The sequence below is a fragment of the Stakelama portus genome, assembly GCF_003171655.1.
Taxonomy (GTDB): domain Bacteria; phylum Pseudomonadota; class Alphaproteobacteria; order Sphingomonadales; family Sphingomonadaceae; genus Sphingomonas; species Sphingomonas portus.
Genome location: NZ_QFZL01000001.1, coordinates 1 through 230,686 on the forward strand (window position 1 = coordinate 1; position 230,686 = coordinate 230,686).

Sequence of the window (230,686 nt, forward strand, 5' to 3'; positions counted from 1 at the left end):
TTGAGGCAAAATGGCTCAGCGCAAGGAGGCAGGGCGCAGGAATATGGCGATATTTCAAGCTCTGCCGACGCAGCGCTGGGCCATTTTGGTCAAATCCCTTCGGGACGCCGGAATGGCTTCCATCTCGGCCCAAAGCGGCCTTGGAAGGGCGCCCAGCCCTCCCGGCGGCCCCTTTGGCCCGATATGTTCGCCATTCCGGCGCCTCGGCGGTGCCGTTTATGGGTTCACGACCTAGGTCCCCAGCCGCTGAAGCGTCGGGATCAGCTCGTCATAATGGTCGATCACCGCATCGGCCTCAAGATCCGCGGCAGTGCCGGTCAGAAAGCCGAAACTGACGCCGATGCTGGGAATGCCGGCGTTGCGCGCTGCGCCGGTGTCATAGATGGAATCGCCGACAAAGGCGGCGCGGCCGCCGCCGCATCGCGCGATCATTTCGTGGATCGGTGCGGGCGATGGCTTGGCATTGCCCTTGCCCATCGTGTCGCCGCCGATGATGGTCTGAAACCGGTCGGTCAGGCCGAGTTCGCCGAGCAGCTTGCGCGCGAAATTCTCGAATTTGTTGGTGACGACGGCGGTCTTCACGCCCATCGCATCGAGCCGGTCGAGCGCGTCGAGCATGCCCGGAAACGGCCGGGTGCCGTCGGCGATATGCGCTTCATAATAGCGCAGCATCAGCTTGTAGAGACGGTTGAATTCATCGTCGTCGCAGCCGCCGGTCTCTTCCAGCGTCTTGCGCAGCATGTTCTTGGCACCGCCGCCGATATTGGGCGTCACTTGCGTGGGAGTCAGCGGTTCACGGCCAGCCTCGGCCAGTGCGTGGTTCACTGCAGCGACCAGATCGGGACTGGTATCGAGCAACGTACCGTCGAGATCGAATCCGACGATCTGAAAGGGAATCATGTCCATCCGCCCCCTGCTGCCCCGACCGGTATGGAAATGGCAACCCTAACGTGGCATCGCGGGCATCGCGTGGAGGGATCATGACACAGCCGATAGCCGCAATCATCCTTGCTGCGGGCAAGGGGACGCGGATGAAATCCGACCTGCACAAGGTGCTGCACCCGATTGCCGGGCGCCCGATGCTGCTGCATCTCGTCGCCAGCGTCGCCCAATTATCGCCCGCGCGCACCATCGCCGTGGTCGGTGCCGGGCGCGAGCAGGTGGAAGCCGCGGTCGCGCCGCATGGTGTCGATACCGTGCATCAGGCCGAACAGCTGGGCACCGGCCATGCCGTGCGTCAGGCCGAGGAAGCGTTGCGCGGCTTCGATGGCGATGTGCTGATCCTCTATGGCGATGTGCCTTTGGTGTCGCCCGAAACGATGCAGCGGATGCTCGACCGGCTCCATGCCGGGGATGCGCCCGCCACGGTGGTGCTCGGCTTTCGCCCCGATGATCCCGGCGCCTATGGCCGGATCATCGCCGACGATCATGGCCGTATCGCCAAGATGGTCGAATATAAGGATGCGAGCGACGCCGAGCGTGCGGTCACCCTGTGCAATTCGGGTCTGATGGCGGTGCGTGCGCGCGATTTGTTCGCGTTGCTGGCGCGCGTCACCAACGACAATGCGGCGGGCGAATATTATCTGCCCGACATCGTCATGCTTGCCGCCGCCGATGGTCGCTCCAGCGCAGTGATCGAAACCGACGCGCATGAAGTGGCCGGCGTCAACAGCCGCGCTGAACTCGCCGGGCTCGAGCGCGCCTGGCAGGACAAGCGCCGCGCACAGGCAATGGCGGATGGCGTGACCCTGATCGCGCCGGAAACGGTCTGGTTTTCCCATGATACCCAGCTGGGCCGCGACGTGACGGTCGAGCCCAATGTCGTGTTCGGCCCCGGCGTCACCATCGCCGATACGGTCGTCATCCACGCCTTTTCGCATCTGGAAGGCGCGCGCGTTGCCAGCGGCGCATCCGTCGGCCCCTATGCGCGGTTGCGCCCCGGCTCGGTGCTCGAGGAAGACGCAAAGATCGGCAATTTCGTCGAAATGAAGAAAGCCGTGCTCGGCAAGGGTGCGAAGGCGAGCCACCTTACCTATCTGGGCGATGCCAGCGTGGGTGCTGGCGCCAATATCGGGGCGGGCACGATCACCTGTAACTATGACGGCTTCCTGAAATATCAGACGGTGATCGGGGAAGGCGCCTTTATCGGATCGAACAGCGCGCTGGTCGCGCCGGTTACGATCGGCGATGGCGCAATCGTCGGCGCGGGATCGGTGGTGACGCGCGATGTAGAGGCCGATGCGCTGGCGCTGGCGCGCGGGCGGCAGGAGGCGCTGCCCGGCTGGGCCAAGCGCTTCCGCGGCAAGATGGCCGAACGAAAAGGAAAGAAATGACGGATCGATATCAGGGCAAGCCGTTCCTCAAGCTGCTCGATTCCTATGTGCTCGACAGTATCGGACATCTTGATGCGACCACGGAAGCCGCGCTGACGGCGATGGAGCCCCAGCTTCGCCATCAGCTGAAGATGCAGGGCGGGTGGCGCGACATGGTCGTGGCGCAGATGCAGTTTCCCAAGGGGATGGAAGGCGCGATCAAGGAAGTGTGGGAAAAGGGCAAACCGCAATTCCGCGCGACTCAGGGCCGCGAGCCTGATCCGGTCGAATTCACCCATGTGTTTGTGGACACCAATTTCCCGCATTGAGCGGGTCGGGCATTTTCGACCCGAAGCGAAGCCGGCGGCAGCCCCGATCGGGACCGCCGCCGGAGCTATTCAGTCGTTGTCGCCGGTATAGGGCGGCAGCTTGTCGAGCTTTGCGACGCGATCGGCAAAGTCCGCCGCATCGGCCGGAGCCAGATTGGGGCGGCCCGACATGATGCCCATGCGCACCGTGCACCGGACATATTGGGTTTCGCCTTCCTCGACTTCGAGACGCAGATTGTCACGCGCTTCGCTGCGGACATTGAATTCATGCGGTCCGGGCGTCGTGGCATAGACGAAATATTTGCCCGGCGGCAGGCGGTTGACCACCGTATCGCCTTCGCGAACGCGGCAACTGACCGCCGCGCCCACCAGTCCGCCGGTACGATAAAAGACGATCTGACCCATGCCCGCCGCCGGTGCGGGAACAGGACCTTCGGCGACGGCAGGCGCCTCTGGCGCTTCGACAGCCGTTTCGACGGATTCGGTGGCTTCGACTGTTTCGGCCGCTGGCGCTTCGGCCTCCGCCTGGACTTCGGCGGCGGTCGGCGTGGTGGCTTCTTGTGCAGCAGCGTCCTGGGCCGCCGCCGGGATGGCCGCGAAGCCAAGGGCGAGTGCAGCCGGCAACAGCACCGTATGGATACGACGCATTATTCGGTTTCCTTTCTGGAAGATGGTTCAGCCGGCTTCGGCCGGTCTTTCGTCGTTCGCCCGATTTTCTGATTCAGGAATCGCTTCGCCCGCAGGCGGCGAGTCATTCTCTGCCGCGACTGCAGGTAGCCGCGTGTCGCTCGCGACGCTGGCATGTGCGCGCGTGCCCGGCGTCAGCGTGATCTCCTTGCCGGTGATCAGCAGGCCCAGCACCGGCGATACGGCCAGCGCGGCAAGCGTTGCAGTGCTTTCATGGCTCTCGCCATGGCTCGATCCATAGCGGAACCGCCGCAACGGCACATGGACCGGGCCGAGTTCGATATAGCGGGCGGCGAGGATCAGTTCGCCCGCACGGCCACCAAAGCCGGCGTGCGCGGCATGCACCACTTCGCCGACCCCTTCCGCACCCATGGGAATCACGATCTGCCCGTCGACCATCACCGGTTCGGCCACGCGAAAGGTGAACGCGTCCAGTGTCTTGCTGATCTTGCTGCCGACCGGCTGCGTGATTTCGATCTCGACGATCGTGTTGGCCGCAAGCATGCAGCATGGATCGTCGGTCGCGATTTGCGTGGTATATTGCTGTGTCGTGAATCGCGTTGCGCTGCCCGCCGTTGCCACCGGCAGCATGAGCGCTACGGCAAGAAAATACCGCACCATCGAGCATCCCCCAATACCCTGATCGCGACGCTAGTGCGGGGATAGCATTCTGCCTAGTCGAATTCGCATCGCCCGGCATTTTTGCACTCTAGGTTTTTAACCTTCTCCCGCTTAGGAGAAGGGCATGTGCGGAATCGTCGGAATCCTGGGGACGTCGGAAGTCGCGGAGCGGCTGTTCGAGGGGCTGAAACGGCTCGAATATCGCGGCTATGATTCAGCGGGCATCGCCACGCTGCACGACGGCGCGATCGACCGCCGTCGTGCCGAGGGCAAGCTCGCCAATCTGGGCGCGCGGCTGGCGGAACATCCGCTGCCCGGCACGATCGGCATCGCCCATACCCGCTGGGCGACGCATGGCGCGCCGACCGAGGATAATGCCCATCCGCATATCGTCGGCGACGTCACCATCGTCCACAATGGCATCATCGAGAATTTCAAGCCGCTGCGCGACGAACTGATCGCCGATGGGCGGACGTTCAACAGCCAGACCGATACCGAAGTTGTCGCGCATCTGGTCGATCGCGAGTTGCAGCGCGGCCTGTCTCCGCAGGACGCGGTCGCGTCGGTGCTGCCACGGTTGCATGGCGCCTTTGCCATCGCCTTCCTGTTCGCCAGCCAGCCTGATCTGCTGATCGCCGCGCGGCTCGGCGCACCGCTGACCGTGGGCTATGGCGAGGGTGAGAATTATCTCGGCTCCGACGCGCATGCGCTTGCCGGCCTTACCCAGCGTATCGCCTATCTCGACGAAGGCGACTGGGCAGTGCTGACGCGTGACAGCATCGACGTGTTCGATCGCGACAATAATCCCGTCACCCGGCCCATCGTGCCGTCCGGCGTGTCGCCCGCGATGATCGACAAGGGCAATCATCGCCACTTCATGCAGAAGGAAATCTACGAACAGCCCGTCGTCGTTGCCCAGACGCTGCAATCCTATGTGCGGCCGGTGGAACAGATGGTAGCGCTGCCCGACATGGATTTCGACCTTGCGGGTGTCGAACGCGTGGCGATCGTCGCCTGCGGCACCGCGAGCTATGTCGGGATGATCGGCAAATACTGGATCGAGCGGTTCGCGCGGGTGCCGGTCGAAGTCGATGTCGCGTCGGAGTTTCGCTATCGCGACCCGGTGCTGTTGCCCAATACGCTGGGCGTCGTCGTCAGCCAATCGGGCGAGACGGCGGACACGCTCGCGGCGCTGCGCCACATGAAGGAACATGGCGTCACGACCGCCGGCATCATCAATGTGCCGACCAGTTCGATGGCGCGCGAAGTCGATCTGCTGCTCTCGACGCATGCCGGGCCCGAGATCGGCGTCGCTTCGACCAAGGCATTTACCTGTCAGCTTGCCGTCATGGCGGCGCTGGCGGTCAATCTGGCGCGCGCCAAGGGCAAGCTAGACCCGGCGGAAGAGCGTGAGATCGTCCGCCACCTGATCGAAGCGCCCGCCAGCATCAACGCGGCGCTGGCGCATGACGATGAAATCGAGGCGATGGCGCATACGATCGCACAGGCGCGCGACGTACTCTATCTGGGCCGAGGTCCGGATTATCCGCTCGCGCTCGAAGGGGCGCTGAAGCTCAAGGAAATCAGCTATATTCATGCCGAAGGCTATGCCTCGGGCGAAATGAAGCATGGGCCGATCGCGCTGATCGACGACAATGTGCCGCTGATCGTGCTCGCGCCGTCAGGGCCGCTGTTCGACAAGACCGTGTCGAATATGCAGGAAGCGCAGGCGCGCGGCGCGCGCGTCGTCCTCATTTCCGATGCCGAAGGGCTCAGGCTGGCGGGCGAGGATGCAGTCGCGACGATCGAAATGCCCAAGGTGCATCCGCTGATCGCGCCGATCGTCTATGCCGTGCCGGTGCAGCTGCTCGCCTATCACGTCGCAGTCGCCAAGGGCACCGACGTCGACCAGCCGCGCAATCTCGCCAAATCGGTAACGGTGGAATAGCTCAGAGCGTCAGCACGCGCTCGAGCGCGCTACGCACCTGTTCTTCGCAATAGGGTTTGCACACCAGCGGAACGTCGCTGCCGATATTGGCAGCGGCACCATATCCGGTCGCGAAAATATAGGGGATGCCGCGCGCACGCAGAACACCCGCGATCGGATCGCTGCGTTCGCCGCCCAGATTGACGTCGAGGATCGCCGCGTCGGCATCCTCCGCTTCGGCCAGAACCAGGCCATCGGCAAGGCGCGAAGCGGGACCGATTACCGTGCAGCCGAAATCGAGCAGCATGTCCTCAAGGCACATTGCCACGACCGGTTCGTCTTCGACGATCAGAATTTTACGCCCCACAAGCACCCTCACGCTTCCATATCCGGGAGCGGAGCGTCGACTTCGCAGCGCACACCCTCCCGCGGAAACATAATGCGCACTGTCCCTCCGAGTTCCACCGCGAGTCCGCGTTCGATCATCCGGGTGCCGAAACCGCGTCGATTCGGGACAGATACAGGCGGTCCGCCCGCTTCTGTCCAGGACAATTTCAGCCTTAGCCCCGATTCATCGCGAACCTTGTCCCAGCGTATATCGACCGTGCCGGTATCGTTCGACAGCGCGCCATGTTTGACCGCATTGGTCGCCAGCTCGTGCATCGCCAGCGCCAGCGAAATCGCCGTCTTGGGCTCCAGCGGCAGATCGGGTCCTTCGATATGGCAGCGTTGGCCATCGCAATGCGGCGACATCGCGTCTGCCATTACCTTGCGGATCGATACCGGGCTCCACAGCTCGCGCGTCAGCAGGTCATGCGCTTCGGCCAGGGCCGCCAGCCGGCCTTCGAACGCCTTGCGCGCGGCAAGCGGCACGCCGGGATCGCGGAATGTCTGCTGGGCAATCCCCTGAACGATCGCCAGCGTGTTCTTCACGCGGTGATTGAGTTCGTCGATCAGCAGCCGCTGGTGCAATTCGAATCGCTTGGATTCGGTCACGTCGCGCGCGATCGCCTGAAGGCCGATGGGAGCGCCATCGGGGTCATATGTCAGCCGGGAGTTGATTTCCCACACCAGCTCGGAACCATCGCGGGTCTGGATGCGGATCGAGTAGCGCGTCGCGCCGCCATGATCGAGCTTGTGCTGCAGCAGCTTGCCCGCGACATCAAATTGTTCGGGCGCCAGAAAATCGCCCACCGAACGCCCGATGATTTCGCTTTCGGGATGGCCGAGCGCCGACACCACCGCCGGGTTGACCGATGTTATCCGCTGTTCGAGGTCGCACGTGATGATGTAATCATTGGCTTCTTCGAAAATGGTGCGGAATCGTATTTCGCTGGCGCGCAGTTCGGCTTCGGCCTGTCTGCGATGGGTGATGTCGAACGAGACCGCGACGAAACGCAGATCGCCTTCATCGCCGACGATGATCCTGCTGGCATGGCTTTGCAGCCAGCGTTCCTCGCCGGTGTCGGCGCGCAGGATGCGATATTCGATCTGGAACGGCGTCCCTTGTTCGAAACAGGCATAGGCGGCTTCGCGCACGCGCCGGACGTCTTCGGGGTGGATCCGCGCAAGCCAGTCGTCGACGCTGCCCCGGCCATCGGTCCGGCGCGGCAGCCCCAGCAAGTCGAAGCGATTGGCCGACCAGACCCCCTCCATCGTATCCAGATCGAGTTCCCAGGTCGCCATTCCGGCGCTTTCGACGGCGAGGCGAATGCTCTCCTCGCTCTTGCGCAGCGCGGCTTCGTCCTCCCGGCGCTGCGTAACGTCGAGCGTGACGCAGATCGATCCGACCGGCCGGTCTTCGGAATCGCGCACCAGCGCCGCCGAATTATTTACCCAGGCGATCCGGCCATCGCTGCGCACATATCGCTTTTCATGCGAATAGGGCACGCCGTCGCGCACCAGGTCGTTGAACAGCGAGATATTCTGCCCAAGGTCATGCGGGTGCGTGATCGACTGCATCGTCCGCTCGAGCAGTTCCTCGCGCGACCAGCCGGAGATTTCGCAAAAACGGTCGTTGACCATCGTGAACCTGCCGTGCAGGTCCACCTGGCTGAGGCCCGCCGTCCCCTGATTGATCAGCGCGAGCAGCTTTGCCTCGCGCTCGCGCAATTCGATGTCGGCCAGCTTGGTTTCGGTGATGTCGTTGGCGACGCCGACAAAGCCGATATGCTCTCCCGCCGCATTCCAGCGCGGTTGCGACTTGGATCGCAACCAGCGCCATTCGCCGTCGCCACGCCGGAAGCGCCCGTCGAGCGTGAATGCCTTCAGGCTTGCCTCTCCCGCCAGCGATTCCGCCACGATCCGTTCGTAATCGTCGGGATGAATGATCTCCCGCCAGTCGCGTTCCAGCGCCGTCTGATAATCGACGCCCAGAAATTCGACATAATAGCGATTCACGAAACTGCGTTTGCGCTCGAGGCTGGTCGTCCAGAAGGCGATGGGCGCGGCGTCGGCAATGGACCGGAATTCATCATCGTCATCAGGCACGGTCGACCCGGGCCCGGTCGACTTTGGATCCGCATTCTCAATGGGCTCGGCCATCGTAGCTTTCCTAGAGATATTCGTCCGCAAATCAATCAAACGCGGCGCACGGGCGCGCCGCTCTTCGCGATGGCACGCGAAAGTCGCGCGACCGCATCGGGGAAGAACGCGAATATCCGGCGGCGGGTCCGCAATTTTACCTATGGTTAACGCCGTGCGGTTACTCCGTATCAACGCTGTTTTTTGGGGGGAGCACGACGGGTGCGCATCTTGATCGTGGACGACGAAAAGGCGATGCATGACAGCTATCGCCAGGTGTTCAGCAAGCGCGGTGAAGCCGCTGCCGGCGGCGCCGCATTGTCCGCGATGGCGGCCGAGCTGTTCAGTGACGATGAAGACGTAGCGGATTTGAGCGACGCCCCGGCCGTGTCGGGCGACGATGTCGAATTCGATTGCGACCATTTCAATCAGGGACTGCAGGCCGTCGAGGCCGTGCAGGACAGCATCGAAACCGGCAATCGCTATGCAGTCGCCTTTATCGACGTCCGCATGCCGCCGGGCATCGACGGCAAGGAAACCGCACGGCGCATCCGTGCGATGGACCCCGACATCAATCTGGTGATCGTTACCGGCTATTCCGATTTCTCGCCGCTGGACATCAGCCGCGCCGCCGGACCCGCCGACAAGATCTTCTATATCGCCAAGCCGTTCCAGGCCGAGGAAGTGATGCAGACGGCGACCGCGCTGGGCGCGCGCTGGCGCGTTGATATCGAATTGCGCGAAGCCCGCGCGTTGCTCGCCGAAAAGATCGAGCAGCTCGAAGAGCAGAAGCTGGAACTCGCCGCCAATGAATCCAAGGCGGTGCATATGGCGACGCACGATTCGCTGACCGAGGCGCCCAATCGCCTTGCCTTCATGCGGGCGCTGACCGAACATGTTCGCGAACGCGAATGTTTCGCGCTGGCGATGCTCGATCTCGACCGGTTCAAGCTGGTCAACGACACGTTCGGCCATCTCGCCGGCGATGAACTGATCCGCATGGTCTATACCCTGTTGCAGGAAACGGTGCCGCAGGGCGCGTTGGTCGCGCGATTGGGCGGCGATGAATTCGCGCTGCTGTCGCGCGTCACCAGCGAAGACGAAGCGGTGATGTGCTGCGAACTTGTGATCAAGGCGATTTCGACCAGCTTCAAGGTATTCGGCCATTCGGTTCAGGGAAGCGCCTCGATCGGTCTGGTCGTCGCCGATCCGGAGAATGACAAGGATCCGGTCGATCTGATGCGGCGCGCGGACCTTGCGCTCAACGAATCCAAACGTGCCGGTCGCGGTGTCGTCCGGGTGTTCGACGAAAGCATGGACGAATCGATCCGTTTTCGGCGCCAGATCGAAGGCGGCTTGAGCGAAGCGATCGAAAAGGGCGAGCTCAAGCTCGTCTATCAGCCGATCGTCGGGCGCGACGGGCTTGAAGTCGTCGGTTTCGAAGCGCTGATGCGCTGGAATACCGAAGAATTCGGGCCGATTTCACCGGCGATGTTCATCCCGATCGCCGAGGAATCGAACCTGATCCACGAACTGGGCGACTGGGCGATCGACGAAGCGGTCAAGGTGCTGCAGCAATGGCCGGGGCAATATGTCTCGGTCAATTTCAGCCCGCGCCAGTTCCGCCGCCAGAATTTCGTCGGCCATGTGATCGAACGGGTGCAGCGGCACGGCGTCGCGCCGAACCGCTTTCAGATCGAAATCACCGAAACCGCGATTTTCGACGATGCCGAACGCGCCGCCGAAACGCTGTATCGCCTGCGCCAGATGGGGTTCCGCATCGCGCTCGACGATTTCGGCACCGGCTATTCCTCGCTCTACAACATCCGCAAATTTGCGCTGGATTGCCTGAAAATCGACCGCAGCTTCATCGACGGCATGGCTCGTGAGCGCGAAAGCGCGGCGATCGTCAATTCGATCATCCATCTTGGCGGCGCGCTGGGCCTCGAAGTCGTTGCCGAGGGCGTCGAAACCCAGGGGCAGGTCGATACACTGCTGATCGCCGGATGCAGCCATATGCAGGGCTATCACTTTGCCCGCCCGGTTCCCCCCGAACAGGCGCTGGAACTCGCCGAACGCCGCTGGCTCGGGGCACCGCCGCAGGCCAACGTCGTCGAGTTTGAAGCAGGAAACGGGACAAACGGCTGATGAAAAACGTGCTGGGCGACGCCGTGCGCCGCCTGCGCGGAATGGCATCCGCGTCTCTTGGCGGAAAACTGGTGCTGATCCTCACCGGCGTCGGGCTGGTGGGGTCGATCGCGATTGCCCTGTTGCTCGCCGCGGTGATCACGCCCAGCTTCAAACGGCTGGAGGACAAGTCGGTCACCGCGCATGTCGAGCGGACGCGCGCCGCGCTCGACGAATTCGCCAACAAGGTGGAAACCGCGGTTCGCGACTATGGCGACTGGAACGACAGCTACGCCTATATGGAGCATCCGACGCGCGCGTTCGAAGAGGAATCCTTTTCGACGCTGGCGATGCAGAATCTCAGCGTCGATGGCATGGCCTATATCCGCAATGACGGATCGGTCGTGATCGCGCGATGGATCGACCCGGCGAGCGGCAAGGACGTTCCGGCGATGAAGGCCGAACTGGTCCGGCGGATCGGCGGGATCGATCTTGCCCGTGCCGTCGATACGGACGGTTCGGGCAATTTCTACCTCCGCTTCGGCGACAATGTCGCGGCGGTGGGCGTGGCGCGCGTGCGCCGCAGCGACGGCACCGGCACGCCGCGCGGTTTCGTGCTGATGGCGCGCACGATCGGATCGGATCAGCTGAGCAATTTGCTGCAGGTAACGGCGCAGGTGAACCTCGCCGCCGATCTGAACGATGTGGCGATCACCCCGCATGCGAACCGGCTCGACATTGCCGTCCCGGTGCGCGGGCCCGATGGCGAAACGGTGGCGAGCGCCGCCTATGCCGTGCCGCGCGACATGTCGTTGCTGGGGCGGCGGATGCTGCTCCTCGCGGCGATCGGTACCTCGATATTGATGATCGTCGTGCTGGTCGTGCTGCGCAAGGTGATCGGCCGGATGGTATTGCGCCCGCTCAAGCGCGTCGAACGTCACATGGGCGTGGTGCGCCAGTCGGGAACGCTCGGCATGCTTGAGGAAAAGCCGCGATCCGATGAAATCGGCAGCCTGGTCACCAGCTTCAATTCGATGCTCCGCCAGCTCAAGGATCTGCGCGAGCAGCTCGAAGTCCAGTCGTTCAAGCTAGGCCGGTCGGAAAGCGCCGTGGCGGTGATGCATAATGTCCGCAACGCGCTCAATCCGATCAGCACGATCCTCAGCCAGGGGCTGGGGACGGGGGGCGGCGCCGATCCGGCGCTGGTCGATCGTGCACTTTCCGAACTGGCGCGCGAGGATATTCCGGCGGTGCGCCGGCAAAAGCTCGTCGCCTTTCTGGCGGCGGCGCAGCAGGCGGCGGCGGGTGAGCGCGGCGAGCGGCAGCAACAGCTTCAGCTCGGCCGCGAGGCGCTGCACCATGTGCTCGAAATCATCGGCAAGCAGCAGGAAGCGGCGCATGAACGCCCGCAGCTTGAGGCATGCGACATTACCGACATCATCGCGCAGAACGCGACGATCGCCCGCTATTCGAGCGAATGTTCGATTTCGTTCAGCTTCCCCTCCACGCCGCATTGGGTGATGGGCAATCGCGTCATCCTGAGCCAGGTGGTCGGCAATTTGCTGGGCAATGCGGCCGAAGCGATCAACGCGACCGGGCGGGGGAGTGGGAGTATCGCGGTTTCGGTGAGCGAGGACAAAGACACGGTGCGCGTCGTGATCCGCGACGATGGCGACGGGTTCGAGCCGGAAAATGCGCCGACTCTGTTCCAGCGCGGCTTTTCCACCCGCAAGCATAAATCGGGCGGACTGGGGCTGCACTGGTGCGCCAATTCGATGAACGCGATGGAAGGCAAGCTCGACTTGCTGAGCGAAGGCGCCGGGATGGGCGCGCGCGCGGTGCTGACGTTGAAGGCCGCCACCGAGATGACGGCCGGCGGCGAGAATATCGCGGCCTGATCAGCCCGCGCGGCGTTTCGGCGCGATCGCGTCGCGCCGCCGCAGATAGGGCGCGACCAGATTGCGGGCCCGATAATATTCCTGCCGTTCGGCGGGCAGCGATTCGAAACTGGCGACGACCCGGCGACACTGCGCGCTGCGGCATCCGCAGATCATGTGCCAGTTCGATTCGGCCAGCGTGGTCGAATAATCCCAGCTGATTTCCTCGCCCGGCGCGATTGCGCGAATGGCGATCAGGAAGACGCGGTCCTCGTCGAAACGCAATCCGGCATTGGGATCGCAGCTGTGATTGACGAAATCGTCGATCTTGCCCGACGGGCCCATATAGCGATCGGGCGCCACCTGGACGTATCGGTCGATGCTGCCATGGGCGAAGCGGGGAATTTCGTCCGCGCGGAACCGGCGGCCGGTAAACTCCATCAGCGTGTCGCCTTCGGCAAAGGCACGCGCGGCGAACACTGCCTTGCCCAGATGGTTTTCATCGACGCGGAACAGGTTGCGGACCGGGCGATAGCGATCGAGCACCAGCAGCCCGCCGCGACCTATGCCGAACGAGCGCAGCGGGTTGATCGTCGCAAGGCCGATCATGAACCAGACGCTGGCATGGCAGAGCAGTTCGATGACGATATAGAGGAGTTCGTCGACGCCGACCTGGGGCCCGCGAATGGCGACCAGCAGCGTGGCGAGATCGCCGAAGGTCCACAGGCCCCATGCGGGCGATCGTTCGCGCGAACGATCCTGCCACACGCTTGCCCAGGTGGGCCAGAAACTGATCGGCACCGCTGCGACGACCAGCAGATGCGCCCAGAGCGCGTTGCGGAAGATCAGCCAGATGGCGAGCGCCGAAAGCGAGGCGGCGATGCACAAAAGTTCAACGGTCGTGGGTTTTGCCCAGGTCGAGCGGCGCCAGATGCCGATAACCACGGCGATACAGGCGAGCGCCGACACCGCGAAGATCCACCCCTGCGCAAGTCCGGGGTTGAGCGCGGCATAGGTAACCGCCTCCATGGCGGTCGCCGCGCTCCAGATCAGCCACGACGCACGGTTCGGCCGCACGATCTCGCGCCGTAGCCCGGCGAGATAGATCGCGTAGCCGGCAAAGCTGAAACCGACCGCAAGGATGAACCAGATTTCGATGGTAAATCCCCTCCCCAAACGAGGCGTTTACCATATTTGCAGAACTTCGTCTATCCGCGACTCGCGCTGAATCCGCGAGTCGCCGGGGAGTCAATGAATATCCATATGTTGTACGGCGAGCCGTATTGCACAGCTGGAAATTGCGCCGGTACGCCGTTTCGGACAGCCATTTTGTGCGCTGCAAAACTCTTCTATGTTTCGGCCATGAATCCGCGCATCACCGATAGCAGACTCGTATATGACGGCTGGTACAAATTGTTCCGGCTTGAAATCGCGATGGACGAGGGTGTCACGGTCGAGCGTCACCTTCTCGACAATGGCTCGGCAGTCGCAGTGCTGCCCTATGATCCCGTACGGCGTACCGTGATGCTGATTTCCCAGCCGCGCGCGGCCGTGCTGGCGGCGGGTCACGAACCGCTCTTCGAAGCGATCGCCGGCAATCTCGACCGCGCCGCCCCCGCCGAGCGCATTTGCGAAGAGGCGCTGGAGGAGGCTGGACTGACGCTCGGAGCGCTCGAGCCGGTTGCCAACATCTGGCCGATCCCTCCCGTCTCGACCGAACGGGTGCAGCTATATCTTGCGTCCTATGATACGGACAGCATCGTCGGGCCGGGCGGCGGAGCGCCGGATGAACATGAGTTTATCAGCGTGCACGAGATTGATCTCGACGCGCTGAAGGGTCTCGTGGAGGCGGGTGATTTGCCGGATGCCAAGACGCTGGTGCTCGCACAGGCTCTGATGCTCCGTCATCCGGAGCTTCGGCGTTGAGCGACCGGCGGAGACCGGTCGCCTAAAGGCGCGTCGTGCCGGGATATGCAAAGAGCAGGTCGCTGCCCGCCGCCGCTTGGATCTCGCAGGCGCCTTCGAGCGTCAGGCATTCGCCCGCGCGGAAGGCGACGCCGTCCACCACGCCTTCGCCCGATACCGGAATCAACCAGCCCGACACATTGTCGGGAAGCGTGATGCTGCGATGCCCGCCGGGCCAGCGTTCGAGAACGAATTTCGGCCCTTCGACCAGAATCGTGCGGCTGTCGGAAACCCGTCCGGGCATCGGGTGCGGCACGAACGGGACGGGATCGGATACGGCGACCCCTTCGTCGAGATGGAGTTCGCGCGGGCGGCCATAATCATAGAGCCGATAGGTGGTTTCCGAATTCTGCTGGACTTCGATCAGCGTGATGCCTGCGCCGATCGCGTGAATCGTGCCCGAAGCCGAATAGAAAAAGTCGCCCGCCTTGACCGGCTTCCAGTCGAGCAGATGCTCGATCGAGCCGTCGAGCGCCGCCGCGCGCAGCGTATCGCGGTCGATCGGTTCGCGCGTGCCCAGCGCGATCGTCGAATCCGGTTCGGCGGCGAGGATTACCCAGCATTCGTCCTTGCCGCGCGGCAATCCGCGGGCGTGCGCCTGTTCGTCATTGGGGTGGACCTGGACCGAGAGTTTTTCGCTGGTGAACAGATATTTGATCAGCAGGTCCGGCGTGGCATTGCCCGGCGTCTGGAACCAGATTTCGCCGACGGGTTCGCCATCGGAAGCGGGATCGGGAAAGCCCGGCCACAGATTGTGGCGGCCCCAGGGCTTTTCCACACGGTGCGTCGCGAGCAAAGTTGCGGTCATGGCGCGGCTTTCCCTTTTCCGAATTTAGTGTGGTGGATTTGAAATTCGCCACATTGGCCGGGAGAGCTGGGAGCGAATTTCAAATCCTTAAACCACACTAGAATCACATGGTTGCTAGTGACCCTATTGAATCTGAAGTTCGCTCCGCGCTTACCTGATAGTGAGGCGAACTTCAGATTCGGGTCACTAGCGCTTCATCGCTTCGATAAGCTTTTTGACATCCTGGCTGCGGCCGCGGGGAAGGATCAGGATGTCATCGCCGCTCGCGACGATGGTCAGGTCCGACACGCCGATCGCGGCGATTTTCTTGCCCTGATCGGCACGAAACTGACAATTGCTGGTATCGATCGCGATCACGTCGCCATGCGCGACATTCCCTTCGGCATCGCACGCGCTGATCGCGTGCAACGCGTCCCAGCTGCCGACATCGCTCCAGCCCATGGCGACCGGCACGACGGCGACATTGTCGGCCTTTTCCATGACCGCATAGTCGATCGAATCCGAAGGACAGGCCATGAAGCGATCGGCTTGCGGATAGACGCGGATGCCTTCGCGGCGCGCTTCTGCAACGGCGGCGCGGCAGGCCTCCAGCATCTCGGGCGCGAATTTCTCGAGCGCGGAAAGATAGGCATCGGCGCGGAACAGGAAGATACCGCCGTTCCAGGCATAGCCGCCTTCGGCCAGCATTGATTCGGCCGTGGCCTGATCGGGCTTTTCGACGAAGCGTTCGACGCGATAGACGCCCAGCGCGGCCTCTTCCCCGATCTGGATATATCCATAGCCGGTTTCCGGGGCATCGGGCTGAATGCCGAACGTGACCAGCCCGCCCTTGTCGACCACCTGCATCGCCGCGGCAATCGCGGCATGAAAGGCGGGAACGTCCAGGATCACATGATCCGACGGCATCACGAGCAGGGCTTCGGACGGATCAGCCTCCAGCGCGGCGAGCGCGATGGCCGGAGCCGTGTTGCGGCCTGAGGGTTCGAGGATGATCGCCCCCGCAGCGGCGCCCGCTTCGTTCAGCTGCGCTTCCACCTGATCGGCATGGGCGGCGTTGGCGACGACGATCGGGGGCAGGAACGCGTCGCCGATCGTGCGCTGCGCCGTCATCTGGAGCATTGTATGCGCACTGGTAAGGGCGAGCAGTTGTTTGGGCTTTTCGGGCCGGGACATGGGCCACAGGCGCGTGCCGGAGCCCCCTGAGAGAATTACCGAACGGATTTTGGTCATTCGCAGCAAATCTCCCTTATGCCAGTGACGCTTCGGGTCGGATCATGCGCCGGGGGTAAGACAATCCGGTGACGAATGCTACAGCGCAGCATAGAAGGCCATATCGACCTGCAGGTTACAAGACCAGCTTGATACCGGCGATGCACAGAACGACTGCCAGCAGCGGCCGGACGACCGATTCCGGCACGATCAGGCTGAGGCGCGAACCGATCACGATACCGGGGATCGACCCGACCAGCAGCATCGCGAGCAGGCCGAAATCGACGGTGCCGATCATGAGATGGATCAGCCCGCCGACCAGCGCGAGCGGAACCGCATGGGCGATATCCGTGCCGACCAGCTTCGTGATCGGCAGGCGACGCGGATAGAGTATCAGCAGAAAGGTCGCGCCCAGCGCGCCGGCACCGACCGAGGTCAGCGTCACGAGGCAGCCGAGGATGGCGCCGCCGATCATCGTCGCGAAACGTTTGAGCGCCGGAAAGGCACGGTGCGAGCGGATCGACAGCGCCATCGCCCTGCGCGCCAGCTGCGCGCGGAACAGAGTCAGGACTGCCGTAAAGATCAGCACTGCGCCCAATGCAGTGGCCAACGTGGTACTGCCGTGCTTTTCGGCATCATTTTGCCAGATCAGAAAACCGGTGATGATCGCTGCGGGAATGCTGCCCGCGGCGAGCATCCCGACGATTCCCATATCGACGTTGCGCTGGCGATGATGGACGATGCCGCCCACCGCCTTGGTGATGGCGGCGAACCACAGGTCCGTGCCGATCGCCGTGGCCGGTGCGACCCCGAACATCAGGATCAGCAGCGGCGACATCAGGCTGCCGCCACCGACGCCGGTCATTCCGACGACGATACCGACAAGCAGGCCGGCAAGCCCGTTCAGCCAGTCCAAAAGCAAGTTCCCGGCAATTCAGCTGTTCCGTTCATCAATTGGTGGTTCGGGCCGAAGCCAATGCCGCAAAGATACGATCCACATGTTCATGCCTGCAAATCAGCAGGTCGGGCAAGTAGACATCGGGCCGGTTATAGATCAGCGGCGATCCGTCGATCCGCGAACAATGCAGGCCCGCCGCGCCGGCCACCGCCACGGGAGCCGCGCTATCCCATTCATATTGTCCGCCCGAATGGAGGTAAATATCGGCCTCTCCGCGGACAATCGCCATTGCCTTGGCCCCTGCCGATCCCATCGGCACCAGTTCGGCCTTCAGCGCTTCGGCGACGGTGATTGCTTCGGGAGCGGGGCGGGTGCGGCTGACCACCATCCGCAGCGTTGCGGGGGCGGGCGGGGGAGTGGCCGGCCGGTCGGTGCGCAAGACAAGGCCCTGATCGGGCAGTGCCACGGCGCCGGTCGTCGCCACGCCGTCGATGGCAAGGCCGATATGCACCGCCCAGTCGGGGCGTGATTCGCCATATTCGCGCGTGCCGTCGACGGGATCGACGATCCATACGCGGCGTGTTTCCAGCCGCGAACGATCGTCGGTCGATTCTTCGGACAATATCGCATCGTCGGGCCGCGCGGCGCGCAGCCGATCGAGGATCAGCATATTGGCGCGCCGATCCCCCGCATCGCCCAGCGCGCGGCCATGCAGACCTTCGTTGCGGATCGCAAGCAACAGCCGCCCGGCTTCCTCGGCCACCGCCGCGGCAAGTTCGGCGTCGGTCACAGTGTCGGGCTCCACACGCCCATGATCGCCTCGACGATCGCTTCGGCGGCGTCTTCGGGCGAGGTCGTTGTCGTATCGATCCGCAGGCTGGGGTTTTCCGGCGGCTCATAGGGGCTGTCGATGCCGGTGAAGTTGGCGATCTGGCCCGCCCGTGCCTTTTTATAGAGGCCCTTTACGTCACGCGCTTCGGCGACTTCGAGCGGCGTATCGACGAAAATCTCGAAGAATTCGCCTTCGGGCATCATCGCGCGCACGATGTCGCGTTCGGCGCGGAAGGGGCTGATGAACGCGGTCAGGACGATCAGCCCGGCATCGGTCATCAGCTTGGCGACTTCGCCGACGCGGCGGATATTCTCGATACGGTCGGCATCGGTGAAACCCAGATCCTTGTTCAGGCCATGGCGGATATTGTCGCCGTCGAGCAGGAAGCTGTGCTTGCCCATCGCGTAGAGCTTTTTTTCGACCAGATTGGCGATAGTCGATTTGCCCGATCCGGAAAGGCCGGTGAACCATAGCAGGCGCGGACGCTGGTTCTTTTGCGCGGCATGCGCCTCCCGCGTGATATCGATCGCCTGCCAATGGACATTCTGGCTGCGACGCAGCGCATAATCGAGCATCCCGGCGCCGACCGTGTGATTGGTCGTTTTGTCGATCAGGATGAACCCGCCCAGTGCGTGGCTGTCGGCATAGGGTTCGAACGCGATATCGCGATCGGTATAGACTTCGGCAACGCCGATATCGTTGAGGCCCAGCGTCTTTACGCTGAGTTCCGCCATGGTGTTGACGTCGATGGCATATTTGGGCTGCTGCACCGTCGCGCTTACGGTGCGCGCGCCCAGCTTCATCCAATAGGCACGGCCTGGCAGCATCGCTTCGTCGTCCATCCAGACGATCGTCGCCTGAAACTGGTCGGCGACCTGCGGCGGATGATCGGCGGCGGCAATCACGTCGCCGCGCGAACAATCGACTTCATCGGCAAGCGTCAGCGTGACCGACTGGCCGGCGCCTGCTTCGTCCAGATCTCCGTCCATCGTCACGATGCGCGATATGGTGCTGGTGCGGCCCGATGGCAGGATGCGGATCGGATCGCCGGGTTTGACTGTCCCCGACGCGATCAGCCCAGAAAAACCGCGGAAATCGAGATTGGGGCGATTGACCCACTGCACCGCCATCGCGAACGGCCTCGCCCGGTCGGCGTCGATATCGATATCGACGCTTTCCAGATGCCCGATCAGCGACGGGCCGGTGTACCAGGGCGTATTGGCGGAAGGGCCAGTGATATTGTCGCCCTTGAATCCGGAAATCGGCATCGGCACGAAGTTTTCGATCCCGATGCTCTTCGCGAACTCGGCATAATCGGCGACGATCCGATCGAAGACGTCCTGGCTGTATCCGACAAGGTCCATCTTGTTCACGGCGAGCACGATGTGCCGGATGCCGATCAGATGCGCGAGGAAGCTGTGGCGGCGCGTTTGTGTCAGCACGCCCTTGCGCGCGTCGATCAGGATGACGGCAAGGTCGGCGGTCGATGCGCCGGTCACCATGTTGCGGGTATATTGTTCGTGGCCGGGCGTGTCGGCGACGATGAACTTGCGCTTTTCGGTCGCGAAGAAGCGATAGGCGACATCGATCGTGATGCCCTGTTCGCGTTCGGCGGCGAGCCCGTCGACCAGCAAGGCGAAATCGATTTCCTGCCCCTGTGTACCGACGCGCTTGCTGTCGGCTTCGAGCGCGGCGAGCTGATCCTCGAAGATCATTTTCGAATCGTAGAGCAACCGCCCGATCAGCGTCGATTTGCCGTCGTCCACCGACCCGCAGGTGATGAAGCGCAGCAGGCTCTTATTCTGATGCTGGTCGAGATAGGCCTCGATATCCTGCGCGATCAGCGCATCGACCTTGTAGCTGCTGTCCTGAGTGGCCATCAGAAATAGCCCTCCTGCTTCTTCTTTTCCATGCCGGCGCCGCCTTCATCCTTGTCGATGGCGCGCCCCTGGCGTTCGCTGGTCGTGGTGAGCAGCATTTCCTGCACGACTTCGGCCAGCGTCGATGCGGTGCTTTCGACCGCACCGGTCAGCGGATAGCAGCCGAGCGTGCGGAACCGGATCGAGCGTTCGACCGGGGTTTCGCCCGGCTTGAGCGGGAAACGGTCGTCATCGACCATCAGCAACAGGCCATCGCGCTCGACCGTCGGGCGCGGCGCGGCGAAATAGAGCGGTACGATCTCGATCCCCTCGGCCATGATATATTGCCAGATGTCGAGCTCGGTCCAGTTCGACAGCGGGAAGACGCGGACGCTCTCGCCCTTGTGCTTGCGGGCGTTGTAGAGGTTCCACAATTCGGGGCGCTGGTTCTTCGGATCCCAGCGGTGGCTTGCCGAACGGAAGGAGAAGATACGCTCCTTGGCGCGGCTCTTTTCCTCGTCGCGCCGCGCGCCACCGAACGCTGCGTCGAAACCGAATTTGTCGAGCGCCTGTTTCAGGCCCTCGGTCTTCCACATATCGGTATGCAGCGCGCCATGATCGAACGGATTGATTCCCTTGGCCGCAGCCTCCGGATTCTGGTGCACGATCAGCTCCATTCCGGCCTGTTCGGCAGCGCGATCGCGCAATTCGTACATCGCGCGGAATTTCCACGTCGTATCGACATGCATCAACGGGAAGGGCGGGGGCGCGGGATAAAAGGCCTTTTTCGCCAGATGCAGCATCACCGCCGAATCCTTGCCGACCGAATAGAGCATCACCGGACGCTCGGCCTCCGACACCACTTCGCGCATGATGTGGATACTCTCGGCCTCCAGGCGGGCCAGATGGGTGAGAGTCGGCGCGTTCACGATAATCCTTCCATTCTTCTCCATTTCGCGACGAAACCGACCGACTGGACCTCCCATTTGGGAGGGTGTACGGATTTCCGGTGAGCTTGCGCAGCGGCATCGAAGAGAATCTGATCGTTTCGCTGATCGAAAGCCGGTTCGACGCCGGCGGTCGCGAACGATTGCTGGCGGCTGTTGTCGCCCGCACCGGAGCCCGGTTCGCGGCATTGCTCGCGCGCGATTCGCGCGGGGCAGTGCTGCCCGGAAGCAGAGTGACGGGATTGGCCGGGAATATGCGCGATCCTGTGGGGCCGATTGCGCAGATACTCGATCCCCGCATGCGCGCCGAGCGCATCTATTCGACCGGAGAGTTGCAGGACCTGCTCGGCCAAGGCGAAGTTTCGGCGATTTTGCGCCAGGTCGATGCCGATTCGGTGCTCGCCATGCACGTGCCGCTTCCGGGCAAAGCGGGGGCGCTGCATCTGGCGCTTTTCGCAGATCATGTGTTTCGCGCATCCGACGGTGCGGTGCTTCGGCATCTCTATCCGTTCGTCAGGGCCGCCGGAGCAGCGGCCGTGCTGGCGGAGCGGGACGAGGCCCGGGCGGCGATTGCCCTATCCGCGGGGAGCAACGCCAGCGGCTGGTTTCTGTTGGATGCCGCCGGAATCATATTGGCAACATCATTTGGCGATGCCGATGTGCCGCCCGGCATACAGCTGCTGCAGAGCGCGCAGGCGACGCGATTGTCGCTCGTCGACATTGTATCGGAGCGATCGCTGGGAGCGATGCTGCACGCATGCGCGGCACAGGCCGATCTACCGTCGCGGGCAATCCTGTTGCGCCATGATCCGGTGTTGCACCTCCGCGTTCGAGCGGTGCGGCAGCCGCCCGGTATCTGGCCGAGCGACGCGGTGGCGCTGGCGACCTTGCATGACGAAGCGGCGATCACCGTGGGTGAGGGCCAGCTCCTTGTCGATATGTTCGGCCTTTTGCCGAGTGAGGCGCGTCTTGCGGTTGCACTGGCAACGGGGCGTTCGCTGTCCGAAGCGGCCGGAGCATTGGGCCTGACCATAGAGACGGCGCGCAATTATTCGAAGAAAATCTATGCCAAGACCGGGACGCGCGGCCAGGCGGATCTCGTGCGCAGAATCTATGCCAATGGCCTTGCAGGGCTGGCGCTGCCGAAATCGCCGACCGGATAGCGGTCTGTGACGCGGGGTGGGGCGGGTGAGGCAGGCCAGCTCCAGGCCGGCTGCCTCAATAGGCGTTTTTGTGGACCAGCACCTTGAACGTCATGATGATGATCTGGAAATCCTTCCAGATCGACCAGTGATTGAGATATTCGAGATCCGCCTGCAGGCGGTTGGTCAGGTCCGACTCATGGTCGGTGGCACCACGAAATCCACGCACCTGCGCCAGTCCGGTAAGGCCGGGCTTTGTGGCGTGGCGATGCCAGTAGCGTTCGTCGATTTCCCAGAAGAGTTTGTTTTGCGCGCGCGATCCGATCGCATGCGGGCGTGGCCCGACGATGCTCATGTCCCCGATCAGCACGTTGATCAGCTGGGGCAGCTCGTCGATGCTGGTGCTGCGGATGATCCGGCCGACGCGGGTGATCCGGTCATCGTCCCGGGCAGTCGAAGTCGTGCCGTCCTGTCCGGTCTTGTTCACGCGCATGCTGCGGAATTTGAGCATCTGGAACATGCGGTTGCCGCGACCGATGCGCGTCTGCACGAAAAATACCGGGCCTGGACTGTCGAGCTTGATCGCAATTGCCACGATCAGCAGAAACGGCGCCATCAGCACCAGCGCCATCGATGACGCGGCAAGATCCAGAGTGCGCTTGAGCAGCCGGTCGAACATGCTGAGCGGCCCCTGAGCGATCACCAATGTCGTCCGCCCATTCCAGTGCCCGACGCTCAGTGGCGCGAGCAGCTGAAGCTCGGGAATCACGATTTCGCTGTGGATATTGGCGCCTTTCAATGCCGTAACCCAGCTCAGCCTGCGTTCGGGCTTGCACGAGACGACCACGCGATCCACGCCCTTCAGGGCATGGGCCAGCCGGTCGAACATCATCGGGCAATGATTGTCCGGATCGATGTCGGGATCGGCGAGGACAAGCGAAAAACCATCCTGGGGGATCGTCTGATCGCCGTCGCAGATCAGTGCCACGGCAAAGGGGTCATTGCCGAAAAGCCGCGCTGCCTTGCGCAGGAAAATATCGCGCACCAGGGCCATGACCGCGAAGGAAATCATGAAGCCGATGCAATAGGTGAGCCGCGAGATCATCTCGCTGCTCTTGAGGAAGAAGGCGGCCATGATCACGGCGCCTGCGGCCACTGTCAGCGCCTGCAATCCGCGCAACGCCCCCTTTGTGGGGCGGCGCAGCACCTCGGCCGAATAAGCCTTGCAGTTGATCGCGATGACCAGAAATACCGGCAGGATCGCGAGCGAGATCGCCAGCCATTGATTGCCCGAGCTTGCAGGTTTGTAGATCAGACTGGCGGCGAAATAGGATGCGACGATGCACAGCGAATCGAGCAACGCCAGCAATGTGAACACGCGAATGCGCAAACTGCTGCCATTGAGGCGCTGCGCGTTTTGAACCTTTGCCGGCGCAGCCGCTTTCAAGCTACCATAGCCCAGGTTCACGCCGTCCCCCGTTTTCCTGCCATGCGTTGGCCCCTCTAAGACTTTAAGTCGGCACCTGCGAATCCCGCACCGCAGCATTACAAAACTGCGGGGGCTCTGCCCAGACCTTACGCAATAACAATACGGCGTTTAGCCAGTGTTTGCACCCGTTCATCGCAGGAATCCAGCACTCCGCGCGTATCGCATGGGGACGGTTTAACTTGGGTTATCCGCATTTGTAATAAAGTTAACCGTTCGGTTTCCCTACGCTGACAAGGTTAAGACCCGCGCGGGCGGCTTCCTGGGGCGGGTATATATTGCGCAGATCGACGAGCAGCGGCGTTGAGAGCAACGAATGCATCCGCGTGAGGTCGAGCGCGCGGAACTCGTCCCATTCGGTGACGATCACCAGCGCGTCGGCGTTTTCGGCGGCGGCATAGGGGCTGTCGCTGAATACCACGTCCTTGAGCAGCGGCTTGGCCTGCTCGACGCCTTCGGGGTCATAGGCGCGGATCGTCGCACCGGCATCCTGCAGCGCCTGGATGATCGAAATGCTCGGCGCGTCGCGCATATCGTCGGTGTTCGGCTTGAAGGTCAGGCCAAGGATCGCGACCGATTTGCCGCGCACATCGCCGCCCATCGCCTTGATCACCTTGCGCCCCATCGCGCGCTTGCGGCTGTCGTTCACCTGGACCGTCGCTTCGACGATGCGCAGCGGCGTATCATTGTCGTCAGCGGTCTTGAGCAGCGCCAGCGTGTCCTTGGGGAAGCAGGATCCGCCATAGCCGGGGCCGGCATGCAGGAATTTGGAACCGATGCGGTTGTCCATGCCGATACCGCGCGCGACCTGTTGGACGTCGGCGCCGACCTGCTCGCACAGATCTGCGATTTCGTTGATGAAGGTGATCTTGACCGCCAGAAAGGCATTGGCCGCATATTTGATCAGTTCCGATGTGCGGCGACCGACGAACAACAGCGGCGCGCTCTGATTGAGCGAAAGCGGGCGATAGATTTGCCGCATCACTTCGCTGGCTTTGTCGTTCTCCGATCCGATGACGACGCGGTCGGGCCGCTTGAAATCCTCGATCGCGGCGCCTTCGCGCAGGAATTCGGGGTTGGAAACCACCATCGCGCCCTTTTCGGGAGCGACTTCGTTGATGATCCGCTCGACTTCATCGCCGGTGCCGACCGGCACGGTCGATTTGGTGACGATCACCGAATCGCGGCTCAGATTCTCGGCGATTTCCCGGGCTGCAGCAAAGACATAGGAAAGATCGGCATGGCCATCGCCGCGGCGGGACGGCGTGCCGACGGCGATGAATACCGCGTCGGCGTCCCTGACTGCGACGGCAAGGTCGGTGGTGAAGGACAGGCGCCCGGCCTTCACATTGCTCGCCACAAGCTCGGCCAGGCCGGGCTCGTAGATCGGCATGATATTCTGCTCAAGCAGATCGATTTTTCGTGCGTCCTTGTCGACGCAGATCACTTCGTGACCGAAATCAGAAAAACACGCACCGGATACCAGGCCAACATATCCCGTGCCGATCATCGCTATTCGCACTACGCGTCTCCCGTTTATGCTGCAGGGCAGTAAACGGGCTTTTCCGGTCGGGCAAGGTCGCGCTCTGCGCGGAGCGCGGTTTGTCGCGAGGCGAAGGCGCCCGGACATAAAAAAAGCACCGGTGAAACCGATGCCGTCTCAGATCAGAGCCGTCTCAGATCAGAGATGCGCGCCCCGATCAGCCTGGGGACGCATATCAATGGTAAATGGCAGACTTGAACGTCTCGAAAATTATGGCCCGAGCCGGCGACATGCCTCGCGGCGATACGCCGGCCCGGCCCATGCAAACGGATTTAGATCGGCTGAATGTCGTCGCCGCTGGCACCGTCGCGGAAAAGAAGATTGAACGCGAACATTTCTTATTCTCCCAGTGTGCGCTTTGCGCGCAGGGTTCTGGTTAAAGACTTGTTAACTGAAAATCAACTCGGAATTGTACGCAAAAGGATATCTTTGGCCGGCGAAATTGGCGGGTCGCTTAACCATTCCTTCAGCGGTGTCGCCCAATGTCGGCAGCCTATGTCTTCAGGGATCGAGACAAACCGGCCTCAGGTGCCGACAACACAGGCGGGCGCGGCAGTGCCGGCGGGGCTGCCTGCGGGCGCGGAAGCACGGTTCGCGCTTGGCGGGCTGCGCCAGCAACCGGCGTCGAACGCGCGATACCGGTCGCGGGTTTCTCGCGGCTGGACGCTGTTATGCCTATGTGAAATAATGAATTTTCCTGCGCTGCGCAGGCATCTCGGGCGTCCGCGTGCCGATCTGCTCGCGCGCGATATCGCGGCTCGATTGGGGGCGTCCTATCCCGATTTGCGTATCTCGGTCGTCGGTCGGTCGCTGATCGAAATCGCGTTCGAGCGCGACACTGCCGAGAATGCGACCGTCGAGATCGAAGGTATCCGCCGCCTGTTCGAACTGCCGGTCGATCTCGATGGCGAGGATCTGGAAATCGAGCTCGCATTCGGCGCTGCGGCTGCGCCCGCGTTCGAATATGATGCGGTGCGTCTGATCGAAGCGGCCGAATCGGCGCTGGAAGAAGCGCATGAAGAGAATCGGATCGTGATTCGCGATCTGATGCACGCCGATCTGGCCTTTGACCGCATGACGCTCATGCGCGAATTGCCAAGGGCGATCGCCCGGGACGAGATGTTCCTGCAATATCAGCCCAAGGTCCATGTGCGGCGGCAGGAGATCGCCAGCGCCGAGGCGTTGATTCGCTGGCAGCATCCCGATCGCGGCCTTATTCTGCCCGGCGACTTCATTTCGGTCGCCGAAGAGGCGGGCGAGATCGGCACGATGACGATCTGGGCACTCAACCGCGTGATCGCCGATCAGCGGCGGCTTGCCCAGGCCGGCCATGATTTTCCGATCTTCATCAATATTTCCGGCCTGTTGCTCGGCGATGCCGACTTCGTGGAGGAAGCGAGCGAGATCATTCGCGGCAGTGGCGCGAAGATCGGGTTCGAAATCACCGAAACGTCTGTGATCCGCGATCCGGAAACCGCCATCCACAATCTCAAATCCTTTGCCGATATCGGCGTTACCCTGGCGATCGACGATTATGGCGCCGGGCTATCCTCGCTTGCCTATCTCAAGCAGCTTCCGGCCAGCGAGCTCAAGATCGACAAGATGTTCGTCACCCATCTGGCGTCCAGCAACCGCGACCCGCTGATCGTGCGGTCGACGATCGATCTGGCGCATGCGCTGGAAATGGAAGTGACGGCGGAAGGCGTCGAAACCCCGTCGGCGCTGGCACTGCTCAGCGTCATGGGCTGCGACATGGTGCAGGGCTATCTGATCAGCCGCCCGCTGGGCATTGAGGCATTTCATCGCTTTCTTGACGACGATTCCCATGTCGGCGGTGGCGCCAATGAATCGTCGAGCTTCCTTCGCCCGGAGCTTTTCTGGAAACGCGCCTGAACGGCCGGTTTAGGGCCCTATTAAGCCCGATTTGCGAAATGCCGTGATGTGATGCGTATTTTCCGTCTCCTTTCGATGCTGGCGATACCGGCGGTTCTGGCAACAGGGGCGCCTGGGGCAGTATCCGCGCAGGCCGCCGATGCGCGGCAGGAAACCAGCCCGCAGCAGGCAGCGGCCAATCCGGAAGATCAGTTTCCCGCTTCGCTGAAAGAGGCATTTGCGCGCGTCCTCGCCAATATGATGGCAGCACCGGCACAGGCGCGCGGCGATTTGCAAACAGCCGAAAATATCGCGCAGCGGATCGACGATCCCCAGCTGCGCGCGGTTGCGCTGGCGAAGGTCCGCTGGCTCGACGCCGAGGCCCATTGGCGCACCAACGATGCGGCCGGCGCCGATCCGCTGGTCGCCGACGGCCTGCGTCTGATTGCTTCTATATCCGGGCCGCTGAAGCTCCGCGCCGACCTGTATATCACCCGCGGCACCTTGCGTCAGCGCGACGACCAGGCGGCGGCGGCGCTGTCCGATTTCCAGCAGGCCTACCGCATCTATCAGCAACTTGGCGAACGGCGCAGTCAGGCGATCGCGCTGCAGAGCATCGGTACGCTCTATTGGGCGGCGAACGACAGCAGCCGTGCCGAACGCTATTATCGGCAAGCGTCGGAGACCTATGACGGTGATCCCGCGCTGTCCTTGTCGCTGCATAATCGCCGGGGCAATGTGCTGCTGGCGCTGGAGCGTTATGCGGAAGCCGAGCGCGAGTATCGCCTTGCGATCGATGCCGCTCGCGAGATGAAGGAGCCGCTGCTGGAAGCACGGATCCTGGGCAATCTTGCGCGGAACCAGGCGGAGTGGCGCAAGCTGGACGAAGCGGACCAGACGCTGGCGCAGGGCTTTGCGCTGATCCGCGGGTCGGACGCCGGCGGCTTTCGCCAGCAACTGCTCGCGACGCAGGCGCGTGTTGCATATTATCGCGAAAATTATCCCAGAGCGCGCGAACTGATCCGGCAGGCATTTGCGGGCGTCGACCTGACGGACACCTCGCTGGCGTTCCGGGAAGCGCATCTCTACGCCTATATGATCTATTCGAAGACCGGCGAGCCGGCGCGTGCGCTCGAGCATCTCGAGGCGCTGCAGCGGCTGACAACCGAAGCTGCCAAGGTGGCCACGACCACCAATGCCGCGCTGATGGCCGCGCGGTTCGACTATGCCAATCAGGAGCTTCGGATCGCCAATCTGAAGGCCGACGAACTGCGCCGCACGGTCGAGTATGAAAAATCGCGTGCGCGCTGGCAGCGCATCATCTTCTATGGCCTGGGCGGCGCTACGCTGATCGTGATCGTGTTGCTGAGCGTCGGCCTGTTCACGATCCGGCGGAGCCGCAACGAAGTGCGCGCCGCCAACGCCGATCTGGCCTCGACCAACGTCGCGCTTGAAAAGGCGTTGGCGGCCAAGACCGAATTCCTGGCCACGACGAGCCACGAGATCCGTACGCCGCTCAACGGCATATTGGGCATGACACAGGTGATGCTGTCCGATTCGCAGCTCGACGAAACGATGCGCGATCGCATCGGCGTGGTCCATGGCGCGGGCATGACGATGCGCGCGCTGGTCGACGATATCCTCGATCTGGCCAAGATGGAAACGGGTAACCTGACCGTCGAAGCGGCGCCGATGAACCTGAAGACCACGCTGCGCGACGTATCGCGCATGTGGCAGGAACAGGCAGTCGCAAAGGGAGTCGCGTTCGAGCTCGACGTCGACGAGGCGCCTGAATGGATCATCAGCGACGCCGGGCGTTTGCGGCAGATTGTTTTCAACCTGCTCTCCAACGCTCTCAAATTTACTTCGCAGGGCAAGGTGTCGCTCTCTGCCAGGCAGATTGCGGAAGAGCCCGGCGACGCGGGGACGCATCAGATGCGGATCAGCGTCAGCGATACCGGGATCGGCATTCCGCAGGACAAGTGCGAGGAAATCTTCGAATCGTTCAAACAGGTTGATGCAGGCACCACGCGGCGCTTTGGCGGCACGGGGCTCGGACTGTCGATCTGCCGCAATCTTGCCCGCGCGCTGGGCGGCGAAGTTTCGGTGTCGAGCGTCGAGGGGCAGGGGTCGACATTCTCGATCGATCTTCCCTTCACCCTTGCCGAGGCGCCTGCCGGCGAGTCGAAACAATCGGCCGGAAACAGCGTGCTGGTTCTCGATCGGAACCCGATCGCACGCAGCGCGATCCGTACCGTGCTGGCACCTTTTGTATCGGGCATCGGTTTTGCCGCTTCGCCCGACGAAGCGCTCGCCGCGCTGGCCGAGGGCGGGGTAGGCCAGTTGTTCGTGGACGAGGCCACGCTGAAGGCTGGCGGCGACAACCCCATGGAAACACTGAAATCTCTGACGGAAACCGGCGTGCCGACGACGATATTGTGGGCAGCCCCCGACGCGGATATGCGGGCCGCTCTGGAAGCCGCGGGCGCCCGCGAAGTCGTGCAAAAGCCATTGCGGGGCGAAACTTTGATTGGATCACTTGTTCTGGATGTGAAACAAATTGCCGGCAAAAGCGGTAATAGCGATCTTGTGTCGCACGCCGCATGAGACGATAGCGGAGGGGATATGAAAAAGGTCGCAGCCGTCGCCCCCGCCCGTTCGGGCCATGGCGAATGAAAATTCTGTTTATCGAGGACGATCCGATGAACCGTCGGGTCGTCAAGGACATGCTCGACGTGGCGGGCGCGGAGATGGTCGAGGCAGCGGATGCCCCGGCGGGGCTGGCGGCGATCGAACAGCAGGATTTCGATGTCGTGCTGGTCGATCTGCGCATGCCGGGCATGGACGGGATGGAAGCGTTGCGACGCATCCGCGCGCGCGACGATGCCAAGGCGCAATTGCCTCTGATCGTCGTCACTGCCGATACGGCGGTCGATCTACGCCAACGTTGTCTCGAAGCCGGTGCGGACGAAGTGATGTTCAAGCCGGTGGCGATGGATTCGCTGTTCGACACGATCGGTCGCGTGCTGGCGACTCGCGGCGGCGACATCATCCTCTGACGCCGTCGGCAAAGGGCCGCATAACTGGAAATCCTACCCCGCAATGCCTATATGGATTGCGCGGAAAGCCCGATTTTGCGGGCGATTGCGCTTGAAAAGGCGGCTTTCGCCTGTTAGGGGCGCCGCCAACGCCGGGAGCATGCGTTCCCGCGAACCCTATTCTATTATTTGAAGATCGGAGTCAGACGGCCTTATGCAAATCATCGTTCGCGACAATAATGTCGACCAGGCGCTGCGCGCGCTCAAGAAGAAGCTGCAGCGTGAGGGCGTCTATCGCGAGATGAAGCTCCGCCGTCACTACGAAAAGCCCAGCGAAAAGCGCGCGCGTGAACGTGCCGCCGCCGTCCGCCGTGCGCGCAAGCTCGAGCGCAAGCGGGCCGAACGCGACGGTGCGCGTTAAGCCATTGCGCGACCGCGCACCTTCCGCATAGGAAGAATGCGCATATTCAAGCGAAGCTAAACGGGCCGCGCGCCCGCGCGAGGGGAACTCGATCATGTCGTCCGTCACGGCCGTGCCGCTGCAGCCTGTCAAAAAAGGCTATCTCCTGTGGCTCTGGCTGGGGCTGATCGCCGCGGCGCTGGTCGCAGTGCTTCTGGCGTGGCAGGGCACGCGCGCTGCGGTGGCCGCCAATCTGTCCGACGCGCAGACCGATCGCTTCCTTGCCGTGCACGGCGCGCTGCCGGGCATCCGCACGCTGCCGTCCGGCGTGCAGTATGAAGTGCTGCGCGACGGCACCGGCCCGACGCCCAGCGATGGCGATTATACGCTGGTGTCGATGGAAGGGCGGCTGCGCAACGGCCAGGTGTTCCAGCCGCGCGAGGCATCTTCCCCGATGCGGATCGGCGACGCGATTCCCGGCTTCAACGACGTGCTGAAGCTGATGCCCAAGGGCAGCCGCTATCGCTTCTGGATTCCGCCGGCACAGGGATATGGCAACAATCCTCCGCCGATGACCGGCATCACCAAGGATTCGGTGCTGGTTTTCGACGTCGAGATGCTGAACTTCATCTCCGAGGCCGAGCTGCGCGAGATCCAGATGCAGCAGATGATGCAGCAGGGCGGCATGCCGCCGGGCGGTGGGGCTCCCGGTGGCGAAGGGCCTCAACAATCTGCTCCCCCCGAAGATGAGCGCTGATAGCTAGCGAGTGTTCTCGCGGTCGGGAGATCTGCGAAGTCTGGACCGGTGCGTCGCCGGGTGTCGGCTTCTCCTAATGTTGAAGCGCATCCAGAACGTCGGGAATGCCAGGCGCGTTCTGGAGGTCGGAAACCTCAAGGACGGCGATCCGGCTGGACCGCCAGCGTGTTGTTGCTGAAGACCGGGGCTGTGTGGCAGTTATCACTTATATTCGCGCTTTCAAGAGCCTTGCCTATAGACATTTGTTCGCTCCGTCCGCGAGCTGGCTGACCATCCTATGATCCTATCGTGCTGCAAGACTTTGCATATGGCGGTATGGCGCCATAAACCGGAGCAACGCGGGTGCTGATCCACTCGGACCAGGGCTCGCAGTTCACCAGCATGGACTGGGCTGCGTTCATCCGAGCACACAATCTTGAGCCTTCGATGAGCCGACGCGGCAACTGCCACGACAATGCCGTCGCGGAGAGCTTCTTCTCGTCGCTCAAACGCGAACGCATCCGGCGCCGCACATACGAGACACGCGAGGAAACCCGACAGGACATGTTCATTACATAGAAATGTTCTATAACCCAGTGCGTAAGCAGGTCAGGAACGGGATGCTGTCACCCGTCGAGTTCGAACGGCAGCAGATTTTGAAAGCACAAGGCGTCTAGAAAACTAGGGGCTACTCAGATTGCCAGAGGCCTCGACGAAGAAATTGTCTATCCACCGCCCCCCGGCCGTCCATGCTGATCCGCACATCGGCGTCGCGCAGCAAGCTGGTGAAGGCGAAGCTGGTAAACTGGCTGCCCTGATCGGTGTTGATCCGAAGGGCAACGATCGAAGGTCGTAACATCTCGGGCCTTCCGAAGCGCACCAGCGCGTCCTCCAGCGCCGCCACGCAAAAGCCCGCATCCATGGTGTTCGACAACCGCCATGCCAACACCTTCCTAGTCGCCCAGTCCATGATCGCGACGAGCTAGAGCGGGTTCACGATGGGCAGAATCGCGAGGGATTCCCTTTTTGCCGATCGTGTGACTCATAGGTTGCCGTCATGACGGAGGCGGCAATGGGTTGGCGATCTGGGCAGAGTTACTCGCAGGATTGGCGCGACCGGGTGCTGGCGGCGGTGGACGGCGGGATGCCGGTTCGCGAGGCAGCAGTACTCTTCAAGGTCAGCGTGGCCTATATCCACAAGGCGCGGATCCGGCGGCGGCTGACCGGTGATGCCAGGATCAACCCGAACCGCGGCCGCCCGCCGCGCAAGCTCTCGCCAGTGCAGGAACTGGCGCTGGCGGCGCACATCCGCTGGCAACCAGGGATCACGTTGGCGCAGGCGCAAGCGTGGCTGCTTGCCGAACACGGAATCGGGCTCAGCACCGACGCGATGTGGCATGCGGTGCGACGGCTTGGCCTGTCGTTTAAAAAAAGCCCTGCACGCAGCCGAGCAGGAGCGGCCGGACGTAGCGGCGCACGCTGTGGCGGGCAGCCCAGCCGTTCATCGCCGGCCTGCGCCTGACCGGCATGACCGCGCCCTAGGTGCTCGACGGGCCGATGGATGGCGATGCCTTCCGAGTCTATGTCCGCGACGTCCTGGCACCCACGCTCCGGCGCGGCGATGTCGTGGTGCTCGACAATCTGCCCGCCCACAAGGTGGCCGGCATCCGCGAGGCGATCACCGCTCGGCGCGCCCAGCTCTTCTACCTGCCTCCCTACAGCCCCAACATGAACCCGATCGAGATGGCTTTCGCCAAACTCAAGGCGCCCCTGCGCCAGCAGCCAGCCCGAACCGCCGATGTTCTTGTCGAGCGCATCGGCGAACTGCTTGATCGCTTCCCGCCCTGCTAATGTGCCAACTTCTTCCAGGCCGCTGGATATCAACGGTCAATGTGAAATTGCTCTAGACTCAATCAGCACCAGAAGATGATGGCGGCGGCGAGGAAGACGCGGGCCATGTAGTTGGCGGCGAGCTTGTCGTAGCGGGTAGCGATGCGTCTCCAGTCCTTGAGGCGGCACCAGAGGCGCTCGACAAGGTTACGCGAGCGGTAGACATAGCGGTCGTAGGGGATCGCCGTTTTGCGGCTGCGGGTTGAAGGGATTACGACCTCAGCGTTCTGAGCCTGGACGGCAGCGCGAATGGCGTTGCTGTCGTAGCCACGGTTGGCGATCAGCGCGTCGAAGCGACCGCGCGCTGCTTCGATCAGCGCCGGTGCCATCGTCATGTCGGACGTATTTCCTGGTGAGATCAACGGGATGCGCGGTCGCCCGGCGGTGTCGGTCAGCCCGTGGATCTTGCTGGTGCGTCCGCCGCGGGATGTGCCGATGCCTTGGACAAAGGCCCCCCTTTTGCGCCCGCCGCCGAACGGTGGACCTTGATGCTGGTCGAGTCGATTGCGACCGATCCCCATGCGCCGCTGTGCCCGGTCAGCGCCTCGAAGACCGCGAACCACACCCCCTGTCGGCTCCAGCGATGGAAGCGGTTGTAGATCGTCGTGTACGGCCTATATTCCGGCGGGCAGTCGCGCCAGCGCGCGCCGCTCTTGAGCATATGCACGATCCCCGAAATCACCCGACGGTCGTCGACCCGGAGTGCTCCGCTGCGTCCCTGCGGAAGAAGCGGCTCGATCTTTGCCCACTCCGCATCACTCAACCACTTCAACTGCCGCGCCATCCAACACCTCCGCTCCAAGCAGACGCCTTGAATCAGCACTCTCCTCCACCCGCAAGCTGATTGAGTACGGAGCCTAGCTTAGCAACCTGTCCAGAAAACAGGGCCCCCCTCAGTCTGGCTCCTTCTGCACGACCGTCAGGTCACTGATCCAAAGATCGGCATTGCGCGCCGGTGGCGTTCCGAGAGCGAATTGCTGAGCCGCGCAGCCGGCCGGCACGGAAATCTCCCGTGTGAAGGAGGCCGGTTTGGAATCGACGGAAATATCGATCAGCTGGCGCCACGAACCTGTCGGATCGGTGCAGCTCAACAGAATCCGCAGGATTTGCGCCCCATCCCGCAGCCCGCCTGCCGTCGCCTTCACCACATATCTGCCGGGAGCAAGCACGATGTTCTGACTTGCCAATGTCCCGCCACGTTCTCCGCGTTCGACCATATGGAGGCGATAGGTCCCGCCGCCGGCCGATTCACGCCGTGCAAACGCGGAGGCCCCGTTCCGCAATCGCCAGTCGAAGATCGATCCGTCGGGAATCCTCGAAAAATCGCCATTTATCAGCAGATTGCCGGAAGCATTGCGATCGCGAAGAAACAGTTGTTGATAGGCAGCATAGGCTGCGCCCGACCCTGCAATCTCGTCCAGGCGGGCGATTATTTTCTTCGCAAGAATCGGATTTTCGCTGGTATCGAAGTCCAGCTTGCGCACCATTTCCATCAGGACCGACGCTTTTTCCACCTTGGGAATGGCGAAGCTGAGGAAGCGGTCGCTCCAGAGCGGTTTGGCCTGGAGCAGGGCAATGACCTGGTCAGAGACATTCTCGTCATCCAGCGCAGAGGCGAGGACCGGAAACAGAGTCGAGGCAATCGGCTTCGAAGTCCGCAATGCCTTGTCATAATGACGCAGCGCGGTTTCCGCGTCGTCTCGCGACACCGCATCTTCCAACAGCCATAGCTGGGCGGTCAGATCGCGACGGGACAAAGCCTCCGACTGCTGGAAATACTTGCGGGCCAGCGCCGTCTTGTCTTCCAGCGAGTAGGAAAGGCCCAGAAGTTTTGCAGCCGAGGCATTCACGGGCTCGCGCATCAAAGCGATCGTGGCATTCTCGCGGATTTGTATGGCGGGAATGTCATTCGGATTGGCAGCGACAATGATGCTGGCATTGGTGATCTGAGGCTTTGCGCCCCATGGCCAGAGCGACGACGCTATCCGGTTTTGGTCCGGAGAACGGGAAAGGGTTCCGCTCACTCCTATCGAAATCCAGAGCAGCGGCACAGCTGCCGCCACTATGGCAACCGTGCGAATGGGTCCCGACAGGCGTGTCATTGAAATACCTCATCCCCCTATACGGCGAAAATGTCCGGGGTTCCTATGCCCTCGCCGTTTCTTCGTCATCGCCATAGCCATACCCATAGCCATACCCATAGCCATATTGCGACCGGCGCACGTTGAACTTGGTCACGGCAACGCCCAGAACCGCCGCTCCGGCCTCCTGCAGTCGCGTAAGCGATGTCCGCGCCATGCGAAGCCCGGTCTTGTTCGCTTCAAGCACGAACATGACGCCATCCACGCGGCTGCCGATAAGCGGCGCGTCGGCAAGGCCCATGACGGGTGGGGCATCGATGATGATGTGGTCGAAATGCCGCTTGAGCTGTTCAAGAACCTGCGGAAATCGTTCGCTGGCGAGCAGTTCGGCAGGGCTGGGCGGCTTGGGCCCCGCCGGCATGACCGACAGGTTGCTCCAATGAGTCGGGCTGATCAGCGCCTGAAGATCCTCCGCCCCGGCAAGCGCATTGCTGAGGCCGACACTTCCATCGATCTTGAGGAGAAACTCGATGCTGGGCGAACGCATGTCGCCATCGATCAACAGCACGCGACGTTCCGATCGTGTCAGCGCCACGGCAAGCGCATAGGCGGAGACCGATTTGCCTTCGGCGGGTCGCGAACTCGTGACCGTGAGCACGGAAGGGAAGCCGGAATCGGTGGCGAAGGACAATGTCGTTCGCAGCGAGAAATAGCCTTCGCTGAACGCGCTCTTGGGATCGTTCAACGTGTCGATCGGTACTTCTTCGCCGCGAATCAACGGAATTACGCCCAGCAGCGGATAACCGAGTTGCGCCTGCAACTGCGCCGGATCGCGTACGCCGTCATCGAATTGTTCGAGCGCGAACGCCGAACCTGCGCCTAGCGCAAGACCCAACAGCAGTGAAATCGCGATATTGAGAGGCAGGTTGGGGCTCGAAGGCTCGTCGGGCAGTTCTGCCGGGTCCACGACGGAGATGTTGTTTACGCCGACACCGCCAGCGATCCCGATTTCCTTGTAGCGCTGGAGCAGCGCGTCATAAAGCTGCCGGCTGGTATCCGCTTCGCGCTGATAAATCGCATATTGCGTGCTGCGCCGCCGAAGATCGAACAACTGCGTCTTGAGGTCGTCGACCTGTTGCTGCAGCTCCTGTTCACGCTCGACACTGGCGGTATAGCTCTGCTGCAGCGTCTGTTGGACACGACGGGTTTCGGTCGAGATCGCTGCGTCGATCGCGTTGATCTGCGACTTGAGCGCTACCGCCGGCGGGTAATCCGGCTGAAAATTCTGCATCATCTGGGCGTATTGCGCCGCGAGGTCAGCGCGGCGCGATCGCATGTTCTGGATGCCGAGGTTGCTGAGCGCCTCCGGGACGGCGTCGCCGGAAGACCGCAGGCGGCTCTGTGCTTCGATACGCGCGGCGCGTGCAGCGGCAAGTTCGCGCGAAAATACCGCCAGATTGTCCGAAACCAGCGAACGTTCGCCTGCGCTGCCCTGAGCATCGCCCGAATTGCCGACCGGCACGGTAACGATGCCTTCTTTCACGGCATAATCGACGACCTGGCGCTCGGCCTCGTTGATGCGTGATCGCAATTGAGTAAGACGTTGTTCGAGGAATTGTCGGGCGTAGGAAGTAGTTTCGTAACGCCGTTCAAGAGCCTGCTGGACGAAGTTCTTGCTCCAGCTATCGACAACCCGCTTAGAAAATTCAGGACTCGGACTAGTAAACTTGATCTTGACTAGCCGAGACATCTTGTCTGGGTCAATTTTTAGATTGTCGAGCAGAATGTCACCGGCGGCCCGAATGCGCGTGTCAGCATCTGGAGCGCTGGCCACCAGCGTGTCTCCGTCGAACCACTCATCCGCATAGGGGCTTCCGAAAAGTTCGTAGAAGCTCTTGTTGCCCTGCAGGTTCAAATCGGCGACAACGCGATCCGCAAGCGAACGTGCCTGTAATAGGCCGTATTGCGTTTCATAGAATTCCGGATCGAGCGTCGGCGTATCCTGCCCTTCTGCACCCTGGACGCTGGTGAAATTCTCTCCTTCGCGGCGGATCTCGATTGAGGACGATGCGGTGTACATCGGCGTCGACAGCAAGGTGACAACAACACCCAGCAGCACGCACCCCAGAACGCAGGAAACGATGAGCCATCTACGGCGAAAAGCTACGTCGTAGATCCCTATAAAAAGAGATTGGAAATCGATTTCGGATCGATCGGCACCGAAATCGGCCTGATCCTTCACGTATACGACACGCGAACCGGTACGCTCATCGAGCATCTGAATTCCCACCAACTGAAATAGCCAAGTCTACCTTCGCAGCACGGCGATAATAGGCGCCGTGATCAAGCCGGATGCAGACAGGACATCTTTGAATACTCGGCGAGCCCGCGATTCCCCGACGTAAATGACATCGTTCGAGTAGATTTCGGGATCCTCATACATCCCGGCACGGATCGCCCGCAGGTCGTAAAGAGCGGCATATTGTTGTCCGCCCGACGTGCGATATACGATAACGAAATCCTCTTTCGCGAATTCGGTCGTGCTCGCTGCGCGCGCGATGGCACGCATCAGGGACATCCGTCCGACGATCGGATATACTCCCGGAGCGGCGACCTGGCCATCGACCGAGAAGGTCTGGCTGGCGGCGTCGAGGAGATTGATCGTCACGCGAGGGTCGCGCACATAGCTGGCCAGACGCGTAGTGATTTCGCCAGTCAGTTCTTCGACGCTCATTCCCGACGCGTGGATAGATCCGGCGATCGGCAATGCGATCGTACCGGTTGTGTCGACCTGAACCGACTGGCTCAGTTCCGGGATCCCGAACACGCTGATCGACAATTTGTCGGAAGGTCCGATCACATAGGGGCGATCGGGGATCAGCAGATCCTCTCGAGTCGGAGCAGGCATGGTCTGCTCGCCGACGAATTCCAGGCCCGGGCGCCCGACAAATTCAGGACCGCTTCCGCATGCGCTCAGCAGCATGCAAGCGCCGCCCGTCAGAGCGAAGGCACTTCTCCGCATATCGTCCCACCTCACTGAAGTCCTACATCAAGGTTGTTAGAGAGTCGCTTTCGCAGGTGCAACTGAAGATTGCCGAGTTGTTGGGACGCGTAGCCGAATGGCTTTGTTCGATAACTTGGCGACGGAATTCCGCACTTGCGAACACATGCATCATGCAGGTTTTTGCGGTGTTTTCCTTGCCAACCGCTCGCTCGGATCCTGATGGACGTGTCCGCCCGCGCCGTATGGAATGTCATGACGCAGTGTCTGGAGCTTCTATGTCGCGGGCTTCGCGTCAGGCGGAATGCCCATGTCTGTGGTGGAATGATCCACTGCGATCGGCCAGCCAGGCACAGAAGAGCGCGAATACACCGCTCATCAGAGGCGTGCGCAGCGGGTAGTCGGTCATGCTCGCCAGAAACAGGATCGCAACCCCGAACACCGCTGCGCGCCGAAGCGCGGTATCGGCAGAAAATCCGGATGCCCTGAAGAATGCGAGAAAGCTCGCACGGCCCCACCAGATCACAAAGGACAGCAACACCAGCAGCGCGAGAATCCCGCCTGTGATCGTCAGTTCGATCAGGTCGTTATGCGCATTGTTCAGATAGCTGAAATCGAGAAGGCTGTCCGGTTCATATATCTGGTACACCGGTACGAAGGAACCAAAGCCGGTACCGAACGGAAAGGTCTGCTTGATCACTTCGATAAGCACCGGAAGAGTCCGGATCCGGGCTTCCTTTTCTTCAATGTTGATACCCATCAAGCGATCGATCGCTATCGCGCGCTCGTTGAGCAGCGCCACCGCGACTACGGCGACGATGCAGAGAATGATCGCCGCAACGATCGCGACGCGATATTTCGCCGGAAGTCGTGCGCCCGGAAGTTGCGGCCTGACGAAGAAGGCTCCCAGAAGGCCGACCAGCATCATAGCCAGGCCCGAACGCGAACCGGTGACCAATCCTACCAGGAGGATCAGCGCTCCCACGCATAGCGCAAGCGCGTTGCGCGAACGCGCCGCTCCTTGATTGCGGGTCGGCAGCAGCGTCCACACCCGCAGCATCGGCAAGCTTGTTGCCAGAAGCGCGGCATGGTGATTGCGGTTGGCAAAAAAACCGTCCGGCAGACCCAAATGCATGAATCGGTAATAGTATAGCGGAGAATATTTTCCGCTCGCGGCCTGCGCGACGCCGAACACTGCGCTGGCGATGACCAGGAGCAGCAGGGCGGGAAGCAGAAATCTGCGTTGGCGTTCGGAAAGCGCGGCATATCCCGCCAGCATCGTCGCCGGCACCAGCAGCGCGACCAGGCTGTTCCAGGTGCCGTCCGGGGTCACGCTGAGCGGTCGCCATGGCAGCTTCTGTCCCGGCTCGACCAGAACCGGCGAAAAACGCGGCGGGCCGCCGAAGCTCTGCCAGAGGGCAGGCGGCAGCGGGATCAGCTGCAGGACCATGACCAGCGCGAACAGGCCCAGCAGGATCAACGGGGTCTTCACCCGACCCCATTCGATGTCGGACCGGCTGAGCAGTATCGCCATCAAACACAGGACCGTGATCGGCCTCAGGAAAATCAGATAGGGTACGTCGGGCCGGGCCGACCCGCCCAGCAACGCCCAGCTGATGACCGCGATCGCCAGCGCGACAGCGGGGATGGTGCCGATCGCATGGGACATTCTGGTCTGGGAGCGCGAAGGGCCGTGGCCGTGTGAACCCGTGGAACTCGTTGCCATTCATCCCCCGATTCGCTGAGGTCAGCCGCCTTGCCGGACGTCGGCAAGCAACAGGCGTCGATACGCCTCTAGCGCAAAGCGGATCGCTCCCTCAAGTTCCTGTTACGAAAAGGAGCCGACAACCAGTCTGGTGATCCGTTCCGAAGCCTGGCCGTCGCCAAACGGGTTATGGGCGCGGGCCATGGCGGAATAGGCGGTTTCGTCGTCGAGCAATGTCGAGCTTTCGGAAATGATCCGGTCCTTGTCGGTGCCGACCAGTCGCGCCGTGCCCGCTTCGACGCCTTCGGGGCGTTCGGTGGTTTCGCGCATCACCAGCACCGGCTTGCCCAGCGCCGGGGCCTCTTCCTGAACGCCGCCAGAATCGGTTAGCACGATATGCGCCATGTCGAGCGCGCGGATGAAGTGCGGGTAATCGAGCGGGTCGATCCGCGCGATATTGGGCCGGTCGCCGAGCACTGCGTCCATTACCGACACGACATTGGGGTTGGGGTGGACCGGAAAGATCAGCGCGACATCCTCACGATCGGCGATCGAGGCGATCGCATGCGCGATAGCCTCCATCCCGCCGCCGAAATTTTCGCGCCGGTGCGTCGTGACCAGGATGATCCGTTTGCCCGCGAACCGGGCTGCGAGCGGATCGAGACCGGCGGCGAGCGAAGGATCGGCGGCGATGCGATCGCGCGTGGCGTGCAGCGCGTCGATCACGGTATTGCCGGTGACATGGATGGTGGCGGGATCGATATTCTCGCGCCGCAGCGCATCGGCGGCGGTCTGTGTCGGCGCGAAATGCTGATCGGCGATCGGCGCGATCATCCGCCGATTCACTTCCTCGGGCCAGGGGTGATAGATGTCGCCCGAACGCAGCCCAGCTTCGACATGGCTGACCGGGATCTTGCGGTAATAGGCAGTGAGCGCCCCGACCATCGCGGTCGCGGTATCGCCCTGGACGATCACCCGGTCGGGCCTTTCGGCGTCGAGCACGTCGCCAAGACCGGTCAGAAGCCGTGCGGTCAGCTGGTCGAGATTCTGCCCCGGCTGCATCACGTTCAGATCGATGTCCGGGCGCAGTCCCGCGATGTCGAGCACCTGATCGAGCAGCCCGCGATGCTGGGCAGTGACGCAGGTGCGGACGCGCAGTCCGCGATGCCGCATCAGCGCGTTTGCGACCGGAAACAGCTTGATCGCTTCGGGGCGCGTTCCGAAAATCAGCAGGACAGTGGGTGTCGTCATGTTCGCATGCCCTAATGGCGCAGCATTAAAACCCGGCTAATTGTCCGTTGCAGGACGGAGTACATCGAAAAGGCGGCACTTGCATCCCGTCGCGGCTGCGAAACGCCATGCCGCTGGAAACATGCCTGTCGTTGCTGCGACGCAAAGTTCGGGCTATCCCCGATGGGGGGAGACAAATTCATGACATTCAAGCCACTTCGCAAAGCCGTTTTTCCTGTTGGAGGCATGGGAACCCGATTCCTGCCCGCGACCAAGGCGATGCCCAAGGAAATGTTGCCCGTCGTAGACCGGCCTCTGATCCAATACGCAGTGGACGAGGCGCTTGAGGCCGGCATCGAGCAGATGATTTTCGTCACGGCGCGCGGCAAGGGTGCGCTCGAGGACCATTTCGACATCGCCTATGAGCTTGAGGCAACGATGGCCGATCGCGGCAAGTCGCTCGATGCGCTCCGCAATACGCGGCTGAAGCCGGGTTCGCCGGTCTATGTCCGTCAGCAGGAGCCGATGGGGCTGGGCCATGCGGTATGGTGCGCGCGCGATATCGTCGGCGACGAACCGTTCGCGGTGCTGCTGCCCGACGATTTCATGGTGGGAAAGCCCGGATGCCTGAAACAGATGGTCGATGCCTATAACAAGGTCGGCGGCAATCTGATCTGTGCGATGGAAGTGACGCCAGAGGCGACCGAGAAATACGGCATCATCACGCCCGGCGGACAGGATGGCGCGCTCACCGAAGTACGGGGGCTGGTCGAAAAGCCCAAGGCAGGCACCGCGCCTTCGAATCTCGCGGTGATCGGCCGCTATGTGCTGCAGCCCGAAGTGATGCGCGTGCTGGAGACGCAGGAAACGGGCGCGGGTGGCGAGATTCAGCTGACCGACGCAATGGCGAAGATGGTCGGAAACCAGCCGTTCCACGGCGTCACTTTTGACGGCGTGCGCCATGATTGCGGCGACAAGGCGGGCTTTATCGAAGCGAATATCGCGATGGCGTTCGCGCGTGACGATATCGGAGCGAAGGTGAAGGCATTCGCCGCGTCGCTGCTCGACTGAGCGCCGCTTTTCAGATCGTGACCAGCCGGTCCTCGCCCAATGTGGCGAGGATGTCGATCATGCCGCCGGTTTCGACGCCGGGCGGCAGATCGGTTGCCTGATGTCCGGCGATGGCGAGCCCGGTCTGACAGGCGATCAGCGAGACTCCGGCCTCGACCGCCATTGCCAGCAAGTCGCTGCGCGTCGGCAGGCCATGCGTCTTTAGCGCCGCCGCGTCTTCCTCTTCGCCCGCCACGAATAGCGCCGCAGCGCCCTCATGCGCGAACAGGCGTGCGCCGCCGCCCAGCGCCGACTGCGCACAGGCCAGCGTTAGTGCCGCGCGGAAACGCTCGGGATCGCCGCTGACGACGATGATCGTCAGGCCGCGCAGGACGGACATCCCGGATCTTTGGGCAGGGCGAGCGTGCGAAACCGCAGCGCCAGTGCATCGAACAGCAGCAGCTTGCCCGCGCTGTCCTCTCCAAACCGGGTGATCGCGCGAATCGCTTCCAGCGCGGCGAGGCTGCCCATCACACCGGTCAGCGCGCCGAGCACACCCTGTTCGGAACAGCTTATGCCCGGCCGTTCGGGATCGGCGCCGACGAAACAGCGATAGCAGGGCTTGTCCGCCTCCCAGCCGCGAAACACGCCGAGCTGGCCTTCGAATTCGCCGACGGCAGCGGATACCAGCGGCACATGATGGCGCAGGCAGGAATCGGCGACCAGCATGCGGGTGGCGAAATTGTCGGTACCGTCGAGCACCACATCGGCGTTTCGGACGTGCGATTCGACATTGCACGCGTCGATCCGGCGCGAATGCACCCGCACATCGACATGCGAATTGAGCGCCGACACGCGCATGCCGCTGACCATCGCCTTGCCATGGCCGACGTCGCGCGCGACGAACAAAATCTGGCGCTGCAGGTTGGAAAGATCGACCCGGTCGTCATCGACGATGGTCAGCTTTCCCACGCCCGCCGCTGCAAGATACTGGATCGCCGGCGACCCGATCCCGCCCGCGCCGACCACCAGCACATGCGCCGCCTTCAGCCGCGTCTGGCCCGCGCCGCCGATTTCCTTGAGCACGATATGGCGGGCATAACGTTCGAGCTCTTCGTCGCTGAGAATTGTCATTGCGGCCAGACGAAGACCAGGCTCGTGCGATACCATTGCGGCGCGGCGGTCTCGCGCGGAAGCAGGTTGTTCTGGGCAAATGCCGAAGCCAGGCCCGCCGCATATTGTTCGACCGTCGGGCAATCGATCGCGCGCGGCACCACCACGCGCACGAATCCCGCGCCGTCGACCAGCACGGCCAGATCCACCCGCATCCGCCACCGGCCCAGCGCCGATTTTTCCGCGCGGCAGTGCCGGGTCGTCGCTTCGTTATGGGCAAAGACGTGCATTTCGCGCGAAACCTGCGGCGGAGCGCGATAGGGAAGGTCGGGCAGCGACGACCAGTCTATGGTGGCCGTCTGCGCGTGCGCGCCGGTGCCGGTCACCAGCATCACGAACGCAAGGAACCATTTCATTGGCCGGTGGATCCGAAGCCGCCGGTGCCGCGCCGAGTCTCGTCCAGACTGTCGACCGGAGTGAAAACCGCTTTCTGAACCGGTGCAGGCACCAGCTGCGCAATGCGGTCGCCGCGCGCGATGGGGAACGGCTGATCGCCGAGATTGGCCAGAATCACTTTCACTTCGCCACGATAGTCGCAGTCAATCGTTCCCGGCGCATTAAGGCAGGTTATTCCGTGCTTTAGCGCAAGGCCCGAGCGCGGGCGCACCTGCACTTCATAGCCGTCCGGGATCGCCATCGCAAAGCCGGTGGCGACTGCATGGCGGGCCCCCGGCGCCAGTTCGAGCGTTTCGGCAGCGACCACGTCCATGCCAGCGGCGCCGTCCGTCGCATAGGCAGGGAGCGGCAGCCCCTCGCCATGGGGAAGGCGCAGGATCGCGATGTCGATCGGGCGCATCATGATTCCTCCGGCAGCGAAGCTGCCAGGCGACCGGTGGCCGCCACGACTTCGGGATCGTTCAATATGGCATGACCGCGTCCCGGCAGGATGCGATAATCCGTCGCGATGCCGCGCAGCGTCAGCGCCTCGGCATAGGAGCGCGAAAACTGCACCGGAGTGACGCTATCGTCGGCACCGACGATGATCGCGGCGCGCAATGTCGGCGAAATACCGCCCGCGGTCTTGAGCGGATCGAGGCTCGCGACCGGCTGTTCCCATGGCTTGTCGGGGGCTTTTCGCTCCATATAGGCGCGCCATTCGGGCAGTGTGCAGGGGCAACCGACCAGCACGACGCCGTCGACCAGGTCCGGGCGGATACCGGCCAGATTGGCGGCGATCGCTGCGCCGCCCGAATCGCCGACGACGATGACATTGGCCTTGGGATAGCGCTGACGATAGGCAGCGATCGCATCGCCGATCGTCCTCAGCCGGTCATCGGTATAATTGTCGCCCGTGTCGCCGCCGCGTTCGCCGGGCGAGCGATGGCCCTGCGCATCGGCATAGCCGGGGCGCAGCAGCGCGACTGCGGCGCTTTCGGGGATCGTCTCGCTTGCGGTTTCGGCAAATTGCCGCGCATCGGCGCGTTCGTCGGGCAGGCCGTCGCCATTGAGGACGACGATCAGCGTGCGGACATCCGCGCGCGGCGCCTTGCCGAAAGTCTCTCCATAAAGCCCCGGGTCGGGCAGCGCGACCGTATGCAGTTCGGAACAGGCGCCGAGCATCAGCAGCGGCAGTATCCAGGCATGTTTACAGCGCATCGGCAATCCTTTGCGCGAGTTTCTTGGCGACATCGGCTTTGGGCATGCGCTCCCAATGCTCGATTCCGTCGGCCGTGACCAGATGAATGCTGTTTGCCTCACCCCCCATCACGTCGCCCGAAACATCGTTCGCGACAATCCAGTCCGCGCCCTTGCGTGCCCGTTTTTCGGTGGCGTGTTCGACGACGCGTTCGGTTTCGGCGGCAAAGCCGATCAGCAGGCCCGGGCGGCGCGGGCTTTTGGCGAGCATCGCGAGGATATCGGGATTTTCGCTCAAGGACAGCGTCGGCATGCCTTCGGTCTTCTTGATCTTCTGATCCGAAGCATCGGCGCGCCAGTCGGCGACGGCGGCAACCATCACGGCGGCGTCGGCGGGCAGCGCGGCGGCGACCGCATTGGCCATTTCCTGCGCGGTTTCGACATCGACGCGATGAACATTGCGCGGCGTCGGCAGCGTCACCGGCCCTGAAACCAGCGTCACCTCCGCACCCAGTGCGGCGAGCGCGGCCGCAATCGCATAGCCCTGCCGCCCCGAGGAGCGGTTGGCGATATAGCGGACCGGGTCGATCGGCTCATGCGTCGGCCCGGCAGTGACCAGAATGCGCTTGCCGGTCAGTTGGCCGGCGGTTTCGATGCCACCCAGTTGCGCCTGAATGGCTGCCAGAATCGCTTCGGGTTCGGCAAGCCGCCCTTCGCCAAATTCGCCGCACGCCATCGCGCCCTGATCGGGACCGACAAACGCGACGCCATCGGCGCGCAGCTGCGCGACGTTGCGGCGGGTTGCGGCATGTTCCCACATCCGCACATTCATCGCCGGCGCGGCAAGCACCGGCTTATCGGTGGCGAGGAGGAGGGTGGTGGCAAGGTCATCGGCGATGCCAGCCGCCATTTTCGCGAGCATATCCGCCGTTGCAGGCGCGACGACGACCAGGTCGGCCTCGCGGCTCAGCTGGATATGGCCCATTTCGGCCTCGTCCTTCAGGTCCCACAGGCTGGTATGGACCGGCGCTTCGGAAAGCGCGGCAAGGGTCATCGGCGTGACGAAATGCTCGCCGCCTTTGGTCAGCACGCAGCGCACGGCAATCTCGGCCTTGCGACACAGCCGGATCAGCTCGCACGCCTTATAGGCAGCGATGCCGCCGCCGACGATCAACAGGATACGCTTCATCGCTGGACTATCTGGACCCGCACGCGTCGCCTGTCGAGCGCCCGCGCGAACAGGTCGCGCAGCGCATCGGGCACGAATACGAGGCCCGTCAGGAATATCGGGGCGACGATCAGCCCCCAATAAAAGGTGTCGATCCGCGCAAAACCGCTCATCAGCGCGGCCCAGACACCGAGCAGCGCCACCATCCGCAGCGCCATCGGATCATCCCACGCAAACCATCCGAGCAGCGCCAGGCCGATCAGCAACGCCGCCAGCCAGAGCGGGAGCATTTGAAGCGCGGTCGCCAGCACCAGCGACTTCACGAACAGGCCGAAACCCTGCATCCCCAGCCAGCCGGGGGAGGCGGCATCGAGCGGCCCGGTGACCTGAGCGACTGCCCAGGCATGGACGCCGATCACCGCGGCGAAGACCGCGATCGCGGCGGCCCAGCCGATCGCTTCGCGCCGTTCCCCCTCGATCCATGCGAAAAGCGCCATTACCAGCGCATAGAGCAGGGCGGTTTCGCGGATCAGCATCGCCGCCAGCCCCAGCGCGACGGCTTCGATCCAGCGGCCGGGTCTGCGCAGCGCCAGCGACAATGCGACGAGCAAGCCCGCCCATATCTCATGAAACGCCGCCAGCTCGGGCTGGACAAAGGCGAGGATCGATCCGGCAAGCAGGATGACGACGGCAATACGCGGCGCCAGTCGCGACAGCATCGGCATCAGCCGGGTCAGCCAGACAAAGGCAGTCAGCGATGCCAGCGCATAAAGCAGGACGCGGATCGCCAGCGGCGGCAATGCGGCCTCGATCACTGCAAGCCCGGGCAGACGGAAGGTGACGAAGGGACGCAGCGGATAATCGCCCGCGCGCAGCGCCTGTGCCGTCACGTCATAATAATTGCCGCCATGCCGCACCCCGGCGACGATCTGATCATAAAGCGCCAGATCGGTCGGTGCGCGATCGGTCTGGCTGGCCGCCGTGATTGCAGGCGGATTGCCAATCCACAATGCCGTGAGGCTGAGCAGCAGCAGGAAAACCACCAGCCCGATCGCGACTCGCGCCGCCGCGGGCTTCATGCGCGCAAAGCGCGTCGGCACGGCGAGCCAGAAGGGCGTCGGGGCGTTCACCGGAACAGCAGCAACGTCGCTGCGGCGCCGAGCGCGCCGGAGAACACCGCAACGATGATATAGCGGATGCCGCCGATGCGTATCCGCTCGATCTCCCGCAGCGGCGGGGCAGGGGGTGCGCCGCCCGGCGTCGGGAAATGCCGTTCGATATTGCGCACAAGTTGCGGCAGGCGCGACAGCGTCCGAAAATCCTCGATCAGCCGGTCGGCCACGGCGGCTTCGGGGCCCAGCTCGGTACGGATCCATTCGCGCACGAACGGGGCGGCGGTGTCCCAGAGGTTAATGTCGGGATCGAGCCCGGTCGCCACGCCTTCGACCATCACCATCGTCTTTTGCAGCAGCAACAGGTGCGGCTGGGTCTGCATGTCGAAATCGCGCGTGATGTTGAACAGGCTGTCGAGCATCATGCCGATCGACATGTCCTTGACCGGCAGGCCGCGCATCGGTTCGCCCACTGCGCGCAGCGCGGTCGCGAATTCGGCGACATTATGATGCGCGGGAACATAGCCGGCTTCGAAATGGATTTCGGCCACGCGCTTGTAGTTGCCGGTGATCAGGCCATAGAGAATCTCGGCAAGCCACACCCGCGCGCGCCGGTCGATCCGGCCCATGATGCCGAAATCGATCGCGGCGATCCGTCCGTCGGCGAGCGCGAACAAATTGCCCTGGTGCATGTCGGCGTGGAAAAAACCCTCGGCGATCGCCTGACGCAGGAATGCGCGAACCAGCTTTCCGCCCAGCGCCGACACGTCCTGGCCCGCCGCGATCAGTGCCGCGCGGTCGGACAGCTTGATCCCGTCGATCCATTCGAGCGTCAGCACCTTGCCCGTGGTGCGTTCCCAGTCGATCGCGGGAACCATGAAATCGGGCTCGGCCTGCATGCCTTCGGCAAGTTCGGAGGCCGACGCGCCTTCGCGGCGCAGGTCGAGCTCGCGCATCGTCCAGCGTTTGAACGTGTCGATGACGAGCCGGGGCCGCAACCGCGCCGCTTCGCCGCCCATCGTTTCGATCTGCGCGGCGGCCCATTCATAGGTTTCGATGGCGCGGGAGAATTCGGTTTCGATGCCCGGGCGCAGCACTTTCACTGCGACCTGGCGGCCATCGGTGGTGACGGCACGATGGACCTGCGCGATCGAAGCGGCGCCGATCGGATTTTCCTCGATTTCGGAAAACAGCGTGTCGAGCGGGCGGCCGAAGCTGGCCTCCATCTGCGCGCGGATCGATTCGAACGGCAGCGGCGGCAGTGCATCCTGAAGCCGCAACAGATCCCTTGCCGCGGATTCGCCGATCAGATCGGGGCGCGTCGCGAGCGTCTGGCCAAGCTTGATCGCCGCCGGGCCGATCGCCTGAAACGCATCGGCATAGCGCGGCTCTGCCGGCACACGGGCGCCGAGCCGGGCGATCCGCGCAAGCCGCCGCACCGGGCGCGGCGTGTTGCGATCGCGTTCGATCCCCCGGAGCGCGCCGTGCCGCGCGAGCGTGCGGCCCCATTTGAGCAGCCGCCAGAAATGGACGACGGGAGACGTCATCGCGTCACTTCTCCCCGACCGGGGAGCGCGAAAAGTCGGACGCCATGGTCAGATCTTCCAGCCGCTATGGATTGCGACCAGCCCGCCGAGCATCGGTTCGACCTTCGTCCGCACGAAACCGGCATCGGCGATCATCGCCTCAAAGGTCGGCATGTCGGGGAAACGGCGAATCGATTCGATCAGATAGCGATAGCTGTCCGCATCGTTGGCGAGCAGCTTGCCGAGTTTGGGCACCAGCTTGTGCGAGTAGCTGTCATAGATTTCGGCAAAGCCCGGCCATTGGGTGGTCGAGAATTCGAGGACGTAGAACCGTCCGCCCCGCTTGAGCACGCGATGCGCCTCGCGCAGTGCCCTGGGAATGTCGGTCACGTTCCGGATGCCGAATGCGATCGTATAGGCGTCGAAGAAACGATCGGGGAATTGCAGTTCCTCGGCATTCGCTTCGGTCCACACCATGCCGTCAAAGCCGCGCTTTGCCGCGCGCTCCATGCCGACTTCGAGCATTTCGGGATTGATGTCGGCGACCGTGATCGCCGCGCCCGAAGGCGCCATGCGAAAGGCGATGTCGCCGGTGCCGCCCGCCATGTCGAGAATATGCTCGCCCGCGCGCGGTTTGACTCGGCGCACGAACACATCCTTCCACACCCGGTGCAGCCCGCCCGACATGGCATCGTTCATCAGATCGTAGCGTGCAGCGACATTGGAAAAGACTTCGCCGACGCGGCGGGTCTTTTCGTCCGGGGCGACGTCCTCATATCCGAAGGAAACGGTGTCGTTCATGGGGCACTCGGTGTTGGAGGGCAGACCGGCTCGCTCTAGCCATAGCTTGCGGCATCGGCAAACCCGGCTTAGCGCGATTGATCAAATGCCCGAACTTCCCGAAGTCGAAACCACGGTACGCGGTCTGGCACCTGTCCTTGACGGGCAGGCGATCGCGCGGCTGATTCTGCGCCGCGGCGACCTGCGCCGTCCGTTTCCACCCGATCTGGGACAGCGGATGACGGGCGCGCGTGTCGTGTCGCTGGGGCGGCGCGCCAAATATGGGCTGATCGACACCGATCGCGGCGACACGATGATCTTTCACCTGGGGATGTCGGGCCGTTGGCGAATCGATCCCGCAGAGACGCTTACGCACGATCATCTGATCCTCGAAACCGCGCAGCACCGGCTGGCGCTCAACGATCCGCGGCGCTTCGGGTCGGTCGATCTGGTGCCGACGGCCGATCTCGCGACCTGGCCGCCCTTTGCCGCGATGGGACCCGAACCGCTCGGGCCGGATTTCACTCCCGCCCATCTCGCCGCTGCGTTCGAGGGGCGAATCGCGCCGATCAAGGCGTTGCTGCTCGACCAGCGAATCGTCGCGGGGCTCGGCAATATCTATGTCTGCGAAGCGCTGCACATGGCGGGCATCGCGCCCGATCGCGCGGCGGGGCGAATCACGCGGCCCCGGCTGGCAAAGCTTGTCGATGCGATTCGCGAAGTGTTGCTCGCCGCGATCGAGGCGGGGGGATCGACGCTGCGCGATTATGCGCGGCCCGATGGCGAGCTTGGCTATTTCGCCAAACAATGGCGCGTCTATGGGCGTGAGGGCGAGGCATGCCTTTGCGGAGCGACCGTTCAGCGGCGCGTCGACGGGGGAAGATCCACCTTTTGGTGCAGCAAATGCCAGCGATGAAGGTTGACCGTTGTCGCCACAGCCGTTAAGGGGCGCGCTTTCCCGGACGAGAGGCTTTGGTTTCGCGTCCATCCCGCATAGCAGAATTTCGAGGACGGCATGGCGAATACGCCACAGGCGAAGAAGCGTATCCGGCGCAACGCGCGTCGCGCGGACATCAACGGCGCTCGTGTGAGCCGTATCCGCACCTATGTGAAGAAGGTCGAGACGGCGCTGGCCGCCGGCGACAAGGAAGCGGCCGCCGCCGCGCTGCGCGAAGTGCAGCCCGAGCTGGCCCGTGGCGTTTCCAAGGGCGTGCTTCACAAGAACACCGCAGCGCGCAAATTCTCGCGCCTCAACAAGCGTCTCGTCGCGCTCGGCTGAGCGTCGACGGACTGCTTGCAGATACCCATGCGGGATCGACCCGTCGGATGAAGATCCGGCGGGTTTTTTGCTGCGTGCCGACTCAATTGTTACGCTTGCGTGACATGTGCGCGGAAATGTCTAGGGAGTTCCGCGAGTCGCATCGGTCCAAACCGGGACGGGTGTCTAAAAACGCAATATATTCAGTGACTTGTGAAATAATTTAACGGAAATCCTAGCTTCGTCGCGAGTCAACCGGGCATATTTCACTTTCTTTACGCACCCGCTCTTGCCCGACTCAGAGCAGCGTTTCTACAACGACCCTCCCGACGCGAAAATCTCGCTGTCGGGTACCAAAGCAGAGCCTGTAGCGACAGCGGATGCGATTCCGGCTGGGGAGAGGTTTTGCGCTGAGAGCATGCCGGGAAATCGGCCGCAGACGAGGGGGTGAAACGCAGTGACGCAGGCGCGTACCTTGGAATCGGATACGATGAACCCGGTGGCGAAAGCCTGGGCGAGCGTGCGGAGCAATCTGCGCCGTTCGGCCGGACAGCGTTTGTTCGATCAATGGCTCAAGCCTGTCGAACTGATCGACGATGGCGATGCCGAGGCGATTCGCCTTGGCCTGCCGTCCGATTTCATGGCGCAGTGGGTCCGCAATCATTATGCCGAGCGGCTGCTGCTCGAATTTCGCGGCGAGCTGCCCGGCGTTTCCAGCGTAACGATCGAAACGCTGTCCGATTCGCAGCCGCACCGCGTGCTCACTGCCACCAGCAACGAAGCGCGTCGGGTTGAACCCGAACCATTGACCCAAGCGGAAAGCAGCCGTTTCGACCCACGCTTCACTTTCGATCGCTTCGTGGTCGACGGATCGAACCGCGTGGCGTTCAACGCGGCCCGTGCGCTCGCCGAATCGGGCGCGCCGCGGTTCAGCCCGCTTTATCTTCACAGCACGACCGGACAGGGCAAGACGCACCTGATGCACGCGATCGGCCAGGCTTTTCTGGCCGACAATCCGGGCATGTCGGCAATCTATATGCCCGCCGAACGTTTCATGTTCGAATTCGTCCGCGCGCTGAAGGCGCGCGACACGCTGGCGTTCAAGGCGCGGCTGCGCGGCGCGGACCTGCTGATGATCGACGATCTGCAGTTCATCGGCGGCAAGGACGCGACGCAGGACGAATTTTTCCACACCGTCAACGAGTTCATGGGATCGGGCAAGCGGCTGGTGTTCGCGGCTGATCGCGCGCCGCTGGCGCTCGAAGGCTTCACGCCGCAGCTGGCCGGGCGGCTGGGATCGGGTCTGGTTGCCGATATCCGCCAGCCCGAACTCGAACTGCGCCGCGCGATCCTGCAGCGCAAGCTGGCCGATATGCCCGATGTCGCGGTGCCCGAGGAAGTGATCGAACTGCTCGCGGCGCGGATCACGTCGAATATCCGCGAACTCGAAGGCGCGCTCAATCGCCTGCTCGCTTATGCGCAGCTGAACGGCGAAGCGATCACGATCGATTTCGCGGTGCAGACGCTGGGCGAAGTGCTGCGCCATGTGCAGCGGCGCATCACGATCGACGAGATCCAGCGTGCGGTTTCGGCGCATTTCGACGTCAAGCAGCTCGACCTGATTTCGGAACGCCGCGCGGTTGCGATCGCGCGCCCGCGTCAGATCGCCATGTATCTGGCCAAGCGGCTGACGACGCGCTCGCTGCCCGAAATCGGGCGCAAATTCGGCAATCGCGACCATTCGACGGTGATCCATGCCGTCCGCCGGATCGAGGATCTGCGCGGCAAGGACGGCGAGATCGACGGCGCGGTCCGCACGTTGCTGCGTAAACTGGAAGGCTGAGACTCCGCCTTTCCGAGGGTTGTGTAGGCGTAAGCGTTTCGTTCCGTGGACCCCAGTGCCATGGAACGGGGGTGGGCGGCGTCCAGTGGCGAGCCTCGCTGCGCCGAACCCCGGAAAGCGCCGACGGAGGCACCCGACCCCCGCCGCTGCCGCTCACCCCATAGTTGCTGACAGGACCGGCCTGTTTTTCAAGGAGCGGCCGACGCGCCGGCGGATTTGCGCGATGGTGGACCGGGAAAATCCCTCCCCGAGCCATGCCCGGGGAGAGTCGGGTCAGATTTGCAATCCGACGGCCTTTTGCGCCGCTCTTAGCGTGGGTTCGGCGAGCGCGGTCGCCCGTTCGGCCCCCCTTGCCAGATTGGCCTGCACCGCCGCGCGATCGTCGAGCAATTGCGTCAGCCGGTCGCGGATCGGCCCGAGCACCGACACCGCCAGATCGGCAAGCGCGGGCTTGAACGATCCGAAACCCTGGCCTGCAAATTCCGCCACGACGCTTTGCGGATCGCGATCCGACAGCGCGGCATAAATTGTGACAAGGTTCTTCGCTTCGGGCCGTTCGGCCAGAGCGTCGAAATTGTCGGGCAGCGCTTCGGGATCGGTCCGCGCCTTGCGGAATTTCTGGGCGATGGTGTCGTCATCGTCGATCAGGTTGATGCGGCTCATGTCCGACGGATCGGACTTGCTCATCTTCGCCGAACCGTCACGCAGCGACATGATGCGCGGCGCGGCCTTGCTGATCAGCGGATCGGGCAGCGGGAACAGCTCGACATCGAAATCGGTGTTGAACTTGGTCGCGACGTCGCGGGCGAGCTCAAGATGCTGTTTCTGATCCTCGCCGACCGGGACATGCGTCGCCTGATAGACGAGCACATCGGCTGCCTGCAGCACCGGATAGGTGAACAGGCCGACACTGGCGCCTTCGCGGTTCTTGCCCGCCTTGTCCTTCCACTGCGTCATCCGGTTGAGCCAGCCCATCCGCGCGGTCCCCTGGAGGATCCAGCACAGCTCGGCATGGGCGGGAACGCGCGCCTGGTTGAACAGGATGGCGCGATCATCGATCCCGGCGGCCATCAGCGTGGCGGCCATTTCGACGGTGGAGTTGGCAAGCTCGGCCGGGCTGATATTGCCGGTGAGCGCATGGAGGTCGGCAAGGAAGAACAGGCATTCGCCCCCCTGAAGCTCAGGAGCGCCCTGCATTTCCACCCATTGCTTGATGGCACCCAGATAGTTGCCGAGGTGGAGATTGCCGGTGGTCTGAATGCCGGAAACGACGCGCATATTCATCACTCCGCGCCCGATTGACCGTTCGACCGTTGGACCGGTCGTGGATCCCGTGCAGCGGGGCGCCGCCGCTATTCGATATGCTCGGGATGGCGGCGCTGTAGCGGCGCGCGGCGGCGGGGGGAAGTGCGCGAAACCTGACGAGACGTACCAGGTCCCCACTCGATCGTCCTCGACCGTGTCGATAGCGATCTGCACTATAGTGACGGCGAAGCGATTTGCATCGGGCACGCCGCAGCTCTGGCCAATATCTCTTGTGCAGAACAGTGGTTTGCAACATCTGGATGGGGCGCGTTCGGAGATCATGGACGGCATTGCATCGAGGTCCGCAGGGGGAGTGGCCGTGGCTCGTGATTTTGGCGCCGCGATGGCGCGGATGCAGGTTGAGGACCTGTTTCGCATTGCCAATTCGGGCGAAGCCGACGGCTTTGAGCCCGAAGCGATGGCTGCGGCGCGCGCCGAACTCGCGTTGCGGAACATCGCTGAATCCGATCGTCATCGCATCGAAGCCGAAGTTGCCGTGGATCAGGCAGAGCGGGCGGGGCGGGCGAGCGAGCCTCTGAGCAACCGGGCTTGGATTCTCTCGCTGCTGCTCGGTCCGTTTGTCATTCTTTCCACGCCTGTATTGGTGGCGCTGATTGCCCTTGGGGTTGCCGGCTACCGGCGGAAGCTATGGGAATTTTACATGGCTGCGATCTGGGGGCTGATTGTCTATCTGATACTGGGCTGGAGCGCCCTGTTCCTGTTTCACTGATCGGCGTCAAAGGCTCGCTCGATCGAAGTTTGACTCGCATCGCGTCGTCGAGCGAGGTCGCGGCGCGAAGCGGTCTGGTGCCATAATTGCGCATTGCCTGTGTCGGCCTGCGACGATGCGCGGTTTCGTTTCCGAAATCTAAACCCTGTTCGAAGACAAGGGGCGTCGAACGGCAAGGGTCCGCGCGCGCATCCGTGCGCGGCGCGCCATGCCGCTGACTGGATTGCGGAGAGCGTCGCGCATGATTTCGGACTCGGAACTCAACGTCGTCGTCCTGGGGCTGGGCTATATCGGCCTGCCCACGGCGGCGGTGATCGCGCGCAGCGGCGCCAATGTGCTGGGCGTCGATGTGCACGCAAATGTCGTCGATACGGTCAATTCGGGCAAGGTGCATATCGAGGAGATCGACCTCGACGGTCTGGTGTCCGGTGTGGTCGCGCGCGGCACGCTGCGCGCGTCGCTGAAGATCGAGCCCGCCGATGTCTTCGTCATCGCGGTGCCGACGCCCTTTGCCGAGGATCACGCACCCGACATCGGCTATGTGCTCAAGGCCGCGACCAATGTCGCCACCGTGCTCAAGGCCGGGGACATCGTGATCCTCGAATCGACATCGCCGGTCGGCACCACCGAAGCGGTCAGCGACCTGCTGGCGGAACTGCGCCCCGATCTGAAGATTCCCGGCCATTGCGCCGGCAGCGCCGATATCGCGCTTGCCTATTGCCCCGAACGCGTGCTGCCCGGCCGCATATTGGTCGAGCTGATCGACAATGACCGGGTGATCGGCGGCATCACGCCGCGTTGCGCGCGCAAGGCGCTGCAATTCTATCGCCGGTTCGTGCGCGGGGCCTGTGTCACCACCACGGCCAAGGCCGCGGAAATGACCAAGCTGACCGAAAATGCGTTTCGCGACGTCAACATCGCCTTTGCCAACGAATTGTCGATCGTCGCGGAGAAGATGGGCGTCGATGTGTGGGAAGTGATCCGGCTGGCCAATCGCCATCCGCGCGTCAACATATTGTCGCCGGGACCCGGTGTCGGCGGTCATTGCATCGCCGTCGATCCGTGGTTCCTGGTCCATTCGGCGCCCGATGCGACGCCGCTGATCCGCACTGCGCGCGAAGTGAATGACGGAAAGGTCGAACATACTATCGCGCGCGCCGAAGCGTTGCTCGAATCGATGCCCGGCGCGCCGGTCGCGTGCCTGGGCCTGGCGTTCAAGGCGAATATCGACGATTTCCGCGAAAGCCCGGCGATGAAGGTCGCCGCCGCACTGGCGCGGAAACATGGCAGCCGCATACGCATCGTCGAACCCTATGCCCGCGAACTTCCCGATGTCTTTGCCGATACCGGGGCCGAACTGATCGATATCGATACCGCGATCGAAACCTGTCCGATGTTCGTGGTGCTGGTCGATCACGATGTCTTCAAATCGGTGCCGCTCGACGAACGCGCCGACAAGCGAGTCTATGACACGCGCGGCATCTGGCCGGATCAGGCGAGCCCGGCCGCAAATGCCGCGGCGCTTCGGCTGGCGAGCTGACGCCTTGGGCGGGAAGACACTGGATTTGCGCGGGTCGATCGGGCACAGCCCGCGGCCATAGACCGTCGCGCATGCGTATCGCGGCCCCTTTGGTCTTCCGCAATCGGGGGAATGCATGAATCTGGACGGTTTGCGCGTGATGGTTACCGGTTCGGCCGGTTTCATCGGTTTCCACACCGCCAGCGAGTTGTTGCAGCGCGGCGCGACCGTGCTGGGAGTCGATAATTTCGGTTCCTATTACGATGTCGCGCTGAAGGAAGCGCGCAACGATCTGTTGTCGAACCATCCGCACTTTGCGGTCGCGCGGGTGTCGATCGACGATATGGAAGCGTTCGGATCGGTGTGGCGCGACTTTCGCCCCGATGTCGTGATCCATCTCGCCGCACAGGCGGGCGTGCGGTACAGCATCGATCACCCGGAAAGCTATGTCGCGAGCAACATCATCGGCACGTTCAACGTGCTCGAACTCGCGCGCCACAATCCGCTCAAGCATCTGCTCGTGGCATCGACCAGTTCGGTCTATGGCGCCAATACCGACATGCCCTTTGCCGAAACCCAGCGGACGCAGACCCCGGTCAGCCTCTATGCCGCGACCAAGGGTTCGACCGAGCTGCTCGGGCATAGCTACAGCCATCTTTTCGGCGTGCCGGCGACCTTTTTCCGCTTTTTCACGGTCTATGGGCCCTGGGGCCGGCCCGATATGGCGCTGTTCAAATTCACCAAGGCGATCCTCGAGGATCGTCCGATCGACGTGTATAATAATGGCGAGATGGAACGCGACTTCACGTATGTCGCGGATCTGGTCGATGCGGTCGTCGCGCTGGTGAGCTGTATCCCCGGCGCACAGCCGGCGCTGGAAGGCGACAGCCTCTCGCCGGTCGCGCCTTTCCGTGTGGTCAATATCGGCGGCGGCACCCCGACCAGGCTGATGGACTATATCGCCGAGCTCGAACGCGCACTGGGCAAGCCGGCGATCAAGAATTTCATGCCGATGCAGCCGGGCGATGTGCTCGCTACGCATGCCTCGTCCGATCTGCTGCAACAGCTGATCGGCAAAGTGCCGGAGACACCGCCCAGCGAAGGCATTCCTGCCTTCGTCAAATGGTATCGCGACTTTTACAGCGCCTGATCGCGCACAGCCGCGACTCCGGACGTCAGTGGCGGATCAGAATCGCCCGCCAGTTGCCGTCGAGCGGGCGATCGCGTGAAGCGAGGATGGGGGGAATTTCGGGCAGATCGCTCACCGTTTCCATCCGTGCCAGCTCATGCTCCATCGTCGCCACGCGGTCGCGCCAGTTCGGATGGGTACGCGCGCGCAGGATGCCGCCGGCATATTTCGGTCCGAAACTTTTCCAATAGGCAATGGAGACCGCCGGATCATAGCCGGCATTGCGCAGCAGCGAGAGCGACAGGATATCGGCTTGAATCTCCGACTGACGGAAATATTTCACGCTGCCGCCGAAACCCGACAACATGCCCCAGGCGACGCCGCGTTCCTCCAGCCGTTCGCGATGGTGCAGCACATTATGCGCGAATTCATGCGCCACCACGGGCGGCAGCCAGGATTCGGGATATTCCTCGAGAAAGCGGGAACTGACCTGCACCATGGTGCCGTCGGCGCTCGCATCCATATCATCGGCAAAGCGTATTTCGAAGCGCGACCGGCAGGCAGGGACGGGGTGAATCACGGTTTCGATCACTTCGCCGTTGCGCATCACCTTTACTGCGATCGGCTGGTCGGGCGGCAGATCGGCAAGCGCGAGCTGTACCGCGACGAGCCGATCGGTGGTGCCCGGTTCGCCCTGGGTATCGGCAATCACGACCGGTCCGATCGACAGGATCGAATCATTGGGCAACAGCCCCGCGGCCTCGGCCGGGCTGCCTTCGACAATGCCTTCGATCGCGACTTCGCTGGCAAAGCCGAAATAGGCCTTGGCCGCGTCGCGATCGCCCGAATCGAACTGATCGAGCGTGTGCAGCTGAATTCCCGTTGCCGGCTGGAGCCGGTCGCACAGTGCGACATTGGCCGTCGTCAGCCGGTATCCGATCCGCGCCAGTTTCATTTCCACTGCGCGGAACGGTTCGAACGCGGCGGCGTCCTGTTGCGCCATGGCCTGGCCGGGAAATGCCGCGAGCGCAGCGAGCGCGGCGCATGCGGAGAGGATGTTCCGGAAACAACACTTGTACGAAAATGGCGTCATTTCGGCATTATCCCCCTATCTTACACAATTGCAATTTGTGTAACCGCGCCTGATCTTTCAGTCGCAGGCAAAAGCCGTGGAATCGTGACGGCCACCCGCTCATATTGTTCGAATCAGACGAAGTGTCGATGATCACCAGATTATTTTCCCGATCCCGCCCGCAGCGCCAGGGCCCCTCGGCGCAATTGCCCGAGGGACAGCGCGTTTATGCGGTGGGCGACGTGCACGGGATGCTGGAGCAGCTTGAAGACCTGTTGTCGCGGATCGAAGCCGACAATGAAGCGCGCGGGCCCGCCCGAACCACGGTGATCTTTCTGGGCGACCTGATCGATCGCGGTCCCGATTCCGCGCAAGTGGTCGAGCGCCTGCGCGAGATTGCCGAGGCAAGCACGCCGGGTACGATCCGGTTTCTGCTGGGAAATCACGAAGAAGTGCTGTTGGCCGTACTGGGGGGAAGCCAGAAGGCGCTGCGGTTCTTCAATCGCATCGGCGGGCGCGAAACGCTGCTCAGCTATGGCATTCCGGCATCGGTATACGCCAGCTGCGAATATTCCGAGCTTCTGGAGCGGGCACAGGCGGCGGTGCCGGTCGAACATGTCGAATTCCTGCGCGGTTTCGAGGATATGATCGTGCTGGGCGACTATGCCTTCGTTCATGCCGGGATCGATCCCCGCCGCGCGCTCGACGAACAGGAAACGGCGCATTTGCGCTGGATACGCGAGGAATTTCTCGATCATCGCGGCACGCTCGACAAGGTTGTGGTCCATGGCCACACGGTCAGCGAGGATGTCGAGCAATTCGCGCACCGGATCGGCATCGATACCGGCGCATTTGCCGGCGGACCGCTGACCGCGATGGGGTTCGAAGGCCGCGATCGCTGGATATTGCAGGCGCCGTCCAACGCGGCCTGAGATAGCCGCCCGCCAGGCCCCTCAGCCGGCCGGCCCGACGGCATCGCGCTGCGGCTCGGCACGGCGATCCCCCCGGGGCCATGGGGTTGGCGATATCGGCGGCGCGCCGCCGATCAGTCGATGGTGATCGTATCGGTCATCCCCAGCGCCCTGCGAACGGCGCTTGCCGATTTCCCGGGTTTCAGCAAGGCGACGAGGGCATCAAGCGTGCCGCGCACTTCCAGCCGGTCGAGCAATATCTCGCCGGGGCGGCGACTCCAGCGCTGGCGCAGCACATATTGACCGCCCTGCGTTTCGTAGATCCGCAGAAAGCCGAGATCGTGATACTCGCCGTCGAACAATTTGCGCCCGACAAAGGCGAGGTTGGGACCGGCCGGATTTTCCAGCTCGATCGGTTCGAATGACTCTGCGGATCCTGTCACGAATTTGCCTTTCCGTCCGCGAATGGGCGATCGGCCACCGACCCTGAAGTGGCAACAGGGTCGGTGGCCTGTCTGCACCGGGGGGCTAGCGCCCGATATCCCAGAGCAGCATCACGATCAGGGAAATCAGCAATATCGCGACGCCCAGCACCACCCGGTTCCGCAGAACCGAATCGGACCGGTGAAGGTGCGCGGCATGAAAGTCGCGATAGGCATCCCGCGCGTTTCCGGACGAGCGCAGACCATGATCGAGCGCCGATGCATCGCGTTTGATGTATCGGGCGATCCGATCGATCTCTGCCCTTGTCAGCGAGCTATGCCGAAGAAGCATCGCTTCAATCTCCGCGCGCCGTAGATCGCGCTGCTGATTCCCGGAGTGCTTGTCGCGCATCCCGGTTCTCTTGTTGAATTGGTTCGATCGCGCGGCTGTGCCGCGCGGCGGATCGATTCAGGCGCGCGGCGGCGCGTGTGCCGGAGGCGGAACGCCTTCGCTGGCGTCGAAAAGCGCGATCGGCGCTACGTCGAAAGTTGTGGCAGGCACGACGATGCGCAAAGCCGAAACCGGCGAAACGGACGCGGTTGCAAGCACAGGCGGCGTGCCGGGACGCGGATCGGGCAATGGAGCGGAGCGTTGCGCCAGAGCCTTTTGCGCATAACGCTGGGGGCCCAGGGCAACTTCGACCGTGGTGGGATTGAACGCAGAGCCGTGCCGCACCCGATCGGGCAGGCTCACCGGCGTCAATGCATGCGCGACGATGCTCGCCAGCAGCAGAAATGTCGCGGCGATCCGCAAACGGAAGGGAGACGGGCGAGTCATGGCGCAGCAACGAATATAGTCATGCGCGTGCGCAGGGGGAAGTGCGCGAGGCCAGAGGGTCAGCCGCTTCGCCGCACCATCGCCTTCAGGTCGCTGATCAGATAGGCGCGGGTGATCAGGCAGGCGAGGCCGTAGATCGCCGCGCCGACGCCGACGAGCAGCAGCATGCCGAAGGCACGGACCCAGAAGCCGCCGGTCGTCCAGGGTTCGATCAGCTGCTCGCCGAACCACAGCGCGACGCCCATCAGGACCGCCGCTAGGGCGAGGCGGGGAACGCGACGCCGCAGGCGCGCATCGGCAGTGAAATGGCCGCGCTTCTTCAGCGTGGCATAGAGCAGCGCCATGTTGATGCACGCCGACAATGCAGTCGCGAGCGCGGGGCCGACATAGCCGATGGTGGGAATGAGGATCAGATTGCCGACAATGTTCGCCGCCACTGCGATCATCGCGAAGCGCACCGGCGTGCGGGTATCCTCGCGCGCATAAAAGCCCGGCGTCAGCACCTTGATCAGCACATAGGCGGGCAGGCCGATCGAGAAGGCGGCGAGCGTCATCGCAGTGGCGCTGGTATCGGCGGCGTCGAAGCGGCCATGCTGGAAAAGCGTGCGGATGATCGGTTCGGCAACGACCATCAGCGCGACCATGGCGGGCAGGGTGAGGAACAGCGCCAGTTCGATCCCGCGATTCTGCATCGCCATCGCTTCGTCGTCCTTGCCTTCGCCCAGCTGGCGCGAAATCGTCGGCAGCAGGATCGTGCCAAGCCCGATGCCGATCAGGCCGAGCGGCAGCTGATTGAGGCGGTCGGCATAATAGATATAGCTGATCGCGCCGGGGGCGAGCAGGCTGCCCGCCAGCGCCGTGGAAATCAGCAGGTTGATCTGGACCGCGCCCGCACCGGCGGCGGCGGGCAGGATCAGCTTGAACAACTGGCCGATATCCTTGTCGATACGCGGCATGCGAAGCCGTAGCTTCACGCCCGCGCCGCGGCACGCCCAGATCAGCCAGCCGAGCTGAAGCGCGCCGCCGACCGTGACCGAAATCGCCTGAACCCGCGCGGTTTCATAGGCATCGGTGCCATGAAAGAACCACAGGCCGGCGATCATCGCGATATTGAGCAGCACCGGCGCGGCGGCATTGACCCAGAAGCGATGAAGCGAATTCAATATGCCGCCGAGCAGCGAGACGATGCTGATCAGCGCCAGATAGGGGATGGTGATGCGCGAAAGCGTCACGGCATAGGCGAATTGTTCCGGCGTCGGATCGTTGAACCCGCCCGACAGCGCCCAGGTGATCGGCCATGCGGCGGCGATCATGACGATGGTGAAGAGAATCAGGACCGGCAGCAGCACCGCCATGGCGCGCTCGGCGAAATCGAGCCCTGCCGAGAGCTCGCCCTTTTCGGCGACGCGGCGATTGAACATCGGAATGAAGGCAGAGGAAAAGGCGCCCTCTGCGAACAGCGCGCGGAACATGTTGGGCAGGCGGAAGGCGACGAGAAACGCGTCCGACGCAAAGCCTGCGCCGACAAAGGTCGCCTGCAGCGAATCGCGTACCAGCGCGAGTACGCGGCTTACCAGCGTGAGGCCGCCGACCGATCCCAGCGTCTTTGCGAGATTCATCGGTCAGCGGCCCCCGCCAGATTGTGGATCAGGCCTGGCCGACGCCTTCGCCGGCCGGAGCGTTCTGCTGATCGCGTTCGGCGCGCTGTTGAAGATAGAGCGCGTTGAAATCGATGGGCTCGAGCATCAGCGGCTGAAAACCGCCGTCGCGCACGGCATCGGCGAGCACGCGGCGCGCGAAGGGGAACAGGATGCGCGGCGCTTCGCCGAGCAGGAACGGTTCGATATGTTCCTGCGGAATGTTGCGCAGGCCGAACAGGCCAGCATAGGTGAGGTCGACCAGGAATGCGGTCTGGCCTTCGACCTCGGCACGGACTTCGATCTTCAGCGCGACTTCATAGGTGTCGTCGCCGACCTGATTCGACCCGATGTTGAACTGGACGTCGAAACCGGGCTGGCCCTGTTTCTGAAAAATCCCCGGCGCGCCGGGATTTTCGAACGACATGTCCTTCACATATTGCGAAATCACGCCCGCGACCGGGCTGGTATCGGCGCCATTGGGCTGGGGGGTGCCGGTCGGATCGGCACTGGCGGTCTCAGCCATCGAAAAATCCTTCTTGTCTCTGCGGAAATACCTTGCGCGCAGGCGCGTTGGTAATTGGTGGCCGCGCGTAGCAGGCGGTTCGCGCCAGTTCAACGGCACACTGTTGCGCATATTTGAAACAATGGCCGCAAAGGCCTATGTACGCGTCAAAGGTTTCGGAGGCGTGGTGTCCACTTTCTATATCGTCCTGTTCGCAATGGTTGCTGCCTTTCTGGCGTTGCGCCTTTATTCGGTACTCGGCAAACGCACCGGGCACGAGCAGCAGCCGCTGCCCAAGGCGGCTGAGGAACGCGCGCCGGCGCAGCCGATGCCGCGTACCATCGACATGGCTCCCGAAGCGCGCGAGCCCGGTTCGCGCAATGTCGAATCCGACGCCGAACCCGGTCTGCGCGCAGTGATCGCCGCCGATTCGAGCTTCGATGTCGCGCAATTCATCGATGGTGCGAAATCGGCCTATGAAATGATCCTCAAGGCGTTCTGGTCGGGAGACGAGGAAACGCTGAAATGGCTGGTCGAGGATGATGTGCGCGAGGGTTTCTCCGCCGCCATCGCCGAGCGCAAGGAAGCCGGTCACACGCTCGACAACCGCCTGGTCTCGATCGAAACCGCAAAGATCGTCGACGCGCAGGTCGAGGGGCGCAATGCCCGGATCACGGTGCGCTTCGATGCCGATATTGCCGCGGTCACGCGCGATGCGGACGGCAATGTGGTTGCCGGTTCGATGAGCGATGCCGTCGAAACCCACGATATCTGGACCTTCGCGCGGACGCTGCGCAGCGACGATCCCAACTGGAAACTCGCGGAAACCGACGAAGCCTGACCGGTCCGGTCGGATGACAGGGGGACGACGCATGCGCGGATGGGGTGTGGCGGCACTGGCGATGCTGCTGGGTGCCTGTTCGGGATCGCTGGTCCCGCCGGGCGCCGGATATGGATCGGCGCCCTATGGCGGTTCGCCTCATGCGCCCGTGAACGAAGTGCCGGTGCGTCAGCCGACGCCCGCCACGCCAATCGCTGCAGCGCCTGCGCCGCCCGCGCCCGCAGGCGCCGATGTCGCGGCCGGATCGGGCGTGATCGCCGGACCGAATGTCGCATCGCTGCCGATCAGCGACGACGGCGCGGCGCGCGCGCTTGCCGCCTATCGCACCAGCTGTGGTTCGCTGAGCCGCCGTACCGACCAGTCGGGGCTGACCCGGCCGGCGGACTGGGCGGCCTCGTGCCAGGCTGCGCAGAACTGGCCTGCGACCGACGCACGCAATTTCTTCGCCCGCTATTTCGAAGCGGTGCAGATCGCCGACGGCGCGGCATTCGCCACCGGCTATTACGAGCCCGAAATCGCCGGTTCGCGCGACCGGCGACCGGGATATGACGTTCCGATCTATGGCAAGCCCGACGATCTGATCGATGTCGATCTGGGCGCGTTTTCCGACGATCTGGCGGGCAAGAAGATACGCGGCCGCGTCGACGGCACCAATCTGGTCCCCTATTATGATCGTGCCGCGATCGAGGAAGGCGCGCTTTCGCGTCGCGGCCTCGAAATCGCCTGGGCACATGATCCGGTCGAATTGTTCTTTCTGCAGGTACAGGGTTCGGGGCGGCTGCGCCTGCCCGATGGCGGCGTGATGCGGATCGGCTATGCCGGTCAGAATGGCCGCAGCTATACCGGCATCGGCGCGCTGATGCGCGATCGCGGCCTGCTCGCGCCCGGACAGGCGAGCATGCAGGGCATCATGCAATGGCTGCGCGACCATCCCGCCGAAGGACGCGCGATCATGCGCGAGAACAAGAGCTGGGTCTTTTTCCGCGAACTGACCGGGCCGGGCCCGCTGGGCGCGATGGGCTATGCCGTCACCGGCCAGACGAGCGCGGCGGCGGACCCCAAATTCGTGCCGATGGGCGCGCCGGTCTTCCTGTCGATGGATCGCACCGATGCGACCGGGCTGTGGGTGGTTCAGGACACCGGCGGCGCGATCAAGGGCGCCAACCGGTTCGATACCTTCTGGGGCGCGGGCGATGATGCACGGGCGATTGCCGGCGGCATGTCCGCGCGGGGGACCGCATTCCTCCTCCTGCCGGTCGGCACGCTCGCGCGGTTCGGCGGCCAGTGAGCCGATCCGGGCGGCGTCTGGCGCCCGAGGAAGCCGCGTTGTGGAACCGGGTGATCGCCACGGTGCAACCGATGCATGCGCGTGCGAAGCCGGTGGTGACACCCGATCCGGCGCCCGAGCCCGCTCCCCAGCCACCGCATGCCCGCATCAAGGGCCGGGTGCCGCCGCAGCGCCCGCCCGCTTCCACCGTGCCGCCAAAGCGCGCGATTCCGGCACAGGCGACGCTCGATGCGAGCTGGGACCGGCGGCTGGCGCGCGGGCTGGTGGCGCCCGACAGCAGCATCGACCTGCACGGCCACACGCTCGACGGCGCCTATGACCGGCTCGACCGCGGCCTGGCCTTCGCCATTGCGCGCGGCGACCGGGTGTTGTTGCTGATCACCGGCAAGCCGCCGCGTGCCGATGCCGAGCGTCCCTATGCGCGCGGTGCCATCCGGGCCGCCGTCAATGACTGGCTCGCCGCCTCGCGCCATGCCGACCGGATCGCGGCGGTGCGCGGCGCGCATCCGCGCCATGGCGGGCATGGCGCGCTATATATTGTGTTGCGGCGTCCCCGGTCGGCACCATCAAAATCTTAACTCTTGTCTGGCAATCAGCGGTCCATGGATGCTGCGTCATGCGCAGGACGGATGGGGGATCGGTCGGGCAAGGTGGAAGGCTTTTCGCTCAAAAGTCGCGCTATCGCTTTTGCAATGTGCGCCGGCGCCGTGGCCTTTATTCTGGCGCTGACGGCGACGTCGCACGGCATGCTGAGCATGGAAAGCGCGGCGCGCGCGCTGATCGTCGCGATCATCTGCGGAACGATGTGCTGGGCTTCGGCCGAACGCACGATTTCGGCCACGGCCGGTGCGATCGATGCCGCCATCGAACGGCTTTCGCGCGCGGCGAATGGCGATCTTGAAAGCGAGATACCCGAAGAGGTCGCCGCATGCGTGCCGCCGCTGGCGACGGCGATGACGGGGCTGTTCAGCCAGCTTCACGCCAATTTCGAAAGCGTCCAGCGACTGGCGATGTTCGATCCGGTCACCGGCCTGCCCAATCGCACCAATTTCCGCCGTACGGTCGAACGGATGCTGACCGAATTGCCGCCCGATGCCGTGGCCGGCCTCTATTTCATCGATCTCGACAAATTCAAAACGGTCAACGATACGCTGGGCCATGCCACCGGCGATATGTTGCTGGGCATGGTGGCCAACCGGTTGCGGGCGGTCGCCGAACGCTATGCCGCCGAACGCGACGGGCGCCAGCCGCTGATCGGGCGTCTGGCCGGGGACGAATTCACGATGTTCTTCCCCGAATTGCCGAACATCCGCGATGCCGAACGGCTGGGCCGGGCGATGCTGTTCGCGCTTTCCGAACCGTTCGACCTTGCCGATCAGCAAGTCGAAATCGGGGCTTCGATCGGAATCGCGCTGCGCCCCGAACATGGATCGAACCTGACCGACCTGATGCGCGCGGCCGATGCCGCCATGTATCATGCCAAGGGGCAGGGGCGCGGCCGGGCGGAGCATTTCACGGACATTCTTGCTGCGGAAATCGCCGAACGGGCGCAGCTGGAAAGCGATTTGCGCGACGCAGTCGACAAGCAGCAATTCGCGCTCGTCTATCAGCCGCAGCTGAGCGCCGCCGACGGGCATATCGTCGCGGCCGAGGCATTGCTGCGGTGGCGCCATCCCGACGGGCTGAAAATGCCCGGCGCCTTTATCGACCGGGCCGAGGAAATCGGCCTGATGGTCGAGATCGGCGAATGGGTGGTGACAAGCGTTGCCGAGACGATATCGCGCTGGAGCAAGCTGGGAGTCGAGCAGCGGCTGGCGATCAATATCAGTCCGCGCCAGTTGGACCACGCATCCTTTTTCCGCCGCTTGCGCGAAGCGATGCATGCGGCGTCCGCGCCGGCATCGCTGCTCGAACTGGAAATCACCGAAACGCTGGCGATGCATTGTTCCAACGATGTGATCGATGCGATTGCCGAGCTGCGCGCCGATGGGGCGATCATCGCGATCGACGATTTCGGCACCGGCTATACCAATCTGACGCGGCTGCGCGAATTGCCGGTCGACCGGATCAAGCTGGACCAGAGCCTGATCCGGCACGTCGCCGACAGCCGCGAGGCGCGGGCGATTGCGCAGGCGGTGATCGGGCTGGTCCATGGGCTGGGCCGCGAAGCGGTTGCCGAGGGTATCGAGACTCAGGCACAGGCCGAAGTGCTGCGCGTCATCGGATGCGACGCGCTGCAGGGCTATGTCTTTGCCCAGCCGATGGCCGAGTCCGAATTTCTGAGCTGGGTTCGTCAGCCCAATGTCCAGCAGCTGCGCGCCTGAACGCGCGCGCCGGACTCAGGCGAAAGCGCGCCTGAGCATCTCGGCATAGACATCGGTCAGCGCATGTAGATCGCGCAGCGCGACGGCTTCGTCGAGCTTGTGCATCGTTGCGTTGAGCAGGCCGAATTCGATCACCGGGCACAGCGCCACCAGAAAGCGCGCATCGGACGTGCCGCCGCTGGTCGATAGCTCGGGCGTAATCCCCAGCTTCGCTTCGATCGCGCCCGACACCAGATCGGACAATGTTCCGGGTTCGGTAAGAAAGGCTTCGCCCGAAACCTTTGCCGTTACCGTTGCCTCGGGCGCGTGGCGGACCGCGATGGCGCGGATCCGTTCGGCAAGCGCGGCGCCCTTGTGCAGATCGTTGAAGCGGATGCTGAGCCGCGCCTGCGCATGGCCGGGAATGACATTATGCGCCGGATTGCCGACCTCCAGATCGGTGACTTCGATATTCGACGGCTGGAACCAGTCGGTCCCGCCATCAAGCACCAGCGCATCGATTTCAGCGAGGGCGGATACCAGCCGCGTGATCGGATTGTCGGCGAGGTGGGGATAGGCGACGTGCCCCTGTTTGCCGGGAACATCGATCCAGATATTGACCGATCCGCGCCGCCCGATCTTCACGGTGTCGCCCAGCCGCAGCGCCGAAGTCGGTTCGCCGACCAGACACAAGTCGGGCGTGATATTCGCCTGACGCATGCGATCGATCAGCGCGCGGGTGCCATATACCGCAGGGCCTTCCTCATCGCCGGTGATGATCAGGCTGACCGTGCCGTCGACATCGACTGTGCCGAGCGCGGCGACAAAGGCGGCGATCGCGCCCTTCATGTCCACCGCGCCGCGCCCGTAAAGCAAGTCGCCACGCACTTCGGGCGTAAAGGGATCGCCGGTCCAGCCCTTGCCCGGCGGAACCACGTCGAGATGCCCGGCAAAGGCGAAATGCCGCCCGCCGCTGCCGCGGATCGCGAGCAGATTTTCGACCGGCCCGTCGGGTTCTTCGCCGCTGGTGAAGCGTTCGACCGCAAAGCCCAGCGGCACCAAAGCCACTTCGAGTATGTCGAACACCGCGCCGCGTGCGGGGGTGATGCTCTGCGCAGCGATCAGCGCCTTGGTGAGTTCGACGACTTCGGGCATGGTCCGGGCATTGGTCATGGGAGGCGGCATTGCCCAAGCTCGATCTCGATACAATCCCCCAGACAAATGCGACCGGCTATCCGCCGCCCTTTGACGCGCCGGTTGCGGGGCGTTGGTATCGGCGGCTCGCGCCCGCCAGCGGCCTTGCGCATATGGGCGTCAGCCATGTCACGCTGAAACCGGGTGCATGGTCGTCGCAGCGCCACTGGCATGCCGATGAGGACGAATTCGTCGTGATGCTGGCGGGTGAGGCGGTGCTGATCGAGGAGGATGGCGAGACCGTCATCCGGCCGGGCGATTGCATCGCATTCCCGGCGGGCGTGGAGAACGGCCATCATCTCCAGAATCGCAGCGACGGCGATTGCGTGTTCCTGGCCATCGCCGCCGGTCCGCGGGACAAGGGCGGGAGCTATCCCGATATCGACATGGTGTTTCGACCCGATGGCTATTTCCGCAAGGACGGGACGCCCTATGGCGCCAGCCGGACGGCCTGACGGAAGCGCGAAATGAGGGAAGCCGGGCGATGACCAAATATCTCATTTCGTTCCCCAGCGAAGCGATGATGCTGAGCGACGCCGAACCGGAGCAAGCCGGTCGCGATTCGCGTGCGGTGATCGCGGCGGCCAAGGCGGCCGGCGTCTATGTGTTCGCCGGAGGGATCAACGAAGGTGTCGAGCCGGTAAAGGTCGCTGCGGACGGAGCGACGTCAGCCGAGCTATATCCGGGCAGCCGATTGAATGGCGGCTTTGCGGTATTCGAATTGCCGGATCGCGATGCGGCAGTGATCTGGGCCGCGCGGCTGGCGGCGGCGTGCCGATGCGATCAGGAATTGCGTGAGTTCCTGTACGATCCGGCGAGTTAGCTGCGGGTCGTTCAGGCGTCGTCGCGGTTGCGCCCGGTCTCGGGCTTGTCCTTGCCGCGATTCGCATTCGCCATTGCCGCGCCGATCGCGACGCCCAGCGCGATACCGACCGCGATATTGTCCATGGCCACGCCCAGCGCGACGCCAACCCCGATGCCGATGGCGAGTTTCGATCCGTCCATGCCGAGCCTCCCTTATTGCGCGGCGGTTTCGAACTGTTCGATCACCCAATCCTCTTCCTGCGCCTTGGCGATCCAGTCCTGCATGAAGGGGTGCTGGAGCACGGCATGCATATAGGCGGGGGCAAAGCGCGGGATGGGGAGCGAATAAGTAACGATCCGCGTCACCACCGGCGCGAACATGATGTCGACTGCGCCGAATTCGCCGAACAGGAAATCGCCGTCCTTGCCGAATCGTGCGCGTGCCTGTGCCCACAGCTCCATGATCCGGCCCAGATCCTGCAGCACGTCGGTGTCGGGCTGGCTGGGCGGATAGACTCTGCGAATGTTCATGCTGTGCTTGCGGCGGAGCGCCTGATAGCTCGAATGCATTTCCGCCGCCATCGACCGCGCCATGGCGCGCGCCGCCGGATCGGCCGGCCAGAATTTGTCGCCGCCCGATGCTTCGTTCAGATATTCGACGATCGCCAGACTGTCCCAGACGACGATGTCGCCGTCCCACAATATCGGCACCTTGCCAGAAGACGGCGCGAATTCGTCGCCTTCGCGTCGCTTGTCCCAATTGCCGTCATAGAGCGGGACGACCACTTCCTCGAACGGCAGGCCCGATTGTTTGCAGGCGAGCCAGCCGCGCAGCGACCAGGACGAATAGGCGCGATTGCCGATAATGAGCTTGAGCATGATCGAGAGCTAACCGCCCCGGCAGTGCACGGCAACCGCCGAACCGGTCAGCGCTGTGGGACGATCAGATATTTCTCCCCCGTTGCCATCCGCGCATAGGCGCGCAGCGTATCGGGATCGAGCGCCTGGGCAAGGCTGATCTCCTGCGTGAAATTGCTGGCAAAGGTGGTTGTCAGCTCCGTCGCGACGCGCTCGCGAATACGCTTGTTGGCTTCGGGCCCGGCCTTGGCGAAGAAATGGGGCAGGAGATAGCCGTTGACGCCCCATGCCAGTCCCACCGAGCGCGGGATGCTGACCGGTGCACGGTCGAGCAGGCCATAGACATAGACCTGTTTGTGCCGCGCCGAACCATAGCGGCTATAGGGCTGGCCGCGCGTCTGGGCGGTTTCCATCGCCAGCACGAGTTCGCCGGTCAGCTTGCCGCCCACGGCATCGAAGGCGAGCGTCGCATCGGTCGCCGCACAGGCATCGGCCAGCGTTTCGCGGAAATCCTCCTTCGAGCTGTCGGCGATGTAACGGACGCCCAGATCGCGCAGGATCGCCGCCTGTTCGTCGCTGCGCACGACCGCGACCAGCGGCACGCCATCGTCGCGGCAGATACGCGCGAGCATCTGGCCCAGATTCGATGCGGCGGCGGTGTGGATGATCGCCTTATGCCCTTCCATCCGCATGGTTTCGACCATCGACAGCGCGGTCAGCGGATTGACGAAAGCGGCGGCACCGGCCCGTGCGGGCGTGCCTTCGGGCAGCGGCAGCGCTTCGGACGCGCGGACGACGCGGTGGGTGGCATAGGTCGATCCGCCGAACAGCGCGACGGTCCGCCCCAGCAATTGCTGCGCATCGGGCCCCGCCGCGATCACCGTGCCTGCGCCTTCGACGCCGACGGGCATCGATTCGCCGCTGCGCGCCGCCACGCTGGCGACAGCAGCGTCGGGGATGGTGAAGCGCAGCACCGGGCGGTCCGGCGTGCCGCCGGCCTCCAGCGTCGAAACATCGGCGGGGCCGAGCAACAGCCCGAGATCGGAGGGATTGATCGGCGCGGCTTCCATCGCAACGACAAGCTGGTCGCCGGTGGGCGCTTCGATCGGCACCTGCTCCAGCGACAAGGTGAGCCTGTCGCCCTCAACCAGCGAATGGAGTTCCAGTGCGTTCGCCGGAAGCGTCATGCGATATCCTCTCTGTTGTTTTTCGCCGCCGTCATTCCATCACCGCGAGCAGCTTGTCCAGCGTTGCCGGATAGGTGCGGATACGCGCGCCGGTGGCATGGGCGATCGCATTGGTGATTGCGGCGCCAGCACCCGAAATGCCCAGTTCCCCGATCCCCTTGGACTGAAGCGGGCAGGCCTGATCGTCGCGTTCCTCAAGGAAATGCACTTCGATCTGGGGGACATCGAGATTCACCGGCAGATGATATTCGGCCAGATCGTGATTGACGATATGGCCGTCGCGCAGATCATGGACCAGTTCTTCGGTCAGCGCGGCGCCGATGCCGAACGTCATCCCGCCGATACATTGCGAACGCGCAGTCTTTGCGTTGAGGATGCGTCCGGCCGCGAAGGTGCCGAGCATGCGGCGCACGCGGACTTCGCCGGTGATGCTGCTGACGCCGACTTCGGCGAAGAAGGCGCCATAGGCGGCCTGGGCATAGTCCTGGCTGGTCTTGCCGGGTTTGAAGATGCCGACCGCCTCCAGCGGCCCCGCGCCCATCGCGTCGCGCAGGGGAATGCGGCGATTGTCGAGAATGATGTCGCCGTCACGCAGCACCAGTCCGTCCGCCACCAAGCCGAGCCGGTCGGCCAGCTGACGCCGCAGCACAGCGCATGCCTCCAGCACGGCAGAGCCGCTCGACGAAGCGCCCCAGCTGCCGCCTGATCCCGGGCCGGGCGGCAAGTCGGTATCGCCGAGCATGACCCGCACCCGATCGCGCGGCAGGCCCAGCATGTCGCCCGCAATCTGGCCGAGCACGGCATAGGTGCCGGTGCCGATATCGGTCATGTCGGTTTCGACGACGGCGTCACCGTCCGTCGTCAGCGTGACTCGCGCCTCCGCCTGCGAGGTGATGTTCTTCCGTGCCGCGCTGGAAACGCCCATGCCGATCAGCCATTCGCCGTCGCGGGTCGTGCCGGGCTTGGTGCTGCGCTTGTCCCATCCGAAGCGGCGCGCGCCTTCATCGAGGCATTGGGCGAGCATCCGCGAGCTATAGGGAATATCCTGTTCGGGATGGCGTTCGGGCAGGTTGCGTTTGCGCAGTTCGATCGGGTCGATGCCCAGTTGCTCGGCCAGCTCGTCCATCGCATTTTCGAGCGCGAGCATGCCGACCGCTTCGCCCGGCGCGCGCATCGATCCGGCGCAGGTGCGGTTCACGCGTGCGATTTCGTGCACGATGCGCCGGTTTTCGCCGCCATAAAGGAAATGGGTGGCCTGACCCACCGGTTCGGAAAAGCTCTCATCCGGCAGGTTGGAGACGCGATATTCATGCGCGATGCCGGTGAGGCGACCCTGCGCATCGGCGGCGAGCCGCACCCGCTGACGCGTTTCGGATCGCCGCATCGTCGCTTCGAATACCTGCTGGCGGCTCATCGCGACCTTTACCGGTCGGCCGATCTCGCGCGCGGCGATCGCGGCCGCCACCGCTTCGGGCGAAATGCCCAGCTTCGACCCGAAGCCGCCGCCGACATAGGGCGCGAGGATACGTACATTTTCCGCATCGATGCCGAGCGAATCCGCCAGTTCGTTGCGGTTATATTTGAGCATCTGATAACCGCCCCACAATGTCAGCCTGTCGCCGTCCCATGCGGCGACCGAGGCATGCGGTTCCATCGCCGCGCTGTTCTGAGCGGGCGTGGTGTAGGTGGAATCGACGGTGGCATGGGCATCGGCAAAGGCCCGATCGAAATCGCCCTGATCGCGCTGCTTGGCATCGGGCCGTTCGATATTCGCCGCATCCGATTCGGGGTCGAAGACGCCGTCGGCATCGGGCGCATAGCGCAACGCCAGCGACTGGGCGGCGTGGCGCGCCTGTTCAAAGCTATCCGCCACCACCAGCGCGACCGGCTGGCCGAGATAGGCAATGGTTTGCGCGCCCTGCACCGGGGCCTTGTCGGCAGTGCCCTGAGCCGGGTTGCGCAGGAACCGGTCGTCGGAAAACACGCCGAGAATGCCGGGCAGGCCGCGCACCGCCTCGTCACCCAGCGCGGTCAGCGTTCCTTTCGCAATCGTCGCGCGGACGAGCACGCCATAGGCGCAGTTTCCCAGCCTGTATTCGTGGGCATAAGTGGCGCGACCGCTGACTTTCAGCGGTCCTTCGGGACGGTCCAGCGGGGCGCCGGTCAGATCCTGCGCCATGTGGTCGAGCAAGTTGCGCGGATCGGGCGCATCCATGACGAATTCGCTGCTCATGCTGCAATCTCCAGCTCGCACGCCTCGCCCAGCACCGCCGCAAGCGTGCGGCGGGCGAGCGGTATCTTGAAATCATTGCTTCCCCGACCCTGCGCCGCATCGACCAGCAACTCGCTCGCCAGCGCGAAAAGCTCGCGTGCCGGCGCTTCGCCGATCAGCATCGCTTCGATCCGTGTGTCGCGCCAGGGGAGCGGCGCGAGGCCGCCAAAGGCCAGCGCGGCATCGGCGATCACGCCGTCTTCGATCCGGATCATCGCTGCGACGCTGACCAGCGCAAAGGCATAGGAGGCACGGTCGCGGACCTTGCGATAGACATGCCGTCCGCCGCGCGGCGGGGGCAGGCGGACCGCGCGGATCAGTTCGCCGGGCGTCAGCATCGTTTCGAGATGCGGGGTTTGCCCCGGCAGGCGATAGAAATCGGCGATCGGAATTTCGCGGCTGCTGCCGTCGGGCGCGAGCGTTTCGATACGGGCATCGAGCGCGCGCATCGCCACTGCCATGTCGCTGGGGTGCGTGGCGATACAATGGTCGCTCGCGCCCAGAACCGCGTGGATGCGATTGAAGCCGCCGATTGCGGCGCAACCGCTGCCCGGCTGGCGTTTGTTGCACGGCATCGCAGTGTCGTAGAAATAATAGCAGCGCGTGCGCTGGAGCAGGTTTCCGCCGGTCGTCGCCTTGTTGCGCAACTGGCCGCTGGCACCGGCAAGCAGCGCGCGCGAGAGCACAGCGTAATCGCGGCGAATGCGCGGATCGGCGGCGAGATCGCTGTTGGGAACGAGTGCACCGATGCGCAGCCCGCCATCCTCGGTCTGCTCAATCTCACCCATGTCGAGACGGCTGATATCGACCAGCCTGGCCGGCGCCATCACTTCGAGTTTCATCAGGTCGAGCAAATTGGTGCCGCCGGCGATGAACGCCGTGCCGGTTTCGGCGCCGTCGGCTGCGGCCTCGGCAGCGGAGGCGGGGCGGCGATAGTCGAATGGCCTCACTTGCCGCCTCCCGCAACTTCGCGGATCGCATCGACGATGTTGGGATAGGCGGCGCAACGGCAGAGATTGCCGCTCATCCGTTCGGAAATTTCGGCGTCGGTCGGGTCGGGCGCGGCTTCGAGATCGGCCGAGACATGGCTGGGCCAGCCTTGCTGAAGCTCGTCGAGCATCGCAGTTGCGGAGCAGATCTGACCCGAAGTGCAATAGCCGCATTGAAAGCCGTCATGCCGGACGAACGCCGCCTGCAGGGGGGACAGGTGGTCGGGTTCGCCCAGTCCCTCGATCGTGGTGATTGCGTCTTCGTCGTGCATCACCGCCAGGGTGAGGCAGCTGTTGATGCGGCGGCCGTTCACCAGCACGGTGCAGGCACCGCACTGGCCATGGTCGCAGCCCTTCTTGGTCCCGGTAAGGCCGATGTGATTGCGCAACGCATCGAGGATCGAGGTGCGCGGGTCGATGTCGAGCATGTGCTGCTCGCCATTTACCTGAAGCGTGATGTGCATGAGATTCTCCGCCTGACCGAACGGGGACGCGCGGGCCGCGGGGATGGTTTCAATTGCGAGCGGTTCTCAGGCTTTGCGCATTGCCTCGCCGATTTCTTGCGGTATCATTTTGACAAGGCAACAAAGGGGGGATTTGTGCTGCGGAACTACAGGGTTGTTGCATCTTCGATTGCACTATTATTGTCGTCGTTCCTCGGATCCTCTGCTCTGGCACAGGATGTGCCACCCGATCCGCAGCCCGCCGTTCGGCCCGTGGCGCCGTCAGGCCCGCAGGCGACGAATCTCTGGTCTGCCGAAGCCTTTGCCCAGATTCCGCAGATCGAAAAGCCGCAGCTGTCGCCCGATGGTTCGCTGGTCGCCGGATTGGTGGCGAATGGCGGCGAACAATTCTTCACGATCACCAAAGTGGATACGGCACAGACTGCGTTCGTCGGCATCGGCGAGATGGACGTCAACTGGTGGCGCTGGGTCAACAACGAATGGCTGGTTGTCGGATTCGGTACGACGCGAAAGGTGGACGGCGGCGAATGGTACATCTCCCGTGTCGCCAGCGTGCGCGCCGATGGAAGCGAGCTCAAAACCCTTTCCCCGCGCGACGCCGCACAGGATGCCGATGATGTCATCTGGGTTGCGCGGGATGGTTCGCCGCGCATCCTGTTGAGCTATCAGACTTCGGTGTTCGTAAGCGACAGGGGCTTCTGGCCGAGGATCGACGAAATCGATGTCGCCACCGGTCGCCGCCGCGCCGTGCAGAACGGCCGGGCGGGCGTGATGGACTGGTATGCCGATGCCAGCGGTTTTATCCGGATGGGCGTCGGCTATTCCGAAGATGGCCGGTTCAACAAGCTATATTATCGCGAGCCCGGACATGAGTCCTTTCGAACCGTCGACCGCGCACGGACGGCCGATCGGCGCGTGGTGGCGCCGGCGATGTTCCTCGACGACGGCAATAGCGCGATCGTGTTCGACGAGGATAGCGACGGATTCGACGCGCTGTTCAAATTCGATCTGACCACGCTCGAACGCGGCGAAAAACTCTATTCGGCGAGCGGCAGCGATCTGGGCGGGCTTTTCGTCGACCGCAGCGGCACGCATTTGCTGGGGGTCGGATCGGGCGGAGATGCCGGCGGCATTCACTGGTTCACGCCCGAAATGGAAGCGCTGGCGGCCAAAATTGCGGCGCGCGTTCCCAATTCGCAAACGCAGATCACTTCGCTCAGCGCGGATCAGAGCCGCGCGGTGGTTTATGTCGGTGACGCCAGCGCGCCGGGCGCTTATTTCCTCTATGACACCGCCGATGAATCGATGCGGCTGCTGTCCTATGTCAACGACCAGATACGGCTGCGTCGCGTGCATCCCGTGCGCACCATTCAATATCGCGCACGCGACGGGCTGCGGATCAGCGCGATCCTGACCACGCCGCGCGGTGCGGGAACGGCGATGCCGTTGATCGTCATGCCGCATGGCGGCCCCTATGCCCATGACAGCGAAGAATGGGACTGGTGGGCGCAGTTTCTGGCCGATCGCGGCTATGTCGTCGTGCAGCCCAATTATCGCGGTTCGTCCGGTTTCGGCGCTGCCTTTGCAGCGCGGGGGAACGGCGAGTGGGGCCTGAAGATGCAGGACGATCTCGACGACGCAGTCACGGCGCTTGCCGAACAGGGGATCGCCGATCCGGAGCGCGTCTGTATCGTCGGCGGTTCCTATGGCGGCTATGCCGCGATGCGCGCGGCGCAGCGCAACGGCGACCGCTATCGTTGCGCGGTTTCCTTTGCCGGGGTGTCCGATCTCAACGCGATGCGCGGCTATAACCGCCGGTTCCTCCATTCGCAGGCGCGCAACGACTGGCTGTCCGAACAGGCGCCCGATCTGAAACAAGTCTCGCCGATCAACTTTGCCGAGCAGTTTTCGACGCCGATCCTGCTGATCCATGGCCGCAGGGACAGAAGGGTTCCCTATGCCCAGTCGCGCGAGATGGCGGAGAAGCTGGAAAAGGCCGACCGGAATTTCGAATATGTCGAATTTCCCGAGGCCGACCACAATCTTAGTCGGTATGAAGACCGGCTGCGATTTCTGGAACTGCTGGAAGCGTTTCTGACGAAGTACAACCCGGCCCGGCCCTAAAGGGCGGCCGGGCGCCGGTGCCGCGCCGTCAGCCGATCGCTTCGAGCACCGCGGCGCGCAGTTCGGGGATGCCCATTCCCTTTTCGCTCGAGGTGGCGAGAATGTCGGGGTGTGCGGCGGGACGTTTGCGCGCTTCGGCGGCAGTGCGTTCGAACACTTCGGCCAGCTCGCTTGCCTTTATCTTGTCCGCCTTGGTCAGCACGATGCGATAGCTGACCGCTGCCTTGTCGAGCATTTCCAGGATTTCGCGATCGACTTCCTTGATGCCATGGCGGCTGTCGATCAGCACCAGCGCGCGTTTCAGGACATCGCGTCCGCGCAGGAAATCGTTGATCAGGAAGCGCCATTTCTTGACGACATCCTTGGGCGCCTTGGCAAAGCCATAGCCGGGCATGTCGACCAGACGAAAGGCGAGGGGGTCGCCGACGTCGAAGAAATTGAGTTCCTGGGTCCGTCCTGGCGTCACCGATGCACGCGCGATCGCCTTGCGCCCGGTGAGCGCGTTGATCAGCGAGGATTTGCCGACGTTCGACCGGCCCGCAAACGCCACTTCGGGCACATGCGGATCGGGCAGGAAACGCAGCTCGGGCGCGGATTTCAGGAACTCGACGCGCCCGGCAAATGCCTTGCGCGCCAGTTCGATCGCGTCGGGGTCGAACTCGGCCGTCATCCGGCTGGTTTCGTCTTGAGCTGCGGATGGCGGCTGTAGAGCCAGGTCTGCTGCGCGATGGTGAGCAGGTTCGACGTGATCCAGTAGATCTGGAGACCCACGGCGAACGGCGCCATCATGAACATCAAAACCCACGGCATGATGCTGAAAATCTGCTTCTGCATATCGTCCATCGGCGCGGGATTGAGCCTGATCTGGAAGAACATCGATACGCCCAGCAGGATCGGAACGACGCCGATGTGCAGGAAGCCCGGGGGATCCCATGCGATCAGGCCGAACAGGTTCATCGGCGTCAGCGGATCGGGCGCGGAAAGGTCGCGGATCCACAGGATGAACGGCTGGTGCCGCATTTCGATGGTCAGGATCAGCACCTTGTACAGCGCGAACATGATCGGGATCTGGAGGAACATCGGAAGGCAGCCGGCGAGCGGGTTCACCTTCTCCTCCTTGTACAGCTTCATCATTTCCTGCTGAAGCTTGGGCTTGTCCTCCTTGTAGCGTTCCTGCAGCGCCTTCATTTTCGGCTGCACCGCACGCATGCTGGCCATCGACTGGAACTGCTTGTGCGCGATGGGGAAGAGCAGCAGGCGGATCGTGATCGTCAACAGGATGATCGCGACGCCGAAATTGCTGACCATGCGGAACAGCCAGTCGAGATAATAGAAGATCGGCTTTTCGACGATGCCGAACCAGCCCCAGTCGATCATCTTGTCGAATTCGACGATCTTGAGGTTTTCCTCATAGCTGTCGATCAGGCGGGTTTCCTTGGCGCCCGCGAAGAAGCGCGAGGTCTGGACGACCTGCTCTCCGGGTGCGACCTGAACCGCGTCGCGCGCCTCGTAATCGGCCTGATATTGATCGTTTCCGCCCGAACGCAGTTTCAGCGATACCGGCACGCCCTGATCGGGCACCAGCGCGGTTTGCCAATAATGGTCGGAAAAGCCCGCCCAGCCGCCGGTAGTGTCATAGGTCGAGGGCTCTTTCTCGATCGTCTTGTAATCGACATAATCGGCGACCGCATCGGCCACCGCGATCGGGCCGACATGCGCGACCCAGAGATCCTGATCGGTCGATTTGCCGCGGCGGCTGACATAGCCGAACGGCTTTACTGCGATCGGCGTGCCGCCGGCGTTCTGAACCGTCTGGCGGACCGTGAACATGTAATCCTGATCGACCGACAGGTCGATGCGATAGCGCTGGCTGCCGTTGGTGGCGGTCAGCGTCACCGGCTTGCCGGGGGCGAGCAGATCGCCGCTTGCCTGCCACAGCGTATCGGCGGCGGGCGCCGTAACCCCCGTGCCGCGCCAGCCGAAGCCGGCGAAATAGGCGCCCTCGGTCCCCGAAGGCGACAGCAGGCGGATCGGCGGCGAATCCTTTTCGACCGTTTCCTTATATTCCTTGAGCACCAGATCATCGATCCGCGCGCCCTTCAGATTGATCGAGCCGCTGAGCGAAGGCGTGTCGATCCGGACACGCGGGGTTTCGCCCAGAACGATCGTCCGGTCGCGAATCGCAGTCGCGGTATCGGCGGCCGGATCGGCCTGATCCTGTGCGGGCGTGACGATCTCACCCTGTTCCACCACGGGGGCGGGATTGGTGGCCGGCGGCATGAAATAATGCATGATCGGCGTCCACGCGAACAGGATGAACGCGGCAAGCACGCCGAAAATGATGAGATTCTTCTGCTCTTCTTTCACCAATTATCCCCGTATCGGGCGCGTCACGGTACCGGATCGTAACCGTGGCCGCCCCATGGATGGCAGCGCGCGATGCGCTTTGCCGCCAGCCAGCTTCCCTTCAGCGCGCCATAGCGGCGAAGCGCCTCGATTGCATAGGCCGAACAGCTGGGTTGATAGCGGCACGACGGCGGCAATATCGCCGAAGGACCGATTTGCCAGGCGCGCGCCAGCAATATGAGCAGCTTTGCGATCATGCGCGTTCCACCCTGGGCGCGGTTTTCGTCAGCGCCTTGCGCAATTCCTGATCGAGCTTGCCGAAATCGCGTTCGACGCCGCTATGGCGCCCGATCAGCACATGGTCGGCGCCCGGATGGCCCGCCTGCGGCAGAATCGCGCGCGCCAGTTCGCGCAGCCGCCGTTTCATGCGGTTGCGGGTGACGGCATTGCCGACCTTTTTGGAAACCGTGATGCCGATCCGCATCTGCGAATCACCGTCGCCGCGATCGCGCACCAAAAGAACGAAGCCGGGCATGGGGGCCCGGCGTCCGTTGTTGGCAGCAAGATATTCGCTACGGCGCGTCATGCGGGCAAGCGTCACACCTGCCCGCGCGCCCGGCGCGGTTACGCCGACAGCTTCTTGCGACCGCGCGCGCGGCGGGCGCGGATTACCTTGCGGCCGCCCGGTGTCGCCATGCGTGCGCGGAAGCCGTGCCGGCGCGCCCGCACCAGATTGCTCGGCTGAAAAGTCCGCTTCATCGCTCATCCTCAGGATTCTGGAACGTAAAATGGCCGCCACAGGGACGGCCTTGTGAGGCGCGCTCATAGGCAAAGCGCGCACCGCTGTCAACGCGTGTTGCTCTCGCGTCCGATTGCCGTGTCGGTCAGACCGGTAATGCCGCCGCGCGCAACCGGATCCAGTTCGATCACCGTCACGGTGACTTCGCCGCGTTCGGCTTCGGCCTTGCGATTGCGGCGGCGCTGCGCGCTCGGCCGGCGAAGCACGCGATCGGCGAAATTGCCGAATTTCGGCCAGCGCTGTTTGACTTTCACGAAGCGAAACCGCGCCCAGCGCGAATGCCGCAGCACCATCACCAGCCCCAGCGCAAAGACCGGAACGCCGCCCGGGCCGGGAATTACGCCGATGAAAGGCGATACGACGATCAGCGTCGTACCGGTCGCAAGCATCGACACGCGGACAACGGGATGGGCGGGGCGACGGCGTTTGCGGGGCGGGGGCGCGGACATTTCCGCCCTCATGTGGGCGTCCGCGCGATTCGCTGCAAGCCAAAGCGTGACGATTTGCGGCATTCCCGTATCCGACAAAGCCGTTATGGTTGCGCGCGGGGCATAGGGGGGATCATTTTGGTCGCGATCGTATCGACCGTTGCCTATCTGGGGCTCGAAGCGCGGTCGGTGGAAGTGCAGGTACAGGTGGCGCCGGGGGTGCCGGCCTTTGTCGTTGTCGGCCTGCCCGACAAGGCGGTGGCCGAAAGCCGCGAGCGCGTGCGCGCTGCGGTCGCGGCAATCGGGCTGGCCTTGCCGCCCAAGCGAATCACCGTGAATTTGTCGCCCGCCGACCTTCCCAAGGAAGGATCGCATTACGACCTGCCGATCGCGATGGGGTTGCTCGCCGCGATGGGCGTGGTCGATGCCGAAACGCTTGCCGGATATGTCGTCGTTGGCGAACTGGGGCTGGACGGGCGGATCGCGCCGTCGCCGGGCGTGCTGCTCGCCGCGCTCCATGCTTCGGAGCAAGGCAAGGGGCTGGTCTGTCCCGCCGCACAGGGCGCCGAAGCGGCATGGGCGGGATCAATCGAAGTCGTTGCGGCACCCGACCTGATCGCGCTGCTCAACCATTTCAAGGGCAACCAATTGCTTTCGGCGCCGATGCCGGGAGAGGCCGAACCGCCCGGAATCGGGCCGGACCTCAGGCAAGTGAAGGGGCAGGAAACCGCCAAACGCGCGCTGGAAATCGCGGCGGCGGGCGGACATAATCTGTTGATGTGCGGGCCGCCCGGGGCGGGCAAGTCGCTGCTCGCTTCGTGCCTTCCGGGAATATTGCCGCCGCTCGACGCGGCCGAGGCGCTGGAAGTTTCGATGGTGGCTTCGGTGGCGGGAAAGCTGGAGGAGGGGCGGCTGACGCGAACGCGGCCGTTCCGCAGCCCGCATCATTCGGCGTCGATGGCGGCACTGGTCGGCGGCGGGCTGAAGGTCAGGCCGGGCGAAGTCAGCCTGGCGCATCTGGGCGTGCTGTTCCTCGACGAACTGCCCGAATTTCAGCGCGCGGTGCTCGATTCGCTGCGCCAGCCGCTCGAAACCGGGACGGTCAGCGTCGCGCGCGCCAATGCGCATGTCAGCTTTCCGGCGCGGGTGCAGCTGGTGGCGGCGATGAACCCGTGTCGCTGCGGCCACCTCGGCGATCCGGCGCTGGCGTGCGCGCGGGCGCCGCGATGTGCCGCGGATTATCAGGCGAAGGTATCCGGGCCGCTGCTCGACCGGATCGACCTGCATGTCGATGTTCAGCCGGTGACGGCGGCCGATCTGGTGCTGCCGCCGCCCGCCGAAGGATCGGCGGAAGTCGCGGCGCGGGTCGCGGCGGCGCGAGCGGTGCAGGGCGAGCGGCTGACCGGGGGCAATGCGCGGACCAATGCCGAACTGGAAGGTGACGCACTCGAACGCTTCGCGACGCCCGATGAAGCCGGCAGCCAGTTGCTGGCACAGGCGGCCGAAGCGATGCGGATGTCGGCGCGCGGCTATACCCGCGTGCTGCGCGTCGCGCGGACGATCGCCGATCTGGGCGGCAGCGACGGGGTGGGGCGCATCCATATCGCCGAAGCGCTGAGCTATCGCCGCCAGCCGCCACGGGCTTGAGTGCGTTCCGACAAGGCGGCGTAGCCCCGGTACGACCTAGCCTGTCTCGGCGTCCACCAAACCGGCAGCAGGCCATCACCCTCGACACGAATGCTGTGGCGCATCCAGATCTGCCGGAGCTCGTGGATGCGCGGACCCTGGCATAGCGACAAGAAATTTCCCCTTCGGCCAGTGGCGGACTTCGCGCGAAAGCTGCGTTGATCTCAGCATGCGGACCTATGCCGCCGGTTAGAGCCGAAGGAGACCACGGTTGCTCATCCATTCATCCGCCCGCCGCCTGCCGCTGGTTGCGGCATTGATGCTTGCCATTGCGATCGGAGTCGCGCCGGACACAGCCTCGGCGCAGGGCCTGCTCGGCAGTATTACCAGGCGCGTACAGCAGACCGTCGAATCCGAAGTTGCCGACAAGGCGGAGGAGGAAGCACGCCATGTTACACGATGCGCGCTCGGAGCGAGTGATTGCAGAGCCCGGCAGGATCAGCGGGATACCGGCGATCCATCGAATGATGACAGGGCGGGAGCCGCGTCCGCAGATGATCTGACGAGCGGGCCCAGTGCGCTGATCTCGATCTACCCCGGTTCCGTCGAAAAGAGCCGCGACTATCAGGACTATACCGACTATTCGCGAGTCATCGGCATGGACCGCAGCCGCCATGCCGAAATCCAGGTGCTCGAGGGCGGGCTTACCCGACTGCTCTACGACAACCCCCGGGGGCGCTCGACGCTGGAGCTGATCCGCAATTATCGCAGCGCTCTCGATGCGCGCGGGTTTGAAGTTGACTACGAAGTATCGAATGCGAGAAGCTGGATCCTCAATATCCGCGAGGCGAACGGCATGGTCGCCTATGGCACGGACGTGCGTTATTTCACCGGCCGGCTGCGGTACGGGGATGGCACTGCCTATGTGTCGATCCTGGTCTATCGCGAGGCCAACGGATTCGGCCGGACCAATATCCATATCCTGCAGACCAACGAGATGGACGCCGACATGGTCAGCGTCGATCCCGCCGCTATGGCCGCAGAACTGGATCGCAGCGGGGCGATCAATCTCAAGGGCGTATTCTTCGATACGGGCCGCTATACGTTGCGCCCCAATTCCGACCCGCAACTCGATGCCGCGGCATCGTTGATGGCGTCGCAGCCGGAGCTCGTGATCGATGTCATCGGTCATACCGACAATGTGGGCAGCACGGCGAACAACCAGCGTCTTTCGCTCCAGCGGGCAGAGGCGGTGCGACAGGCCCTTATCGCGCGCGGTGTAAGCGCAGAGCGGCTGCGGGCGATCGGCATGGGCAGTGACGCGCCGATCGCAAGCAACGCGACGGAAGATGGCAGGGCGCAGAACCGCCGTGTAATGCTGGTGCGTCGGGCGGAGGGGACAGCCAGGTAAATTCCCCCTCTCGCGTCTCTTCTGCCAATGAAGAAGCTATTTCTTGATAGAGGAGCCCTGCGGGCCATAGACTGGCCGACGATGACCGGTGGCCCAACCTCTCTTCCTGAAGCGGACGGCCAGCTCGGTCTGTCCGAGGAGTTGCTGGCGGAAACCTATGACGCACTGCGTCGGATCGCCTCGCGTCAATTGTCGCGGCAATCCTCCACGCCTTCGCTCAACACGACATTGGTCGTGCACGAGGCGTGGCTGAAGCTGGCGGGCAGCGAGGATCGACGGTTCAACGATCGCAATCATTATCTCGCAACGGCGGCACGGGCGATGCGGCAGATCCTGGTCGATCACGCGCGGCGCAAGGCGACCGACAAGCGCGGCGCCGGCGCGATGCATCTCGATATCGACGCATGCGTGGTCGCCGATGCCGCGCCGATGGACGCAGTGCTGACCGTGGAAGAGGCGCTGGAAGCGCTCGCCGGTCACGCTCCGGATCTGGAGCCGGTTGTCGAGTGCCGCTTTTTCGGTGGGCTTACCACCCAGGAAACGGCCGATGCACTGGGACGGTCGGTGCGAACCGTCGAGCGACAATGGGCGCGGGCGCGCGCCTATCTGGTCGAACAGTTCCAGCCGGATTGAAAGCCGCGCGCCCGCGCCATGGGGTCAGAAGCGCAGCGCTTCTGCAGTGGCGGCCTCACCAACCGGCAGCACGACGATGAACGTCCCCGTTGCGACGCGTCTGTTGGCGAACATCCGCTGGGCCTGACGGCGAACGGCAGCAGGTTGATCCTGCGGCGGATATTGCCCCGTACCGAGAAAGGTATCGCCAGGCAGGAATGTGTCGCCGGGGAGAAATGTGTCGCCGGGGAGAAACGTGTCGCCCGGCAGGAAGGTGTCGCCGGGGAGTTCGACACTCCCGCTCCTGCCGTGAAAAGGGCGTGAGGCGAAACTGTTCACCACCCGGCCGTCTTCGATGCGCACGGCATACAGGACATAGGATGTCTCGTGCCTTCCGATCGGTGTCGCCGATTCCGCCGGAGCCTGTACGCGGACGCGCAAGCGGCGGGCAAGCGCTTCGCGAAAGCGTCCACCGCGCAGACCGGATAGCGACCGGGCATCATCGAGGCTTAGCGAAATGCGGCTCATCGCTGCGCCGCGCGTTTGTGCCTGCGCCGTTCCCGGCGCGGCGGCAAGCGGCAGCGCCAAAGCAACGACCGCAGCGAGCGCAAGGCTGTTCGTCGAGATAGTCATCTATTTCCTCCGCGACATTTCCCTGTCACCTTTCTTCAACGCGAATTGCCGCGCGGAGCCGCCAATGGCGGTGCAAGCCGGCATTTCGCGTTGATCAGACACAAAGGGAGCGGCGCGGGCAATTGGCCCATCGGGAATGAAAGGCAGGCGGGTACCAATGACGCGGGGCGCGCAATCGCAAGGAGCTAGGGAGGGATGGCAACGCGTTGACGGCGCGTTTGAGGCAGTGCTGGACTTGCCCGAGGAGGCCCGCGCCGACTGGATCGACCGGCATTTTGCCGACGCGCCCGAACTGGCGGAACGCACGCACCGTATGATGGCGGCCGAGCAACGCAGCCGCGAATTGTTCGAGAAGCTGCAGATCCAGCGCGATCGTGTGCTGGAGGACGCTGTTCCCCAAGTCGCTCGTACGCCCGGCGGCGACCCGCGGATCGGCCGACGCTATGGCCCGTGGCGTGTGACGCGACATCTGGGGTCGGGAGGCCTTTCCGAAGTCTATGCCGTCATCCGCGACGACGGGCGATACGAGCAGGATGCCGCGCTGAAGATCCTGCGCAGCGTCCATGTCGACGCCGGGGCAAAGGCGCTGTTCCTGCGCGAACGCCGCATGCTTGCGGGCCTCAACCATCCGGCGCTGGTGCGGATCATCGACGGCGGCGAAACCGCAACCGGATCGCCATGGCTGGTGATGGAACAGGTCGAGGGGCAACCCATAACCACCCATGTGTGCGCACGGGTACTGCCGCTTGGCGCGCGGCTTGCGCTCATCGCGCAATGCGCCGATGCATTGCAGACGGCTCATGAGCGCGGCGTGCTGCACGGCGATATCAAGCCGGACCATCTGATCGTTCAGGCGGACGGCATGATCCGCGTTCTCGACTTTGGCATCGCGCAGTTGCTGGGCGACGATGGTGCGACCGATACCTCGCCCGCTCTCACACCCGCCAGCGCCTCACCCGAGCAATTTGCAGGCCAGCGCCTGACCACCGCGAGCGACATATTTCAGCTCGGCAAGGTACTGGAAACGATCTGCGAAGGAGCGACGGTCGGGCCGGAGTTGGCTGCGATTATTGCGCGGGCAACTGCGCCCGATCCCGTTGCACGCTATCGCTCAGCTGCGGCACTTGCCGCCGATATCCGGCGATTGTTGCAGGGGCAGGCGACCGAGGCCTTGCCCGATACCGCGCGGCGCGCACTATGGCGGATCGTGCGGCAAAACCGCAGCGCCTCGATGCTGGCGGCCCTGGTGATTGTGGCGCTCGCCGGTTGGGGTGTCACGGCGACGGTCAGTGCCATGCAAATCGATCGCGCCCGGCAAGTCGCCGAACGGGCGGCCGACCGCGCCGAACGCGGACGGCAGGCGATGCTCGATCTGTTCCGCCGCGCCGATCCGCTGGAGCTTGATGCCACCGGCCCGGTCTCCTCGGCCAGCATTGCGATCGTCGATCAGGCGCTTGCCGACGCCCGCAAGCGTCTAGCCGACGATCCGGCCCTGCTGGCAAGGCTCAGCGGATGGGCGGCCCGATTGCACGAGCGCGCAGGGCAGGACGGGCGCGCCGTCGAACTGGCAGCGAAGGCAGAGGGGTTCGCGCGCCGGGCCTATGGAACGCAGGATAGCAACTATGCGGTTGCGCTGGCCTATCGCGCGCGGCTGGCAATTGATCGCGGTGCGGTTGCCGCTGGCAACGCGGACATGATGCGCGCGCTGGCGATTGTCGACCGCAGCGGCGTAAACGAGGCAGCGCTCGACACCTTGCTACTCGCAGCATGGTCGAAAGAGGGGGACTGGCACGCGCAATTGCCGCTGTTCCGCCGCGCCGCCGCGATGGCGGAGGCACTGGATATCGACAATGCGCGGATCGAAGCCGGATCGGGCATCGGTCGCGCGCTCGATGGGCTGGGCCAGTTCGACGAAGCGGAGCGACAGGTGCAGTTGGTGCTGGCCCTCGCAGAAAGACGATATGGCCCGGATCATCCGCGTCTCACGCTGCCGCTCTCCGACCTTGGGCGCATCGCCCAGCATCGGGGCCAGACGGAAGCGGCAGTCGGTTGGCATCGCCGCGCACGAGACATCGCCATTGCGGCTTTTGGTCCCAATGCAGCCTCCGTGCTTTCGCATCGCAACAATCTTGCCCTGGCCCTGCAAACTGCCGGCGACCTTGCGGGTGCGGTCCGAGAGCTGCGGGCAATTTATGCGTTGCGCCTCGATCGGGAAGGCGCGGGTGCGCTCTCCACCGGCGAAGTTGCGCAAAATTTGGGAACCTTATTGGTCAGATCGGGCGCCTATGGTGAGGCCGATCGCTATCTGGCGATCGCCGAAGGGGCCTTGGCCCGTAACCTGCCGGTCGGCCATCCGCACCGCATGTTCCCAGCGCTGACGCGGTCGGAAATGCGGCTCGCCCAGCATCGCTGGCGCGAAGCGGAGGCGGAGGCTGCACGAGCGCTTGGCGGATTGCAGGATGCGTTGCCCGCTGGTCATTATGCGATCGCCACCGCGCAATGTCGGCTTGCGACGGCGCGGCTGGAACAGGGAAAGCGCGCCGCGTTGCCGCTTTTGCGCGATGCAGTCGCTACAATGGAGGCCGATGGCGTGCCTGTGCCGGACATCTACCGCATGCCGTGCCGCGCCGCCCTTTCGCGCTTCCTGCGCTGAATTCGGCGCGCTCTGCATAGAGCGTGGCGGAATAGCGCTGCACTTCTCGTGTTCGGGATGTCGGATTCATCCGACGACCGGCATGAGGAGACTGTCTTGACCACTGACCGCGATTTCCGCTCGCGCCATTTCGGCACGCGTTGGGCTTTGGCAACGCGCTTGCGTCTCACGGCGATGGCAGGGGTTTGCGCAGCGCTCGCGCCCCTAACTGTTCATGCACAGGACGTTCCCGAGGATGCGCTATACGACCTCGGCACGCTGGGCGGCGACCGCTCGATCGCGACACAAGTCAACAGCGACGGCTCGATTGTCCTGGGGTATGCCGAGGATGAAAATGGCGGCGTGCGCATGGTGCTCTGGAAAAATGGCATAGTGAGCGACATCACGTTGCCCGGCATTGTCTACAGGGAGGCGCAGCTCACCACGTCCGCCAGCGCTCGCGCGCTGATGAGCCGCGACGGATCGACCGTCATGATCCGTGCCACGGTGGATCTGCCCGGTGGCGGCATCTACCGCTATCGCGACGGCACGGCCACGCGCATCGACGTGCCGGATGCGCCGGGCGGACTGTATATCGAGGGGGTGACCGCTCTTGATCGCGACGGGTCCACGCTCGTGGGCTTCTCCTTTGTCGACGGTGACCAGCATGCGGTGCGCTGGACCGAGGAAGGTGCGCAGGACCTCGGCACCTTGGGGGGCAGGGCATCCTCCGCTCTTGGCGTCAGTGGCGATGGCTCGGTCGTCGTGGGCATCTCCGACCTTGAAGACCTGACCAGCGAGGCCTTTCGCTGGTCGAATGGCACGATGGAGAGCCTGGGCTCGCTGCCCGGCCAGTCGCAAGGCAGCGCCAACCTCATCAGCGATGATGGCAGCGTCATAGCCGGCTACGCATATGTGTCCGGCGGGGCCAGACGCGTCTTCGTCTGGCAGGACGGCGTCATGTCGGACATTGGCGATCTGGGCGGCGGGCCTGTCTATGCCACGGCGATGAGCAGCGACGGGTCCACGATCATCGGGCAAACCAACCCCAATAATCCCGATGTCGCGGACACGAGCCAGGCCTATTACTGGCGTGACGGCGTCATGCGCGAAGTCGGCTATCTGCCGACAGACAATCCGCTGGGCGCCTTTACGCTGGCTGAGGCAGTCAGCGGCGATGGCGGCGTGATCGTGGGTTCCGCGCGTGGCGAGACGGGCAACAACTCCGTGGCTTTCCGCTGGACCGAAGAGACCGGGATCGTCTCGCTCGGCACGCTCGGCGGCGATAGCTCAAAAGCAACCGATGTCAGCGAAGATGGCACGACCGTCGTGGGTTTTTCCGACAATGCGCAGGGCCAGAGCCGCGCCTTCATCTGGCGCTCCGCCATGCAGGATTTCGCCAATCTGCTCGCCTCCTTTGGCGGTCTTGCAGAGGAAAGCGAACTGGCGATCGCGGAGCAACAGCATCTTGCCGAAGTCGCCTCCATGCCGGGCTGCGATCCTTCCGCGCGCCGCTTCTGCCTGGGGCTTGAGGGGTTTGGCTGGACGCGCGCGGGCACAGCATCGATCGGTCGTCGCCAGGCTGCCGGGATCCGGCTTTCCGCGCGCTTCACGGTCACCGAAATGTTGCGCATCGGCGGTAGCTTCGTCTGGGCCGATCCCTCGATCAATGGCGATCGGAGCGACGAGTCAGACGCTCGGGCATGGTCGGCGTCGCTCGATTACGGCGCCGCGGGTTCGGGACCGTTCGGGCGCATCTGGTATTCCCGCGCGCGCGAAGACCTCTCGCTCGTGCGTGGAGAGGGGTATGCGGACGTGCAGGCAATGCGTGGGAGGACCCGGCTCACCAGCGAAAGCTTTGGCTTGCGCGCCGGATATGGCTTCACGCTGCCGGGCAATATCGGTCTGCGGCCATGGGTGACCGTCGACCGCCGCAATAGCGATCGCGACGCCTTCACGGATACCGCGACCGCCAATACGACAGGCGACTTTCCGGCCCACTTCGCGGGGATCGAAGCGATCCGGACTATCGGACGCGGCGGAATCGACGTGGATGTGCCCGCCGGGGGTAATCGGTTGATTCTGGGCGTTTCGCTGGAGACTGACCTGAACAGTGATCCGGTCGCGATCGCCGGCACCTCCGATATTCCCGGCATGGAGACTTTCACCCTGACATCGAGCCTTGAGCGCAAGGATGTTCGCGCGGGATTCACCATGGGATATGATATGGGACTCGGACCGTTGCGGGTCGGGATCGGGGCAAGCGCGAAGAGCCCGGTCTATGGCGACGGCTGGCAATTGGGCGGGGGGCTTCGCCTGTCGGCGGATTTTTGACCCAGGCTTCCTCTCCTGCACCGCGCTGTTGATCGCTACTAGTTGCGCGACGACGGCGCCCGTGCCGTCGCCCGATCTATCGTCGGGCACGCTCTATTGCGCCGGCATCGCCCTGTGGGAATTGCCGGACTATCCGCTGCGTCTTGCCGTGCCCTCTGGGGCGATCGTGACCGCCGGAGGCGCGGACGCGTCCGGCGCGGTCGACGTGACTCTCAAGACGCTGGGCACGCCGGACGAGATCGTGGCCTTCTACAAATGCGCGTTGCCGTACATCGGTAACGGCATGTGGCCGCGCTCGCCGACGAAGAGCAAGGCCTCTCCTGTTCGGGAGCAGGCGGCGCACGGGGCAAAATACGCTTACGCGCTTATGAGGAGCCATTTCCCGACGATGGCCGGGATACGTATATCAGGATCGTTGAAGCACCCTGACCCTCCGCTTCACAGCGGTCCGGCGAATGCGATCATGATCCGGCTGACGCCACCCTCCTGCGGGGTGATCTGCAACGATGCAGGAGAACCATCGGCACCCTTGAAACCGACCACCGGCCGGTCGTCGCCATATCTTGCATCCCGTTCCGGATCGAGCCCCTTGCTCTCTGCCCATAGGAGGAAAGCCTGGGCATAGGGGGCTGGCTTCACGAACGAATTCGCCTGGATCATGAACAGGTCCGGTTGGGCATCGCGCTTTATATGCGTTACCAGAACGATGTGCGCGTCGGCCGGGAACGGCATCCCCGCGGGCAGCCAGTCCGGCCTGGGAAGATTGACACTGCCCAGCAGCCTCTTGTCGCCATCTTCGATCTCGAAGAAGTCGCCTGCCGCGCCCACCTTGGCATCATCGTCGGACCTGTCCGTTCGCTCGGCAGTCCCGCCTCCACATCCGGCAAGCGACAGCGAAAGGGCGAGCGCCAGCGCGGGCCCGGCCACGCGAAACGGCAGGGTCATCGTGCTGCTTCGGTATAGGTCAGCATGAAGTCGCGCTCCGTGCCGTCGTCCCGCACCCGGATATTTCCGCTTTCGACGCCCTTGCCCTCGAAATAGAGCTCCAGCGGATCCACGGTCTTGCTGCGGTCGGTCAGCACATAGCCGGCATCCGCCAGACGGGTGGCAAAGCCTTCGACGATGGCCTTTGCCTCCTGCCGGCTGCGTCCTTCAATGAATACGTCACCGGGCAATGGTCTGCTGACGAGCACCAGCCGCGTATCGTCCGGCAACGCGATGTCCGACGGGAAATCGGCGGGGAGTTCAACCGCCTTGGCCTCTGCCTGCGATTGCGATGTGCTGGCAGCATCTTCCGAAGGGGAACCGCAGCCCGGCAACAAGGATGCAGCTGCGAGTCCGAAAAATATCGCATATTTTGGCATTTGCGGTTCCCTGGGAAATGATCGATTCCCATAGGGAAACGCGGAACCCGATCGAATTCCGCCAATAAGGCTGCGGATTCGCAGTGCACCGTCGATTTCTGCAGGCTGTCGTTGCCTCTGAACCCTTTTCCCATTCGTATAGCGCTTCCTCGGACGCGCCGATCTGGCAGGCTGCGTCCTTGGCATAGAGGCCGAGCGCAAAGCAGGGGCGGCGGAGATGCGCGTCGAGGCTGGAGCCCAATATGCGCGTCAGATCGGGCCGCATTCCGGCAATTCGAGCTGGAATGCCAGGTAACGAAAAGGACAACACGCCGCTGCGGACATGCTCCAGCGCAATCCGTTTCCCGGGGAGGCGCAGGCTCGCGATAGTGTCGACACAAAATCGCATAAGCGAAAGAGGGGCTCGGGTTCGCGAAACCCGATTGTTCGCCCGAAAAAAGGCGAACATTCATATGGTGTACGCGGCATTCCGCTCGTCTGAAGCCGGTTGGGATGAGGGAGAATTTCTCGATCATGTCGACAGAATAGTCCGATCAGCACCTGGCCGCTCGAAGCCGGGATCGAACCCTAAGGACTATAGAGCGTGCGCGTGCGCCGGAAACTTCGGCCCGACAACTATAAAATATGTGGGGAGAGACAGCTATGAAATCACGTCATATTTGCAGCGCTTTGATGGTCACTACCGGATTGGTGGCGTGGTGTGCTCCTGCCTATGCGCAGGATCGGCCCGCCGATGATACGAGTGCGGTCCAGAGCAATGAGATCATCGTCGTCGCGACGCGCCGCGAAGAAGCGCTGCAGGACGTGCCGCTCGCGGTAACTGCGGTCGATCAGGACGCCCTGCGCCTCAATCAGGTCAATTCGGTCGCCGATGTCGGCTCCATGACGCCGAATATGATTTCCGTGGCGGGCACCGCCGGCGGCGCCAAGTCCGCGCCGCAGTTTTCGATTCGTGGCCAGTCGCAATCGGAACGCGGCGGTCTGTCCGACCCTTCGGTAAGCGTCTATTTCGGCGATGTCGTGATGGCGCGAACCCAGGGGCTCAACCAGACGCTGTTCGACGTCAACAGCGTTCAGGTCATACGCGGACCGGTAGGTACGCTGTTCGGCAAGAACGCGACGGGCGGTGCGATCATCATCCGGCCCAATCTGCCCAACACCGATCGAGTCGAGGGAAGTGCCGGTGCGACCGTTGCCGAGTTCGGTACCTTCAACGCGGACGCGTATATCAATCTGCCGCTGTCCGACTTCGCGGCGGTTCGCCTCGGTGGTTCGACATCGAATGATGACGGCTACATCTATGACGAAACGCTCAAGCGTAACGTCAACAACACACAGAATTATTCGCTGCGCGGCTCTTTGCTGCTGCGGCACGGTTCGGTCGAGAACGTCACGATGCTCAACTATTTCAACGAGGATGACGGCGGGACCGGCGGCTTTGCGAACTACCTCAATCCCACGGGCTATATTGCGCTGCTCGGCGCTGCCAAGAACTATCGGCCGGTCGCCGAGCTCTCGGCAGAGCAGAAGGCGCGCGGCGACTTGCGCATCAACAACGGCACGCCGGAATTCAACCGGGTCGAGACGTTTGACGTCCAGAACACGACGACGTTCGATCTCACCAGCGATATCACGCTCAAGAACATCTTCGGCTATCGCAATGTCGACAGCCACATTCTCGTCGACCTGGACGGGACCGAACACCCGGTTCTCCAGACGGAGATTTATGACTCGTCGAAGCAGGTTAGCGACGAGCTGCAGCTGGCCGGAACCTCGGGTGCGCTGGATTGGATCGTCGGGGCCTATTATTTCCACGAAACCGGCGAAAACAATGCGTCGAGCGTGATCCTGGGAACCGAGACGGGCGGAGCGGAATCTTCGACCACCTTTGTTCCCGGCGCGACCGACAACCGGCAGAAGTTCGATAATAGCAGCTACGCGCTTTATGCCGAAGGCACGTACGAGCTGGTTGACGGGCTCTCGCTGACGCTCGGTGGTCGCTACACCTGGGATGAACGTGGTGCCACGATCCTGAATCACGTCATTGACACCCGATGCGCTTTCACGATCGACGACGACAATAATCCCGCAACGCCGGAAGTGAATCCGGGGGACACTCCGGCCTGTCGCGTCGACGCGTCGGCCAATTTCGATGCATTCACCTATAATATCGCGGTCAATTACAAGCCCGATGGCGATACGTTGCTCTATGCCAGCTATCGTCGTGGCTATCGCGCCGGCGGTTTCTCGGCCCGCGCCACTTCCGAGGCAGGGCTGCGCCGCGCGTTCGAGCCGGAATATGTCCGCAGCCTGGAACTGGGTCTGAAACGCGACTGGCATCTGGGCGGCGCGTTCCTTCAGACCAACATCGCGCTGTTCCATTCGAAATACACCAACGTGCAGCGCCAGGCAGTCGACACGACTTCCGGCAGCCCCTTCACCGTCGTGGTCAACGCGGCCGAAGCGACCATTCAGGGTGTCGAGCTGGAAGCCACCTTCGTCCCGACCGACCGGGTGCGGATCAGCGGCTTCTGGGGCTATACCGATGCCAGCTTCGACAAGTTCATCGACCCGTTCTCGGGTGCTGATCTTTCGTCGCAGCCCTTCGCACGCGTTCCCAAGAACAACTGGCGGATTTCGGGGACGGTCGATCTGATCAGGAGCGACAACATCGGAACGGTCAGCTTCACCGCAGCCTATTCGGGCAGGGACAGCTATCTGGGTATCGACAATGCGACGATCCCCTATGACCTGATCCCGGCGCACGACCAGCTCGATCTATATCTGAAGGCGGCGAGCATCGGCGGTACCGGAGTCGACGCCACATTGTTCGTGCGCAACGTCACCAACAACATCGAGTTTCAGCCGCTTGCTTCGGTATATTCCTCGCTGGGATTTGCCGCAGTGGTGCCGGGCGCCCCGCGCCAGTTTGGCCTTCAGTTGCGCTACGATTTCGGCAACTGACCCTCGGGACCAGGTCACGACCGAATATCCGGCTAATTGCCGCCCCCGTCACCTTGCGTGGCGGGGGCGCTTTGCCTTTTGCGTGCCCCAGAATCGGCCGTAAAATCCTGCGCACGAGCCGAGAATTTCGCTCATCCGAATAAGCGTGAGGCGCCGTTTACAGGCCGCTCCGGAGCACATAGCCACGGAAGCATGACCCATGAATATGATCTTGCCATTGTCGGTTTCGGCGCAGCGGGCGCGGCGGCGGCACTCACTGCCGCACGTCGGGGAGCCAAAGTCCTCCTGATCGAGAAACAGCCGGCCGACGCGCATTATTCCAGCACGCGAATGTCCGGCGGGCTGTTCATGGGCGCCGACGATGTCGAGGAAGCGACACGCTATCTCGACGCCTGCTCCGGGGGCATGATCCCCATCGATGTGAGCAGGGCCTGGGCCGAGCGCGCAGTAAGCGTCGAGCGATGGGCGCAGGAGATGGGCATATCCTCGATGCACGCCGCGGGCGGCTGGTATCCCAAATTACCCGGTTTTGAATCGATCAAGGTCTATGCGCCGCTGCCCAAGGGCGCGGATCCGTCGGCTATCGAATATGAGCTGCCTGCCCCCGGCGAGCTGGCTTTCAAATGGCCGGTGCCGTTCGGCAACGGTCAGACGCTCCACGATCTTCTCGTCGAAGCAGTCGAGGCCGAGGCCGATATCACCTGCATCTTCGAATGCGAGGCGCAGCGCCTGATCCAGGATGGCGGGCGCGTCTCAGGCGTGCTTTGCAAGCGCAACGGCGATGAGTTCGAAGTGCGCGCCAGCCGTGGCGTGGTGCTGGCGAGCGGCGGATTCGAGCAGAATCAGGAGATGATCCTGAACTATCTCAAGGCCTATCCGATCTATTTCTACGGGGCGACGTCCAACACCGGCGACGGCATCAAGATGGCGCAGGCGGTCGGGGCGGACCTGTGGCACATGAACCAGATGATCGGTCGCGCGGTCGGGCATTTCAAACATCCCGACGGGCGCGAGATGACCTTCAATGTCTCGCTCAACCCGCCCGGCTATGTGATCGTCGACAAATATGGCCGTCGCTTCGCGAACGAATATCTGCAGGCGGTTTCCAAGCCGAATTTCTATTATGAGATGCTGCACTATGATGCCGACCTGCTCGAGCATCCGCGCATCCCGTCCTACTGGATATTCGACAAGCGCCGGATCGAAGCGCGCCCTGTGTCCGGCGGGTCATACGGCCATTATGCGTGGAGCCCCGACAATCGCGCGGAGATCGACCTGGGCTGGATCGCGGAAGCCGACACGGTCGAAGAGGCGGCCCGGCTCGCCGGATGCCCCGACCCCGAAGCGGCAGCGCGGACGGTCGCCCAATATAATCAGGGCTGCGCCGAAGGCGTCGACGCGCATGGCCGGCCGGAATCGTCGCTGGTTCCGCTCGAAGAGGGGCCCTTTTATTGCGTCCCTGTCTATCCGGGCGGCGCCACGACCAATGGCGGACCGCGTCGCGACGCGAAGGCGCGGATACTGACGCCCCATGGCGAGCCCATCCCCGGCCTGTTCGGGGCCGGGGAACTCGGCGGCGCGATCGGGATCCTCTATCCTTCGCCGGGTGCCAATCTGGGCGAAGCATTCGCATTCGGCGCCATCGCCGCCGAGACCGCTCTCTCCCAAAACTGAAATCGGCGCGGGCCCGACGGGCAGGCGCGTGGCCTGCCCGATCGACCTGCGTTCAGTCAGTCCCCCGTCGCATCGCCGCGCGCCCCGCAAACAGCAGGAAGATACCGCCGATCGCGAACAGGGTGCTCGATCCGACCATCGCGATCCGCAGCGGCTGGGCCACGCCCATCGCTCCGGCGACGTCGCTCATGACACCGGCGAACTGCGGCGCGACGCCATAGCCGAACAGGTTCATCGCGAGCAGCAGCACCGCGCTGGCCCCGGCGCGCAGATGCGGTGGCGACCATTGCGCGAAACTGGCGAAGGTCACGCCGTAATAGAGGACGCAGCCCGCAGAGTAGATTGCGAGCAAAGCGATCGCCACTGGCCAGCTGGGTACCAGAAACGCCGCCGCGGCGATCACGAACACGACAATATTGACGAAGCCGAAAAAGGTCAGCTCACGCCCCGGAAAGCGCGAGGTGATATAGTCGGTGATATATCCGCCCAGCGGCATCCCGATCATCCCGCCGATCCCATAGGTAAGCGCGAGCAGCGTGCCCGCCTGGCCCACATCCATATTGTGCAGGCGGATGAGGAAGGGCCCCATGAAGATGCTGGTGGCCGCCTGGCCACCGATGCAGAACGCACCTCCGAGCATCAGGAACAGCAGACGGCGGTCGCGCATGACGACCCCGAGCGCCTTCGCGATGGAAGACGGTTCCTTCGTCCCCTCGTTCGGCCCGTCGGTGGTTTCGCGAACCGGCTCGCGCAGCGTGAATGCGGCCAGTAGGGCAAGCGCCAGCCCGGGTAGTCCCACGACGAAGAACGCCGTTCGCCAGCTGAAATGCGCGGCGACCAGCCCGCCGATGGCAAGGCCCAGCGTCACGCCGAGCGGCGATGAGAAATAGAGCCACGACATCGCCGATCCCCGGCGCTTCGCGGGGAAGATATCGCTGGTCAGCGAGGTGAGCGTCGGCGCGCATCCGGATTCCGCCGCGCCCAGCGCCATCCGCGCCAGCACCAGAATAAGGAATGACTGGGCGAGGCCGGTCGCTGCGGTCAGCGTACTCCAACCGAGCATGAGCAGGACGATCAGACGCACCCGATTGGCGCGATCGGCCATCGCGCCGAGCGGAATGACGAAGATCGCATAGGGTACGGCAAAGGCCAGCCCGGTGAGCATCCCGACCTGGGTGTCGGAAAGGCCATATTCGATCCGGATAGGCTCGATCAGGATCGACAGAATCGAGCGGTCGATGTTCGCCAGTGTGAACATGACCGTCATCAGGCCGAGCGCATATCCGCGATAGGCGGGGCTCAGTTTGCTGTAATCGGTTGCCAATTTCCTGACTCCTCTCAATCCGGGAGACGGGTTTGCGGATGTGACAGCGCCAAGTCGATATGACCCGCTTCGCTTTCGCCTATCCGATTTCTCGCGCGCGGCTTTCTCGTCCGTGCCCGGCGGCCTAACACGGGCGACACAAAAGAAGCGGGAGATGGCTATGCTGATGAAGGACAAAACCGTCCTCGTTACCGGAACGGCGAGCGGGATCGGTCGCGAAACGGCGCTTGTCTGCGCGCGCGAGGGCGCGGTCAGAATCGCGTGTCTGGACGTGTCCCGCGACGCGAACGAGGCCACTTCGGAAGAGCTGCGCGGCATGGGCGTGGAGGTGCTGGCGCTCGAAGTCGATGTCGGTGACGTCGATCAGATCCGGAGTGCGTTCGGGAGGGTCGCAGAAAGCTGGGGGCGGCTCGATGCGTCCTGCCATATCGGCGGCTATTCGTGGCGCGGCGAAACGCTCGACGTCACGGTCGAGCAATGGGATCAGGTGCTCAACGTCAATCTGCGCGGCACTTTCTTCTGCTGTCAGGAAGCGCTGCGGATCATGTATCCGCAAGGCAGCGGGTCGATCGTCAACACCTCGGCCGACGCCGCGCATTTTCCCATTTACGGTTTCGCGCTGCAGGCGGCGGGCAAGGGCGGTCTGGTCAATATGACTCGCACGCTGGCGCTGGAAGCGGCGCCGCGCGGCGTGCGCGTCAACGCGGTCTCCCCGGGCATCGTCCGCACGCAGAAAGCCGGTGCCGTCCGGCCGGCGGAGCCGATGCCGCGGCGCGAGAACGCGCCCCCGGCGGATGCCGTCACGCGACTTGCGGAGATGACTGCGATCGGCCGCTATATGACGATGAGCGAAGTCGCCGACACCTATGTCTTCCTGTGCTCCGACCGGTCGAAGGGGATTAATGGCGATCTGCTTTTCGTAAACGGCGGCGGCTATCCCGGACTGGACTACTGACGATCCGGGTTTCCCGGGCATAGCGACGCTATGGCGAACCGCGCAGCGCGATCCGCCCCATCACATCTGCGATAAACGACAGGCCAGGCGCGCGGCGCCATCGTCGCATAGCCGGTCTGTCGTTAGCCAAGCCTCATATGGACCAGAAGACCGCACCGGCGATGCGCGCCGACTTTGTCATTGTCGGTGGCGGGACGGCCGGGTGCGTCCTTGCCAACCGATTGAGCGCCTGCGGTCGATATTCGGTTATCCTGATCGAAGCCGGAGGTGCGGACCATCATCCCTGGCTTCATATCCCCATCGGTTATGGCAAGGTGACGGGCGATCCGCGGTTCGACTGGCGTTTCAGCACCGTTCCCCAGCCGCAGCTCGATGGCCGCAGGATCGGCGTGCCGCGCGGCAAGGTGCTGGGTGGCAGCAGTGCCACCAACGGCCTGCTCTATGTGCGCGGGCAGCGCGAGGATTTCGACGGCTGGGCGGCGCAGGGTTGCACCGGCTGGGGGTATGACGATGTCCTGCCCTATTTCCGGCGCTCGGAGGATCAGCGGAACGGAGCCGATGCGTGGCATGGCGTCGGCGGACCGCTCGCGGTTCGCGACCCGGTCTCGAGTCATCCGTTGTGCGAAGCCTTTATCCGTGGTTGGGAAGCCGATGGCCTGCCGCATAGCCGCGATTTCAACGGCGCCGAACAGGAAGGCGTCGGCTATTATCAGATGACCGTTCGCGGCACGCGGCGTTGCTCCACGGCGCAGGGTTTCCTTCGCGAGGCACGCAAGCGGCCCAATCTGCAGGTGCTGACGCGGATGCGCGTCAAGCGGATCGGCTTCGACGGGCGTCGCGCCGACAGTGTCGCGGTAGAGCGCGACAGCGGGCAGGCGATGCGTATCGCCGCGGAACGCGAAGTGATCCTGACCGCCGGCGCGCTTGCTTCCCCGCAATTGCTCATGCTTTCGGGTGTGGGTCCGGCGGCGCATCTGCGCGAGCATGGTATCGACCTCCTGCGCGACGCTCCGGTCGGAGAAGGGCTGCAGGATCATCTCAACGTTCGCTGTACCTTCGAAGCGACGCGGCCGGTGACAATCAACGATCGGCTGCGCGGGCCGGTCGGGCAAGCGATGTCGGGGCTGGAATATCTGCTGCTCGGGCGCGGGCCGTTGACGGTGGCGGCGGGCTATGCCGGGTCCTTCTATCGTGCTGACGGCTCGCGCGGCAGGCCGGACAGCCAGGCCTATCTGCTTGCCTTCAGCACGACGCCCGACGGCAGGAAACTGCGCGCGCAATCCGGGTTCATGGCATCGGCCTATCAGTTGCGGCCCGAAAGCCGTGGATCGCTGCGGCTTGCCACTGCCGATCCTGGCGAGATGCCGCTAATCGACCCCCGCTATCTCGACAGCATCGTCGACCAGCGCGCGACCGTCGCGGCGTTGCGTCGGCTGCTTCGTGCGATGGCGCACCAGCCGATGAGCGATTTCATCAAATCATCGGACCCGCCGCTCGACAGTTCGGATGCGGAACTGCTCGCGCATGTCCGCGCGATCGCGTCGCCCGGACATCACTTCACCAGCACGTGCCGGATGGGCGTCGGGCGCGATGCCGTCGTCGATCCGCGACTGCGGGTGAACGGGCTCGCCAATCTGCGCGTGGCGGACGCGGCAATCATGCCGTCGGTGCCATCGGGCAATACCGCCGCGCCGGTGGTGATGATCGCCGAGAAGGCGTCCGACATGATCCTCGAAGATGCAAGGAATGCGATGTGAAGCGGACATTGGAGCTCGCCAACCCCGACGCGATCTATCTGGCCGGGCGCTGGACCAGCCCGACCGGTTCCGGCCGTTTGTCGGTGATCGACCCGGCCACAGAACAGGAAGTTGCCAGCGTCGGATCGGCATCGGCGCAGGATGTTGCGCAGGCCGTGGCGAGCGCGAAGGACAGTTTCGACAGCCGGATATGGCAGGACACGCCGGTCCCCGAACGTGCACGGAAACTGCGCGTGATCGCAAACGAACTCCGCGCCCGTCACGAACAGCTTGCAGCCGCGCTGACGCTCGAAATGGGCTCGCCCTGGTCGGTCTCGTTCAACAGCACCGCCGGGCCGCCGCGCGTGTTCGACTGGTACGCCGATCTGCTCGAAGCCGATGTGACGGTCGAAAAGCGCGAACGCGCCAATGGCGAGGCCTGGACCACGCTCGATCCGGTCGGCGTGGTGGCGGCGATCGTGCCGTGGAATGCGCCGCTCAACCTGAGTGTGCTCAAACTGGCGCCCGCGCTCGCGGCGGGATGCAGCGTCGTGCTCAAGCCTGCGCCTTCGACGCCGCTCGACGCGCATCTGCTTGCCGAATGCGTCGACGCGGCGGGATTGCCGGAAGGAGTCGTCAGCATCCTGCCGGGCGGGAACGAGGCCGGCGAAGCGCTGATCACCGATCCGCGCGTCGACAAGGTGACGTTCACCGGCAGCACCGCGACGGGATGCAGGATCGCCCATGCCTGCGCCGACCGGATCGCGCGCGTCGCGCTGGAGCTGGGCGGAAAGTCCGCCGCGATCCTGCTCGACGATATGTCGATTGAAGAAACCGTCGAACGGCTGGTCCCCAGCGCGACGATGCAGGCGGGGCAGGCCTGTTCGGCACTGACGCGCGTGCTGGTCCACAGGTCGCGCCACGATGCACTGGTCGAGGCACTCGCCGCGCGGATGCGGGCAATCCGTCTGGGCGATCCGTTTGACCCGGAAACGCAGATGGGGCCGCTCGCAATCGAGCGACAGCGCGACCGTGTCGAGGAATATATCGCGATCGGTCGTCGGGAAGGGGCGCGTGTCGTCACCGGCGGCGGTCGTCCGGCGCATCTCGATCGCGGCTTCTATGTCGAACCGACGCTGTTCGATCATGTCGACAACAGTATGCGGATCGCGCGCGAAGAGATTTTCGGCCCGGTCGTCTGCGTCATTCCCTATGACAATGAGGAACAGGCCGTGGCGATCGCCAACGACAGCGAATATGGCCTGTATGCGAGCGTGTTCACGCATGACGACGACGCGGTCTGGCGGCTTGCCCGCAAGCTGCGGAGCGGAAACGTGGCGCGCAACGCCGTGCTCGTCGATCGCACGCTTCCTTATGGCGGCTACAAGCAATCGGGACTTGGTCGCGAAGGCGGGCTTGAGGGTCTGCGCTCGTTCCAGGAGCAGAAGGTCGTCTATCTGTCCTGACCGGCTTCGCTCATTCGATAAGTTGGCGGGATGTGCCGCCGGGTCACGCGCAGGCGGGCCGAGTAGGATAGTGCGGACCGCGACCCAGCAAGGACCGGATGACCATGCACGACCTCGTGATACGCAATGCCCTTCTCCTCGACGGCCTCGGATCGGTGCCCGAACGGCAGGATCTGGCGGTTGCCAACGGCAAGATCGTCGCGATCGGAAGCGATCTCGGCGACGCGGCCGAGACGATCGATGCCGACGGTCTGGCGCTGATGCCGGGCATCATCGATTCGCACACCCATTATGATGCGCAGGTCACCTGGGACGCGCTATGCGATCCGTCTCCGGCGCTCGGCGTGACGACGGTGATCATGGGCAATTGCGGCTTCACGATCGCGCCCTGCCGTCCCGACGACCGGCAACTGATGATGGGCCATCTCACCCGAGTCGAAGGCATGGCGCTGGAGGCGCTGGAGGAAGGTATCCGCTGGAATTTCGAGAGCTTTCCCGAATATCTCGAAATGATCGAGCGGCAGGGCGTGGGCCCCAATATCGGCGTCTATATCGGCCATTCGGCGCTGCGCACCTTCGTCATGGGCAAGGACGCGACCGAACGCGCGGCCAATGACGACGAGATTCAGGCGATGTGCGCGATCGTGGCGGACGCGATGGATGCCGGCGCGATCGGCTTTTCCAGCTCGGTCCATGAACAGCATGTCGGCTGGGGCGGGGTGCCGATGCCGTCGCGCCTTGCCCAGGACAAAGAGTTTCAGGCGATCGCGGCGACTGTCGGCAGCAAGCGCAAGGGCACGCTGATGGTGGTCAAGGGTTCCAAGACCGACATCGACTGGGTCGAGCGGCTTGCCGAATGCTCGGGTCGTCCGGTGCTGGTGTCGGCGATGCGCCACCATCCGGCGGCACCGAACAAGGTGTTCGAGGATCTGGCGGCGCTGCGTAACGCGCGCGAGCGTGGCCGTCGCCTCTACGGCCAGTGCTCCTGCATGCCGATGGCGATGGATTTCACGCTCGAAAATCCATACCCGTTCGAAGCCTATGACGCCTGGAAGCCGGCGATCGAGGCGGGCAGCGGCGAAGCCTATAAGGCAGTGCTCCGCGATCCGGCGTGGCGCGCGGCGATGAAGGAAGAAATCGCCACCAATCCGGGCATGCGCATCTTCCGCGGAAACTGGGACACGCTGACCGTCGCCGAAGCGGCGCTGGAAAAGAATCGTGCCGCCGAGGAACGGTCGGTCGCCGAGCTCGCCGCCGAAAACGGGAAGCATCCGTTCGACCAGTTCCTCGATCTGGCGCTCGAAGAGGATCTGAAGACGCTTTACGCGACCGAATTCTCCAATTTCGACGTGCCGGCGGTGAGCCGCATCCTCCAGGACCCCGACAATCAGATTTCCCTGGGCGACGCGGGCGCGCATCTCAGCTTCCTGTGCGAGGCGGGCTATGGCCTGCATCTGCTCGGCCGCTGGGTGCGCGAGCTTGGCGTATTGTCGCTGGAAGAAGCCGCACGGCGCCTCGCCGGGCAGCAGGCAAATCTGTTCGGCATCCGCGACCGCGGCACGCTGACCGTCGGCAAGGCGGCGGATTTGCTGCTGTTCGATCCTGAAACGGTCGGCATCGGGCCCAAACAGCGGCTGCACGACCTGCCCGGTGGCGCCAACCGCCTGCGCACCGACGCGCTCGGCGTCCATGGCGTCTGGGTCAATGGCCAACAGCTGGCGGACAGTAACGGCCCGATTTCTGCGCAGCAGCGCCTGCCGGGCAAGGTGATGCGCGACTACGCCGCCTGAGGCATCAGGCGCCCGAAAATTTGGGCGCCCGCTTTTCGCGGAAGGCCTGAATGCCTTCGTGATGATCGTCGGTGCGGCTCATCAGCGGCTGCATCGCGGTCTCCGCTTCGAGGAATTCGTCGAAACTCAGGGTTTCCGCCAGCGCGAATTGTCGCTTGGCCATGCCGATCGCGAGCGATGGTGCGTCGGCGAGTTGCCGGGCAAAGGCTTGCGCGCGCGCCATCAGCGCGTCTGCCGACGTGGTTTCCAGCACCAGCCCCAGCTGCAATGCCTCTTCGGCGGGAACCATCCGCGCCGAATAGACGATCTGCCGGGCGCGCATCGCGCCGACATATCGCCGCAGCAACCAGACCGCGCCCCCATCCGGCGCAAGCCCGATCTTGTTGAAGATCTGGGCAAATCGGGCGCGATCCGAAGCGATCACGAAGTCGCACGACAGCGCGTAGCTCCAGCCGACGCCGACGCACGAACCGTCGACTGCGGCGATCACCGGCTTGCGCAATCCCATGATCGCTCGGGATATGCGGTGAAGGCGCCGGATCTTGGTCAGCGACCAGTCGATGCCGCCGCCGCCCATTTCCTTGACGTCCATCCCCGCGCAGAAATGATCTCCGGCGCCGGTCAGGATGACGACTTTGACCGCATCGTCCTCGGACAAGGCTTCGAACGCGACCCATAGCTGCTCGCGCATCGCGATATTGATGGCATTTCGCGCCTCGGGCCGGTCGAGCGTAACGGTGGCAATACCGTCCGCGATGTCGACTTTCACACTCATTCGGGTTTCCTCACTGACTCGCCGGCATTGAGCAATTGTGCAGCAGGACCGTCCAATCGCGAAGCCGGTCCGGGGTCGAATTTCGCTTATGCGAAGACTTGGCCGATGCCCTATGGCGCGGCTGCCGCCGGCGCGCTTTCCGGCTAATCCAACGGCAAACGAAGGAGCAAGGATGGAACCGGAAGCCATAGCGATCGAGCCGTCCAGGACGGCTCTCATCGTCATCGACATGCAGAATTTCACTGTGGCGATGGAGACCGCGCCGACTCCGGCGCCGCAGGTGCTCGATCATTGCGCCAGACTCGCGCGCGCCTGTCGCGAAGCTGGCGTGCTGGTCGTGCTGGTGCGCGTCGGGCACGCGGACAATGCGATGCCGCAGCTGGATGTGCCCTCGGAAACCAGCTTCGCCGGCGGCTTTGTCCTCACCGACGAAATGCGCGAAATCGCGCCGGAACTCGGTCCCGAGGATGGCGACGTCATCGTCGACAAATATAATTGGGGCGCATTCCACGGGACCAATCTCGATGCGCATCTGCGTCGGCGCGGCATCGATACGCTGCTGATGACCGGGCTGGTGACGCATATCGGCGTCGATACGACGATGCGCGAAGCCTATGCCCATGGCTATGGCCAGATACTGGTGACCGACGCGGTGGCGGCAATGACGCTCGCTCAGCACGACTTCGTGCTCGAAAACATCGCGCCGCGCCTTTCGCGGTTGCGGACCACGGAGCAGGTGCTGGGTTATCTGAAGGCGTGAGCCGTTGAAATGTCTTGCGGTATTTCCGCCGGAAGAGCCGGGCGGCACGGCCCGAGTCCGGGCGGTACCCGATCCCGGACGTCCCGCGAAAGGCGAAATCCGTGTCCGGATGCTGTTCGCAGCAGTCAATCCGGCCGACCTTCTGTCGATCGACGGGCGCTATGCCGGCTTTGGCGAGGCTTCCCTGGTTCCGGGCGCCGAAGGCGTCGGCATGGTCGAGGAAGTGGGGCAGGATCTTTCGCCGGACCTTGTCGGCAGCCGGGTTATCCCGATGTCGCGCGGAAACTGGGCCACGCACCGGCTGCTCCGCGCAGGTGAGTTCCTTCGTGTCCCCGCCACCCTGCAGGACAGCCAGGCGGCGTTCCTTCGGATCAACCCCGCCACCGCCGCGCGTCTGATCGAAGCGCTGGCGCTTCGCCGGGGCGATTGCCTCGTCCACAACGCTTCGCGCTCCTCGGTGGTGCGCTGGATCGACATTCTGGCCGGTGCTGCCGGAATCCGGGCGGAGGATGTCGCCGCTGCAGCGGAGGGCACTGCCGACGGCGCGCTCGATGCGCTGGCGGGGACGGCGACGGGGGAACTTGCCGCAAAGCTGCGCCCCGGCGGGCGGCTTATCGTCTATGGCCATATTTCCGGTCAGCCCTGTACCATAGCGTCAACCTTGCTGACGGGGCGCGATCTCACGATCCGGGGCTTCAGCCTCCGGCGGACCGAGGTCGATCGCGACATGGACGATTTGCGCGCCTTTTACGATCGGCTTGCAAAGCTGCTGGAGGCGCATCCCGAGCCGGTCGATTCGATTCATGACCTCGGTGCCGTGGATATGGCCTTAGATGCGGCGCGCCGCCGCGGTCGCAACGGCCGGGTTCTGCTTGCACTGCGCGACTGACGCCAAACATCGCTTACCCGAATTGGCGCGCGTGCTCTCGGGCGCGCGTTGACCGCGAACCGCGTGCTTCCGATGACTTTCGCCAGACACGGAGGAAGCACATGACGATCGCGCAGCAGCTTGCGCATTATGTGGTGACGACTGACCTCACCCAAATCGATCCGGAAGTGGTCGATCGCGCCAAGGATCTTTGCATCAGTTCGCTGGGGTCGGCAGTACTCGGCGCGCGGATGAAGGTTTCCGGCACCATGGCGCGCTATGTCCGGGCTCAGGGCAGTACCGCCGAAGCCAGCGTGATCGGTTTTGGATTTGGTGCTTCGGCGCAGCTTGCGGCGATGCTCAATTGCGATTCCTCGCACTGCACCGAACTGGAAGATGTCGCCTGGCCGGAGGCGCAATATACCTGTTGCCTGATCCCGGCGGTCTTCACCCTCGGCGAAAAGCTCGGTTCGTCCGGGCGCGACGTGATCGAAGCGGTGATCGTCGGTTTCGAAGTCGCAGCCCGGCCGGGAATGGCGCTTTCCAACGGTGGCGCTGCGGCGCGTGGCATTCTGTCCTGCGCCAATGTGGGAACGCTGGGCGTTGCGGCAGCGGCGTCGAAACTGATGAAGCTCGACGAACAGACCACCTGCGCCGCGATCACGCTGGCAGCGTCGGTGGGGGGCGGGCTGGTGCGCCAGACCGGCTCGTCGGCGCATGTGATCGAGGCAGGGTTCACGGCGCGCGACGGGATCATGGCGGCGGAGCTCGCGGCGCTCGGTCTCGGCGGCAATCCTTCGATTCTGGAGGGCAAGGCGGGCTATTTCGATGCGCTTGGCGGCTTGCCCGATCTGGCACTGTCGCCCGGCACCGGATCGGACCTGCGGGTCATGGCGGTCGGCCAGAAGAAATATCCCTGCTGCTACATGCTCCAGCGGATCATCGATTGCCTGAAGGACATGATCGAAAGCAACGGCATCGTGGCCGACGCGGTTGCCGAGGTGCGTGTCGAAGTGAATGCGGCCTTCCCGGCGATCATGAAATATCCCGAACCGCATGATGTCGAGGAAGCGCGCTTCAGCCTGCCGCACGTGGTTGGCGCCACGCTGGTCGGCGAGCCGATGGGCGTCAGCAGTTTTTCCGAAGCAAAGCTCCACGACCCCGCAATTCTCGCCCAGCGCGGCAAGGTGCGGATGATCGTCCATGACGAATGGGGTTATGATCAGCTCGGTGCGCACGACCGCATCACGATCGAATTGCGCGACGGCAGCAGGATCGAAGCTGTTGCGACCGTGGCTCGGGGCGATGCGTCCAATCCGCTGTCGCGTGCGGAAACGCTCGAAAAGTTCGATCGCTGCGTCGAAGGGCTGCTTGCGCCCGAAGTACAGGCTCGCGTCGCGAGCGATCTCGAAACGCTCGAAACAATTGCCGATGTGCGGCGTCTGATGCGCGATCTTGCCGAGACGACCGACGTCGCCACTGCGGAAATGGCCTGAGCGCATGGATCTCGATTTCACGGCCGAGGAACTGGCGTTCCGCGACGAAGTGCGTTCCTTCTTTCGCGAAGCATTGCCCGACGATCTGCGCGCAAAGATGATCGAGCGGCGGCATCTGGAAAAGGACGATATCGTCCGCTGGCAGCGTATCCTGAATGCCAGGGGCTGGGCAGTGCCCAACTGGCCCGTCGAATATGGCGGACAGGCATGGTCGCCGGCCCAGCGCTATATCTATCAGGAGGAAATGGCGCTGGCGCATGCGCCCGAAGGATCGCCGTTCAACATCAATATGATCGGCCCGATCATCGCGCGCTTTGGCACGGACGCGCAAAAGGACCGCTTTCTCGCGCGGATCGCCAATCTCGACGACTGGTGGTGCCAGGGCTTTTCAGAGCCGGGCGCCGGTTCCGACCTTGCCGCGCTGAAAACGCGCGCGACGCGCGACGGCGATGACTATGTCATCAACGGCCAGAAGATCTGGACCACCCAAGCGCAACATGCCGACTGGATGTTCGCGCTGGTGCGCACCGACAGCTCGGGCCGCAAGCAACAGGGGATCACCTTCCTGCTGCTCGACATGAAGACGCCGGGCATCACCGTGCGGCCGATCGAGACGATCGACGGCGGACACGACGCCAATGAAGTCTTTTTCGACGATGTCCGCGTTCCGGTCGAAAACCGGATCGGCGAGGAAGGCCGGGGCTGGGATTATGCCAAGGCGCTGCTCGGCGGCGAGCGGAGCGGTATCGCGCGGATCGGCCTTTCCAAGGAGCGGCTCATTCAGCTGCGGGCGCTGGAGCGAGATCTGGCGGAACGCGGGATGCTGACCGGGCGCGAGCGCGATCGGCTGCGGCGCAAGCTTGCCGAGGTGGAAGTGGAGCTTCGCGCGCTGGAACTGACGCAGTTGCGAGTCGTCGCGGCCGATGCCCATGGCGCGCATGCCGGACATGCGGCCTCGATCCTCAAGATCAAGGGTACCGAAATCCAGCAGCGGATGACCGAACTTGTGCTCGAACTGGCCGGGCCCGCGGGGCTTGCAACCGATGCGCAGGCGCAGGCGAATACAGCCGGCGAAGGCTGGGTCGAGGCGGCGGCGCCGTTCTATTTCACGATGCGCAAAGTATCGATCTTCGGCGGCGCGAACGAGATTCAGCGCAACATCGTCGCGAAATCGATCCTGGGATTTTGAGGCGGCAAGATGAATTTCGAATTTTCCGAAGAGCAACAGATGCTCGCGGACATGGTCGACCGGTTCGTGGCGGACCGATACGCGTTTGAAACGCGCCAGAAGATCATGGCCGGGGATGGGGGCTGGAGCCGCGAGAACTGGAGCGCGCTGGCGGAGCTGGGCCTGCTGGGCCTTCCCTTTGCCGAGGAAGATGGCGGCTTCGGCGGCGGTGGCGTCGAGACGATGATCATCATGACCGCGCTGGGTCGGGGGCTGGTGATCGAACCCTATCTGAGCACGGTCGTCATGGCCGGCGCTGCGTTGCGCAATGCCGCATCGCAAGAACAGAGGGCAGCGCGGATCCCGGCGATCATCGCCGGATCGCACATCATGTCGCTGGCGCATCAGGAGCCGGCAATGCCGCGCCATTCCTTTGACGTCGCGACAACGGCACGTCGTGCCGGCGAGGGATGGCGCCTCGATGGCTGCAAGATTTCGGTGCCGCATGGTGCGGGTGCCGACGAACTGATCGTGAGCGCGCAGACCGAAGCGGGAATGGCGCTGTTCCTCGTCCCCACGAAACTGTCCGGCGTCGATGTCGTGCGCGCTACGGGTTATGATGGCACGCCGCTGGCGACCATGACACTTGCCGATGTCGCGCTCCCCGGCGACGCACTTCTCGGCGAGCCGGGGCAGGGCGAAGCGATTCTCGCGCGCGTGTTCGAGGAAACCAATGCGGCGCTGGTGGCCGAAGCGGTTGGTGCGATGCGCGAAACCTTCGATCTCACCACCGAATATCTGAAGACCCGCACGCAGTTCGACGTGCCGATCGGTTCGTTTCAGGCGCTACGCCACCGCGCCGTCGACATGCTGATCGAGCTTGAACTTTCGCACAGCATGGCGATCCTCGCCGCGCTTTCGCTCGACCTTCCCGGCGATCAGCGGCGGAAGAATATTTCGGCGGCGAAGGTGCAGGTTGGTCGCTCGGGCCGCATGATCGGCCAGGAAGCCGTTCAGATGCACGGCGCAATCGGAATCACGTCGGAATATAAGGTCGGCCACGCCTTCAAGCGACTGACTGCGATCGACGCGCTGCTCGGCGATGCCGATCACCATATCGATCTCATCGCCGATGCGGACGGGCTGGCGGCCTGACGCTTTTCCCGGCGTCAGGCCGGTGCCCGCATCCTCGATTCAATATCCCTTGAATTCGGGCGTCCGCCGTTCGGCGAACGCATTCGCCGCTTCCTTGTAATCCTCGGTCAGCATGGTGACCGATTCATAGGCGATCGACAGTTCGAGCACCTGATTGAGCTGCGCCTTCACCTGCTTGTTCACTGCCGCCTTTGAGAACCGCACGGCCCAGACCGGTTGCGATGCGATTTCCACTGCGATCTTTTCCGCCTCGGCGAGCACGTCCGCCTTGGGAACCGCATAGTTGACCAGGTTCATCTGCGCCGCTTCGCTGCCCTTGAGCAGTTTGCCGCGCATCAGGAATTCCTTGGCGCGCTGCGGCCCGACGATCATCGGCCAGATCACCGCGCCGCCATCGCCCGCCACCAGACCGACCTTGATATGCGTGTCGCCGAGCCGCGCGTCATCGGCAACGATGCTCATATCCGCCATCAGCGCGACGGTGAGCCCCAGCCCGATCGCGTCGCCATTGACGGCAGCGATGATCGGTTGCGGGACAAGCAGCATATGTTCGAACAGGCGCAGCGTGTTCTGCGGCACGCGCAGCGCGTATTTCAGTCCGAATTCGGTGCCGGCGCGCGCAGCCATTTTCTTGACGTCGCCGCCAGCGGAGAAGGCGCGACCGGCGCCGGTCAGGATGATGACCTTGATATCCTCGTCGCGGGCCAGATCGACCCAGATATATTCCATTTCCTTATGCTGTTCCGGACCGATCGAATTGAGCTTTTCCGGCTGGCTCATCGTCACGATCGCGACGCCGTCGGCGCGCTTTTCGACCGTGATGAATTCGTAGCTGCTGTAATCTGACATCACATCCTCCCTGATCACGCCGCGTCGCGCAGCGTGCCCTTGTCCCAGTCATCGAAAGTGGCGCCCGCCCCGGCGAGCCGAACGAGCAGTGCGGAGGGCATGAGCGAAGCATCGCCGGTTTCCTCCGCGAATAGGGTGAGCTTCTGCGCGATTTCGGACAGGCCGACGGTTCCGGCATGGAACATCGGCCCGCCCCGCCAGCGCGGAAATCCGTATCCGTTGAGCCAGACGACATCGATGTCCGACGCGCGCTGGGCGATTCCTTCCTCAAGGATCTTCGCGCCTTCGTTGATGAGCGGATAGATCATCCGCTCGATCATCTGGCCCTCGTCGAATTCGCGCGGCACGACGCCGAGCCTCGCGCGAACCTGTTCGATCAGCGCGGCGACCTCGGGATCGGCGATTGGCGTACGCGAACCGGCTTCGTACCGATAATAGCCGCCGCCCGTTTTCTGGCCCAGCCGGCCGCTCTCGACAACGGCATCGGCAATCGGGAAGCTTGTCCCGCGCCGCTTGCGGATGCTGTAGCCGATATCGAGACCCGACATGTCGTTGATTGCCAGCGGCCCCATGGGAAAGCCGAACGCCTTGAGCGCCGCGTCCACCTGTTGCGGCAGCGCGCCCTGCTGCAACAGGCGATCGACCTGCGCGCTGCGCTTCGCCACCATGCGGTTGCCGATGAAGCCGTCGCAATTTCCCGACACCACCGGAATTTTGGCGATTCGTCTGGCGACCGTAATCGCGCTGGCGATGGTCGCGGCTGACGTGTCGGCCCCACGCACGATCTCGCACAGCTTCATCACATTGGCGGGGCTGAAGAAATGCATCCCCACGAACCGGTCGCGATGCTTCAGAACATGTGCGATCGCATCGATGTCGAGCGCGGAGGTGTTCGACGCCAGGATGCAGTCGGGCGCGCAAATCGCCTCGAGATCGCTGAAAATCTGTTTCTTGAGGTCCATGTCCTCGAACACGGCCTCGATCACCAGATCGGCGTCCGCCGCCGACGCACGATCCGTGGCAGTGGCGATCCGCGCGAGCCGCCGCTCGGCTTCGTCCGCCGAAATGGATTTGCGCGAAACCGAGCGGTCGTAGTTGGATTGTATGCGCGCGAGACCACGCTCCAGCGCTTCGGTGCCGGTGTCGATCAGCAAAACCGCGATTCCGGCTGCGGCAAAGCTCATCGCGATTCCGCCGCCCATCGTCCCCGCGCCGAGGATCGCGACTTTTTCAATCCGCTTGCCCGAGCCTACAGGCGAGTCGAACTTGGCGGCCTGCCGCTCGGCGAAAAAGGCATGGCGCAGCGCCTTTGACTGGGCACCGGCGCTGAGATCCGCGAATGTCTCGCGATCCGCTGCGACTGCCTCATCAAAGGGCAAGGCGATGGCGCGGCGCAGCGATTCCACGATGGCCGCCGGCGCGTGCTGCCCTGCGGTCTTCGAAAGCGCCTTGGCGATGCGCTCTTCCAGTGCGGCCGACTCCGCGCCTTCGATCGGCAGCGATCGCGTGGGAACGGGCGGCTGCTTAAGCGCGCGCGCAAGCGCGACCGCTTGCGAAACCGGTTCGCCATCGGTGACTTTGTCGACCAGACCCAGCGCATGGGCGCGGTCGCTGTCGATCGGATCGCCCGAAAGCGCGATCTGCAGTGCCTCGACCGCGCCGACGATCCGTGCGAGCCGATTGGTCCCTCCGGCACCGGGGATCAGCCCCAGCTTGACCTCGGGCAGGCCGATGCGCGTTCCGATGGCCGCGACGCGCGCATGGCAGGCGAGCGCGATCTCAAAGCCACCCCCCAGCGCCGTTCCGTGCAGCGCGGCGACAACCGGATGCGGAAAGCGCTCGATCTGGTCGCACAGTTCGGCCAGCGTCGGGGGCTGGCGCGGCTTGCCGAATTCGCGGATGTCCGCGCCGGCGATGAAGGTGCGGCCCGCACAAGCGATCACGACTGCCGTGAGCGAGCGTTCGTCGCCAAGCGCCTTCAGCGCGTCCGAAATGCCCTTGCGAACGGCATTGCTGAGCGCGTTGACCGGAGGATTGTCGATTTCGATCCGGCCGATACCGTTGTCCAGCGTCCAGGTTACGGGTTCGGTCATGCATCGTCTCCGGGGCAGGTCTGTATGAGTGCGTCGAGAGCGTAGGCACCGGCACCCTGTTTCTGCAGGCGCAGCGGATTGATCTCGATGCTTTCAAGCGTTTCGGCATTGGCGGCGGCAATGCGCGAAACGGCGCAGATCGCCGCGACGGCCGCGTCGACATCGGCGCGCGGCGTGCCACGCCAGCCGTCGAGCAACGGGAATGTCCGCAGCGATCGAAGCATTTCATTGGCCTGTGCCGCATCGACCGGCGCGCGCCGGACGGCGACGTCGTGGATCAGCTCGGCGGTCGTGCCGCCGAAACCCACCATGACGAACTGGCCGAATATCGAGTCACGCCGGGTGCCGATGATCAGTTCATGGCCTTCACCGATCATTTCCGACAGCAACAGGCCGCTGATCCGCGCTTGCGGTGCGGCACGGCGGACATTGTCCAGAATGTCGCGGGCGGCGTCGCGCGCGGCTGCCGCGTCGGGACAACCCAGCCGAACCCCGCCTACTTCGGTCTTGTGCGCGATGTCGGGCGAGACGATCTTGATCGCCAGCGGAAACCGCATGCCGGCCATGGCAGATTCGATTTCGTCCGGCGATGCGATCAGCTTCTCGCGCGGCGCATCGATGCCCACCGACGTGAGCAATGCCTTCGCTTCGGCTTCGTCGAAGCGCCCGCCCGCGGCAATTGCGGGACCGTCGGATGCGGCGGTATCGCTCGGCGCCGTTTCCGACGGCATCATGCCCAGTCGGCGCAGCGCGCTGATTGCATGGATGGCGCGGGCAGGCTCTTCGAAAACCAGAAAGCCGGCCTTTTCATAGCGCGCCGTTTCTTCCGGCGGCGCGACCATGCAAAGCGCAATGATCGCATCGGGATGATCCGAGCGAAGGTGCGTGAGATCTTCCAGAAATACGTCGGAAAGCCGTGGAATGCCCGCATAGATGCCGAAAAAGGCGAGCAGCGCGTCATACTCGCCCGTTTCCAGCATCAGCCGCATGCTCGTTGCGAGCAGGCCGGGATCCGTCGAAAGCTGTGCAGTCACATCTACGGGATTCAGGAAAGTGCCGGGAGGGCAGCGTTCGCGCAGGCGGCTCTGGCAATCTTCGGGAACCGTCGGAAGGATCAGTCCGTCATCCGAAGCAGCATCGGCAATTTGAGCGCCGATGCCGCCGGAAATCGTCACAATGCCCAGCCGGTTTCCCTGCGGAATCCTTTCTGCGGCAAGGAGCGATCCGGCCACGTCCAGCAAATCTTCCATGGTGCGCGCGCGGTACACGCCGAATTCGCGAAATATCGCGTCGTACAGGCTGTCTTCGCCCGCCATGGAGGCCGTGTGCGACGCAGCCGCCTGTGCTCCGGCTGACGTGCGCCCCACTTTGATCACCAGAACGGGCTTGCGCGCGTCACGTGCCTTTTCCAGCGCCGCGATCAGGCTCGGGCCCGACCGTACGCCTTCGATATAAGCGACGATGACGGCGATCTCGGGATCGTCGGCCAGCGCCGACATCCCGTCCGCAAATTCGACATCGGCCTCGTTCCCCGTCGTCACGAACTTGCCGATGGCGAGGCCGCGATTTTGTGCGAGTTTGAGCATGTGCGCGGCGGATCCGCCGCTCTGACTGACGATCCCGATGGCAGGACCGTTCGGCCTTTCCTGAAACTGAGTCGTGAAGCTCAGCCAGGTTCCGTTGGCGGCGTTGAACGCGCCCAGACAGTTCGGGCCGATGATGCGCATGTCGCTGCGGTCGACGATTTCGCGAAGACGATCCTGCCGTTCGCGTCCGGCTTCCCCCGCTTCGTTGAAGCCCGCGGAAAATATGACGAGTGCGCGGACACCCTTGCGCTCGCACGCCAGCGCGGCAGGCACGACCAGTTCGCCCGGCAGCGCGATGACCGCGCAGGCGACGGAGTCGGGAACGCTTTCGATGTCGGGATAGGACTTGAGGCCCTGGACGGTCGAACGCCCCGGATTGATCGGAAAGACCGGACCTTCGAAGCCGCCGCGCAGAATGTTGTCGAGCGTGCGCCCGCCGATGCGCGAGGGATCGTCGGAAGCTCCGATTACCGCGATCGATCGCGGGTTGAAGAAACGGTCCAGCGCGTTTTCGGCATTGGCGGTCTTTGCGTCGGCGGCCGTAGCCATGGCCGAATCGATCATTCGGGAAACCCAATATTCGTGAAATCCGGGCCGACTCCTATCGCGGCGACGCGGCGGCGACACTGTCGACACTCAGTCGCGCAGGAAAATCGAATAGGCGATTGAGGGCGCAAGTCGGTACGGCATACGTGCAAAAAACACCGACGGCGCATCCCTCTTGCGCACAAAGTGTCGACACTTTATACCGTTTGATCAGAATCAAAGACACGGCCGAAAACGCGGTCGGGCAATAGGAGAGGTCGAATGGCGAGAGTCGCAGAGGCGAAATCGATCAAGTCCGCACAGCGGGTTTTCGAGGTGCTGGAGTATTTCGACGCCGATCATCAGGAGGCGAGCGTCACGGACATCTGCCGGCGCTACGGATACCCTCAGTCGAGCGCATCCGAGCTTCTGAGCTATATGGTCCATCTCGGCTATCTGCGGCGGGGAACGCGAGGCCGGAATTTCCGTCTTTCGATGCGGGTTGCGATGCTGGGCGCCTGGGTCGAGCCCGAACTGGTCCGCAACGGCAAGCTGCTCGGCATGATGGACGAAATCGCCGACCGCACCGGCTGTACCGTGGTGGTTGCCACCAACTCACGCGTGCATGTGCGATGCCTGCATGTCGTGGCTCGTGATGACAATGCACCCCATCAGGGCGCGGATCTGCCGTTGCTGAAATCGGCCGAGGGTCTGGCGCTGCTGCTGACCACCGATCGCGGGCTGGTGCGCAAATATGTCCATCGCCTCAACGCCGACGAGGATCAGGACCGGGTGCGGTTCGAAGTGCTGGCGGCCGAACTCGATGCGTCGAGCGCTCGCGGATATGTGCGCTATAGCGAGGGTGGAGAGGACCATTTCTCGATCCTGCTGCCGACGCGCGACCGTGGCGAGCAATTGTCGCTGAGCGTCCGGGCGCCAGCCGGCATCAACGAAAGCAGCGTGATCCAGATCATCCGTCAGGTGGTCTCGCGTTCGCTCGGTCTGATGAGCGTTCCGGCCGCCCTTCCGCCCGGTGAAGTCATGCCGCGCCGGCATGCGGGAATGGACTGAAGTCGCAACCGACCGTCAGGTCAGCGCGACCTCTTTTCCGTGCCCGCGCTCGATTGCGACGATGAAGGGGGCGATCAGATCCCGGACGCGCGCGGCCCGATCGCTCTGCGCATAGGCGACGAGATGGTCCTCCAGATCGCGCCAGCCGATGATGACCCAGTAGCTGCCCTCGGCCTCGACCTGTGCAATCAGGCGGACGTTGCGGCACCCGGGGGCCTCGCGAATGAGCTTTGCGGCCGCGGCGAATGCCGTTTCGAACGCGGCCATGTCGGCCGGTGCGACGCGCACGATATTGGTTTCGAACACCATGGGCTGCGATTGGGCTGCGCGCCCGAGACCCGACAATGGAAAGACGTCCGCATCGCGCAAAGATCGCTCTTTCGAAATCCGGCCGCCGCGCCGCGCTTTTTGATCGGGCAGACATAATCGGCGCCTAAACTGTCGACACTTGAGAGAAGGAGATTGGCGCGAGATGGGCACCCTAGCGTCCACTGCCACGCCCGCCATCGCTGACCGGGCCGCGTTGCGAGACTTTTACGAAGACTATGCGGCCTGCCTCGATGCGGAGGATTTCGCGGCATTCCCCGACTTCTTCACCGACGACACGCTGTATCAGGTCATTTCGCGCGAAAACCACGATGCTGGCCTGCGGCATGCGCCGATCTATTGTTCCAGCCGTGCGATGATCGTCGACCGGCTGATGGCGCTCAAGGAGGCCGCGCTCTACCAGCCGCGCTCGCTGCGTCATTTCATCAGCGGCGTCCGCATTACCGGCGAGGAGGGCGCGGAACTTCACGCGCAGGCGAATTTCCTGATCGTCGAATCGCTTCTCGAACAGGACCCGCAGGTGCTGATGGTCGGCCGCTACCTCGACCGTATCGTTCGCACGACGGAGGGGCTGCGCTTCGCTGAACGCAGCTGCGTCTACGACAATTACCGGATTCGCACGACGCTGGTGATCCCGGTCTGATGGCGGAGCAGAGCATGAACGACACTATCGAAGCGCAACCGCAGGAAAGAAAATGGCCGGCCGAGGGCGTCAGCCGCGTGCCCGCCTGGATCTATTCCGATCCCGAAATCTACGCGCGCGAGCTTGAGGTTTTCCACTATGGCAAGGTCTGGAACTATGTCGGGCTAGACTGCGAGGTTCCCGAGCCGAACACCTTCCGCCGCAGCTGGATCGGCGAACGCCCGGTCATCATCACGCGCGATGCCGACGGCGAAATCCATGTCGTCGAAAATCGCTGCGCGCATCGCGGCTCGCTGCTTTGCTGGCAGAATAGCGGCAAGGCCAAGGACCTGACCTGCCCCTATCATCACTGGTCCTATTCGCTGAAAGGCGATCTGATGGGGCTGCCTTTCCTGCGCGGCGTGCAGGGAAAGGGCGGCATGCCGCGCGATTTCGACAAGACGAAGAACAGCCTTACCAAGCTGCGCGTCGCCGTCCGCGGCGGCTCGATCTGGGCGACCTATAGTGACGAAACACCCCCGCTCGAAGACTATCTGGGCGAGGAAATCCTCACCCGGCTCGACCGGCTGGTATCGCGGCGTCCCTTGCGCCTGGTCGGTTACAGCCGTCAGGTCGTGGACAGCAACTGGAAGCTCTATTGGGAAAACAGCCGCGACCCCTATCACGCGACGCTGATGCACCCGTTTCTGTCGACATTCGGCATCCTGCGCACCGACGGCGACTATCACAGCGTGCCGCTGCAGGAAGGGCGGCACGAATATACCTATTCGCAATATGATCCCGAACTGCGCAACCGCACCTCCGAAGCCTCGGCGCAGATCAAGAGCATCAAGACGACGCTGCAGATTCAGGACACCGACGTCGTCAATTCGGTCGTCGACGAATTCAACGACGGCATGATGGGCGCGTTTCAGGTCTTTCCGACGATCCTCGTCCAGCAATATTTCAACTGCCTCGTCGTCCGTCACATCATTCCCAAGGGTGTCGGCAAGCACGAGCTGGTCTGGACCTATTTCGGCTATGCCGATGACGACGAGCAGGTCAGCGAACTTCGCCTCAAGCAAAGCAATCTCGTCGGTCCCGCCGGCTTTGTCAGCCTTGAGGACAGTGAAGTCCTGTCGCTGATGCAGCCGGTGGTCGAAGGATCGCCGCATGCGCTTCAGGTGCTCGAGATGGGCGGTCACGGAACCGAGGCGCAGTCGACGATGATGACCGAGACCCTCATTCGCGCCTTCTACGATTTCTATCGCAGGGAAATGGGGCTCTGAACGGGCCGCGCCTGCAATTGCCGGAGAATATGATGAGTGTGGAATGGGTCCGTGTCGCCGCGGAGAGCGACGTGGTCGAGGGCGAGCCTTTCGCTTCGGAATATGGAGAAAACGCGATCGCCCTCTATCGCTATGAAGGCACGATCTTCGCGATCGGCGATATTTGTCCGCATGAGGATGTGCGCCTGTCGGAAGGCTGGCTTGAGGGTGATCGCATCGAATGCCCGCTGCACCAGTCATGCTTCGAAATCCGCACCGGCAAGGTGATCGAGGGCGGCCCGGCCTATGAAGATGTCGCAGCGTACGACGTGCGCGTCGAGGATGGCGCCGTATTCGTGCGGGCTGCGGGTTGATGCGCGAGGCATTTCTCTATGACGGGCTGCGCACGCCGGTCGGTCGCTACGCGGGCGCGCTTTCGCGCGTGCGTGCCGACGATCTGCTCGCCGGTTGCATCGCGGCGCTGATCGAAAAGACGCCGTTCGCGCCCGACCGCATCGAGGACGTGGTGATGGGCTGCACCAGCCAGGCGGGCGAGGATGCACGCAACGTCGCGCGCCACGCATCGCTGGTCGCCGGGTTGCCGGTCGAAGTGGCGGCGCAGACCATCAACCGGCTTTGCGGCAGCGGGCTGGCGGCCATCGCCGATGTCGCGCGGGCGGCGGCGGTGGGGCAGGGCGACCTTTTCCTCGCTGGCGGTGTCGAAAGCATGTCGCGCGCACCGTTCGTCATGGCCAAGTCGGAAACCGCCTTTGCGCGCGTGCCGCGCGTGTATGAAGCGCTTGGCGAGCGCTTCCCCAACCCGCTGGTGCACAAGCATTTCGGTCGCGACAGCATGCCGCAGACCGGCGACAATGTCGCGGCAGAGATCGGCATTTCGCGCGAAGACGCCGATCGCTTCGCACAGGCGTCTCAGGAAAAATATGCGCGCGCGCTGGCCAATGACTATTTCTCCGGGGAGATCACGCCGGTTATCATCAAGGGGCGCAAGGGCGCCGAAACCATTATCGACAGCGACGAACATCCGCGCCCGGAATCCAATCTGGAAGGGCTCGCCAGGCTGAGGCCGCTGTTCGAGGGCGGTGTCGTGACGGCAGGCAATGCCTCAGGCGTCAACGATGGCGCCGCAGCGGTGATCGTCGGCACGCGCGAGGCAGGCGAAGCGGCGGGAGCCGCGCCGTCAGCGCGTATCGTGTCGAGCGCCGTGGCGGGGGTCGAACCGCGCCTGATGGGGCTGGGGCCGGTATCCGCCAGTCGCAAGGCGCTCGAACGCGCCGGCCTCGATCTGTCGGACATGGGCGTCATCGAACTCAACGAAGCCTTCGCCAGCCAGGCGCTGGGCTGCATGAAATTGATGGGCATCGCTTTCGACGATTCCCGGGTGAATCCCAATGGCGGCGCGATCGCCATCGGTCATCCGCTCGGCATGTCGGGTACGCGCATCGCGCTGACCGCCGCGCGGCAACTTGCCCGCAGCGGCGAGCGCTATGCGCTGGTCACGATGTGCATTGGACTGGGTCAGGGAATCGCAATGATTCTCGAACGGACAAAGAGCTGATCAAATGGATTTCAATCTCACCGAAGAACAGTCGATATTCCGCGATGCCGTCGCCGCATTCGCCGATCGCGAGCTAAAGGACAAGGCGCTCGATCGCGCGCACAGCGACGATTATCCCTGGGATGTCGCGCGCAAGATGGTCGATGCGGGGCTGATCGGCATCACTGCGTCTGAACAGGATGGCGGTGTCGGTGGCACGCTGATGGATGCGGTGATCGCGATCCAGGAAGTGGCGATGGCGTGCCCGCGCAGCGCCGACGTGGTTCAGGCCGGTAATTTCGGCGCGATCCGCGTGCTGTCGCAATTCGGCAGCGACGAGCAGAAGGAACGTGTGCTGCGGCCGTTGTTGCGCGCCGAGGAACTGATCGCGGTCGCGATGACGGAACCGGGGGCGGGGTCCGCCGTTACGGCGCTGACCACGACGGCGACGCCCGATGGCGACGGCTGGCGGATCAGCGGTGAGAAGATTTTCACCACGCACGGCCTGCATGCGACGGTGTTTCTCGTCTATGTGCGCTTTGGCCCCGGTGTCGGCGGCATCGGTTCGGTGCTGATCCGTCGCGGTTCGGAAGGCCTTACCTTCGGAAAGCCTTCGCGTTTCCTGTCGGGTGAAGACTGGAATTCGATCTATTTCGACAATGTCTATGTCGCTCCCGAGGACGTTGTCCTTGGTCCCGGCGGCTTCAAGAAACAGATATCGGGCTTCAATGTCGAACGGCTCGGCAACAGCTCGCGCGCGCTCGCATTGGGGCGCTATGCGTTCGAACAGGCGCGCGAACATGCGCTGAACCGGCGCCAGTTCGGACAGCCGCTGGTCAATTTTCAGGGGCTCCAGTGGAAGTTCGCCGAAATGAAGATCAAGGCGGAGGCGGCGCAGCTTCTGCTCTATCGGGCGGCGATTGCGGCGGACAAGGGCTTCCCCTCGCCACAGGATACCGCGATCGCCAAAGTCGCGTGCAACCGCGCCGGGTTCGACATGGCGAACGAGGCGATGCAGATCATGGGTGGCACCGGGTATAGCGAGGAATCGCTGGTCGAATATTGCTTCCGGCGCACGCGCGGCTGGATGATCGCCGGCGGAACGATCGAAATCCTGCTCAACCGCATCGCCGAAGGGGTGTTCGACTGCCGGTTGCCGATCCGCGAATAATTGGGGGGAGGACCGCGCTGCGGCTGGCGCCGCGCGGTCCCGATTTCAGCCCTGGGTCCTACTGATCCTGCCAGCCATCGAAGACGTCGCCGGCTTCGTTCTGCACCATCGTCGCGGCTTCCATCTGGCCATAGACCAGTGCGTTGCCGATCGTGTCGAGCGTGTCCGCTTTGGTCACGCCCCATGCCTTGCACAGCAACACATTCTCGCGAATGCCTTCGGCGGTGCGGCTCATCACATGATAATAGAGCATGGTCGTCGGCCAGAACTGCTTGGGCAGGACATAGAGCATGTTCTCGATGCGCGAGCGATGCGTCTTGAGCAGGCGCGGGCGATGCTCGGCCATGAAACGGACATAGGGCGGGATCTCGCCGATGGTCCGCAGATACCAGTCGTACAGGCTGGCCTTTTCCGCCGCCGTCAGGTCGACCGTCGAATAATCGATGCCCGAACGGAAGGCGTCGATATCGGGCGACCAGCCTTCCGGGAACCTGCAGGGCTCGGCCGGCGTCGCGTCGAATTCGATTCCCCTGGCGGCCTCGGCGACCGTTTCCATGCCGCGCGGTCCGGCATGGACAAAGGCGATCGCCAGCATCTCCAGCGCCTGCGCCTTGCTGACGCCGCGCGTCTTCCAGCTGTGCAGGATATAGCGCACCCCCGTTACGTGCCCCATCAGCGCGTAGAAGGTCAGCGTGCCGTTCCCTGTCTGCGCGGGTTCGACACGCAGCGTCAGGCTGCAATAGAGCCGGTATCGTTTGAGCACTTCCGGACTCTGGTCGATCCACCAGTTGAGGCCGTCCAGCGAATGGCCGAACTGGCTGGCGTAATGCGCCTTGAACGCAGCGATTTCCTCGTCCGTGATCGAGGTGGGTTGGGAAAGGTCGAGGCCGCGGTGGACCCAGCTGCCATTGTCGGGATCGAACCCGTGATTGATCGCCCGGCGATCCTGCAAATTGGTGCTCATCCGCATTCCCTCATCACTATTTGCATGGGTGGTAGGCGCGCCGCACCGCCGGGGCACGCGCGGCACCCAAATATCCCTATGAAATCGGATACTCGAAAAGGCGGTCGATCGGCTGGCGCGCGGTCGCGGCCGGCCGCAATGCGCGCGAAGAAGGACCGGTTTTCGATCAGCGGTAAAGTCAGGCAGGGACATGGACACACAAAACAGAGTCGCACTCGTCACGGGTTGCGGGAAGCAGGACGGAATCGGCGCGGCGATCGCCCGCCGGCTGGCCGGGGACGGACATGCCGTGGTCGTCGTCGATATCGAGGCAGGCGGCGCGCGCGATACGCATGAGCCGGACGGGCTGGCCAAGGCCGAATGGCGCGGCGTCGAATCGCTGGTCGAGGAAATCCGCACCGCCGGGGGTACTGCGACATCGGCGCTGGGGGATATCAGTAACCGCGAAGACGTGGCTCGGATCATGGCAGATGCCGCGCAGGCGTTCGGTGGCGTCGACATTCTCATCAACAATGCCGGCGCGCCGTTCAGCATGGGCCATGGCGATATCGTCGATGTCGATCCTGTGGAATTCGAACGGGTGATGGCGATCAACGTCACCGGCACTTTCCTGATGGGGCAGGCTGTTGCCGCCCGGATGCGCGAGCAGCGCTGGGGGCGTATCGTCAATGTGGCATCGGTGGCCGGGCGCGTCGGCTCGAAAATGAATTCCGCTTATTCGGCATCGAAGGCCGGTGTGATCGCGCTGGCGCAGACCTGGGCACTCGATCTCGGCGCGGATGGCGTTACCGCCAATGCAGTCCTGCCGGGCCTCATCCACACGAGCCGGACGATCAGCGGCATGAGCAAGAAAGCAGGGGCGCCGATCGATCCCGCCAAGCTGTCCAAGACCGTGCCCGGCGTTCCGGCCGGACGCGCAGGTACGCCGGAGGATGTCGCGGGCACCGTTTCATTCCTCGCTTCCGACTCCGCAGCCTATGTGAACGGCCAGTCTCTGATCGTGGACGGCGGGAGCTTGAGGCTGTGACATGCTAGACGGTATGGAGGCAGTTCGGGTTCGCGCCCGAAACAGCAGGGACCACCGGATGAACGCCTCCATGACCAATGACGATATCGCCACCGGGCTTGTTGGAGGCATCGATCTGAAGGAGCGCCAGGATTCGCTGGTCGGCAAGATCGCCGGCGAAATCGCCAGTGTCATTACTGACGGAACGCTCAAGCCTGGTGCTGACCTCAATTCGGTAGAACTCGCCGCGCGTTTCGGTACCAGTCGTACGCCGGTGCGCGAAGCGCTGATGCTTCTCGAAAAAGAGGGGTTGGTCGAAATTCCGCCCCGCAGGCGCCCGCGCGTCGCCCGGATCAGCATGAGCGAGGTCGAGGAACTCTATCATATCCGCAGCGTGCTGAACGGCTATATGATTGCGCTCTTCGTGGGAAATGCCGACGCGGAGCTGCTCGCGGGAATGGACCGGCTGCACCGGACCCTTGAGGACAGAGCATTTCAGGATACCGAGCTGTTCCAGAAGGATCGGCGCAGCCTGCATAATTTCTGGCTGGATAATTGCGGTAATGCGAGCCTGCGGACCCTGCTCAGCACTTATAAGATGCGCATGAGCGTGGGCCGACTCGCGCATATCTCGACGGAAGATGTCGCAAGATCGCTGTCGGATCACGCCCGGCTTGTTCTTGCCTGTCACGAGCGCGATGCGAAACTTGCCGAAGCGTTGATGCAGTCGATGACGCTGGCCGGGCTCGCGACGATCCGGCGCCACCTTCCCCGCGAGAACTGAACCGGCAGCGACGTTCGCGACCGCCGGGGCGCCGTCGCCCGATTATCGGGTGAGCGAATATGACCGGCTGACGCGTTCGGGTGCATTGATTGTTTCCCCCGCCACGTCTGAAGAAGAGATCGAACCGGGGCGAGTCTCCGGCAGATGAATTGGTCATGCGGGAGAATATGATGCTCAAGCTTTCGGTGTTCATGTCACCGACGGGCGGTCATTCGGGCGGCTGGCGGCATCCCGATGCTGTTATGGATGCCGGCTATAATTTCGATCGCTGGGTCGAATTCGCCAGAATCGTAGAACGCGGCAAGCTCGACATGATGTTTCTCGCCGATGGCAATGGCGTCAACGGGATCGAGGATCGCGATCTTCTCAGCCGCAATCCTGTCGTACGGCCGGCGGTGATCGAGCCGATCTGCCTTCTCTCCGCGCTTGCGACGCATACCTCGCGCGTTGGTCTGGTTGCTACCGCAACGACTACCTATGATCAGCCATATAGTGTTGCGCGCCGCTATGCCGGGCTCGACTGGGTCAGCAAGGGCCGTGCGGGCTGGAATGTCGTCACGACGTCCAATGCCAATGATTCCCAGAATTTCAGCCGCGACGAGCATGTCGAGCATGCGGACCGCTATGCGCGTGCCGACGAATTCGTGTCCGTCGTTAAAGACCTTTGGGACAGCTGGGCAGACGATACGTTCACGTTCGACAAGGCGGAAGGCGTGTTCCTGGATGCCGAGAAAATCCGGCTGATCGAACATGAGGGTGCCAACTTCAAGGTGCGCGGGCCGCTGAACAGCGCGCGACCGCCGCAAGGACATCCGGTTATCGTCGTTGCCGGTGCATCGCCCGCCGCGATCGACCTGGCAGCCAACCATGCCGACGTGATCTTCACCGTTACCGAGACCAAGGAAGCGGCGCAGGAATTCTATGCCAAGGTCAAGGCGGCGGCGCGCGCCAAGGGGCGCGACCCGGACACGCTGAAAGTCTTCCCGGGCGCGAGCATCTTCGTCGGGGAAACTGCCGAAGAGGCCGAAGCCAGCTATCGCGAGTTGCAGGAACTGATTCCCGACGATGTCGGCATGAAGATGCTCGGCAAGATGTGCGGCGTCGACCTGACCGGCTACTCGCCAGAAGACTCTCTCCCTGAACTTCCGGAAACCCTCGGGATTCGCAGCTTCCGGAACCTGGTAGCAGACATCGCGCAGCGCGACGGCGCCAATCTGCGCGAGCTCTACCAGAAAATCCTGCCTGCCCGCGGCCATGTCCTGATCAAGGGCAGCGCGGCGCAGGTCGTCGACGTGATGGAGGAATGGTATCGCGACAAGGCGTGCGACGGGTTCAACCTCGTCGCGCCCTATCTGCCCGCCGGGCTGGAACGCGTCGTCGATCTCGTCATTCCCGAATTGCAGCGCCGGGGCCTGTTCCGCACGGAATATGAAGGCACGACGCTGCGTGACAGCCTGGGCCTCGGCCATGTGCCCAACCCCTATTTCGAGCAGGTGCAGGCGGCCGAATGAACGGGACGATGCGGGCGGCCGTGCTTCACGCGCCGGGGCCGCCGGACAGCTTCACCATCGAAGCGGTCCCGGTCCCGGTTCCCGGTCCCGACGAGGTGCTGATCGAAGTCGGCGCGTGCGGCGTATCCTATCGCGACGTGGTCGAACGCAACGGCACCTATCGCCGCGATACCGAATTCCCCGCGATACTGGGGCTGGAGATCAGCGGTACGGTAGTGGAGGCAGGCGCCGATGTCGTCGATCTGAAGATCGGCGACACGATCTGTACCAAGGCATTCATCAGCTGCGGCCGGTGCCGGCTCTGCCGGTCGGGACGCGAAACGACGTGCCGCCGCCGCCGTCCGGTCAAGGGCGGTTATGCTCAATATGTCGCGCTGGCGCAGGATGCCTGCGTTGCCTTTCCAAAGGGACTTGCCTTCGAAACCATGTGCTCGGTCGGGCCGGGTGCGGGCGTCGCGCTGAACGCGGTCCGCGACACCGCACGGGTCACGATCGGCGACACGGTGCTGGTGACGGGCGCGACCGGGGGCGTCGGCGTGCCGAGCGTCCAGATCGCGCGCGCGGCCGGCGCGCGCGTGATCGCCGTCAGCCGGAGCGAAGCGAAGGCGGATTTCCTGCGCGAGATCGGCGCGGATGACGTGATTATCGCCGGAGACGGCGAAAATTTCGCGGGGCAGGTGAAGGCCATCACCGACGGAGCGGGCGTCGATGTCGTGATCGACAATGTCGGCAGTCGCGTTTTCAACGCCTGTTTCGACAGCCTTGCCGTGCATGGCCGCTATGCGATCGTCGGCCAGCTTTTCGGCGAGGAAGTTTCCATCAACCCGGCGCGCATCTTCTTCAAGCGCGCCGCCATTCTGGGCGTCGGCAGCGTAAGCCGCGCCCAACTGGCCGATGCGATCGACCTTGTCGCACGCGGCATCGTCACGCCGCGGGTCGATACCATCCTCCCGCTGGAGGAAGTCGCCCGTGCCCATGAAATCGTCGAAGGAGGCGCGGCCGCCGGCCGCGTTGTGCTCAAACCATGACCGATCAGCAGATTACCGCCACCAGAATTGGGGCAGAGATTCCCGGCGTCGAAGGCGATCCGCGCCTGAAGGCGATCTATGCGGCTATCGTCAGCCGGATGAAGGAAGTCGTTCGCGAATTCGAGGTCACGCAGGACGAGCTGCACGTGGCAGGCGATTTCCTGAACCGGCTGGGGCAGGCAGGCTTTTGCCGCAGCCTGGTGGATGTCGCGCTGGCGATGACCAGCGTCGATGCGACCGCACGGGTCGCCAACGGTACGCGCCCCAATCTTGAGGGGCCGTTCCATTTCTCGGGGTCGAAGACCTATCCCGACGGCGACCTGTTCGAAGGACAGACGCCTCCCGCCGACGTGCCGGTGCTCAATCTTTCGGGTCGGGTCACCGACGCGGCGACGGGCGCGCCGATTCCGGACGCCGTGCTGGATTTCTGGCAGGCCGACCATGACGGCCATTATGACCGGGTCGAGCATGCGCTGTATGGGCGCGTCCCGGTCGACAGCGACGGGCGCTATCGACTGCGGACGACGCTTCCCAAGGATTATTCGGATCACGATCATGATCCGATCGGCGAACTGTTCCGCGCGATGGGGCGGCACAACCGCCGCTGTGCGCACATCCACGCCAAGGTCTGGCTCGGCGAGCGCTGCCTGCTGACGACGCAGCTTTTCATTGCCGACAATCCGTATCTGGACAGCGATTATGTCGAAGGGGCGGTGAGCCCGGACCTGACGATCAGTCCGCAGCCCGTGGCGGGCAGCGAAAACGAGCTGGAGGCCAGTTTCGATTTCGCGGTGCAGACGGCGTGAACCGACTGAAGCGCGTTCTGAACGAAGCCGGGGCGATTTCGGCGCCGGGCATCCATGATGCGCTGACCGCGCGTATCGCCGAACAGGCCGGGCACAGGGCGTTGTACCTTGGCGGCAATGCCATGGCGCTCGGGCTGGGCAAGGGTCAGCCGTTCGTGACGCTCACGGAAACTGCGGAACTGGTCCGCCGGGTCAGGGCGGTATCGGATCTGCCGCTGCTGGTCGATGCCGGAGCCGGGTTCGGCGAGCTGCCGCATCTCGACATCGCGGTGCGCGAAATCGAACAGGCGGGAGCGGACGGGCTGCATATCGACGATCAGCCCTATCCCAAGCCGGCCGGTTATCATCGCGGACGCGGGCGCGTGGTCGAAGCCGGCGCGATGGCTGCACGCCTGCGCACCGCGGCGGCGGCGCGGCGAGACCCCGACACCGTGATCGTGGCGCGTACCGACGCGCTGCGCGTGACCGGCTCGATTGCGGAAACCGCCGAACGCTGCCGGACCTATGTCGCGGCGGGCGCGGACGCGGTCATGGTCCTCGATCTCGGCCCGCAAGACGCGGCGGCGGTGCGCGCTGCGATCGGCGACGTGCCGCTGCTGTGGATCGGCGGCGTCCATCCGCCGGTCCCGACTCGACAGGAACTGGCCGAGGCGGGATTCGCCATGGCCTGTTACCCGTTCAACGGCATCGCGGCGCTGACCGTCGCGCTGACCGACCTGTGGAGCGAACTGGCGCAAACCGGGTGGACCGGTCAGGAAGCCGATGTGCTCGCGCGCGGGCGTGCGGCGATTGCTCCGTTGTCGGGGCTGGAACGCGCCTGGGAAATCGAGGACAGCAATGCACAAATCTGACGCCAACCGTCTGGCGACGGTGCTCGACGATTTCGCGGCCCGGGCGGGATCCCGGCCCGCGATCTTCCATGGCTCCGACGTCATCAGTTACGGCGAATTGCAGGAACGGAGCATCGCCGCCGCGAAAGCGATGATGGCGCATGGCATCGGCCGGGGCGACCGCGTGGGGGTGTTGCTGGGCAATCAGCCCGAATGGGTGGTGATGGCGCTGGCGGCTTCGTATCTCGGCGCGACGCTGGTGCCGCTCAATACCTGGTACAAGGAAACCGAGCTTCGCTGGACGCTGCGCCATTGCGACATCCGGTTGCTGATCAGCGCGGTCCGTTTTCTGAAGGCCGATTATCTGGCGCTGATCGAAAAGATCGTACCCGGCGCGACGAAGGGCGGCGAGGTTCGTTCGGAAGCATTCCCGGCGCTGCGAAACATCTATTTCGTCGGTGACGTGCCGGCGGGCGTGCCCGGCTGGTCCGCATTTCTGCGCCGGGCAGTGGAAGTCGACGGCGCGGCATTTGCGGCTGCAGCGGCACAGGCGCAGGGCGATGATACGATGTTCGTGCTCTATACCTCGGGGAGCACCGCCGAGCCCAAGGGCGTGATGCTGCGGAATTCGGGCGTGGTCGCGAACGGATATGAACTGGGCGTGCGCCGGGGGATTGGCGCCGACGACCGGGTGTGGTGCGGCACGCCCTTATTCTATGGCCTGGGCGCCACCAACGCGCTGCCCGCGACGATGACTCATGGCGCCGCGCTGGTGCTGCAGGATTATTTCGAGGCGGGGCGATCGATCGACGTGATCGAGAGGACCGGCGCGACGGTGTATTACGGCACCGGCAACATGACCCGGGCCATGCTGGATCATCCCGACTTCACCCGCGCGCGCATCGGATCGTTGCAAAAGGGCAATGCCGGGACCGTCGCCGAATATAAGCGGCTGACGCTCGTCGAGATGGGGATCACGGGGGCCGTGCCTGCCTATGGCCTTACCGAAAGCTATGGCAACGCCACGGTCGGCTGGCCCGACGACCCGATCGAAGCGAAGATCGAAACCAGCGGCACGCCGCTGCCCGGCATGGAAATGCGCATCGTCGATCCGCAATCGGGCAGCGATCTGCCGCAGGGCGAAGTCGGTCTGGTGCTGATTCGCGGCCATACGACGCAGGGCTATCTGGGCAATCCGGAAGAGACGGCCAAAGCGCTGCGCCCCGACGGATTCTTCGATACCGGTGATCTGGGTCGGTTCGATGCCGACGGCCGCTTCATCTTTCATTCGCGGCTGAAGGAAGTGATCAAGTCCGGCGGGATCAACGTGTCGCCGGTCGAGGTCGAACAGCTGATCGCCGGGCACCCCGACGTACGCGACGCCTATGTCGTCGGCGTCGGCGATCCGGTGCGCGGCGAGCTGGTCGTCGCCTTTGTCGACAGTGTCGGCAAGCTGGCGGCGGACGATATCCGCGGCTTCGTCAAGGAGCGGGCGGCCTCGTTCAAAGTGCCGCATCATGTGTTGTTCCGCAGCGAGGAGGAACTGCCGCGCCTTGCCAGCGGCAAGGTCGCCAAGCACAAACTGCGCGAAGAAGCGCAGGCGGAACTGGGGCTTTAGGGCAGGCAATGGCGTTTCTGGACGGCAGGACAGCGATAGCGGGAGTCGGCGCCAGCAGATTCGAGCGGCGGCCACAGGCATCGGTGCTGCAATTCGCGGCGACCGCGCTCGACACCGCGCTGGCCGATGCCGGTCTGGAACGCGGGCAGGTCGACGGGCTGATTTCGCAAGTCGGTTCGCCGCGCGGGCTCGATTACGATACGATCGCCGAGACGCTGGGTCTGACGCCGCGTTACTGCAGCCAGACCTGGGCGCATGGGCGCTTTGCCGCGACCGTGCTGATCGAAGCGGCGATGGCGATCCATGCCGGGCTGGCGACGCGGGTCGCGTGCATCATGGCGATGAAGAATTCCGACATCGGCCGGATCGGCGAAGCGAACAATCCCTTCTTTCACGAGCAATTCCGCGAAAATGGCGGGCCGCATGGCGAGCAGGGGCATATCGGCATGGCGTCGCCGATCGCAGGCGCGGCGATGGCGTTCGACTTATATTGCCGGCGCTATGCCAAGGATCCTGACCTGCTGGCGGCGATCCCGCTGACGCTGCGCGCGCATGCGCGGCTGACCGACGACGCAGTGATGCACAAGCCGATGTCGCGTGAGGATTATTTCGCCGCGCCCTACATGATCGAGCCGCTCCGCCTGTTCGATTGTTCCCCGGTGGGGGACGGCGCGGTGTGCGCGATCGTGACGGCGCGCAACGACCGGGCGGGGGAAGTGGCGATAACCGGCGCGCAGGGGCTGCGGGCGGGGCGCGACACGTTCATCTTCGCGCCGGTCGGGCTGGGCTTTGGCCAGCAATCGACGACGCGGCTCACGCCCGAGCAGGTGCGCGGGCAGCATGTCTATGCGAGCGCGGGCGTGGCGCCCGAAGCGATCGACGTGCTCGGCGCGTATGATTCCTTTGCGCCGCTGCCGCTCTATGTGCTCGAGGATTTCGGATTTTGCGGGGCCGGCGAGGCGCTCGATTTCGTGCAGGACGGGCGCATCGGGCTGAACGGGGCGATACCGATGAATACCAGCGGCGGGCAGCTGTCGCAGGCACAGATGAACGGCTGGGGCCAGATCCGCGAGCTGGTACAGCAGCTGCGCGGGCAATGCGGCGCGCGGCAGGTTCGCGGTGCGAAACGGGCGCTGTGGGCAACCGCCGGCGGCGACGCGCTGATCCTGGAGGCGAACTGACCGATGACCGAATCGGTGGCGGCGATCGACAACGACCTGTGGCGGCCGTTCTGGCAGGCGGCGGAGGAGCGGCGGCTGGTGCTGCCCTTTTGCTGTGTCGGCGACCGCGCCTTCTGGCCGCCGAGCCCGATCAGCCCCTATGCGGGGGGCTGTGAAGTCGAATGGCGGGAAGTGGCGCGGCGCGGGCGGCTGGTTTCGCGAATCGTGACGCGGCGCGGGTTTCAGCAGGCGTTCGGCGACTTGCTGCCCTATGCGATCGGGCTGGTCGAACTGGCCGGAGACGTGCGGCTCTGCGCGCATCTGAGCGATCCTGAAGCGGCTGCGCCGGACGATATCGTCGGGCTGGAATTCCGGGTGCTGGTCGATGGCGGACAGTCGGTTCTGACGATCGTCGCGAGCGACTGAGACAGCCGCCGGGGCGGATTGTTCGATATCGCGATTTTCCGGACCGGTTGGCCATATCCTGTCACACGCGGTGGCGCGGGGGTGTAGAAGCGAGCGTGAACACAGCTGCGCGGCGAGGAGTGAAGCGAAGATGACATTGGATGCATCACGGGATCTGCTCGAGATGAAGCCGCTTGCCGTGGCCAATGATACGGTCGGCGAGCCGGAGGCGATGCTGCGCCGGATGGAAGCGGACGGCTATCTGTTCTTTCGCGACGTGCTGGATCAGGGCGCGGTGGCGCGGCTGCGGCAGCATTTTCTCGATGTGCTGGTCGATTGGGGTTATGTCGACAAGGGCAGCGAGCTTCCGGTCTGGAACGGCAAGGATCTGGAAGGCTTTCCGGTCAAGATCGAGCCGCTGCACGATGACCGGGTGTGGGAGGAGTTCGTGGGCGACCCCGCGGTCGATGCGTTCTTCACCCGGTTGCTCGGCGAGCCGCCCTTCTGGCTGGAAATCACCGAATACAGGATCACGCCGCCGGCCAAGGCGATGCCCGAGGATCCGTTTATCGGGCGGCATCAGGACGCATTCTACAACATGGGCATGGAGTGCTTCACCTGCTGGATTCCGCTGATCGAGATCGACGAGCGCGCAGGCGGGCTGGCGGTGCTGCCGGGGCTGCACAAGGGCGATTTTTTCCACGACCGCAACGATCCGCCGCAATATCGGATTCCGCCCGGCGCGCTGCCCGACAACTGGCATCGCAGCGTCTATCATCCCGGCGATATGGTGATGTTCGACAAGATGACGCCGCATAGCGGCCTGCCCAATACGTCGAACCTGTTCCGGCTTTCGATGGACATCCGCGTCGCGCCGATCGGCGGCGACCTGCCCGTGATCGGCGTCATCGAGACGTTCGACGAGGACCGTATCGTCGTGCGTGACCAGAACGGGCAGTCGCGCCAGCTGACGATCGATGCCGATACCTATTGCCGCTGGACCGCCGGCAAGCGCCTGTCGGTCAACGAGCTGCGCACGATGCTGAAGGTCGGGGACCGTGTTCTCGCTTCGGTGTCCGAAGACCGCGCCATTTCGCTGCGGCCGCCGCGCTGAGCGGGCCCCAAGCAAGCCAATTGGAAGGAAAATAATGTCGGAAATCGCCGAGGCCGAGCTTCGCAAGATCAGCGGCGGGTTCAATCCCGACAAGGGCAACTGGTTTCATCGCGGGCTCGACCTGTCGCGCCCCACCGAGATCACACCGGAAGAGATCGCTGCTTTCAAGGGGCATTATGGCAGCCAGTTCGGCGTGCCGATGAGCGGCCTCGACTGGTGGCTCGACCAGAGTCCCGAAGTGCTCAAACGCTACCGGCTTTATTGCAGCCTCACTCTGCGCGTCGAGCCGGCGGTGATGGGCGGCGGCACGCTCGCCTTCTACATGCTCATGGGATATGTGAAGGGCACGCGCTATGTGATGCATTCCTTCCTGAATGACGGGCTGAGCAAGGCGCAGGCGATGGAAATGATCGCCATCGCCTTCGTCCATGCCGGGCCGCGCGGCATGGAAACGATTGCCGAGGCGATGCAGGATCTGGAATTCCCCGAAGTGCCGGAACCGGCAGCGCGCTTTCCCAAAGGCTGGGCGCCCGATATCGACGCCTTCCGATCGGGCATCGATTATTCGACGGTCGACCTGACCGCGGAGGAAAAGGCCAGCCTGTACGACTGGTATCTGCGGACCATCGGCGAAATCCCGCCCTATGTCCGTTTCATGGCGGAGCATCGTCCGCGCCTGCTCAAGACGCATCGCTCGCGCATCGAAAACATGCTCTATGTCCTGCCCAAGCAGGTATGGCCGACGGCGATGCTCTATTATCATGTGATGAGCCGCACCGCCGAAGGCATTCGCGAAAACGTCCTGTTGTGCAAGGCATGGGGCGTTTCCAAGTCGGATACGCTGGACGTCGTCGGCAACGCACTGGTCTATGGCCAGGTGGAAGCCGCGACGATGGTGCAGAACGAAGCCGGCGATATTTTCGACGGCTGGCAGGACTGAACATGGCGGATCCGATCGCAAGCAATTCGGGCACCAGCCTGTCGGACAAGGTTGCGATCGTCACCGGTGGTGGCCGCAGCGAAGGCAGGGTGGCGAGCATCGGCGAGGCGGTGTGCCGCGTGCTGGCGCAGCGCGGGGTGCAGGTCGCGGTCGTCGATATCGACGCGGCAGCGGCTGGCGGGACCGTGGAGAGTATCGCGGCGGAAGGCGGTCGCGCGCTGGCAATCCGGGCCGATCTTCGCGACGAAGCCGGTTGCTCGGCCGCCGTCGCCGAAACGACGGAGCGTCTGGGCCGGGTCGATATTCTGGTCAACAATGTCGGGCTTGGTTCGGGCGGCGCGGTTTGCGAGATCGACGAGACCGATTTCGACAAGGCAGTCGCGCTGAACCTCAAGACCGCGACGTTCATGGCGAAAGCGGCGATTCCGCAGATCGTGCGCAGCGGCGGCGGCGCGATCGTCAATCTTTCCACGACCGCCGTCGAATATCCCACGCGCAGCCTGTCCTACAGCGCCACCAAGGCGGCGGTCGAAGCTCTGACGCAGCATATCGCCTTTCAGCACGGGCCCGACGGAATCCGGTGCAACACGATCCGTCCTGGTGAAGTATGGACCGCGATGGTCGATCGCCATTGCGCGACCGAAGCGGATGCGGAAAAGCGCCGCGCGGCGCGCGCGCAACGGGTGGTTCTGCCCTATGACGGCGATGCATGGGACATCGCGCATGCCGTCGCTTTTCTTGCCAGTCCCGAAGCGCGCTGGATCACCGGCCAGACGCTGTCGGTCGATGGCGGCGCGCGGCTGATCCGGCCCAATCCCGACTGGCAGGTCGACCATGCCTATTGGAGGGCGCCAAAACGCGGATGACCTATGTTTCCGACATTCGGGAACAGGCGCGACAGGCGATGGACCCCGCCATCTGGAACTATCTGGAGCGCGGCGCGGGCGAAGGCCACACGCGATCGGCGGCTTCGGCGGCGTGGCAACGAATCGCATTGCGCCCGAGAATCCTGCGCGGCGTGGCGAGCGTCCATACGCGGACCCATGCGCTGGGCCGCGCGATTTCGATGCCGGTGCTGACCGCGCCGACCGGCCGCGCGACTCGTTTTTGCCCCGAAGGCGAACTGGCCGTCGCGCAAGCGGTCCGCGCGACAGGAAGCGCGGCTATCCTGCCCAGTTCGATGGCGCCGAGCTTCGCCGCGTTGCGCGCGCGCGAACCCGATGCGATCCTGTGGCAACAGCTTTATCCGATCGCGGATCGCGCCCGTGCCCGCGACTTGCTTGCCGGACTTCGGCAAGCCGGCTGTTCGGCGGTGGTGCTGACCGTCGACCTGCTGCCCGAAGGGGGGGCGACGTTGCCGCCGCTCGCGCCCGCGGAATGGGAAGTCGCTGCGGCGCCCGCCGGTCCGTCGATGTTCGTAGCGGCAACGCTGGACGATCTCGCCTGGTTGTGCGCGGAAGCGGGGATGCCGGTCGCGGTGAAGGGCGTGCTGCATCCCGGCGACGCAGCCGAATGCATCGCTGCCGGCGCTTCGGCGCTGATCGTTTCGAACCATGGCGGCAACCAGATCGATACCGTGCTTTCCACTGCCGATGCGCTATCCGACATCGTTGCCGCGGCCGCGGGGCGCGAGGTCTATGTCGATGGCGGCATTCGCGATGGCGCGTCGGTGTTCAAGGCCCTGGCGCTCGGCGCGCGCGGCGTGCTGGTCGGGCGCCCGACCGCCTATGCGCTCGCGAGCGGCGGCAGTCATGCTGTGCGCGATCTGTTGCGCTTTTTCGCGGGGGATCTCGAACGCACCATGGCGCTGTGCGGCGCCGCCGATATCACGGCGATAGACCCTGTGATGATTGTCCCAAGGGCCAGTTGATCGCGAACGCGATAAAAGCGCGAGTCACCGATTCGTGCCGACAAATACAGAGGGATCGCAGTGTTAGACGATCCCCGAACCGATCGATCGGAGAAGCCTGATGAACTATCCCAACCCACCCGTTGCCGAATGGCGCATGCTGATCGACGGCGAACTGGTGCCGTCCTCCTCGGGAGCCGTTTTCGAGAATGTGAATCCGGCCACCGAGGAAGTGATCGGCGTTACCGCCGACGGTACGCGCGAAGATTTCGAGCGCGCGATCGCCGCTGCCCGCCGGGCGTTCGACGAAACCGACTGGTCGCGCGATCGCGCCCTGCGCGCACGATGCCTGCGCCAGTTGCGCGAAGGGCTGTTGCGCCATGCCGAGGAAATCCGGCCGTTGCTGGTTTCCGAAGTCGGCACGCCGATCTGGCTGACGCGCGACACGCTGTTCGACTTGCCGGTCGAGAAGCTCGCCCATTATGCCGATCTCGCGGAAAACTATGATTTCGACGATGAACTGCCCGGCGTCGATTTTCGCGGCGTGGTGAGCACGCGCCGCATTCGGTACGAGCCGGTCGGCGTGGTAGCCGGGATCATCCCGTGGAACGGACCCTGGGGTTCGGGTCTGAGCAAGGTCGGCCCTGCGCTGGCATCGGGCAGCACGATCATCCTGAAGCCGTCGCCCGATGCACCGTGGATGGCCACCATATTGGGCAAGATCGCGGCGGAGGAAACCGATCTGCCGCCCGGCGTGCTCAATGTCGTGACGGCCAGGGACAATTATGCCGGCGTCGTGCTGACTACCGATCCGCGCGTCGACATGATCGCCTTTACCGGGTCGGCGCCAAACGGTCGCAAGGTGGCGGAATCCGCCGCCGCGTCGCTCAAGCGGATGATGCTGGAACTTGGTGGGAAATCGGCCTGGGTGGTGCTGCCCAGCGCGGACGTCGCCGAACAGGCCGCACTGGCGGCGAAGACGATCTGCGCCAATGCCGGACAGGGCTGTGTCGCGCGCAGCCGCCTGTTGCTGCCGCGAGACCGTTATGAAGAGGGGATCGCTGCCGCCAAGGCGTCGATGGATGCGATCACTGTCGGCGATCCGCTTATCCCCGAAAATTTCATGGGCCCGCTCAATTCCAAGCACCATCGCGAGCGGGTGCTGGGCTATGTCCGCAAGGCGCTGGACGACGGCAACCGGCTGGTGCGCGGGGGCAAGGTGCCCGAGGGCCTGGAAACCGGCTGCTATATCGAACCCACGCTGTTCGCCGATGTGAAGCCAAACGACACAATCGCACAGGAAGAGATTTTCGGGCCAGTTCTCGCCGTCATTCCCTATGACACCGAGGAAGAGGCGCTCGAGATCGCCAACAACTCGATCTACGGGCTTTCCGCGCAAGTCGCGGCGGCGACCAATGAGGAAGCCTATGCGTTTGCCAGCCGCCTGCGCACCGGCACCGTCAGCATCAACAACGGCACGTGGATGCATATGGACGTGCCGTTCGGCGGCTTCAAACAGAGCGGTATCGGACGGCAATATGGCCGGCAGGGCTTCGAGGCCTATCTCGAAGTGAAGGTGCTGGGCATGCCGTCGGGCGAGAAATCGCAGTCGCTCGCCTGGGGCGAAGTCGAGAAGAAAGAGGCCGCAGCGACATGAGCCGCGAAAGCGAGCCCGGCGACGTCGCGGCGCGGCTGCGCCGGCTGGAAGATATCGAGGCGATCCGGCGGCTGCTGCACGATATCGCGCGGGGCACCGATCGCTTCGACGGCGAATTGCTCGCGCGCTGCATCCGTGCCGATGCGACGCTGGACATGGGTGGCGCAAAGACGATGACCGGTGCCGACTTCGCGCAGGCGCTCAAGCCCCCGGCTGCGCCGCGGCCCGGCCGGATGCACATCGTCGGCAACGAACGGATCGATGTCGACGGCGATGGCGCGCGGAGCGAAAGCTATATCCTTTCGTGTCAGGACGTTCTGGTCGATGGCGTGCGAAAGACCCGGTTCCGGGCCGGACGCTACCTCGACGGCTTTACGCGCGAAGCAGGCGCGTGGAAGCTGACGAGCCGGATGCTGGTCGACGAATGGAGCCGGGTCGACGAAGTGACCGAAGCGATTGCGCCGGGCAGGCATGTCGGCATGCCGGCGCCGCAAGACCCCAGCTGCAGGCTCGACGCCTAGGCCTCGATTGAGTTTCGCTGAATCGGTACGGCGCGGGCTCGCTCCCCCGCCCACCTCCCAGGACATTATCCTGAATTGGAGGCGGGGCGGGGAGCGGGCCGGTGCCGCTTCCACCTCAGTGGCTCAAACCCTAAATCGACGGTCCGCCGAGTTCGGCGGCGATCGGTGGCGTCGTGTTCCGCCGCTGCAGCATCCTTCTGGCGATCACATTCCCGTCGTGGAGCGCAGTGACGCGCGCGCTGACTTCGCGGTCTGCGAGCGTGTGCCGGGTCTGTCGGCGCAGATGCTCGAGCCAGGTCAGCGTCTGGAAGCGTTCGAGCCAGCACGTGGGATCGTCGACGTCCTGACTGAGGCTCCAGTGATAGGCGCCATCGCGGCGCCGGATGCGGCCGAGCGCGTTCATCGCGTCGACAAAGGCGTGAAAATTCTCCGGCTGCACGCGATATTCGATCAGCACCACGATCGGGCCTTCGTTCGGGCCGATCGGGGCGTTGAGATCATCGCCGGGACGGGCACGGGCGGGCGTCAGATCCTGTTCCTCCTGCTGTTCGAGCGGCGCCACCAAGGCGAGCAACAAACTCGACAGCATCGCGCCGCCGGCGAGGAAAAAGGCAGTGGCGATTCCCAACCGGTCCGAGGTGAAGCCCCACACCCAGCTGCCCAGCGCCATGCCGGCAAAGACCGACACCTGATTAAGCGAGAGCGCGCGACCGACCACCCAGCGCGGCGTGATGAACTGCACGCTGACGCCCAGGCCGGTGAGCGAGACTACCCAGGCGGCGCCTGAGAACGCCATCATCAGGATCGAGAGGAAGAGGTTGGTCGAAAAGCCAAGGCCGATCAGCGCGGCGGCGAAGGCGATGCTGCAGAGCCGGACCATCGCTTCGCGCGAAAAGGGCAGGTGCGAGCGCGAGAGTGCGCCCAGGATCGCGCCGGCGCCGAAGCCGCCGAGCAGGATGCCATAGGTCGTCGGGCCGCCGCCAAGCGCGGCGCGGGCGTGTACCGCCGGTAGCGCCCAGGCGGCGCTTCCGCACAGGCCGAAGGCGCTGGCGCGGACATAGATTGCGAGCAGCGCTGGCGACCAGCAGGCATAGCGCAGCCCGGCCGATATGGCGCGCAGCATGCTTTCGGGCGGCAGTTCCTGAACCGGCGCGCGTTTTCGCCACGTGAGCAGGGTCAGGGTGACGGCGAGATACGAAACGGCGTTGACCGCAAACGCACTGGCGGCGCCGGCGAACGAGATGAGGATGCCCCCGGCGGCGGGCCCGAGGCTGCGCGCGACGTTGAAGCCGACGGCGTTGAGATTGGCGGCGGGCTCGATCAGTCGGCGCGGCACCAGATCCTGCAGCGACGCCTGCCAGGAAGGGTTGTTGAGCGCCGTGCCGCAGCCGATCAGGAATGTCGCCGCGAGCAGCACGACGGGCGTTGCGCCCGACGTTGCCGAAAGCCATGCCAGCGCCGCCGCGACCACCAGCATGAGCAGCTGTGCGCCGAGCATGATGTGGCGGCGGTCGCGAATGTCCGCCAGCGCACCGGCGGGAAGCAGCACCAGCATCATCGGCAGCGAGGCGCATGTCTGGACAAGGCCGATCATCTGCGGATCGTTGGTAAGCGTCGCCATCGTCCAGGTCGCGGCGACCGTCTGAATCATCGCTCCGAAATTGGAGCCCATATTGGCGAGCCAGAAACGGCGATACTGGACGATGCCCAGCGGTCGCAGCGAATCTTCGTCCGTGCTTTCGGTCGCGTTGCTGGTTGCAGTGTCGGTCCGCGGTGGCTTCACATCGCTGCGATTGCGGAAGTCGCGGCAGCCCCGAAAGCGGTTGCGACGGAGCGGCGCGCAATGTTCGGATAGGCGATGAAAGCCAGCGTTGGTGCGGGCGGCGCGTGATCGCGACAGCAAGGAATGATGGTAGAGGCAGTCGCACCAGAGCAGGAGATTGTTGTTGAACGGCGCCGAAGAATCCTTTCCGGAAATCCGCGAGGCGGTACGGCGGTTGTGCGCCGATTTCCCGGGCGAATATTGGCAGAAGCTGGATCGCGAGCGGGCCTATCCGACCGAGTTCGTCAAGGCGCTGACCGAAGGCGGGTTCCTGTCGGTCCTGATCCCGGAAGAATATGGCGGATCGGGACTGGGGCTCGAGGCAGCGGTCGCGGTGCTTGAGGAAGTGCATCGTTCGGGCTGCAACGGCGGTGCGTGCCATGCGCAGATGTACACGATGGGCACTGTGCTCAAATATGGGTCGGAAGCGCAGAAACAGGCCTATCTTCCCAAGGTGGCGTCGGGCGAATTGCGGCTGCAGGCATTCGGCGTGACCGAGCCGACGGCGGGTACCGACACGACGCGCATCCGCACCTTCGCCAGGCGGCAGGGCGACAAATATGTCGTCAACGGCCAGAAGATCTGGATCAGCCGCGCCGAGCATAGCGACCTGATGGTGCTGCTGTGCCGGACGACGCCGCGCGAGGCGTGCGCCAAATCATCGGACGGGATGAGCGTCCTGCTGGTCGACATGCGTGAGGCAGTGGGCAACGGGCTGACGATCCGGCCGATCCGCACGATGCTGAACCACGCGACGACGGAACTGTTCTTCGACGATCTGGAAGTGCCCGCCGAGAACCTGATCGGTGAGGAAGGCAAGGGCTTCCGTTACATCCTGTCGGGGATGAACGCCGAACGCATCCTGATCGCATCGGAATGTATCGGCGACGGACGGTTCTTCATCGATCGGGCAGCCGCCTATGCGCGCGACCGTTCGGTGTTCGGTCGGCCGATCGGCGAGAATCAAGGCGTCCAGTTCCCGATCGCGCGTGCCTATGTCCAGCTCTCGGCAGCAGCGGAAATGGTCTATAAATCGGCGCGGATGTTCGACGAAGGACATTTGGGGGGCACCGAAGCCAATATGGCGAAGATGCTGGCATCCGAAGCGAGCTGGTATGCCGCCGACATGTGCGTGCAGACGCATGGCGGGTTCGGTTTTGCCGAGGAATATGACATCGAGCGCAAATTCCGCGAGACGCGGCTCTACCAGGTGGCGCCGATCAGCACCAACCTGATCCTCAGCCACGTCGCCACGCATGTCCTCGACCTGCCCAAGAGCTTCTGAACGGGGCGTGCGGAAAGCACATTGCAAGGAATTCGGATGACCGATCCCCAGTCTTTCATCGGGCGCAGCGAAGTTCAGAAGGACCGAGCGGAGAGCGACCGCTTCGCGCGGCTCGCCGCGACGCTGGACCATGTTTCGCCGCCGTGGCGACCGGGCGTGATGCCGCCGCTCGGACACTGGCTCTGCTTCCTTCCCGATGCGTTGCAATCGGCGATCGGCGAGGACGGCCATCCTGTCCGGACCGGCACGGGGCTGCTCCCCAATGTCGATCTGCCGCGCCGGATGTGGGCGGGAAGCCGTGTGCGCTTTCTGGCCGATGTGCCGCTCGATTCGGACATCGTGCGTACCTCGACGGTTACTGCGGCGACCCCCAAGGAGGGGCGGTCGGGGAAGATGCTGTTCGTCACGGTTCGCCATGAAATCGCAGTCGCCGGCGGCGATACCGCGATCATCGAGGATCAGGACATCGTCTATCGGGAAGCGCAACCCGCCGGCATTGTCGTCGAGCGTCGTGCCGCCGATCCGGGGCAGGACGATCCCTGTATCCGCACCATCATGCCCGACCCGGTGCTGTTGTTTCGCTATTCCGCGCTTACCTTCAACGGGCATCGCATTCACTACGACCGCGAATATGCACGGATGCAGGAAGGCTATCCCGGACTGGTGGTGCACGGCCCGCTGCTCGCCACGCTGATGCTCGACCATCTGCTGCGCGAACTGGGTGGCTCCGTCCGGTCGTTCGATTATCGGGCATCGGCGCCAACATTCGACGGCGAGGAGGTTCGCCTTGGCTTTCGCCGCGACGGTGAGCGGGCGGAGCTGCGTGTCCTCAATCCGGCGGGCGTGGCGATGACCGGAACCGCCGAGCTGGCGTCGTGAATCCGAGCTGGCGCTCGCTGCTGTTCGTTGCTGCGGACGACCGGGCAAGGCTGGCGAAGATCGCCGGCCGGGGCGCGGACGCCGTGATCCTCGACCTCGAGGATGCCGTACCGCCCGACCGCAAGGACGCGGCGCGGGAAGGACTGCCCGAGGTGGTCGAGGCGCTTGCCGGTCAGTGTCCGCTGGTGGTGCGCGTCAACGGGTCCTGGCTGGAGATGATCGCCGACCTGGCCGTCGCGACATGTTCGGGCGTGGCGGCGATCATGATTCCCAAGGTCGAGGACAGCATGCGGCTGCGCGCCGTGTCAGAGATCGTCACCGAGCTGTCGGAGAAGGCCGGGCTGGTCGCGCCGGCGGGACTGATCGCGCTGGTGGAGAGCCCGGCAGGCATTGCCGAAGCCGATACCATCGCTGCCGTTCCCGGCGTGATCGGGCTGGCGCTGGGGACCGAGGATTTTTCGCTGGCGCTGGGGGTGCCGCCCACTCCCGCCGCGCTGGAGCTGCCATGCCGCGAACTGGCGCTGGCCGCCGCGCGCCACGGGCGCATGGCGCTGGGCCTGCCGGTCTCGATCGCCACGATCGACGATGAAGCCGCATGGGGAGCGGCGGTGGGGCAGGCGCGGGCAATCGGAATGACCGGGGCATTGTGCATCCACCCCCGGCAGGCAGGAGTCGCGAATAAAGGCTTCGCGCCCACCGCCGCCGAAGTGGACAATGCCCGGCGAGTACTTGATGCCTGGGCCGAAGCGCAGGGTGCGGGAGTCATCCGACTGGACGGCAGGATGATCGACCGCCCGGTAATGCTGGCGGCGCAGCGGATCGTTGACCGCGTCATCCGCCAACCATGAGCTAAAGCTGAAGCTGGTTGCACCCGTCCGGCGCCTGGTTCGCCCCTGAGGCCTTGATCGGTGGCGTGGCGTCGATCGACAGAGATGCGGTTGGTGCATCGCTCGCTATGCGATTCTCGGCAGTCTGGGACACGAAACCAAGTCGGAACGCGATAGACCGGCATCGGATGGATCGGCTCAGTTTTGCGGGCATTCGCCTGATAATTTTGCTTCCCAACTCTTCCCTAGCAGAAACCTCTCGCACCTACACTTAGAAGCTGGTGTTGGGGTGCGTGATCCACGCTCCCAGCTTCCAAAGAGGTTCCCATCCGCACCGAGAAGAGAAGCGGCATGCTTGATTGAAAGGTCGCGGCGATTCGCTCTGCGCGCAACTGTTCCCGAAGCGTGGCAGAAGTGCTTCAATTTGGAGAAGAAGCGCCGGTGACGGCGGCCGATCTGGTGCTGCCGCCGCCCGCCGAAGGGTCGGTGGAAGTCGCGGCGCGGGTCGCGGCGGCGCGAGCAGTGCAGGGCGAGCGGCTGGCCGGGGACAATGCGCGGCCCAATGCCGAGCTGGAGGGCGCCCCACTCGAACACTTCGCGACGCCGATGAAGCCGGTCGCCAGTTGCTGGCACAGGCGGTCGACGCGATGCGGATGTCGGCGCGCGGCTATACCCGCGTGTGCGCGCCGCCCGGACGATCGCCGATCTGGGCGGCAACGACGGCGCGCGCATCCACGTCGCCGAAGCGCTCAGCTATCGCCGCCAGCCGCCACGGGCTTGAACGCGTTCCGATCTGCCAAATTCTCGATTTGAGCAGCGCGGTCGCGATTGACGTGACCCTCCTTCATACTTGGAAGTTTCCGGCTCAAAACGGCCCAAGATTTGGGCCGCAGTCAGTGAATCTGAGTGCCAAGCGCAAGCGATTCCGGTCAGCGCCGGCATGGATCGACATCATCCCGTTTGGGAATCCGCCAGCGCGACTCGTTTCAGGAGGCGCTTTCCACGCTTTTAAGGACCGCCTCTGGAACCAGAATATGTGCGATATGGTCATCGACGATGGCAAGTCCGCGTGCGCCTGCCGATTCCAGCGCATTGCGCGCGATACCGCCGGTGGTGGTCAGGTCGAGGCGAAGGCGCCCGTGCATCGCCTGTACGCTGCGCACCGCGTCCCTGCCGCCTATTGCGGCGACCAGTTCGGGCGGCAGCCGGTCAACATCCACCGGCGAAGATGTCGGCCGTTCCGACGTTGCAACGACCGTCGGGCCGTCGTTGCGTAGCGCGGCGCGAATTTCCATCGCGACAGCGTCGGCGATCGGGCCGAGGATGACCTGCGTTGCATGCGCCGAAGGTTTGAGAATGCCGCGCGCGCCAAGCGCTCTCAATCGCGGCTCGTCCATCTTGCTCTGGTCGGCGATCATCAATCGCAGTCTGGTGGTGCACGCATCGACACTGTCGACATTTTCCGAGCCGCCCAGCGCCTTCAGAAAATCGGCGCCGCGCCCTTCCGAAGGCGCATCGTCGGCCACCATGTCGGCCTCCTCCTCGCGCCCCGGTGTGGCGAGGCCGAACCGTCGGATCGTTACACGGAACAGACCGTAGTAAATGGCGAAATAGGCCAGCCCGACCGGGATCAGCAGCAACGGGCGCGTCGATTTCCCGAAGTTGAGCAGATAGTCGAACAGGCCGGCCGAAAAGCCGAACCCCAGATGCACGCCGAGTGCGGGCATCAGCGCCATCGAGATACCGGTCAGCACTGCGTGGATTGCGTACAAGGCGGGCGCCAGGAAAATGAAGGTGAATTCGATCGGTTCGGTCACACCCGTGAGGAACGATGTAACGGCAAGGCTGAGCAACAGGCCCGCTACAGCCTTTCGCCGATCGGTACGTGCCTCCTGATACATGGCAAGGCACGCGCCGGGCAGGCCGAACATCATGATCGGGAAATAGCCCGACATGAAGTTGCCCGCGGTCGGATCACCGGCGAAGAAGCGCCGCAGATCGCCGGTGGTCCCGTGATAATCGCCGACCACGAACCAGGCCACATTGTTGAGGATGTGGTGGAGCCCGGTGACGAGCAGAAGCCGGTTGAGCACGCCGTAGATGAACAGGCCGACTCCGCCCGCCTCAACGATCATCGTACTCAGAACATTGATGCCGCTATCGATCGCGCCATAGCTTACGCCCAGCACAACGCCGAACACCAGCCCGGCAAATCCGCTGATGATGGGCACCAGCCGCCGTCCCCCGAAAAACGCCAGATAATCGGGCAGGTTAACCGTGGAAAAGCGGTTGTAGAACAATCCGCCCGTCAGGCCGGAGACAATGCCGATCGGTACGTCGATCTTGGCCAGCGCGGTGCGGCGAAAGGCATCGGTCGCGGTGGCGATGGCGTCGCCGCTGAAACCGACCAGCGCGTCCGGCGGCACCTTCACGAAACCCGCCGCGACATTGTCGATGATCAGGAAGCACACGACCCCGGCAAGGCAGGCGGCGCCGTTGCCATCCCTGGCAAAGCCCGTCGCGACGCCGACCGCGAACAGCAGCCCGAGATGCGAGAAGACCGCATCGCCCGCCGCGCTGAGGAACGCGATATTCAGCAGATCGGGCTGGCCGAGGCGCAGCAGCAGCCCGGCAACCGGCAGCACCGCGATCGGCAGCATCAGCGCGCGGCCGAGCGGCTGCAGCTTTTCGATCATGCGTTTCATGGGGCCATCTCCGACAGGAAGGTTCGGGCGAGCGCACGCACCTCTGCGGCACTGGCGAGCGACAGGGCATGCGTCGCATGGGCGCGGCATGCGTCGATCGAGAGGCGACGGACGATCGCCTTCGCCTCAGGCACGAAACGTGGCGTCACTGACAATTCGGTAACGCCGAGCCCCAGCAGGATGGGGATGGCGGCGGCGTCCGATGCCGCACCGCCGCACACGCCCACCTGCCGTTCGGGACGGGTCGCGGCGCCTTCGCACGTCGCCGCGATCATCCGCAGCACCGCCGGGTGAAGCGCATCGACCTGATCGGCCACCGCCTGATTCCCCCGGTCCATCGCCAGCACATATTGGGTCAGGTCATTGGTGCCGATCGACAGGAAATCGGCCTCGACAGCCAGCAGATCGGCAGTTGCGGCGGCAGCCGGGGTTTCGATCATCACGCCGACCGCCGGTGGTTGTGCCAGCCCGAGTTCGCCGGCAATGCGGCGAACGATTTCGCGCACCGCGCGCAATTCGGCGACCGAAGCGACCATCGGCACCATGATCCGGCATTGACCGGCAGGCTGGGTGCGCAGGATCGCGCGAATCTGCGTTTCCAGCAGGTCGGGGCGATCGAGCCCGACGCGAATGCCGCGCAGCCCCAGCGCCGGGTTTTCCTCGGGCGCGATCGGCACATAGCGTGCGGGCTTGTCGCCGCCGATGTCGAGCAGCCGGATGATGATCGGCCGATCCGACAGCGCCTGTGCGATCGCCTGATATTGCGCGGCCTGTTCGTTCTCGTCCGGCGCATGATCGCGATCGAGGAACAGGAATTCGGTGCGTAGCAGCCCCGAACCTTCGGCGCCGCAATCGGCTGCCAGCTTCGCGTCGGCTACCGACGCCAGATTGGCGAAAATCTCGATCCGCGCTCCATCGGCGCTGTGGCATGGCTGCTGCGCGGCGGCCAGCGCTTCTGCGCGGTCACGGTCACGCCGGGCGACCCGAACGGCATAGTCATTGCGGGTCACGGTATCGGGATCGACCACCAGACGCCCGGCATCCGCGTCGAGGATCAGCGGCGTATCGTCGGCAATGCCGGCCAGCGCCTCTCCCATCGCGACCAGCGCGGGCATTCCCATGCTGGCAGCTAGGATGGCAAGGTGCGAGGTCGGTCCGCCCTGTTCGAGGCAGATGCCGGCGACGCTGTCGACATCGAGCCCGATCAGTTGCGAGGGCAGGAGGTCGCGCGCGATCAGAATCGTTCCAGCGGGCAGCGTCGGGGTCGCCGCGGCTTCGCCGGTGATTTCCGCGAGCACCTGGCGCTCGATATCGAGCAGGTCGTCGATGCGTTCGGCGAGGCGCCGATCGCCGGTGGCTTTCAGAACGTCCGCCTGGGCGCGGATCGCTGCCCGCCAGGCGAAGCCGGCGCTTCGGCCGGCATCGATGTCGCGCTGCGCGGCCGCACGCAAATCCTCATCGTCAAGAAATGCGAGATGCGCGGCCATGATCGCACTGCGCACGGTGTCGTGATCGTCGGAGATCCGACCGATTTGCCCACCTACGCTCGCAATCGCATCGTCCAGGGCGGCCGCCTCGCGCGCGGGGTTCTCGCCATCGCGCGGCACTTCGATCTCGGCGACGGTCATTCGCGCGGCATGCCCGATGGCAATGCCGGGCGAGGCGGTCACGCCGGCGAGCTGGCCGGTCGGCAGATTCTGTTGCCGCGCCTGTGGGTCGGGCGCGGGAGGCGCCGCAGCGGGAGGGGCGTCCTCGACGGTTTCGCCCATGCCGCCGGTGATCAACGCGGCAAGTGCTTCGATCGCCTGCGCCGCATCGTCACCGGTCGCTTCGATGGTGACCTCGGCATCTTTCTTCGCATCCAGCGAGAGCAGGGCGACGGCGCTGCGCGCGTTGGCACGCCTGTCGCCGAGGACCAGTGTCACCTCCGCACGGAAAGCGCGAACGCATGCACCGATGCGCGCCGCCGGACGGGCGTGGATGCCGTGGACCATCGGGATCGAAACCATACGCGACAGCCGGGTGCCGTCCTCACTCGTCCACACCTGCCGATCAACCTCGATCGGTTCGAGCGTCATAAGCGCCTCACCCGCGCCGACGGGCTGGTTGAGCGTCCGCTGGACGATGCGGAAAGCATCGCCGTTGGTGACGATTACGGGGGTGATGAGGCTCGTGGCACGCTGTGCAACCTGGTCGAGGTCGAAATCGATCAGCGGGTCGCCATGCGACACGCGGTCGCCCACCGCGACGTGCGGGGTGAAGCCGTTGCCGGCCAGTTTCACGGTCTCCAGGCCGATATGAACGAGGATCTCCGCGCCGTCGTCGCTGCGTATCGTCAGGGCATGACCGGCGCTGTGCAGCGTCACAATCACGCCATCGAAAGGCGCGTGGAGCGTTCCGGCAACGGGGTGGATTGCGACCCCGTCGCCCAGCATGCACTCCGAAAAAACCGGATCGGGGACTTCTGACAGCGGCGCGGCCCAGCCCCGCAACGGAGAACAAACCTTGATCGTCATGCCGGCGCCCTCTTGATATCTCTTATTCGGCTGCGATGCCGGGCCTGTCGATGTCGGTGAATTCGGCGGACGTCCCGGCGATCCACGTACCGCGCGGCTGCATGTCGGCGCTCAGCCAGGTCCAGTCGGCGCGTTGACCTTCGGCGATCGTGCCGTATCGCTCCGACAGTCCGAGGAAGCGGGCGGCGTTGCCTGCGCTCATCGGCGCGACCGCATCCGGGCGCATGCCGGTGATCGCCACCGTGTTGCGGAATGCCGTCGCCATATCGAGATTGGAGCCGGCGAGCGTGCCATCGGCGTAGAAGCAGGAACCGTCGCGGATATGGATCGCCTTGCCTTGCAGGTCGAACGATCGGTTCGACGTGCCGATGCTCGACATCGCATCGGTGACGAGCATGATCCGGTCGGCGCCCTTTGCGGCGATCGCGATGCGTACCGCGGCGGGGTGGACATGGACCCGATCGACAATCAGCCCCGCCCAGACGCGATGGTCGTCGAGTGCCGCACCAACGACGCCGGGTGCGCGATGGGCCAGCGGCGACATCGCATTGTACAGATGGGTGACGCCTATCGCGCCCGCGTCCATCGCAGCCTGCGCCTGCTCATAGGCCGCGTCGCTATGGCCGATACTGACGATCACGCCATGCGCCACCAGCGCGCGCACTGCGTCGAGATCGCATTTTTCGGGCGCCAGGGTGACGATCACCTTGCCCGCGCGCGGGCGCGTCAGAAGGTCGATCGCTTCCTGGTCGATCTTGCGGATACGACGCGCCTCGTGAATGCCGCGCCGCTCGACGTTGATGAAAGGCCCCTCGACATGGATGCCGACAAGCCCCGGCACGCCCGCAGCGATCGCGGCGTCGACCGCGTCGAGCGCGGCGGCGATCCGATCCGGCTCGTCGCTGATAAGCGTGGGCATGAATGCCGTGGTGCCGAACCGGCGGTGCGCCCTGCCGATCGTCGCGATCGCCTCCACCGACATGGCGTCGTTGAACAGCACGCCCCCGCCGCCATTGACCTGTGTGTCGATAAAGCCCGGCAGCAGCCAGCCGCCATCAAGATCGACCGCGCCGGCGGCGTCATCGCCAAGCGGCGCGATCGAACGGATCAACCCGTCGTCGCCGACATCGATGGCGCCACCGTTCAGCACGCCCGTTGGCGTGACGACATGGCCGTTGGCGAAACGTTCGATCATCGGGTCTTGGTCACCTTGGCGAGAAAGGGTGGGTTATCGGGATCCAGGCCGCGCGCAAGGGCAGCCTGGTTGGCCAGCCGATAAAAGGCCTGGATGGCCAGGATGGGTTCGATCGCGGGATGCGCGCGGATTGCCGGGAGCGTGCCGTTGCCATCGACATCGGCGAGCTGCACTGCCGCACCGCGCGCGGCGAACAGCGCTGCGGTTTCGCGCACATCGTCGCCGCTGAGGCCGCTGCCGGCAAAGGCGAATACCGGAAACCCGTCCTGGACCAGTGCCATCGGGCCGTGTTTGACTTCGGCCGAACTGAATGCTTCGGCATGGATAGCGGCGGTTTCCTGAAGCTTCAGCGCCATTTCGCGCGCGATGCCGAGGCCATAGCCGCGACCGATGACGAACAGATTGGACGCATCGGCCAGCAACGGCAGGGCGGGCGACCAATCGAGTTCGAATGCCCGATGCAGCAGTGTCGGCAACTGGCGTACACCATCCGCAAGATCGGCATCTTCGGTCCATGCCGCGACGATGGCGGCAACGGCGGCCAGCGAGGTGATGAAGGATTTGGTCGCGGCGACCGACTGCTCGATGCCGGCTTCGAGCGTAAGCGTTTCGTCGGCAATGTCGGCCAGCGGCGATCCGGGCTGATTGACCAGGGCAACGACATAGGCGCCAGCGCTGCGCTGCGCCTCGACAGTCGCCAACAGATCGGGACTGCGGCCCGATTGCGAAATCGCCAGGCACAGCGACGCCGAAGAGACCGGCGTGGTCCGATAGAGCGAGGCCATCGACAATGCCGCCGATGCGGTCGGCACGCCGGCCAGCGATTCGAACAGATATTTGGCGAAGGTCCCGGCATGGCCGGACGAGCCGCGGCCACAGGTAACGGCGAGAACGGGACGAAGCGACTGCAACCGCCCGGCGATCCGCGCGATCGCCGCTCCGTTGGCATCCAGGAGGCGTCCGACGGCGTCGCCCGATTCATGGGCCTCCGCGAACATCAGGGTGCTGTTACCGCGCACCGCATCACTGACCGCCTCGTCAAGGGTCCCCACACGCATCTCCCACGCTCTCCATCACGACCTGTCACGCACTCGACCGGGCCGAAGCATCAAAACATCATAGATTGGTTATGTCAAATATGAAACGGCGTCACTTCAGACTTTGAAGATCCACCCGCGCCGCAGGAAATAGTCCATGCATATCCAGAGGAACCCAATATACACAGCCACCGGCAGCAGCGCGGCGAGTCCGGGACCAAGCGCGCCGACGGTCCAGTGATAGGGCAATGTGATCAGTTGCCAGCTGATCATGCCCGACGTCACTTCATGCAGCGTATAGGCGGCGATCGCGTTCGCGCCGAACACCACTGCAAAACGCTTGAGAACGCGCGCTGCGCCGTCGATCGCGCGCGCGTCGCGATTGTCGAGCCATAGATGCAGCAGCCCCAGCGCCAAGGCAGTGATGCCGGTGGTGACCAGCACGAAACTGCTCGACCAGATATCCTTGATGACCGGAAAGCCGAAGCTCCACACGGCGCCGACAGCGATCATCGCGATACCCGCCAACGCCAGCGGCAGCCAGGATTCGCGCTCGCGGTGCCGTGCCAGATATTCGCCGATCGCGACGCCGATCAGCGCCTGCGCAATTGCCGGCAGCGTGCCGAGCAGCCCCTCGGGATCATAGCCCTCAGGCCCCGGCACATAGATATGGTTGCCGGCGCCGAGCAGCAGGCGATCGACCGATCCGACGAAATTTTCCCCCCGCAGCCACAGATTCGTAGGGATACCGTCGAGCGTCGGGATCATCGTGACCGGCCAGTACAGGACGAGCAGCGCGGCCGCGAGGATCAGCCGGGTGCGCGGACTGCATTGCAGGAACAGGATCGCCGCGGCGCCGTAGCACAGCCCGATCCGCTGCAGCACGCCGAACAGGCGCCACGAGCCCGACGAGAAATCGGCAAACCAGTAGATGTTGGAAAGGATGAACCCCAGCAGCAACAGCCGCGCGACGCGCCCGCCGATCTTGCCCAGGTCACCCGGCGCCATGCCGCGGCCGGACCGGTCGATGCCCAGCGCGAGCGGGATCGAAATGCCCATCATCGTCAGAAAGCCGGGAAATACGATGTCGGCAAAGGTAAGGCCGTCCCAGTGCGAATGTAGTACCAGCGGGAAGACCTGGATTTGCTGATCATAATATAGTCCGGCGCTGGCATTCGCGATGACCATTCCAATGATCGTCAGGCCTCGCAGCACGTCCAGCGACTCCAGCCGCCGCGACCTTGCCGATATTGCAGGTTGTTCTGCCATATTATCCCTTTCCTGATCGATGCGGCGTCACTTGTGTCGTGCGCCACCCGCCAACCTTCCAAGTGCGGCAAACTCGCGAGATCCCGCAGATTCGCGCGCTTCTTGGCATGGTCTGCAATTTCTTATGGACATAGGTTATGATATTTGTAGTCTATTGGAAAGCACCAATCTCAGCTGTTTGTTTGTAGGTGGGTGTGTGGGGGCTATATAAAGGGAGGGTTCGCCCATGCGGAACATTGAAATCACCCGGAAATCCCAATTCCTGCTTGGTGCCGGTCTCATCGCGCTGATGGCGGCGACTCCCGCAATGGCGCAGGATACCGGGCAGGATGCACCTGCCTCGTCGACCGATACGAACAGTACGCAGTCGTCAGACGCCACCGATCAGGGGGACGAGATTGTCGTCATCGGCCAGCGTGCGAACCTGGAATCGGCGCAGGAGCGCAAACGCAACGCCGGAACGGTGATGGACTCGATCACCGCGGACGAGATCGGCTCGTTCCCCGACAAATCGGTTGCCGGCGCACTCGCGCGCGTCCCCGGCATCACTGTGTCGCGTTTTTCAGGTAGTGACGACACCTCGCACTTTTCCGCCGAGCCTTCGGGCGTCATCATTCGCGGGTTGCCGCAGGTCCGCTCCGAATTCAACGGCCGCGACACCTTCTCCGCCAATTCGAATCGCGGGCTGAGCTGGCAGGATATCTCGCCGGAACTGCTGGCCGGTGTCGACACCTACAAGAACGAAACTGCCGATATGATCGAGGGCGGCATTGCCGGCACGGTCAACCTGCGGACGCGCCTGCCGTTCGATAGCGAGGGCCGGGTTATTTCGCTCTCTGCCGACCTCAATTATGGCGACCGCGCCAAGAGCGTGACGCCCGAGTTTTCGGCAATTGTGAGCAACCGGTGGCAAACCGGAATCGGTGAGATCGGCGCGCTGGTCGACTTCGCCTATTCGCACGTCAAGACCGGTAGCCAAGGCATCCAATATGATCGAATGGGTGTGTTCCAGGACGTGTTCGGACCGGGCAAGCAATATATCCCGAGCGGCATTTTCATGCGTGAAAATGTCTATGATCGCGTCCGGTACGGAGCCGCAGCTGCGGTCCAGTGGCGTTCCAATGACGGCAAGCTCGAATTGACGGGCCAGTATCTGCGCTCGCAATATAATAACAGCTGGCGCGAGCATGCCATTTGGGATTCGGCGTTCAGCGTCTACGGGCTTGCGTCCGACTATGTCAGTTCCGATCCGAGCGTGGTCGCTCCGCAAACGGGATCGGACCCGTTCGCATTTGACGACCATGGCAATTTCATGGGCGGCAACTGGTCGTCGCCGACGCTGTATCTGGGAGAGACGCCGGGCTCTTCTGCGGCAATCGCCACCAATGCGGCCGGTGAGGCGTTCTTCAACAAATGCTATTCGTGGGAAGGCTGCGACACCCGGCTGGCTCCCCAGCTCGATACGCAAGCCAATGCGCTGCGTAACAAGGAATATACGCAGGACGCATCGCTCAACCTGAAATGGGATCCGACCGACCGGCTCCATTTCCGGTTCGATGCACAGCACGTCAACTCCGAGGTCCATAATTACAACGCGTCGGTCGACATGCGGACCTTCGCGGATACCTATGTCGATGCGACGGGCAAATATCCTACGCTGACGATTTCCCCGGACTCGGCGACGAACATCAACCTGTCGCCCGGCGGCATCACCAATCCGAACAATTATTCCTATTATTCGGTCAGCGACCACACCGAAGACAGCAATGGCCACGAATGGGCGTTCCGCGCCGATGTGGAATATGATGTCGGCGCCACCTGGCTTGAATCGGTCCGTGCGGGTATTCGCTACGCCGATCGTAGCCAGACGGTGCGCTGGGGTGCGTATAACTGGGCGAACATTGCCAATACCTGGAGCAACAACGCATCCTATTACAATGTGGATTCCCCGACCTATCCGTCCGGAAATTATGAAAATTACACATTCTCCAAGGATTTCTTCAACGGAAATCAGATGAGCCAGAACTCATTTGTTTTCTTCAATATGGACAAGCTGGAGAATCTGGATCAGCTCGGGGCGGCGCTGGGCTATCCCTCCACCGGCGTCGGCGAATATTATCCGGTCTGCTCGAACCAGGGCTATCGCGACGGCGAAACGGTGTCGGGCAAGTTCGGCTGCTATCTGCCGAGCGAGGTCCTGCATGTCGACGAAATCACCAAGGCGGCGTACGTCATGGCGAACTTCGGAGGCCCGGATCTGCGCATAGGCGGCGTCGGGATTTCCGGGAATATCGGTGCGCGCTTCGTGTGGACGAAGGATAATACGCAAGGTGCGTATACCTTCCCGAACCCATTCACGGCGGCCGATCTGAATTGCAGTCACGGCACCGGCCCGGATGGGCAGGAGACGCTTACCGCCGGCTGCGTTACGAGCGCCGACGAGATCGCGTTCAGCGACGGCAGCTATGTGTCAAACACCGCGCGCGCGCCGCACTTCAACTTCCTGCCGAGCGTCAATGTCAAATTCGACGTCACCGACAAGTTCGTGGTTCGCATGGCGATGTCGCGCGCAATGTCGCGACCGGACATCGGGCTGTTGCGCAACTATACCACCGTCAACCGGATCAGCCCGATCCTGACGGACTCTTCGAATCCGAACATCATTCGGGATGAGAATGGCGAGATCGTCGGCTATAACTGGCGTTACACCGGCCAGGCGGGCAATCCCTTCCTGAAGCCGATTACCGCCGATCAGTTCGATCTGAGCTTCGAATATTATATGGCGCCCGCGCGCTCGCTGACCTTTGTGGTGTTCCAGAAGAATTTCCATAATTACATCCAGTCGGGCACCTACAACCAGAGCGTGACGAATAACGGCGTGACGCGCACGGTGCTGGTAACGGGTCCGATGAACGGCTCGGGTGCGAAAATCCGCGGTGCCGAAGTCAATTTCCAGACCTTCTTCGATTTCCTGCCCGAACCGCTGAACGGTTTCGGAGTTCAGGCGAACTTCACCTATGTCGACAATAACGGCATCAAGGTAAGCGCGCTGACCAACGAAACCGGGTCCGGCACATCGGGCGGCGGCCTCAGCTACGACGAGACAGCGGTGAAGCCCAATGCGCTGGAAGGCGTGTCCGAATATTCATACAATCTGGTCGGGATGTACGAAAGCGGACGGGTGTCGGTGCGGCTGGCGTATAACTGGCGGTCCGAATATGTCGTCACCGCGATCGATTGCTGCGTGGGCCTGCCAATTTGGCAAAAGGCGGCTGGCTTCCTTGACGGATCGGTCAGATTTCAGATCAGCAAATGGCTCACGCTGAACATCGAAGGCAGCAATCTGCTGGGCACGGATACCGTGTTGCTGCAACAGGTCGACAATGATGGCCTGCTCAAGCCCAACGCCTGGTTCAAGAACGACCGGACCATTCAAGCCGGGATTCAGATGACCTTCTGACCCCGGGCCGGGTGAGACATGGCGGTGGTGATCGGAGGGAGCGATGCCCTCTGGCCGCCACCGCTCAGGGCGTTAGACTTGGCTGTATGATGGGGCGGGCGATGCAACTGGTGGTGATCGGCGGTGGTACGGCGGGCTGGATGACCGCCGCCGCGCTGTCCGCCCGGCTGGCGCCGTCAGGCTATGATATCGTCCTGATCGAATCGGATGCGATCGGCACGGTCGGTGTCGGCGAGGCGACGCTGCCGCAAATTCGCGAGTTCAACGCGCTGATCGGCGTGGACGAAGCCGATTTCATCCGTGCCTGTCATGCCACGTTCAAGCTTGGCATCGAATTTGTCGGCTGGGGCGATGGGGACAGCCGCTATATGCACCCGTTCGGTCGGTTCGGGCAGACGATCGGCGGCACCGAATTCATCCATTCCTGGGCACGCGCGCGCGATGCCGGCTGGGCGCGGCCGCTGGAGGAATATTGCCTGGCGATCCAGGCCGCGCGTCAGAACCGGTTTGCCTTTCCCGCCGCGGACGGTGGCGATGTGCGCGCATCATATGATTACGCCTATCATTTCGATGCCCATCTTTATGCGCGCTATCTGCGTGGGCTGGCGGAATCGCGCGGCGTGCGACGGATCGAGGGCCGGATTGTCGATGTCGTACGGGATGCCGAGGGCGGTGCCGTGCGTTCGGTCGTGCTTGAGGGCGACAGGACGATCGACGGCGACTTTTTCATCGACTGTTCGGGCTTTCGCAGCTTGTTGCTGGGCGATGCCATGCAGGCCGGTTGGGAGGACTGGAGCCACTGGCTGCCATGCGATCGCGCGGTGGCGGTTCCCAGCGACCGGATCGATCCGCTGCCGCCCTATACGCGCTCGACGACGCGAAGCGCGGGCTGGCAATGGCGCATCCCGCTGCAGCGCCGGACCGGCAACGGCTATGTCTATTCCAGTGCCTATATCGATGATGACGCGGCCGTTGCGGAATTGCTGGCCGGGCTGGATGCGCCTGCGCAAGCCGAGCCGAAACTGCTGCGCTTTCGTGCGGGTCGGCGCGCGCGATCCTGGGTCGGCAATTGCGTCGCGGTCGGGCTGGCGAGCGGCTTTCTCGAACCGCTCGAATCCACCAGCATTCACCTTGCGCAGATGGCGATCGTATTTTTGTTGCGATTGCTGCCGGACTCCCGATCGGTCGATCCGACGCTGGCGGCGGAGTTCAACCGCCTGATCGACGTCGAATATGAACGGGTGCGCGATTTTCTGATCCTGCATTATCACGCCGCCCGGCGCGACGACACGCCATTGTGGCGCGATTGTCGGCGCATGGCGGTGCCGGACAGCCTGTCGGAGAAAATCGACCGCTTTCGGCGGCGCGGCTATGTCCATGATTATCGCGACGGCCTGTTCGCGCCGCCGAGCTGGCAGGCGGTGTTCGTCGGGCAAGGGATCGAGCCGGCCGGTCACGACCGCCTCGCCGATCGTCTGGGCGCGGATGAACTGCGCGCGCAGCTTGAGGGCATCGCGCGCGAAATCGACGGGGCGGCGGCTGGAATGGGCGATCACGGCGCAGCAGTCGCTGCCTTTTGCGGAGGCGGGGCGTGACCGCGATCCGCAAGGCCGTGATCGTTGGCGGCGGGATCGACGCCTGGATGGCGGCAAACGCATTATGGGCGGCGTTCGGGAGCACCGGGCTTGCGATTGAGGTCGTCGAAACGCCGATGTCGGTTCCGGCGGGGATGGCGTGCGCCTCGACACCGCAATTCCGCAACTTCCTGTCGCTGGCCGGGATCGCCGAGCGCGACCTGCTACGCGCCGGACAGGCGAGTTTCTGCCTCGCCCAGCGCAATATCGGCTGGCGGGGGGAGGGGCGTTCCTTCGCGCGCGGATATGGCCACATAGGCGCGCCGATCGCCGGACTGCCCTTCCTGCCCTTCTGGTTGAAGGCGCGACAGCATGGCATGGACGTCGATCTGTCGGCTTTCTCTGTCGGGGCGATTGCCGCCGGTAATGGGCGGGCGCCCGGCGCGGGAGCGTCGCTGGACTATGGCTATCAGTTCGATCTGGCAGGTGCCGTCGCCTTGCTGGCCGCTGCTGGCCGGCATCGCGGTGTGGTCGCCATCGCGGCAAACGACGTCACGCCGAACCACGATGGCACGACCGGCCGGCTCGCGTCGCTCCGGCTGGACGACGGGCGCACGGTCGATGGCGACATTTTCATCGACGCGACCGGGGGCGAAGCGAGGCTGAGCCCGGCTTTGGGTTCGGCGGAGCGCCTGACGGACGATACCGATCGGCTGCTGTTGGCTTCGGCGCCGCGAATGCAATCACCGCATCCGCTGGTGACGGTCATCGCACTCCCGCATGGCTGGCTGAGCGTGATCGCGCTGCGTGATCGTACTGCGGTGTGCATGCGGTTCGCGGGCGCGCTGCTGTCCGACGACGCGGCGGCACGCGCCGCCACGGAATGTGTAGGCGTGCCGTTGCACCCGCACGGGATTGTACCGCACGCAAAGCATCGGCGGCTGACGCCGTGGACGGGAAACTGCGTGGCGATCGGGGAGGCCGCTTGTACGGGCAGCGATCTCGATGGTGCCGATCTGCAACGGTTGCAGGTTTCGATCGCGCACCTTGTCTCGCTGTTCCCGATCGACACCGAAATGGCGGTCGAAGCGGCGATCTATAACGAGCGGGTGCCGCTGCATTTCGACCGGATCGAGGATGTCATGGGCGCGCGTCGCCGGCGCAATGGCCGCACCGGCGAGCCGTTCTGGGATGCCGCGCGCGCCGCGCCGATCTGTGACCCGTTGGCGCACCGTCTGTCGATCTTCGCGCGGCGCGGGCTGGCGCCGCTGTATCAGGACGAAAGCTTTGGCGAGGAGGATTGGCAGTCGCTGCTGATCGGCATGGGCGTCATGCCCGAAAGCTATGATCCGCAAATCGACCGGGTGCGCGACGACGATGCCATCGGGCAGATGCAATCGCTGCTCGGCGCGATCCGCCGCACGGTAGAGGCGATGCCCGCGCATGAGCAGGCGCTTGCCGCGGCGATGGCGGCGCGCGCATGACGGGCGCGCCCGGCATCGCGCGCACGGTGATCGTCGGCGGCGGCACCTCCGGCTGGATGGCGGCGGCCGCGCTGGCCCGCGCGCTTGGCGGGCAGCACCAGATTACGCTGGTCGAATCCGATCGGATCGGCACGATCGGTGTCGGCGAGGCGACGGTGCCCTCGTTGCGCGAATTCCACCGTTTCCTGCAACTCGACGAGGATGCACTGGTCCGCGCGACGCAGGCGACGTTCAAGCTCGGCATCGAGTTCGTTGGCTGGAACGGAGAGGGGAGCCGATACTTCCATCCGTTCGGCTATCTTGGCGCCGACATGGCGGGGATCGGCTTCCATCACTTCTGGCAACGCTATGCGGCCGAGACGGGGGAGCGCGATTTTCTAGCCTATAATCTCGAAGCAGTAGCCGCGCGACAGGGGCGTTTTGCCCGTGAGATGCGCCACGGCGCGGTCAATCACGCCTTCCAGTTCGACGCCACCGCCTATGCCCGCTTCTTGCGCGCCTTTGCCGAACAGCGCGGTGTCATTCGGCGCGAGGGCGATGTCGTCCAAGTCGTTCAGGATAGCGCGAACGGCATGATCCGCGCGGTGCAACTGGCATCGGGCGAGACGGTCGAAGGCGATTTCTTCATCGATTGCACCGGATTTCGCGGCTTGCTGATCGGTGGCGCGCTGGGTGTCGACCAGGTCGACTGGCGACACTGGTTGCCCTGTGATCGCGCCATCGCCGTGCAGGCGGAGCGCATTGAACCGCCGACGCCCTTCACTCGCGCTACTGCGCGCGAGGCGGGGTGGCAATGGCGTATTCCCCTCCAGCATCGTACCGGCAACGGCTATGTCTATTCGGCCGCGCATCTGGACGATGACGAGGCTGAGCGGCGGTTGCTCGCGCGGCTGGATGCGGCGGCGATCACATCGCCCACGCGATTGCGGTTTCAGGCCGGCCATCGTCGCGCATTCTGGCGGGGCAATTGCGTCGCGCTCGGGCTGGCGGCCGGATTTCTCGAGCCGCTCGAATCGACATCGATCCATCTCGTCCAGACGTCGCTCATCCGCCTGCTGGGGCTCTATCCGCGCTCGGTGATCGATCCGGCGGTGGTTTCCCGCTTCAATGAGGAAACCCAGCGCGAATATGAGCATATTCGCGATTTCCTGGTGGCGCATTATATGCTGGCGGGCGCAATCGATACCCCGTTCTGGAACGATGTGCGGGCGATAACGCCGCCCGACAGCCTGGTCGCACGGCTGGGCGCCTTTCGCCGGACGGGTGCCATTTTATACCACCCGACCGATCTGTTCGGCGCGACCAACTGGTTCGCGGTGCTGATGGGGCAGGGGGTTACCCCCGACGACTGGCACCCGATCGCGGATTCGCTGCCGCCCGCGCTGCTTGCCGAACGCATGGCGCTGATCCGCCGCCGGGTCGAAGAGGGCGTTGCGGACCTGCCGCCGCATGCGGACTTTATCGCTGGTCGCGCCGCTGGCGGCTGACGTCAGAGGCTGTTGAGTTCGGCAACCCAGTCATAGGAATCGCCGCGATAATAGGATTGGGTGTGTTCGGCAGCGCGGCCGTCGCTCAAAAAGCCGCGGCGTTCGATGAACAGGCCGGGATCGCCCGCGCTGACGCCCAGCAATTTCGCCTGTTTGGCCGTGAAGGCCACTGCGCGAAGCCGCTGCAGCGCGCGCACCGGCCGCGTGCCGGTTTTGTCGAGTGCTTCGTACAGCGAGGCGTCGACGATGTCGGGATCGGGCAGGCAATATGCCGGGATGGTCGAATATTCGAGCGCCATCGAAATCTCGTCCGAGAAACGGACGCGCTGGAAACGGTGGACCAGCGTGCCCGGCGACAGCCCCAGGGACAGTGCTTCCTCCGGCGTCACGGCGCCGCTGGATCGGCTGATCCATTCGCTGCGGGGCGTGCGCCCGCGCGAGATCATATCCTCGGAAAACGAACTCAGTTTGGAGAAGCTTTTCTCCACGCGCGGTGCGACGACGAACGTACCCGCGCCACGTCGACGCGTCAGCAGCCCCTCGCTCACCAGCCCGTCGATCGCCTTGCGGACGGTGATGCGCGAAACCTTGAAATCTTCCGAAAGATCGCGCTCGGTCGGGATCGCTTCGTCGGGCGCGACCTTCCGCTCACTGATCGCGTCGCGCAGCACCTTTTGAAGCTGGAGATAGAGCGGCGTGGGATCGTCCTTGGCCAGCATGCCGACACCGTCGATCAATGACATCGCTCTTTCCTAAATGGTCATTCTGATATGACCTTTCCGATAGAGACCAATGTAGCATTTGGTCTCCGTCAGTCAATCGCCGACTCCCTCGGCGGGCTTGCCGTCCAGCACCGCCCTGGTCGCCTTGCCGGCGCGGGCGTCGTCCGTATCCTGTGCGATATTCCATACCATGATGCCGCCGGCCAGCCGCCGCGCGAGCGCGGCCTTGGCGCGCAGCGTTTGCAGGCTGTTATAGGTGATGTAACTGCACCTGGCACAGGCCGACCCGATCGTGTCATGGTCCCGGACCGCATCGCCAAAAGCGGCAGCGATCGCACGGAAGGTGTAATCCGGTGCGTAGCTGCCGAACCCATAGCCGTAAAAGGGTATGCCCAGCACCAGCCGGTCGCGCGGCACGCCAAGGCGGAGCCAGTAATCGAGATCGAGCACCGCCTTGCGCAAGGACGCGTGTTCGCCGCCCGCGTCGCCCCAGCTCGGCCCCACATCATCATAGGACATGACCCCGATATAATCGAAATCGTCAAAACTGCTGTCCGGGATGCGGCTATGGTCGTCGGCCCCCGTGGCGCAGGTCAGCAATTTGCCGCGCGCCTTCAGCGCCGCCGATAATTGCGCGATGAACGGTGCATAGGTGCCTGCGCGAACAAGCCCGTAGAGAATATCGTTTTCGAGATCGACGTCGATGCCGTCCAGCCCGGTCCGATCGACGATATCGACGAGTTGCTCGACCAGAGCGGCGGCATGGGCCGGTCCAAGCAGAGCGTTCCAGTCCCCCGAGCACGCGGGAAGCACGCCGCCGCCGATCGACAGCAGCACTTTGGGCCCCGCAGCGTGAATGCGTTGCACTGCGTCGCGCAATTGCGGAACCGTGAGCATCGTTCCGTCTGCGGTACTCGCGCAGGTAAATGCCCCGTCTTCGGTCAGCGCGCCGCCGGGGATCGGATTGGCGAAGGCAAGGTCGATATGCGTGTAAAGCGACAGGTCGACGGTCGCGAGCGCGGCTTCCAGTCCGGCGTCGACTGGAAGATAGCCGATCATCACCGGCGGCTGCGGTGTGGCGGGAGCAGCGTGGACGCGCGAAATACCACAAGCAGCGGCGATCAGCAGGGCGAGGCCGATCAGCGGATGAAGCGGCAGGGCTGGGCGGGGGAACAAGGTCGCATTCCTTTCACTGGCGAGGCAGGCTTGGCTATCTTGACGACCTAACAAGGTCATGACAACTATATAACATAAGCGAAGATCGGGAGCGGAATATGTGGAAGACGGGTCTGTTGGCGACGGTGGCGCTGCCGGTCGCATTGGTTTCCGCCGCAACGCCGCAATCCCGGCCGGGCCCTTCCCAGGCCGCGCTCGATACGCTCGCCCGGGAAATGGGGTATGGTTTCGCCATTCTCGACAATCACCCGGATCATTGCCCGTCCGGCGGGACCGCATGCTTCCGCGCCACGATCACATTGACGATGCCGGAAGTCCTGCCGCCCGACCTCGCGTCAGGCGGCTTCACGCTGACCTATAATTTCGTCGCGCCGCTGATCGAGGCACAGTCGGAAATGTTCGCCGACAAATTGGTCAATGGCGATCTCCATCGCCTGACGGTCAAGCCGGGCGCGCGGCTGGAACCGGGGAAGCGCTATGTCATCACCTTATGGGGTGAAGGGCATTTCTTCTCGGCCTATTATCCGATGCCCAATGCCTTTCTGAGTGCGGACGGGCTGGAGCCGCGCACGATCGAAGCGGCAAAAGCGGCAGTCGATCCGGAAACGGGTATCGAATATCTTCCTTTCGTCGCGCCGATGACCGACGAATCGAAGCTGGCCGCCGCCGATGATAATGATGCGACGCAGTGGCTGACGCCCGAGCGCGCCTATGACCTGTATGCCGCCTGGGGGCAGGCGCAGGGCCAGCCCGATTTCGCGATCATTCCGAAACCCGTGCGGGAAACCCGGCTCGACGGTGACCCGATCGACGTGACGGGCGGTCTGACCCTCAAGCTATACGGCGTGACGGCGAATGATGTCGGTCCGGCGCTGGACTATCTGAAGGCTGCTGGTGTCGGGAATTTCACCAGCGGTCCGATGCTGTCGGTGACGGTCCGGCCGGGGTCGGACATCGCCGCCGAGGGCTATCATTTGCAGGTGGAAGACGGCGCGATCGATATCACCGCCAGCAGCCCCGCCGGCGCTGCCTATGCGCTGCGATCGCTGGGTCAGGAAACCGCCTATGAAAAGGGTTCGCTGCGGCCGATGGCGATCGATGACGCCCCTGCCTATCCCTATCGCGGGCTGCACATCGATCTGGCGCGCAACTTCCACAGCAAGGCCGAACTGCTCAAGCTGATCGACGCGATGGCGGCGTACAAGCTCAACAAGCTGCACCTCCACCTCGCCGACGACGAAGGGTGGCGGCTGGCGATCAAGGGGCTGCCCGAACTGACCGAAATCGGATCCAGGCGGTGCGGCGATCCGAGCGAGATGACCTGTCTCGCGCCACAGCTGGGTGCCGGACCCACCGGCACGGGGCCGCAAAATGGCTATCTCTCCGATGCCGACTATATCGAGATCGTAAGAGCCGCTGCCGCGCGCCATATCGAGGTAATTCCCTCGCTCGACATGCCGGGCCATTCGCGCGCGGCCATCCGGTCGATGGAGGTGCGCTACAAGCAGCTGATGGATGCGGGCGAGCCTGAACAGGCGGCGGCATATCGTCTGGTGGAGCCCGGCGACACGACGCGCTATCGCAGCATCCAGAATTACGACGACAACACGCTCAACGTCTGCCTGCCGCAAACCTATCGCTTCTTCGGCACGACACTCGACGCGGTGATCGCGCTGCACAAGGCGGCGGGCGTGCCGCTGAACATCTTCCATATCGGCGCCGACGAGACGGCGGGCGCCTGGACCGAGTCACCGGCATGCAAGGCGCTGATGGCGCGCACCGGCATGAAGGCCGATCAACTCGGCGCCTATTTCATCGAGCGCGTGGCGAAGATGATCGCCGATCGCGGGATCAAGGTTGCGGGGTGGAGCGACGGATTGAGCCATACCGATCCGGCGAAGATGCCGGAACATGTGCAGTCGGGGATCTGGGGCGGACTGTTCACGGGCGCCGTTGCCGAAACGCACGAACAGAGCAATCGCGGCTGGGATACGGTGCTGTCGATACCCGATTTCGATTATTTCGACATGCCCTATGCGCCCGACCCCAATGAGCGCGGCTATGACTGGGCGACGCGCGGCATCGATACGCGTCAGGTATTTGCGTTCATGCCCGGCAATCTTGCCGCCAATGCCGCGATCATGAAGGACATTACCGCGCATCCGCAAACGCTTGACGATGCGACGCCGCTTGAGCCCGGCCGGCTTATCGAGGGCATCCAGGCGCAATTGTGGAGCGAGACGGTGCGCGGCGACGCGGCGGTCGATTACATGCTGTTTCCGCGTTTGCTCGCCTTTGCCGAGCGCGCATGGCGAAAGCCGGAATGGGAGCCGGCATATCAGCCCGGCGCGAGTTACAGCTATCAGGACCCGCGTGTCGATCGCGCCGCGATCGATAGCGCTTGGCGGAATTTTGCCGGGCGGATGAGCGCGCAATTCCCGCTGCTCGATAAAGCGGGCATTCGCTACCGCCTTGCGCCGCCGGGCGCGCGGGTGATCGACGGGCAGTTGTATGCTGTTTCGGAATTTCCGGGGCTGGCGATCGCGTATCGCCAGGGCGACGGGGCCTGGCAGGTCTATACTGGGCCGACTCCGGTCTCGGGCCCTGTCTCGCTGCGCACCGTCGCACCGGATGGCCGGCCCGGCCGGACCGTCTCGATTCGATAATGGCGCTCGTCCGGGCCGGGCAACACGCCCGGCCCGGTGCGTCGTCAATCTGCGCTGGCCGGGCCGAGGTCGAGGACGAATGCAGGGCCGAGCGCCAGCGTCTGTCGGGCGGTACCGATCGACAGCGCGCCATTGGCCTCACCGGGGCCGAAATCCTGCGGCGACACACCCGTGATGTGGACCAGCTTCCACTCGCCGCTGACGGTTATGTCGCCCGAAAAAGCAGCCGCGTAGGGCGCCGCGCTTTGCTGAACCACTGCCTGGATTGTAGTGGTTCCGCCGTCTCCGCCGCTTTCGAGTTTCGCCCAGAATGCGAACACCAGCGCATCGCCCTTCCTGATCGCACCCTGGATCGGCGTCGAGGCACCGATATCCCAGCTGTGCGCCGGTTTGGCGGGAATCGTGACGATCATCGCGCCGCCGCCCTGCACGTCACCATCGCGCGTCACTCTATGCGTCTGGCCGTCGCCATAGACCGACCAGTCCTGCACATTGGGCGTATTGATGAGCTGGCCGTTTTGAGCGTCCTGCGCGGGCGCGCTGACCGCAGTTACGACTGCGATCAGTGCGGCGACGATGCCGCTCGTGCGAATTATTGACATGGTGGTTGCCCCTCCTGTGATGGCCTCAACAAAAAAGGGGCCGCGCTCGATTGCGCGGCCCCATATTTTCAAAGCCCGCCATTGGCGAGCGCGGTCCAGAAGCCGTTATTCTCCTGACCCAGCGACCAGACCGAAACGCCACCCACGCCTTTGGACACGGCATATTGCGCCTTCAATTTGATGCTGTGCGCGTTTTCGTACCAGACGACATGTTCCTTGCCGCCGGTCTGGTAATAGAATTTCGGACTGGAAGAGGCGCTGTCCCATTCGGGCGTGGCGCCCAGCGACGAGATCATGCCCGGGATCGCCTTGTAATCGACCTGTTCCCCGGTGCCGTCGGTCAGGTTCCAGTCATAGCCATAAGCCGGGATGCCCATGTTGATCTTCCACAACGGCATTTCGGTCGCGGCATAGGCGATCGAGGCCTTTACCCAGTCGAGCCCGGCGACGGGACCGTCCGGGCCCCACGGGCCATTTTCGTCATAGGTCATCACCTGGACGATGTCCGCGGATTGCCCGATCGCCCCATAATCATAGGCGCCGGTCCAGAAATCGTTGGGATCGTTCTGATCGGTCGCCGGCACCGAGACGATCAGCAGGCGCGAATGCTGGTGGAGCGCAATCGCCAGGTCGCTCACGAAGCTGCTCAGCAACGACCGGTCGGTCTTGTCCACCGCTTCGAAATCGAGGTTGATGCCGGTGATCCCCGTCTGTTGCGAGAGCGACACCATCGTGTCGATCGCATGGGTTCGCGCCGCACCCGGCACCAGCACCGCATGGGCGATGGTGGGGCTGAAGTCGCTGGTGTCGAAATTGGAGATGATCGGATAGAGATCGACGCTGTTGGCAGACGCCGCCTGCTGGACGGCTGACGGCATCGAGCCGGTTATGTTGCCGGACGAATCGATTGCGTACAGGTCGGTCCCCATGACGTCGAGGCGCGGCGCGTCCGCCTGCAGTTTCGCATTGGATGTGCTGAAAGTGTAATAGCCCAATATCTGAATCGGGTCCTGGACCTGGGTATGCCCGGATGTCGATAGGAACAGTGCCGCTGCAGCAGCTGACAAAAGCGTGTATTTCACTGGAGTTCCTCCCTGTTAATGATCCTGTGCTGTTGACGGGTCGTTTGAGCGGAAGGTTTTGCGGGATCCGGCGCGTAGTCGGCCGTGGTGGCGCAGGTTGGCGAACAGCGCGTGCATCCTGGGATCGCTCTGCTGCTCTTGTGGGGATGGGGACGTGGCGGCGGAACGGAGCGCCAGCCGACGCTCGACTCCATTTTCGAGAATGTCCGCGTGATCGGTCGCGACCGACTTCAGCGTGATGCCCGGTGCGATCCGGTCACCGATGCGATAGAATTGAGGCTTGCCGTCGCCGACCGCGACCAGGGCATTTTGGCGTCCGTCCTGCGGTCCCGACAAGGTTGCGAGCAGGGTCAGCTTGCGCTGGCCTGACGGCGGTGAGTCGAGCAGGCCGGTTGCTTGAGAGTCAGGCGTGCCGGCTACAATGACCTGCCCCGGCGCGAGCGGGTTCCGGTCGTTCGATCGAGTGAAACAGAAAATTGCCAGCAGCGCGACGGCGCCCGGCAGCGCCAATAGCGCCAGCGGCGAAATCCCGCGCCCGAGCTTAGGCATTTCGGACAGCCGGGTCGAAGCTGCCGCCTTCAGCCGGCCTCGAGCGAGGCAGCGGCAACGATTCCCGGCTGACAGTTCCTGTTTCCATCGCATAGACCACGAGCTGATTTAGAACATGACCAATGCAATACCAGAAAAATACAAGGTATCAAATTCTATTTCGGCGCTCCGACGAACGAACCGCGAAATCAAACGCCGCAAATGCGCGTTCCGCAGGCGGCACCATTGCCGTGAATGCTTGAATCGCCTGCTTCGGGGCAGGGCGCGCGGGGCGCTTGTTGGCGCGAATTTACCGGCTCAGCGCTTCTTCGAGCACGGATGTGTCGATCAGGCGGGATAGCTGGTCGCGGGTGCGCGGCGGGCGGTTCGACTGGGTTGCCAGCCAGGCCTCTTCCTCGACCAGCCTGTCGAGCAGATCTTCCGGAAGATCGGCGGGAAACCGATGGTGGCGCCACGATGCCGCGACCAGCGGGACGGGATAGCCGCTGCTTTGCGCGACGAGTTGCCAGATCGCTTCGGGGTCGTCTCTTGCCGCGCGTGCGGCGGAAACAACTTCGCGTACGAATGCCACGATCCGAGCCCGGCGGGCGGGATCGTTCAGCGCGCGCTCGGTCGTGTTGAGGTTGTAGAGTTCGCGATAGACGCGGGGATTGGCGAATTCGATGGCGTCCGTACCCAGCGCGGCATGCGCGCGCTCGGCTTCGGGCTCCCAGATCGCGATTGCATCGACCTCGCCTTCGCGCAGCGCGGGCTCCATTTCGCGGGGGCGTAGCGGAACGCGAACGACTTCATCGTTTGCGATCCCCGCATCGGCGAGCATCCGGTCGAGAAACAGGGCAGCGGAGGTGCGTTCGAATATGCCGATCCGCTTGCCGCGAAGATCGGCGATCGTCGCGATTCCCGCCGACCGCCGGGCAACGATCCGGTACAGCCCCTCGGTAACGGTAAGGATGATGCGAAGGTCGGGATTGTCGACCGACGCGCGCAGCGCCTGCGTTGCCGCCTGGGCGGCAATATCCGCATTGCCCGGTGCGTGATCGAATCCGCCGGCTGCTGCTTCGCCCTCCGCCTTGAACAGATTGTCGACGCCGCCGCTGAAGAAGATCGCCCGGCGCGGCCCCGCGCGCTGAACCGCGAGCAGGACCGGGCCGATTTCCATGACATCATGTCGCCCGGCAACCTTGATTGGAGCCCCGGAGACCGTGGGTTCCGCAATCGTCGTGCACCCGGCCAGCATGGCGGCGACGAGCCCAAATGCAGCTGCGGCGATCCTTTTCAACATCCGTCCCCGTTTTCCGAATTCCCTTTGCCAATGTATAATGCTATTCGTCATGATACCGCAATGGTATCGGTTGGACAACGACAAACGATTGGACCGTTGCTCCCCCTTCCGGTCCCAATGGCGTCAAGGGCGAAAATAATTCGCCGATAACCAGGGGGAGAGGGGCGATGCGCCACACCAATAAGCGTTCGAGCAGTTTTGATTCCGCGCAGAGGCAATTTCGTCTGACGGCGGCGATGGGCGCGATTGCCGCAGCCTCGCTGATCGGATCGGGTGCCCATGCCCAGACCGCCGGCGACCCGGCACCTGTCGACGAGAATCAGGACGCGCCGCTGCAGGAGAATCAGGGAGCCGAGATCATCGTGACCGGCTCGCGCGTGAGCGGCTTTACCTCACCGACGCCGTTGACGACCATCGGTGAGGAAGAGCTGCAAACCCGCGCGGTTCGCAATCTTGCGGACATCATGTTCGATACGCCGACGCTGAAACCGACTCAGAATACCGGTCAGTCGAGCCAGCCGATCGGCGCGAGCAATTTCGATCTGCGCGGGCTTGGCCCCAACCGCACGCTGGTGCTGGTCGATGGGCGGCGCTTTCCCGCCACCGATCCGACGGGCGGCGTCGACGTGAACGTAATTCCTGCGGCGCTGGTCAAGCGGATTGAAATCGTCACCGGCGGCGCTTCGGCTGCTTATGGTTCCGACGCGGTCTCCGGTGTCGTCAACATCCTGCTCGACGATCGGATGGAGGGGGTTCGCGGGTCGGTGCAATATGGCCAGTCGACCTATGACGATCATTACAAGCCTGCGGTGTCGCTGGCGGTGGGCAAGGCGTTCGGCAATTTCCATTTCGTCGCGTCGGGCGATTATTTCCGCGATTCGGGACAGCTGGCGCAGGAAAGCCGCCCCTGGGCACGCGGCGATTATGCGGTTCTGACCAACCCCGCCTATCCCGGCACGCCTGGTGCGCCGCGACTGGTGATCGCGCCCAATGCCCGTTTTTCCCAGATGACGACGGGCGGCGTGACGCTGCTCAATTCGATTCCCGCGCTGCAGAATATCCAGTTCGGCCCCAATGGCACCGTGCTGCCCTTCAATCGCGGCACGCTGGTCGGCAGCACCTATATGTCGGGTGGCGATGGCGGGACGCTGTCGGCCACGTCGAATATCTCTCCGGTTATCGAGCGTGCGACCGGCTTTGGCCGGCTGAGCTATGATGTGAGCGACAGCGTCACGCTCTATGCCGACGCGCTTTATTCGCGCGCCGACATTTTTTCCGACGGTACGACGGCGACCGACCGGAATCTGGTGATCCAGCGGGACAATGCGTTCCTGCCGGAGCCGATTCGCGACATCCTGATCGCGAACAACCGGACCAGCTTTTCGATCGGCCGTATTGGCGCGGAAGAGGGGGCGTTCACCAACACCGTCGACAACACGGTTCAGCGCTATGGCCTGGGCGCCAATGGCGAGTTCGGCAATGGCTGGCACTGGGACGTATCGGCGCAGTTCAGCCGCGTGCGCTATTATCGCGAGGACGGCAACAACCGGAACAATGCCCGTTACAGCCTGGGCGTCGATTCGGTCATCAACCCCGCCACCAACCGGCCGATTTGCCGGGCGCTGCTCAACAATCCCAATCCGACGGATGCGCAGGACCCCTATCGCGACATTCGCGACTGCGTGCCGATCGACGTGTTCGGCCCGGGATCGATGTCGCAGGCGGCGCTCGATTATATCGGGGGCACTGCCTTCCTCGATTCGCGGCAGGAACAGGATATCTATGCCGTCAATCTCGAAGGATCGCCCTTTTCCACCTGGGCAGGGGACGTGTCGATCGCGGTCGGCGCGGAATATCGCCGTGAATCGGTACGCGCCACCAACGACGCAGTCTCGCAGCGTTCGGGCTGGAAGACCGTCAATCCGCAGGCGCTGGACGGTTCGCTGAACGTCAAGGAAGCCTATGCCGAAATCGTGGTGCCGCTGTTGCGCGATTCGGGTTTGGGCAGGTTGCTCGACCTCAATCTCGCCGGGCGCGTAACCGATTATTCGACCAGCGGCACCGTCACCACCTGGAAGGCGGGCGTCAATTATCAGCCGATCGATTCGATCCGGCTGCGCGCGACGCTGTCCAAGGATATCCGTGCGGCCAATATCAACGAGCTTTATTCGGGCCAGAATCAGTTCATCAACACCATCACCAACCCGGTCACCAATGTCGCGCTGTCGACGCTGCAGCTGACCGGTGGCAATCCGGACCTGCATCCGGAAGAAAGCCGCGCCTTCACTGCCGGTATCGTGTTCGAACCGGGCTGGCTTCCCGGTTTCCGGGTGTCGTTCGATTATTTCTCGTTCAAGATCGACGAGGCGATCACGTCGCTGACCGGGCAGCAGATCGTCGATGGCTGCCTGGCGCAGGGACAGACTGCGTTGTGTAACGCCATCACCTTCAACGGCAACACCATCACCCAGGTGCAGGCGACGCTGATCAACGCGGCCCAGTCCACGGCGAAGGGATTCGATATCGAAGCGGTCTACGGATTCGATCTGGGCGCCGGTCGCGTATCGATTCGCGGGCTCGCCACGCATGTTTCCGAACTGACCGTGACGAGCGACGGCGTGACGACCGATTTCGCCGGGACCGTGGGCAGCACCGGCACGATGGGTCCGGCCGGCGGCATTCCCAAATGGCGCGGTACGCTTTCGGTCGATTATGGCAGCGAGGCATTCGGGGTGGGTGCGCTGGTCCGCTATGTCGACGGCGGCAAGCTCAACGTATCCTATGTCGAAGGCGTCGATATCGCCGACAACAGCGTGCCGTCGCGCACCTATGTCGATCTCAATGGTCGCGTGCGGCTGACCGGCGCTATCGAAATCTATGGAACGATCGACAATCTGCTCAACACTGCGCCGCCGCTGACGCCCAATGCGATCACGGCGCCCAGCTATGCCTCTTCGGTCTTCTATGACCGGATCGGGCGGACCTATACGATCGGCGCGCGCTTCCGCTTCTGAACCGGCGTTCGCGCGGTGCCACGGTGCTGCCCGCTCCCGGACGATCCGGGGGCGGGCGGGGCCGGGTTCGGCCGATTTTTCGCCCGGATGCGCGGCGGCGCAATTATTCTGAACCTGCGGGCGCGCGGTGCTTGCCCTTTACGCGCGATTAAGAGCGTTTCGGCTATCGCCGCCCAATGTTGCACCAGCGCCTGAACAGCACCCAAGAGCGCCCGACCGGCATGTTCGCGCTGGCACGGCAGGCGGTGATCTGGCGCGCCGGTGCTCAGATTGCCGGACAACTCATTACCTGGAGCGCCACATTTCTGGTGATCCGCATCCTCAGCCCGCACGATTACGGGCTTTTTGCGATGACTCAGGTGATGTTGACCGTGCTCAACATGCTCAACGGCGCCGGGCTGGCGAGCGGCCTTATCCAGAAGCCCGACGCCGACGAACGATCGATCCGTCAGGTGTACGGAATGCTGATCGTCCTCAATTTCGGGCTTGGGATCGTCCAGTTCGCGCTGGCGCCGCTGGCGGCGGCTTATTTCCAGCAGCCTATCGTCGCCGATCTGCTTCGCGTTCAGGCGTTTTTATATATCACCACGCCGTTCGTTGCCTTTCCCTATGCGCTGCTCGCGCGCGAAATCGATTTCAAGCCGCAGGCCAAGGTCTATTTCCTGTCTTCGATAACCGGCGCAATCGCCGCGCTGGCCGGGGCGCTGGCGGGGCTGGGCGTGTGGACGCTGATTTTGGCCCCGGCGGTATTGTTCACGACGCGCGCGATCGGCATGACGCGCGTATCGGGTCATCACTATCGCCCCTTGTTCGATTTTCGCGGCGCGGGGGCGCTTGCCAAGTTCGGCGGGCTGATGGCGGCGGGCCAGTTCTTCTGGGTGATCCAGAGCCAGGCGGACGTGTTCATCGCGGGCCGGGTGCTGTCTCCGGCGACGCTGGGCCTGTATACGACCGGGCTGTTCCTGACCCAGATACTGGTTTCCAAATTCGTCCCCGCGATCAACGATGTCGCCTTTTCGGTCTATGCGCGGATGCAGGACAATCGCGACGCGGTAGCGGTCGGTTTCGCACGTTCGGCGCGAATGGTGATGCTGGTCGCGATGCCCTTCTACATCGGCCTTGCGGTTACCGCCGAACCTTTGGTTGCGACGGTTCTGGGCGCGAAATGGGTCGAGGCCGGGCCGATCGTCCGGCTGCTGGCGCTGGCGATGCCGATGATGACGCTGCAGGTACTGGCCGGGCCGGCGTGCAGCGCGATGGGCCGACCGGGACTGACGGCAAAGATCGGTGCCGTCGGCGCGATCCTGTTGCCAGCCGCATTCGCCGTGGGTCTGAACTGGGGCGTTCAGGGGCTCGCCGCCTCATGGTTCTTCGCCTATGTCGCCTATCTCCTCTATACCGGCGTGCGGACCTTGCCCGTCATCGGCCTTTCGGCGGCGACGCTGGCGCGCGCGATTCTGCCGCCGGTGGTGGCTGCGATGGTCATGGGCGTGGTGGTGGTGCTGGTCGATCGCGCGCTGCCGCCGATGACGGATCCGGTGCGGCTCGTCATCCTCGTCGCGGTTGGTGCCACGGTCTATATCGGCTGGCTGACGCTGTTCACGCGCGCGATCCTGCATGAAGCGATCGCGATGGCGCGCGGGCGTGCCTATGGCGGGGAAGTGCCGGTTCCCGAACCCGAAGCCGCATAGGACAGGCGGTTATTGCGATCCGTCGGCTCTGGGCGCCGCACGGACTCCCGATTCCAGAAACCATTGCTGGCCGGCTGCGCGGTGGCGGCGAACCCATTCCTCCTGGACTTCGAACATGCCGGGGATCGGATTGTGCCCCGCAAGCGGTCGCTCGGCGAAGGTCATGAAGGCTTCGGTGTCGCCATAGGGCGCCCAGGCGGCATTGCCCTCGCTATGCGGCGTGCCGGTGGCGGCAAAGCTGGTCCAGTAATCGAGCATCGCGTCGGAAAGCGCGGGCGCATCGGCATCGCCCGCCATGCCGGGCCAGTTGGGCGGCATATGCGCGGCGTCGAGATGGCCGAAGACGAAGGGCAGTTCCGACGCGTGGAAGGCGCAGATGTCGCGCGCGCGGGCCTCTGGCTGGCAATGGTCGAAAAGATAGAGATAGGCCGGAACGCCCGCCGCCGACTGGAGCCGAACCATACGCTCGGTCGCCCAGCCATAGATGGTGTCGCGCAGCGCGCCGATCATGCTCGTTTCGATATCGCTCGACGGATAGACGGCCAGAAAGGCGGGAGCGAGATCGCCATAGCCCGCGCGGATCGCCGCTTCATAGGCTTCGGCGCTGGCGGGTGCTTCGGGCAGGAACGCGCGCTGCGTGCGTACTTCGCCGCTGTTGAACCCGGCGATCATCGGCACTTTCGCCTGTTCGCCCGCGTCGAAGGTTTCGACGACCTGTCCGGGCAGTACCGCGCCGTCGATCGTACCCTGCGGCGTGAAGCGCGCGCGCGCCGCCGCGACGGTGAGCGTATCGGCATCCATCGCGAGCATGTCGTCGAGCGTCGCGGCGCCAAGCGAGGACATCAGCTTCGTCCCGATATCCTCGGCAGAGGGCAGGCCGAACATCGGCGTGCGCAAAGCCGGAACGGCGCGGGTATTGGCGCTTTCGACGATCGCCTTGTCGAACAGGCCGCGTGCGCGCGGGCTGGTCAGCAGATAGCTGATGCTCAGCGCACCGGCGGATTCGCCCATCACGGTGACGTTGCGCGAATCGCCGCCGAAGGACGCGATATTGTCGCGCACCCATTGCAGCGCCGCGATCTGGTCGAGCAGGCCGTAATTGCCCGAAACGCCGTCGGGCGAACGCGCGCTGAGCGCGGGATGCGCCAGCCAGCCGAGCACGCCCAGCCGATAGTTGATCGATACGAAGACGACGCCGCGCTTCGCGAAATTCTCGCCCGAATAGAGCGGGTCGGCGCCGCTGCCGATCTGAAGCGACCCGCCATGGATATAGACGATCACTGGCGCATCGGCGGCATCGTCGGGCGCCCAGACATTGAGCGTCAGGCAATCCTCGCTCGTCGCCGGAAGCTGGCTGTAATAGAAGCTGGAGGTCGGGACCGGGGGTTGTTTGCACGCGGGTCCGAATGCCGTGGCCGCGCGCACGCCATCCCAATGTGCCGCCGGGCGGGGCGCGCGCCAGCGCAAATCGCCGATGGGCGGAGCGGCATAGGGAATGCCGCGAAAGACGTGGAGTTCGCCTTCGACCGATCCCGATATCCGGCCGGTCTGCGTCGATACGACAGCTGCTGCCCCGACCGGCTGCGCGATCCGATCATGAGCACATCCGCTTGCCAGCAAAGCGGCGAAAAAAAGAGCGATCCAGCGCGGGATCGCCCGGAGGTGGAGGTTGCGCGGCATGATTGCATCTATACACTCTCAAGTGAGTGAACGGCAACATTCGATTGCCGCAACCATCGCTGGAGAGATACACGATGCGTACCACGCGACGCCGGATGCTGGCTGGATCGATGATGCTTCCGGCAGTCCCTGTCATCGGAGCTTCGGCATCGGCGGGGGAAGCGCCGACATCGATCGCACAGGATCTCGCGACCTATATCGAATTCGGCAACAAGCAATCGGGCGGTAGCGGCGATGCGCGCTGCGGCGCGTGGATGGCGGCGGAGCTGGAAGCCGCCGGCTATGCGATCGAGCGAATCGATTTCGACGCGCCCTGGTTCGAACCGGATCGCTGCCAGCTCGATTGCGACGGCCAGAGCGTGACGTTGTGGCCGCAACCGATCGTCGTGCCGACCCCGGATGCGGGAATTGCCGCGCCATTGGTGCGGGTCGGACCCGATGGTGGCGCGGACGCGCCGTTGGCCGGGGCGATCGCGCTGGTCGACCTGCCCTCGGGCCGCTGGTCCTCGTTATATTGGCCGCAAGTGCGCACGCCGCTTCAGGCCGCATTCGATCAGGGCGCACGCGCGGCGGTGATGATCACCAATGGCCCTTCGAACGAAATCATCGCGCTCAACGCCGACGGGCGCGAACCGATGTTTCCCGGTCCGGTCGCGTTGCTGGCACCGCGCGAGGCGGAGCCGTTTCTGGCCGCCGCGCGCGAACATCGCGACGCGCGGCTGGTGGTGACGGGGCAGGGCGGTCGGCGCCCGGCCTTTAATTTCGTCGGCCGGATCGATCGCGGGCGCGGCAAATGGCTGGTCGTATCGACGCCGCGATCGGGTTGGTTCGATTGCGCGGGGGAACGCGGCGGCGGCGTCGCCGCCTGGCTCCACATCGCGCGCTGGGCGGCACGCGAGCTGCACGATCACGACCTCGCATTCCTCTGCAACAGCGGTCACGAATATCAGTATCTGGGCGCTGCGGAATCGATGCGGCATATCGCCCCACCACCGCAGGAGACTGCGTTCTGGCTGCATCTGGGCGCCAATCTGGCCGCGCGCGAATGGCATGATGCCGTGGGCGAGCGCCGTCCGCTGAGCGCCACCGACGCGCAACGCTATCTGGTCGTCACGGGCGGTTTGCTCGATGCCGCCCGCCTGCGCTTTGCCGGGCTTTCGGGGCTCGAAGACCCCTATGCCAGCGACCGGATTTCGGCAGGCGAGCTGACCGCGATCCTCGAAGCGGGCTATTCGCCGACAGCGGGTATTTTCGGCGTGCACCGGTTCCACCATGTCGCGCTTGACGATGCGCGCTGCGTCTCGCCCTCGGCGGTCGCAGAAACGACCGCCGCCTTTGTCGCGCTGGTGCGCGACGCGCTCGCCTGATCGCTCAGTCGATGTTGCGCTTGTAGGTTTCGGGGAGGAACAGCATCCCGATGACGAAGCCCAGCCCCGTCACCACCACCGGATACCAGAGGCCGTAATAGATATCGCCCGTGGCCGCGACCATCGCAAAGGCCGTGGTCGGCAGGAAGCCGCCGAACCAGCCATTGCCGATATGATAGGGCAGCGACATCGACGTATAGCGCACCCGCGCCGGGAACAGTTCGACCAGCATCGCCGCCAGCGGGGCATAGGCTGATGTCGTCAGCAGCATGATCGCGAGGATCGTCAGCACCACCATCGGCCGGTTGATCTGCGCGGGATCGGCCTTGTCGGGATAGCCGGCGGCGTGAAGCGCAGCTTCCACCTGGCCGCTGAACCGTGCCGCGGCGGTGGCGCGCTGGGTTGCGTCCAGCCCGGACGGATCGGGGGCAGTGACGGTCGTGTCGCCGACGCTGACCTGAGCGATCGTGCCGGCCGGTGCGGCCTGATTGCGATAATCGACACCGGTTTTGGCGAGATATGCCTTGGCGATGTCGCAGCTGGTGCGATCGAATGTGTTCTTGCCGATCGGATCGAACTGGAACGAACATTCGTCATTGTTGGCGACGACCACGACCGGCGCGCGCTTCACCGCTTCGGCAAGGGCCGGGTTGGCGGCATAGGTGAGCATGTTGAACAGCGGGAACATCGTCAGCGTGGAAAGCAGCAGCGACGTCATGATGATCGGCTTTCGCCCGATCTTGTCGCTCAACCACCCGAAGAAGACAAAGGTCGGCGTTGCGATCACCAGCCCGGTGACCAGCAGGATATTGGCGGTCGCGCCGTCGACATCGGCGATCCGCTCGAGAAAGAACAGCGTATAGAATTGCGCGGTATAGCCGATCACGCCCTGACCGGCGACGGCGCCGAACAGCGCGATCAGCACGATCTTGAGATTGCTCCAGCGGCCAAAGGCTTCGGTCACCGGTGCCTTTGAAATCGTCCCCTCATCCTTCATTTTCTGAAAGACCGGGCTTTCGTCGAGCTTGAGGCGGATCCAGAGCGAGACGCCGAGCAGGAAGATCGAGAGCAGGAAGGGGACGCGCCAGCCCCAGCCGGCAAAGGCTTCCTCGCCGATGATCGAACGCAGGCCGATCACCAGCAGCAGCGCCGTGAACAGGCCGATCGTCGCCGTCGTCTGAATGAAGCTGGTGAAAAAGCCGCGCTTTCCATCAGGTGCATGTTCGGCGACATAGGTGGCCGCGCCGCCATATTCGCCGCCGACGGCAAGCCCCTGGACCAGCCGCAGCAACACCAGGATCACCGGCGCGGCAGTGCCGATCGTCGCATAGCTGGGCAGGAAACCGACTGCGAAGGTGGAAAGCCCCATCAGCGCCATGGTGATCAGGAAGGTGCGCTTGCGTCCCACCAGATCGCCGATCCGCCCGAACAGGATCGATCCGAACGGCCGGACCGCGAACCCGGCGGCAAAGGCGCCGAGTGCAAGGATGAAGGCAGTGGTGTCGTTGACGCCGGAAAAGAATTGCGCGGAAATATAAGTCGCGAGCAGCCCATAGAGATAGAAGTCGAACCATTCGAACATCGTGCCCAGCGCCGAGGCGAGAATGACTCGCTTCTCGGTACCGGTGGGTGGGTGATGCTTGGGCAGATCTTCGGTCGCGCTGGTCATTTCCGGGTTCCTCTCCTGAACATCCGGCCGCCCGTTGCGGGTCTGGCCGTCGCGCGGCGCGGCGATCTTCGCCACGCCGCGGATCGTGCGTTATCGTGCCACTGCCATTGCCGGGACTTCGGCGCCGGACGCCGCGAGCTCGCGTTCGGCCTGGAAAAAGCCATAAGCGGGGACCGCTTCGCCTTCGCGATCGGTGACTGCATCCCAGCCGTCGATGACGCGCGCGGCGGCATCGTCGGTTCGGCCGACATAGAGGCCGTGGGTGAGCGTGATGTTGGCGGACGCGAAATTGCCCGCGCCGGCGCACAGGATCGCGCGGCTGGGCGCGTCTTCGGCAACCAGCGCCACCAGGCCGGGGCTGACAAGCGCAGGGTCGAGCTGCGTCAGCGCGTCGGCGGCAAGCACGCCGTCGGTCATCTGCGTCGCGGCGGTCGGAGCCAGGCTGTTGACGCGGATATTATATTTCTCGCCTTCGATCGCGAGCGTCTGCATCAGCCCGACAAGCGCCATTTTGGCCGCGCCGTAATTGGCCTGGCCGAAATTGCCATAGAGGCCCGACGAGGACGTCGTCATGACGATGCGGCCATATTGCTGCTCGCGCATCACCGGCCACACGGCCTTTGAGAAGATCGCGGCACCCATCAGATGCACTTCGACGACGGTCCGGAAGTCCTCGATCGACATCTTCGCGAAGCTCTTGTCGCGCAGGATGCCCGCATTGTTGACCAGAATGTCGATCCGGCCCCAGCAGTCCATCAGCCGCGCGACAATGGCGTCGACGGCGGCTTCGTCGGTGACCGAACCCGCCATCGCAATGGCTTGCCCGCCGGCAGCGGTGATTTCGTCGGCAACCCGCTGCGCGGCTTCGCCGTTCAGGTCGTTGACCAGCAGCTTTGCGCCATGGCGCGCCAGTTCGAGTGCATGACACCGGCCGAGCCCACCCCCGGCTCCCGTCACGATCGCCACCTTGTCCTGCAAAATCGGTGTTCCCGTCACTTAGGGCCTCCCAAAAAGTAGTTCACTATCAAGCGAGTTAATAACCTAAACGAGACAAGGCGGCCATGGCCTTCCTGCCCGCTATCCCTGGCTTACTGTGCCGCCCGTCGTTCCGCCGCGCGTTCGGCGCAGATCGACTTGAAGCCGGCCGCCATGAACGTCGCCATGCGTTTCTTGACCGCCACGAAATCCTCCGAACGGCAAAGTCCGCCCGACAATTTGTCGATACGCCCGGTCCGCGCCAGCGTGAGCATCAGCCCCCCGGTGACGAAGTGATAGCCCCAGAAGATGTCCTCTTCCTCGCAATCGGGCAGCGCCTTGCGGAGCAGATCGATCAGCCGCAGCACGACCGGATCGAAATGCTGGTCCATCATCTCCGCGCCCCATTCGGGGGTATTGGCGACCTGTGCGCCCAGCGCGGCATAATTGCGCCAGCCTTCGCCGCCTTCGATATAAAGGTCGAGATCGGTATCGAGATAGGAGTGGAGCGCGCCTTCGACGGTCGGCTTGCCGTCGGTCGAGCGCTCATAATCGTCGAGCGCCTTCATCCGCCGCTCGTTGGTTACCTGCGCACGGCGTGCGAACACCGCGTCGAACAGCTTCTGCTTGTCGTCGAAATAATAGTTGAGCAGCGTGTGGTGCACGCCCACGCGCTTTGCGACATCCTTCAGCGTCACGCCGTAAAGCCCGTGGCGGGAAAACAGATATTCCGCCGCGTCGAGAATCTGTTCGGTCGTTTCGGCCCGTCGTTCCGCCTTGCTCTGCGGTTTCCGACGCGGCTTGCGTTCTGCTGACAAATTGACGCCTTTCCTCGTTACATCGCGGGTCAGGCTGGCCGTACTCGCCATCATCACGACCCGCTATACTCTGCTCTAAGGCGTATCTTGTCGATCTTTCCGGTTGATGCCAGTGGCATATTGTCGAGACGGATAACTGCATCGGGCACCCACCATGGCGCGATCCGCCCATTGAGCGGCGCCAGCAGCGCTTCATCCTCGATGCTCGCATCGCCGCGCAATTCGACCAGCAACAGCGGGCGTTCACCCCATTTGGGATCGTTGCGACCGATCACCGCGGCGAACGAAACCTGGGGAAGCGTCGTTACCAGCGCTTCGATTTCGGCCGGGTTGATCCATTCGCCGCCGGATTTGATCAGATCCTTCGAACGTCCGGTGATCGTCAGATTGCCGTGCGCGTCGATGATCGCCAGGTCGCCGGTGTCGAACCAGCCATCGGCGTTGGTCGCGCTTTGCTCCTGCCCGAAATAGCGTTCGACCACGGCCGGGCCACGGACGTGAAGATGGCCTTCGGTGCCGCGCTGCTCGGCGAGCGGCGTGCCGGACGCATCGAACAGCATCAGGTCGATGCCCAGCGCCGGGCGACCGGAATTGCCGGCCGCGCGCTCGGGATCGCCCGCCATGGAAATGGTGCCGAGCGGCGAGAGTTCGGTCATCCCCCAGCTCGTCTGAACGGTTACGCCGAGTATGGTTTCGATGCGCTGCATCAGCGCGGGGGGCATCGGCGCGCCGCCGACCATGATCCGTTTCAGCGACGGCAGCGCGACGGCCGCGCGCTCGATATAATCCACCAGCCCGACCCAGACCGTGGGCACGCCGACGGCGACGGTGACGCCTTCGTCGCGGATCAGTCGGGCAAGGCTTTCGCCATCGGTATGCCGCCCCGGCAGCACCAGCCCCGCGCCGACCGAAGGCGCCGCGAACGGAATGCCCCAGGCATTGGCATGGAACATCGGCACTGCGGGCAGCACGACGTCGCGGCGCGTGATGCCGAACACATCCGCCTGCAGCAACCGGTTGGCATGGAGGAAGTTCGAACGGTGGGTATAGGTTACGCCCTTGGGCGCCCCCGTCGTTCCGGACGTGAAGCAAAGGCCGGCAGGGGTGCGTTCGTCGAAATCGCCCCACGGAACCGTCTGCGTCGTCGCGGCGAGCGCGGCATCGACCGACAGGATCCGTACCGCGCCATTGCCGTTGGCGGGCACGTCGCCGTCGATCAGGATCGCCTGGATATTGGGCGCCAGCGCGGCGACGTCACGCGCGAGCGGCAACAGATCGGCGCTGGCGATGATCAGTTTCGCCTGCGATTGCTGCACCATCGCGCCGAGCTGGGCCGCAGTGATGCGGGGGTTGAGGGTGTGGCAAACCGCCCCCATCCCCATGATGCCGTACCATGCCTCGACATGGACCTGACAGTTCCAGGCCAGGGTGGCGACATGATCGCCGACCCCGATGCCCAGCCCGGCAAGCAGCGCCGAAAAGCGCCGTGCCCGTTCCCGTACTTCGGCGAAGGTCGCCCGCACGGTCGAACCGCCTTCGCGTGCGGTGACGATCTTGCCCGTCGGATGCCATTTGGCCGCGTGGTCGATAAATTTGTCGAGCGTAAGCGCGTAATCCTGCATCGCACCACTGATCATCGGCATCGCGTATCCTGCGGGGGAAGGGGCGGCGAAATCACGCCGGTGTTCCAGGTCCAGGGAATGTCCCCCGCCGCACGGCGCCGGCAGACGACTTCCTCGTGCAGGGCATAGCGTCCGCCGCTCAGCCGCAGCACCGGCACGGGCTTGTTGGCGAATACCATCCCGGAACGATCGTCGGCATAGGGCGGCCATGCCGGAGCATTGGGCGCAGTCGGCTGACCGGTGCGGGCAAAGGATACCCAATAGCCCATGATCGCCGCCGACATCGCACGTTCGCGCGCGGTGTCGGGGATCTTGGGCCAATAGGGCGGCAGATCGTCCATCGTGCCGAACACATAGGGCAGTTCCGATCCGTGAAAGCCATGGACGTTCCAGGTTTCGGTCGCCGGATAACCGTGATCGAACAGATAGAGATAGGACGGGACGCCCAGCGCCGCCTGTTTCGCTGCCAGCCGTTCCGACGTCCATCCGTACATCGCGTCGCGCGTGGTCGCGAGCATGCTCTCTTCGATATCGTCGGACGGATAGATTGCGAGGAAGCGATCGGCCAGTTCGCCATAGGCGGCACGGATGCGCGCTTCATAGGCCGCGGCACTGTCCGGCTTGGGCGGCAACAGGATGCGCAGCGTGCGGATTTCGCCGCTGTTGAACCCGGCGATGATCGGCACGGGGGCCTGTTCGCCGCGGTCGAAGATATCGACCAGCTGATCGGGAAGCACCTGTCCGTCGATCGTGCCCCAGGGGACGAACGCCGCTTCGGCGGCGCCGCGCACCAGATCGGCCGGCGACATCGCGCGCATCGCGGCCAGATCGGCCGCACCAAGCTTCTGCTGCAACGCGCTGCCCGTGGTTTCCGCCGGGGGCATGCCATGCGAAGCTTCGCGCAGGGCAGGGGTGCTGAGCATATAGGCGCTTTCGGCGATCGCCTTGGCGAACAGGCCGCGCGCACGGGGCGATGCCATCAGATACATGACGCTGAGCGCGCCTGCGCTTTCGCCGGCGATGGTGACGTTGGCCGGGTCTCCGCCGAACGCGGCGATGTTGCGCTGAACCCATTTCAGCGCCTCGATCTGGTCGAGCAGGCCGTAATTGCCCGAGACATCGTCGGCCGATTCGGCGCTGAGTTCGGGATGCGCGAGATAGCCCAATATGCCCAGGCGATAATTGATCGAAACGACGACGATGCCCTGACGCGCCATTTTCGACCCGTCATATGTCTTCTGGCTGCTCGCCCCGTTGGTCAGTGCGCCGCCATGAATCCACACCAGCACCGGCGCATTTTCGGCATGTTCGGGCGCCCAGACATTGAGCGACAGGCAATCCTCGCTCATCGGGCCGATATCTTCGGAATAGACGCTCGCCGAGCGCGCACCGGGTTGATAGCAGGCGGGGCCGAAATCGGTGGCGCGCCGCGTGTCCTGCCAGTCGGGCTGGGGCACGGGCGGTTTCCAGCGCAGATCGCCCTCCGGCGCCACGGCATAGGGAATGCCCTTGAACGACAGGATGCCACGCCGCTCGCTGCCGACCATCGTTCCGACAGGCGCCGTCACCACCGGGCCCGAGCGTTGCGCGCCGGCCCCGACCGGGATGACGACCAGGCCGGTCAGCAGCACCAGCCGACCCATCCGCGCGAGCAGGCCGCGCACCATTGTGCGCGACCGGCCCCGTTCATTGCTGCTTGCGTATCTGTCGAACATCAAAAGTCATACCCCACGCGAATGCCGATCGTGCGCGGACGCAGCCGCGCATAGCGCCCATCCAGAAACGCTTCGGGATGGACATAGGTGATCGCGTCATTGTCGAGCAGATTTTCGACATAGGCCGTGATCTTGGCGCCGCCCGTGGTCACCCCGGCATAGAGATTCACCGTCGTATAGGCGTCGGTATAGTCATAGGTCGGGTTGATCAGCGTCGGGCGCCCCGGAACATTGGGGAACAGGCCCGGATATTTGCCGACATGCGCGGCATTGGCGGCCATGAACACATCGGCATTGTCGCCGACCGCGAAATCATAGCGGACCGTAGCCGAGCCCTGGAAATGCGGCGAGGCAAGCTGAATCCCCTTTTCCGCGCCGGACATCGCCGCTTCCTGATCGGTAAGTTCGGTCACCTTGGCATCGTTGTACGAGCCGTTGAAGGTGAAGAGCAGTCCGCGCGTGGGGCGCACCGCCAGTTCGAGTTCGACGCCCTTGCTGGTCGCGGCGCCGATATTGGTCGCGAACTGGATCTGATCGGACAGGCGATTGGCCTGCACCTGAATGTCGCGCCAGTCGATATAATAGAAAGCCAGATTGGCCGACAGCGCGCCGTTCAGCCAATAGCCCTTGAGCCCGACTTCATAATTGGTGAGCGAATCCGAATCCGCGCCGTCGGGAATGACGATGTCGGTGGGATCGACCACGCTGACGAGGCCCGCGCGCGCATTGGCCACCGGCGCGCGGAAGCCGGTCGATATGGTGGCATAGGTGGTCAGCGACGGGCTGGGCTTGAACGACGCGCTGACCTTGTAGGACAGCGACCCGTCGGTAACCCGTCGTCCGAGCGCGGCCGGAACCGCCGTGGGCACGAAATTCCACCCAAGCTTGTAATTGGCGGCGACAAGGGCAGGGGCCACTGCGAGATAGTTGGACGTATATCCGCCGGCACGCGTGTTCGCCCGCACTTCGGTAGAGGTATAGCGAAGCCCGCCGGTCAGCCAGAATTTCTCGCCGAAACGATAAGTAAGCTCGCCGAATGCGGCCAGTTCGGTCGAGCGGCCGATGCCAGTGAACCGCGAATAATATTCGTCGGGCAGTCCGGTGATATTATATTCGTCGATGAATTGTTCGTTGCTGCGGTAATTATAATCGACCTGCCGTTCCTTGCCGTAGAAAAAGCTGCCGACGATCCATTCGAGCGGGCCCGATGTCTGCGATGCCAGCCGCATTTCCTGAACCCAGACATCGTCATAGGCATAGGCATCGAGCGCGAAGGGAATGGTCTGGGCAAAAGTGCCCGCCAGGTCGACGACGAACGACTGATCGAAGGTCGCATAGGTGGTCGAACTGGTGAAATTGGCGAAGCCGAGATCCCAGTCGAGCGAGAGATTGTAGCTGTGCAGCTCGCCTTCGAACAGGTCGGGGCGGTCCGAACGGCGGACGAATTTGCCCAGGTTGGGGTTGGTCAGCGCCGAATCTTCCGGCTTGCTGTTCTCATAGATGAAGGTCGCGCGGGCACGGAACCGGTCATTGGGCTGCCATTCGAGTTCGGCACGGCCGCCATAGGCCTTGAGCACGTTCGAATTCTTCACGCCCGTGCCGATATTGTCGACCCAGCCATCCTCGTGCCGGTAGAAGCCGACGACACGCAGGCCGAGCCGATCGGTGATGATCGGCACATTGACCATGCCGTTATAGCGCTGGCGCAGCGAATCGCTGCCGGTCAGGCCGATATCCACCAGCGCTGATGCCTGCACTTCGTCCAGATCGGGCGATTTGGTGAGGATGCGGACCGCGCCTGCAAGCGAGCTGGACCCGAACAGCGTCCCCTGGGGACCGCGCAGGAACTCCACGCGCTCGACATCGAACAATGTCGGGTCGAGAATGGTGGAGTTGCCGTTCGCCGAGATCGGCAGTTCGTCGATATAGATGGCGACCGTGCCCTGAAGGTTCGCGCCATAGCCGTTGGTCGCGATGCCGCGCGCAGTGAAGTTGTTGAAATTGGCGGTGGGTTTGTTGACGACGACGCCCGGCGTTTCGCGCGCCAGCCCTTCATAGCCGACAATGCCCTTTTCGGTCAGTTCTTCCTGCTGAAAGGCAGTGACGCTGAGCGGCACGTCCTGAAGCCGTTCGGCGCGGCGCGTTGCCGTAACGACGATTTCCGATGCGCTCTGCGCTTCGGACTGCGTGTTGTTGTCCTGGCTGGCGGACTGGTCCTGCGCATAAGCAGGGGTGGCGACCAGCGCGATCGCGGCGACCGAAGCGGACGCAAATATCCTACCCTTCATTCGATAACTCCCTCTCCCGCGCAGCGATTTTTCGCTGTCGTAGGGCGATCGATACTGTTTTTCTCACGTGAGTCAATATTCACTATCGTGCGTGTGAATAACATTGGAGGGAGGATTTACGTTACGTCTTCAGGCGCTGACTCCAGGAGGTGCCAGGTACAAGTCCGCCCCGCGCGTCCGAATTTGGTCGCGCGGGGGCGGGAATGTCGTGCTGGGGTGGGTTCGTTGGACCGAAAGCGTCAGGTGCCGAACGACAGGCGCCGATGTTCCTGATCGAGCATGCGATAGAGCCCCGCCGCCATCATCAGCAGCACCAGCGCAAAGGGCAGGCCGGTGACGATCGCCGCCGTCTGCAACGCGGCGAGTCCGCCCGCCCAGAGCAGCGCCGCCGCGAGCAGCCCGATCGCGACTGCCCAGGTCACGCGCGAAACGAAGCTGGCATGATGATGCCCGCCCGATGCGATCATCGCCGTCACCAGCGCACCCGAATCGGCCGATGTGACGAAGAAGGTGGCGACGATCACCACCGCCAGCCACGAAGCGACCGTGGTCAGCGGGAAATGGGCGAGGAACGCGAACAAGGCATCGGGCATGCTCTGTGCCACCGCCTCGGCCAGCCCGCCCGCGCCGAACATTTCGATATGCAATGCGCTGTCGCCGAAGATCGTCATCCAGACGAAGGTGAACAGGGTCGGCACGAACAACACGCCGGTGATGAATTCGCGGACCGTGCGGCCATAGGATATGCGCGCGATGAAGATGCCGACGAACGGCGACCAGCTGATCCACCAGGCGTAATAGAAGATCGTCCAGCTGCCCTGCCAATGGCCGGGGCTGTAGGTTTCGGTCCAGGTCGAAAGATAGACGAACCGCTGCACATAATAGCCGACATTCTGGATGAAGCCGTTGAGCAGGAACACGGTCGGCCCAACGATGAACACGAAGAGCATCAGCAGCAGCGCCAGCACCATGTTGATTTCCGACAGCCGCTTGATCCCGGCGTTCAGGCCGAATGCCACCGATGTCGTCGCCATGGCGGTGATAACGACGATCAGGATGAATTTGGTAAGCGCGTTGTCGGGCGCGCCGACCAGGATGCTGAGCCCGGCATTGATCTGCGATGCGCCAAAGCCGAGCGACGCCGCCACGCCGCAAACGGTGGCGGTGATCGCGAGCACGTCGATCGCATCGACCAGCAGTCGGGGGAGCCGGGGGAAGGCCGCATTCAGGAAACCGCCGATGCTGAGCGGCATGCCGCGGTTGTACGCAGCATAGGCAAGCCCGAGTGCGATGATCGCATAGATGCCCCAGGCGTGCAGCCCCCAGTGAAGGAAGGTGACGCCCATCGCATGCTGCGCGTTTCCGGCCAGCCCGCGCGGCAGATGCGCATCGGGATTGGAAAAGGCCGTGGCGGGAGGATTGGCGAAATGCGTCACCGGTTCGGCGACGCCATAGAAGAGCAGGCCAATCCCCATACCTGCCGAAAACAGCATCGCGAACCATGCCAGCATGCCGAATTCGGGTCTGGCGCTCTGGCCGCCCAGCCGGATATTCCCGAACCTGCCAAAGGCCAGTATCGCGCACAGCACCAGCAGGATATTGACCGTCAGCACCAGCAGCCAGCCGAAATTATCGGTCGCGCCGCTCTGGATCGCGTCGAATATCACCGACGCCTGATCGACATTCAGCACCGCGAACAGGATCAGCGCACCGATCAGCGTGACCGCGCCGTAAAATACGATCGGATTGAAACCAGGTTCGGAAGCGAGGCCAGCGGAATCCGAATTCACGATCGGGTAATGTCCGTATCAAGTGCAACGCGGATAATAGGGCGATCCTCCGAAAGTCGAATAGCAGCCGATGGCAAAGGAATATGCGGCGATGTCGCCGCGATATCCCTGCGCGCAATATGGCATGTACGTAACGAGACCAGCCTAACCGCGCGGTGGCGTCATTGCAACGCCGGGGCGATATTGCTTCGACCCGACAGCAATAAACCACGGATCGCTCGCGATTCTATCGCCGCTGCCGGTGGTATTTTCTTCGCGCTGCCTTTGCCGCATCGACCTGGCGGATGTGTGGCGATTGCGCGTTGCCGAAACGCCGATGCGCCGCCCTGCTTTCCCTTGGGAGGAGGCAGGCGCGGCGCACCGGGGGGATTGGGATATTGGTGTCGGATCAGTCGAGGACGGTCTTGTCCTCCTCATAATCGGTCTGGAATTCGAGCCAGATGCCGTTGAGGATCGCGACGCCGACGGCGAGGCCGAGACCCAGGACCCAGGTGAAATACCACATGTGCGGGCTCCTCAATAAAAGTCGGGGTTGGTGTCGACCTGCTCGCGCGTGACACGCCCGAACATGACCTTGTACGCCCAGGCGGTGTAGACAAGGACGATCGGCAGGAACACGATCGTCACGACCAGCATCGTGAACAGCGTTCCGTGGCTGGAAGACGCGTTCCACGCGGTAAGGCTGGACGCCGGATCGATCGAGCTCGGCAGGATGAAGGGGAACATCGAAAGACCGACGGTCGAGATGATCCCGACATTGGCGAGCGAGGAGCCGGTGAACACCAGTGCGTCCTTTCTGCCGCGAATGCCGAAGAACGCCAGCACCGGCCCGGCAAAGCCCAGCACCGGCGCGATCAGCATCCAGGGATAGCGGCCATAATTGTCGAGCCACGCGCCCGGCGCGGCGACCGATGCGGCGCGCAGCGGATTGGACGGGCCGTTGGGATCGACGATGTCGGCAACGCGATAGCCCATGTCGCCAAAGGCCACGAACGCACCGCCCAGCGCGAACAGCGCGATCGCGGCAATGGCGGCGATCTGGCCCCAGCGGCGTGCGCGATCATGCACCGCACCGTTTTCCACCTTGAGGCTGAGCCAGCCCGAACCGTGCAGGACGAGCATCGCGACCGAAAGCAGGCCGGTGAGCAGCGTGAACGGCGTGAACAGGCCGAGCAGCGTTCCTTCGTAAAAGCTGCGCAGATCGCCATCGAGGCGGAAGGGCGCGCCGACCAGCACGTTGCCAACCGCGACTCCGAAGACGAGCGCCGGGACGAAACCGCCGACGAACAACGCCCAGTCCCAGCGGCTGCGCCAGCCCTTGTCGTCATGCTTCGAGCGATATTTGAAGCCCACCGGTCGCAATATCAGCGCCGCGAGCACCAGGAACATCGCCAGATAGAAGCCCGAGAAGCTGACCGCATAGACGAACGGCCAGGCCGCGAAGATCGCACCGCCGCCCAGGATGAACCAGACCTGGTTGCCTTCCCATGTGGCGCCGATCGTGTTGATCACCATGCGGCGCTCGACATCGTCGCGCGCGACGAAGGGGAGCAGCGCGGCAACGCCCAGATCGAAGCCGTCGGTCAGCGCAAAGCCGATCAGCAGCACGCCCAGCAGCAGCCACCAGATGATCCGGAGGGTTTCGTAATCGAGTGGGATGGACATGATAGTCTCCTCGTTCCCGCGGGCTTATTCGGCCGGAACGGCGTGATAGGGGGCGGACGGCACCGGCTCGGGCGCCGGAAGATAGCGTTCCGGCCCCTTCTTGATCGCCGCGAGCATCAGCCGCACCTCGATCACCGCCAGCACGCCATAGAGCAACGTAAAGCCGATGATCGTCGTCCAGATCTGGGCCACGGTCAGGCTCGATGCGCCGAGGAAGGTCGGCAGCACGCCGTCCACTGCCCAGGGCTGGCGCCCGATTTCGGCGACAAGCCAGCCGAACTCCGCCGCGATCCAGGGCAGCGGAATGATCAACACCGCCGCGCGCAGGAACCATTTACGGTCGAACCGGCGCGTATTGGCGAAGATCAGCGCCAGACCGAAAAAGGCGATGAAGAAGAAACCGAGCCCGGCCATGCCACGGAACAGCCAGAACAGCGCAGGCACGTTGGGCACGGTCGACCATGCGGCCTTGTCGATCGCGGCGGCATCGGCCTGACGCGGATCTTCGACATAGCGTTTGAGCAGCAGCGCATAGCCAAGATCGGCCTTGTTCCGCTCGAATTTCTCGCGCGCGGCGGGATTTTCGGGATCGGCACGCAGCGTCTGAACCGCGTCATAGGCGTCGATGCCGTTGACGATCCGACCCTTGGCCTGTTGGACCAGCGGTTTGATGCCGCTTACTTCGCCGTCCAGGCTGCGCGTGGCGATCAGGCCGAGCACATAGGGGATCTTGACCTCATAGGTGGTTTCGCGCCCGCTGTTCGACGGCAGGCCGAAGATCGCCAGACCCGCCGGCGCCGGTTCGGTTTCCCATGCGCCTTCGATCGCGGCGAGCTTCATCTTCTGGTTGTCGGTGAGCGCATAGCCGCTTTCATCGCCCAGCACGACGACCGAGAGCGAGGACGCCAGGCCGAAGGCGGCGGCAACCGCGAAGCTGCGCTTGGCAAGCTCCATATGACGCCCGCGGAGCAGATAGAAGGCCGATACCCCCAGCACGAACACCGATGCGGTGACATAGCCGGCGCTGACCGTATGGACGAACTTGGCCTGTGCGACGGGGTTGAACAGCACCTCGGCGAAATTGGTCACTTCCATCCGCATCGTATCGGGATTGAACGTCGATCCGGCGGGGAACTGCATCCAGCCGTTCGCGATCAGGATCCACAGCGCGGACAGATTCGAGCCCAGCGCCACCATGAAGGTGGTGAAAAGATGCTGGCGCTTGGTCATCCGCCCCCAGCCGAAGAACATCAGTCCGACGAACGTGGCTTCGAGGAAAAAGGCCATCAGCCCCTCGATCGCCAGCGGCGCGCCGAAAATGTCGCCGACATAATGGGAGTAATAGGACCAGTTGGTGCCGAATTCGAATTCCATCGTCAGCCCGGTCGCCACACCGAGAACGAAGTTGATTCCGAACAGCTTTGCCCAGAAACGGGTGATATCGCGCCACACTTCGCGCCCCGTCATGACATAGACGCTCTCCATGATCACCAGAATGAACGAGAGGCCCAGCGTGAGCGGGACGAAAAGAAAATGGTACATTGCTGTCAGCGCAAACTGCAGCCGCGAAAGCTCGACGACGGCCATATCCATGGCAGATTCCTCATATTGAGCCGGGCAAAGCCGTGACTCGAACGATATGCCCGCGCTATCTGCGGCGGCGGAATAGGACTCACCTTGACCAAGGTCAATTAGTGAAAATCATATTATGATAAAGCATTGGAATGCAGGGTGGTTCTGGCTGCTCGATCTGGTCGGAGCCTCCTGGTTCGCATGGGGCATCGCCGAAGCGGTGAGTCGCGCCGCTGCGGGGCTTTCCGAACATTATTACGCTTATGCCGCGATTATCGGCGGCGGATTGATGCGTGCGGTTTCGGTATTCGCGGTTCAGCACTTTGCAATCGCGTCGGCGCAGCAATCGGGCGTGGCACTTCGCGCCGGCCTGTTCGACCGGCTGCTCGGCCGGCCGATCGCCACGCCGATTTCGATGGGCGGATCGGCGGTTGTTGCGATCGACCATGTCCGCACGATCGAAGACTATGAAGCCCGTTTCATGCCCGCCCGGTTCGGGGCAACGCTCGCGCCGCTGGTGGTGATCGCAGTGGTTGCCTGTGCCAGCCTGGTCGCGGCGGGCATCCTGATGGTGACCCTGATCCCGTTCATTCTGGGCATGATCCTGGCGGGTACGGCGGCGCGGCGCGCATCGGAGCGGCAGCTGGCGGCGCTCGGCGACCTTTCCGGCCTGTTCGTCGATCGCGTCCGCACGCTGCCGATCATCCGCCATTTCGGGGCCGAGGATCGGATCGCACGCCAGGTGCAGGGCGCGACGCGCGAAGTTGCCGACCGCACGGTTGCGGTGCTGCGCGCGGCGTTCCTGTCGAGCGCGGTGCTCGAATTCTTCTCGGCGCTCGCGGTCGCGCTGGTCGCGGTCTATTGCGGGTTCAGCCTGCTCGACATGCTGCCCTTTCCCGATCCGGAAAATCTGACGTTGCGCGAGGCGTTTTTCGCGCTCGCCATGGCCCCCGAATTCTATTTGCCGATGCGGCGGCTGGCCGCGGCCTATCACGAAAAGCAACTGGGGGAGGCGGCGCGCGCGGAAATCGCGGCGCTGCCCGAACCAATGGCGATGCGCCCGTCGGTGCCGTGGAACGGTCTGCGTGCGCAGGCGCTGGCGATCGCATGGCCCGGCCATGCTATCGGCCCGCTCGATTTCGCGATCGGCCGGACGGGGATGATCGCGCTGACCGGCCCGACGGGAAGCGGCAAGACCAGCGTGCTCGCGGCGATTGCCGGACAGGTTGCAATCGTATCGGGCGACGTCACGCCGGTCGATCCGGGCGACATCGCCTGGGCGGCACAGCAGCCGCTGATCCTTCCCGGAACGCTGCGCGACAATCTGAAACTCGCCAGCCCGCAAGCGTCGCAGGAAAGCGTTGCCGATGCGGTGCGGGCGGTGGGGCTCGAATCGCTGGTCGGCGAGCGCGGCCTCGATCTGCCGCTCGATCATCGCGGATCGGGGCTGTCGGGCGGCGAACGGCGGCGCGTGGGACTGGCGCGTGCGATCCTGTCGGGCAGGCCGCTGCTGCTGTGTGACGAGCCGACTGCCGATCTAGACGCCGATTCGGCCGAAGCCGTCGTCGCGCTGCTGGCCGAACTGGCGCGCACCCATGCCGTGATCGTCGCGACGCACGACGCGCGGCTGATTGCCGCAGCCGATATGGAGGTCGCGTTATGACCCGACGGGATGAAACGGCCTTGCTGCAAGCAACCGATCGCAAGCTGCTGCGATGGGCATTTGTCTGTGCGTTGGTTGCGGCGATTTCGTCGATCCTGTTGCTTGCGCTGTCGGGCTGGTTCCTGACCGCCGCGGCGATTGCGGGCGCTGCCGGACCGGCGGCGGCGATGGGATTCAATTATCTGATCCCCAGCGCCGCGATCCGGGGGCTGGCGATCAGCCGCACGGCGGCGCGCTATGGCGAGCGGCTGGTGTCGCATCGCGCCGCGCTGGGTGCGATGGCGACGCTGCGCGGGAAGCTGTTCGGCAAGCTCGCCGCGCAGGACAGCCGCACCGCGCCGGACCTTTCCGGCGGCGATGCCAGCGCCCGGCTGATCGGCGATATCGAAGCGCTGGAGGATCTGGTGGTGCGTCGCCCGACACGCCCGGCCAGCCTGATCGCGGCGGTCTTTGCGGTCGGTCTTACCTGCTTTGCGGGATGGCAGGCGGCACTGGCGCTGGCGATCCTGCTCGCTGCGCTTCCCGGGCTGCTTGCGTTTGCGGCACGGCGGCTGACGCGCGAGCCGGCAGCGGTGGCGGCCGCGGCGCTGGGCGACCTGCGTACGGCGTTCATCGATTATGCCGCCGCGCGACCCGAAGTGATCGCCTATGGCCTGGGCGACCGGGTGAGCGCGCAGCTGCTCGACATCGCCGCGCCGATGGATCGCGCCCGTGCCGCGCTGTTTCGCGGCGAAGGCGTCCTTGCCGGATTGCTGCTCGCTTATGGCTGTGTGGCGGCGGCGTTGGTGCTCGCCCTGGCGACGGGGCCGGCGGCACAGGTCGCGCTCGGCCTGCTCGCGGCGACGGCGTCGGTCGAATCGATGGCGGCCTTCGCGCGCACCGCCATGCGTCAGGCGAGCGTTGAACAGGGCATCGCGCGCCTCGCCACGTTGCGCACGCTGGAAGGCGAGCCGCAAAAGCGCATCGCTGCGGCGGCGGATGCCGCTTCGATCGCGCTCGGGGACGTGGCGATCGCGCCGGGCGCGCGCATCGCCGTCACCGGGCGTTCGGGTTCGGGAAAGACACGCATATTGGAGGCGCTTGCCGGGATGCGACCCGCGCATCATCGCCTGGCGGTCGATGGCATGCCGCTCGAAAACTGCACGGCGGACAGGTTGCGCGGCCAGTTCGCGCTGGCGCCTCAGGATGCGGTGCTGATCGCGGGAAGCATCGCCGACAATCTGCGGCTTGCCCGCTCGGGACTGAACGAAGCCGATATGCGCGCGGCGCTGGAGGTCGCGTGCCTCGACCGCCGTATCGCGGCGATGCCTGCCGGGCTGGATACGCCGCTTTCCGAAGCGGGCGGCATCCTGTCCGGGGGCGAGCGCAAGCGGCTGTCGCTTGCGCGGGCGCTGCTCGCGGGGCGGCCCTGGCTGCTGCTCGACGAGCCGACCGAGGGGCTGGACGGCGCCACCGAGGCGGAACTGGTGCGGCGGCTGGGCGACTGGCTTGATGCCACCGGGACCGGGTTGGTGCTGGTATCGCACCGCCCTGCACCGCTTGCACTGACGCGGCAGCGAGTCGATGTGGCGGCGATCGCGCTGCGCGATCCCGCGCGGTCCGGCGATTAACCGACGCGCGCGAAGACGGCGGCGCCCGACGTGGCGGGAATGTCGCCGGACTGCGCATCGGATGGCGGAGCCGCATTGCCCAGCACGTTCAGCATGCTGGTCAGCATCGCGAACCGGTCGCGGTTGAGCCGATAGAAAACCTGTTTGGCGGCGCGGCGCGTCAATACCAGATCGGCCTTTCGCAACACTGCCAATTGTTGCGAAAGCGCCGGCTGGCCGACGCCGGTCGCCGCTTCGATATCGCTGACGCTGCGCTCTTCGCCCTGCAAGGCGCGGATCAGCTCCAGCCGAGTCACATGCCCCAGCGTGCGGAGCAGTTCGGCGGCGGTTTCGATGTCGAGCGGGTCGGGGGGCTGTGTCATGAATCGTCCCCGGCCAGTTGATAGAACCAGTCCGTTGCCTGCCCGGCGTCGAACACCGTATCGATTTCCTGTGTCGGCGGGCGAAGCATCGGCTGGCCGGGCGTCCATTCCGCCGGGGCAAGCAGGCTGTGCCGGTCGGCATGCTGAAGCGCGGCGACCATGCGCAGCATTTCCTCCACCGAACGCCCGATTTCGACCGGGTAGCAAGTCGATGCCCGCAATATGCCCTGGGGGTCGACGAAATAGCTGTAGCGCACGGTTGCCGCGTCGCGCGCGTCGGGAGCGACCATGCCATAGGCGCGGGCGATTTCGAGTGTCGGATCCTCGATGATCGGAAATTCGATCTTCACGCCGAACCGGTCATGGATCATCCGGATCCAGGCGAAATGCGAATAGAGGCTGTCGACCGATAGCGCCATCAGCGCGCAGCCGAGCCGTGCGAAACGATCCGCCGCGCGCGCGATCGCCACGAACTCGCTGGTGCAGACCGGCGTGAAATCGGACGGATGCGAAAAAAGGACCAGCCAGTTGCCGCGATAATCGGCAAGCGACTTCATGCCCATCGTCGTGCGCGCCCGGAAATTGGGCAGCGGCATGCCGATGCGCGGTGCGGCCGTGACAGTGGTGGGGGGAGCGTCCTGCACATGAACTTCCTGAATCGCGTTGGGCGGACGATTGCACAGGTTCGATATCCAATACAACTGGATTACACGATTACATAGTGCGTTAAATTGAAATCGTTGAGGATACCCGCCGACGCGGCGGCAATCGCCGCGCCGGCACGGGCGGTCTATATTGCGGCGCGGCGGGGGCTGGGTATTTCCCGACGCGGATTCTGACGCTCGAGCATCCAGCCCGGATATTCGGGCGTCAGCCGGCTCGCTTCGTCCAGCCGGGCGAGTTCGTCGGCAGTGAATTCGACATCGACCGCGCCCAGATTGTCGTCGAGCTGTTCCTTGCGCTTGGCGCCGACGATCACGCTGGTCACCACCGGGCGATGGAGCAGCCAGGCCAGCGCCAGCTGCGCGACGCTGCGGCCCTTTGCGGCCGCCAGTTCGTGCAGGATTTCGATGATGTCATATCCGCGTTCCTTGTCGATCGGCGGGAAATCGAACGTGGTACGGCGACCCTCGCCTTCGCTCTGACGCGTATATTTGCCCGACAGGAAGCCTCCGGCGAGCGGGCTCCATACCATCATGCCGATCCCGTCATGGTGCAGCAGCGGCGCGATTTCGCGTTCGATGTCGCGGCTGGCGATCGTGTAATAGGCCTGAAGCGAGGTGATCGGCGCCAGCCCGTGATGGGCATTATGCGCCGACGCCTTGGCGATTGCCCAGGCCGGCCAGTTGGAAAGGCCGATATAGCGCACCATTCCCTGTCGGACGAGGATGTCGAGCGCCGCGAGCGTTTCCTCGATCGGCGTCGTCGGGTCCCAGCCATGAATCTGATACAGGTCGATATGATCGGTCTGAAGGCGGTCGAGGCTGGCCTTGACCTGATCGAGAATATGTCCGCGCGATGCGCCGACGCCGTTGGGGCCGGGGTGCATGCGACCGACCACCTTGGTCGCGATCACCGCTTCCTCGCGTTTGATGCCCAGATTGCGGAACGACTGGCCCAGTATCTGCTCCGACTTGCCATCGGCATAGATATTGGCGGTATCGAAGAAATTGATGCCGCCATCGAGCGCGGTTTTGACCAGCGTGTCGGCTTCGTCCTGCTGCAGCCGGCCGATCTGGCCCCACATTTCGCCTTCGCCGCCAAAGGTCATCGTGCCGAGGCAGAGTTCCGAAACGATAAGGCCGCTTTTGCCGAGATTATTGTAGCGCATGAGTCGCTCCGATGTCTGAGGCGCGCGATATCGGGGAAGGGCGCGCGAAGCTTTGGGGGAAGACCATTCAGATGTGATCGCCGGGCGCGATTGCAATGGCAGACGCTTTGCAGCCGGCGCGGAACCGGCTAGCGCTTGTACCATGAACGCTTCGGCCAATGATGCGTCGCTGATTGCGGGGCTCGAGCTCGGCGGCACGAAATGTGTCGCCATTCTTGCCAGCGGCCCGGACCGGGTCGTGGCGCGGCAGGCCGTGCCGACCACCTCGCCCGAAGAAACGCTGAACGCGCTCGAATCGCTGCTCGAAGGGTGGGATTTCGATGCGGTCGGGATCGCTTCCTTCGGGCCGCTCGAGCTCGATCCGACGCAGCATGATTATGGCCGGATCACTGCCACGACCAAAAAGGGCTGGGAAGGCACCGACCTGTTACGCCGTATCGAACGGCGTTTCGGCAAGCCGACGGGGTTTCAGACCGACGTCAACGGCGCGGCGATCGCCGAAGCGCGATGGGGCGCGGCGCGGGGACTGCGCGACCATTGCTACATCACCATCGGTACCGGCGTCGGGGTCGGGGTGATGTCGGGCGGCAGGCCGCTGATGGGCGTCGCGCATGGCGAATCGGGGCATATGCGTGTTTCGCGCGTGCCGGGCGACACTTTCGCCGGCTGTTGCCGCTTTCACCGCGATTGCGTGGAAGGATTGGTATCCGGGCCGGCACTGGCCGAGCGGTTCGGATGTTCGCCCGCCGATGTGCCCGATACCGACGATCGCTGGTGCCTGTTCGTCCATGATCTGGCGGCGCTGCTGCACAATCTGGTCGTTACGCTGGTGCCGCAGCAGATCGCGATCGGCGGCGGCGTGGTGCAGGACCGCCCGTTCCTGTTTCCGATGCTGCGCAAGCGTTTGTCGGAAAGCCTGGGGGGATATGGTTCGCTGTCGGCCTGGGCGGCGGGGCTCGACCGGCGGCTGATCGCGCCGGGGCTGGGCGCCATGGCGGGGCCGCTCGGCGCGATAGCGGTCGGGCATGACGCACTGAACGAAGCCGCCTGAACGACCGCGCGATCAATAGGGCGGTTTTGGGCGCTCACGTTGCTCGCGCGCCGCTTCGATCCACCAGCCAAGATCGTCGGCGAAGCGCCCGAAGGCATTTTCCAGCGCGTCGCCGCCCTCGCCGATCGGCTGGGCATCCGCGTCGATCGATTTGCCGATCTGTCCCACGGTCAGCGTGCTCGAAACCACGACCATGCCCATTTCCGAAAGCGTGGCATGCCATGCCGAATTGGCACGTGCGCCGCCCAGACGCCCGGCGGAATAGCTGGCGATCGCGGCGGGGCGCCAGAACCATTCTTCGAGGAAATGATCGGTCAGATTCTTGAGGCCCGGCTGCATGCCCCAATTATATTCGCCGGTGACGAAGATGAATCCGTCGGCATCGCGGATCTTGCCGGCCAGCTGCGCCATCGCCTCCGGCGCTTCGCCTTCGGGATATTCCTTGTACATCCGGTCGAGCATCGGCAGCCCGACCGCCATCGCGTCGATCAGTTCGGGTGCCGCGCCGCGATCGGCCAGATTGCGGACCAGATAGTTCGCCAGCCGGATGCCCAGCCGGTCGCGGCGATAGGAGCCGTAGAGCACCAATATCCTGTCGGCCATAATGTCTCCCGCTGGTGGCGTCAGATCACTTCCATGTCGGTCTTATAATGATGCCAGGCGAAAATGGCTGCAGCGCCCCGATGCGGGCGCCAGGATTCGGCAAGGTCGCGGATCCGCTTTTCGTCCGGTCGCTCCGCCATGCCGAGCAATCGGCCGATCTCGATCTGCACGGCAAGATCGCCTGCCGGCCAGACATCGGGGCGACCCTCTGCAAACAACAGATAGATTTCGGCCGACCAGCGCCCGATCCCCTTGATCCGGATGAGTTGCGCGATAGCTTCCTCATCGTCTTGAGCCAGGCTGTCGAGATCGAGCCGACCGCTGAGCACTTCGTCGGCAAGGCTGCGCGCATAGCCGATCTTCTGCCGCGAAAGCCCGGCGCCGCGCAGCGTTTCGTCGGTCGCGGCGGCGATGCTCGCCGGGTTTTCCAGATCGCCGACCGCAGTCGCCACCTTGTTCCAGATCGATGCCGCCGCCTGCACGCTGACCTGCTGCCCGACGATCGTGCGCAGCAAGGTGGCATAGCCCCGGTCGCGGATTCGCGGCTCGGGATAGCCGACGCGTGCCAGTCCCGAGGCGAAAGCGGGTTCGATCCCGGCCAAGGCATCGAGCGATGTTCGCAACTGTTCGGCGGTCAGCCCCATGCTGCAAATCCTTGAATCGTGCCGCGCGGGACGGCATGGCGAACTTCGAAAGAGGAGAACAGAATGCCGAAGCTTATCGTCGTGACGCGTGATGGGGAAGAAAAGCAAGTCATCGGGGACGCGGGTCTTTCGGTGATGGAAGTCATTCGCGAGAACGGATTCGACGAACTGCTGGCGCTGTGCGGCGGTTGCTGCTCGTGCGCGACCTGCCATGTGCATGTCGATCCGGAATTTGCTTCCAAACTGCCGGCGATGAGCGAGGACGAGAATGACCTGCTCGACAGCAGTTCCTATCGCGACGAACGCTCGCGGTTGTCGTGCCAGATTCCCTTCACCGACGATCTCGACGGGCTGAAAGTCACGATCGCCGAAGAGGATTGAACGATTCGGCCGGGCGCTATGCGTCCGGCCGTGTCGCTATGGCATAGAGCGCGATCGCCGCAGCGTTGGAGACGTTCAGGCTCTCCACCTTGGGGCTGATCGGCAGTTTCGCCAGTTCGTCGCAATGCGCCTCGGTATTGGCGCGCATGCCTTCGCCTTCGGCGCCCATGACCAGCGCGACTTTGGGCGCGCCGATCGCCTGTGCCAGCGTCGTTTCGACATGGCCGGTCAGGCCGACGCGCCAGAAACCGGCCTCGGCGATTTCCTCGAGCGCGCGGGCCAGATTGACCACGCGCACCCAGGGAACGGTTTCCAGCGTCCCCGACGCCGCACGAGCGAGCGCGCCCGATTCGGGGGGCGCGTGCCGGTCCTGCGTTACGATGCCCAGCGCGTCGAATGCCGCTGCCGAACGCAGAATCGCGCCGACATTGTGCGGATCGGTGACCTGATCGAGCACCATCAGCGGACGGCGATTGTCTGCGCCGCTTTCCAGCAGGTCGCCCAGCCAGACATCCTCCAGCGGTTCGACTTCCGCCACCAGCCCCTGATGCGGCGCATCATTGGGCACCATACGGCCCAGATCAGCGACATCGGCATAGACGATCGGCAGGACCGGGGGCAGGTCGAGCGCGGAAAGCGCCTCGCGCGTGCCCCAGATCTTGCGCACGGTGCGATTGGGGTTGGCCAGCGCCGCCAGCACCGCGTGACGCCCGTAGAAACGGGGCCGCGAAGCCGGCGCCTGGCTTGGCCTGTGGCCGCGTCTTGCCATTATTCCCCCGCTGCCTCGCCCGGGAAGGCATAGAAGCCGTCGCTGGACTTGGGTTCGGTCGGGAAGGGGACGCGCGGCAGCGGCTTATCGGCATTGGCGGCCTGAATCAGGAACGCGGCCAGAATGATCGCGCCCTGCCGCATGTCGGCGGCCTGCAAATGGTCGAACGTATCCAGATTGGTGTGGTGCAGGCGGCTGCCATAATCCAGCGGGTCCTGAATGAACTGGAACGCCGGGATTCCGACCGCGTCGAAAAAGACGTGATCGGTGCCGCCGGTGCTGCGCATCGACACGGTCGTCGCGCCCATCGGTGCGAAGGGTTCGAGCCATTGTTGGAAGATCGGAACGACGCCCGCATTGCCCTGCGTATAGATGCCGCGGATTTTGCCCGAGCCATTGTCGATGTTGAAATAGGCGGCAAGCTTGCCGTGATCGGCGCCCGGCGTGATCGGCCATGCGCGCGTCCAGCCCATATAGCGGGCGATTCCGCTGGCCGAAGGATCGACCGGGCGGCTGGCGACATGTTGTTCGACATAGGCCATCGAGCCGAGCAGCCCCTGTTCCTCGCCGCTCCACAGCGCGAAGCGAATCGTGCGTTTGGTGGGAATGCCGAGCGCCCGGATGATCCGAGCGGCCTCCATCACCATCGCCGATCCTGCGGCATTGTCCGCTGCGCCGTCGCCGGCGGCCCAGCTGTCGAGATGCGCGCCCGCCATCACATAACCGGCATTGCGGTCGGTGCCGGGAATATCGGCGATGATGTTATAGGCCTGGGTGTTGCTGTCGTCGAAATGGACGGTGCTTTCCAGCTCGATCTCGGGCGCTGCGCCCATGCTGAGCAGGCGGGCGAGGCGGCGATAATCCTCTGCCGACATTTCAAAGCCCGGCACCTGCGGCGCATTTTCCAGGCGGAAGCTATAGCCGCTGCCATGCACGATATCGCCGTCGCGGCCCGACATGGTGACGGTGGCCAGCGCGCCTTCTTCCTTCAGAAACGCGTCGCGCCGTTCGCCGAAGGTCATGCGCGCCGAACGGTTCCCGCCGCGATCCTGATAGGTGGGGAGCGAATAGTCGTTGAAGCCGGCCAGATCCTCGTCGGTCCAGCGGCGCAGCGGCACGCTGGTCGGGTCTTCGGCGGGCTTGGCTTCGCTCAGCAGCACGATCTTGCCCGCCAGCTTGCCCTTCCACCGCGCCAGATCGGCGTCACTGTCGATCTGGGCAAGGATCACCTGGCCGCGCACCACGCCATCGGTGCCCGGGGTCCAGGTGATCGGAACGACGTTGAGCTGGTCATAGCGCGGCGTAACCATCCGCCCGCTCCAGCTGTCGGCCCACCAGCCGCGACCGAATTCGAACCCTTCCTTGTGCACATTGGTCAGGCCCCATTCGCGGAACTTTGCCGCCGTCCAGTCTTCGGCGTGGCGCATGCCCGGCGAATTGGTCAGCCGCGGGCCGATGACATCGGTCAGATATTGGGCGATTCGCATCACTTCCGAATCGCGCGTGCCTTCATCGACGATTCGCGCGACCTGGCTGCGATCGACCTGCTGAGCATGGACGGAAACGGGCGGAGTCAACAGCATCGCGGTAGCGACGGCATAGGTTATGGCGCGCATGGGCCTCCGAAGGGCTTGTGAAAGGATGCCGGACGCTATTCGTGCCGTTCGTGACACGCAAGAGGCGGTCAAGGCGTTGACAGCGCCCGGATGGTTCGGCATTGGCTCGCGCTCGCTGAAAAAGCGGCCCCGTGGACAGGTGGCCGAGTGGTTAAAGGCAGCAGACTGTAAATCTGCCCGGTTTTCCGTACGCTGGTTCGAATCCAGCCCTGTCCACCATTTTCCCGACAAGCAGATTTGGGCCAAGGCGGCTGGCAGCCGAATTTCGGCTGCTATCGCGCAAAGCGCATCGCGATGTGGCCAGTGACGGTTTTCCCGAGAACCGGACAGCCGCGCGAGCCAGTGGCGCTCACACGGCTATCTTCGAGAAATGCGGCCAGTTTCGGCACATCAGCTTCGCCGTCGGTGACTCGACAATCGATCAGCCGGTGATTCGAACCAACGACGCATCGATAATCGCCCTCCATATCCTGGGGCGGCAATCGTCGACGGCTGAGCCAGTCGTCATATTGCGCGGGCCGGAAATCAAGCTCCGACAGCCGCAGCGTCTGTGGGCAGGGCGGCGGTGGCAGGGCACAGCCTGCGACCGCCGATAAAGCGATAGAGGCCGCTACCAGGCGCAGATTTCGAAATCTTCGCCGGTCCAGCAGGCCGGATCTTCGGTCGAGCGCGTTGCCGAGCCCCAGCGCGAATTGATGCCGGCGGTGGTCAGGCCGCGTACTTCCGCCTTGCCCGGCGCGGTAATCCCGACGCCGATCAGCGTGATTTCGTCGGTCAGAGGCTTTTCGTCGGGCAGCGACAGCGCGAAGCTTCCGTCGCTATCGGCCTGGAACAGGCATCGCCCGTCGAACTTCGCGCCATAGTCATTGGTGATGCGGCAATGGACCATCCGGCCCGTCGGCTTCGGATTGGGCGTCACCGCGCCAAATTCGTCGAGCGGCGCTTCGGCAGTGTTTTCGGGCGGCGCGATCAGGTTGCCCGGCTCGGTCATGTTTACGGGCGAAGCAGCCTGTTCCGAACCGCCGCCGCCGCATCCGGCAAGCAGCATCGTTGCGCCCGCGATGATAAGCCAATTGCGCATCACATTTCCCTTTGGTTCAGTTTCCGCCCTGCGGCGCCGGTTGCGAACGGGTAAGCCTGCCCGCCTCCAATATCGGCAAGCCGCCTTCGGTCGGGACATAGATGATCTGCCCCTGCGATTGTTCCAGATTTTGGATGTAGAGATAGCGCAGATAGCCTTCGGGGCCGCCCAGGCCATCGGCGACGATGCGGTTCGATTCGGCCACGCCCTTCGCGCGCTCAACTTCTGCCTGTGCTTTGAGTTTCGCCGAATCCAGCGCTGCCTGCGCCTCCAGCACCGCGACGCGACGATTCTGTTCGGCCTCGGCATATTGCGCCTCGCCAGCCGTGCGCGCGTTCCAGACGCGAACCGAATTATAGGCCGCGCACGACCCCAGTCCTCCGCCCACTGCCACGATCAGCAGAAACAGCAATGCCGCAGTAAAACGAAGAATGCTGCCTGTTGTCCGATCCATAAATCCCCCACGAAAATCAGCGCCCTTATTGGCGCGTGGGGGCGTCTCGTCCAGCCAGACTGATTTTCTGCCCCCGATCATAGGGGATCAGAATATCGCCGCCACCATCTGCCGGAAGGCATCGGCGCGGTGGCTCATGGCGTGTTTGCGGTCCGGGTCCATCTCGCCGAATGTGATGTCCTCGCCGATCGGCTGGAACACCGGATCATAGCCAAAGCCCTTGTCGCCGCGCGGCGGCCAGACCAGCGTGCCGTCGACGCGTCCTTCGAACCATTCGACATGCCCATCGGGCCAGGCGAGCGCGAGCGCGCAGACAAAATGCGCGCCGCGGCTGGCTTCGGGGCCTTTTTCGCCGAGTTCGCGCTCGACCCGCTCCATGGCGAAGCGGAAATCCTTGTCCGGCCCGGCCCAGCGTGCCGAGAAGATGCCCGGTTCGTTGTTCAGTGCCTCGACACACAGGCCGCTATCGTCGGCAAGGGCAGGGAGGCCGGAAAGATCCGCCGCCTGCATCGCCTTCAATTCGGCATTGGCGACGAAGGTGGTGCCGGTCTCCTCCGGCTCGGGCAGGTCGAGATCGCCTGCCGAAACGGGCGTCACGCCATAGGGTGCCAGCAATTCCGCAATCTCGCGGATCTTGCCCTTGTTATGGCTGGCGATGACCAGCTTGCCGGGGGCAAGCTTGCGGATCGCCTGTGGCGTGTCGCCCTCGCCGCTCATTTGCCGACTGCCTTGCGTTGCGCGGCGAAAATGTCGTTGCAACCGATCCGGGCGAGGCGGAGCAGGCGGAGCAGCCCTTCCTCGTCATAGGTCGCGCCTTCGGCGGTCGCCTGTGCCTCGGCGATGTTGCCGTTCGACAGCAGCACGAAATTGGCGTCGGCATCGGCGTTCGAATCCTCGTCATAATCGAGGTCGAGCACCGGATTGCCCTGATAGATGCCGCAACTGATCGCCGCGACCTGTTGTTCGATCGGGTCTTCGGTGATCGCGCCCGATGCCATCAGCTTGTCGACCGCGATGCGGAGCGCGACCCATGCGCCCGAGATCGAGGCCGTGCGCGTGCCGCCATCGGCCTGAATCACGTCGCAATCGAGCGTGATCTGGCGCTCGCCGAGCTTTTTGAGGTCGGTGACGGCGCGGAGCGAGCGGCCGATCAGCCGCTGGATTTCCTGCGTCCGGCCCGATTGCTTGCCCTTGGCGGCTTCGCGGCCGCCGCGGGTATGGGTGGCGCGGGGCAGCATGCCATATTCCGCGGTCACCCAGCCTTCGCCCTTGCCGCGCAGCCATGGCGGGATGCGTTCCTCGACCGATGCCGTTACCAGCACCTTGGTATCGCCGAAACCGATCAGGACCGATCCTTCGGCATGGCGGGTATAGTTGGGCTCGATCGTGATCGCGCGCATTTCGTCGGGGGCGCGGCCGGATGGGCGCATCATTCAAACTCCTGTAAGCTATGCTGCGCGACGTAGCGGCCAGGGAACGAACGCGCTAGCCCGCGCGTCGATCCGGCAAAGGGAGGAATGCAATGCGGTGGATGGTTGCTAGCGGACTGGCACTGATGCTGGCGGGATGCGCGACGAACGATCCAGGGTTGCCGTTGCCCCCGGGGCCGATCGCGACCGAAAGCGAATCGATCAGCTATGAAACCAGCCCCTGTTTCGGTCGCTGCCCGGTCTATCGCGTCACGGTGCGTCCCGACGGCACCGGCGTTTTTGTCGGCGAGCGCTTCACGCAGGTCGATGGCGAGCGGACCTTCACGCTGACGTCGCAGCAATATGAAGCGTTCAAGGCGAAACTCGCGCCCTATCGCCCCGAAACCGGCGAACGGCGAATCGCGCCGGGGACGGCGGAATGCAAGCTGGCGGCGACCGACCTGCCGAGCGTGGCGATTCAATGGACGCGACCGATCGGCGACAGCCAGAGCCTTTATTTCTATTATGGCTGCGACATGGAGAAAAATGCGACGATGGCGCAGGCGCTGGGCGATGCAGTCGATCTGCTGCCTATCGAAGCGCTGATCGGCGAACAGCCTTGAGCGCGCCCGGCGCGCATCGGGAGTTTTCACGGCGCGCCTCCATCCCTAGATCAGGGGCATGAGCACGCCGACCATCCCCGAACTGACCGATCGCGCGCGCGACGTGTTCCGGATCGTGGTGGAAAGCTATCTCGATTCGGGCCTGCCGGTCGGATCGCGTACGATATCGCGGATTTCGACACTCAACCTGTCGCCTGCGTCGATCCGGAACGTGATGCAGGATCTGGAGGAGCATGGGCTGCTCGCGGCGCCGCATACCAGTGCGGGGCGACTGCCGACCCAGAGCGGCCTGCGGCTGTTCGTCGACGGCATGATGCAGGCGAGCGAGCCCTCGCCCGAGGAACGGGCCGCGATCGAAGGCCGCGCCCGCGAAGGCGGGCCGGTGGAGGAAGCGCTGGCGAATACCACCGCGGCGCTTTCCGGCCTGTCGGCCTGTGCGGGGATGGTGCTCGTTCCCAAGCGCGAACCGGTGCTGCGCCAGTTCAGTTTCGTGCCGCTCGGCGGGGATCGCGCGCTCGCGGTGCTGGTCGGGGCGGACGGATCGGTGGAGAACCGAGTCGTCGACCTGCCCGGTGGCGTCGCGCCGGGTGCGCTGGAACAGGCGACCAATTATATTTCGACCACCTTTGGCGGGCTGACGCTGGGCGATGCGCTTGCCCGGATCGGCCGCGAAATCACCCATGAACGGGCACAGCTGGACAGCGCGGCGCGCGATCTGATCGAACGCGGCCTGGCGGTGTGGAGCGAGGATGGCGGCAATCGCCCGGTGCTGATCGTGCGCGGGCAGGCGCGGCTGTTGGAGGATGGTGCCGCTGCCGATCTGGAGCGCGTGCGCCAGTTGCTCGACGAACTGGAGGGCAAGGAGGAAATCGCGCGCCTGCTCGACAGCGCGCGCGAGGCGGATGCGGCACGAATTTTCATCGGATCGGAGAATAAATTGTTCGCGCTTTCCGGGTCTTCGGTTATCGCACAGCCGGTTCGCGCGATGGACGGCCGGGTGGTCGGAGTCGTCGGCGTGATCGGTCCCACTCGGTTGAACTATGCCCGTGTCGTCCCCATGGTGGACTTCACAGCTTCGACCCTGGCCCGTATTTTGGGCTGACGAACGAGAACAGGAATACGATGAGCGAAGAAAAGTCCGCCGGTTCGGATGTGAAGGAAGGCGAAGAAACGCTGCGCGAGGAAACCGCCGACAGCGCGCCGGAAGTCGCCGAGCATGACAAGCTGGCCAAGCTTGAGGCCGAGCTTGCCGAGGCCAAAGCCGCAGTGCTCTATGCGCGCGCCGACGCGCAGAACATGGTTCGCCGCGCTCAAAAGGAAACCGACGACGCGCGCACCTATGCCGTCACGCAATTCGCCCGCGACATCCTGTCGGTTGCCGACAATCTTTCGCGCGCGCTGGCGGCGATCCCCGACGAGCTGCGCGCCGACGACAAGATGAAGGGTCTGGTTGCGGGCCTGGAAGCCACGGGCCGCGAACTGGATACCGTGTTCGGTCGCCATGGCATTTCGAAAGTCGATTCGATGGGTCAGCAGCTCGATCCCAATCGCCATCAGGCGATGATGGAAGTGCCGAGTAGCGATGCCGAACCCGGGACCGTCGTTCAGGAAATTCAGAGCGGCTATATGATCAAGGACCGGCTGCTGCGTCCCGCACTGGTGGGTGTGGCAAAGAAACCAGACTGATTTATTCTCGCGCGGCCAGGGCAAGTTCGCGCGGGACAATCCAGGACATGCGTAATAATATTGCGGCTCGACACGGGCCGCTTACCCGCGCGACACAGGGGCGTTGCGGGTTCGCTGCCTATTGCAGCAATTTGGGGGATCGTGCGTCTTGGGGGGGAAGAATTCGGTCGAACTGATCGCAGCGGCGACGCTGGTTACCATCATGGTTGTTCCCGCCCGGGCACAGGATGTCCCGGCGGGTGAGGCTGTGCCCGCGCCGGCGGAGGCACAGAATAGCGGCGTGCTCGTCTACACGCCCGATTTCTTCGCCAGCTATAGTCCCAGCACTGCGCTGGACATGATCAACCGCATTCCCGGCTTTTCGCTGAATACCGGCAATTCTTCGACACGTGGCCTTGCCGGCACTGCGGGCAATGTCCTGATCGACGCCGATGTCCCGACATCCAAAAGCGATAGTGTCCGTGAGCTTCTCGAGCGGATCCCGGCCGCGAATGTCGAACGGATCGAGCTGGTGCGCGGGGGTGCGCCGGGGATCGACATGCACGGCTATTCCGTCGTCGCGAACGTCGTGATGAAGCGGGTTCGTACCCGCGAATGGGTGGGCGAACTCAACAGCTATATCTATCCCGATGGCGGCCTGGGTCCGCAGGGGCGGTTGACCTACACTGCACGCGATGGCGAGCGACAGACGCAGTTTTCGCTCTATGGCACGCGCGATCGCACCGGCACGACCTCACACGGAACGCGCGTGCGCACCGATCCGGGCGGCGCGGTGATTCAGAGCGCGGACCTCGACACGCGCGACCGCATCTATTCGTTCAGCGCGCGCGGGTCGATCGATCGCCCGACCGGGGGCGGGGGCAAGCTGCACCTCAACGGGCTGCTGGGATATGACACCAGCGACATATGGCAGGATTTCACCATCCGTTCGGGCAGCGGCGCCGACGAACATGCGGAAGCCAGCGATCGCAACCTTGGCGGCGAATTCAGTGCGACATGGTCGAAACCGATCGGCGGCGACACCGAGATCGAACTCACCGCGCTTCAGCGGCTTGGCCATTATACCTATGACCAGTTGTCGCAAAGCGGTGGCGGGAACAGCGATTTCTCGCTCCAGTCGACCTCGGGCGAAAGCGTCGGGCGGGTAATCCTGCGCTACAAACCCGAAGACGCCTGGGCGTTCGAGGGCGGCGGCGAATTCGCCTATAACTGGCTGGACAGCAGCACCGGCTATGCCAGCAATGGCGCCCGCATTGCGCTGCCCAACGAAAATGTCTTCGTCAACGAATTGCGCGGCGAAGCTTTTGCCCAGGCGACCTGGCATCCCAGCAAGTCGCTGACGCTGGAGGCGACGATCCGCGCCGAAGTGTCGCGTATCGCGCAGAATGGCGACACCGATCAGAGCAAGAGCTTTTTCTATCCCAAGCCGCGCGTCCAGCTGACCTGGATTCCGGGCAAGGGGCATCAGTTCCGCCTGCGCTATGAACATGTCGTCGGGCAGCTTGATTTCGACGATTTCGTCGCGTCGAGCGAAGTCGAGCTTGGCACCGTTGCGGGCGGCAATGCCGATCTGAAGCCGCAGCAGACCACCGTCTATGAAGCGGGATATGAATTCCGCTTCTGGGGCAAGGGCGCGATCACCGCGCTGTACCAGCATTATCAATATCAGGACATTGTCGACTATATCCCACTGGTCGGCGGCTATGACGCGGTCGGCAATATCGGGTCGGGTTCGGGCGACCTGCTGGAAACCACAGCAACCCTGCCGTTCGACAAGGTCGGGTTGAAGGGTGTGCAGTTATATGTGCGCACCGCCTGGTACTGGACCCGCGCCACCGATCCGGTGACCGGCGAGATCCGCCGCATTTCGGGTGCGGGCCATTTCGGCTGCACGGTCAATTTCAGGCACGACATCGACGATGGCCGCTGGTCATGGGGCGTCGAACATGGCTGCAATCTCGATCAGGACTACACCTATCGCGTGCGCGAATTGCGCGATTATCGCCTGCCGCCGCTGGTGACGGTCTATGCCCAGTGGAAACCCAATGCCGACTGGACGATCCGGGTCGAGGGCGGGAACGTCACCGACGTCACTCAGCGATATGTCCGCGACATTTATTCGGGCCCGCGCAACACGTCGCCGCTGCTCTATCGCGAGCGGCGCGAGACGCAGTTCGATCCGTGGATCTACCTCAAGATCCGCAAGCGGCTCTGACGCTTCATTCGGTCGACACCGCAAAGGGCTCGTTGGCGTCGAGATAATCGTCGCGGTTGATTTCGCGGCCGATCGGCGGCGCGGCGCGGGCAAGGCAGCGCGCGCGCTGGCACAGCCGACAACCGACGCCGATCGGCGTGGCGCGCTCGGGTGACAGCGACGGATCGCTGCGCGTGTAGATCAGCTTGTCGGCATGTTCCTCGGCACAGGCGAGCGCGACGGCGCGTTCGATACGCGGTGCGCCGAAACTGCCGCCGCCGGCATCGACGGTGCGCGCGATCGAAAAGAAACGCTGGCCGTCGGGCAGCTCGACCCATTGGGTGACGATCCGCCGCGGCGTCGCAAAGACGCGGTGGAGCGACCAGAGCGGGCAGCCGCCGCCATGGCGTGCGAAGGGAAAGCCCGCGCCGTCGAGCCGTTTCAGCACATTGCCGGCCGGATCGACCTTGATGAAAAAGAACGGCACGCGTTCCTGACCGGGGCGATGCAGCGTGGTCAGCCGATGCGCGGTCTGTTCGTACGACGCGCCGAAATGGCGCGCGAGCGATTCGATGTCATAGCCGCGCGCTTCGGCCTCGCGGGCGAATTCGGCATAGGGCATCATCCACGCGCCAGCGGCATAGCGCGCCAGTGCCTTGCGCAGCAGGCGGCGGCCATTGTCGGTGTCGAAGCTGGCTTCGGCGATCAGCGCCTCGATCGCGTCGCGCAGTTCGAGATAGACGAGCTGCAGCCCCAGCTGAAAGGTCGCCGATGCGCGGTCGAGCGTGTCGGCAAGCCAGATCTCTTCGCGGTGGCGGTCATAGCGGCGGACCAGCCCCATCATCAGATCGGGCCCGAAGGCGCGGACACGCAGCCGGTGCTTTTCCTTGAGATAGGCGACCGCGCCATCATAGCCGCGCGCCGCTTCGGCGAGCCGCCCGGCAGCGTCGTCGAGCGCGGGGAAACAATTGCGCCGCGCGGCGAGGAAATTGCGCGCTTCGTTGACCGGATCGGGCGCATCCCCGCCGCCGCCTTCCGCCGAGCGATCGGCGAGCGCGAGCTGTTCCTCGCGATAGGTCGTATAGAGTCGCAACAGCGCTTCGGAAATGCCGGGAAAGCTGGTCGCGCAATCGCTGACTTCGAGCGGCGGCAAATCGATATCGGCGAACAACGGGTCCTTGAGCAGCCCTTGCAGCCGCGAGGCGGTTTCCGCGCCGCCATCATCGGCAAAGGTGCCGATATCGACCTTATAGGTACGCGCGAGCCGCAACAGCATATCGGCGGTAAAGGGGCGCTGATTGCGTTCGAGCAGCGCGACATAGCTGGGCGAGATATCCAGGTCGGTCGCCATCTGCCCCTGAGTCAGGCCCAGTTCGCGGCGGAACCGCTTGAGCCGCGGGCCCATGTAAATCGACTTTCCAACCGCCATTTGGTGCGCCTTTGTGAGTGCTGTACAACTTTACAAGCAAATTCTGTAAAGTTTGACAAGATGACCTCATAGCCTCTCGCTGCGGTGCAACCGACACCGTAGCTGAGCGTCCTGACTTCCAGCGCTCAACACGAGGATCATCATGAGCTACCGCACGATCACCGCCGAAGCCGACAAGACGATCGGCACCAACGCCAACTGGGACGGGATCGAGGCCGAAGCGGTTGCGCGCATGCGCCTGCAGAACCGGTTCCGCACCGGGCTCGACATTGCGCGCTACACCGCCAGGATCATGCGTGAGGATATGGCGGCTTATGACGCCGATCCGTCGAATTACACGCAATCGCTCGGTTGCTGGCACGGTTTCATCGGCCAGCAGAAGATGATTTCGATCAAGAAGCATTTCGGATCGACCAAGGGCCGGTATCTCTATCTGTCCGGCTGGATGGTTGCCGCGCTGCGCAGCGAATTCGGGCCGCTGCCCGACCAGTCGATGCATGAAAAGACCAGCGTCCCGGCGCTGATCGAAGAACTCTACACCTTCCTGCGTCAGGCCGATGCCCGCGAACTGGGGATGCTGTTCCGCAGCCTCGATACCGCGCGCAAGAATGGCGACGAAATGGAAGTGAAGCGGATCGAAGCCGCGATCGACAATCACGAAACCCATGTCGTGCCGATCATCGCCGATATCGACGCCGGTTTCGGCAATGCCGAAGCGACCTATCTGCTCGCCAAGAAGATGATCGAAGCCGGCGCCTGCGCGCTGCAGATCGAAAACCAGGTGTCCGATGAAAAGCAATGCGGCCACCAGGACGGCAAGGTCACTGTGCCGCATGAGGATTTTCTCGCGAAGATCCGCGCCTGCCGCTATGCGTTCATGGAACTCGGCATCGAGGACGGCATCATCGTCGCGCGCACCGACTCGCTCGGTGCGGGCCTGACCAAGCAGATCGCGTTCAGCCGCGAGCCGGGCGATCTGGGCGATCAGTATAACGCCTTCCTCGATTGCGACGAAGTGGCGATCGCCGACCTGAAGTCGAGCGATGTCGTCATCGCCCGCGACGGCAAGCTGATGAAGCCCAAGCGGCTGCCGTCGAACCTGTTCCAGTTCCGCAAGGGTTCGGGCGAGGATCGCGTGGTGCTCGATTGCATCACCTCGCTTCAGAACGGCGCCGACCTGCTGTGGATCGAAACCGAAAAGCCGCATGTCCAGCAGATCGCCGGCATGGTCGATCGCATCCGCGAAGCGGTGCCGAACGCCAAGCTGGTCTATAACAACTCGCCGTCGTTCAACTGGACGCTCAATTTCCGCCAGCAGGTGTTCGACGCCTGGACGGCGGAAGGGATCGACGTGTCGGCCTATGACCGCGATCGCCTGATGAGTGTCGATTATGACGGCACTGCATTGGGGATCGAAGCCGACAAGCGCATTCAGAGCTTCCAGAAGGATGCTGCCGAACGTGCCGGCATCTTCCATCACCTGATCACGCTGCCGACCTATCACACCGCCGCGCTGTCGACCGACAATCTGGCGAAGGAATATTTCGGAGCACAGGGGATGCTGGGATATGTCCAGGGCGTCCAGCGCAAGGAAATCCGCGAAGGCATCGCCTGTGTGAAGCATCAGAATATGGCCGGATCCGATATGGGTGATGACCATAAGGAATATTTCGCCAGGGAAGCCGCGCTGAAAGCCGGTGGCGAGCACAACACCATGAACCAGTTCGCCGCCGCGTAACCAAATCGGGGGAAGGAGTGCCACCATGACTGACGAAGAGGATCGTCCGATGAACCAGATGACCATGCGTCCCCGGGCCGCATTTTCGACCGAGGATTTCAGCCTGATCCGCACTGCCGTGCTGCACTATCTGAAGGAAGTGCAGGACAAGCCGGAATCGGTGAAATACGCCGCGCTCTATCACCGTCTCGGCCGCATCGAAGGCTGAGCGACGCGCTTGACCGACGCCCGATACGAGAGCCGGGCGTCGGTCAGGCCAGTTTACAGCTGAGCGCAAATGGTTGCCAGAGCGCGCCCAAGGGTTGCGCATGACGTATGCGACTTACAGCGCATCTGCTGCTCGAAAACCCACCCAAGGAAATTCCATGACCACGCTTACCCGCGCAGACCTGACCATCGACGCCGGCCTCGCCGCATTCATCGAGGATGAGGTGCTTCCCGGGACGGGCGTATCGGCCGAGGCGCTCTGGCGGGGGCTGGCGAACATCCTTGCCGACTTTACGCCGCGCAACCGCGAATTGCTGGCGATCCGCGACCGCATGCAGGGTCAGATCGACGACTGGTATCGCGCGCGTCAGGGGCAGGCTTTCGACCCGGCCGAGCATGAGGCGCATCTGCGTCAGATCGGCTATCTGGTCGACGCGCCGGCGCCCTTCACTGTCGATCCGCAGGACGTCGATGCCGAAGTCGCGACGACTGCCGGTCCGCAGCTGGTGGTCCCGATCCTCAATGCGCGTTTCCTGCTCAATGCCGCCAATGCGCGCTGGGGGAGCCTCTATGATGCGCTGTACGGCACCGATGCGATTCCAGGCGAAGCAAAGCCGGGCGGCTATGATCCCGAGCGCGGGGCGAAGGTGATTGCCTGGGCCAAGGCGTTTCTCGATGAGGCCGTGCCGCTCAAGGCCATGAAATGGGCCGATCTGACCGACACGGACAACCTGCCGCTCGCCGATCCGTCGCAATATGTCGGTAAAAGCGAGACCGGCGCGCTGTTCCGCCATAATGGCCTGCATATCGAAGTGATGGTCGATGCCACGCACCCCATCGGCAAGACTGATCCGGCGCATATCGCCGACGTCATCCTCGAATCGGCGCTGACCACGATCTGCGACCTTGAGGATTCGGTCGCTGCGGTCGATGCCGAAGACAAGATCGCCGCCTATCGCAACTGGCTGGGCCTGATGAAGGGCGATCTGGAAGAGACGTTCGACAAGGGCGGGCGGACGATGACGCGGCGGCTCAACCCGGATCGTCGCTATGAAGCTGCCGATGGCGGCGAACTGATGATGCCGGGGCGCAGCCTGCTCTTCGTGCGCAATGTCGGCCATCTGATGACCAATCCGGCGGTGCGCCTGCCCGATGGCAGCGAAGCGTTTGAAGGGCTGCTCGACGCCGTGTTCACCAGTTTGATCGGCAAGCATGACGTGCTCGCCAACGGGCAATATCGCAACAGTCCCGAAGGATCGATCTATATCGTCAAGCCCAAGATGCACGGGCCCGACGAAGCCGCGTTCAGCAATGATTTGTTCGACGCAGTCGAGGACATGCTCGGGCTCGACCGGCACACGATCAAGATCGGCGTGATGGACGAGGAGCGGCGGACATCGGCCAATCTCGCCGCGTGCATCCATGCGGTGAAGCATCGCATCATGTTCATCAACACCGGCTTCCTCGATCGCACGGGCGATGAGATGCACACCGCGATGCTGGGCGGGGCGATGATCCGCAAGGGCGAGATGAAGACCAGCGACTGGATCACGGCCTATGAGGACCGCAACGTCCAGATCGGGCTTGCCTGCGGCCTTTCGGGCAAGGCGCAGATCGGCAAGGGCATGTGGGCCGCGCCCGATCGCATGGCGGACATGCTCGAGGCGAAGATCGGCCACCCCCGATCGGGCGCCACGACGGCCTGGGTGCCGTCGCCTACTGCGGCCACGCTGCACGCCACCCATTATCACAAGGTCGATGTGTTCGCGCGACAGGACGAACGCAAGGCAGAGAATGTCGCGCCGCTGGAGAAGCTGCTGACGGTGCCGTTCGCCGATGGCGTCAACTGGTCGCAACAGGAAATCCGCGACGAGCTCGACAATAATGCGCAGGGCATATTGGGCTATGTGTCGCGCTGGATCGATCAGGGCGTCGGTTGTTCGAAAGTGCCCGACATTCACGATGTCGGGCTGATGGAAGATCGCGCGACCTTGCGCATTTCCTCGCAGCATATGGCCAACTGGCTGTTCCATGGCGTCTGTTCAGCTACGGAGGTCGATGCCGCGCTGCTGCGCATGGCCGAGGTGGTCGATCGTCAGAATGCAGGCGATCCCGCCTATCGTCCGATGGCGCCGGACCCGGATGCCAGCCTGGCATTTCAGGCGGCGCGTGCATTGGTGTTCGAAGGGCGCGAGCAGCCCAATGGTTATACCGAGCCGCTGTTGCACGCCTGGCGGGCAAAAGCGAAGGCGCGGCAGCTGGCCCCGGTGCAGGAACCCGCCTGACAACGTCGACAGTTTGAGAGGATGGCCGGGGCCGCGCAATGCGGCTCCGGCCTTTTTGTTTGTGCCGGTTGCTGCACGTCAACCCGGTTGACGCGGTGGTTTGAAAGATAGGTTACGCCTGTAAACCGCATGAAATCGCGATATTTGGCAAGGTATCGAATATTGCGTATGGCTTTCCGCGAATTTGGTCAGGAGAGGCCCGGCGACTCGCCCCGTGCAAGCGGGCGGGCGCCGGCCGGAAACCGGTGGAGAGAAAATGACGCGCGAAGCCGCTATCGTCGCAACGGCACGCACGCCGATCGGGCGGGCGCATCGCGGGGCGTTCAACAATACGACGCCCGATGTGCTTGCCGCGCATGTCATGAACGCGGTGATCGATCGGGCAGGGGTGTCGCCCGATCGGATCGACGACATTTTCTATGGCACGGGCAATCAATATGGCCCGCAATTCTACAATATCGGGCGGATGAGCGTGTTTACCGCCGGGCTGCCGCAATCGCTGCCGGCGTTCACGCTCGATCGCAAATGCGCGTCGGGGCTGACGACGGTCGCGCTCGCCGCACGGTCGATCATCGCCAATGACGCCGATGTCATTCTGGCGGGCGGCGGGGAATCGATTTCGCTGACCAGCGTGCCGGGCATGGTCCAGCCCGGCTGGCGATCGCCGAGCGTGATCGCGGCGGAAAGCGATGCTTATATGGCGATGATCGAAACCGCCGAGATCGTTGCCGAACGCTATGGCGTCAGCCGCGAGGCGCAGGACCGCTTCGCCGTCGAAAGCCAGCAGCGCGCCGCCGCGGCGACTGCGCAGGGGCGGCTTGCCGAGGAAATCGTGCCGCTGACCGCCGAAAAGCTGATGCGCGCCAAGGACGACAGTGAAACCGGGCGCGAGACCGTGACGCTGACCAGCGATGAAGGCATTCGCGCCGACACCAGTTACGAAGCGCTGTCCGGCCTCAAGCCGGTCTGGAAGGACGGCGCGAAAGTGAAGGAAGGGCGCAACGTCACTGCCGGCAATGCCAGCCAGTTGTCCGACGGCGCGTCGGCGCAACTGCTGATGGACCGCGCAACGGCGCAGGCAGAGGGCAAGACCATCCTGGGCGTGTTTCGCGGCTTTCAGGCGGCGGGATGCGCGCCCGATGAAATGGGCATCGGCCCGGTATTCGCAATTCCCAAATTGCTCGACCGCGCCGGGCTTTCGGTTGGCGATATCGGCCTGTGGGAAATCAACGAAGCCTTTGCCAGCCAGGCGCTTTATTGCCGCGACAAGCTGGGCATCGATCCTGAAAAGCTCAATGTCGATGGCGGCGCGATCGCGATCGGTCACCCGTTCGGCATGACCGGCAGCCGGCTGGTCGGCCACGCCCTGATCGAAGGCCGCCGTCGCGGCGTCCGCTATGTCGTCGTGTCGATGTGCGTCGCGGGCGGCATGGGCGCGGCCGGCCTGTTTGAAATCGTCTGAACCCGGGAAAACGACCATGGATCTCGAATTCACCGAAGAGGAAAAGGCATTTCGCGAGGAAGTGCGCGCATTCCTGAAGGAAAAACTGCCGGCGCGGCTGTCGGACAAGGTGCGCAACGGCCAGAACCTCAGGAAGGAAGACATGGAGGAATGGCACGCCATCCTCAATGCGCGCGGCTGGCTCGCCAATCACTGGCCGGTCGAATGGGGCGGCACCGGTTGGACGGTGATGCAGCGCGCGATTTTCGAAGAGGAAGTGTCGAAGGCACATGCCCCGCGCATCGTTCCTTTCGGCCTGTCGATGCTGGCGCCGGTGCTGATCAAATATGGCAGCGAGGAACAGAAGAAACACTATCTGCCGCGCATCCTGGATGGGACCGACTGGTGGTGTCAGGGCTATTCGGAACCGGGCGCGGGGTCCGATCTTGCCAGCCTGAAGACCCAGGCGGTGCGCGACGGCGATGATTATATCGTCAACGGGCAAAAGACCTGGACGACGCTCGGCCAATATGCCGACTGGATCTTCTGCCTCGTCCGCACGTCGAACGAAGGCAAGAAGCAGGAGGGCATTTCCTTCCTGTTGATCGACATGAAGACGCCGGGGATCGAGGTTCGTCCGATCAAGCTGCTCGACGGCGATCATGAAGTGAATGAAGTGTTCTTCACCGATGTTCGCGTGCCGGTCGCAAACTTGGTCGGCGAAGAGAATAAGGGCTGGACCTACGCCAAATATCTGCTGACCTATGAACGGACCAATATCGCCGGGGTCGGCGCATCGATCGCTGCGTTCGAGCAGTTGCAGCAGGTTGCCAAGACGACGATGCGCAACGGCGGGCCGCTGGCCGAAGACCCGTTGTTCGCGGCGCGCATGGCAAAGGTCGAGATCGATCTGGAGAATATGAAGACGACGAACCTGCGCGTGCTGGCGGCGGCGGGCGCGGGTCATGCGCCGACCGCCGAAAGTTCGATGCTGAAAATCCGCGGCACCGAAATCCGTCAGGCACTTACCGATCTGATGCGCCGCGCGGCGGGCAGCTATGCCCAGCCCTGGATCCATGCCGCGTTCGAGGAAGGGTTTAACGGCGAACCGGTCGGACCCGATTGGGCGGCGCCGGTGGCATCGGACTATTTCAACATGCGCAAACTCTCGATCTTCGGCGGATCGAACGAAGTGCAGCGCGAAATCATCACCAAATCGATTCTGGAGCTCTGACCGATGGATTTCTCGCTTGGTGAAGACCGGCAGATGCTGGTCGATTCGGTGGGGCGCTATCTGGCCGACACCTTTGACTTCAGCGCGCGCGAAAAAGCGATTGCCTCGTCCGAAGGCTGGTCGCGTGCAATGTGGAACGGGCTTGCCGAACTCGGCGTGATCGGCGCGTTTTTCCGCGAGGATGCGGGCGGCTATGGCGGATCGCCCTTCGATATCGGCGCGGTGTTCGGCGAAGTCGGGCGCGCGATCGCAGTCGGGCCGTTCCTCGAAACGCTGATGGCCGGCAGAGTGCTGGCGGCAACGGGGCGCAGCGAAGAACTGGCCGGCGTGATCAGCGGCGAAACCCGCATCACCTTTGCCGATACGCCGATGATGGGTGCGAACGGCAGCCCGGTTGCACCGATGCACGCGGCATCGAATGGCGATGGCTGGAAATTGTCGGGCGGCAAGGGCGTGGTCGGCTATGTCGCCGGGGCGGAGCTGATCGTGGTGAGCGCGCAGACCGACACGGGCACCTCGCTGTTTCTGGTGCGCGGCGACGCGGCCGGTGTGTCGATCCGCGATTATCCGCTGGTCGATGGCGGCGCGGCTGGCGAGCTGACGCTCGCCGATACGCCCGCCGAATTGCTGGGCAGCGACGGCGAGGGGCAGGCCCTGATCGACGATGCGACGGCGGCGGGGCTTACTGCGCTCAGCTGGGAAGCGGTCGCGATCATGGACGTGCTGCGCGCGCAGACGATCGAATATCTGCGCACGCGCAAGCAGTTCGGCATTCCGATCGGCAAGTTTCAGGCGCTGCAGCATCGCATGGCGACGGTCGCGCTCGAAATCGAGCAGGCGCGTTCGGCGGCGATCAATGCGGCGGCGGCGCTCGACAAGGCGCCGAATGTCCGCGACGCGGCGGCGTCAGCGGCCAAATATACTATCGGCACGGTCGGCAAACTGACCGCCGAAGAAGCGATTCAGCTGCATGGCGGGATCGGCATGACCTGGGAATTGCCGCTGTCGCATTATGCCAAGCGGCTGACGATGATCGGCCATCTGCTCGGCGACGAGGACGAGCATCTGTCGCGCTATATCGCGCTGCGCCAGGCGGCGGCCTGAACCAGTCCCGACCCGGCGGCGCTCAGGCGGTGCCGGGGGCCGGGCCGGTGGATTCGCGAATGATCAGGCTGGCCGCGACGATGCGCGGTTCGGTCGCGGGTTTCTTGCGCCGTTGCTGTTCGATGATCAGTTCGACGGCGGCTTCGGCAACCTCTGCGATCGGCTGGTGCACCGCAGTCAGCGGCGGATGCGCGAAGCGGACGATCGGCGTGTCGTCGAAACTGACCAGCGACAGGTCGCGCGGGATGGTGAGACCGCGGTTGCGGGCGTATTCCATCACCGCCTGCAACTGATCGGCGCTGCCGATAATGGCAGTCGCGCCGACATCCGCAGACAATAGGCGTTCGGCGGCGGCGCGGCCCGATTCATAGCCGAAATCGCCTTCGGTCAGCAGGCCGTCGATGTCGAGCCCGGCATCGGCCATCGCGGCCTTCCACCCTTCGACGCGCCACGCGCTGAGTTCATATTCGGGATCGCCGCCGATAAAGCCGATGCGGCGATGGCCGAGCGCGACGAGATGCTCGGTCGCCAGTCGCGCGGCGTGATCGTCGTCCATCGTCAGCCGGAAACCAGGGCCTTCGCACAGCGACCCGATCCGCGCGACGCTGATCTTATGTTCGTCGAGCAGTTCGAGGATCGCCGGGTTCTGCGAATGCGGCGGCGTCAGGATCACGCCATCGGGTTGCAGCGCGGCGATGGCCGCGCGCAATTCGCGCTCGATATGGTCGCTATGCGTGTCGATCAGTTCGACGATCAGGCGATAGCCATGTTCGGCGCATTTGAGCATGCCGCCCAGCAGCATCTGGTCGACCCAGTCGGTGCCTTCGCGTTTGCGCCAGTCGGCGATCGTCCGCTCGCGATCGTTCAGTGCCATGATCAGATAGGATCGCGATCCGCTCATCCGCTGCGCGGCGATGGAGGGGACATAGCCGAGCTTGTCGATCGAAGCCTGAACCCGCTCGAGCATCTCGGGCCGGACATTGGGCTCCTTGTTGATCACGCGGCTCACCGTCTGCAGGGAGACCCCTGCATCGGCGGCGACATGTTTGATGGTTACGGATTGCCGTCTTCGCGCCATGGTCTTGCGTTCAGACCGCTTCGGGCTGTCGTGCGCCGCAATAGCGGGCGACATAGGCGGCATGGTCGGGCAGGCCCGATACGGTGCGCGTGACCAGGTCACGCAGGTTGGAAAGCAGCGAAGCGAGCTCCTCGTCGTTCAGTTTTTCGGCAATCGGGTGGTGGCTTTGCGGGACGATACCCTGACCCAGCATCACCTGGACCCAGCTGTTTTCGGCGAACAATTCCTCGTTGCGGCGGAAGACGCGACCGGTTTCGCGGAACAGTTCGATCTTTTGAGTCAGCGTGTCGGGAATTTCCATGTCGCGGCACTGGCGCCAGAAGGCGCTGTCGTCGCGTTCGGTCACTTTATAGTGGAGGATCAGGAAGTCGCGGATCTGCACCATGTCGACATGCTGCTGGTCGTTGAATTCGGCAATATCGCGCGGGCTGATGCGATCGAGCGGCATCATCCGGATAAGGCGCAGCACGGCACGCTGGATCAAGTGGATGCTGGTCGATTCGAGCGGCTCCATGAACCCGCCCGACAGGCCGATCGCAACGCAGTTGCGATGCCATTGCCGCCGCCGCGCGCCGGTGGTGAAGCGCAGCTTGTTGGGCTCGGTCAGCGGCTTGCCCTCGATATTGCCGAGCAGCCGTTCGAGCGCAGCGTCCTGCGACAGATAGCGGCTGCAATAGACCAGGCCATTGCCGGTGCGGTGCTGCAGCGGGATGCGCCATTGCCAGCCGGCATCATGCGCCATCGCGCGGGTATAGGGGATGGGCGGGCGGACATTTTCGGTCTGGACCGCGATCGCCGCGTCGCAGGGCAGCCAGTGAGTCCAGTCGTCGAAACCGGCGTGGAGTGCCCCTTCGATCAGCAGCGCGCGAAAGCCGGTGCAATCGAGGAACAGATCGCCTTCGATCCGTTGCCCGGAATCGAGCGTAAGCGCGGCGATATCGCCGCTCTCGCCATCGAGTTCGACCTGAGCGATCCGGCCTTCGATGCGTGTGGTGCCGTCGCCTTCGGCCATGTTGCGCAGGAACCGGGCATAGGCGGTGGCGTCGAGCTGATAGGCATAGTTGAGCCCATTGTCGGGCAGATGCGCGAACTTGCCCGCCATCGCCGCGCCCAGCTCCAGACAGTAATCGGCATAGGGCTGGTCATGCCCGCGTTCGCGGCCATAGCGCCAGAAATGCTGGAATCCGGCGGACCAGTGATCCTTGCCGGTGATGCCGAAGCTGTGGAAATAGCTGTCGGTGCCGTTGCGCCACCCTTCGAAATTGATGCCGAGTTTGAAGGTCGCGTTGGTCGCGCGCATGAAATCGGCTTCGTTGATGCCGAGCAACCGGTTGTAGGCGACCAGCGGCGGAATGGTCGATTCACCCACGCCCACCGTGCCGATCGCATCGGATTCGACCAGCGTCACATCGACTGCCGATCCCAGCACGCGCGCGATCGCCGCCGCCGCCATCCAGCCGGCGGTGCCGCCGCCCGCGATCACCACGCGGCGCAATCTTCCTTCCATCGCGCTCACCGGCTGAGCTGCCGCAGGATGAAGCCGCGCATGCGCGCCGCCTTTTCGGGAGTCAGCGGCGAAAGAACGCTGCGGCCGGGCTCGGGAATATGCGCCACGACATCGGCCTGATCGCCGAACACATAATAATCGAACAGATCGCGCCAATGCGCTTTCTCGTCCGCCGGCAAATCGCGGATCGACAGCATCGCGTGGTTGAGCGCGTCCTGCGGCTGGCCCAGCCAGCGCGGGGTTTCGCGCCACCAGTAATTGACCAGGATGTTGAAGCGATCGAGCCCTTCGACATGGTGCCACCACATGCTGGGGATGTGCAGCGCGTCGCCCGGCTCCAGATCGGCGATCTGCGCATGTTCGAGCGCGTCGCGAAAGCGCGGAAAACGATCGAAATCGGGTGCGTGGAAATCGACCATGCTCACTGCGCGGCCGGCAGGGGTATTGTCCACCGGGCCGAGATAGAGGTTGCGGAACTGATCGGGCGGGAACAGCGTGAAACGGCGCCGTCCGGCGGCGACACAGGCGAGATTGTCGGGAAAGTCGTTATGCGCCGCAATCCGCGTATGCGTGCCGATCCAGATGCTGGCGAGCAGGTCGCGTTCCCCCAGATCGACATGGTTCGCCGCGTCCAGGCCATCGAAATACTGATGCACGTCGGTCGACGCGATATAGATGGCGCGCGCGTCGCCCAGTTCCTCGCCCTTGTCGAACTGCGCGAAGATGCCGGGCAGCTTGCCCTTGAACGTGTTGAAATTCATCGCCGTGGCGTCGGCGTTATAGAACAGCCGCCCGTCATCCTGTGGCTGTCCGACCGACACCGTGAAGTCCATGTCGCGGCTGAGGCCGAGCAGATAGTCGCGCGCGGCACGCGGCGACTGGCGCGCAGCCTCGACCAGCGGCCAGTGCGCCACCAGCCCGCGAATGACGAACGGCGTCGTTGCGTCGCGCAGCAGCATATCGAGCGCAGCCGCATCGGCGGCTTCGACTTCGCGAATGCTCGCCGCCGCCTGAAACGGTCCGGGATCGCGTTCAGCCATGGCGCATCCGGCGGTTCTTGCGCGCGACCAGCGCGTCGAGATTGCCGAGCGAGGCCACTGCCATGAACAGCGGCATCAGATGCCCGGCGGCATGGAGATCGGCGAGCGCAGCGGCATCGAGATCGCGCAGCTTCGCCTCATCGACGATGTGGAACCCGACCAGCCGATTGGTCGAACCATCCTCCAGCGTCACTTCGAGTGTCAGCGGCTCAAGCAGATCATAACGCTGGATCGCCGCGAAGAAATCGGGAGAGGCGACATAGCCGGCGTCGAGCTCGCCCAGCTTTTCGGTAATGTGGTCGAGGAAGGGAGTGGGGCGCCCCACTTCATCGAACACGCGGACGCCATCGGCGGCGATGCGCGGGCTCGCCATGTCGATATGGACCTGTCGCTCCTCGGAATCAGGTGCGGCGCGCCCGATCAGGAATGGCTGAATGTCCATCGCCAGCGGGCGATAGCGCGCGTCCCAGCCCCCGTTTTCCAGGAACAGGTTTTCGCCGGTTTCGAAACCGAACATGGCGAGCGCAGTAAAGGCGTCACGCTCGACATTCAGCCGGAACAGGATCGGATATTCGTTCTGAACCCGCCGAAACTCGTTGGGCACGGTGATGCAGCACATCACCGCATCGCCCAGATCGGCGCTGCGATCGGTGGAGATGCGCAGATCGGCATGCGCTTGCGCAGTGAGGACGGTGTGGCTGGTCATGACTGGATGGCGTGCTCTTGAGAGGGAATAAGGCCTGCCGCCCGGACCGCGTCAAGATAGGCGCGGTTGTCGGGCAGCGCTGCGGCAAGCGCACGGGCGCGCTGATGCGTCTGTTCGAACGCGCGATTCAGCGGTTCGCGCGGGCCGGTACGGATGGCACCGTCGGGCGGCGGAGGAAAGCCCATGCCGTAGAGGACATATTGATAGCTGGCGGCCGGGAAAATCTCGTCGACGCGATCGAGATCGGTGGTCGAAGGCGGATGATAGCGCCAGATTTCAAGCAGTTCGCCAAGGCGCGGCGGGATCGTCGCGGAGTCGCGATGCGCGCGCCAATAGGGCTCGTCGCGTTCGCTCAGCACATAATGAAGCTTGAGGAATTCGACGATCCGGTCCCAGCGGGTGCGGAACAGCGCGTTGAACCGACGGGCGTGCAGATCCATCGCCGAACGCGTCGCAGGAAAATTATCGAGCAGCGCATCGAGCGACAATTCGATCATCACGATCGCCGACGCTTCGAGCGGTTCGACAAATCCCGCCGACAGACCGATGGCGAGGCAGTTGCGCTCCCAGAAACGTTCGCGATGGCCCGATCGGAAGGAAAGGCGGCGCGGGGCGAGCGCATCGATATCGGCGCCGGGCACCACGCGCGCGATATAATCGCGGAGCGTTGCCTCCGCCGCGTCGTCGTTCAAATAACGCGAGGCATAGACACAGCCGATGCCGCGCCGCGTCGGCAGGCCGATGTCCCAGATCCAGCCCGCGGCATGCGCAGTACCGGTGGTCTGCGACGCGATCGGGCTGTCGGGTGCCACCGGTACCTGCACGGCCAGCGCGCGATCGTTGAACAATGTGTCGCTGCGATCGATCACCGGCACGTCATAATGGCCGCCGAGCAGCAATGCGGCATGGCCGGTGCAATCGAGGAAGAGATCGCCGGTTATCCGGCCGGAGCCGCGCGTGGTCACGGCGGCGATGTCGCCATCCGCTGTGGCTTCGACGGCGTCGACATGGTCGCGGATGTGCCGCACGCCCAGCCGTTCGGCGCCGTGCCGGGCGAGCAGCATGGCGAGCTTTCCGGCGTCGAGATGATAGGCATAGTTCAGCGCGCCGCCATATTCGGCCATGTTGCGCTGGCGCGGCGCGAGCATGCGGTCGCATATTGCCGGCTGCGCACACAAGGTGGCGGCAAAATCGCTTGCCGGACCGGTGTCGCGCCACGCCGCGACGATATCGCGCGGATCGCCTTCGACCGGCGGCGTGAAGGGATGGTAATAGCGATCGTCCGGCGCGCCGGTGCGCCAGCCGTCGAAGCGCGAACCCTGTTTGAAACTCGCGTCGCATGCGATCAGAAATTCGGTTTCGGAAATGCCGATGCGCTGCAGCGTGTGGCGCATTGTCGGCCAGGTGCCTTCGCCGACGCCGATAGTGGGAATGTCAGGCGATTCGATCAGCGTGACCTGAAGCGGGGAGGGCGCATCGCGATCGGCGCGGGCCGCGATCAGGCACGCCGCCAGCCATCCGGCGGTTCCCCCGCCGACGATGACAATCTGTGCGATCGGCCTGTCCACCGCATGCCTCGGAAAAAGGAGTATCCTCGCCCGGAAATAGGGGAGAAGTCACGCCCGATCGAGCGTGACTTCTCCTTTTAGTTCGGGGAGGCAATTATTGGCTTCACTCAATAGGTGAAGCGGAGACCCGCCGAATATCGGGCATATCCGGGCGAGACGAAGGTCACCGTATTGTCCGAGCGGCGATGGCCGCGCCGGCTTTCCCCGGTGAGATTGATCCCTTCGACAAAGGCCGTGAAGCCGGGGATGAACTCATAGCTCGCGCTCGCGTCCACCTGGCCATAGGCCTCGACATAGAAGGGGTTGGCGCCGGTGCCCTGCAGGAACTCGTCGCGCCAGTTATACGCGACACGCGCCTGGATCGGCCCCTTGTCATAGAAGATCACGGCATTGGCGCTGTCGCTCAGCCCGGTCAGCGCGAATTGCGTGACGTTGTAGGGCTGGGTGTTGTCGTAGGTCGCGTCGCCGTTGACGATCGTATAGTTCAGGATGACGCCGAAGCCGGTTTCCCAGAAGCTGTGCTGGATCGCGAATTCCCAACCGTACAGCTGTGCGGTCTGCGAATTGTTGACCGGCTGATTGACCTGGAAATTGACCAGCGGATCTTCGTCGAGCGAATAGATTTCGCCGGTCGTATAGCCCGCCGGATCGGTGCCCGTCGGATTGGTCGAACCGGGATAGTTGTCGAAGATATACTGGCGGATATCCTGCGCCGAAGCGCCGGACCCCAGGGCGGCAAGCGCGGCCTGATAGCGCGGGCCGCCGAACACCGTCCGCAGGCCGAACGCCGACATGTCGGTGCGGTCCTGCGAAATGAAGTTCGACACGTCCTTGTGGAAATAGCCGACCGAAATGTAGCTCGACGGGCCGTAATACCATTCCGCCGACAGATCGATATTCTTCGATTTATACGGCAGCAGCCCCGGATTGCCGTTGCTGCCGGTGCCGCCGCCGACACGGAACTGGGTGTCGAGCGTCAGACCGCCCTGAAGGCTGCCATAATCGGCGCGGGTGATGGTGTGGCTGTACGATGCGCGCAGCTTCACATCGCGGACCGGCTCCATGTCGAAATCGATCGCGGGCAGCCAGTTTTCATATTCGCCCTTGAACCGCGTGAAGTCCTGATCGCCCGAATAGGAGATATAGAATTCGTTCGCGGCGTTCCACGACGTCCCGTCGGGAATCGGCACCAGCGCTCCGGAGGAAATGCTGGTGAATTCATAGCGTACCCCCGCGCGCAGATGCGCCGGATTGCTGAACAGCATGAATTCGTTGTTGATCTGCAGATAGGGCGACACCGTCTTTTCGGTGATGCGGCGATCGACGGTGAAGTCGGCAAGGCAGGTGCCCGCCGGAGCCGTGCCGGCCTGCGGCGAACTGCACGTGCCGTACAGGCTTTCGATCAGATCGACCATCCGTTCGAAATCGAAGCTGTAGAGGCCCTGGATCATGTTCGGATCGTCGGCGCCGTCGAGCCCGGAAAATTTGTCGGGCAGCGAGACATAGGTGAAGATGTCGTCGGGAATGTCCGACGCGGGACCGGCGCCGCTCCAGGTTTCGTTCTGGATATAGCCATAGGCCGACCGCACCTTGTTTTCGGTGTAGGACATGCCCCAGTCGATGCTGTCGAGGAAGCTGCCCTGATGGTCGTAATGGCCCGTCAGCTGGATCTGGTTGATCTCGTCCCGGAAATAGGCGTTGCGGAACGCATTGCCGGTCGGCGTGATGTTCGCCGGGTCATACTGATCGATGCCCGGATACATGTTGACCGAAATGACCGGCAGATAGCTGTCATAGCGTTCGGTCTGATTCTGAACGCCGAACACGGCGTTACCCACCGAAACGCTCGAGCCATATTTATTGGTCGGCTTTGATTCCGCAGTCGAATGATGCGCGTCGAGCTGCATCGTCACGCCGCCGGGCGCATCCCAGGTCAGATTGAAGCCGAGCGACTTGTTCTCGCTCTCGTTCGCGGTCAGCGCGCCGCTATAGGACAGATCCTTGCGCTCGCCCGCACCGAACGCTTCGGAATAAAAGACCGGTCCGGCGACCGGGCCGTCGGTCCATTCGCTCGATACGTCGTTGAAATTATACCAGATGCCGACATTGCTGTTCCGCACTTCCACCTTGTTGCGCGAATAGGTGAAATCGACGGTGGCAGTCAGCGAATCGATCGGGCGAACCTGCAGCACGGCCTGGCCGTTGAGGCGTTCGCGGTCGATATCGTTGAGGTTGTACGACCCGTTCTGCGGCACCGCATAGACATCATTGCCTTCGGGACGGTTGGTGATGTTCGCCGCACGGCCATCGGGCGCGGCGGGAAGCGCGCCCCAGGAGGTCGTGTCGCTGCCCAGATAGCCGTCGCGCCAGTCGATATTGGCGCTGTTCGTGCTTGCCTTGCGGCGCTGGTACGAACCGGCGATCAGGATGCCGATGCTGTCATTGGCGAAGGTGTCGCTGAAGATTCCGGAAACTTCGGGCGTGATTTCCTGGTCGCCGTTCATCGACGAATCGAGCACGCCCTTGGCGGCGATGCTGCCGCGCAGGCCAGGCCGGTCGAGCGGACGCGGGGTCAGGATGTTGATCGTCGAGCCGATGCCGCCACTGGGGATCGAGGCGCGGCCGCTCTTATACACTTCGACCGCCGAAATGCCTTCCGACGCGAGGTTGGCGAAATCGAACGAGCGCGATGCGGGCGGGCTGGCGCCGTCGCCGAGCGTCGAGGTCGGCATCTGGCGGCCGTTGAGCAGCACCAGATTGAATTCGGGACCGAAACCGCGAACCGTGACGGTCGAGCCTTCGCCGTTCGAACGGTCGATCGACACGCCGGTGATGCGCTGCAGCGATTCGGCGAGGTTGGTGTCGGGGAACTTGCCGATATCTTCGGCGGAGATCGCATCGACGATGCCCTGACCGTCGCGCTTGATCAGCATCGAGTCGCGCAAGCTGGCACGGATGCCGGTGACGACGATTTCCTCGCCCTGGGTTTCCTGCGGCTGGGTTTGTTCGGACTGGCCGGATGCGTCCTGGGCGAACGCAGTCGCGGGAACAGTGAGCGCCAGCACGGAGGCTCCCAGAGCCCACCGGGACACAGCGCGAGCGTCGTATTTTCGCATGATCTCCCTCCCTAGTTTTACTTGCATGGCTGTCCCATGCGATCGTTATGAGAACGTTCACTTGCGCAGTTTCAATCCTGCTGTCAAGTAATTGCAGACAGCCTGGCCGTTCGGCCCAAGACAAGGAAGAGCGTTCGTCGCGCGCAGCGACGCGGCGCCGCAATCAGGTGAGGAAGAGCATGACCAAGCGCTTTAGATCGTTGATTCTTGCAAGTGTTTTTGCCGGAACGCTGCAGGTTCCCTTTGCCGTTGCGCAGGATGCGCCGGCGGTGGCTGCGGCGGCTCAGGACGCACGGGCGCGGGCCGATTCGCTGGTCGCGCAGATGACGCTGGATGAGAAGATCAAATTGCTCCACGGGCTGTTCCCGCCGATGGCAGACGGCAAGACCGAAGAGACGCTGGTCCCGTCGGCCGGGCATTTCGATGCGCTGCCGCGCCTGGGCATTCCGACGATTCGCGAAACCGATGCCTCGCTGGGCGTCGCCAACCAGGTCGAGCAGCGCAAGGGCGACACCGCCACCGCGCTTCCCTCCAGCCTTGCCACCGCGGCGACTTTCGATCCCGGCATTGCGCGCGAGGGCGGGGAGATGATCGGCGCCGAAGCGCGCGCCAAGGGGTTCAACGTGATGCTCGCAGGCGGCGTCAACCTGACCCGCGATCCGTGGAACGGGCGCAATTTCGAATATCTGGGCGAGGATCCGCTGCTCGCCGGTACGATGGCGGGCGCGCATATCGCAGGGGTTCAGTCGAACAAGATCGTTTCGACGGTGAAGCATTTCGCGCTCAATGCGCAGGAAACCGGGCGGATGGTGCTCGACGCGCGAATCGATGAGGCGGCGTTCCGCGAATCCGATCTGCTGGCGTTTCAGCTCGCGATCGAGATCGGCAATCCGGCTTCGGTGATGTGCGCGTACAACAAGGTCAATGGCGACTGGGCGTGCGAGAACGACTTCCTGATGAATCAGGTGCTCAAGCGCGACTGGGGCTATCAAGGCTGGGTGATGAGCGACTGGGGCGGGGTGCATTCGACTGCCAAGGCCGCGCTTGCCGGGCTCGATCAGGAATCGGGTCAGGAACTCGATTCGCAGATTTTCTTCGGTGAACCGCTCAAGGCGGCCGTGGAGTCGGGTGCAGTATCCGAAGCGCGGATCGACGACATGGTTGCGCGCTTCCTGACCGGGCTGATCGAAGCCGGCGTGCTCGACAATCCGGTGCCGGAGCATCCGCAGCCCATCCCCTATGACGTCCATGCCGATGTTGCACAGCGCGCCGCCGAAGCGGGCATCGTGCTGCTCAAGAATCAAGGCGATATCCTGCCGCTCGCCACCACCGCGCAGAAGATCGTGCTGATCGGTGGCCATGCCGATGTCGGCGTGCTTTCGGGCGGCGGGTCGAGCCAGGTGCGTTCGGTCGGCGGGGTGCCGATCGAAGTGCCGCTGACCGAAGGCGCGGCGATGTCGTTCGCGCGGCTGACCTATCACAACAGCTCGCCGATGCGGGCGCTGCAGGCGGCGCTGCCCAATGCACAGATCAGCTTTGTCGACGGGTCGGACCCGGCGGCTGCGGCACAGGCGGCTGCCGATGCCGACATGGCCATCATATTCGCGACGCAATGGACCACCGAGGCACAGGATGTGGACGACATCCGCCTGCCCGACGGGCAGGACGCGCTGATCGCGGCGGTCGCGGCGGCGCAGCCCAAAACCGTCGCGGTGATGGAAACCGGCGGACCGGTGCTGATGCCGTGGATCGATCAGGTGCCGGCGGTGTTGCAGGCCTGGTATCCCGGCCAGCGCGGGGGTGAGGCGATCGCCAATCTGCTGACCGGGCGAGTCAACCCGTCGGGTCGCCTGCCGATCACCTTCCCGGCATCCGCCGATCAGCCGCCGCGTCCCGCTCCTGTCGGCCTCGAAACGTTGACCAGCCTCGAAGCACAGGCGGCGGCCAACCCCGCCAATGCCGGCGCCTATCAGCTCAGGACCTTCCCGGTCGATTATGTCGAAGGCGCCGATGTCGGCTATCGCTGGTATGAAAAACAGGGGCTGACCCCGCTCTTCGCCTTTGGCCATGGCCTCAGCTACACCAGCTTTGCCTATCGCAACGCCACGGTGACCGGCGGCGACACGATCACGCTGTCGTTCGATGTCGTGAATACCGGCGATCGGGCAGGGGCGGACGTGCCGCAAATGTACATCACGCGCACCGATGGCGGCGATCCGATGCGGCTTGCGGCATTCGATCGCATCACGCTGCTGCCCGGTGAGACGCGCCATGTCACGCTGACCGCCGAACCGCGCATCCTCGCCGATTACGATACCAGCCTGCCGGGATGGCGCATCGCGGGGGGCAGCTACACCGTCGCGCTGGCACGCGATGCCACCGATCGCAGCCAGAGTTTCACGGTCGATGTGAACCCCGCGACCATCGCGCCGTAATTCGTCGCACGCGGCGGCGGCAGGCGCTTGCCCGCCGCCGCGCGCACGGGCAGTGTGGCGCCGATGGAACCGCTTACATCCGCTGCGCCCGAGCGCCGATCGACGGGGTTCCTGCTGCTGTGCGGGCTTGCCTATGCCGGCGGGGTGATTTCCTATCTGCCGCTGCTCGCGCTGATGCTGCCCGAAAAGGTCGAGCGGATCGCGGGCGACGCGCGGCTCGATGTGTTCACCGCCTGTGTGATCGCCGGCGGGGTGGCCGCGAGCATTTCCAACATCGTCTTCGGCTGGCTCAGCGACCGCAGCTTTGCGGCGGGCAAGGGGCGGCGCGGATGGATGGTGCTGGGCGTGGCGGCGCTGGCGCTCAGTTTCGCGGGCGTGGCGGCGGCGGACACGCCGATGGCGGTGCTGGTCGCCATCGTCTTTTTCCAGATCGCCGTGAACATCATCCTCGCGCCGCTGTTCGCGCTGATGGCCGAGGAGATACCCGACGGCCAGAAGGGGACGGTCGGTGGCCTGTTGTCGCTGGCATCGCCGGCGGCGACGATGCTGTCGGCCTGGATGTTCGTGGCGGTGCCGGGCGCAGAGGCAGCGCATCTGGCGATCGTTGCGCTGGTAGTGGCGCTGTGCGTCCTTCCGCTGTTGCTGATTCGCCCGCGCATTGTGGCCGATGCCGTGATGCCCGAGCAGGAAAAACAGATGCTGCGCGGCGACATGGCGATCGCATGGACCGCGCGCATTTTCGTTCAGATGGCGGGCGCTGCGCTGTCGAGCTACCTCATCTATTATTTTGAGAGCATCGCGCCCGAATTGCGCGAGGCTATGAAGGCGCGGGTCGGCAATTTGCTGACGATCGCCTATTTGGCGCCGGTGCCGCTGGCGATCCTGCTCGGCCGGATTTCCGACCGGATCGACCGGCGCAAGCCGTTTCTGTTCGCGACTGCCGCGCTGGCATCGGCGGGAATCGTCGTCATGGCACTGGCCGATAGCTGGCAGGCGGGGGCAGTTGGCGTGTGCATCTACACCGCCGGCATCGCGATCTTTCTGGCGCTGCATGCAACCTTTTCGATGCAGTTGCTGCCCAATCCGCGCCATCGCGGGCGCGATCTGGGGCTGCTCAACCTTACCAACACGCTGCCGATCCTGGCGGGGCCAGCGCTCACCTGGCTGCTGGCGACGCCGGAGGATTTCGATCCCGCCTTATGGGTGCTCGCGGTGCTGACGCTGATCGGCGGGCTGATCGTGCTGCTGGTGCGCGGGCGGCGCTAATCGGTGTCCGGCGCGGGCCAGAAGCGGACATAATCGACCGACATGCGCTGGGGCAGGGCAGTATCGTCGATACCTTCCTTGCCGCCCCAGTCGCCGCCGATCGCAAGGTTTAGGATCAGCGCATAGGGCCGGTCGAACGGCCATGCCGCATGGCCGCCGGGCTGATCGTCGCGCACCTCCATATAGCCGCGATCATCATAGCCGATCAGGATCCGGTCCTTGGTCCAGCTCAGCTGATAGCGGTGATAGGCGGTGCAGGCGCTGGGGATCGTCACCTGCGCGCCGCGCTGCGTGCCGAGGCGATGGTTGAACGCGCCCGAATGGAGCGTACCATGGACGACATTGGCGTCCCATCCGACCATTTCCATGATGTCGATTTCGCCCTGATCCGGCCACTCGCCGGTTTCGGGAAGCATCCAGATCGCCGGCCAGGTGCCGCGACCGCAGGGCAGCTTTGCGCGGATTTCGTAAAAGCCATAGCCGAGCAGGTCGCGGGTCACCAGCTTGGCGGACGTATATTCCTGTCCGCCCCAATCGGCGAACTCGCTGCGCTTGAGCGTTTCGCGATGTGCTTCGATCACCAGCGCGCCATCCTCGATCCGCGCATTTTTGGCCCGGTCGGCGGCGTAATATTGCCTTTCGTTGTTGTACCAGCCCTGGGCATTGCGCGACGTGTCGTAGCGCCATTTGCCGGTATCGATTTCGGGATCGTTGAATTCGTCGGCAAAGCCCGGCGCGGTGGTCGGCGTCTCCATCGGCACGTCGACGCTATAGTTGGTGGCGCCCAGCGAGCTTGTCGTCTGGAGCAGCATGGTCGCGGCGATCAGCATCGGATCAATCCTCCTGCACGGGGTAATGAGTCAGCGTCTGGCGAATGTCGCCGGGGCGGGCGGTCTTGCCGGCTCGGTTGACGATATGCGCGATGGCGCCACGGTTGTTGCCGAGCGAGATCGTCGTCACCGATTGGAAGCGGACATCGGGCGCGTCGGGTGCTTCGATTGCGCTTTCCAGAACAATGGCGGGGCCGACATTGAAATAGGCATAGATGCCCATGCCGACCGCATAATGATGCCGCACATCGTCCGCGACCTTGTACGCCGCCCAGCCGCGGGTTTCGCCCGCCATCCACGATGCTTGCGTCGGCGGATCATAGGGCAGTTCGTTCTGATAGAAATAGGTGCGGCCACGCTCGCCATTCCAGATCGTCTGGTATTTTTCGAAATGCTCGACGAACAGGCCATAGAGAGTGACATCGTCGCCATTGACGATGATCCCCTGATTGCCGACGCTTTCGCTCCAGCCGACATGGACGCGACCGCTCGCCCGGTCACCATGATCGGCGCGCCAGATCCAGAGGTGATCGCCGATCACATGATGGCTGTTGATGACGAGGCAGGTGTCGGCATTGCCCACCGCCGCGCCGCCGACGCGGAAGAACAGGTCGGCGAGCAGGATCGGATCGTCGCGATGATCGCCGCGCGCACCCGGCTCGCCGACCTGCATCAGCACCGGCGACATGGTCGGTCCGGCATCGAACAGCAGCCCTGCGATGGCGACGCCCGGTACGTCCGCGACGCTGAGCGCCATGGCTCCGTCTTCGGCGAGCAATGTCGCCAGGCCAAGGCCGAGGACCACCGTGTCGGGGCGCGTGACCCGGATCGGTTCGGACAGACGATAGATGCCCGGCGTCACCAGCAAATGCCTGCCCGATGCGAGTGCTGCGTTGATCGTCGCGACCGGCGTTGCGGGCGTGGCGATCAGGAAATCGGACAGCGGCAGCGTCCTTCCCGCGGGCGCAGCACCGCTCGCCCAGCCGGGCCCGGTCGAATCGCGGCGCAGGGCGGGGACGAACACGCCCCAGCCGCCATCGTCATCGACATGCAGGAACGGCTTGTCGCGAACCACCGGCGTGGTGGCGATATTGGTATAGGGCGGTTCGGGAAAGCTGGTCGGCGGGGCGCCTGTCGTGCCGACAAAGGTCATGTTCCAGTTCGAACCGTCCCAGCCGCCGATCGCGCTGTTGCGCGTGAACCATTGTTGTTGCGTGCCCGACCGGACCGTCCCCGAAATGCGGCAATCGGCGAAGAAGCCGCCGCTCGCCCAGCCGCCATCGTCGAGGGTCAGATCGCCGTCGAGATGCATGCGGCGATAGGGCGCGGCCTGCGACACGGCCCAGCGATCGGCGCGATCGGCGGGCGCAACGTGCAGATTTTCGACGCCGCGCCAGAAATTGATCAGCGCATTGCCGTCATTCCAGTCCGCTTCGGCATGGACGTGACCGGTGATCGTCACATCGTCGGGCAGCAGGCCCAAACCCGCAATCTGGGTGAAATAGCCGACCTTGATGTCGAGTGCATGCGCGCCGGGTTTCAGCAGCACCGCATAGCGGCGATCGGTGAAATGCGCGCGCTCCTGTTCGGCAAAGATAGCGTCGAGTCGCGCCTGCACCGCCGCAGCGGGCATAGCGGAATCGATGATGATAACATTGGCCCCCAGATCGGGGTCGGCGTCCGACCGGGGAAGGCGCGTTGCCGCGTGCGCCATTCGGGGCGCAGCGACGGCGAGCATTCCG

The 230,686-nt window shown here is 63.9% G+C and carries 195 protein-coding genes, 1 tRNA gene and 3 pseudogenes (1 of these 199 cut by a window edge); 96 read left to right on the plus strand and 103 right to left on the minus strand.

Annotated features, from left to right (window positions below):
- Positions 1-231: 231 nt before the first annotated feature.
- Positions 232-906: an HAD family hydrolase gene (locus DKB74_RS00005; protein ID WP_109806094.1), complete on the minus strand. Its 675-nt coding sequence runs from the start codon at positions 904-906 to the stop codon at positions 232-234.
- 74 nt (positions 907-980) lie between these two features.
- Here DKB74_RS00005 and glmU point away from each other — a divergent pair, with 74 nt between their 5' ends.
- A complete protein-coding gene (gene glmU, locus DKB74_RS00010; protein WP_109806095.1) occupies positions 981-2,333 on the plus strand; it encodes a bifunctional UDP-N-acetylglucosamine diphosphorylase/glucosamine-1-phosphate N-acetyltransferase GlmU in 1,353 nt (450 codons plus the stop codon).
- Positions 2,330-2,641: a hypothetical protein gene (locus DKB74_RS00015; protein ID WP_109806096.1), complete on the plus strand. Its 312-nt coding sequence runs from the start codon at positions 2,330-2,332 to the stop codon at positions 2,639-2,641. The genes glmU and DKB74_RS00015 overlap by 4 nt, the downstream gene beginning before the upstream one ends.
- A 69-nt stretch (positions 2,642-2,710) precedes the next feature.
- Here the strand turns inward: DKB74_RS00015 and DKB74_RS00020 are convergent, their stop codons facing one another.
- The gene (locus DKB74_RS00020; protein WP_109806097.1) at positions 2,711-3,289 is read right to left on the minus strand and encodes a hypothetical protein; all 579 of its coding nucleotides are present in this window, start codon (positions 3,287-3,289) and stop codon (positions 2,711-2,713) included.
- 27 nt (positions 3,290-3,316) lie between these two features.
- Positions 3,317-3,949, minus strand: a complete 633-nt coding sequence (locus DKB74_RS00025) for a hypothetical protein (RefSeq protein ID WP_109806098.1) — start codon at positions 3,947-3,949, stop codon at positions 3,317-3,319.
- Between the two features lie 124 nt (positions 3,950-4,073).
- Here DKB74_RS00025 and glmS point away from each other — a divergent pair, with 124 nt between their 5' ends.
- Positions 4,074-5,897: a glutamine--fructose-6-phosphate transaminase (isomerizing) gene (glmS, locus tag DKB74_RS00030; protein ID WP_109806099.1), complete on the plus strand. Its 1,824-nt coding sequence runs from the start codon at positions 4,074-4,076 to the stop codon at positions 5,895-5,897.
- A 1-nt stretch (position 5,898) separates the two neighbouring features.
- On the opposite strand, the gene DKB74_RS00035 is transcribed toward glmS, so the two are convergent.
- Positions 5,899-6,243, minus strand: coding sequence for a response regulator (locus DKB74_RS00035; RefSeq protein WP_205007825.1), 345 nt, complete (start codon positions 6,241-6,243; stop codon positions 5,899-5,901).
- An 8-nt stretch (positions 6,244-6,251) separates the two neighbouring features.
- Entirely contained in the window at positions 6,252-8,420 is a 2,169-nt protein-coding gene (locus DKB74_RS00040) for a PAS domain-containing sensor histidine kinase (protein WP_161956741.1), read from the minus strand.
- 201 nt (positions 8,421-8,621) lie between these two features.
- On the opposite strand from DKB74_RS00040, the gene DKB74_RS00045 reads away from it, so the two are divergent.
- A complete protein-coding gene (locus tag DKB74_RS00045) occupies positions 8,622-10,547 on the plus strand; it encodes a GGDEF/EAL domain-containing response regulator (protein WP_239987309.1) in 1,926 nt (641 codons plus the stop codon).
- Positions 10,547-12,424 carry a CHASE4 domain-containing protein gene (locus DKB74_RS00050; protein ID WP_109806101.1) on the plus strand — a complete coding sequence of 626 codons (1,878 nt, stop codon included), beginning with the start codon at positions 10,547-10,549 and terminating at the stop codon, positions 12,422-12,424. Before DKB74_RS00045 ends, DKB74_RS00050 begins: the two co-directional genes overlap by 1 nt.
- Here DKB74_RS00050 and DKB74_RS00055 read toward each other — a convergent pair whose 3' ends face one another.
- Complete coding sequence (locus tag DKB74_RS00055; RefSeq protein ID WP_109806102.1) at positions 12,425-13,579, minus strand: SET domain-containing protein; 1,155 nt, start codon at positions 13,577-13,579, stop codon at positions 12,425-12,427. It abuts the gene before it with no gap.
- 18 nt (positions 13,580-13,597) lie between these two features.
- Here DKB74_RS00055 and DKB74_RS00060 point away from each other — a divergent pair, with 18 nt between their 5' ends.
- Positions 13,598-14,329 (plus strand): NUDIX hydrolase, encoded by a 732-nt coding sequence (locus DKB74_RS00060; protein ID WP_239987310.1) that lies wholly within the window; start codon positions 13,598-13,600, stop codon positions 14,327-14,329.
- A gap of 22 nt (positions 14,330-14,351) precedes the next feature.
- Here the strand turns inward: DKB74_RS00060 and DKB74_RS00065 are convergent, their stop codons facing one another.
- The 6 genes from DKB74_RS00065 to cysD all read right to left on the minus strand — a co-directional run bounded on the left by DKB74_RS00065 (position 14,352) and on the right by cysD (position 20,927).
- Positions 14,352-15,176 (minus strand): class I mannose-6-phosphate isomerase, encoded by an 825-nt coding sequence (locus DKB74_RS00065; RefSeq protein WP_109806103.1) that lies wholly within the window; start codon positions 15,174-15,176, stop codon positions 14,352-14,354.
- 186 nt (positions 15,177-15,362) lie between these two features.
- The gene (locus DKB74_RS00070; protein WP_109806104.1) at positions 15,363-16,406 is read right to left on the minus strand and encodes a mannose-1-phosphate guanylyltransferase/mannose-6-phosphate isomerase; all 1,044 of its coding nucleotides are present in this window, start codon (positions 16,404-16,406) and stop codon (positions 15,363-15,365) included.
- A gap of 115 nt (positions 16,407-16,521) precedes the next feature.
- The gene (locus DKB74_RS00075) at positions 16,522-17,301 is read right to left on the minus strand and encodes a sulfite exporter TauE/SafE family protein (protein ID WP_109806105.1); all 780 of its coding nucleotides are present in this window, start codon (positions 17,299-17,301) and stop codon (positions 16,522-16,524) included.
- Positions 17,302-17,335: 34 nt separating this feature from the next.
- Positions 17,336-18,073 carry a 3'(2'),5'-bisphosphate nucleotidase CysQ gene (locus DKB74_RS00080; RefSeq protein WP_109807011.1) on the minus strand — a complete coding sequence of 246 codons (738 nt, stop codon included), beginning with the start codon at positions 18,071-18,073 and terminating at the stop codon, positions 17,336-17,338.
- Positions 18,070-19,995: a sulfate adenylyltransferase subunit CysN gene (gene cysN, locus DKB74_RS00085; protein ID WP_109806106.1), complete on the minus strand. Its 1,926-nt coding sequence runs from the start codon at positions 19,993-19,995 to the stop codon at positions 18,070-18,072. Before cysN ends, DKB74_RS00080 begins: the two co-directional genes overlap by 4 nt.
- Complete coding sequence (gene cysD, locus DKB74_RS00090; RefSeq protein WP_109806107.1) at positions 19,995-20,927, minus strand: sulfate adenylyltransferase subunit CysD; 933 nt, start codon at positions 20,925-20,927, stop codon at positions 19,995-19,997. The genes cysN and cysD overlap by 1 nt, the downstream gene beginning before the upstream one ends.
- Before the next feature lie 56 nt (positions 20,928-20,983).
- On the opposite strand from cysD, the gene DKB74_RS00095 reads away from it, so the two are divergent.
- Positions 20,984-22,084 (plus strand): helix-turn-helix transcriptional regulator, encoded by a 1,101-nt coding sequence (locus DKB74_RS00095; protein ID WP_109806108.1) that lies wholly within the window; start codon positions 20,984-20,986, stop codon positions 22,082-22,084.
- 55 nt (positions 22,085-22,139) lie between these two features.
- Here DKB74_RS00095 and DKB74_RS00100 read toward each other — a convergent pair whose 3' ends face one another.
- Together DKB74_RS00100 and DKB74_RS00105 are read right to left on the minus strand one after the other, a co-directional pair.
- Positions 22,140-23,531 carry an exopolysaccharide biosynthesis polyprenyl glycosylphosphotransferase gene (locus DKB74_RS00100; protein ID WP_161956742.1) on the minus strand — a complete coding sequence of 464 codons (1,392 nt, stop codon included), beginning with the start codon at positions 23,529-23,531 and terminating at the stop codon, positions 22,140-22,142.
- Positions 23,532-23,757: 226 nt separating this feature from the next.
- The gene (locus tag DKB74_RS00105; protein ID WP_109806110.1) at positions 23,758-25,071 is read right to left on the minus strand and encodes a UDP-glucose dehydrogenase family protein; all 1,314 of its coding nucleotides are present in this window, start codon (positions 25,069-25,071) and stop codon (positions 23,758-23,760) included.
- Between the two features lie 708 nt (positions 25,072-25,779).
- Between DKB74_RS00105 and DKB74_RS00115 the strand changes: the two genes are divergently transcribed.
- The 6 genes and pseudogenes from DKB74_RS00115 to DKB74_RS00140 all read left to right on the plus strand — a co-directional run.
- On the plus strand, positions 25,780-26,985 hold the full coding sequence (locus DKB74_RS00115) for an EAL domain-containing protein (protein WP_239987311.1): 1,206 nt from the start codon (positions 25,780-25,782) through the stop codon (positions 26,983-26,985).
- A 51-nt stretch (positions 26,986-27,036) separates the two neighbouring features.
- The gene (locus DKB74_RS00120; RefSeq protein WP_109806113.1) at positions 27,037-29,571 is read left to right on the plus strand and encodes an ATP-binding protein; all 2,535 of its coding nucleotides are present in this window, start codon (positions 27,037-27,039) and stop codon (positions 29,569-29,571) included.
- A 65-nt stretch (positions 29,572-29,636) separates the two neighbouring features.
- Positions 29,637-30,023 (plus strand): response regulator, encoded by a 387-nt coding sequence (locus DKB74_RS00125; RefSeq protein ID WP_109806114.1) that lies wholly within the window; start codon positions 29,637-29,639, stop codon positions 30,021-30,023.
- Positions 30,024-30,216: 193 nt separating this feature from the next.
- Positions 30,217-30,423: a 30S ribosomal protein S21 gene (gene rpsU / locus DKB74_RS00130; RefSeq protein WP_007404630.1), complete on the plus strand. Its 207-nt coding sequence runs from the start codon at positions 30,217-30,219 to the stop codon at positions 30,421-30,423.
- Positions 30,424-30,517: 94 nt separating this feature from the next.
- Positions 30,518-31,159, plus strand: coding sequence for an FKBP-type peptidyl-prolyl cis-trans isomerase (locus tag DKB74_RS00135; protein WP_109806115.1), 642 nt, complete (start codon positions 30,518-30,520; stop codon positions 31,157-31,159).
- Between the two features lie 301 nt (positions 31,160-31,460).
- Positions 31,461-31,815: pseudogene (locus tag DKB74_RS00140) on the plus strand (IS3 family transposase); the annotation flags it as partial.
- A gap of 31 nt (positions 31,816-31,846) precedes the next feature.
- Here the strand turns inward: DKB74_RS00140 and DKB74_RS00145 are convergent.
- Positions 31,847-32,120 (minus strand): annotated as a pseudogene (locus DKB74_RS00145) (DDE-type integrase/transposase/recombinase); the annotation flags it as partial.
- 90 nt (positions 32,121-32,210) lie between these two features.
- Here DKB74_RS00145 and DKB74_RS19110 point away from each other — a divergent pair.
- A complete protein-coding gene (locus DKB74_RS19110) occupies positions 32,211-32,660 on the plus strand; it encodes a helix-turn-helix domain-containing protein (protein WP_420822384.1) in 450 nt (149 codons plus the stop codon).
- A 20-nt stretch (positions 32,661-32,680) separates the two neighbouring features.
- Positions 32,681-32,989, plus strand: a complete 309-nt coding sequence (locus DKB74_RS19115) for a transposase (protein WP_420822385.1) — start codon at positions 32,681-32,683, stop codon at positions 32,987-32,989.
- A gap of 62 nt (positions 32,990-33,051) precedes the next feature.
- Here DKB74_RS19115 and DKB74_RS00155 read toward each other — a convergent pair.
- From DKB74_RS00155 to wecB, 6 genes are all read right to left on the minus strand, one after another.
- A protein-coding gene (locus DKB74_RS00155; RefSeq protein WP_420822386.1) for an IS5 family transposase occupies positions 33,052-33,812 on the minus strand; the annotation gives its coding sequence in 2 pieces (ribosomal slippage) (positions 33,052-33,483 and positions 33,486-33,812; 759 coding nt in all).
- A gap of 109 nt (positions 33,813-33,921) precedes the next feature.
- Complete coding sequence (locus DKB74_RS00160; RefSeq protein ID WP_145960862.1) at positions 33,922-35,130, minus strand: carbohydrate binding domain-containing protein; 1,209 nt, start codon at positions 35,128-35,130, stop codon at positions 33,922-33,924.
- A 43-nt stretch (positions 35,131-35,173) separates the two neighbouring features.
- Positions 35,174-37,387: a GumC family protein gene (locus DKB74_RS00165; protein ID WP_109806118.1), complete on the minus strand. Its 2,214-nt coding sequence runs from the start codon at positions 37,385-37,387 to the stop codon at positions 35,174-35,176.
- Positions 37,388-37,417: 30 nt separating this feature from the next.
- Positions 37,418-38,092, minus strand: coding sequence for a polysaccharide biosynthesis/export family protein (locus DKB74_RS00170; RefSeq protein WP_161956743.1), 675 nt, complete (start codon positions 38,090-38,092; stop codon positions 37,418-37,420).
- A 313-nt stretch (positions 38,093-38,405) separates the two neighbouring features.
- The gene (locus DKB74_RS00175; RefSeq protein ID WP_161956744.1) at positions 38,406-39,443 is read right to left on the minus strand and encodes an O-antigen ligase family protein; all 1,038 of its coding nucleotides are present in this window, start codon (positions 39,441-39,443) and stop codon (positions 38,406-38,408) included.
- Between the two features lie 495 nt (positions 39,444-39,938).
- The gene (wecB, locus tag DKB74_RS00180) at positions 39,939-41,066 is read right to left on the minus strand and encodes a non-hydrolyzing UDP-N-acetylglucosamine 2-epimerase (RefSeq protein WP_109806121.1); all 1,128 of its coding nucleotides are present in this window, start codon (positions 41,064-41,066) and stop codon (positions 39,939-39,941) included.
- Positions 41,067-41,246: 180 nt separating this feature from the next.
- Between wecB and galU the strand changes: the two genes are divergently transcribed.
- A complete protein-coding gene (gene galU / locus DKB74_RS00185) occupies positions 41,247-42,116 on the plus strand; it encodes a UTP--glucose-1-phosphate uridylyltransferase GalU (RefSeq protein WP_109807012.1) in 870 nt (289 codons plus the stop codon).
- Between the two features lie 10 nt (positions 42,117-42,126).
- On the opposite strand, the gene DKB74_RS00190 is transcribed toward galU, so the two are convergent.
- Genes DKB74_RS00190 through DKB74_RS00230 form a run of 9 tightly spaced genes read right to left on the minus strand, consistent with a single transcriptional unit; the run spans position 42,127 to position 49,450 of the window.
- Complete coding sequence (locus DKB74_RS00190) at positions 42,127-42,495, minus strand: DsrE/DsrF/DrsH-like family protein (protein ID WP_109806122.1); 369 nt, start codon at positions 42,493-42,495, stop codon at positions 42,127-42,129.
- On the minus strand, positions 42,474-43,229 hold the full coding sequence (locus DKB74_RS00195; RefSeq protein ID WP_109806123.1) for a HesA/MoeB/ThiF family protein: 756 nt from the start codon (positions 43,227-43,229) through the stop codon (positions 42,474-42,476). The genes DKB74_RS00190 and DKB74_RS00195 overlap by 22 nt, the downstream gene beginning before the upstream one ends.
- Positions 43,226-43,624, minus strand: coding sequence for a hypothetical protein (locus DKB74_RS00200; protein WP_109806124.1), 399 nt, complete (start codon positions 43,622-43,624; stop codon positions 43,226-43,228). The genes DKB74_RS00195 and DKB74_RS00200 overlap by 4 nt, the downstream gene beginning before the upstream one ends.
- The gene (dut, locus tag DKB74_RS00205; RefSeq protein WP_109806125.1) at positions 43,621-44,067 is read right to left on the minus strand and encodes a dUTP diphosphatase; all 447 of its coding nucleotides are present in this window, start codon (positions 44,065-44,067) and stop codon (positions 43,621-43,623) included. Before dut ends, DKB74_RS00200 begins: the two co-directional genes overlap by 4 nt.
- Positions 44,064-44,864, minus strand: a complete 801-nt coding sequence (locus DKB74_RS00210; protein ID WP_239987312.1) for an alpha/beta hydrolase family protein — start codon at positions 44,862-44,864, stop codon at positions 44,064-44,066. Before DKB74_RS00210 ends, dut begins: the two co-directional genes overlap by 4 nt.
- The gene (gene coaBC, locus DKB74_RS00215; RefSeq protein WP_109806126.1) at positions 44,854-46,032 is read right to left on the minus strand and encodes a bifunctional phosphopantothenoylcysteine decarboxylase/phosphopantothenate--cysteine ligase CoaBC; all 1,179 of its coding nucleotides are present in this window, start codon (positions 46,030-46,032) and stop codon (positions 44,854-44,856) included. Before coaBC ends, DKB74_RS00210 begins: the two co-directional genes overlap by 11 nt.
- Entirely contained in the window at positions 46,029-47,141 is a 1,113-nt protein-coding gene (locus DKB74_RS00220; RefSeq protein ID WP_109806127.1) for a hypothetical protein, read from the minus strand. The genes coaBC and DKB74_RS00220 overlap by 4 nt, the downstream gene beginning before the upstream one ends.
- Entirely contained in the window at positions 47,138-48,670 is a 1,533-nt protein-coding gene (ubiB, locus tag DKB74_RS00225; RefSeq protein WP_109806128.1) for a 2-polyprenylphenol 6-hydroxylase, read from the minus strand. Before ubiB ends, DKB74_RS00220 begins: the two co-directional genes overlap by 4 nt.
- Positions 48,671-48,718: 48 nt before the next feature.
- Entirely contained in the window at positions 48,719-49,450 is a 732-nt protein-coding gene (locus tag DKB74_RS00230) for a class I SAM-dependent methyltransferase (protein ID WP_109806129.1), read from the minus strand.
- A gap of 85 nt (positions 49,451-49,535) precedes the next feature.
- Between DKB74_RS00230 and mutM the strand changes: the two genes are divergently transcribed.
- The 3 genes from mutM (at position 49,536) to dnaA (ending at position 52,530) form a co-directional block, all read left to right on the plus strand.
- Positions 49,536-50,345, plus strand: coding sequence for a bifunctional DNA-formamidopyrimidine glycosylase/DNA-(apurinic or apyrimidinic site) lyase (gene mutM, locus DKB74_RS00235; RefSeq protein ID WP_109806130.1), 810 nt, complete (start codon positions 49,536-49,538; stop codon positions 50,343-50,345).
- A 99-nt stretch (positions 50,346-50,444) separates the two neighbouring features.
- Positions 50,445-50,708: a 30S ribosomal protein S20 gene (rpsT, locus tag DKB74_RS00240; RefSeq protein WP_109806131.1), complete on the plus strand. Its 264-nt coding sequence runs from the start codon at positions 50,445-50,447 to the stop codon at positions 50,706-50,708.
- A gap of 469 nt (positions 50,709-51,177) precedes the next feature.
- Positions 51,178-52,530 (plus strand): chromosomal replication initiator protein DnaA, encoded by a 1,353-nt coding sequence (gene dnaA, locus DKB74_RS00245; protein WP_239987381.1) that lies wholly within the window; start codon positions 51,178-51,180, stop codon positions 52,528-52,530.
- Between the two features lie 273 nt (positions 52,531-52,803).
- Here dnaA and trpS read toward each other — a convergent pair whose 3' ends face one another.
- Positions 52,804-53,808 carry a tryptophan--tRNA ligase gene (gene trpS, locus DKB74_RS00250; protein ID WP_109807014.1) on the minus strand — a complete coding sequence of 335 codons (1,005 nt, stop codon included), beginning with the start codon at positions 53,806-53,808 and terminating at the stop codon, positions 52,804-52,806.
- Between the two features lie 307 nt (positions 53,809-54,115).
- On the opposite strand from trpS, the gene DKB74_RS00255 reads away from it, so the two are divergent.
- From DKB74_RS00255 to DKB74_RS00265, 3 genes are all read left to right on the plus strand, one after another.
- Positions 54,116-54,565, plus strand: a complete 450-nt coding sequence (locus DKB74_RS00255) for a hypothetical protein (protein WP_145960863.1) — start codon at positions 54,116-54,118, stop codon at positions 54,563-54,565.
- Between the two features lie 241 nt (positions 54,566-54,806).
- Complete coding sequence (wecC, locus tag DKB74_RS00260) at positions 54,807-56,105, plus strand: UDP-N-acetyl-D-mannosamine dehydrogenase (protein WP_109806134.1); 1,299 nt, start codon at positions 54,807-54,809, stop codon at positions 56,103-56,105.
- A gap of 115 nt (positions 56,106-56,220) precedes the next feature.
- Entirely contained in the window at positions 56,221-57,234 is a 1,014-nt protein-coding gene (locus tag DKB74_RS00265) for an NAD-dependent epimerase/dehydratase family protein (RefSeq protein WP_193504325.1), read from the plus strand.
- 25 nt (positions 57,235-57,259) lie between these two features.
- On the opposite strand, the gene DKB74_RS00270 is transcribed toward DKB74_RS00265, so the two are convergent.
- Positions 57,260-58,306 (minus strand): M48 family metallopeptidase, encoded by a 1,047-nt coding sequence (locus DKB74_RS00270; protein ID WP_145960864.1) that lies wholly within the window; start codon positions 58,304-58,306, stop codon positions 57,260-57,262.
- A gap of 128 nt (positions 58,307-58,434) precedes the next feature.
- On the opposite strand from DKB74_RS00270, the gene DKB74_RS00275 reads away from it, so the two are divergent.
- On the plus strand, positions 58,435-59,217 hold the full coding sequence (locus DKB74_RS00275) for a metallophosphoesterase family protein (protein ID WP_109807016.1): 783 nt from the start codon (positions 58,435-58,437) through the stop codon (positions 59,215-59,217).
- Between the two features lie 113 nt (positions 59,218-59,330).
- Here DKB74_RS00275 and DKB74_RS00280 read toward each other — a convergent pair whose 3' ends face one another.
- From DKB74_RS00280 to secB, 5 genes are all read right to left on the minus strand, one after another.
- Entirely contained in the window at positions 59,331-59,639 is a 309-nt protein-coding gene (locus tag DKB74_RS00280; RefSeq protein ID WP_109806136.1) for a hypothetical protein, read from the minus strand.
- 85 nt (positions 59,640-59,724) lie between these two features.
- Positions 59,725-59,970 carry a hypothetical protein gene (locus tag DKB74_RS00285; RefSeq protein WP_145960865.1) on the minus strand — a complete coding sequence of 82 codons (246 nt, stop codon included), beginning with the start codon at positions 59,968-59,970 and terminating at the stop codon, positions 59,725-59,727.
- A gap of 117 nt (positions 59,971-60,087) precedes the next feature.
- The gene (locus DKB74_RS00290; RefSeq protein WP_145960866.1) at positions 60,088-60,456 is read right to left on the minus strand and encodes a hypothetical protein; all 369 of its coding nucleotides are present in this window, start codon (positions 60,454-60,456) and stop codon (positions 60,088-60,090) included.
- A gap of 59 nt (positions 60,457-60,515) precedes the next feature.
- A complete protein-coding gene (gene murJ / locus DKB74_RS00295; RefSeq protein WP_109806139.1) occupies positions 60,516-62,075 on the minus strand; it encodes a murein biosynthesis integral membrane protein MurJ in 1,560 nt (519 codons plus the stop codon).
- Positions 62,076-62,103: 28 nt separating this feature from the next.
- Positions 62,104-62,619, minus strand: coding sequence for a protein-export chaperone SecB (secB, locus tag DKB74_RS00300; protein WP_109806140.1), 516 nt, complete (start codon positions 62,617-62,619; stop codon positions 62,104-62,106).
- A gap of 121 nt (positions 62,620-62,740) precedes the next feature.
- On the opposite strand from secB, the gene DKB74_RS00305 reads away from it, so the two are divergent.
- The 4 genes from DKB74_RS00305 to DKB74_RS00320 all read left to right on the plus strand — a co-directional run bounded on the left by DKB74_RS00305 (position 62,741) and on the right by DKB74_RS00320 (position 67,051).
- Positions 62,741-63,439 carry a Tim44/TimA family putative adaptor protein gene (locus DKB74_RS00305; RefSeq protein WP_145960907.1) on the plus strand — a complete coding sequence of 233 codons (699 nt, stop codon included), beginning with the start codon at positions 62,741-62,743 and terminating at the stop codon, positions 63,437-63,439.
- Positions 63,440-63,470: 31 nt separating this feature from the next.
- Positions 63,471-64,727: a murein transglycosylase A gene (gene mltA, locus DKB74_RS00310; protein ID WP_109806141.1), complete on the plus strand. Its 1,257-nt coding sequence runs from the start codon at positions 63,471-63,473 to the stop codon at positions 64,725-64,727.
- Complete coding sequence (locus tag DKB74_RS00315) at positions 64,724-65,305, plus strand: Smr/MutS family protein (RefSeq protein WP_109806142.1); 582 nt, start codon at positions 64,724-64,726, stop codon at positions 65,303-65,305. Before mltA ends, DKB74_RS00315 begins: the two co-directional genes overlap by 4 nt.
- A 72-nt stretch (positions 65,306-65,377) precedes the next feature.
- On the plus strand, positions 65,378-67,051 hold the full coding sequence (locus DKB74_RS00320; RefSeq protein WP_109807018.1) for a putative bifunctional diguanylate cyclase/phosphodiesterase: 1,674 nt from the start codon (positions 65,378-65,380) through the stop codon (positions 67,049-67,051).
- 15 nt (positions 67,052-67,066) lie between these two features.
- Here the strand turns inward: DKB74_RS00320 and dapE are convergent, their stop codons facing one another.
- Positions 67,067-68,203 (minus strand): succinyl-diaminopimelate desuccinylase, encoded by a 1,137-nt coding sequence (dapE, locus tag DKB74_RS00325; protein WP_109806143.1) that lies wholly within the window; start codon positions 68,201-68,203, stop codon positions 67,067-67,069.
- Positions 68,204-68,214: 11 nt separating this feature from the next.
- On the opposite strand from dapE, the gene DKB74_RS00330 reads away from it, so the two are divergent.
- Positions 68,215-68,679 carry a cupin domain-containing protein gene (locus DKB74_RS00330; protein ID WP_109806144.1) on the plus strand — a complete coding sequence of 155 codons (465 nt, stop codon included), beginning with the start codon at positions 68,215-68,217 and terminating at the stop codon, positions 68,677-68,679.
- Positions 68,680-68,708: 29 nt separating this feature from the next.
- Complete coding sequence (locus tag DKB74_RS00335) at positions 68,709-69,047, plus strand: transcription initiation protein (RefSeq protein ID WP_109806145.1); 339 nt, start codon at positions 68,709-68,711, stop codon at positions 69,045-69,047.
- Between the two features lie 11 nt (positions 69,048-69,058).
- On the opposite strand, the gene DKB74_RS18850 is transcribed toward DKB74_RS00335, so the two are convergent.
- The 6 genes from DKB74_RS18850 to DKB74_RS00360 are packed head-to-tail and all read right to left on the minus strand — an operon-like array spanning position 69,059 to position 74,798.
- Positions 69,059-69,229, minus strand: a complete 171-nt coding sequence (locus DKB74_RS18850) for a glycine zipper domain-containing protein (protein ID WP_164497895.1) — start codon at positions 69,227-69,229, stop codon at positions 69,059-69,061.
- 12 nt (positions 69,230-69,241) lie between these two features.
- Positions 69,242-69,907, minus strand: coding sequence for a glutathione S-transferase family protein (locus DKB74_RS00340; protein WP_109806146.1), 666 nt, complete (start codon positions 69,905-69,907; stop codon positions 69,242-69,244).
- A gap of 47 nt (positions 69,908-69,954) precedes the next feature.
- Positions 69,955-71,073 carry an MDR/zinc-dependent alcohol dehydrogenase-like family protein gene (locus tag DKB74_RS00345; protein WP_109806147.1) on the minus strand — a complete coding sequence of 373 codons (1,119 nt, stop codon included), beginning with the start codon at positions 71,071-71,073 and terminating at the stop codon, positions 69,955-69,957.
- A 31-nt stretch (positions 71,074-71,104) separates the two neighbouring features.
- A complete protein-coding gene (locus DKB74_RS00350) occupies positions 71,105-73,306 on the minus strand; it encodes a xanthine dehydrogenase family protein molybdopterin-binding subunit (RefSeq protein WP_109806148.1) in 2,202 nt (733 codons plus the stop codon).
- Entirely contained in the window at positions 73,303-74,295 is a 993-nt protein-coding gene (locus DKB74_RS00355) for an FAD binding domain-containing protein (protein ID WP_193504328.1), read from the minus strand. Before DKB74_RS00355 ends, DKB74_RS00350 begins: the two co-directional genes overlap by 4 nt.
- Entirely contained in the window at positions 74,292-74,798 is a 507-nt protein-coding gene (locus DKB74_RS00360) for a 2Fe-2S iron-sulfur cluster-binding protein (RefSeq protein WP_109806150.1), read from the minus strand. The genes DKB74_RS00355 and DKB74_RS00360 overlap by 4 nt, the downstream gene beginning before the upstream one ends.
- Before the next feature lie 219 nt (positions 74,799-75,017).
- Between DKB74_RS00360 and DKB74_RS00365 the strand changes: the two genes are divergently transcribed.
- Complete coding sequence (locus tag DKB74_RS00365; RefSeq protein ID WP_239987313.1) at positions 75,018-76,922, plus strand: alpha/beta hydrolase family protein; 1,905 nt, start codon at positions 75,018-75,020, stop codon at positions 76,920-76,922.
- 28 nt (positions 76,923-76,950) lie between these two features.
- Here the strand turns inward: DKB74_RS00365 and yihA are convergent, their stop codons facing one another.
- The 6 genes from yihA to DKB74_RS00395 form a co-directional block, all read right to left on the minus strand.
- Positions 76,951-77,592, minus strand: coding sequence for a ribosome biogenesis GTP-binding protein YihA/YsxC (gene yihA, locus DKB74_RS00370; protein ID WP_109806152.1), 642 nt, complete (start codon positions 77,590-77,592; stop codon positions 76,951-76,953).
- A complete protein-coding gene (gene yidC, locus DKB74_RS00375; RefSeq protein ID WP_109806153.1) occupies positions 77,589-79,289 on the minus strand; it encodes a membrane protein insertase YidC in 1,701 nt (566 codons plus the stop codon). Before yidC ends, yihA begins: the two co-directional genes overlap by 4 nt.
- 23 nt (positions 79,290-79,312) lie before the next feature.
- A complete protein-coding gene (gene yidD, locus DKB74_RS00380) occupies positions 79,313-79,525 on the minus strand; it encodes a membrane protein insertion efficiency factor YidD (protein WP_109806154.1) in 213 nt (70 codons plus the stop codon).
- Positions 79,522-79,854 carry a ribonuclease P protein component gene (gene rnpA, locus DKB74_RS00385; protein WP_109806155.1) on the minus strand — a complete coding sequence of 111 codons (333 nt, stop codon included), beginning with the start codon at positions 79,852-79,854 and terminating at the stop codon, positions 79,522-79,524. Before rnpA ends, yidD begins: the two co-directional genes overlap by 4 nt.
- A gap of 38 nt (positions 79,855-79,892) precedes the next feature.
- Complete coding sequence (gene rpmH / locus DKB74_RS00390) at positions 79,893-80,027, minus strand: 50S ribosomal protein L34 (protein ID WP_109806156.1); 135 nt, start codon at positions 80,025-80,027, stop codon at positions 79,893-79,895.
- Between the two features lie 87 nt (positions 80,028-80,114).
- Positions 80,115-80,516, minus strand: coding sequence for a hypothetical protein (locus DKB74_RS00395; protein WP_193504330.1), 402 nt, complete (start codon positions 80,514-80,516; stop codon positions 80,115-80,117).
- A 117-nt stretch (positions 80,517-80,633) separates the two neighbouring features.
- On the opposite strand from DKB74_RS00395, the gene DKB74_RS00400 reads away from it, so the two are divergent.
- The 3 genes from DKB74_RS00400 (at position 80,634) to DKB74_RS00410 (ending at position 84,165) form a co-directional block, all read left to right on the plus strand.
- Complete coding sequence (locus tag DKB74_RS00400) at positions 80,634-82,142, plus strand: YifB family Mg chelatase-like AAA ATPase (protein WP_109806157.1); 1,509 nt, start codon at positions 80,634-80,636, stop codon at positions 82,140-82,142.
- Positions 82,143-82,440: 298 nt separating this feature from the next.
- Positions 82,441-83,532: an OmpA family protein gene (locus tag DKB74_RS00405; protein ID WP_145960867.1), complete on the plus strand. Its 1,092-nt coding sequence runs from the start codon at positions 82,441-82,443 to the stop codon at positions 83,530-83,532.
- A gap of 81 nt (positions 83,533-83,613) precedes the next feature.
- Positions 83,614-84,165 carry an ECF-type sigma factor gene (locus tag DKB74_RS00410; protein WP_161956745.1) on the plus strand — a complete coding sequence of 184 codons (552 nt, stop codon included), beginning with the start codon at positions 83,614-83,616 and terminating at the stop codon, positions 84,163-84,165.
- 24 nt (positions 84,166-84,189) lie between these two features.
- On the opposite strand, the gene DKB74_RS00415 is transcribed toward DKB74_RS00410, so the two are convergent.
- Positions 84,190-84,777, minus strand: coding sequence for a hypothetical protein (locus DKB74_RS00415; RefSeq protein WP_109806160.1), 588 nt, complete (start codon positions 84,775-84,777; stop codon positions 84,190-84,192).
- 157 nt (positions 84,778-84,934) lie between these two features.
- Here DKB74_RS00415 and DKB74_RS00420 point away from each other — a divergent pair, with 157 nt between their 5' ends.
- On the plus strand, positions 84,935-87,430 hold the full coding sequence (locus tag DKB74_RS00420; RefSeq protein WP_161956746.1) for a serine/threonine-protein kinase: 2,496 nt from the start codon (positions 84,935-84,937) through the stop codon (positions 87,428-87,430).
- Between the two features lie 96 nt (positions 87,431-87,526).
- Complete coding sequence (locus DKB74_RS00425; RefSeq protein WP_161956747.1) at positions 87,527-89,743, plus strand: hypothetical protein; 2,217 nt, start codon at positions 87,527-87,529, stop codon at positions 89,741-89,743.
- A gap of 438 nt (positions 89,744-90,181) precedes the next feature.
- Here DKB74_RS00425 and DKB74_RS00430 read toward each other — a convergent pair whose 3' ends face one another.
- A complete protein-coding gene (locus tag DKB74_RS00430) occupies positions 90,182-90,688 on the minus strand; it encodes a hypothetical protein (RefSeq protein ID WP_109806163.1) in 507 nt (168 codons plus the stop codon).
- Positions 90,685-91,107 (minus strand): hypothetical protein, encoded by a 423-nt coding sequence (locus DKB74_RS00435; protein WP_109806164.1) that lies wholly within the window; start codon positions 91,105-91,107, stop codon positions 90,685-90,687. The genes DKB74_RS00430 and DKB74_RS00435 overlap by 4 nt, the downstream gene beginning before the upstream one ends.
- Before the next feature lie 642 nt (positions 91,108-91,749).
- Here DKB74_RS00435 and DKB74_RS00440 point away from each other — a divergent pair.
- Both DKB74_RS00440 and DKB74_RS00445 read left to right on the plus strand, forming a co-directional pair.
- The gene (locus DKB74_RS00440; RefSeq protein WP_161956748.1) at positions 91,750-94,071 is read left to right on the plus strand and encodes a TonB-dependent receptor; all 2,322 of its coding nucleotides are present in this window, start codon (positions 91,750-91,752) and stop codon (positions 94,069-94,071) included.
- 192 nt (positions 94,072-94,263) lie between these two features.
- Positions 94,264-95,745, plus strand: a complete 1,482-nt coding sequence (locus DKB74_RS00445; protein ID WP_109806166.1) for an FAD-dependent oxidoreductase — start codon at positions 94,264-94,266, stop codon at positions 95,743-95,745.
- A gap of 52 nt (positions 95,746-95,797) precedes the next feature.
- Here the strand turns inward: DKB74_RS00445 and DKB74_RS00450 are convergent, their stop codons facing one another.
- Complete coding sequence (locus DKB74_RS00450; RefSeq protein WP_109806167.1) at positions 95,798-97,069, minus strand: MFS transporter; 1,272 nt, start codon at positions 97,067-97,069, stop codon at positions 95,798-95,800.
- 154 nt (positions 97,070-97,223) lie between these two features.
- Here DKB74_RS00450 and DKB74_RS00455 point away from each other — a divergent pair, with 154 nt between their 5' ends.
- From DKB74_RS00455 to DKB74_RS00470, 4 genes are all read left to right on the plus strand, one after another.
- Positions 97,224-98,024, plus strand: coding sequence for an SDR family NAD(P)-dependent oxidoreductase (locus DKB74_RS00455; protein ID WP_109806168.1), 801 nt, complete (start codon positions 97,224-97,226; stop codon positions 98,022-98,024).
- 161 nt (positions 98,025-98,185) lie between these two features.
- A complete protein-coding gene (locus DKB74_RS00460) occupies positions 98,186-99,781 on the plus strand; it encodes a GMC family oxidoreductase (protein ID WP_476715122.1) in 1,596 nt (531 codons plus the stop codon).
- Positions 99,778-101,226 (plus strand): aldehyde dehydrogenase, encoded by a 1,449-nt coding sequence (locus DKB74_RS00465; RefSeq protein WP_109806170.1) that lies wholly within the window; start codon positions 99,778-99,780, stop codon positions 101,224-101,226. The genes DKB74_RS00460 and DKB74_RS00465 overlap by 4 nt, the downstream gene beginning before the upstream one ends.
- A 104-nt stretch (positions 101,227-101,330) precedes the next feature.
- On the plus strand, positions 101,331-103,016 hold the full coding sequence (locus tag DKB74_RS00470; RefSeq protein WP_161956749.1) for an N-acyl-D-amino-acid deacylase family protein: 1,686 nt from the start codon (positions 101,331-101,333) through the stop codon (positions 103,014-103,016).
- 4 nt (positions 103,017-103,020) lie between these two features.
- Here the strand turns inward: DKB74_RS00470 and DKB74_RS00475 are convergent, their stop codons facing one another.
- On the minus strand, positions 103,021-103,791 hold the full coding sequence (locus tag DKB74_RS00475) for an enoyl-CoA hydratase/isomerase family protein (protein WP_109806172.1): 771 nt from the start codon (positions 103,789-103,791) through the stop codon (positions 103,021-103,023).
- A 172-nt stretch (positions 103,792-103,963) separates the two neighbouring features.
- On the opposite strand from DKB74_RS00475, the gene DKB74_RS00480 reads away from it, so the two are divergent.
- The 5 genes from DKB74_RS00480 to DKB74_RS00500 all read left to right on the plus strand — a co-directional run bounded on the left by DKB74_RS00480 (position 103,964) and on the right by DKB74_RS00500 (position 109,238).
- A complete protein-coding gene (locus tag DKB74_RS00480) occupies positions 103,964-104,551 on the plus strand; it encodes an isochorismatase family protein (protein WP_161956750.1) in 588 nt (195 codons plus the stop codon).
- Positions 104,552-104,555: 4 nt separating this feature from the next.
- Entirely contained in the window at positions 104,556-105,440 is an 885-nt protein-coding gene (locus DKB74_RS00485; RefSeq protein WP_145960868.1) for an alcohol dehydrogenase catalytic domain-containing protein, read from the plus strand.
- Positions 105,441-105,541: 101 nt separating this feature from the next.
- Positions 105,542-106,915: an MmgE/PrpD family protein gene (locus DKB74_RS00490; RefSeq protein WP_109806175.1), complete on the plus strand. Its 1,374-nt coding sequence runs from the start codon at positions 105,542-105,544 to the stop codon at positions 106,913-106,915.
- A gap of 4 nt (positions 106,916-106,919) precedes the next feature.
- Positions 106,920-108,104 carry an acyl-CoA dehydrogenase family protein gene (locus DKB74_RS00495; RefSeq protein ID WP_109806176.1) on the plus strand — a complete coding sequence of 395 codons (1,185 nt, stop codon included), beginning with the start codon at positions 106,920-106,922 and terminating at the stop codon, positions 108,102-108,104.
- A 9-nt stretch (positions 108,105-108,113) separates the two neighbouring features.
- The gene (locus tag DKB74_RS00500) at positions 108,114-109,238 is read left to right on the plus strand and encodes an acyl-CoA dehydrogenase family protein (protein WP_109806177.1); all 1,125 of its coding nucleotides are present in this window, start codon (positions 108,114-108,116) and stop codon (positions 109,236-109,238) included.
- A 39-nt stretch (positions 109,239-109,277) separates the two neighbouring features.
- On the opposite strand, the gene DKB74_RS00505 is transcribed toward DKB74_RS00500, so the two are convergent.
- From DKB74_RS00505 to DKB74_RS00515, 3 genes are read right to left on the minus strand one after another with little or no spacing between them, the layout of a single operon-like run.
- A complete protein-coding gene (locus tag DKB74_RS00505) occupies positions 109,278-110,087 on the minus strand; it encodes an enoyl-CoA hydratase/isomerase family protein (protein ID WP_109807019.1) in 810 nt (269 codons plus the stop codon).
- Positions 110,088-110,101: 14 nt separating this feature from the next.
- Positions 110,102-112,180 carry a 3-hydroxyacyl-CoA dehydrogenase NAD-binding domain-containing protein gene (locus DKB74_RS00510; protein WP_109806178.1) on the minus strand — a complete coding sequence of 693 codons (2,079 nt, stop codon included), beginning with the start codon at positions 112,178-112,180 and terminating at the stop codon, positions 110,102-110,104.
- Positions 112,177-114,315: an acetate--CoA ligase family protein gene (locus DKB74_RS00515; RefSeq protein ID WP_161956751.1), complete on the minus strand. Its 2,139-nt coding sequence runs from the start codon at positions 114,313-114,315 to the stop codon at positions 112,177-112,179. The genes DKB74_RS00510 and DKB74_RS00515 overlap by 4 nt, the downstream gene beginning before the upstream one ends.
- Positions 114,316-114,573: 258 nt before the next feature.
- Between DKB74_RS00515 and DKB74_RS00520 the strand changes: the two genes are divergently transcribed.
- Positions 114,574-115,362 carry a helix-turn-helix domain-containing protein gene (locus DKB74_RS00520; RefSeq protein WP_109806180.1) on the plus strand — a complete coding sequence of 263 codons (789 nt, stop codon included), beginning with the start codon at positions 114,574-114,576 and terminating at the stop codon, positions 115,360-115,362.
- A 15-nt stretch (positions 115,363-115,377) separates the two neighbouring features.
- On the opposite strand, the gene DKB74_RS00525 is transcribed toward DKB74_RS00520, so the two are convergent.
- Positions 115,378-115,731: an antibiotic biosynthesis monooxygenase family protein gene (locus DKB74_RS00525; protein WP_161956752.1), complete on the minus strand. Its 354-nt coding sequence runs from the start codon at positions 115,729-115,731 to the stop codon at positions 115,378-115,380.
- Between the two features lie 103 nt (positions 115,732-115,834).
- On the opposite strand from DKB74_RS00525, the gene DKB74_RS00530 reads away from it, so the two are divergent.
- Genes DKB74_RS00530 through DKB74_RS00550 form a run of 5 tightly spaced genes read left to right on the plus strand, consistent with a single transcriptional unit; the run spans position 115,835 to position 120,305 of the window.
- Complete coding sequence (locus DKB74_RS00530) at positions 115,835-116,332, plus strand: aromatic-ring-hydroxylating dioxygenase subunit beta (protein ID WP_109806182.1); 498 nt, start codon at positions 115,835-115,837, stop codon at positions 116,330-116,332.
- 14 nt (positions 116,333-116,346) lie between these two features.
- Positions 116,347-117,600 (plus strand): aromatic ring-hydroxylating oxygenase subunit alpha, encoded by a 1,254-nt coding sequence (locus tag DKB74_RS00535; RefSeq protein WP_109807020.1) that lies wholly within the window; start codon positions 116,347-116,349, stop codon positions 117,598-117,600.
- 32 nt (positions 117,601-117,632) lie between these two features.
- Positions 117,633-117,953 carry a non-heme iron oxygenase ferredoxin subunit gene (locus DKB74_RS00540; RefSeq protein WP_205007826.1) on the plus strand — a complete coding sequence of 107 codons (321 nt, stop codon included), beginning with the start codon at positions 117,633-117,635 and terminating at the stop codon, positions 117,951-117,953.
- A complete protein-coding gene (locus tag DKB74_RS00545; RefSeq protein WP_109806184.1) occupies positions 117,953-119,155 on the plus strand; it encodes an acetyl-CoA C-acyltransferase in 1,203 nt (400 codons plus the stop codon). Before DKB74_RS00540 ends, DKB74_RS00545 begins: the two co-directional genes overlap by 1 nt.
- Before the next feature lie 4 nt (positions 119,156-119,159).
- Positions 119,160-120,305, plus strand: coding sequence for an acyl-CoA dehydrogenase family protein (locus DKB74_RS00550; RefSeq protein ID WP_109806185.1), 1,146 nt, complete (start codon positions 119,160-119,162; stop codon positions 120,303-120,305).
- A gap of 58 nt (positions 120,306-120,363) precedes the next feature.
- Here DKB74_RS00550 and DKB74_RS00555 read toward each other — a convergent pair whose 3' ends face one another.
- Entirely contained in the window at positions 120,364-121,269 is a 906-nt protein-coding gene (locus DKB74_RS00555; protein WP_109806186.1) for a hypothetical protein, read from the minus strand.
- A 190-nt stretch (positions 121,270-121,459) separates the two neighbouring features.
- On the opposite strand from DKB74_RS00555, the gene DKB74_RS00560 reads away from it, so the two are divergent.
- The 15 genes from DKB74_RS00560 to DKB74_RS00625 all read left to right on the plus strand — a co-directional run bounded on the left by DKB74_RS00560 (position 121,460) and on the right by DKB74_RS00625 (position 136,498).
- On the plus strand, positions 121,460-122,296 hold the full coding sequence (locus DKB74_RS00560) for an SDR family NAD(P)-dependent oxidoreductase (protein WP_109806187.1): 837 nt from the start codon (positions 121,460-121,462) through the stop codon (positions 122,294-122,296).
- Positions 122,297-122,354: 58 nt separating this feature from the next.
- Positions 122,355-123,059 carry a GntR family transcriptional regulator gene (locus tag DKB74_RS00565; protein ID WP_161956754.1) on the plus strand — a complete coding sequence of 235 codons (705 nt, stop codon included), beginning with the start codon at positions 122,355-122,357 and terminating at the stop codon, positions 123,057-123,059.
- 155 nt (positions 123,060-123,214) lie between these two features.
- Entirely contained in the window at positions 123,215-124,570 is a 1,356-nt protein-coding gene (locus DKB74_RS00570) for an LLM class flavin-dependent oxidoreductase (protein ID WP_205007827.1), read from the plus strand.
- Positions 124,567-125,598, plus strand: coding sequence for a quinone oxidoreductase family protein (locus tag DKB74_RS00575; RefSeq protein WP_109806189.1), 1,032 nt, complete (start codon positions 124,567-124,569; stop codon positions 125,596-125,598). The genes DKB74_RS00570 and DKB74_RS00575 overlap by 4 nt, the downstream gene beginning before the upstream one ends.
- Positions 125,595-126,404 carry a dioxygenase family protein gene (locus DKB74_RS00580; RefSeq protein ID WP_109806190.1) on the plus strand — a complete coding sequence of 270 codons (810 nt, stop codon included), beginning with the start codon at positions 125,595-125,597 and terminating at the stop codon, positions 126,402-126,404. The genes DKB74_RS00575 and DKB74_RS00580 overlap by 4 nt, the downstream gene beginning before the upstream one ends.
- Positions 126,401-127,255 (plus strand): isocitrate lyase/PEP mutase family protein, encoded by an 855-nt coding sequence (locus tag DKB74_RS00585; protein WP_109806191.1) that lies wholly within the window; start codon positions 126,401-126,403, stop codon positions 127,253-127,255. Before DKB74_RS00580 ends, DKB74_RS00585 begins: the two co-directional genes overlap by 4 nt.
- Positions 127,242-128,852, plus strand: a complete 1,611-nt coding sequence (locus DKB74_RS00590; RefSeq protein ID WP_161956755.1) for a class I adenylate-forming enzyme family protein — start codon at positions 127,242-127,244, stop codon at positions 128,850-128,852. The genes DKB74_RS00585 and DKB74_RS00590 overlap by 14 nt, the downstream gene beginning before the upstream one ends.
- 8 nt (positions 128,853-128,860) lie before the next feature.
- On the plus strand, positions 128,861-130,033 hold the full coding sequence (locus tag DKB74_RS00595; RefSeq protein ID WP_109806193.1) for a thiolase family protein: 1,173 nt from the start codon (positions 128,861-128,863) through the stop codon (positions 130,031-130,033).
- 3 nt (positions 130,034-130,036) lie between these two features.
- Positions 130,037-130,438, plus strand: coding sequence for a Zn-ribbon domain-containing OB-fold protein (locus tag DKB74_RS00600; protein ID WP_109806194.1), 402 nt, complete (start codon positions 130,037-130,039; stop codon positions 130,436-130,438).
- 130 nt (positions 130,439-130,568) lie between these two features.
- Entirely contained in the window at positions 130,569-131,531 is a 963-nt protein-coding gene (locus tag DKB74_RS00605; protein WP_109806195.1) for a phytanoyl-CoA dioxygenase family protein, read from the plus strand.
- Between the two features lie 34 nt (positions 131,532-131,565).
- The gene (locus DKB74_RS18750; protein WP_161956756.1) at positions 131,566-132,471 is read left to right on the plus strand and encodes a hypothetical protein; all 906 of its coding nucleotides are present in this window, start codon (positions 131,566-131,568) and stop codon (positions 132,469-132,471) included.
- 2 nt (positions 132,472-132,473) lie between these two features.
- Positions 132,474-133,337 (plus strand): SDR family NAD(P)-dependent oxidoreductase, encoded by an 864-nt coding sequence (locus DKB74_RS00610; RefSeq protein ID WP_161956757.1) that lies wholly within the window; start codon positions 132,474-132,476, stop codon positions 133,335-133,337.
- Positions 133,334-134,341 carry an alpha-hydroxy acid oxidase gene (locus DKB74_RS00615; RefSeq protein ID WP_161956758.1) on the plus strand — a complete coding sequence of 336 codons (1,008 nt, stop codon included), beginning with the start codon at positions 133,334-133,336 and terminating at the stop codon, positions 134,339-134,341. Before DKB74_RS00610 ends, DKB74_RS00615 begins: the two co-directional genes overlap by 4 nt.
- Positions 134,342-134,441: 100 nt before the next feature.
- A complete protein-coding gene (locus DKB74_RS00620) occupies positions 134,442-135,977 on the plus strand; it encodes an aldehyde dehydrogenase family protein (protein ID WP_205007828.1) in 1,536 nt (511 codons plus the stop codon).
- Complete coding sequence (locus tag DKB74_RS00625; RefSeq protein WP_109806197.1) at positions 135,974-136,498, plus strand: nuclear transport factor 2 family protein; 525 nt, start codon at positions 135,974-135,976, stop codon at positions 136,496-136,498. The genes DKB74_RS00620 and DKB74_RS00625 overlap by 4 nt, the downstream gene beginning before the upstream one ends.
- Before the next feature lie 130 nt (positions 136,499-136,628).
- Here DKB74_RS00625 and DKB74_RS00630 read toward each other — a convergent pair whose 3' ends face one another.
- Positions 136,629-138,281: an MFS transporter gene (locus DKB74_RS00630; protein WP_161956759.1), complete on the minus strand. Its 1,653-nt coding sequence runs from the start codon at positions 138,279-138,281 to the stop codon at positions 136,629-136,631.
- Positions 138,282-138,438: 157 nt separating this feature from the next.
- Between DKB74_RS00630 and DKB74_RS00635 the strand changes: the two genes are divergently transcribed.
- The 4 genes and pseudogenes from DKB74_RS00635 to DKB74_RS00650 all read left to right on the plus strand — a co-directional run.
- Positions 138,439-139,605, plus strand: coding sequence for an acyl-CoA dehydrogenase family protein (locus DKB74_RS00635; RefSeq protein ID WP_420822387.1), 1,167 nt, complete (start codon positions 138,439-138,441; stop codon positions 139,603-139,605).
- A 36-nt stretch (positions 139,606-139,641) separates the two neighbouring features.
- Positions 139,642-140,484: an HTD2 family dehydratase gene (locus DKB74_RS00640; protein ID WP_109806200.1), complete on the plus strand. Its 843-nt coding sequence runs from the start codon at positions 139,642-139,644 to the stop codon at positions 140,482-140,484.
- Complete coding sequence (locus tag DKB74_RS00645) at positions 140,481-141,332, plus strand: HpcH/HpaI aldolase/citrate lyase family protein (RefSeq protein WP_109806201.1); 852 nt, start codon at positions 140,481-140,483, stop codon at positions 141,330-141,332. Before DKB74_RS00640 ends, DKB74_RS00645 begins: the two co-directional genes overlap by 4 nt.
- Positions 141,333-141,740: 408 nt before the next feature.
- Positions 141,741-142,092 (plus strand): annotated as a pseudogene (locus DKB74_RS00650) (magnesium chelatase subunit ChlI family protein); the annotation flags it as partial.
- A gap of 205 nt (positions 142,093-142,297) precedes the next feature.
- On the opposite strand, the gene nagE reads toward DKB74_RS00650, so the two are convergent.
- The 5 genes from nagE to DKB74_RS00675 form a co-directional block, all read right to left on the minus strand.
- On the minus strand, positions 142,298-144,016 hold the full coding sequence (gene nagE, locus DKB74_RS00655; protein ID WP_193504333.1) for an N-acetylglucosamine-specific PTS transporter subunit IIBC: 1,719 nt from the start codon (positions 144,014-144,016) through the stop codon (positions 142,298-142,300).
- Positions 144,013-146,532: a phosphoenolpyruvate--protein phosphotransferase gene (ptsP, locus tag DKB74_RS00660; RefSeq protein WP_109806202.1), complete on the minus strand. Its 2,520-nt coding sequence runs from the start codon at positions 146,530-146,532 to the stop codon at positions 144,013-144,015. Before ptsP ends, nagE begins: the two co-directional genes overlap by 4 nt.
- Before the next feature lie 22 nt (positions 146,533-146,554).
- Positions 146,555-147,727 (minus strand): N-acetylglucosamine-6-phosphate deacetylase, encoded by a 1,173-nt coding sequence (nagA, locus tag DKB74_RS00665; RefSeq protein ID WP_109806203.1) that lies wholly within the window; start codon positions 147,725-147,727, stop codon positions 146,555-146,557.
- Positions 147,724-148,779, minus strand: a complete 1,056-nt coding sequence (locus DKB74_RS00670; protein WP_338062874.1) for an SIS domain-containing protein — start codon at positions 148,777-148,779, stop codon at positions 147,724-147,726. The genes nagA and DKB74_RS00670 overlap by 4 nt, the downstream gene beginning before the upstream one ends.
- Before the next feature lie 102 nt (positions 148,780-148,881).
- Entirely contained in the window at positions 148,882-150,033 is a 1,152-nt protein-coding gene (locus DKB74_RS00675; protein ID WP_109806205.1) for an acyltransferase family protein, read from the minus strand.
- Between the two features lie 226 nt (positions 150,034-150,259).
- Between DKB74_RS00675 and DKB74_RS00680 the strand changes: the two genes are divergently transcribed.
- The 4 genes from DKB74_RS00680 to DKB74_RS00695 all read left to right on the plus strand — a co-directional run bounded on the left by DKB74_RS00680 (position 150,260) and on the right by DKB74_RS00695 (position 158,038).
- Positions 150,260-153,493, plus strand: a complete 3,234-nt coding sequence (locus tag DKB74_RS00680; RefSeq protein WP_109806206.1) for a TonB-dependent receptor — start codon at positions 150,260-150,262, stop codon at positions 153,491-153,493.
- Positions 153,494-153,594: 101 nt separating this feature from the next.
- A complete protein-coding gene (locus DKB74_RS00685) occupies positions 153,595-155,088 on the plus strand; it encodes a tryptophan halogenase family protein (RefSeq protein ID WP_161956760.1) in 1,494 nt (497 codons plus the stop codon).
- Positions 155,085-156,551: a tryptophan 7-halogenase gene (locus DKB74_RS00690; protein ID WP_109806208.1), complete on the plus strand. Its 1,467-nt coding sequence runs from the start codon at positions 155,085-155,087 to the stop codon at positions 156,549-156,551. Before DKB74_RS00685 ends, DKB74_RS00690 begins: the two co-directional genes overlap by 4 nt.
- On the plus strand, positions 156,548-158,038 hold the full coding sequence (locus tag DKB74_RS00695; protein WP_109806209.1) for a tryptophan halogenase family protein: 1,491 nt from the start codon (positions 156,548-156,550) through the stop codon (positions 158,036-158,038). Before DKB74_RS00690 ends, DKB74_RS00695 begins: the two co-directional genes overlap by 4 nt.
- A gap of 2 nt (positions 158,039-158,040) precedes the next feature.
- Here DKB74_RS00695 and DKB74_RS00700 read toward each other — a convergent pair whose 3' ends face one another.
- Entirely contained in the window at positions 158,041-158,781 is a 741-nt protein-coding gene (locus tag DKB74_RS00700; RefSeq protein WP_109806210.1) for a GntR family transcriptional regulator, read from the minus strand.
- A 72-nt stretch (positions 158,782-158,853) separates the two neighbouring features.
- Positions 158,854-159,936, minus strand: a complete 1,083-nt coding sequence (locus DKB74_RS00705) for a glycosyl hydrolase family 18 protein (RefSeq protein WP_161956761.1) — start codon at positions 159,934-159,936, stop codon at positions 158,854-158,856.
- Positions 159,937-160,034: 98 nt separating this feature from the next.
- Here DKB74_RS00705 and DKB74_RS00710 point away from each other — a divergent pair, with 98 nt between their 5' ends.
- Positions 160,035-162,602 carry a family 20 glycosylhydrolase gene (locus tag DKB74_RS00710; RefSeq protein WP_109806212.1) on the plus strand — a complete coding sequence of 856 codons (2,568 nt, stop codon included), beginning with the start codon at positions 160,035-160,037 and terminating at the stop codon, positions 162,600-162,602.
- A gap of 44 nt (positions 162,603-162,646) precedes the next feature.
- Here DKB74_RS00710 and DKB74_RS00715 read toward each other — a convergent pair whose 3' ends face one another.
- The 4 genes from DKB74_RS00715 to DKB74_RS00730 all read right to left on the minus strand — a co-directional run bounded on the left by DKB74_RS00715 (position 162,647) and on the right by DKB74_RS00730 (position 165,994).
- Positions 162,647-163,204: a hypothetical protein gene (locus DKB74_RS00715; protein WP_109806213.1), complete on the minus strand. Its 558-nt coding sequence runs from the start codon at positions 163,202-163,204 to the stop codon at positions 162,647-162,649.
- 68 nt (positions 163,205-163,272) lie between these two features.
- Complete coding sequence (locus DKB74_RS00720; RefSeq protein ID WP_145960869.1) at positions 163,273-164,286, minus strand: glycosyl hydrolase family 18 protein; 1,014 nt, start codon at positions 164,284-164,286, stop codon at positions 163,273-163,275.
- A 15-nt stretch (positions 164,287-164,301) separates the two neighbouring features.
- A complete protein-coding gene (locus tag DKB74_RS00725; protein WP_161956762.1) occupies positions 164,302-164,835 on the minus strand; it encodes a type II secretion system protein N in 534 nt (177 codons plus the stop codon).
- Positions 164,836-165,124: 289 nt separating this feature from the next.
- Positions 165,125-165,994, minus strand: a complete 870-nt coding sequence (locus DKB74_RS00730; protein WP_239987314.1) for an ABC transporter substrate-binding protein — start codon at positions 165,992-165,994, stop codon at positions 165,125-165,127.
- Between the two features lie 290 nt (positions 165,995-166,284).
- Here DKB74_RS00730 and DKB74_RS00735 point away from each other — a divergent pair, with 290 nt between their 5' ends.
- Positions 166,285-169,131: a TonB-dependent receptor domain-containing protein gene (locus DKB74_RS00735; protein WP_109806217.1), complete on the plus strand. Its 2,847-nt coding sequence runs from the start codon at positions 166,285-166,287 to the stop codon at positions 169,129-169,131.
- 176 nt (positions 169,132-169,307) lie between these two features.
- Positions 169,308-170,822 (plus strand): lipopolysaccharide biosynthesis protein, encoded by a 1,515-nt coding sequence (locus tag DKB74_RS00740; protein ID WP_239987315.1) that lies wholly within the window; start codon positions 169,308-169,310, stop codon positions 170,820-170,822.
- A gap of 9 nt (positions 170,823-170,831) precedes the next feature.
- Here DKB74_RS00740 and DKB74_RS00745 read toward each other — a convergent pair whose 3' ends face one another.
- Entirely contained in the window at positions 170,832-172,502 is a 1,671-nt protein-coding gene (locus tag DKB74_RS00745; RefSeq protein ID WP_109806218.1) for a carboxylesterase/lipase family protein, read from the minus strand.
- Positions 172,503-172,576: 74 nt separating this feature from the next.
- Between DKB74_RS00745 and DKB74_RS00750 the strand changes: the two genes are divergently transcribed.
- A complete protein-coding gene (locus DKB74_RS00750; RefSeq protein ID WP_145960870.1) occupies positions 172,577-173,869 on the plus strand; it encodes a hypothetical protein in 1,293 nt (430 codons plus the stop codon).
- A 4-nt stretch (positions 173,870-173,873) separates the two neighbouring features.
- Here the strand turns inward: DKB74_RS00750 and DKB74_RS00755 are convergent, their stop codons facing one another.
- The 10 genes from DKB74_RS00755 to DKB74_RS00800 all read right to left on the minus strand — a co-directional run bounded on the left by DKB74_RS00755 (position 173,874) and on the right by DKB74_RS00800 (position 188,004).
- On the minus strand, positions 173,874-175,538 hold the full coding sequence (locus DKB74_RS00755; protein WP_109807026.1) for an MFS transporter: 1,665 nt from the start codon (positions 175,536-175,538) through the stop codon (positions 173,874-173,876).
- A gap of 90 nt (positions 175,539-175,628) precedes the next feature.
- Positions 175,629-176,534 carry an SDR family NAD(P)-dependent oxidoreductase gene (locus DKB74_RS00760; protein WP_239987316.1) on the minus strand — a complete coding sequence of 302 codons (906 nt, stop codon included), beginning with the start codon at positions 176,532-176,534 and terminating at the stop codon, positions 175,629-175,631.
- Between the two features lie 92 nt (positions 176,535-176,626).
- Positions 176,627-177,331, minus strand: a complete 705-nt coding sequence (locus tag DKB74_RS00765) for a TetR/AcrR family transcriptional regulator (RefSeq protein WP_239987317.1) — start codon at positions 177,329-177,331, stop codon at positions 176,627-176,629.
- Between the two features lie 53 nt (positions 177,332-177,384).
- Positions 177,385-178,974, minus strand: coding sequence for an AMP-binding protein (locus DKB74_RS00770; protein WP_338062875.1), 1,590 nt, complete (start codon positions 178,972-178,974; stop codon positions 177,385-177,387).
- Positions 178,965-180,668 (minus strand): carboxylesterase/lipase family protein, encoded by a 1,704-nt coding sequence (locus DKB74_RS00775; RefSeq protein WP_239987318.1) that lies wholly within the window; start codon positions 180,666-180,668, stop codon positions 178,965-178,967. Before DKB74_RS00775 ends, DKB74_RS00770 begins: the two co-directional genes overlap by 10 nt.
- Positions 180,668-182,956 carry a TonB-dependent receptor gene (locus DKB74_RS00780; RefSeq protein WP_109806221.1) on the minus strand — a complete coding sequence of 763 codons (2,289 nt, stop codon included), beginning with the start codon at positions 182,954-182,956 and terminating at the stop codon, positions 180,668-180,670. Before DKB74_RS00780 ends, DKB74_RS00775 begins: the two co-directional genes overlap by 1 nt.
- Before the next feature lie 239 nt (positions 182,957-183,195).
- Positions 183,196-184,746 carry a BCCT family transporter gene (locus DKB74_RS00785; RefSeq protein ID WP_109806222.1) on the minus strand — a complete coding sequence of 517 codons (1,551 nt, stop codon included), beginning with the start codon at positions 184,744-184,746 and terminating at the stop codon, positions 183,196-183,198.
- 388 nt (positions 184,747-185,134) lie between these two features.
- Entirely contained in the window at positions 185,135-185,251 is a 117-nt protein-coding gene (gene cydX / locus DKB74_RS00790) for a cytochrome bd-I oxidase subunit CydX (protein WP_109806223.1), read from the minus strand.
- An 11-nt stretch (positions 185,252-185,262) separates the two neighbouring features.
- Positions 185,263-186,411, minus strand: coding sequence for a cytochrome d ubiquinol oxidase subunit II (cydB, locus tag DKB74_RS00795; protein ID WP_109806224.1), 1,149 nt, complete (start codon positions 186,409-186,411; stop codon positions 185,263-185,265).
- Positions 186,412-186,435: 24 nt separating this feature from the next.
- Positions 186,436-188,004 carry a cytochrome ubiquinol oxidase subunit I gene (locus DKB74_RS00800; RefSeq protein ID WP_109806225.1) on the minus strand — a complete coding sequence of 523 codons (1,569 nt, stop codon included), beginning with the start codon at positions 188,002-188,004 and terminating at the stop codon, positions 186,436-186,438.
- Positions 188,005-188,119: 115 nt separating this feature from the next.
- On the opposite strand from DKB74_RS00800, the gene DKB74_RS00805 reads away from it, so the two are divergent.
- Together DKB74_RS00805 and DKB74_RS00810 are read left to right on the plus strand one after the other, a co-directional pair.
- A complete protein-coding gene (locus DKB74_RS00805) occupies positions 188,120-189,646 on the plus strand; it encodes an ABC transporter ATP-binding protein/permease (protein ID WP_109806226.1) in 1,527 nt (508 codons plus the stop codon).
- Positions 189,643-191,256 carry an amino acid ABC transporter ATP-binding/permease protein gene (locus tag DKB74_RS00810; RefSeq protein WP_109806227.1) on the plus strand — a complete coding sequence of 538 codons (1,614 nt, stop codon included), beginning with the start codon at positions 189,643-189,645 and terminating at the stop codon, positions 191,254-191,256. The genes DKB74_RS00805 and DKB74_RS00810 overlap by 4 nt, the downstream gene beginning before the upstream one ends.
- On the opposite strand, the gene DKB74_RS00815 is transcribed toward DKB74_RS00810, so the two are convergent.
- From DKB74_RS00815 to DKB74_RS00825, 3 genes are all read right to left on the minus strand, one after another.
- Positions 191,253-191,618 (minus strand): ArsR/SmtB family transcription factor, encoded by a 366-nt coding sequence (locus DKB74_RS00815; protein ID WP_109806228.1) that lies wholly within the window; start codon positions 191,616-191,618, stop codon positions 191,253-191,255. The two genes, DKB74_RS00810 and DKB74_RS00815, sit on opposite strands and share 4 nt — an antisense overlap.
- The gene (locus DKB74_RS00820; RefSeq protein WP_109807030.1) at positions 191,615-192,214 is read right to left on the minus strand and encodes a peroxiredoxin; all 600 of its coding nucleotides are present in this window, start codon (positions 192,212-192,214) and stop codon (positions 191,615-191,617) included. Before DKB74_RS00820 ends, DKB74_RS00815 begins: the two co-directional genes overlap by 4 nt.
- Before the next feature lie 194 nt (positions 192,215-192,408).
- Positions 192,409-193,449, minus strand: coding sequence for an aldo/keto reductase (locus DKB74_RS00825; protein WP_109806229.1), 1,041 nt, complete (start codon positions 193,447-193,449; stop codon positions 192,409-192,411).
- Between the two features lie 142 nt (positions 193,450-193,591).
- Here DKB74_RS00825 and DKB74_RS00830 point away from each other — a divergent pair, with 142 nt between their 5' ends.
- Positions 193,592-194,500, plus strand: a complete 909-nt coding sequence (locus tag DKB74_RS00830; RefSeq protein WP_109806230.1) for an ROK family protein — start codon at positions 193,592-193,594, stop codon at positions 194,498-194,500.
- A 12-nt stretch (positions 194,501-194,512) separates the two neighbouring features.
- Here the strand turns inward: DKB74_RS00830 and DKB74_RS00835 are convergent, their stop codons facing one another.
- Positions 194,513-195,103, minus strand: coding sequence for an NADPH-dependent FMN reductase (locus DKB74_RS00835; RefSeq protein WP_109806231.1), 591 nt, complete (start codon positions 195,101-195,103; stop codon positions 194,513-194,515).
- A gap of 20 nt (positions 195,104-195,123) precedes the next feature.
- Positions 195,124-195,747 (minus strand): DNA-3-methyladenine glycosylase family protein, encoded by a 624-nt coding sequence (locus DKB74_RS00840; protein WP_109806232.1) that lies wholly within the window; start codon positions 195,745-195,747, stop codon positions 195,124-195,126.
- 63 nt (positions 195,748-195,810) lie between these two features.
- Here DKB74_RS00840 and DKB74_RS00845 point away from each other — a divergent pair, with 63 nt between their 5' ends.
- On the plus strand, positions 195,811-196,128 hold the full coding sequence (locus tag DKB74_RS00845) for a 2Fe-2S iron-sulfur cluster-binding protein (RefSeq protein WP_109806233.1): 318 nt from the start codon (positions 195,811-195,813) through the stop codon (positions 196,126-196,128).
- Between the two features lie 16 nt (positions 196,129-196,144).
- Here the strand turns inward: DKB74_RS00845 and rlmB are convergent, their stop codons facing one another.
- Complete coding sequence (gene rlmB / locus DKB74_RS00850) at positions 196,145-196,897, minus strand: 23S rRNA (guanosine(2251)-2'-O)-methyltransferase RlmB (protein WP_109806234.1); 753 nt, start codon at positions 196,895-196,897, stop codon at positions 196,145-196,147.
- Positions 196,897-198,513, minus strand: coding sequence for a M20/M25/M40 family metallo-hydrolase (locus DKB74_RS00855; RefSeq protein ID WP_161956763.1), 1,617 nt, complete (start codon positions 198,511-198,513; stop codon positions 196,897-196,899). Before DKB74_RS00855 ends, rlmB begins: the two co-directional genes overlap by 1 nt.
- 133 nt (positions 198,514-198,646) lie before the next feature.
- Here DKB74_RS00855 and DKB74_RS00860 point away from each other — a divergent pair.
- Positions 198,647-198,732: transfer RNA gene (locus tag DKB74_RS00860), tRNA-Tyr, on the plus strand.
- A 391-nt stretch (positions 198,733-199,123) separates the two neighbouring features.
- Here the strand turns inward: DKB74_RS00860 and DKB74_RS00870 are convergent.
- The 4 genes from DKB74_RS00870 to rph form a co-directional block, all read right to left on the minus strand.
- Positions 199,124-199,594, minus strand: coding sequence for a putative periplasmic lipoprotein (locus DKB74_RS00870; protein WP_109806237.1), 471 nt, complete (start codon positions 199,592-199,594; stop codon positions 199,124-199,126).
- Between the two features lie 16 nt (positions 199,595-199,610).
- Positions 199,611-200,048, minus strand: a complete 438-nt coding sequence (locus DKB74_RS00875) for an SPFH domain-containing protein (RefSeq protein ID WP_109806238.1) — start codon at positions 200,046-200,048, stop codon at positions 199,611-199,613.
- An 87-nt stretch (positions 200,049-200,135) separates the two neighbouring features.
- Positions 200,136-200,765, minus strand: coding sequence for an RdgB/HAM1 family non-canonical purine NTP pyrophosphatase (gene rdgB / locus DKB74_RS00880; RefSeq protein ID WP_109806239.1), 630 nt, complete (start codon positions 200,763-200,765; stop codon positions 200,136-200,138).
- On the minus strand, positions 200,762-201,478 hold the full coding sequence (rph, locus tag DKB74_RS00885; RefSeq protein WP_109807031.1) for a ribonuclease PH: 717 nt from the start codon (positions 201,476-201,478) through the stop codon (positions 200,762-200,764). The genes rdgB and rph overlap by 4 nt, the downstream gene beginning before the upstream one ends.
- A gap of 92 nt (positions 201,479-201,570) precedes the next feature.
- Here rph and DKB74_RS00890 point away from each other — a divergent pair, with 92 nt between their 5' ends.
- The 4 genes from DKB74_RS00890 to DKB74_RS00905 all read left to right on the plus strand — a co-directional run bounded on the left by DKB74_RS00890 (position 201,571) and on the right by DKB74_RS00905 (position 205,981).
- Positions 201,571-202,080, plus strand: a complete 510-nt coding sequence (locus DKB74_RS00890; protein WP_109806240.1) for a DUF6438 domain-containing protein — start codon at positions 201,571-201,573, stop codon at positions 202,078-202,080.
- A gap of 58 nt (positions 202,081-202,138) precedes the next feature.
- Positions 202,139-203,182, plus strand: a complete 1,044-nt coding sequence (gene hrcA / locus DKB74_RS00895) for a heat-inducible transcriptional repressor HrcA (protein ID WP_109806241.1) — start codon at positions 202,139-202,141, stop codon at positions 203,180-203,182.
- A gap of 20 nt (positions 203,183-203,202) precedes the next feature.
- Entirely contained in the window at positions 203,203-203,766 is a 564-nt protein-coding gene (gene grpE / locus DKB74_RS00900) for a nucleotide exchange factor GrpE (RefSeq protein ID WP_109806242.1), read from the plus strand.
- Between the two features lie 148 nt (positions 203,767-203,914).
- A complete protein-coding gene (locus tag DKB74_RS00905; RefSeq protein ID WP_109806243.1) occupies positions 203,915-205,981 on the plus strand; it encodes a TonB-dependent receptor plug domain-containing protein in 2,067 nt (688 codons plus the stop codon).
- A gap of 4 nt (positions 205,982-205,985) precedes the next feature.
- On the opposite strand, the gene DKB74_RS00910 is transcribed toward DKB74_RS00905, so the two are convergent.
- Complete coding sequence (locus DKB74_RS00910; protein ID WP_109806244.1) at positions 205,986-207,389, minus strand: helix-turn-helix domain-containing protein; 1,404 nt, start codon at positions 207,387-207,389, stop codon at positions 205,986-205,988.
- Positions 207,390-207,531: 142 nt separating this feature from the next.
- On the opposite strand from DKB74_RS00910, the gene DKB74_RS00915 reads away from it, so the two are divergent.
- The 6 genes from DKB74_RS00915 (at position 207,532) to DKB74_RS00940 (ending at position 215,398) form a co-directional block, all read left to right on the plus strand.
- Entirely contained in the window at positions 207,532-209,127 is a 1,596-nt protein-coding gene (locus tag DKB74_RS00915) for an isocitrate lyase (protein ID WP_109806245.1), read from the plus strand.
- 25 nt (positions 209,128-209,152) lie between these two features.
- Positions 209,153-209,335: a hypothetical protein gene (locus tag DKB74_RS18795; RefSeq protein WP_109806246.1), complete on the plus strand. Its 183-nt coding sequence runs from the start codon at positions 209,153-209,155 to the stop codon at positions 209,333-209,335.
- Between the two features lie 157 nt (positions 209,336-209,492).
- Positions 209,493-211,619, plus strand: a complete 2,127-nt coding sequence (locus tag DKB74_RS00925) for a malate synthase G (RefSeq protein ID WP_109806247.1) — start codon at positions 209,493-209,495, stop codon at positions 211,617-211,619.
- Between the two features lie 256 nt (positions 211,620-211,875).
- Positions 211,876-213,081: a thiolase family protein gene (locus DKB74_RS00930; protein ID WP_109807032.1), complete on the plus strand. Its 1,206-nt coding sequence runs from the start codon at positions 211,876-211,878 to the stop codon at positions 213,079-213,081.
- A 16-nt stretch (positions 213,082-213,097) separates the two neighbouring features.
- Positions 213,098-214,294, plus strand: coding sequence for an acyl-CoA dehydrogenase family protein (locus DKB74_RS00935; RefSeq protein ID WP_109806248.1), 1,197 nt, complete (start codon positions 213,098-213,100; stop codon positions 214,292-214,294).
- Positions 214,295-214,297: 3 nt separating this feature from the next.
- Positions 214,298-215,398 carry an acyl-CoA dehydrogenase family protein gene (locus tag DKB74_RS00940; RefSeq protein ID WP_109806249.1) on the plus strand — a complete coding sequence of 367 codons (1,101 nt, stop codon included), beginning with the start codon at positions 214,298-214,300 and terminating at the stop codon, positions 215,396-215,398.
- Between the two features lie 22 nt (positions 215,399-215,420).
- Here DKB74_RS00940 and DKB74_RS00945 read toward each other — a convergent pair whose 3' ends face one another.
- The 6 genes from DKB74_RS00945 to DKB74_RS00970 all read right to left on the minus strand — a co-directional run bounded on the left by DKB74_RS00945 (position 215,421) and on the right by DKB74_RS00970 (position 224,413).
- On the minus strand, positions 215,421-216,476 hold the full coding sequence (locus DKB74_RS00945; RefSeq protein ID WP_109807033.1) for a LacI family DNA-binding transcriptional regulator: 1,056 nt from the start codon (positions 216,474-216,476) through the stop codon (positions 215,421-215,423).
- A 10-nt stretch (positions 216,477-216,486) separates the two neighbouring features.
- Positions 216,487-217,983 (minus strand): tryptophan halogenase family protein, encoded by a 1,497-nt coding sequence (locus DKB74_RS00950; RefSeq protein WP_109806250.1) that lies wholly within the window; start codon positions 217,981-217,983, stop codon positions 216,487-216,489.
- A 5-nt stretch (positions 217,984-217,988) separates the two neighbouring features.
- Entirely contained in the window at positions 217,989-219,023 is a 1,035-nt protein-coding gene (locus DKB74_RS00955) for a cupin-like domain-containing protein (RefSeq protein WP_109806251.1), read from the minus strand.
- Complete coding sequence (locus DKB74_RS00960) at positions 219,016-219,729, minus strand: SapC family protein (protein ID WP_109806252.1); 714 nt, start codon at positions 219,727-219,729, stop codon at positions 219,016-219,018. The genes DKB74_RS00955 and DKB74_RS00960 overlap by 8 nt, the downstream gene beginning before the upstream one ends.
- Positions 219,726-221,297: a tryptophan halogenase family protein gene (locus DKB74_RS00965; RefSeq protein ID WP_109806253.1), complete on the minus strand. Its 1,572-nt coding sequence runs from the start codon at positions 221,295-221,297 to the stop codon at positions 219,726-219,728. The genes DKB74_RS00960 and DKB74_RS00965 overlap by 4 nt, the downstream gene beginning before the upstream one ends.
- Positions 221,298-221,404: 107 nt before the next feature.
- Positions 221,405-224,413 carry a TonB-dependent receptor gene (locus tag DKB74_RS00970; protein ID WP_109806254.1) on the minus strand — a complete coding sequence of 1,003 codons (3,009 nt, stop codon included), beginning with the start codon at positions 224,411-224,413 and terminating at the stop codon, positions 221,405-221,407.
- 179 nt (positions 224,414-224,592) lie between these two features.
- On the opposite strand from DKB74_RS00970, the gene DKB74_RS00975 reads away from it, so the two are divergent.
- Positions 224,593-226,848, plus strand: a complete 2,256-nt coding sequence (locus tag DKB74_RS00975; protein WP_109806255.1) for a beta-glucosidase — start codon at positions 224,593-224,595, stop codon at positions 226,846-226,848.
- Positions 226,849-226,911: 63 nt separating this feature from the next.
- Positions 226,912-228,114, plus strand: a complete 1,203-nt coding sequence (locus DKB74_RS00980) for an MFS transporter (protein WP_109807034.1) — start codon at positions 226,912-226,914, stop codon at positions 228,112-228,114.
- On the opposite strand, the gene DKB74_RS00985 is transcribed toward DKB74_RS00980, so the two are convergent.
- Together DKB74_RS00985 and DKB74_RS00990 are read right to left on the minus strand one after the other, a co-directional pair.
- Positions 228,111-228,944, minus strand: coding sequence for a glycoside hydrolase family 16 protein (locus tag DKB74_RS00985; protein ID WP_109806256.1), 834 nt, complete (start codon positions 228,942-228,944; stop codon positions 228,111-228,113). The two genes, DKB74_RS00980 and DKB74_RS00985, sit on opposite strands and share 4 nt — an antisense overlap.
- A 4-nt stretch (positions 228,945-228,948) precedes the next feature.
- Positions 228,949-230,686, minus strand: the 3' portion of a protein-coding gene (locus DKB74_RS00990) for an adenylyl cyclase (protein ID WP_239987319.1). It continues 65 nt past the right edge of the window; the window shows 1,738 of its 1,803 coding nt (coding positions 66-1,803); its start codon lies off the right edge, out of view; it ends in the stop codon at positions 228,949-228,951.

Excerpts from the sequence above, each read along its gene's own strand:
- DKB74_RS00005 (WP_109806094.1), bottom strand. The coding sequence starts at position 906 with ATGGACATGATTCCCTTTCAGATCGTCGGATTCGATCTCGACGGTACG.
- glmU (WP_109806095.1), top strand. The coding sequence starts at position 981 with ATGACACAGCCGATAGCCGCAATCATCCTTGCTGCGGGCAAGGGGACG.
- DKB74_RS00015 (WP_109806096.1), top strand. The coding sequence starts at position 2,330 with ATGACGGATCGATATCAGGGCAAGCCGTTCCTCAAGCTGCTCGATTCC.
- DKB74_RS00020 (WP_109806097.1), bottom strand. The coding sequence starts at position 3,289 with ATGCGTCGTATCCATACGGTGCTGTTGCCGGCTGCACTCGCCCTTGGC.
- DKB74_RS00025 (WP_109806098.1), bottom strand. The coding sequence starts at position 3,949 with ATGGTGCGGTATTTTCTTGCCGTAGCGCTCATGCTGCCGGTGGCAACG.
- glmS (WP_109806099.1), top strand. The coding sequence starts at position 4,074 with ATGTGCGGAATCGTCGGAATCCTGGGGACGTCGGAAGTCGCGGAGCGG.
- DKB74_RS00040 (WP_161956741.1), bottom strand. The coding sequence starts at position 8,420 with ATGGCCGAGCCCATTGAGAATGCGGATCCAAAGTCGACCGGGCCCGGG.
- DKB74_RS00050 (WP_109806101.1), top strand. The coding sequence starts at position 10,547 with ATGAAAAACGTGCTGGGCGACGCCGTGCGCCGCCTGCGCGGAATGGCA.
- DKB74_RS00065 (WP_109806103.1), bottom strand. The coding sequence starts at position 15,176 with ATGACCGCAACTTTGCTCGCGACGCACCGTGTGGAAAAGCCCTGGGGC.
- DKB74_RS00070 (WP_109806104.1), bottom strand. The coding sequence starts at position 16,406 with ATGACCAAAATCCGTTCGGTAATTCTCTCAGGGGGCTCCGGCACGCGC.
- cysN (WP_109806106.1), bottom strand. The coding sequence starts at position 19,995 with ATGGCCACTCAGGACAGCAGCTACAAGGTCGATGCGCTGATCGCGCAG.
- cysD (WP_109806107.1), bottom strand. The coding sequence starts at position 20,927 with ATGGAGAAGAATGGAAGGATTATCGTGAACGCGCCGACTCTCACCCAT.
- DKB74_RS00115 (WP_239987311.1), top strand. The coding sequence starts at position 25,780 with ATGAATTTTCCTGCGCTGCGCAGGCATCTCGGGCGTCCGCGTGCCGAT.
- DKB74_RS00120 (WP_109806113.1), top strand. The coding sequence starts at position 27,037 with ATGCGTATTTTCCGTCTCCTTTCGATGCTGGCGATACCGGCGGTTCTG.
- DKB74_RS00125 (WP_109806114.1), top strand. The coding sequence starts at position 29,637 with ATGAAAATTCTGTTTATCGAGGACGATCCGATGAACCGTCGGGTCGTC.
- rpsU (WP_007404630.1), top strand. The coding sequence starts at position 30,217 with ATGCAAATCATCGTTCGCGACAATAATGTCGACCAGGCGCTGCGCGCG.
- DKB74_RS00135 (WP_109806115.1), top strand. The coding sequence starts at position 30,518 with ATGTCGTCCGTCACGGCCGTGCCGCTGCAGCCTGTCAAAAAAGGCTAT.
- DKB74_RS19110 (WP_420822384.1), top strand. The coding sequence starts at position 32,211 with ATGGGTTGGCGATCTGGGCAGAGTTACTCGCAGGATTGGCGCGACCGG.
- DKB74_RS00160 (WP_145960862.1), bottom strand. The coding sequence starts at position 35,130 with ATGACACGCCTGTCGGGACCCATTCGCACGGTTGCCATAGTGGCGGCA.
- DKB74_RS00165 (WP_109806118.1), bottom strand. The coding sequence starts at position 37,387 with ATGCTCGATGAGCGTACCGGTTCGCGTGTCGTATACGTGAAGGATCAG.
- DKB74_RS00170 (WP_161956743.1), bottom strand. The coding sequence starts at position 38,092 with ATGCTGCTGAGCGCATGCGGAAGCGGTCCTGAATTTGTCGGGCGCCCG.
- wecB (WP_109806121.1), bottom strand. The coding sequence starts at position 41,066 with ATGACGACACCCACTGTCCTGCTGATTTTCGGAACGCGCCCCGAAGCG.
- galU (WP_109807012.1), top strand. The coding sequence starts at position 41,247 with ATGACATTCAAGCCACTTCGCAAAGCCGTTTTTCCTGTTGGAGGCATG.
- DKB74_RS00190 (WP_109806122.1), bottom strand. The coding sequence starts at position 42,495 with ATGTCCGTCCTGCGCGGCCTGACGATCATCGTCGTCAGCGGCGATCCC.
- DKB74_RS00195 (WP_109806123.1), bottom strand. The coding sequence starts at position 43,229 with ATGACAATTCTCAGCGACGAAGAGCTCGAACGTTATGCCCGCCATATC.
- DKB74_RS00200 (WP_109806124.1), bottom strand. The coding sequence starts at position 43,624 with ATGAAATGGTTCCTTGCGTTCGTGATGCTGGTGACCGGCACCGGCGCG.
- dut (WP_109806125.1), bottom strand. The coding sequence starts at position 44,067 with ATGATGCGCCCGATCGACATCGCGATCCTGCGCCTTCCCCATGGCGAG.
- DKB74_RS00210 (WP_239987312.1), bottom strand. The coding sequence starts at position 44,864 with ATGCGCTGTAAACATGCCTGGATACTGCCGCTGCTGATGCTCGGCGCC.
- coaBC (WP_109806126.1), bottom strand. The coding sequence starts at position 46,032 with ATGAAGCGTATCCTGTTGATCGTCGGCGGCGGCATCGCTGCCTATAAG.
- ubiB (WP_109806128.1), bottom strand. The coding sequence starts at position 48,670 with ATGACGTCTCCCGTCGTCCATTTCTGGCGGCTGCTCAAATGGGGCCGC.
- DKB74_RS00230 (WP_109806129.1), bottom strand. The coding sequence starts at position 49,450 with ATGAACGACACCGTTTCCTTCGGATATGAGGACGTCGCCCCGGACGAA.
- mutM (WP_109806130.1), top strand. The coding sequence starts at position 49,536 with ATGCCCGAACTTCCCGAAGTCGAAACCACGGTACGCGGTCTGGCACCT.
- rpsT (WP_109806131.1), top strand. The coding sequence starts at position 50,445 with ATGGCGAATACGCCACAGGCGAAGAAGCGTATCCGGCGCAACGCGCGT.
- dnaA (WP_239987381.1), top strand. The coding sequence starts at position 51,178 with ATGAACCCGGTGGCGAAAGCCTGGGCGAGCGTGCGGAGCAATCTGCGC.
- trpS (WP_109807014.1), bottom strand. The coding sequence starts at position 53,808 with ATGCGCGTCGTTTCCGGCATTCAGACCACCGGCAATCTCCACCTCGGC.
- DKB74_RS00255 (WP_145960863.1), top strand. The coding sequence starts at position 54,116 with ATGGACGGCATTGCATCGAGGTCCGCAGGGGGAGTGGCCGTGGCTCGT.
- wecC (WP_109806134.1), top strand. The coding sequence starts at position 54,807 with ATGATTTCGGACTCGGAACTCAACGTCGTCGTCCTGGGGCTGGGCTAT.
- DKB74_RS00265 (WP_193504325.1), top strand. The coding sequence starts at position 56,221 with ATGAATCTGGACGGTTTGCGCGTGATGGTTACCGGTTCGGCCGGTTTC.
- DKB74_RS00270 (WP_145960864.1), bottom strand. The coding sequence starts at position 58,306 with ATGACGCCATTTTCGTACAAGTGTTGTTTCCGGAACATCCTCTCCGCA.
- DKB74_RS00275 (WP_109807016.1), top strand. The coding sequence starts at position 58,435 with ATGATCACCAGATTATTTTCCCGATCCCGCCCGCAGCGCCAGGGCCCC.
- DKB74_RS00285 (WP_145960865.1), bottom strand. The coding sequence starts at position 59,970 with ATGCTTCTTCGGCATAGCTCGCTGACAAGGGCAGAGATCGATCGGATC.
- DKB74_RS00290 (WP_145960866.1), bottom strand. The coding sequence starts at position 60,456 with ATGACTCGCCCGTCTCCCTTCCGTTTGCGGATCGCCGCGACATTTCTG.
- murJ (WP_109806139.1), bottom strand. The coding sequence starts at position 62,075 with ATGAATCTCGCAAAGACGCTGGGATCGGTCGGCGGCCTCACGCTGGTA.
- secB (WP_109806140.1), bottom strand. The coding sequence starts at position 62,619 with ATGGCTGAGACCGCCAGTGCCGATCCGACCGGCACCCCCCAGCCCAAT.
- DKB74_RS00305 (WP_145960907.1), top strand. The coding sequence starts at position 62,741 with ATGGCCGCAAAGGCCTATGTACGCGTCAAAGGTTTCGGAGGCGTGGTG.
- mltA (WP_109806141.1), top strand. The coding sequence starts at position 63,471 with ATGCGCGGATGGGGTGTGGCGGCACTGGCGATGCTGCTGGGTGCCTGT.
- dapE (WP_109806143.1), bottom strand. The coding sequence starts at position 68,203 with ATGACCAATGCCCGGACCATGCCCGAAGTCGTCGAACTCACCAAGGCG.
- DKB74_RS00335 (WP_109806145.1), top strand. The coding sequence starts at position 68,709 with ATGACCAAATATCTCATTTCGTTCCCCAGCGAAGCGATGATGCTGAGC.
- DKB74_RS18850 (WP_164497895.1), bottom strand. The coding sequence starts at position 69,229 with ATGGACGGATCGAAACTCGCCATCGGCATCGGGGTTGGCGTCGCGCTG.
- DKB74_RS00340 (WP_109806146.1), bottom strand. The coding sequence starts at position 69,907 with ATGCTCAAGCTCATTATCGGCAATCGCGCCTATTCGTCCTGGTCGCTG.
- DKB74_RS00345 (WP_109806147.1), bottom strand. The coding sequence starts at position 71,073 with ATGACGCTTCCGGCGAACGCACTGGAACTCCATTCGCTGGTTGAGGGC.
- DKB74_RS00350 (WP_109806148.1), bottom strand. The coding sequence starts at position 73,306 with ATGAGCAGCGAATTCGTCATGGATGCGCCCGATCCGCGCAACTTGCTC.
- DKB74_RS00360 (WP_109806150.1), bottom strand. The coding sequence starts at position 74,798 with ATGCACATCACGCTTCAGGTAAATGGCGAGCAGCACATGCTCGACATC.
- yihA (WP_109806152.1), bottom strand. The coding sequence starts at position 77,592 with ATGACGGCCGAGTTCGACCCCGACGCGATCGAACTGGCGCGCAAGGCA.
- yidD (WP_109806154.1), bottom strand. The coding sequence starts at position 79,525 with ATGATCGCAAAGCTGCTCATATTGCTGGCGCGCGCCTGGCAAATCGGT.
- rnpA (WP_109806155.1), bottom strand. The coding sequence starts at position 79,854 with ATGACGCGCCGTAGCGAATATCTTGCTGCCAACAACGGACGCCGGGCC.
- rpmH (WP_109806156.1), bottom strand. The coding sequence starts at position 80,027 with ATGAAGCGGACTTTTCAGCCGAGCAATCTGGTGCGGGCGCGCCGGCAC.
- DKB74_RS00395 (WP_193504330.1), bottom strand. The coding sequence starts at position 80,516 with ATGTCCGCGCCCCCGCCCCGCAAACGCCGTCGCCCCGCCCATCCCGTT.
- DKB74_RS00405 (WP_145960867.1), top strand. The coding sequence starts at position 82,441 with ATGCTTGCCATTGCGATCGGAGTCGCGCCGGACACAGCCTCGGCGCAG.
- DKB74_RS00410 (WP_161956745.1), top strand. The coding sequence starts at position 83,614 with ATGACCGGTGGCCCAACCTCTCTTCCTGAAGCGGACGGCCAGCTCGGT.
- DKB74_RS00415 (WP_109806160.1), bottom strand. The coding sequence starts at position 84,777 with ATGACTATCTCGACGAACAGCCTTGCGCTCGCTGCGGTCGTTGCTTTG.
- DKB74_RS00420 (WP_161956746.1), top strand. The coding sequence starts at position 84,935 with ATGACGCGGGGCGCGCAATCGCAAGGAGCTAGGGAGGGATGGCAACGC.
- DKB74_RS00430 (WP_109806163.1), bottom strand. The coding sequence starts at position 90,688 with ATGACCCTGCCGTTTCGCGTGGCCGGGCCCGCGCTGGCGCTCGCCCTT.
- DKB74_RS00435 (WP_109806164.1), bottom strand. The coding sequence starts at position 91,107 with ATGCCAAAATATGCGATATTTTTCGGACTCGCAGCTGCATCCTTGTTG.
- DKB74_RS00440 (WP_161956748.1), top strand. The coding sequence starts at position 91,750 with ATGAAATCACGTCATATTTGCAGCGCTTTGATGGTCACTACCGGATTG.
- DKB74_RS00445 (WP_109806166.1), top strand. The coding sequence starts at position 94,264 with ATGACCCATGAATATGATCTTGCCATTGTCGGTTTCGGCGCAGCGGGC.
- DKB74_RS00455 (WP_109806168.1), top strand. The coding sequence starts at position 97,224 with ATGGCTATGCTGATGAAGGACAAAACCGTCCTCGTTACCGGAACGGCG.
- DKB74_RS00460 (WP_476715122.1), top strand. The coding sequence starts at position 98,186 with ATGCGCGCCGACTTTGTCATTGTCGGTGGCGGGACGGCCGGGTGCGTC.
- DKB74_RS00470 (WP_161956749.1), top strand. The coding sequence starts at position 101,331 with ATGCACGACCTCGTGATACGCAATGCCCTTCTCCTCGACGGCCTCGGA.
- DKB74_RS00475 (WP_109806172.1), bottom strand. The coding sequence starts at position 103,791 with ATGAGTGTGAAAGTCGACATCGCGGACGGTATTGCCACCGTTACGCTC.
- DKB74_RS00480 (WP_161956750.1), top strand. The coding sequence starts at position 103,964 with ATGGAACCGGAAGCCATAGCGATCGAGCCGTCCAGGACGGCTCTCATC.
- DKB74_RS00490 (WP_109806175.1), top strand. The coding sequence starts at position 105,542 with ATGACGATCGCGCAGCAGCTTGCGCATTATGTGGTGACGACTGACCTC.
- DKB74_RS00495 (WP_109806176.1), top strand. The coding sequence starts at position 106,920 with ATGGATCTCGATTTCACGGCCGAGGAACTGGCGTTCCGCGACGAAGTG.
- DKB74_RS00500 (WP_109806177.1), top strand. The coding sequence starts at position 108,114 with ATGAATTTCGAATTTTCCGAAGAGCAACAGATGCTCGCGGACATGGTC.
- DKB74_RS00505 (WP_109807019.1), bottom strand. The coding sequence starts at position 110,087 with ATGTCAGATTACAGCAGCTACGAATTCATCACGGTCGAAAAGCGCGCC.
- DKB74_RS00510 (WP_109806178.1), bottom strand. The coding sequence starts at position 112,180 with ATGACCGAACCCGTAACCTGGACGCTGGACAACGGTATCGGCCGGATC.
- DKB74_RS00515 (WP_161956751.1), bottom strand. The coding sequence starts at position 114,315 with ATGGCTACGGCCGCCGACGCAAAGACCGCCAATGCCGAAAACGCGCTG.
- DKB74_RS00520 (WP_109806180.1), top strand. The coding sequence starts at position 114,574 with ATGGCGAGAGTCGCAGAGGCGAAATCGATCAAGTCCGCACAGCGGGTT.
- DKB74_RS00530 (WP_109806182.1), top strand. The coding sequence starts at position 115,835 with ATGGGCACCCTAGCGTCCACTGCCACGCCCGCCATCGCTGACCGGGCC.
- DKB74_RS00535 (WP_109807020.1), top strand. The coding sequence starts at position 116,347 with ATGAACGACACTATCGAAGCGCAACCGCAGGAAAGAAAATGGCCGGCC.
- DKB74_RS00540 (WP_205007826.1), top strand. The coding sequence starts at position 117,633 with ATGAGTGTGGAATGGGTCCGTGTCGCCGCGGAGAGCGACGTGGTCGAG.
- DKB74_RS00545 (WP_109806184.1), top strand. The coding sequence starts at position 117,953 with ATGCGCGAGGCATTTCTCTATGACGGGCTGCGCACGCCGGTCGGTCGC.
- DKB74_RS00550 (WP_109806185.1), top strand. The coding sequence starts at position 119,160 with ATGGATTTCAATCTCACCGAAGAACAGTCGATATTCCGCGATGCCGTC.
- DKB74_RS00555 (WP_109806186.1), bottom strand. The coding sequence starts at position 121,269 with ATGAGCACCAATTTGCAGGATCGCCGGGCGATCAATCACGGGTTCGAT.
- DKB74_RS00560 (WP_109806187.1), top strand. The coding sequence starts at position 121,460 with ATGGACACACAAAACAGAGTCGCACTCGTCACGGGTTGCGGGAAGCAG.
- DKB74_RS00565 (WP_161956754.1), top strand. The coding sequence starts at position 122,355 with ATGAACGCCTCCATGACCAATGACGATATCGCCACCGGGCTTGTTGGA.
- DKB74_RS00570 (WP_205007827.1), top strand. The coding sequence starts at position 123,215 with ATGCGGGAGAATATGATGCTCAAGCTTTCGGTGTTCATGTCACCGACG.
- DKB74_RS00575 (WP_109806189.1), top strand. The coding sequence starts at position 124,567 with ATGAACGGGACGATGCGGGCGGCCGTGCTTCACGCGCCGGGGCCGCCG.
- DKB74_RS00580 (WP_109806190.1), top strand. The coding sequence starts at position 125,595 with ATGACCGATCAGCAGATTACCGCCACCAGAATTGGGGCAGAGATTCCC.
- DKB74_RS00590 (WP_161956755.1), top strand. The coding sequence starts at position 127,242 with ATGCACAAATCTGACGCCAACCGTCTGGCGACGGTGCTCGACGATTTC.
- DKB74_RS00595 (WP_109806193.1), top strand. The coding sequence starts at position 128,861 with ATGGCGTTTCTGGACGGCAGGACAGCGATAGCGGGAGTCGGCGCCAGC.
- DKB74_RS00600 (WP_109806194.1), top strand. The coding sequence starts at position 130,037 with ATGACCGAATCGGTGGCGGCGATCGACAACGACCTGTGGCGGCCGTTC.
- DKB74_RS00605 (WP_109806195.1), top strand. The coding sequence starts at position 130,569 with ATGACATTGGATGCATCACGGGATCTGCTCGAGATGAAGCCGCTTGCC.
- DKB74_RS18750 (WP_161956756.1), top strand. The coding sequence starts at position 131,566 with ATGTCGGAAATCGCCGAGGCCGAGCTTCGCAAGATCAGCGGCGGGTTC.
- DKB74_RS00610 (WP_161956757.1), top strand. The coding sequence starts at position 132,474 with ATGGCGGATCCGATCGCAAGCAATTCGGGCACCAGCCTGTCGGACAAG.
- DKB74_RS00615 (WP_161956758.1), top strand. The coding sequence starts at position 133,334 with ATGACCTATGTTTCCGACATTCGGGAACAGGCGCGACAGGCGATGGAC.
- DKB74_RS00620 (WP_205007828.1), top strand. The coding sequence starts at position 134,442 with ATGAACTATCCCAACCCACCCGTTGCCGAATGGCGCATGCTGATCGAC.
- DKB74_RS00625 (WP_109806197.1), top strand. The coding sequence starts at position 135,974 with ATGAGCCGCGAAAGCGAGCCCGGCGACGTCGCGGCGCGGCTGCGCCGG.
- DKB74_RS00640 (WP_109806200.1), top strand. The coding sequence starts at position 139,642 with ATGACCGATCCCCAGTCTTTCATCGGGCGCAGCGAAGTTCAGAAGGAC.
- nagE (WP_193504333.1), bottom strand. The coding sequence starts at position 144,016 with ATGAAACGCATGATCGAAAAGCTGCAGCCGCTCGGCCGCGCGCTGATG.
- ptsP (WP_109806202.1), bottom strand. The coding sequence starts at position 146,532 with ATGACGATCAAGGTTTGTTCTCCGTTGCGGGGCTGGGCCGCGCCGCTG.
- nagA (WP_109806203.1), bottom strand. The coding sequence starts at position 147,727 with ATGATCGAACGTTTCGCCAACGGCCATGTCGTCACGCCAACGGGCGTG.
- DKB74_RS00675 (WP_109806205.1), bottom strand. The coding sequence starts at position 150,033 with ATGGCAGAACAACCTGCAATATCGGCAAGGTCGCGGCGGCTGGAGTCG.
- DKB74_RS00680 (WP_109806206.1), top strand. The coding sequence starts at position 150,260 with ATGCGGAACATTGAAATCACCCGGAAATCCCAATTCCTGCTTGGTGCC.
- DKB74_RS00685 (WP_161956760.1), top strand. The coding sequence starts at position 153,595 with ATGCAACTGGTGGTGATCGGCGGTGGTACGGCGGGCTGGATGACCGCC.
- DKB74_RS00695 (WP_109806209.1), top strand. The coding sequence starts at position 156,548 with ATGACGGGCGCGCCCGGCATCGCGCGCACGGTGATCGTCGGCGGCGGC.
- DKB74_RS00700 (WP_109806210.1), bottom strand. The coding sequence starts at position 158,781 with ATGTCATTGATCGACGGTGTCGGCATGCTGGCCAAGGACGATCCCACG.
- DKB74_RS00710 (WP_109806212.1), top strand. The coding sequence starts at position 160,035 with ATGTGGAAGACGGGTCTGTTGGCGACGGTGGCGCTGCCGGTCGCATTG.
- DKB74_RS00715 (WP_109806213.1), bottom strand. The coding sequence starts at position 163,204 with ATGTCAATAATTCGCACGAGCGGCATCGTCGCCGCACTGATCGCAGTC.
- DKB74_RS00725 (WP_161956762.1), bottom strand. The coding sequence starts at position 164,835 with ATGCCTAAGCTCGGGCGCGGGATTTCGCCGCTGGCGCTATTGGCGCTG.
- DKB74_RS00730 (WP_239987314.1), bottom strand. The coding sequence starts at position 165,994 with ATGGAAATCGGCCCGGTCCTGCTCGCGGTTCAGCGCGCGGGGCCGCGC.
- DKB74_RS00735 (WP_109806217.1), top strand. The coding sequence starts at position 166,285 with ATGCGCCACACCAATAAGCGTTCGAGCAGTTTTGATTCCGCGCAGAGG.
- DKB74_RS00740 (WP_239987315.1), top strand. The coding sequence starts at position 169,308 with ATGTTGCACCAGCGCCTGAACAGCACCCAAGAGCGCCCGACCGGCATG.
- DKB74_RS00745 (WP_109806218.1), bottom strand. The coding sequence starts at position 172,502 with ATGCCGCGCAACCTCCACCTCCGGGCGATCCCGCGCTGGATCGCTCTT.
- DKB74_RS00750 (WP_145960870.1), top strand. The coding sequence starts at position 172,577 with ATGCGTACCACGCGACGCCGGATGCTGGCTGGATCGATGATGCTTCCG.
- DKB74_RS00755 (WP_109807026.1), bottom strand. The coding sequence starts at position 175,538 with ATGACCAGCGCGACCGAAGATCTGCCCAAGCATCACCCACCCACCGGT.
- DKB74_RS00770 (WP_338062875.1), bottom strand. The coding sequence starts at position 178,974 with ATGCCGATGATCAGTGGTGCGATGCAGGATTACGCGCTTACGCTCGAC.
- DKB74_RS00775 (WP_239987318.1), bottom strand. The coding sequence starts at position 180,668 with ATGTTCGACAGATACGCAAGCAGCAATGAACGGGGCCGGTCGCGCACA.
- DKB74_RS00780 (WP_109806221.1), bottom strand. The coding sequence starts at position 182,956 with ATGAAGGGTAGGATATTTGCGTCCGCTTCGGTCGCCGCGATCGCGCTG.
- cydX (WP_109806223.1), bottom strand. The coding sequence starts at position 185,251 with ATGTGGTATTTCACCTGGGTCCTGGGTCTCGGCCTCGCCGTCGGCGTC.
- cydB (WP_109806224.1), bottom strand. The coding sequence starts at position 186,411 with ATGTCCATCCCACTCGATTACGAAACCCTCCGGATCATCTGGTGGCTG.
- DKB74_RS00800 (WP_109806225.1), bottom strand. The coding sequence starts at position 188,004 with ATGGATATGGCCGTCGTCGAGCTTTCGCGGCTGCAGTTTGCGCTGACA.
- DKB74_RS00805 (WP_109806226.1), top strand. The coding sequence starts at position 188,120 with ATGATAAAGCATTGGAATGCAGGGTGGTTCTGGCTGCTCGATCTGGTC.
- DKB74_RS00810 (WP_109806227.1), top strand. The coding sequence starts at position 189,643 with ATGACCCGACGGGATGAAACGGCCTTGCTGCAAGCAACCGATCGCAAG.
- DKB74_RS00815 (WP_109806228.1), bottom strand. The coding sequence starts at position 191,618 with ATGACACAGCCCCCCGACCCGCTCGACATCGAAACCGCCGCCGAACTG.
- DKB74_RS00820 (WP_109807030.1), bottom strand. The coding sequence starts at position 192,214 with ATGCCGCTGCCCAATTTCCGGGCGCGCACGACGATGGGCATGAAGTCG.
- DKB74_RS00825 (WP_109806229.1), bottom strand. The coding sequence starts at position 193,449 with ATGCGCTACAATAATCTCGGCAAAAGCGGCCTTATCGTTTCGGAACTC.
- DKB74_RS00830 (WP_109806230.1), top strand. The coding sequence starts at position 193,592 with ATGAACGCTTCGGCCAATGATGCGTCGCTGATTGCGGGGCTCGAGCTC.
- DKB74_RS00835 (WP_109806231.1), bottom strand. The coding sequence starts at position 195,103 with ATGGCCGACAGGATATTGGTGCTCTACGGCTCCTATCGCCGCGACCGG.
- DKB74_RS00840 (WP_109806232.1), bottom strand. The coding sequence starts at position 195,747 with ATGGGGCTGACCGCCGAACAGTTGCGAACATCGCTCGATGCCTTGGCC.
- DKB74_RS00845 (WP_109806233.1), top strand. The coding sequence starts at position 195,811 with ATGCCGAAGCTTATCGTCGTGACGCGTGATGGGGAAGAAAAGCAAGTC.
- rlmB (WP_109806234.1), bottom strand. The coding sequence starts at position 196,897 with ATGGCAAGACGCGGCCACAGGCCAAGCCAGGCGCCGGCTTCGCGGCCC.
- DKB74_RS00855 (WP_161956763.1), bottom strand. The coding sequence starts at position 198,513 with ATGCGCGCCATAACCTATGCCGTCGCTACCGCGATGCTGTTGACTCCG.
- DKB74_RS00870 (WP_109806237.1), bottom strand. The coding sequence starts at position 199,594 with ATGCGCAATTGGCTTATCATCGCGGGCGCAACGATGCTGCTTGCCGGA.
- DKB74_RS00875 (WP_109806238.1), bottom strand. The coding sequence starts at position 200,048 with ATGGATCGGACAACAGGCAGCATTCTTCGTTTTACTGCGGCATTGCTG.
- rdgB (WP_109806239.1), bottom strand. The coding sequence starts at position 200,765 with ATGAGCGGCGAGGGCGACACGCCACAGGCGATCCGCAAGCTTGCCCCC.
- rph (WP_109807031.1), bottom strand. The coding sequence starts at position 201,478 with ATGCGCCCATCCGGCCGCGCCCCCGACGAAATGCGCGCGATCACGATC.
- DKB74_RS00890 (WP_109806240.1), top strand. The coding sequence starts at position 201,571 with ATGCGGTGGATGGTTGCTAGCGGACTGGCACTGATGCTGGCGGGATGC.
- hrcA (WP_109806241.1), top strand. The coding sequence starts at position 202,139 with ATGAGCACGCCGACCATCCCCGAACTGACCGATCGCGCGCGCGACGTG.
- grpE (WP_109806242.1), top strand. The coding sequence starts at position 203,203 with ATGAGCGAAGAAAAGTCCGCCGGTTCGGATGTGAAGGAAGGCGAAGAA.
- DKB74_RS00910 (WP_109806244.1), bottom strand. The coding sequence starts at position 207,389 with ATGGCGGTTGGAAAGTCGATTTACATGGGCCCGCGGCTCAAGCGGTTC.
- DKB74_RS00915 (WP_109806245.1), top strand. The coding sequence starts at position 207,532 with ATGAGCTACCGCACGATCACCGCCGAAGCCGACAAGACGATCGGCACC.
- DKB74_RS18795 (WP_109806246.1), top strand. The coding sequence starts at position 209,153 with ATGACTGACGAAGAGGATCGTCCGATGAACCAGATGACCATGCGTCCC.
- DKB74_RS00925 (WP_109806247.1), top strand. The coding sequence starts at position 209,493 with ATGACCACGCTTACCCGCGCAGACCTGACCATCGACGCCGGCCTCGCC.
- DKB74_RS00930 (WP_109807032.1), top strand. The coding sequence starts at position 211,876 with ATGACGCGCGAAGCCGCTATCGTCGCAACGGCACGCACGCCGATCGGG.
- DKB74_RS00935 (WP_109806248.1), top strand. The coding sequence starts at position 213,098 with ATGGATCTCGAATTCACCGAAGAGGAAAAGGCATTTCGCGAGGAAGTG.
- DKB74_RS00940 (WP_109806249.1), top strand. The coding sequence starts at position 214,298 with ATGGATTTCTCGCTTGGTGAAGACCGGCAGATGCTGGTCGATTCGGTG.
- DKB74_RS00945 (WP_109807033.1), bottom strand. The coding sequence starts at position 216,476 with ATGGCGCGAAGACGGCAATCCGTAACCATCAAACATGTCGCCGCCGAT.
- DKB74_RS00950 (WP_109806250.1), bottom strand. The coding sequence starts at position 217,983 with ATGGAAGGAAGATTGCGCCGCGTGGTGATCGCGGGCGGCGGCACCGCC.
- DKB74_RS00955 (WP_109806251.1), bottom strand. The coding sequence starts at position 219,023 with ATGGCTGAACGCGATCCCGGACCGTTTCAGGCGGCGGCGAGCATTCGC.
- DKB74_RS00960 (WP_109806252.1), bottom strand. The coding sequence starts at position 219,729 with ATGACCAGCCACACCGTCCTCACTGCGCAAGCGCATGCCGATCTGCGC.
- DKB74_RS00970 (WP_109806254.1), bottom strand. The coding sequence starts at position 224,413 with ATGCGAAAATACGACGCTCGCGCTGTGTCCCGGTGGGCTCTGGGAGCC.
- DKB74_RS00975 (WP_109806255.1), top strand. The coding sequence starts at position 224,593 with ATGACCAAGCGCTTTAGATCGTTGATTCTTGCAAGTGTTTTTGCCGGA.
- DKB74_RS00980 (WP_109807034.1), top strand. The coding sequence starts at position 226,912 with ATGGAACCGCTTACATCCGCTGCGCCCGAGCGCCGATCGACGGGGTTC.
- DKB74_RS00985 (WP_109806256.1), bottom strand. The coding sequence starts at position 228,944 with ATGCTGATCGCCGCGACCATGCTGCTCCAGACGACAAGCTCGCTGGGC.